207 protein-coding genes, 14 tRNA genes, 12 rRNA genes, 4 pseudogenes, 1 riboswitch and 1 other annotated feature (1 of these 239 running past the window's edge) are annotated in these 217,568 nt (G+C 36.9%); of the genes and pseudogenes, 185 read left to right on the top strand and 52 right to left on the bottom strand.

The genetic code is table 11. The annotated features are described in order from the left end of the window. The first annotated feature begins 843 nt into the window (after positions 1-843). From PYW37_RS12855 to PYW37_RS12815, 9 genes are all read left to right on the top strand, one after another. A 16S ribosomal RNA gene (locus PYW37_RS12855) occupies positions 844-2,390 on the top strand. Between the two features lie 93 nt (positions 2,391-2,483). Next, positions 2,484-2,556, top strand: a tRNA-Ala gene (locus PYW37_RS12850). A gap of 138 nt (positions 2,557-2,694) precedes the next feature. After that, positions 2,695-5,595 (top strand): 23S ribosomal RNA (locus PYW37_RS12845). Between the two features lie 83 nt (positions 5,596-5,678). Further along, positions 5,679-5,794, top strand: a 5S ribosomal RNA gene (gene rrf, locus PYW37_RS12840). The 16S, 23S and 5S rRNA genes sit together here with 3 tRNA genes alongside, the layout of an rRNA operon. 9 nt (positions 5,795-5,803) lie before the next feature. Beyond that, positions 5,804-5,875 (top strand) — tRNA-Glu (locus PYW37_RS12835). A 36-nt stretch (positions 5,876-5,911) separates the two neighbouring features. Continuing rightward, positions 5,912-5,985, top strand: a tRNA-Asn gene (locus PYW37_RS12830). A gap of 95 nt (positions 5,986-6,080) precedes the next feature. Then, a complete protein-coding gene (gene mnmL / locus PYW37_RS12825; RefSeq protein WP_023189605.1) occupies positions 6,081-7,022 on the top strand; it encodes a tRNA modification radical SAM protein MnmL/YtqA in 942 nt (313 codons plus the stop codon). A gap of 130 nt (positions 7,023-7,152) precedes the next feature. Further along, entirely contained in the window at positions 7,153-7,743 is a 591-nt protein-coding gene (gene mnmM / locus PYW37_RS12820; protein ID WP_023189606.1) for a tRNA 5-(aminomethyl)-2-thiouridylate-methyltransferase MnmM, read from the top strand. A 126-nt stretch (positions 7,744-7,869) separates the two neighbouring features. Then, on the top strand, positions 7,870-8,757 hold the full coding sequence (locus tag PYW37_RS12815) for a GRP family sugar transporter (protein ID WP_003132622.1): 888 nt from the start codon (positions 7,870-7,872) through the stop codon (positions 8,755-8,757). A gap of 73 nt (positions 8,758-8,830) precedes the next feature. Here the strand turns inward: PYW37_RS12815 and PYW37_RS12810 are convergent, their stop codons facing one another. Next, positions 8,831-10,138, bottom strand: coding sequence for a serine hydrolase (locus PYW37_RS12810; RefSeq protein WP_023189607.1), 1,308 nt, complete (start codon positions 10,136-10,138; stop codon positions 8,831-8,833). 327 nt (positions 10,139-10,465) lie between these two features. Between PYW37_RS12810 and rpsL the strand changes: the two genes are divergently transcribed. The 4 genes from rpsL (at position 10,466) to purR (ending at position 14,925) form a co-directional block, all read left to right on the top strand. Next, complete coding sequence (rpsL, locus tag PYW37_RS12805) at positions 10,466-10,879, top strand: 30S ribosomal protein S12 (protein WP_003129874.1); 414 nt, start codon at positions 10,466-10,468, stop codon at positions 10,877-10,879. A gap of 18 nt (positions 10,880-10,897) precedes the next feature. Then, positions 10,898-11,365 carry a 30S ribosomal protein S7 gene (gene rpsG / locus PYW37_RS12800; RefSeq protein ID WP_003129876.1) on the top strand — a complete coding sequence of 156 codons (468 nt, stop codon included), beginning with the start codon at positions 10,898-10,900 and terminating at the stop codon, positions 11,363-11,365. Between the two features lie 264 nt (positions 11,366-11,629). Next, complete coding sequence (gene fusA / locus PYW37_RS12795) at positions 11,630-13,759, top strand: elongation factor G (protein ID WP_003129877.1); 2,130 nt, start codon at positions 11,630-11,632, stop codon at positions 13,757-13,759. Between the two features lie 350 nt (positions 13,760-14,109). Next, on the top strand, positions 14,110-14,925 hold the full coding sequence (gene purR, locus PYW37_RS12790) for a pur operon repressor (protein ID WP_010906422.1): 816 nt from the start codon (positions 14,110-14,112) through the stop codon (positions 14,923-14,925). Positions 14,926-14,973: 48 nt separating this feature from the next. Here the strand turns inward: purR and lepB are convergent, their stop codons facing one another. The 4 genes from lepB to PYW37_RS12770 form a co-directional block, all read right to left on the bottom strand. Continuing rightward, positions 14,974-15,600, bottom strand: coding sequence for a signal peptidase I (gene lepB / locus PYW37_RS12785; RefSeq protein WP_012898725.1), 627 nt, complete (start codon positions 15,598-15,600; stop codon positions 14,974-14,976). An 11-nt stretch (positions 15,601-15,611) separates the two neighbouring features. Beyond that, positions 15,612-16,490, bottom strand: coding sequence for a ribonuclease HIII (rnhC, locus tag PYW37_RS12780; RefSeq protein WP_010906420.1), 879 nt, complete (start codon positions 16,488-16,490; stop codon positions 15,612-15,614). A gap of 144 nt (positions 16,491-16,634) precedes the next feature. After that, a complete protein-coding gene (locus PYW37_RS12775; RefSeq protein WP_025017198.1) occupies positions 16,635-17,306 on the bottom strand; it encodes an ABC transporter ATP-binding protein in 672 nt (223 codons plus the stop codon). An 8-nt stretch (positions 17,307-17,314) separates the two neighbouring features. Beyond that, complete coding sequence (locus tag PYW37_RS12770; protein ID WP_025017199.1) at positions 17,315-18,385, bottom strand: ABC transporter permease; 1,071 nt, start codon at positions 18,383-18,385, stop codon at positions 17,315-17,317. 369 nt (positions 18,386-18,754) lie between these two features. Between PYW37_RS12770 and rplM the strand changes: the two genes are divergently transcribed. From rplM to PYW37_RS12710, 12 genes are all read left to right on the top strand, one after another. Then, the gene (gene rplM / locus PYW37_RS12765) at positions 18,755-19,201 is read left to right on the top strand and encodes a 50S ribosomal protein L13 (protein WP_010906417.1); all 447 of its coding nucleotides are present in this window, start codon (positions 18,755-18,757) and stop codon (positions 19,199-19,201) included. A 19-nt stretch (positions 19,202-19,220) separates the two neighbouring features. Continuing rightward, the gene (rpsI, locus tag PYW37_RS12760) at positions 19,221-19,613 is read left to right on the top strand and encodes a 30S ribosomal protein S9 (protein WP_004254378.1); all 393 of its coding nucleotides are present in this window, start codon (positions 19,221-19,223) and stop codon (positions 19,611-19,613) included. A gap of 407 nt (positions 19,614-20,020) precedes the next feature. Then, positions 20,021-21,567 (top strand): 16S ribosomal RNA (locus PYW37_RS12755). 93 nt (positions 21,568-21,660) lie between these two features. Next, positions 21,661-21,733, top strand: a tRNA-Ala gene (locus PYW37_RS12750). 138 nt (positions 21,734-21,871) lie between these two features. Then, positions 21,872-24,772, top strand: a 23S ribosomal RNA gene (locus PYW37_RS12745). A gap of 83 nt (positions 24,773-24,855) precedes the next feature. After that, a 5S ribosomal RNA gene (gene rrf, locus PYW37_RS12740) occupies positions 24,856-24,971 on the top strand. A 3-nt stretch (positions 24,972-24,974) separates the two neighbouring features. Beyond that, positions 24,975-25,047, top strand: a tRNA-Val gene (locus PYW37_RS12735). Between the two features lie 35 nt (positions 25,048-25,082). After that, positions 25,083-25,163, top strand: a tRNA-Tyr gene (locus PYW37_RS12730). A 6-nt stretch (positions 25,164-25,169) separates the two neighbouring features. Next, positions 25,170-25,240: transfer RNA gene (locus PYW37_RS12725), tRNA-Trp, on the top strand. A 10-nt stretch (positions 25,241-25,250) separates the two neighbouring features. After that, positions 25,251-25,323 (top strand) — tRNA-His (locus PYW37_RS12720). Positions 25,324-25,329: 6 nt separating this feature from the next. Next, positions 25,330-25,401, top strand: a tRNA-Gln gene (locus tag PYW37_RS12715). Between the two features lie 12 nt (positions 25,402-25,413). Next, positions 25,414-25,497: transfer RNA gene (locus PYW37_RS12710), tRNA-Leu, on the top strand. A 131-nt stretch (positions 25,498-25,628) separates the two neighbouring features. On the opposite strand, the gene PYW37_RS12705 is transcribed toward PYW37_RS12710, so the two are convergent. From PYW37_RS12705 to PYW37_RS12695, 3 genes are all read right to left on the bottom strand, one after another. Continuing rightward, entirely contained in the window at positions 25,629-25,922 is a 294-nt protein-coding gene (locus PYW37_RS12705) for a hypothetical protein (protein ID WP_003131256.1), read from the bottom strand. A 185-nt stretch (positions 25,923-26,107) separates the two neighbouring features. After that, positions 26,108-26,812: a CPBP family intramembrane glutamic endopeptidase gene (locus PYW37_RS12700; RefSeq protein ID WP_023190242.1), complete on the bottom strand. Its 705-nt coding sequence runs from the start codon at positions 26,810-26,812 to the stop codon at positions 26,108-26,110. A gap of 301 nt (positions 26,813-27,113) precedes the next feature. After that, complete coding sequence (locus PYW37_RS12695) at positions 27,114-28,133, bottom strand: SDR family NAD(P)-dependent oxidoreductase (protein WP_044009584.1); 1,020 nt, start codon at positions 28,131-28,133, stop codon at positions 27,114-27,116. A gap of 124 nt (positions 28,134-28,257) precedes the next feature. Here PYW37_RS12695 and PYW37_RS12690 point away from each other — a divergent pair, with 124 nt between their 5' ends. Next, positions 28,258-28,785 carry a TetR/AcrR family transcriptional regulator gene (locus PYW37_RS12690; RefSeq protein WP_023190240.1) on the top strand — a complete coding sequence of 176 codons (528 nt, stop codon included), beginning with the start codon at positions 28,258-28,260 and terminating at the stop codon, positions 28,783-28,785. A 41-nt stretch (positions 28,786-28,826) separates the two neighbouring features. Here PYW37_RS12690 and PYW37_RS12685 read toward each other — a convergent pair whose 3' ends face one another. Continuing rightward, positions 28,827-31,520, bottom strand: coding sequence for a cation-translocating P-type ATPase (locus PYW37_RS12685; protein WP_025017234.1), 2,694 nt, complete (start codon positions 31,518-31,520; stop codon positions 28,827-28,829). Positions 31,521-31,648: 128 nt separating this feature from the next. Between PYW37_RS12685 and PYW37_RS12680 the strand changes: the two genes are divergently transcribed. Then, positions 31,649-32,170, top strand: a complete 522-nt coding sequence (locus PYW37_RS12680) for a DUF536 domain-containing protein (RefSeq protein ID WP_003131246.1) — start codon at positions 31,649-31,651, stop codon at positions 32,168-32,170. A gap of 280 nt (positions 32,171-32,450) precedes the next feature. After that, positions 32,451-33,461 (top strand): type I glyceraldehyde-3-phosphate dehydrogenase, encoded by a 1,011-nt coding sequence (gene gap, locus PYW37_RS12675; protein WP_003131244.1) that lies wholly within the window; start codon positions 32,451-32,453, stop codon positions 33,459-33,461. Positions 33,462-34,071: 610 nt separating this feature from the next. On the opposite strand, the gene PYW37_RS12670 is transcribed toward gap, so the two are convergent. The 17 genes and pseudogenes from PYW37_RS12670 to PYW37_RS12590 form a co-directional block, all read right to left on the bottom strand. After that, complete coding sequence (locus tag PYW37_RS12670) at positions 34,072-34,242, bottom strand: hypothetical protein (RefSeq protein WP_012898380.1); 171 nt, start codon at positions 34,240-34,242, stop codon at positions 34,072-34,074. 225 nt (positions 34,243-34,467) lie between these two features. Beyond that, on the bottom strand, positions 34,468-34,830 hold the full coding sequence (locus PYW37_RS12665) for a hypothetical protein (RefSeq protein ID WP_044009585.1): 363 nt from the start codon (positions 34,828-34,830) through the stop codon (positions 34,468-34,470). Between the two features lie 12 nt (positions 34,831-34,842). Beyond that, the gene (locus tag PYW37_RS12660; protein ID WP_044009586.1) at positions 34,843-35,418 is read right to left on the bottom strand and encodes a hypothetical protein; all 576 of its coding nucleotides are present in this window, start codon (positions 35,416-35,418) and stop codon (positions 34,843-34,845) included. A 161-nt stretch (positions 35,419-35,579) separates the two neighbouring features. After that, positions 35,580-35,786 carry a hypothetical protein gene (locus tag PYW37_RS12655; RefSeq protein WP_010906212.1) on the bottom strand — a complete coding sequence of 69 codons (207 nt, stop codon included), beginning with the start codon at positions 35,784-35,786 and terminating at the stop codon, positions 35,580-35,582. A gap of 214 nt (positions 35,787-36,000) precedes the next feature. Beyond that, complete coding sequence (locus PYW37_RS12650) at positions 36,001-37,635, bottom strand: DNA primase family protein (protein WP_044009587.1); 1,635 nt, start codon at positions 37,633-37,635, stop codon at positions 36,001-36,003. A gap of 10 nt (positions 37,636-37,645) precedes the next feature. Beyond that, positions 37,646-38,439, bottom strand: a pseudogene (locus PYW37_RS12645) (bifunctional DNA primase/polymerase). Beyond that, on the bottom strand, positions 38,436-38,771 hold the full coding sequence (locus PYW37_RS12640; protein ID WP_025017251.1) for an HTH domain-containing protein: 336 nt from the start codon (positions 38,769-38,771) through the stop codon (positions 38,436-38,438). Before PYW37_RS12640 ends, PYW37_RS12645 begins: the two are co-directional and overlap by 4 nt. Then, positions 38,758-38,952: a hypothetical protein gene (locus tag PYW37_RS12635; protein WP_025017252.1), complete on the bottom strand. Its 195-nt coding sequence runs from the start codon at positions 38,950-38,952 to the stop codon at positions 38,758-38,760. Before PYW37_RS12635 ends, PYW37_RS12640 begins: the two co-directional genes overlap by 14 nt. After that, positions 38,949-39,203 carry a hypothetical protein gene (locus PYW37_RS12630; protein ID WP_025017253.1) on the bottom strand — a complete coding sequence of 85 codons (255 nt, stop codon included), beginning with the start codon at positions 39,201-39,203 and terminating at the stop codon, positions 38,949-38,951. The genes PYW37_RS12635 and PYW37_RS12630 overlap by 4 nt, the downstream gene beginning before the upstream one ends. Next, positions 39,200-39,439 (bottom strand): hypothetical protein, encoded by a 240-nt coding sequence (locus PYW37_RS12625; RefSeq protein WP_025017254.1) that lies wholly within the window; start codon positions 39,437-39,439, stop codon positions 39,200-39,202. Before PYW37_RS12625 ends, PYW37_RS12630 begins: the two co-directional genes overlap by 4 nt. Positions 39,440-39,481: 42 nt before the next feature. Next, positions 39,482-39,763, bottom strand: coding sequence for a hypothetical protein (locus PYW37_RS12620; protein ID WP_025017255.1), 282 nt, complete (start codon positions 39,761-39,763; stop codon positions 39,482-39,484). Continuing rightward, the gene (locus PYW37_RS12615) at positions 39,760-40,281 is read right to left on the bottom strand and encodes a hypothetical protein (protein ID WP_025017256.1); all 522 of its coding nucleotides are present in this window, start codon (positions 40,279-40,281) and stop codon (positions 39,760-39,762) included. Before PYW37_RS12615 ends, PYW37_RS12620 begins: the two co-directional genes overlap by 4 nt. Positions 40,282-40,291: 10 nt before the next feature. Then, positions 40,292-40,456, bottom strand: a complete 165-nt coding sequence (locus PYW37_RS12610) for a hypothetical protein (RefSeq protein WP_155384496.1) — start codon at positions 40,454-40,456, stop codon at positions 40,292-40,294. 14 nt (positions 40,457-40,470) lie between these two features. Then, a complete protein-coding gene (locus PYW37_RS12605; protein ID WP_025017257.1) occupies positions 40,471-40,692 on the bottom strand; it encodes a hypothetical protein in 222 nt (73 codons plus the stop codon). 186 nt (positions 40,693-40,878) lie between these two features. Then, positions 40,879-41,064 carry a hypothetical protein gene (locus PYW37_RS12600; protein ID WP_021212075.1) on the bottom strand — a complete coding sequence of 62 codons (186 nt, stop codon included), beginning with the start codon at positions 41,062-41,064 and terminating at the stop codon, positions 40,879-40,881. Positions 41,065-41,319: 255 nt separating this feature from the next. Continuing rightward, on the bottom strand, positions 41,320-42,012 hold the full coding sequence (locus PYW37_RS12595) for a Rha family transcriptional regulator (protein WP_059232545.1): 693 nt from the start codon (positions 42,010-42,012) through the stop codon (positions 41,320-41,322). Positions 42,013-42,188: 176 nt separating this feature from the next. Then, positions 42,189-42,383, bottom strand: a complete 195-nt coding sequence (locus tag PYW37_RS12590) for a hypothetical protein (protein ID WP_025017059.1) — start codon at positions 42,381-42,383, stop codon at positions 42,189-42,191. Positions 42,384-42,535: 152 nt separating this feature from the next. Between PYW37_RS12590 and PYW37_RS12585 the strand changes: the two genes are divergently transcribed. The 5 genes from PYW37_RS12585 to PYW37_RS12565 all read left to right on the top strand — a co-directional run bounded on the left by PYW37_RS12585 (position 42,536) and on the right by PYW37_RS12565 (position 49,729). Next, positions 42,536-43,324: a helix-turn-helix domain-containing protein gene (locus PYW37_RS12585; RefSeq protein WP_025017060.1), complete on the top strand. Its 789-nt coding sequence runs from the start codon at positions 42,536-42,538 to the stop codon at positions 43,322-43,324. A gap of 1,927 nt (positions 43,325-45,251) precedes the next feature. Beyond that, complete coding sequence (locus tag PYW37_RS12580) at positions 45,252-46,430, top strand: tyrosine-type recombinase/integrase (RefSeq protein WP_025017061.1); 1,179 nt, start codon at positions 45,252-45,254, stop codon at positions 46,428-46,430. 88 nt (positions 46,431-46,518) lie between these two features. Then, complete coding sequence (locus tag PYW37_RS12575; RefSeq protein WP_032943552.1) at positions 46,519-46,845, top strand: alkylphosphonate utilization protein; 327 nt, start codon at positions 46,519-46,521, stop codon at positions 46,843-46,845. Between the two features lie 137 nt (positions 46,846-46,982). Beyond that, positions 46,983-48,983 carry an ATP-dependent DNA helicase RecG gene (gene recG / locus PYW37_RS12570; protein WP_023190222.1) on the top strand — a complete coding sequence of 667 codons (2,001 nt, stop codon included), beginning with the start codon at positions 46,983-46,985 and terminating at the stop codon, positions 48,981-48,983. Then, positions 48,983-49,729, top strand: coding sequence for a hypothetical protein (locus PYW37_RS12565; RefSeq protein ID WP_023190221.1), 747 nt, complete (start codon positions 48,983-48,985; stop codon positions 49,727-49,729). The genes recG and PYW37_RS12565 overlap by 1 nt, the downstream gene beginning before the upstream one ends. A gap of 50 nt (positions 49,730-49,779) precedes the next feature. Here the strand turns inward: PYW37_RS12565 and mnmE are convergent, their stop codons facing one another. After that, the gene (gene mnmE, locus PYW37_RS12560) at positions 49,780-51,147 is read right to left on the bottom strand and encodes a tRNA uridine-5-carboxymethylaminomethyl(34) synthesis GTPase MnmE (protein ID WP_023190220.1); all 1,368 of its coding nucleotides are present in this window, start codon (positions 51,145-51,147) and stop codon (positions 49,780-49,782) included. A 210-nt stretch (positions 51,148-51,357) separates the two neighbouring features. On the opposite strand from mnmE, the gene PYW37_RS12555 reads away from it, so the two are divergent. Both PYW37_RS12555 and PYW37_RS12550 read left to right on the top strand, forming a co-directional pair. After that, positions 51,358-51,993, top strand: a complete 636-nt coding sequence (locus PYW37_RS12555) for a hypothetical protein (RefSeq protein ID WP_003132036.1) — start codon at positions 51,358-51,360, stop codon at positions 51,991-51,993. Positions 51,994-52,088: 95 nt separating this feature from the next. Beyond that, positions 52,089-52,817: a pseudouridine synthase gene (locus tag PYW37_RS12550; RefSeq protein WP_025017062.1), complete on the top strand. Its 729-nt coding sequence runs from the start codon at positions 52,089-52,091 to the stop codon at positions 52,815-52,817. A gap of 78 nt (positions 52,818-52,895) precedes the next feature. Here the strand turns inward: PYW37_RS12550 and PYW37_RS12545 are convergent, their stop codons facing one another. Beyond that, entirely contained in the window at positions 52,896-53,510 is a 615-nt protein-coding gene (locus PYW37_RS12545) for a TetR/AcrR family transcriptional regulator (protein WP_023190218.1), read from the bottom strand. Between the two features lie 416 nt (positions 53,511-53,926). On the opposite strand from PYW37_RS12545, the pseudogene PYW37_RS12540 reads away from it, so the two are divergent. The 6 genes and pseudogenes from PYW37_RS12540 (at position 53,927) to rpiA (ending at position 61,945) form a co-directional block, all read left to right on the top strand. Beyond that, a pseudogene (locus PYW37_RS12540) lies at positions 53,927-58,228 on the top strand (acyl-CoA dehydratase activase-related protein). 246 nt (positions 58,229-58,474) lie between these two features. Next, entirely contained in the window at positions 58,475-58,678 is a 204-nt protein-coding gene (locus tag PYW37_RS12535; RefSeq protein WP_003132029.1) for a hypothetical protein, read from the top strand. A gap of 19 nt (positions 58,679-58,697) precedes the next feature. Next, positions 58,698-59,135 carry a universal stress protein gene (locus PYW37_RS12530; protein WP_003132028.1) on the top strand — a complete coding sequence of 146 codons (438 nt, stop codon included), beginning with the start codon at positions 58,698-58,700 and terminating at the stop codon, positions 59,133-59,135. 62 nt (positions 59,136-59,197) lie between these two features. Beyond that, positions 59,198-60,418: an MFS transporter gene (locus PYW37_RS12525; RefSeq protein WP_010906404.1), complete on the top strand. Its 1,221-nt coding sequence runs from the start codon at positions 59,198-59,200 to the stop codon at positions 60,416-60,418. 82 nt (positions 60,419-60,500) lie between these two features. Continuing rightward, positions 60,501-61,187, top strand: coding sequence for a Crp/Fnr family transcriptional regulator (locus PYW37_RS12520; RefSeq protein ID WP_044009588.1), 687 nt, complete (start codon positions 60,501-60,503; stop codon positions 61,185-61,187). Between the two features lie 83 nt (positions 61,188-61,270). Next, positions 61,271-61,945, top strand: a complete 675-nt coding sequence (rpiA, locus tag PYW37_RS12515) for a ribose-5-phosphate isomerase RpiA (protein ID WP_003132023.1) — start codon at positions 61,271-61,273, stop codon at positions 61,943-61,945. 28 nt (positions 61,946-61,973) lie between these two features. Here the strand turns inward: rpiA and PYW37_RS12510 are convergent, their stop codons facing one another. After that, a complete protein-coding gene (locus tag PYW37_RS12510) occupies positions 61,974-62,414 on the bottom strand; it encodes an NUDIX hydrolase (protein ID WP_012898710.1) in 441 nt (146 codons plus the stop codon). A gap of 292 nt (positions 62,415-62,706) precedes the next feature. Between PYW37_RS12510 and mreC the strand changes: the two genes are divergently transcribed. The 9 genes from mreC (at position 62,707) to PYW37_RS12465 (ending at position 72,357) form a co-directional block, all read left to right on the top strand. Further along, positions 62,707-63,582, top strand: coding sequence for a rod shape-determining protein MreC (mreC, locus tag PYW37_RS12505; protein WP_003132018.1), 876 nt, complete (start codon positions 62,707-62,709; stop codon positions 63,580-63,582). Between the two features lie 89 nt (positions 63,583-63,671). Then, positions 63,672-64,199, top strand: a complete 528-nt coding sequence (mreD, locus tag PYW37_RS12500; RefSeq protein ID WP_014570856.1) for a rod shape-determining protein MreD — start codon at positions 63,672-63,674, stop codon at positions 64,197-64,199. A gap of 103 nt (positions 64,200-64,302) precedes the next feature. Further along, positions 64,303-65,715, top strand: a complete 1,413-nt coding sequence (locus tag PYW37_RS12495; protein ID WP_025017064.1) for a CHAP domain-containing protein — start codon at positions 64,303-64,305, stop codon at positions 65,713-65,715. A gap of 120 nt (positions 65,716-65,835) precedes the next feature. Further along, on the top strand, positions 65,836-67,713 hold the full coding sequence (gene asnB, locus PYW37_RS12490) for an asparagine synthase (glutamine-hydrolyzing) (protein ID WP_017865249.1): 1,878 nt from the start codon (positions 65,836-65,838) through the stop codon (positions 67,711-67,713). Positions 67,714-67,724: 11 nt separating this feature from the next. Next, on the top strand, positions 67,725-68,951 hold the full coding sequence (locus tag PYW37_RS12485) for a carboxylate--amine ligase (RefSeq protein WP_025017065.1): 1,227 nt from the start codon (positions 67,725-67,727) through the stop codon (positions 68,949-68,951). Between the two features lie 31 nt (positions 68,952-68,982). Continuing rightward, positions 68,983-69,705 carry an aspartate/glutamate racemase family protein gene (locus PYW37_RS12480; protein ID WP_003132012.1) on the top strand — a complete coding sequence of 241 codons (723 nt, stop codon included), beginning with the start codon at positions 68,983-68,985 and terminating at the stop codon, positions 69,703-69,705. Continuing rightward, positions 69,695-70,438: a C39 family peptidase gene (locus tag PYW37_RS12475; protein ID WP_023190214.1), complete on the top strand. Its 744-nt coding sequence runs from the start codon at positions 69,695-69,697 to the stop codon at positions 70,436-70,438. Before PYW37_RS12480 ends, PYW37_RS12475 begins: the two co-directional genes overlap by 11 nt. A 113-nt stretch (positions 70,439-70,551) precedes the next feature. Next, positions 70,552-71,691, top strand: coding sequence for a molecular chaperone DnaJ (gene dnaJ / locus PYW37_RS12470; protein WP_010906396.1), 1,140 nt, complete (start codon positions 70,552-70,554; stop codon positions 71,689-71,691). A gap of 138 nt (positions 71,692-71,829) precedes the next feature. After that, positions 71,830-72,357, top strand: coding sequence for a YqeG family HAD IIIA-type phosphatase (locus tag PYW37_RS12465; RefSeq protein WP_003132009.1), 528 nt, complete (start codon positions 71,830-71,832; stop codon positions 72,355-72,357). 192 nt (positions 72,358-72,549) lie between these two features. On the opposite strand, the gene zwf is transcribed toward PYW37_RS12465, so the two are convergent. Together zwf and PYW37_RS12455 are read right to left on the bottom strand one after the other, a co-directional pair. After that, a complete protein-coding gene (gene zwf, locus PYW37_RS12460) occupies positions 72,550-74,061 on the bottom strand; it encodes a glucose-6-phosphate dehydrogenase (RefSeq protein WP_025017066.1) in 1,512 nt (503 codons plus the stop codon). A gap of 70 nt (positions 74,062-74,131) precedes the next feature. Next, positions 74,132-74,311, bottom strand: a complete 180-nt coding sequence (locus tag PYW37_RS12455; RefSeq protein WP_003132007.1) for a hypothetical protein — start codon at positions 74,309-74,311, stop codon at positions 74,132-74,134. Positions 74,312-74,496: 185 nt separating this feature from the next. Here PYW37_RS12455 and PYW37_RS12450 point away from each other — a divergent pair, with 185 nt between their 5' ends. From PYW37_RS12450 to glnA, 19 genes are all read left to right on the top strand, one after another. Then, on the top strand, positions 74,497-75,348 hold the full coding sequence (locus PYW37_RS12450) for a sulfite exporter TauE/SafE family protein (protein WP_021463283.1): 852 nt from the start codon (positions 74,497-74,499) through the stop codon (positions 75,346-75,348). Next, on the top strand, positions 75,348-75,725 hold the full coding sequence (locus tag PYW37_RS12445; RefSeq protein ID WP_003132003.1) for a DUF1634 domain-containing protein: 378 nt from the start codon (positions 75,348-75,350) through the stop codon (positions 75,723-75,725). The genes PYW37_RS12450 and PYW37_RS12445 overlap by 1 nt, the downstream gene beginning before the upstream one ends. A gap of 140 nt (positions 75,726-75,865) precedes the next feature. After that, positions 75,866-75,948 (top strand) — tRNA-Leu (locus tag PYW37_RS12440). Between the two features lie 71 nt (positions 75,949-76,019). Continuing rightward, complete coding sequence (locus PYW37_RS12435; protein ID WP_003132002.1) at positions 76,020-76,226, top strand: hypothetical protein; 207 nt, start codon at positions 76,020-76,022, stop codon at positions 76,224-76,226. Positions 76,227-76,267: 41 nt separating this feature from the next. Beyond that, on the top strand, positions 76,268-77,149 hold the full coding sequence (locus PYW37_RS12430; protein ID WP_023190213.1) for an NAD(P)-dependent oxidoreductase: 882 nt from the start codon (positions 76,268-76,270) through the stop codon (positions 77,147-77,149). A 215-nt stretch (positions 77,150-77,364) separates the two neighbouring features. After that, positions 77,365-77,712 carry a YlbF/YmcA family competence regulator gene (locus PYW37_RS12425; RefSeq protein WP_012898702.1) on the top strand — a complete coding sequence of 116 codons (348 nt, stop codon included), beginning with the start codon at positions 77,365-77,367 and terminating at the stop codon, positions 77,710-77,712. A 193-nt stretch (positions 77,713-77,905) separates the two neighbouring features. Next, positions 77,906-80,428, top strand: coding sequence for a DNA mismatch repair protein MutS (mutS, locus tag PYW37_RS12420; protein ID WP_025017067.1), 2,523 nt, complete (start codon positions 77,906-77,908; stop codon positions 80,426-80,428). 114 nt (positions 80,429-80,542) lie between these two features. Then, complete coding sequence (locus PYW37_RS12415; protein WP_025017068.1) at positions 80,543-81,238, top strand: hypothetical protein; 696 nt, start codon at positions 80,543-80,545, stop codon at positions 81,236-81,238. A gap of 128 nt (positions 81,239-81,366) precedes the next feature. After that, positions 81,367-83,337 carry a DNA mismatch repair endonuclease MutL gene (gene mutL / locus PYW37_RS12410; protein ID WP_044009590.1) on the top strand — a complete coding sequence of 657 codons (1,971 nt, stop codon included), beginning with the start codon at positions 81,367-81,369 and terminating at the stop codon, positions 83,335-83,337. 112 nt (positions 83,338-83,449) lie between these two features. Further along, positions 83,450-84,043 (top strand): Holliday junction branch migration protein RuvA, encoded by a 594-nt coding sequence (ruvA, locus tag PYW37_RS12405; protein ID WP_003131995.1) that lies wholly within the window; start codon positions 83,450-83,452, stop codon positions 84,041-84,043. Between the two features lie 126 nt (positions 84,044-84,169). Then, on the top strand, positions 84,170-85,171 hold the full coding sequence (gene ruvB, locus PYW37_RS12400) for a Holliday junction branch migration DNA helicase RuvB (protein WP_003131994.1): 1,002 nt from the start codon (positions 84,170-84,172) through the stop codon (positions 85,169-85,171). A 136-nt stretch (positions 85,172-85,307) separates the two neighbouring features. Further along, positions 85,308-86,192 carry an XRE/MutR family transcriptional regulator gene (locus tag PYW37_RS12395; protein ID WP_023190208.1) on the top strand — a complete coding sequence of 295 codons (885 nt, stop codon included), beginning with the start codon at positions 85,308-85,310 and terminating at the stop codon, positions 86,190-86,192. A gap of 219 nt (positions 86,193-86,411) precedes the next feature. After that, on the top strand, positions 86,412-86,702 hold the full coding sequence (locus PYW37_RS12390; protein ID WP_023190207.1) for a hypothetical protein: 291 nt from the start codon (positions 86,412-86,414) through the stop codon (positions 86,700-86,702). A 66-nt stretch (positions 86,703-86,768) separates the two neighbouring features. Next, positions 86,769-87,953 (top strand): coiled-coil domain-containing protein, encoded by a 1,185-nt coding sequence (locus PYW37_RS12385; protein ID WP_014570851.1) that lies wholly within the window; start codon positions 86,769-86,771, stop codon positions 87,951-87,953. After that, positions 87,950-88,495 carry an AAA family ATPase gene (locus tag PYW37_RS12380; RefSeq protein ID WP_023190206.1) on the top strand — a complete coding sequence of 182 codons (546 nt, stop codon included), beginning with the start codon at positions 87,950-87,952 and terminating at the stop codon, positions 88,493-88,495. The genes PYW37_RS12385 and PYW37_RS12380 overlap by 4 nt, the downstream gene beginning before the upstream one ends. A 176-nt stretch (positions 88,496-88,671) precedes the next feature. Next, positions 88,672-88,836: a hypothetical protein gene (locus PYW37_RS12375; RefSeq protein WP_003131988.1), complete on the top strand. Its 165-nt coding sequence runs from the start codon at positions 88,672-88,674 to the stop codon at positions 88,834-88,836. Positions 88,837-88,979: 143 nt separating this feature from the next. After that, the gene (locus PYW37_RS12370) at positions 88,980-89,417 is read left to right on the top strand and encodes a low molecular weight protein-tyrosine-phosphatase (protein ID WP_010906378.1); all 438 of its coding nucleotides are present in this window, start codon (positions 88,980-88,982) and stop codon (positions 89,415-89,417) included. A 100-nt stretch (positions 89,418-89,517) separates the two neighbouring features. Further along, on the top strand, positions 89,518-89,883 hold the full coding sequence (locus PYW37_RS12365; protein WP_003131985.1) for a MerR family transcriptional regulator: 366 nt from the start codon (positions 89,518-89,520) through the stop codon (positions 89,881-89,883). 61 nt (positions 89,884-89,944) lie between these two features. Then, a complete protein-coding gene (gene glnA / locus PYW37_RS12360; protein WP_003131984.1) occupies positions 89,945-91,285 on the top strand; it encodes a type I glutamate--ammonia ligase in 1,341 nt (446 codons plus the stop codon). A 58-nt stretch (positions 91,286-91,343) separates the two neighbouring features. Here glnA and PYW37_RS12355 read toward each other — a convergent pair whose 3' ends face one another. Beyond that, positions 91,344-91,544 carry a hypothetical protein gene (locus PYW37_RS12355; protein ID WP_003131983.1) on the bottom strand — a complete coding sequence of 67 codons (201 nt, stop codon included), beginning with the start codon at positions 91,542-91,544 and terminating at the stop codon, positions 91,344-91,346. Positions 91,545-91,761: 217 nt separating this feature from the next. Here PYW37_RS12355 and PYW37_RS12350 point away from each other — a divergent pair, with 217 nt between their 5' ends. Further along, the gene (locus tag PYW37_RS12350) at positions 91,762-92,208 is read left to right on the top strand and encodes a hypothetical protein (RefSeq protein ID WP_025017069.1); all 447 of its coding nucleotides are present in this window, start codon (positions 91,762-91,764) and stop codon (positions 92,206-92,208) included. A gap of 88 nt (positions 92,209-92,296) precedes the next feature. On the opposite strand, the gene PYW37_RS12345 is transcribed toward PYW37_RS12350, so the two are convergent. Then, positions 92,297-92,569 carry a chorismate mutase gene (locus tag PYW37_RS12345; protein ID WP_023190154.1) on the bottom strand — a complete coding sequence of 91 codons (273 nt, stop codon included), beginning with the start codon at positions 92,567-92,569 and terminating at the stop codon, positions 92,297-92,299. A gap of 509 nt (positions 92,570-93,078) precedes the next feature. On the opposite strand from PYW37_RS12345, the gene PYW37_RS12340 reads away from it, so the two are divergent. Genes PYW37_RS12340 through dnaX form a run of 3 tightly spaced genes read left to right on the top strand, consistent with a single transcriptional unit; the run spans position 93,079 to position 95,947 of the window. Further along, positions 93,079-93,567, top strand: coding sequence for a GAF domain-containing protein (locus tag PYW37_RS12340; protein WP_003131959.1), 489 nt, complete (start codon positions 93,079-93,081; stop codon positions 93,565-93,567). A gap of 31 nt (positions 93,568-93,598) precedes the next feature. Then, on the top strand, positions 93,599-94,240 hold the full coding sequence (locus tag PYW37_RS12335; protein ID WP_025017070.1) for a phosphotransferase: 642 nt from the start codon (positions 93,599-93,601) through the stop codon (positions 94,238-94,240). 48 nt (positions 94,241-94,288) lie between these two features. Then, positions 94,289-95,947 carry a DNA polymerase III subunit gamma/tau gene (gene dnaX / locus PYW37_RS12330; RefSeq protein WP_023190149.1) on the top strand — a complete coding sequence of 553 codons (1,659 nt, stop codon included), beginning with the start codon at positions 94,289-94,291 and terminating at the stop codon, positions 95,945-95,947. 34 nt (positions 95,948-95,981) lie between these two features. Here dnaX and PYW37_RS12325 read toward each other — a convergent pair whose 3' ends face one another. After that, positions 95,982-97,448 carry an amino acid permease gene (locus PYW37_RS12325; protein ID WP_017865200.1) on the bottom strand — a complete coding sequence of 489 codons (1,467 nt, stop codon included), beginning with the start codon at positions 97,446-97,448 and terminating at the stop codon, positions 95,982-95,984. 158 nt (positions 97,449-97,606) lie between these two features. Continuing rightward, a riboswitch (Lysine riboswitch) is annotated at positions 97,607-97,789 on the bottom strand. 182 nt (positions 97,790-97,971) lie between these two features. Between PYW37_RS12325 and PYW37_RS12320 the strand changes: the two genes are divergently transcribed. The 5 genes from PYW37_RS12320 (at position 97,972) to PYW37_RS12300 (ending at position 101,233) form a co-directional block, all read left to right on the top strand. Further along, the gene (locus PYW37_RS12320; RefSeq protein WP_012898664.1) at positions 97,972-98,826 is read left to right on the top strand and encodes an undecaprenyl-diphosphate phosphatase; all 855 of its coding nucleotides are present in this window, start codon (positions 97,972-97,974) and stop codon (positions 98,824-98,826) included. Positions 98,827-99,017: 191 nt separating this feature from the next. Further along, positions 99,018-99,311: a 30S ribosomal protein S6 gene (rpsF, locus tag PYW37_RS12315; RefSeq protein ID WP_003131954.1), complete on the top strand. Its 294-nt coding sequence runs from the start codon at positions 99,018-99,020 to the stop codon at positions 99,309-99,311. A 29-nt stretch (positions 99,312-99,340) separates the two neighbouring features. Continuing rightward, positions 99,341-99,841, top strand: coding sequence for a single-stranded DNA-binding protein (locus PYW37_RS12310; RefSeq protein ID WP_003131953.1), 501 nt, complete (start codon positions 99,341-99,343; stop codon positions 99,839-99,841). Between the two features lie 173 nt (positions 99,842-100,014). After that, positions 100,015-100,260, top strand: coding sequence for a 30S ribosomal protein S18 (gene rpsR, locus PYW37_RS12305; protein WP_023190141.1), 246 nt, complete (start codon positions 100,015-100,017; stop codon positions 100,258-100,260). Positions 100,261-100,459: 199 nt separating this feature from the next. Then, the gene (locus PYW37_RS12300) at positions 100,460-101,233 is read left to right on the top strand and encodes a metallophosphoesterase (protein WP_003131951.1); all 774 of its coding nucleotides are present in this window, start codon (positions 100,460-100,462) and stop codon (positions 101,231-101,233) included. 73 nt (positions 101,234-101,306) lie between these two features. On the opposite strand, the gene PYW37_RS12295 is transcribed toward PYW37_RS12300, so the two are convergent. Together PYW37_RS12295 and PYW37_RS12290 are read right to left on the bottom strand one after the other, a co-directional pair. Next, on the bottom strand, positions 101,307-101,615 hold the full coding sequence (locus PYW37_RS12295; RefSeq protein WP_017865196.1) for a DUF960 domain-containing protein: 309 nt from the start codon (positions 101,613-101,615) through the stop codon (positions 101,307-101,309). Positions 101,616-101,652: 37 nt separating this feature from the next. After that, positions 101,653-102,501: a MurR/RpiR family transcriptional regulator gene (locus tag PYW37_RS12290; protein ID WP_012898662.1), complete on the bottom strand. Its 849-nt coding sequence runs from the start codon at positions 102,499-102,501 to the stop codon at positions 101,653-101,655. Between the two features lie 364 nt (positions 102,502-102,865). Here PYW37_RS12290 and gnd point away from each other — a divergent pair, with 364 nt between their 5' ends. The 7 genes and pseudogenes from gnd (at position 102,866) to rrf (PYW37_RS12255) (ending at position 112,219) form a co-directional block, all read left to right on the top strand. Next, on the top strand, positions 102,866-103,771 hold the full coding sequence (gene gnd, locus PYW37_RS12285) for a phosphogluconate dehydrogenase (NAD(+)-dependent, decarboxylating) (RefSeq protein ID WP_023190136.1): 906 nt from the start codon (positions 102,866-102,868) through the stop codon (positions 103,769-103,771). Between the two features lie 120 nt (positions 103,772-103,891). Next, positions 103,892-105,403, top strand: a pseudogene (gene gntK, locus PYW37_RS12280) (gluconokinase). Between the two features lie 133 nt (positions 105,404-105,536). Beyond that, positions 105,537-106,952, top strand: coding sequence for a gluconate:H+ symporter (locus PYW37_RS12275; protein ID WP_044009591.1), 1,416 nt, complete (start codon positions 105,537-105,539; stop codon positions 106,950-106,952). A 316-nt stretch (positions 106,953-107,268) separates the two neighbouring features. Then, a 16S ribosomal RNA gene (locus PYW37_RS12270) occupies positions 107,269-108,815 on the top strand. A 93-nt stretch (positions 108,816-108,908) separates the two neighbouring features. After that, positions 108,909-108,981, top strand: a tRNA-Ala gene (locus PYW37_RS12265). A gap of 138 nt (positions 108,982-109,119) precedes the next feature. Further along, positions 109,120-112,020 (top strand): 23S ribosomal RNA (locus PYW37_RS12260). Between the two features lie 83 nt (positions 112,021-112,103). Continuing rightward, a 5S ribosomal RNA gene (gene rrf / locus PYW37_RS12255) occupies positions 112,104-112,219 on the top strand. A 101-nt stretch (positions 112,220-112,320) separates the two neighbouring features. Here rrf (PYW37_RS12255) and recX read toward each other — a convergent pair. Then, on the bottom strand, positions 112,321-113,130 hold the full coding sequence (gene recX, locus PYW37_RS12250) for a recombination regulator RecX (RefSeq protein ID WP_023190243.1): 810 nt from the start codon (positions 113,128-113,130) through the stop codon (positions 112,321-112,323). A 286-nt stretch (positions 113,131-113,416) separates the two neighbouring features. Here recX and PYW37_RS12245 point away from each other — a divergent pair, with 286 nt between their 5' ends. The 8 genes from PYW37_RS12245 to PYW37_RS12210 all read left to right on the top strand — a co-directional run bounded on the left by PYW37_RS12245 (position 113,417) and on the right by PYW37_RS12210 (position 123,118). After that, a complete protein-coding gene (locus tag PYW37_RS12245; RefSeq protein WP_160321461.1) occupies positions 113,417-115,171 on the top strand; it encodes a lectin-like domain-containing protein in 1,755 nt (584 codons plus the stop codon). 228 nt (positions 115,172-115,399) lie between these two features. Further along, positions 115,400-116,941, top strand: a complete 1,542-nt coding sequence (rlmD, locus tag PYW37_RS12240) for a 23S rRNA (uracil(1939)-C(5))-methyltransferase RlmD (protein ID WP_003132635.1) — start codon at positions 115,400-115,402, stop codon at positions 116,939-116,941. 330 nt (positions 116,942-117,271) lie between these two features. Continuing rightward, on the top strand, positions 117,272-117,979 hold the full coding sequence (locus PYW37_RS12235) for a B3/B4 domain-containing protein (RefSeq protein WP_023190246.1): 708 nt from the start codon (positions 117,272-117,274) through the stop codon (positions 117,977-117,979). Positions 117,980-118,133: 154 nt separating this feature from the next. Beyond that, positions 118,134-118,643, top strand: a complete 510-nt coding sequence (locus PYW37_RS12230) for a GNAT family N-acetyltransferase (RefSeq protein WP_023190247.1) — start codon at positions 118,134-118,136, stop codon at positions 118,641-118,643. Further along, positions 118,644-118,988: an MmcQ/YjbR family DNA-binding protein gene (locus PYW37_RS12225; protein ID WP_023190248.1), complete on the top strand. Its 345-nt coding sequence runs from the start codon at positions 118,644-118,646 to the stop codon at positions 118,986-118,988. Between the two features lie 38 nt (positions 118,989-119,026). Continuing rightward, the gene (locus PYW37_RS12220; protein WP_025017148.1) at positions 119,027-119,275 is read left to right on the top strand and encodes a DUF1912 family protein; all 249 of its coding nucleotides are present in this window, start codon (positions 119,027-119,029) and stop codon (positions 119,273-119,275) included. A 276-nt stretch (positions 119,276-119,551) separates the two neighbouring features. Further along, on the top strand, positions 119,552-120,208 hold the full coding sequence (locus PYW37_RS12215; RefSeq protein WP_023190249.1) for a FusB/FusC family EF-G-binding protein: 657 nt from the start codon (positions 119,552-119,554) through the stop codon (positions 120,206-120,208). Positions 120,209-120,255: 47 nt separating this feature from the next. After that, positions 120,256-120,422: a binding site (T-box leader), on the top strand. Between the two features lie 41 nt (positions 120,423-120,463). Beyond that, positions 120,464-123,118 carry a valine--tRNA ligase gene (locus tag PYW37_RS12210; protein ID WP_025017147.1) on the top strand — a complete coding sequence of 885 codons (2,655 nt, stop codon included), beginning with the start codon at positions 120,464-120,466 and terminating at the stop codon, positions 123,116-123,118. A 402-nt stretch (positions 123,119-123,520) separates the two neighbouring features. On the opposite strand, the gene PYW37_RS12205 is transcribed toward PYW37_RS12210, so the two are convergent. Beyond that, positions 123,521-123,853 carry a winged helix-turn-helix transcriptional regulator gene (locus PYW37_RS12205; protein WP_023164672.1) on the bottom strand — a complete coding sequence of 111 codons (333 nt, stop codon included), beginning with the start codon at positions 123,851-123,853 and terminating at the stop codon, positions 123,521-123,523. 172 nt (positions 123,854-124,025) lie between these two features. Between PYW37_RS12205 and PYW37_RS12200 the strand changes: the two genes are divergently transcribed. Further along, positions 124,026-124,871, top strand: a complete 846-nt coding sequence (locus tag PYW37_RS12200) for an NAD(P)H-binding protein (protein ID WP_023190251.1) — start codon at positions 124,026-124,028, stop codon at positions 124,869-124,871. A gap of 33 nt (positions 124,872-124,904) precedes the next feature. Here the strand turns inward: PYW37_RS12200 and PYW37_RS12195 are convergent, their stop codons facing one another. Further along, positions 124,905-125,411 carry a YkgJ family cysteine cluster protein gene (locus PYW37_RS12195; RefSeq protein WP_017865183.1) on the bottom strand — a complete coding sequence of 169 codons (507 nt, stop codon included), beginning with the start codon at positions 125,409-125,411 and terminating at the stop codon, positions 124,905-124,907. A gap of 343 nt (positions 125,412-125,754) precedes the next feature. On the opposite strand from PYW37_RS12195, the gene PYW37_RS12190 reads away from it, so the two are divergent. The 10 genes from PYW37_RS12190 to PYW37_RS12145 all read left to right on the top strand — a co-directional run bounded on the left by PYW37_RS12190 (position 125,755) and on the right by PYW37_RS12145 (position 136,014). Next, complete coding sequence (locus tag PYW37_RS12190) at positions 125,755-127,101, top strand: glucose-6-phosphate isomerase (RefSeq protein ID WP_010906353.1); 1,347 nt, start codon at positions 125,755-125,757, stop codon at positions 127,099-127,101. A 188-nt stretch (positions 127,102-127,289) separates the two neighbouring features. Then, positions 127,290-128,516: a multidrug efflux MFS transporter LmrP gene (gene lmrP, locus PYW37_RS12185; protein WP_025017145.1), complete on the top strand. Its 1,227-nt coding sequence runs from the start codon at positions 127,290-127,292 to the stop codon at positions 128,514-128,516. Between the two features lie 81 nt (positions 128,517-128,597). Then, positions 128,598-129,818: an MDR family MFS transporter gene (locus tag PYW37_RS12180; RefSeq protein WP_003132654.1), complete on the top strand. Its 1,221-nt coding sequence runs from the start codon at positions 128,598-128,600 to the stop codon at positions 129,816-129,818. 170 nt (positions 129,819-129,988) lie between these two features. After that, positions 129,989-130,528, top strand: a complete 540-nt coding sequence (rsmD, locus tag PYW37_RS12175) for a 16S rRNA (guanine(966)-N(2))-methyltransferase RsmD (protein WP_023190253.1) — start codon at positions 129,989-129,991, stop codon at positions 130,526-130,528. Positions 130,529-130,575: 47 nt separating this feature from the next. Continuing rightward, entirely contained in the window at positions 130,576-131,073 is a 498-nt protein-coding gene (gene coaD / locus PYW37_RS12170; protein ID WP_025017143.1) for a pantetheine-phosphate adenylyltransferase, read from the top strand. Continuing rightward, entirely contained in the window at positions 131,060-132,088 is a 1,029-nt protein-coding gene (locus tag PYW37_RS12165) for a SepM family pheromone-processing serine protease (protein WP_023190255.1), read from the top strand. Before coaD ends, PYW37_RS12165 begins: the two co-directional genes overlap by 14 nt. 321 nt (positions 132,089-132,409) lie before the next feature. Next, positions 132,410-132,523 carry a KxxxW-cyclized peptide pheromone gene (locus tag PYW37_RS12160; protein ID WP_011836076.1) on the top strand — a complete coding sequence of 38 codons (114 nt, stop codon included), beginning with the start codon at positions 132,410-132,412 and terminating at the stop codon, positions 132,521-132,523. Positions 132,524-132,590: 67 nt separating this feature from the next. Next, positions 132,591-133,910 carry a KxxxW cyclic peptide radical SAM maturase gene (gene kwcM, locus PYW37_RS12155; protein ID WP_025017142.1) on the top strand — a complete coding sequence of 440 codons (1,320 nt, stop codon included), beginning with the start codon at positions 132,591-132,593 and terminating at the stop codon, positions 133,908-133,910. Next, positions 133,907-135,046, top strand: coding sequence for an MFS transporter (locus tag PYW37_RS12150; protein ID WP_044009594.1), 1,140 nt, complete (start codon positions 133,907-133,909; stop codon positions 135,044-135,046). The genes kwcM and PYW37_RS12150 overlap by 4 nt, the downstream gene beginning before the upstream one ends. 110 nt (positions 135,047-135,156) lie before the next feature. Further along, complete coding sequence (locus PYW37_RS12145; RefSeq protein WP_023190258.1) at positions 135,157-136,014, top strand: Rgg/GadR/MutR family transcriptional regulator; 858 nt, start codon at positions 135,157-135,159, stop codon at positions 136,012-136,014. A gap of 84 nt (positions 136,015-136,098) precedes the next feature. Here the strand turns inward: PYW37_RS12145 and adhE are convergent, their stop codons facing one another. Beyond that, positions 136,099-138,810 (bottom strand): bifunctional acetaldehyde-CoA/alcohol dehydrogenase, encoded by a 2,712-nt coding sequence (gene adhE, locus PYW37_RS12140; RefSeq protein ID WP_023190259.1) that lies wholly within the window; start codon positions 138,808-138,810, stop codon positions 136,099-136,101. A 231-nt stretch (positions 138,811-139,041) separates the two neighbouring features. After that, positions 139,042-140,067 carry a lactonase family protein gene (locus tag PYW37_RS12135; RefSeq protein ID WP_023190260.1) on the bottom strand — a complete coding sequence of 342 codons (1,026 nt, stop codon included), beginning with the start codon at positions 140,065-140,067 and terminating at the stop codon, positions 139,042-139,044. 357 nt (positions 140,068-140,424) lie between these two features. Between PYW37_RS12135 and rpsB the strand changes: the two genes are divergently transcribed. The 8 genes from rpsB (at position 140,425) to rrf (PYW37_RS12095) (ending at position 150,341) form a co-directional block, all read left to right on the top strand. Further along, complete coding sequence (rpsB, locus tag PYW37_RS12130; RefSeq protein ID WP_023190261.1) at positions 140,425-141,192, top strand: 30S ribosomal protein S2; 768 nt, start codon at positions 140,425-140,427, stop codon at positions 141,190-141,192. Positions 141,193-141,314: 122 nt separating this feature from the next. Continuing rightward, entirely contained in the window at positions 141,315-142,343 is a 1,029-nt protein-coding gene (gene tsf / locus PYW37_RS12125; protein WP_025017141.1) for a translation elongation factor Ts, read from the top strand. Positions 142,344-142,547: 204 nt separating this feature from the next. Continuing rightward, positions 142,548-144,278 carry a septation ring formation regulator EzrA gene (gene ezrA / locus PYW37_RS12120; RefSeq protein ID WP_003132670.1) on the top strand — a complete coding sequence of 577 codons (1,731 nt, stop codon included), beginning with the start codon at positions 142,548-142,550 and terminating at the stop codon, positions 144,276-144,278. 255 nt (positions 144,279-144,533) lie between these two features. Next, on the top strand, positions 144,534-145,025 hold the full coding sequence (locus PYW37_RS12115) for a hypothetical protein (RefSeq protein WP_023190262.1): 492 nt from the start codon (positions 144,534-144,536) through the stop codon (positions 145,023-145,025). Positions 145,026-145,390: 365 nt separating this feature from the next. Then, a 16S ribosomal RNA gene (locus PYW37_RS12110) occupies positions 145,391-146,937 on the top strand. 93 nt (positions 146,938-147,030) lie between these two features. Continuing rightward, positions 147,031-147,103 (top strand) — tRNA-Ala (locus PYW37_RS12105). Between the two features lie 138 nt (positions 147,104-147,241). Continuing rightward, positions 147,242-150,142 (top strand): 23S ribosomal RNA (locus PYW37_RS12100). An 83-nt stretch (positions 150,143-150,225) separates the two neighbouring features. Further along, positions 150,226-150,341 (top strand): 5S ribosomal RNA (rrf, locus tag PYW37_RS12095). A 101-nt stretch (positions 150,342-150,442) separates the two neighbouring features. Here rrf (PYW37_RS12095) and PYW37_RS12090 read toward each other — a convergent pair. Then, complete coding sequence (locus PYW37_RS12090) at positions 150,443-151,366, bottom strand: LacI family DNA-binding transcriptional regulator (protein WP_044009596.1); 924 nt, start codon at positions 151,364-151,366, stop codon at positions 150,443-150,445. Then, a complete protein-coding gene (locus PYW37_RS12085) occupies positions 151,366-152,175 on the bottom strand; it encodes a Cof-type HAD-IIB family hydrolase (RefSeq protein ID WP_025017133.1) in 810 nt (269 codons plus the stop codon). Before PYW37_RS12085 ends, PYW37_RS12090 begins: the two co-directional genes overlap by 1 nt. Positions 152,176-152,412: 237 nt before the next feature. Between PYW37_RS12085 and polA the strand changes: the two genes are divergently transcribed. Next, a complete protein-coding gene (polA, locus tag PYW37_RS12080) occupies positions 152,413-155,046 on the top strand; it encodes a DNA polymerase I (RefSeq protein WP_023189030.1) in 2,634 nt (877 codons plus the stop codon). Positions 155,047-155,392: 346 nt separating this feature from the next. Then, entirely contained in the window at positions 155,393-156,145 is a 753-nt protein-coding gene (locus PYW37_RS12075) for a tRNA1(Val) (adenine(37)-N6)-methyltransferase (RefSeq protein ID WP_025017134.1), read from the top strand. Between the two features lie 40 nt (positions 156,146-156,185). Here PYW37_RS12075 and PYW37_RS12070 read toward each other — a convergent pair whose 3' ends face one another. The 5 genes from PYW37_RS12070 to PYW37_RS12050 form a co-directional block, all read right to left on the bottom strand. After that, complete coding sequence (locus PYW37_RS12070; protein ID WP_023189029.1) at positions 156,186-157,190, bottom strand: hypothetical protein; 1,005 nt, start codon at positions 157,188-157,190, stop codon at positions 156,186-156,188. Between the two features lie 141 nt (positions 157,191-157,331). Then, on the bottom strand, positions 157,332-157,556 hold the full coding sequence (locus PYW37_RS12065; RefSeq protein ID WP_003130579.1) for a YkuJ family protein: 225 nt from the start codon (positions 157,554-157,556) through the stop codon (positions 157,332-157,334). Positions 157,557-157,663: 107 nt separating this feature from the next. After that, entirely contained in the window at positions 157,664-159,004 is a 1,341-nt protein-coding gene (locus PYW37_RS12060) for a glycosyltransferase family 4 protein (RefSeq protein WP_023189028.1), read from the bottom strand. A gap of 125 nt (positions 159,005-159,129) precedes the next feature. Beyond that, positions 159,130-160,128, bottom strand: a complete 999-nt coding sequence (locus PYW37_RS12055) for an LTA glycolipid anchor biosynthesis glycosyltransferase, IagA/BgsA family (protein ID WP_023189027.1) — start codon at positions 160,126-160,128, stop codon at positions 159,130-159,132. Positions 160,129-160,253: 125 nt separating this feature from the next. Next, positions 160,254-161,480: a S1C family serine protease gene (locus PYW37_RS12050; protein WP_023189026.1), complete on the bottom strand. Its 1,227-nt coding sequence runs from the start codon at positions 161,478-161,480 to the stop codon at positions 160,254-160,256. Between the two features lie 375 nt (positions 161,481-161,855). Between PYW37_RS12050 and rlmH the strand changes: the two genes are divergently transcribed. The 21 genes from rlmH to PYW37_RS11945 all read left to right on the top strand — a co-directional run bounded on the left by rlmH (position 161,856) and on the right by PYW37_RS11945 (position 182,486). Next, a complete protein-coding gene (rlmH, locus tag PYW37_RS12045; RefSeq protein ID WP_025017135.1) occupies positions 161,856-162,335 on the top strand; it encodes a 23S rRNA (pseudouridine(1915)-N(3))-methyltransferase RlmH in 480 nt (159 codons plus the stop codon). An 18-nt stretch (positions 162,336-162,353) separates the two neighbouring features. After that, on the top strand, positions 162,354-163,052 hold the full coding sequence (locus PYW37_RS12040) for a DNA alkylation repair protein (protein WP_023189024.1): 699 nt from the start codon (positions 162,354-162,356) through the stop codon (positions 163,050-163,052). Between the two features lie 94 nt (positions 163,053-163,146). Then, positions 163,147-163,479, top strand: coding sequence for a preprotein translocase subunit YajC (gene yajC, locus PYW37_RS12035; RefSeq protein WP_003130588.1), 333 nt, complete (start codon positions 163,147-163,149; stop codon positions 163,477-163,479). Between the two features lie 372 nt (positions 163,480-163,851). Further along, complete coding sequence (gene uppS, locus PYW37_RS12030) at positions 163,852-164,586, top strand: undecaprenyl pyrophosphate synthase (protein WP_003130589.1); 735 nt, start codon at positions 163,852-163,854, stop codon at positions 164,584-164,586. After that, positions 164,586-165,389, top strand: a complete 804-nt coding sequence (locus PYW37_RS12025; RefSeq protein WP_023189023.1) for a phosphatidate cytidylyltransferase — start codon at positions 164,586-164,588, stop codon at positions 165,387-165,389. Before uppS ends, PYW37_RS12025 begins: the two co-directional genes overlap by 1 nt. A gap of 18 nt (positions 165,390-165,407) precedes the next feature. Beyond that, positions 165,408-166,694: an RIP metalloprotease RseP gene (gene rseP, locus PYW37_RS12020; protein WP_044009597.1), complete on the top strand. Its 1,287-nt coding sequence runs from the start codon at positions 165,408-165,410 to the stop codon at positions 166,692-166,694. A 69-nt stretch (positions 166,695-166,763) separates the two neighbouring features. After that, entirely contained in the window at positions 166,764-168,614 is a 1,851-nt protein-coding gene (locus PYW37_RS12015) for a proline--tRNA ligase (protein WP_003130592.1), read from the top strand. A 15-nt stretch (positions 168,615-168,629) separates the two neighbouring features. Beyond that, the gene (locus PYW37_RS12010; protein WP_044009598.1) at positions 168,630-169,961 is read left to right on the top strand and encodes an NAD(P)/FAD-dependent oxidoreductase; all 1,332 of its coding nucleotides are present in this window, start codon (positions 168,630-168,632) and stop codon (positions 169,959-169,961) included. Positions 169,962-169,966: 5 nt separating this feature from the next. Continuing rightward, positions 169,967-170,503, top strand: a complete 537-nt coding sequence (locus PYW37_RS12005) for a hypothetical protein (RefSeq protein WP_023189020.1) — start codon at positions 169,967-169,969, stop codon at positions 170,501-170,503. Positions 170,504-170,674: 171 nt separating this feature from the next. Then, positions 170,675-175,591: a PolC-type DNA polymerase III gene (locus tag PYW37_RS12000; RefSeq protein WP_025017136.1), complete on the top strand. Its 4,917-nt coding sequence runs from the start codon at positions 170,675-170,677 to the stop codon at positions 175,589-175,591. A 119-nt stretch (positions 175,592-175,710) separates the two neighbouring features. Then, positions 175,711-176,649: a competence type IV pilus ATPase ComGA gene (comGA, locus tag PYW37_RS11995; protein WP_031561106.1), complete on the top strand. Its 939-nt coding sequence runs from the start codon at positions 175,711-175,713 to the stop codon at positions 176,647-176,649. Further along, positions 176,543-177,616, top strand: coding sequence for a competence type IV pilus assembly protein ComGB (gene comGB / locus PYW37_RS11990; protein ID WP_074453836.1), 1,074 nt, complete (start codon positions 176,543-176,545; stop codon positions 177,614-177,616). Before comGA ends, comGB begins: the two co-directional genes overlap by 107 nt. Before the next feature lie 73 nt (positions 177,617-177,689). Next, entirely contained in the window at positions 177,690-178,013 is a 324-nt protein-coding gene (comGC, locus tag PYW37_RS11985) for a competence type IV pilus major pilin ComGC (RefSeq protein WP_032943614.1), read from the top strand. Then, positions 177,988-178,404 (top strand): competence type IV pilus minor pilin ComGD, encoded by a 417-nt coding sequence (comGD, locus tag PYW37_RS11980; RefSeq protein ID WP_025017137.1) that lies wholly within the window; start codon positions 177,988-177,990, stop codon positions 178,402-178,404. Before comGC ends, comGD begins: the two co-directional genes overlap by 26 nt. Beyond that, positions 178,376-178,672 (top strand): competence type IV pilus minor pilin ComGE, encoded by a 297-nt coding sequence (gene comGE / locus PYW37_RS11975; protein WP_010906316.1) that lies wholly within the window; start codon positions 178,376-178,378, stop codon positions 178,670-178,672. The genes comGD and comGE overlap by 29 nt, the downstream gene beginning before the upstream one ends. Beyond that, positions 178,635-179,081, top strand: a complete 447-nt coding sequence (comGF, locus tag PYW37_RS11970; protein ID WP_032943612.1) for a competence type IV pilus minor pilin ComGF — start codon at positions 178,635-178,637, stop codon at positions 179,079-179,081. The genes comGE and comGF overlap by 38 nt, the downstream gene beginning before the upstream one ends. A 38-nt stretch (positions 179,082-179,119) precedes the next feature. Then, positions 179,120-179,404: a competence type IV pilus minor pilin ComGG gene (comGG, locus tag PYW37_RS11965; RefSeq protein WP_025017139.1), complete on the top strand. Its 285-nt coding sequence runs from the start codon at positions 179,120-179,122 to the stop codon at positions 179,402-179,404. An 89-nt stretch (positions 179,405-179,493) separates the two neighbouring features. Further along, complete coding sequence (locus tag PYW37_RS11960; protein ID WP_003129992.1) at positions 179,494-179,931, top strand: zinc-dependent MarR family transcriptional regulator; 438 nt, start codon at positions 179,494-179,496, stop codon at positions 179,929-179,931. Continuing rightward, entirely contained in the window at positions 179,928-180,770 is an 843-nt protein-coding gene (locus tag PYW37_RS11955; protein ID WP_015427160.1) for a metal ABC transporter substrate-binding protein, read from the top strand. The genes PYW37_RS11960 and PYW37_RS11955 overlap by 4 nt, the downstream gene beginning before the upstream one ends. Before the next feature lie 176 nt (positions 180,771-180,946). Continuing rightward, positions 180,947-181,684: a metal ABC transporter ATP-binding protein gene (locus PYW37_RS11950; protein ID WP_012898617.1), complete on the top strand. Its 738-nt coding sequence runs from the start codon at positions 180,947-180,949 to the stop codon at positions 181,682-181,684. Further along, positions 181,677-182,486, top strand: a complete 810-nt coding sequence (locus PYW37_RS11945) for a metal ABC transporter permease (protein WP_014570791.1) — start codon at positions 181,677-181,679, stop codon at positions 182,484-182,486. The genes PYW37_RS11950 and PYW37_RS11945 overlap by 8 nt, the downstream gene beginning before the upstream one ends. Before the next feature lie 37 nt (positions 182,487-182,523). Here the strand turns inward: PYW37_RS11945 and PYW37_RS11940 are convergent, their stop codons facing one another. Then, a complete protein-coding gene (locus PYW37_RS11940; protein ID WP_025017140.1) occupies positions 182,524-183,390 on the bottom strand; it encodes an RluA family pseudouridine synthase in 867 nt (288 codons plus the stop codon). Between the two features lie 204 nt (positions 183,391-183,594). Here PYW37_RS11940 and PYW37_RS11935 point away from each other — a divergent pair, with 204 nt between their 5' ends. The 10 genes and pseudogenes from PYW37_RS11935 to PYW37_RS11885 all read left to right on the top strand — a co-directional run bounded on the left by PYW37_RS11935 (position 183,595) and on the right by PYW37_RS11885 (position 193,757). Beyond that, positions 183,595-183,972 carry a pyridoxamine 5'-phosphate oxidase family protein gene (locus tag PYW37_RS11935; RefSeq protein WP_003129983.1) on the top strand — a complete coding sequence of 126 codons (378 nt, stop codon included), beginning with the start codon at positions 183,595-183,597 and terminating at the stop codon, positions 183,970-183,972. Between the two features lie 113 nt (positions 183,973-184,085). Then, the gene (locus PYW37_RS11930) at positions 184,086-184,517 is read left to right on the top strand and encodes a DUF3290 domain-containing protein (RefSeq protein WP_010906308.1); all 432 of its coding nucleotides are present in this window, start codon (positions 184,086-184,088) and stop codon (positions 184,515-184,517) included. Between the two features lie 16 nt (positions 184,518-184,533). Continuing rightward, a complete protein-coding gene (locus PYW37_RS11925) occupies positions 184,534-185,169 on the top strand; it encodes a DUF421 domain-containing protein (RefSeq protein WP_012898614.1) in 636 nt (211 codons plus the stop codon). 308 nt (positions 185,170-185,477) lie between these two features. Continuing rightward, complete coding sequence (locus PYW37_RS11920; protein WP_023188588.1) at positions 185,478-187,709, top strand: PBP1A family penicillin-binding protein; 2,232 nt, start codon at positions 185,478-185,480, stop codon at positions 187,707-187,709. Between the two features lie 101 nt (positions 187,710-187,810). After that, positions 187,811-189,628: pseudogene (locus tag PYW37_RS11915) on the top strand (acyltransferase family protein). A gap of 40 nt (positions 189,629-189,668) precedes the next feature. After that, positions 189,669-189,818 (top strand): 50S ribosomal protein L33, encoded by a 150-nt coding sequence (gene rpmG, locus PYW37_RS11905; RefSeq protein ID WP_010906305.1) that lies wholly within the window; start codon positions 189,669-189,671, stop codon positions 189,816-189,818. A gap of 110 nt (positions 189,819-189,928) precedes the next feature. Beyond that, positions 189,929-190,123 (top strand): preprotein translocase subunit SecE, encoded by a 195-nt coding sequence (secE, locus tag PYW37_RS11900; RefSeq protein WP_003129978.1) that lies wholly within the window; start codon positions 189,929-189,931, stop codon positions 190,121-190,123. A 198-nt stretch (positions 190,124-190,321) separates the two neighbouring features. Next, positions 190,322-190,879, top strand: coding sequence for a transcription termination/antitermination protein NusG (gene nusG, locus PYW37_RS11895; protein WP_003129977.1), 558 nt, complete (start codon positions 190,322-190,324; stop codon positions 190,877-190,879). Positions 190,880-190,980: 101 nt separating this feature from the next. Beyond that, positions 190,981-192,471 (top strand): threonine synthase, encoded by a 1,491-nt coding sequence (gene thrC, locus PYW37_RS11890; RefSeq protein ID WP_023188591.1) that lies wholly within the window; start codon positions 190,981-190,983, stop codon positions 192,469-192,471. Beyond that, positions 192,468-193,757 carry an MATE family efflux transporter gene (locus PYW37_RS11885; protein ID WP_025016848.1) on the top strand — a complete coding sequence of 430 codons (1,290 nt, stop codon included), beginning with the start codon at positions 192,468-192,470 and terminating at the stop codon, positions 193,755-193,757. The genes thrC and PYW37_RS11885 overlap by 4 nt, the downstream gene beginning before the upstream one ends. 40 nt (positions 193,758-193,797) lie before the next feature. On the opposite strand, the gene mscL is transcribed toward PYW37_RS11885, so the two are convergent. Continuing rightward, on the bottom strand, positions 193,798-194,166 hold the full coding sequence (mscL, locus tag PYW37_RS11880) for a large-conductance mechanosensitive channel protein MscL (RefSeq protein ID WP_010906303.1): 369 nt from the start codon (positions 194,164-194,166) through the stop codon (positions 193,798-193,800). A 312-nt stretch (positions 194,167-194,478) separates the two neighbouring features. On the opposite strand from mscL, the gene rpsJ reads away from it, so the two are divergent. The 35 genes from rpsJ (at position 194,479) to radA (ending at position 213,588) form a co-directional block, all read left to right on the top strand. Beyond that, on the top strand, positions 194,479-194,787 hold the full coding sequence (gene rpsJ, locus PYW37_RS11875) for a 30S ribosomal protein S10 (protein ID WP_003129973.1): 309 nt from the start codon (positions 194,479-194,481) through the stop codon (positions 194,785-194,787). Positions 194,788-194,805: 18 nt separating this feature from the next. Beyond that, on the top strand, positions 194,806-195,429 hold the full coding sequence (gene rplC / locus PYW37_RS11870; protein WP_003129970.1) for a 50S ribosomal protein L3: 624 nt from the start codon (positions 194,806-194,808) through the stop codon (positions 195,427-195,429). 25 nt (positions 195,430-195,454) lie between these two features. Further along, positions 195,455-196,081, top strand: coding sequence for a 50S ribosomal protein L4 (gene rplD, locus PYW37_RS11865; protein ID WP_003129968.1), 627 nt, complete (start codon positions 195,455-195,457; stop codon positions 196,079-196,081). Next, positions 196,081-196,374 (top strand): 50S ribosomal protein L23, encoded by a 294-nt coding sequence (locus PYW37_RS11860; RefSeq protein WP_003129966.1) that lies wholly within the window; start codon positions 196,081-196,083, stop codon positions 196,372-196,374. The genes rplD and PYW37_RS11860 overlap by 1 nt, the downstream gene beginning before the upstream one ends. Before the next feature lie 15 nt (positions 196,375-196,389). Further along, positions 196,390-197,220: a 50S ribosomal protein L2 gene (gene rplB / locus PYW37_RS11855; RefSeq protein ID WP_003129965.1), complete on the top strand. Its 831-nt coding sequence runs from the start codon at positions 196,390-196,392 to the stop codon at positions 197,218-197,220. A 159-nt stretch (positions 197,221-197,379) separates the two neighbouring features. Next, a complete protein-coding gene (rpsS, locus tag PYW37_RS11850) occupies positions 197,380-197,658 on the top strand; it encodes a 30S ribosomal protein S19 (RefSeq protein WP_003129963.1) in 279 nt (92 codons plus the stop codon). 15 nt (positions 197,659-197,673) lie between these two features. Beyond that, positions 197,674-198,021: a 50S ribosomal protein L22 gene (gene rplV / locus PYW37_RS11845; protein WP_010906302.1), complete on the top strand. Its 348-nt coding sequence runs from the start codon at positions 197,674-197,676 to the stop codon at positions 198,019-198,021. Between the two features lie 12 nt (positions 198,022-198,033). Further along, a complete protein-coding gene (gene rpsC, locus PYW37_RS11840) occupies positions 198,034-198,687 on the top strand; it encodes a 30S ribosomal protein S3 (RefSeq protein WP_003129960.1) in 654 nt (217 codons plus the stop codon). 3 nt (positions 198,688-198,690) lie between these two features. Beyond that, the gene (gene rplP, locus PYW37_RS11835; protein WP_003129958.1) at positions 198,691-199,104 is read left to right on the top strand and encodes a 50S ribosomal protein L16; all 414 of its coding nucleotides are present in this window, start codon (positions 198,691-198,693) and stop codon (positions 199,102-199,104) included. Beyond that, positions 199,104-199,313, top strand: a complete 210-nt coding sequence (gene rpmC, locus PYW37_RS11830; RefSeq protein ID WP_003129957.1) for a 50S ribosomal protein L29 — start codon at positions 199,104-199,106, stop codon at positions 199,311-199,313. The genes rplP and rpmC overlap by 1 nt, the downstream gene beginning before the upstream one ends. Before the next feature lie 20 nt (positions 199,314-199,333). Further along, entirely contained in the window at positions 199,334-199,594 is a 261-nt protein-coding gene (gene rpsQ / locus PYW37_RS11825) for a 30S ribosomal protein S17 (protein ID WP_003129955.1), read from the top strand. Between the two features lie 22 nt (positions 199,595-199,616). Beyond that, positions 199,617-199,985 (top strand): 50S ribosomal protein L14, encoded by a 369-nt coding sequence (rplN, locus tag PYW37_RS11820; RefSeq protein WP_003129953.1) that lies wholly within the window; start codon positions 199,617-199,619, stop codon positions 199,983-199,985. 133 nt (positions 199,986-200,118) lie between these two features. Continuing rightward, a complete protein-coding gene (gene rplX / locus PYW37_RS11815; protein WP_003129951.1) occupies positions 200,119-200,424 on the top strand; it encodes a 50S ribosomal protein L24 in 306 nt (101 codons plus the stop codon). 19 nt (positions 200,425-200,443) lie between these two features. Then, positions 200,444-200,986 carry a 50S ribosomal protein L5 gene (gene rplE / locus PYW37_RS11810; protein WP_003129948.1) on the top strand — a complete coding sequence of 181 codons (543 nt, stop codon included), beginning with the start codon at positions 200,444-200,446 and terminating at the stop codon, positions 200,984-200,986. Positions 200,987-201,004: 18 nt separating this feature from the next. Beyond that, complete coding sequence (locus tag PYW37_RS11805) at positions 201,005-201,190, top strand: type Z 30S ribosomal protein S14 (protein ID WP_003129946.1); 186 nt, start codon at positions 201,005-201,007, stop codon at positions 201,188-201,190. Positions 201,191-201,343: 153 nt separating this feature from the next. Beyond that, entirely contained in the window at positions 201,344-201,979 is a 636-nt protein-coding gene (locus PYW37_RS11800) for a DUF6287 domain-containing protein (protein ID WP_025016847.1), read from the top strand. 207 nt (positions 201,980-202,186) lie between these two features. Further along, complete coding sequence (gene rpsH / locus PYW37_RS11795; protein ID WP_003129932.1) at positions 202,187-202,585, top strand: 30S ribosomal protein S8; 399 nt, start codon at positions 202,187-202,189, stop codon at positions 202,583-202,585. 216 nt (positions 202,586-202,801) lie between these two features. Further along, positions 202,802-203,338 carry a 50S ribosomal protein L6 gene (rplF, locus tag PYW37_RS11790; protein WP_003129925.1) on the top strand — a complete coding sequence of 179 codons (537 nt, stop codon included), beginning with the start codon at positions 202,802-202,804 and terminating at the stop codon, positions 203,336-203,338. A 215-nt stretch (positions 203,339-203,553) separates the two neighbouring features. Continuing rightward, complete coding sequence (rplR, locus tag PYW37_RS11785; RefSeq protein ID WP_003129924.1) at positions 203,554-203,901, top strand: 50S ribosomal protein L18; 348 nt, start codon at positions 203,554-203,556, stop codon at positions 203,899-203,901. Positions 203,902-203,919: 18 nt separating this feature from the next. Then, on the top strand, positions 203,920-204,426 hold the full coding sequence (rpsE, locus tag PYW37_RS11780) for a 30S ribosomal protein S5 (RefSeq protein ID WP_003129922.1): 507 nt from the start codon (positions 203,920-203,922) through the stop codon (positions 204,424-204,426). Between the two features lie 10 nt (positions 204,427-204,436). Then, entirely contained in the window at positions 204,437-204,616 is a 180-nt protein-coding gene (gene rpmD, locus PYW37_RS11775; protein WP_003129921.1) for a 50S ribosomal protein L30, read from the top strand. 273 nt (positions 204,617-204,889) lie between these two features. Continuing rightward, the gene (gene rplO / locus PYW37_RS11770) at positions 204,890-205,333 is read left to right on the top strand and encodes a 50S ribosomal protein L15 (RefSeq protein WP_003129920.1); all 444 of its coding nucleotides are present in this window, start codon (positions 204,890-204,892) and stop codon (positions 205,331-205,333) included. Positions 205,334-205,410: 77 nt separating this feature from the next. Then, on the top strand, positions 205,411-206,730 hold the full coding sequence (gene secY, locus PYW37_RS11765) for a preprotein translocase subunit SecY (RefSeq protein ID WP_003129919.1): 1,320 nt from the start codon (positions 205,411-205,413) through the stop codon (positions 206,728-206,730). A 139-nt stretch (positions 206,731-206,869) separates the two neighbouring features. Then, positions 206,870-207,517, top strand: a complete 648-nt coding sequence (locus PYW37_RS11760; RefSeq protein ID WP_023188596.1) for an adenylate kinase — start codon at positions 206,870-206,872, stop codon at positions 207,515-207,517. Between the two features lie 296 nt (positions 207,518-207,813). Continuing rightward, positions 207,814-208,032, top strand: a complete 219-nt coding sequence (infA, locus tag PYW37_RS11755) for a translation initiation factor IF-1 (RefSeq protein ID WP_003130554.1) — start codon at positions 207,814-207,816, stop codon at positions 208,030-208,032. Between the two features lie 53 nt (positions 208,033-208,085). Further along, positions 208,086-208,202, top strand: a complete 117-nt coding sequence (gene rpmJ, locus PYW37_RS11750; protein WP_001808836.1) for a 50S ribosomal protein L36 — start codon at positions 208,086-208,088, stop codon at positions 208,200-208,202. Between the two features lie 17 nt (positions 208,203-208,219). After that, positions 208,220-208,585, top strand: coding sequence for a 30S ribosomal protein S13 (gene rpsM / locus PYW37_RS11745; protein ID WP_003130555.1), 366 nt, complete (start codon positions 208,220-208,222; stop codon positions 208,583-208,585). 20 nt (positions 208,586-208,605) lie between these two features. After that, entirely contained in the window at positions 208,606-208,989 is a 384-nt protein-coding gene (gene rpsK / locus PYW37_RS11740; RefSeq protein ID WP_010906297.1) for a 30S ribosomal protein S11, read from the top strand. A gap of 47 nt (positions 208,990-209,036) precedes the next feature. Then, positions 209,037-209,975: a DNA-directed RNA polymerase subunit alpha gene (locus PYW37_RS11735; RefSeq protein WP_025016846.1), complete on the top strand. Its 939-nt coding sequence runs from the start codon at positions 209,037-209,039 to the stop codon at positions 209,973-209,975. 18 nt (positions 209,976-209,993) lie between these two features. Further along, positions 209,994-210,374, top strand: a complete 381-nt coding sequence (gene rplQ, locus PYW37_RS11730; protein ID WP_003130558.1) for a 50S ribosomal protein L17 — start codon at positions 209,994-209,996, stop codon at positions 210,372-210,374. 185 nt (positions 210,375-210,559) lie between these two features. Continuing rightward, positions 210,560-210,632: transfer RNA gene (locus PYW37_RS11725), tRNA-Thr, on the top strand. A gap of 419 nt (positions 210,633-211,051) precedes the next feature. Continuing rightward, a complete protein-coding gene (locus PYW37_RS11720; RefSeq protein WP_023188597.1) occupies positions 211,052-211,306 on the top strand; it encodes a phosphoheptose isomerase family protein in 255 nt (84 codons plus the stop codon). Beyond that, positions 211,282-211,539, top strand: a complete 258-nt coding sequence (locus PYW37_RS13325; RefSeq protein WP_080668830.1) for an SIS domain-containing protein — start codon at positions 211,282-211,284, stop codon at positions 211,537-211,539. Before PYW37_RS11720 ends, PYW37_RS13325 begins: the two co-directional genes overlap by 25 nt. Before the next feature lie 298 nt (positions 211,540-211,837). Continuing rightward, positions 211,838-212,065 (top strand): heavy-metal-associated domain-containing protein, encoded by a 228-nt coding sequence (locus PYW37_RS11710; protein WP_023188599.1) that lies wholly within the window; start codon positions 211,838-211,840, stop codon positions 212,063-212,065. A gap of 161 nt (positions 212,066-212,226) precedes the next feature. Next, positions 212,227-213,588, top strand: coding sequence for a DNA repair protein RadA (radA, locus tag PYW37_RS11705; protein ID WP_003130563.1), 1,362 nt, complete (start codon positions 212,227-212,229; stop codon positions 213,586-213,588). A gap of 43 nt (positions 213,589-213,631) precedes the next feature. Here the strand turns inward: radA and PYW37_RS11700 are convergent, their stop codons facing one another. Beyond that, positions 213,632-214,318, bottom strand: a complete 687-nt coding sequence (locus PYW37_RS11700; protein WP_044009601.1) for a YoaK family protein — start codon at positions 214,316-214,318, stop codon at positions 213,632-213,634. A gap of 230 nt (positions 214,319-214,548) precedes the next feature. Here PYW37_RS11700 and PYW37_RS11695 point away from each other — a divergent pair, with 230 nt between their 5' ends. The 5 genes from PYW37_RS11695 to PYW37_RS11675 all read left to right on the top strand — a co-directional run bounded on the left by PYW37_RS11695 (position 214,549) and on the right by PYW37_RS11675 (position 217,455). Then, on the top strand, positions 214,549-215,634 hold the full coding sequence (locus tag PYW37_RS11695; RefSeq protein WP_012898597.1) for a PIN/TRAM domain-containing protein: 1,086 nt from the start codon (positions 214,549-214,551) through the stop codon (positions 215,632-215,634). A 64-nt stretch (positions 215,635-215,698) separates the two neighbouring features. Further along, positions 215,699-216,328: a hypothetical protein gene (locus PYW37_RS11690; RefSeq protein WP_025016844.1), complete on the top strand. Its 630-nt coding sequence runs from the start codon at positions 215,699-215,701 to the stop codon at positions 216,326-216,328. 120 nt (positions 216,329-216,448) lie between these two features. Beyond that, positions 216,449-216,811 carry a PadR family transcriptional regulator gene (locus tag PYW37_RS11685; RefSeq protein ID WP_023188602.1) on the top strand — a complete coding sequence of 121 codons (363 nt, stop codon included), beginning with the start codon at positions 216,449-216,451 and terminating at the stop codon, positions 216,809-216,811. Next, positions 216,798-217,145 (top strand): DUF1048 domain-containing protein, encoded by a 348-nt coding sequence (locus PYW37_RS11680; protein ID WP_023188603.1) that lies wholly within the window; start codon positions 216,798-216,800, stop codon positions 217,143-217,145. Before PYW37_RS11685 ends, PYW37_RS11680 begins: the two co-directional genes overlap by 14 nt. Beyond that, positions 217,132-217,455 (top strand): DUF1048 domain-containing protein, encoded by a 324-nt coding sequence (locus tag PYW37_RS11675; protein WP_023188604.1) that lies wholly within the window; start codon positions 217,132-217,134, stop codon positions 217,453-217,455. The genes PYW37_RS11680 and PYW37_RS11675 overlap by 14 nt, the downstream gene beginning before the upstream one ends. A gap of 92 nt (positions 217,456-217,547) precedes the next feature. Here PYW37_RS11675 and PYW37_RS11670 read toward each other — a convergent pair whose 3' ends face one another. After that, a protein-coding gene (locus PYW37_RS11670; RefSeq protein WP_012898594.1) for a GNAT family N-acetyltransferase crosses the window boundary here: on the bottom strand, positions 217,548-217,568 show its end. The gene runs 474 nt beyond the window's last position; 21 of the gene's 495 nt are visible here — the last part of the coding sequence; its start codon lies off the right edge, out of view — the gene reads right to left on this strand; the stop codon is at positions 217,548-217,550.

The following is a 217,568-nucleotide window of genomic DNA, read 5'->3' as shown; positions in this document are numbered from 1 at the left end:
ATTACTCCTTTACTTTTTAGTTTGTTGATAACTCATTATATCATTTCACATTATATTTTTCCACAGTCTGTTGAAATTAACAAAAGAAAGTTTTCCACCATAAGAAAAAGTTATTAACAAAACTGTGGATAATGTGTAAAAGTTTTTTTATCCACAGAAAAAGATAAGGAATACCAAATGCATACGGACTTATCCACAAATCAAAAAAAGTTAAATTTATAGATTATTTGCTGTGGAAAAAGAAAAAAATAAGAAAAATTTACCACAGCTTTTAGACAGTCAGTTCTATCTTTGGGGATATTTTATTTCTAATGTAATAAAATCCAAGAATTTAAAAATAAATTGTTAAATTTTAAGTTTTCTACTATATAAAGACTGAATATAGAGACAAACTATTTGCTACAAAATAAAAGAGAATTCAATTTTCTATTATTTATAATAAAAATTTAGTTAAGCTTAAAAACATCATTTCTACGTGAAAAATCAAAGAATTTTATTCTCAGAAGGTAAAGAAGACTAAAATAAGCACCTTATCTTATTAAAAAATAAGAAAAAATAAAAACTAATGAAAATCAGTGGTGGCATGAAATAAAGCGAATACAGTGGAGGGAAAAAGCGAACGTAAGATAAAAAAAGGTATAAAAGTCACAGTTAATTCTTGACAAGTTTAGTTAGGTTTGATAGAATATAATAGTTGTCGCAAGAGACGAGGGTCTTGAAGCGATAAGCTAGACCATTGAAAACTGAATAAAGAAGAATGACTCATGTGATGTAGTAAGATACATCAAAAATCTGTCAATCAATAATGAAAGACAAGCCAGTCACTAAGGTGACTTAAATACTTTATTTGAGAGTTTGATCCTGGCTCAGGACGAACGCTGGCGGCGTGCCTAATACATGCAAGTTGAGCGCTGAAGGTTGGTACTTGTACCGACTGGATGAGCAGCGAACGGGTGAGTAACGCGTGGGGAATCTGCCTTTGAGCGGGGGACAACATTTGGAAACGAATGCTAATACCGCATAAAAACTTTAAACACAAGTTTTAAGTTTGAAAGATGCAATTGCATCACTCAAAGATGATCCCGCGTTGTATTAGCTAGTTGGTGAGGTAAAGGCTCACCAAGGCGATGATACATAGCCGACCTGAGAGGGTGATCGGCCACATTGGGACTGAGACACGGCCCAAACTCCTACGGGAGGCAGCAGTAGGGAATCTTCGGCAATGGACGAAAGTCTGACCGAGCAACGCCGCGTGAGTGAAGAAGGTTTTCGGATCGTAAAACTCTGTTGGTAGAGAAGAACGTTGGTGAGAGTGGAAAGCTCATCAAGTGACGGTAACTACCCAGAAAGGGACGGCTAACTACGTGCCAGCAGCCGCGGTAATACGTAGGTCCCGAGCGTTGTCCGGATTTATTGGGCGTAAAGCGAGCGCAGGTGGTTTATTAAGTCTGGTGTAAAAGGCAGTGGCTCAACCATTGTATGCATTGGAAACTGGTAGACTTGAGTGCAGGAGAGGAGAGTGGAATTCCATGTGTAGCGGTGAAATGCGTAGATATATGGAGGAACACCGGTGGCGAAAGCGGCTCTCTGGCCTGTAACTGACACTGAGGCTCGAAAGCGTGGGGAGCAAACAGGATTAGATACCCTGGTAGTCCACGCCGTAAACGATGAGTGCTAGATGTAGGGAGCTATAAGTTCTCTGTATCGCAGCTAACGCAATAAGCACTCCGCCTGGGGAGTACGACCGCAAGGTTGAAACTCAAAGGAATTGACGGGGGCCCGCACAAGCGGTGGAGCATGTGGTTTAATTCGAAGCAACGCGAAGAACCTTACCAGGTCTTGACATACTCGTGCTATTCCTAGAGATAGGAAGTTCCTTCGGGACACGGGATACAGGTGGTGCATGGTTGTCGTCAGCTCGTGTCGTGAGATGTTGGGTTAAGTCCCGCAACGAGCGCAACCCCTATTGTTAGTTGCCATCATTAAGTTGGGCACTCTAACGAGACTGCCGGTGATAAACCGGAGGAAGGTGGGGATGACGTCAAATCATCATGCCCCTTATGACCTGGGCTACACACGTGCTACAATGGATGGTACAACGAGTCGCGAGACAGTGATGTTTAGCTAATCTCTTAAAACCATTCTCAGTTCGGATTGTAGGCTGCAACTCGCCTACATGAAGTCGGAATCGCTAGTAATCGCGGATCAGCACGCCGCGGTGAATACGTTCCCGGGCCTTGTACACACCGCCCGTCACACCACGGGAGTTGGGAGTACCCGAAGTAGGTTGCCTAACCGCAAGGAGGGCGCTTCCTAAGGTAAGACCGATGACTGGGGTGAAGTCGTAACAAGGTAGCCGTATCGGAAGGTGCGGCTGGATCACCTCCTTTCTAAGGAATATATACAAAGACGTGAGCATTCAACTTTATTCAGTTTTGAGGGGTTTAGTCATAAACCTAAGCAAGAATCAAATTCTTGATTGTGGGGCCTTAGCTCAGCTGGGAGAGCGCCTGCTTTGCACGCAGGAGGTCAGCGGTTCGATCCCGCTAGGCTCCATTGTCAGACAAGACGTTAAAATCACTTGAACATTGAAAACTAAATAACAATATCTAATAACGATAAATAAACCAAAAGCTGTGAATTTTAAAGAATTTACAAACTTATACTTGAAAAACGATGATTATAAATCATCATGGCAAAGTTAATAAGGGCGCACGGTGGATGCCTTGGCACTAAGAGCCGATGAAGGACGTGACTAACGACGATATTCTAGGGGGAGCAGTAAGTACGCATTGATCCCTAGGTCTCCGAATGGGGAAACCCAGCTGCTACTAGCAGTTATTCATGAGTGAATACATAGCTCATGTAAAGGTAACGCAGAGAACTGAAACATCTAAGTACCTGCAGGAAGAGAAAGTAAAAACGATTTCGTAAGTAGCGGCGAGCGAACGCGAAGAAGGGCAAACCAAGAAGCTTGCTTCTTGGGGTTGTAGGACTGCAACGTGGACTTAAGCATTATAGTCGAATAACCTGGGAAGGTTAATCAAAGAGGGTAATAATCCCGTAGACGAAATAGCGCTTATACCTAGCAGTATCCTGAGTAGGGCTGGACACGCGAAATCCAGTTTGAATCCGGGAGGACCATCTCCCAACCCTAAATACTCCTTAGTGACCGATAGTGAACCAGTACCGTGAGGGAAAGGTGAAAAGAACCCCGAGAGGGGAGTGAAATAGCACCTGAAACCGTGTGCCTACAAGAAGTTCGAGCCCGTTAATGGGTGAGAGCGTGCCTTTTGTAGAATGAACCGGCGAGTTACGTTATGATGCGAGGTTAAGTTGAAGAGACGGAGCCGTAGGGAAACCGAGTCTGAATAGGGCGACTTAGTATCATGATGTAGACCCGAAACCTAGTGACCTATCCATGAGCAGGGTGAAGGTGTGGTAAGACGCACTGGAGGCCCGAACCAGGACACGTTGAAAAGTGTTTGGATGACTTGTGGATAGCGGAGAAATTCCAAACGAACTGGGAGATAGCTGGTTCTCTCCGAAATAGCTTTAGGGCTAGCGTCGAAATGTAAGTGTATTGGAGGTAGAGCACTGTTTGGGTGAGGGGTCCGTCTAGGATTACCAATCTCAGATAAACTCCGAATGCTAATACACATGTTCGGCAGTCAGACTGCGAGTGCTAAGATCCGTAGTCGAAAGGGAAACAGCCCAGACCAACAGCTAAGGTCCCAAAATATATGTTAAGTGGAAAAGGATGTGGGGTTGCACAGACAACTAGGATGTTAGCTCAGAAGCAGCTATCATTCAAAGAGTGCGTAATAGCTCACTAGTCGAGTGACCCTGCGCCGAAAATGTACCGGGGCTAAACATATTACCGAAGCTTTGGATTTAATTTAATTAAATGGTAGGAGAGCGTTCTTAACCGCGATGAAGGTATACCGTGAGGAGTGCTGGAGCGTTAAGAAGTGAGAATGCCGGTATGAGTAGCGCAAGATAAGTGAGAATCTTATCCACCGTAAGACTAAGGTTTCCAGGGGAAGGCTCGTCCGCCCTGGGTTAGTCGGGACCTAAGGCGAGGCCGAAAGGCGTAGTCGATGGACAACTGGTTGATATTCCAGTACTAGATATGATCGTGATGGAGGGACGCAGTAGGCTAAGAGATGCCAGTTAATGGATTCTGGTCTAAGCAGTGAGGTGTGAGATGTGTCAAATGCATTTCTCTTTAACATTGAGCTGTGATGGGGAAGCAACTACGGTTGCGAACTCTCTGATGTCACACTGCCAAGAAAAGCTTCTAGCGTAAAGTCATATCTACCCGTACCGCAAACCGACACAGGTAGTCGAGGCGAGTAGCCTCAGGTGATCGAGAGAACTCTCGTTAAGGAACTCGGCAAAATAGCCCCGTAACTTCGGGAGAAGGGGTGCTGGTGTAAAAGCCAGCCGCAGTGAATAGGCCCAAGCAACTGTTTATCAAAAACACAGCTCTCTGCTAAACCGCAAGGTGATGTATAGGGGGTGACGCCTGCCCGGTGCTGGAAGGTTAAGAGGAGTGCTTAGACGTAAGTCGAAGGTATGAATTGAAGCCCCAGTAAACGGCGGCCGTAACTATAACGGTCCTAAGGTAGCGAAATTCCTTGTCGGGTAAGTTCCGACCCGCACGAAAGGCGTAATGATTTGGGCACTGTCTCAACGAGAGACTCGGTGAAATTTTAGTACCTGTGAAGATGCAGGTTACCCGCGACAGGACGGAAAGACCCCATGGAGCTTTACTGTAGTTTGATATTGAGTACCTGTAAGTCATGTACAGGATAGGTAGGAGCCATTGAAATAGGGACGCTAGTTTCTATTGAGGCGTTGTTGGGATACTACCCTTGACTTATGGTTACTCTAACCCGCTGGCATAATCGGCCAGGGAGACAGTGTCTGACGGACAGTTTGACTGGGGCGGTCGCCTCCTAAAGAGTAACGGAGGCGCTCAAAGGTTGGCTCAGATTGGTTGGAAATCAATCGTAGAGTGTAAAGGTAAAAGCCAGCTTGACTGCGAGAGCTACAACTCGAGCAGGTAGGAAACTAGGACTTAGTGATCCGGTGGTACCGCATGGAAGGGCCATCGCTCAACGGATAAAAGCTACCCTGGGGATAACAGGCTTATCTCCCCCAAGAGTTCACATCGACGGGGAGGTTTGGCACCTCGATGTCGGCTCGTCGCATCCTGGGGCTGTAGTCGGTCCCAAGGGTTGGGCTGTTCGCCCATTAAAGCGGCACGCGAGCTGGGTTCAGAACGTCGTGAGACAGTTCGGTCCCTATCCGTCGCGGGCGTAGGTAATTTGAGAGGATCTGTCCTTAGTACGAGAGGACCGGGATGGACTTACCGCTGGTGTACCAGTTGTTCCGCCAGGAGCACGGCTGGATAGCTATGTAGGGAAGGGATAAGCGCTGAAAGCATCTAAGTGCGAAGCCCACCTCAAGATGAGATTACCCATTCGTAAGAATTAAGAGCCCAGAGAGATGATCTGGTAGATAGGCTGGAAGTGGAAGAGTTGCGAGACTTGGAGCGGACCAGTACTAATCGCTCGAGGACTTTACCAAAAGAGTCAAATATAATATGCTTATGGTTTAAAAGTTAGAAGAATTGTTATTTAGTTTTGAATGTTCAAGGTAACATTTAATGATTTGGTCATCATTGCGATGGAGATACACCTGTTCCCATGTCGAACACAGAAGTTAAGTCCATCTACGGCGGAAGTACTTGGGGGTTGCCCCCTGGGAGATAGGCGAGTGGCCAAGTTGAAAGTATGGTCCGTTGGTCAAGGGGTTAAGACACCGCCTTTTCACGGCGGTAACACGGGTTCGAATCCCGTACGGACTATATTATTAAAACTCGGGGAACCGAGTTTTATGTTATTGCGGATTAGCTCAGTTGGTAGTAGCGCATGACTGTTAATCATGATGTCGTCAGTTCGAGTCTGACATCCGCAGCTTTTAAGAGACCTACGGGTCTCTTTTTTTATTATAAATATAGAAAATGTTTAAGAAATTTTGATATAATTTGATAAACGGAGAGATGATATAGAATGCAAAAGAGATATACAACTTGGAATGAATATTTGCGAACCAATTTTGGTGAAAAAATATTTAAAGTTCCTATTGATGCTGGTTTTGACTGCCCTAATCGGGATGGTACGGTTGCTCATGGTGGATGTACTTTTTGTACAGTATCTGGTTCAGGGGACATGATTTTGGAGCCAGAAGCTCCAATTGCGAACCAATTTGCTGCCGAAGTGGCTCAATTTCATAAAAAGTGGCCTGGAGTGAAGAAATATATTGTTTATTTTCAAAATTTCACTAATACTCACGCCCCTGTTGAAGTACTGAGAGAGCGTTTTGAACAAGCGGTAAACCAACCAGATGTTGTAGGTATTTCAATTGGTACTCGACCTGACTGTTTACCAGATGACGTTGTAGATTACTTGGCAGAATTAAATCGTCGAATGGAAGTTTGGATTGATTTGGGTCTGCAGACAACTTATGAAGAAACATCAGATTTGATTAATCGAGCTCATGATTATGAAACCTATGTAGATGCGGTGAAGCGATTGAGGGTTCATAATATTAATGTTTGTACTCACTTAATCAATGGTTTACCTGGTGAAACTAGTGAGATGATGTTAGAAAATGTTCGAAGAATGGTTTTAGATTCTGATATTCAAGGTGTGAAATTACATTTACTTCATTTGATGAAGCAAACTCGTTTGCAACGTGATTATCATGAAGGAAAATTACAGCTGATGTCGCAAGAGGAATATGTAAAAGTGATTTGTGACCAACTAGAGATGATTCCAAAAGAAATTGTTATTCATCGTTTAACAGGAGATGCTCCGCGGGATTTAATTATTGGACCTATGTGGTCTTTAAAAAAGTGGGAAGTTTTGAATAGTATTGATGCTGAAATGGAGCGGCGAGGAAGTGTTCAAGGTTGTAAAGATGTTCGGATTAGTGATCTAATTACATTTTAACTGACAGGAGGTGAATTTTTATTCATCTCTTTTTTATTGAATTTGGTGTTATAATAGGAAAGAAATTGAAAATCTGTCAGTAAAACTGAAATTGGTATATAAAAATAATTAGAAAGTGATGAGGAAATAAATGTTAAAACAGTTAGAAATGGCTCACTGGATGTTGAAAGATATCATCAAAACTAATGATGTTGTGGTGGATGCAACGATGGGGAATGGTTATGATACTCAATTTTTAGCGGAATTAGGGGCGAATGTATATGCTTTTGATGTGCAAGAAGAAGCGCTAAATGCAACTGAAAAACGTTTAGATGATGCTGGAATAAAGAATCAAATATTTGAAAAAAATCTCTCGAATTTACTGACAGAGCCGTCAGTAAATCTAGTTTTGTCTGGTCATGAAAAGCTTTCTGAATACGTCAAAGAGCCAATCAAAGCAGCTATTTTTAATCTTGGATATTTACCAAAAACTGATAAAAGTGTGGTTACAAAAGCTGATACCACTTTGACTGCTCTAGATGCTTTGACTAATCAGTTAGTTGTAGGTGGAAGAATTGCGATTATGATTTATTACGGTCATGAGGGGGGAATGGAAGAAAAAGATGCCGTTATTAAGTGGACTTCTAGTTTGTCACAAAAGGACTGGGAAGTGACTTCTTATGCACCTCTTAACCAAATTCATACGCCGCCAATTTTAGTCCTAATCGAAAAAAGAAAATAAATTTACTTGAACAGTTATGAATCTTATGTATTCTTTTATCTCTTGTTTTTTCCAAAAAAAAGAGTAAAATAGAGAAATGCTTATTTTTTTAAGTAAAAAAACTATTTTAAAGAGGTAAATATACACATGCAAGGAGTTCTTCTCGCGCTTGTTCCAATGTTTGCTTGGGGTTCTATCGGATTTGTAGCTAATAAATTTGGTGGTGATGCTAAACAACAAACACTTGGAATGACTTTGGGCGCTTTTGTTTTTGCACTTATTGTTTTCTTATTCCGCATGCCAACGTTGACATGGCAAATTTTCTTAATTGGATTTATTGGTGGATTGCTTTGGGCAATTGGACAATTTGGTCAGTTTAATTCAATGAAATACATGGGTGTTTCAGTAGCAAGTCCACTTTCATCAGGGAGTCAATTAGTAATTGGTGGATTGATTGGGGTTTTTGCTTTCCACGAATGGACAAAACAAATTCAATTTATTCTCGGATTTATTGCGATGGCTGTTTTGGTAGTTGGATTCTATTTCTCAGCTAAGCGTGACCCAGAAAATGCAGTAGTTGAAGAAGGACGTAATTATACTAAAGGATTGACTGCTTTAACTTACTCAACTTTGGGATATGTTATCTATGTTATTCTTTTCAATAACTTAGCAGTACTTTGGTTCAATGTTCATTTTGATACATTGACAATTATCTTGCCAATGTCAGTTGGAATGATTTTTGGAGCACTTGTGATGGGTCGTTTCAAAATTAAAATGGAAAAATATGTTTATCAAAATATGATTGTTGGAGCAATGTGGGGTGTAGGTAATATCTTTATGCTTATGGCTGCAAGCGCTGCTGGTAACGCAATTGCCTTTTCATTCTCGCAATTAGGTGTCATCATTTCAACTATTGGAGGAATTCTCTTCCTTGGTGAAAAGAAAACCAAAAAAGAATTGGTTTATGTTGGAATTGGGATTGTTTTATTCGTAACAGGTGCAATTTTACTTGCAATTGTAAAATCTAAAGGATAATAAAAAAGCTGTCAGTAAATTGACGGCTTTTTTTGTGAGTTAATTTACTGACAAGTTTTCTGTCAGTAAAATTTTAGAGTTTTTCATTAACAAAATTTACAAAATGATTCCAAAAAACCTTTGGAGCGCTACTACGGGGGACAGTTTTCTTAGCAACCAATGGAATTTGTTCTGCGGTACAATTTGGAAGATAGCCTAAACTATCCTTTACTGTAGTAGAAAGAGTGACAAGTTTTTGGTTTTTAGTCACAGTTGCTTCAACGGAGGCTGTTTTTTCCTTACTGAATTTGACTGTCAGTGATTTTGTATCTGCACTACCATCTGTAGCGTAAGGAACAACGGGAGTGATATTTTGTGGAGCAACGAGTTGAACAGATTTTTCTTTTCCATCAGTCACAGTAATTTCTTTAAAATCATCTAAGGATTGATTTTTTTGCACAAGACTGGTCGTACGCCAATGACCATAAACATAGTTCATCAGTTGATTTGTGAGAGTGAAAGGAGTTGAGTTGTCAGCAGCAGGATCTGTAGCTTCTAAAACAACCGTAATGATTCTAAAACCGTTTTGATTTGTTGTTCCAGCAAAACAGTCAATTTGAAAACTTGTTGAACCTGTTTTCAAGCCATCCACACCAGTTCTTGAAGTAGAAAAACCACTAAGCATTTGATTGGTATTAGTTAAGGTCATTTTTGCTTCATTGCCGGTATCAAAAGGAATTTCTGTTTTTTTAGTGATTTTAAGAATTTCTGGAAAATCTTGAATAAGATGATAACTAAGTGTTGCTACAGCCTTTGCGCTCATTGTGTTTGTTGCTGAGGCACCAGACCCTGGATAAATATGACCGTTTAAATCATCATTTGGTAAGCCAGAAGCATTGACGAGATGGCTGTCAGTAATTCCCCAGTCTTTCATTTGTTTTGTCATCATATCAACAAATTTTGGTTCTGAACCAGCAATTTTTTCAGCTAAAGCGACAGCAGCAGAATTTGCTGACGGAAGAAGTAAAGCATTCAATAAATCTTTGACAGTATATTGACCATTTTGAGCAAGGGGAATATTGGAAGCATTAGAATTTTGAGTTAATTCATAAGCATAATCTGAAATAGGAACTTTAGTATTCCAAGTCAATTTATTTTCAGCTACATTTTTGTAAACTAAATAGGCTGTCAGTAATTTAGTGATAGAGGCGATCCGAGTGCTTGCATCATCAGCATTTTGCGCGTATAAAATTTTACCACTTGAGGCATCAATAGCAATTGCTGATTTAGCAGCAACTGTAAAATCATTTGTCGTTGGAGTCGTAGCAGCACTGACAGAAAAGCCCGAAAGGACTGACAGACTAATCAGGAAACTACAAAAAATAATTGCAATTTTTTTCATGACTCGATTATACCATAGTCTATTCGTAAGGTACAATAGATTCAAAACTTGATAGATAATTAAATAGTTTTATTTTTTCAAAATCAATTCTAAAAAATAGATTGACAATTGTTATAAAAAATGATATTATATTAAACGGTACTTTTTACTTTGGACTCTCAGGAGAACTTGTATAAGTTGCTAAACTTCTTGTCAGAACTTGGCTTAAGCGACCATATACTGACTAAAAAATTGGCGATTCGCCATCCAATAAAAAGAAAGGAATGCTTTTGTATTTCTCATCGCTTCGCATAAAAATGTGGAAAAATACAAAAAGCAGACAGTAAAATGCCTACAATTAACCAATTGGTACGCAAACCACGTCGTGCTCAAGTGACTAAATCTAAATCACCAGCAATGAACGTTGGCTACAACAGCCGTAAAAAAGTACAAACTAAACTTGCAAGCCCACAAAAACGTGGAGTAGCAACTCGTGTTGGTACTATGACTCCTAAAAAACCTAACTCAGCGCTTCGTAAATTCGCGCGTGTACGTCTTTCAAACCTTATGGAAGTAACAGCGTACATCCCAGGTATCGGACACAACCTCCAAGAACACAGTGTTGTACTTCTTCGTGGTGGACGTGTAAAAGACCTTCCAGGGGTACGTTACCATATCGTTCGTGGTGCACTTGATACAGCAGGTGTCGCTGACCGTAAACAAAGCCGTTCTAAATACGGTGCTAAAAAACCAAAAGCTTAAGAAGGGAGATAAGTAAGAATGCGTAAAAATCGTGCCCCAAAACGTGAAGTTTTGGCAGATCCAATGTACAACTCAATCGTCGTAACTCGTCTTATCAACCGCGTTATGCTTGATGGTAAACGTGGTGTTGCGGCTCAAATCGTTTACGGTGCCTTCAAACAAATTGAAGAAGCTACTGGAAACAACCCACTCGAAGTCTTCGAAACTGCTATGGAAAACATCATGCCAGTTCTTGAAGTTCGCGCTCGTCGTGTCGGTGGTTCTAACTATCAAGTCCCAGTTGAAGTTCGTCCAGAACGTCGTACAACTCTTGGACTTCGTTGGTTGGTAACAATCGCTCGTAACCGTGGTGAACACACAATGCAAGATCGTCTTGCAAAAGAAATCTTGGATGCAGCTAACAACACAGGTGCAGCAGTCAAAAAACGTGAAGATACTCACAAAATGGCTGAAGCTAACCGTGCGTTCGCTCACTTCCGCTGGTAAAATCTATTTGCGTTGCAGCTGCTTCGTTAGAAGAACCCTCGCGTACTCTAGTACGCTTCGGAACCTTCTTTCTCGCTTCTGCTTAGCAAATAAATTTTACGATCAGTCTTAAAGATTGTAAAGTAACATCGAATTGATGTAAAAACGAACATTACCGGGCTTGGGCTCCTCGCCTGCTCGGTTTTGTTTTAATTTTTTAACATTAATTTGATACAATAAAACTAATGAGAAATTCTCATGACTAAAATCAAATAGGAGAACAAAATGGCTCGCGAATTTTCACTTGCTAATACACGTAATATCGGTATCATGGCCCACGTCGATGCTGGTAAAACAACAACAACTGAACGTGTTCTTTACTACACTGGTAAAATCCATAAAATCGGTGAAACTCACGAAGGTGCATCACAAATGGACTGGATGGAGCAAGAACAAGAACGTGGTATCACAATCACATCTGCAGCAACAACTGCTGAATGGAAAGGTAACCGCGTAAATATCATTGACACACCAGGTCACGTGGACTTCACAATTGAAGTACAACGTTCACTCCGTGTTCTTGATGGTGCTGTTACCGTTCTTGATGCTCAATCAGGTGTTGAACCACAAACAGAAACTGTATGGCGTCAAGCGACTGAATACGGTGTTCCACGTATCGTTTTTGCTAACAAAATGGACAAAATCGGTGCTGATTTCTACTACTCACTTTCTACTTTGGGAGATCGTTTGGGTGCTAATGCTCATCCAATCCAAATTCCAATTGGTGCAGAAGATGACTTCATCGGTATCATTGACTTGGTAACTATGAAATCTGAAATCTATACTAACGACCTTGGTACAGATATTAAAGAAACTGTTGTAGGTTCAGACGAATTTAACGCTGAATTGGCAGCTTTGGATTTCAATGCTGAAGAATACACAGAACTTGCAAACGAATGGCGTGAAAAACTCATCGAAGCAATTGCTGATTTCGATGAAGATATCATGGAAAAATATTTTGCTGGTGAAGAAATTCCAGAAGCAGAACTTAAAGCTGCAATCCGTAAAGCAACAATCAATGTTGACTTCTACCCAATGCTTGCTGGTTCTGCCTTCAAGAACAAAGGTGTTCAAATGATGCTTGATGCAGTTATTGACTACCTTCCAAGCCCACTTGATATCCCTGCAATCCAAGGTGTTAACCCAGATACAGACGAAGAAGACGAACGCCCAGCTTCAGATGAAGAACCATTTGCAGCTCTTGCTTTCAAAATCATGACTGACCCATTTGTTGGACGTCTTTCATTCTTCCGCGTTTACTCAGGTACACTTGATGCTGGTTCATACGTTTTGAATACTTCAAAAGGTAAACGTGAACGTATCGGACGTATTCTTCAAATGCACGCTAACACTCGTAAAGAAATCCAAACAGTTTATGCTGGGGATATCGCTGCTGCTGTTGGTTTGAAAAATACGACAACTGGTGACTCATTGACAGATGAAAAAGCTAAAATCATCCTTGAATCAATTGAAGTTCCAGAACCAGTTATCCAATTGATGGTTGAACCTAAAACTAAAGCTGACCAAGATAAGATGGGTGTTGCCCTTCAAAAATTGGCTGAAGAAGATCCAACTTTCCGTGTTGAAACAAACCCAGAAACTGGTGAAACAGTTATCTCTGGTATGGGTGAACTTCACTTGGACGTTCTTGTTGACCGTATGAAACGTGAATTCAAAGTTGAAGCAAATGTTGGTGCGCCTCAAGTTGCTTACCGTGAAACATTCCGCGCTGGAACTTCAGCACGTGGATTCTTCAAACGTCAATCAGGTGGTAAAGGTCAATATGGTGACGTATGGATCGAATTCACACCTAACGAAGAAGGCGCTGGATTTGAATTTGAAAATGCTATCGTCGGTGGTGTCGTTCCTCGTGAATTCGTACCAGCCGTTGAAAAAGGTTTGGTAGAAACTATGGCTAACGGTGTCCTTGCTGGATACCCAATGGTTGACATTAAAGCTAAACTTTATGATGGTTCATACCATGATGTCGATTCATCAGAAACTGCCTTCAAGGTTGCCGCTTCTCTTGCAATGAAAGAAGCTGCTAAAACTGCGAAACCAGCAATTCTTGAACCAATGATGAAAGTTACAATCACTGTTCCTGAAGAAAACCTTGGAGATATCATGGGTCACGTGACTGCTCGTCGTGGTCAAGTTAACTCAATGGAAGCTCACGGTAAATCACAAATCGTTAATGCTTTCGTTCCACTTGCTGAAATGTTCGGTTACGCAACTACTCTCCGTTCATCTACACAAGGACGTGGTACTTTCATGATGGTATTTGACCACTATTCAGACGTACCTAAATCAGTACAAGAAGAAATTATTGCTAAAAACGGCCGTAACGCTGACTAAGTTTTAATTTTAATAATATGAGATAACCTGTCAGTACTGACAGGTTATTTTTTTACTGACAAGATTTTCTTTAGTTTAGTTTCACTTTATCTTGACTTAATGAACCATTAAGTCAGTGAAGCTATAATATATTTATTCCAAAAAAATTTTTTCATAACTTTACTCCTAAAAGTGAAAAAGCAATATCTAAGTGATACTGCTTTTTTTATTTTGATTTTAAAATGAAACGTTACTGACAGAAAAATATTTTATGAATCTGAAATCTGTCAGTAAAATTGTTTCATGTGAAACTTGAATGTTCGGAAATGCCATGCTATAATAAGCTTATCAAATAGGAGATGAGATAATAAATGAAAAGAAACGAACGTTTAGTTGATTTTACAAATTTTTTAATTAATCATCCCAATCAAATGCTAAATTTAAATGAATTAAGTAAACATTATGAGGTGGCCAAATCATCTATCTCAGAAGATTTAGTATTTATCAAACGTGTTTTTGAAAACCAAGGAGTAGGTCTGGTTGAAACTTTCCCAGGTAGCCTTGGAGGAGTTCGGTTTACGCCTTACATTACTGACGAACGTTCGTTGGAAATGAGTCAGGAAATTGCTGAACTTTTACGTGAAGAAAATCGAATTTTACCTGGAGGATATATTTATCTGTCAGATATTTTGGGTACTCCATCAAATCTTCGTAAAATCGGTCAAATTATTGCTCATGAGTATCATGAAAAGCAAGTTGATGTCGTCATGACTATTGCCACAAAAGGGATTCCAATTGCTCAGTCAGTTGCTGAGATTCTAGATGTTCCTTTCGTAATTGTTCGTCGTGACCCTAAAGTGACCGAAGGAGCAACGCTTAATGTAAATTATATGTCAGGCTCAAGCTCTCGTGTTGAAAATATGACTTTATCCAAACGGAGCCTTTCAATTGGTCAAAATGTTTTGATTGTTGATGACTTCATGAAAGGCGCAGGAACAATTAATGGAATGAGAAGTCTTGTTCATGAATTTGATTGTTTACTTGCCGGTGTTGCCGTTTTTCTTGAAGGACCATTTAAAGGTGAGCGATTGATTGATGATTACAAATCAATCTTGAAAGTTGATCGAATTGACATTGCTAACCGCTCAATTGATGTTCAATTGGGAAATATATTTAATGACAAATAAAAAGTTACTGACAGGACATTCTGTCAGTAACTTTTTATATTTATTTACTTAAAAGAAAGAAATTTTGTTGAGTGGCCACACTCGTAATTTCGCTTCACCAACAATTGCTGAACGTTTGAAAGTTCCAACTGCGCGACTATCTTGAGAAACTACCCGATTATCTCCCATCAGGAAGTATTGTCCCTCAGGAACTTTTACTGTAAAGGTTGGATTACCAGTGCTGTCAGTGGTAAATGCTTTGGTACTTTGAGCTAAACTAACAAACAAACTGCGGTTTTGTTCACTGAGTGCATTTGTTAAAGGATACTTACCGTAAGTTTTTTCCAACTGACCGTCAGCAAGTTGCTTTTGGTAATCTTTGAGATAATTTTCTGGATAAACTTTGTTATTGATTGTGAGTTGGTCGTGGTCGAATTTTATAGTATCTCCAGGCATTCCAATGACACGTTTCACGATATCTTTAGTTGAACCATCGGCTGTTTCTTCTTTGGCAACAACAATATCAAAACGATTAATGGTTGATTTTCTTACAATAACCAGACGTTCCTTGTCAGCTAAAGTTGGGTCCATTGAATGACCATCCACAACAACAAGTGACCAAAGAAAGACACGTGAGAGAAGAATAGCGATAATTATAAAGAGAAATAATCCCCACTCTTTTAAAAATTTCATCATAATTTTACTTTCTATAATTGAGCGATTTTAATCGCTTTTTGTGTATTAGCAAAATGAAGTTTTGCTAACTGATTCAGAGCATCAACTCCCTGACTTTTGATAATTTGTGCTGCAATTTTGTCAGATAAATTTCCTGCCCCACTGGGTAACGTGAAACCTGATTCTTTAGATAATTTTTTTAGATTTTCTAAAAAAAGATAACGAGAAATAATTGAACTGACAGCAACAGCCAGAAACTGATCTTCAGCTTTTGTCAGTAAAGTTACCTTTGTCAGCGGATGATTTTGTTCTTTATTAACATATTTTTTATAATTTGCTTCCGTTGTGAAAGCATCAATAACAATATTTTCAGGCTTATGACCTAATTGTTTTTCAAGAAGATAAATGGCTTGATTATGGAGAGCAACTTTAATGCTGACAGCATTATAACCAGAAGCAATCACCTCATTATACTTGGCAGGTTCAACCACTAAAGCAACATGTGGAATTCTATCAATCAATTTTGGAGCAATTTGACAAATTTTTTCGTCAGTTAATTTTTTAGAATCAGCGACTCCAATTTCCTTTAGAAAATTCAAGTTTTCTTCACTGACAAAACTAGCAGTAACCATTAAACCACCAAAATATGACCCGTTGCCCACCTCGTCAGTCCCAATAAGATTTGTTTGTTTTTGAGGAACGACTTGAGCAATATGACCAAAGTCACTCGCTAATTTTTCAGCCTCGTTTCCTTGAAAAACAACTTTTCCAGAAGTATAAACCGAGATAGAAGTTTTCCCAACCTTGGCAAAAAAAGTGATGTAAGGATTTTTGGAAACTTGCTCATAGGATTTGTATTTCTCAGCGAGCTGTTGGCGTTCTTTAGTCTCTAATTTTAGAACAATATTCATAAGAACATTCTACCATAAATTAGCTATTCTAGAATAAGAATCCGACCATTTATTAAAAATAATTTCTTATTAGAATCTATTATAGCAAACATGTTGTAAAATAATGAAAAAAGTCTTCATATTCTAAATACGAAGACTTCAAACTTAGTCAACTTTCTCATTTAAACGCCCATCTTCCATCAGATAAACTTTGTCACAATAATCAACCAAACGTAAATCATGAGTGACCATAATTGTTGCCTTATTTTTTTCTTTTGCTTCCTTAGCTAATATTTTAACCACTTCATAAGCTTTTTCAGTATCCAAACTTGCGGTCGGTTCATCAGCCAAAATGATTGTAGGGTCATTATATAAAGCACGAACAATAGCTACCCGTTGGCGTTCTCCACCAGAAAGTTCCTCAGGATATTTATCCACCAATTTTTCAAGCCCTAAACGCTTGAGTAAGTCTAAGCCTGCTCTATTTTCTTTTGCCTTATTTACCTTGTCAACCAATTGAAGTTGTTTCTTAACCGTTAAGAATGGCACGAGATTAGAAGCTTGTAAAATAAAACCAATTTCTTCAAAACGAACCTTAGCGCGTGCTTTCTCCTTTTTTTCATTTAAAGCTCGGCCATTAATCCAAATTTCCCCAGAAGAAGGACTTTGCAGTCCGCCGGCAATAGTAAGTAAGGTACTTTTTCCAGAACCTGAAGGCCCAATGATTGCCACAAACTCACCCTTATCAACAGAGAAATTAGTTTCTTTTAAAGCCTCTATTGTTTCATCCCCATCCTTAAAAGATTTTTTGACATTTTTTAATTCAATAGCTTTCATTATTTCTCCTATCCAATCGCTTTTAGTGGATCAATTTTGACAATTGCTCTGACAGAGAACAAAGCGCCCACAATTGCAACCACAATCATTAAAAGAGTAATCACTCCAAAGAAGAGGAGATTTGTTTGAAAAGGAACAGCTTCTGGTAAAATTAACGCAGAACCTAAAGTGGCTAACAAACCAATTAATACACCACTAAAAGCTAAAATAAAAGTTTGAGCAATGACAGAATTACTAATAAAGCGACTGGAAATTCCCTGAGCCTTCATTACACCAAAAATCGCTATTTTTTGCATTGTCAGAACATAAATAAAGATTCCAATGACAACCGCAGCAATAACCACTAGAAAGCCAATCATGAAACCAAAGGTCAAAACTTGTGCACTATAACCAGGAAGTTTATCTATAAATTTACTGATAGATAATTTTTGGAGCCCTTTAGGCTGTTGGCTAATTTTTCCGCGCGTGACGATAGCATTGTAAGTAGTTTTAGGTTGAAAATTGGAATTTGAACCATAACGAATTTGTTGGAAAGTATCTAAAGAAGTATAAAGCACAGGTGAAATATTGAATTTAGCATTATCTGTAAAACCAACAATAGTCAATACTTCATTATTGGTTGCTAATTTAATTTTATCACCAAGTTTATAATCATATTGATTTTTAAAACTAATATCAGCTACTACCTCGCCCTTATTTTTAAAATCACTCCCTTCAATAACATTGGGATTTAAAAATTCATTTGAATTAATTCCAAAAAAACTGACATTATTTTTTTTATTTTCATTATTGGCATCATAAATAATCCCAGCAGTTTGAGCGAGAACTGCCTTTTCTTTCGCCTTCACCTGACTGGCAATATCTGAATCAATCATTGACATATTGAGAGAATCATTGGCTTTCTCAGATATAAAAATATCAGTTGCTTTCCATTTATCAACTGCCATTCTATTTTCTTGAGCCAAACCATAGGCCAAACCAGATAAGAAAAACACAAGATAGGAAATCAAAAACATGACACCAATTACGAGAGCATATCTTAATTTTGAATGTTTAATTTCATTAATTGCTAAAAACATCATTGAGCTCCTATTTTCTATATAAATCCCCCAAATTTCCGAGGGCTAACTGAATAAAAGGACTTGTATTATATAAACCCCTTTTAAAAAAGTCTATCATAGTTCAAATGGAAGTGCTACCATAATGCTTGTAGCAAAAACCACAAAGAAACATTTGAAAAGATATAAAACTAAAAAATACATAATCCACGAAAAGAAGTAAATAAAGGGGATATAATCCCTAAAATGTCTTGACAAACCCAGGAATAATATGATATGATGATAAACGGTATTGTTTACCCCATTTTTGTGGCCCCGGAAACCCAAAAATACTTTGCAGGACTCTTACACCTGCTGTAAACAAATTCTAGTAAAAGGAAAATAACCAAAATGATGAAAACTACATTCATGGCTAACGCTCAAAACGTTGACCGTAAATGGTACGTCGTCGATGCAACTGATGTTCCTCTTGGACGTCTTTCTGCAGTTGTCGCAAGCGTACTTCGCGGAAAAAACAAACCAACATACACACCACATACTGATACAGGTGATTTCGTAATCGTTGTTAACGCTGAAAAAATCAAATTGACTGGTAAAAAAGCAACTGATAAAGTTTATTACTCACACTCACTTCACCCAGGTGGATTGAAATCAGTTACTGCTGGTGAACTCCGTGAAAAAAATGCTGTACGTTTGATTGAAAAATCAGTAAAAGGTATGCTTCCACACAACACACTTGGACGTGCTCAAGGCATGAAACTTAAAGTGTTTGTTGGCGCAGAACACACACATACAGCTCAAAAACCTGAAGTCCTTGACATCACAGGTTTGATTTAATCAGGAAGGAACGAACATAATGGCACAAGTACAATATGCCGGCACAGGCCGTCGTAAAAATGCAGTAGCACGCGTACGTCTCGTACCTGGTACTGGTAAAATCACAGTTAACGGACGTGAAGTAGAAAGCTACATCCCACACGCAGACATGCGTCTCGTTATCAACCAACCATTTGCAGCTACACAAACAGAAGGTAGCTACGATACACTCGTAAACGTAAATGGTGGTGGTGTATCAGGTCAAGCAGGAGCTATCCGTCACGGAATCGCTCGTGCATTGCTCCAAGTAGACCCAGATTTCCGTAGTGCTTTGAAACGCGCTGGACTCCTTACACGTGACGCCCGTATGGTTGAACGTAAAAAACCAGGTCTCAAAAAAGCCCGTAAAGCATCACAATTCTCAAAACGTTAATATTATTCATATATCAATGTTTAAAACACTTCCATATGGAAGTGTTTTTTTGTATTAAATTTATACCTATAAAATTTGTAAATTCTCTCATACAATATCCAAAGGGTAAAATAATAAACCAATAAATTATATTTTCTATAAAAATTGTAGATTGAAGAACATGACAACCGTGGGGTTTTCTGAATGTAAGATAAAAAAAGGTATAAAAGTCACAGTTAATTCTTGACAAGTTTAGTTAGGTTTGATAGAATATAATAGTTGTCGCAAGAGACGAGGGTCTTGAAGCGATAAGCTAGACCATTGAAAACTGAATAAAGAAGAATGACTCATGTGATGTAGTAAGATACATCAAAAATCTGTCAATCAATAATGAAAGACAAGCCAGTCACTAAGGTGACTTAAATACTTTATTTGAGAGTTTGATCCTGGCTCAGGACGAACGCTGGCGGCGTGCCTAATACATGCAAGTTGAGCGCTGAAGGTTGGTACTTGTACCGACTGGATGAGCAGCGAACGGGTGAGTAACGCGTGGGGAATCTGCCTTTGAGCGGGGGACAACATTTGGAAACGAATGCTAATACCGCATAAAAACTTTAAACACAAGTTTTAAGTTTGAAAGATGCAATTGCATCACTCAAAGATGATCCCGCGTTGTATTAGCTAGTTGGTGAGGTAAAGGCTCACCAAGGCGATGATACATAGCCGACCTGAGAGGGTGATCGGCCACATTGGGACTGAGACACGGCCCAAACTCCTACGGGAGGCAGCAGTAGGGAATCTTCGGCAATGGACGAAAGTCTGACCGAGCAACGCCGCGTGAGTGAAGAAGGTTTTCGGATCGTAAAACTCTGTTGGTAGAGAAGAACGTTGGTGAGAGTGGAAAGCTCATCAAGTGACGGTAACTACCCAGAAAGGGACGGCTAACTACGTGCCAGCAGCCGCGGTAATACGTAGGTCCCGAGCGTTGTCCGGATTTATTGGGCGTAAAGCGAGCGCAGGTGGTTTATTAAGTCTGGTGTAAAAGGCAGTGGCTCAACCATTGTATGCATTGGAAACTGGTAGACTTGAGTGCAGGAGAGGAGAGTGGAATTCCATGTGTAGCGGTGAAATGCGTAGATATATGGAGGAACACCGGTGGCGAAAGCGGCTCTCTGGCCTGTAACTGACACTGAGGCTCGAAAGCGTGGGGAGCAAACAGGATTAGATACCCTGGTAGTCCACGCCGTAAACGATGAGTGCTAGATGTAGGGAGCTATAAGTTCTCTGTATCGCAGCTAACGCAATAAGCACTCCGCCTGGGGAGTACGACCGCAAGGTTGAAACTCAAAGGAATTGACGGGGGCCCGCACAAGCGGTGGAGCATGTGGTTTAATTCGAAGCAACGCGAAGAACCTTACCAGGTCTTGACATACTCGTGCTATTCCTAGAGATAGGAAGTTCCTTCGGGACACGGGATACAGGTGGTGCATGGTTGTCGTCAGCTCGTGTCGTGAGATGTTGGGTTAAGTCCCGCAACGAGCGCAACCCCTATTGTTAGTTGCCATCATTAAGTTGGGCACTCTAACGAGACTGCCGGTGATAAACCGGAGGAAGGTGGGGATGACGTCAAATCATCATGCCCCTTATGACCTGGGCTACACACGTGCTACAATGGATGGTACAACGAGTCGCGAGACAGTGATGTTTAGCTAATCTCTTAAAACCATTCTCAGTTCGGATTGTAGGCTGCAACTCGCCTACATGAAGTCGGAATCGCTAGTAATCGCGGATCAGCACGCCGCGGTGAATACGTTCCCGGGCCTTGTACACACCGCCCGTCACACCACGGGAGTTGGGAGTACCCGAAGTAGGTTGCCTAACCGCAAGGAGGGCGCTTCCTAAGGTAAGACCGATGACTGGGGTGAAGTCGTAACAAGGTAGCCGTATCGGAAGGTGCGGCTGGATCACCTCCTTTCTAAGGAATATATACAAAGACGTGAGCATTCAACTTTATTCAGTTTTGAGGGGTTTAGTCATAAACCTAAGCAAGAATCAAATTCTTGATTGTGGGGCCTTAGCTCAGCTGGGAGAGCGCCTGCTTTGCACGCAGGAGGTCAGCGGTTCGATCCCGCTAGGCTCCATTGTCAGACAAGACGTTAAAATCACTTGAACATTGAAAACTAAATAACAATATCTAATAACGATAAATAAACCAAAAGCTGTGAATTTTAAAGAATTTACAAACTTATACTTGAAAAACGATGATTATAAATCATCATGGCAAAGTTAATAAGGGCGCACGGTGGATGCCTTGGCACTAAGAGCCGATGAAGGACGTGACTAACGACGATATTCTAGGGGGAGCAGTAAGTACGCATTGATCCCTAGGTCTCCGAATGGGGAAACCCAGCTGCTACTAGCAGTTATTCATGAGTGAATACATAGCTCATGTAAAGGTAACGCAGAGAACTGAAACATCTAAGTACCTGCAGGAAGAGAAAGTAAAAACGATTTCGTAAGTAGCGGCGAGCGAACGCGAAGAAGGGCAAACCAAGAAGCTTGCTTCTTGGGGTTGTAGGACTGCAACGTGGACTTAAGCATTATAGTCGAATAACCTGGGAAGGTTAATCAAAGAGGGTAATAATCCCGTAGACGAAATAGCGCTTATACCTAGCAGTATCCTGAGTAGGGCTGGACACGCGAAATCCAGTTTGAATCCGGGAGGACCATCTCCCAACCCTAAATACTCCTTAGTGACCGATAGTGAACCAGTACCGTGAGGGAAAGGTGAAAAGAACCCCGAGAGGGGAGTGAAATAGCACCTGAAACCGTGTGCCTACAAGAAGTTCGAGCCCGTTAATGGGTGAGAGCGTGCCTTTTGTAGAATGAACCGGCGAGTTACGTTATGATGCGAGGTTAAGTTGAAGAGACGGAGCCGTAGGGAAACCGAGTCTGAATAGGGCGACTTAGTATCATGATGTAGACCCGAAACCTAGTGACCTATCCATGAGCAGGGTGAAGGTGTGGTAAGACGCACTGGAGGCCCGAACCAGGACACGTTGAAAAGTGTTTGGATGACTTGTGGATAGCGGAGAAATTCCAAACGAACTGGGAGATAGCTGGTTCTCTCCGAAATAGCTTTAGGGCTAGCGTCGAAATGTAAGTGTATTGGAGGTAGAGCACTGTTTGGGTGAGGGGTCCGTCTAGGATTACCAATCTCAGATAAACTCCGAATGCTAATACACATGTTCGGCAGTCAGACTGCGAGTGCTAAGATCCGTAGTCGAAAGGGAAACAGCCCAGACCAACAGCTAAGGTCCCAAAATATATGTTAAGTGGAAAAGGATGTGGGGTTGCACAGACAACTAGGATGTTAGCTCAGAAGCAGCTATCATTCAAAGAGTGCGTAATAGCTCACTAGTCGAGTGACCCTGCGCCGAAAATGTACCGGGGCTAAACATATTACCGAAGCTTTGGATTTAATTTAATTAAATGGTAGGAGAGCGTTCTTAACCGCGATGAAGGTATACCGTGAGGAGTGCTGGAGCGTTAAGAAGTGAGAATGCCGGTATGAGTAGCGCAAGATAAGTGAGAATCTTATCCACCGTAAGACTAAGGTTTCCAGGGGAAGGCTCGTCCGCCCTGGGTTAGTCGGGACCTAAGGCGAGGCCGAAAGGCGTAGTCGATGGACAACTGGTTGATATTCCAGTACTAGATATGATCGTGATGGAGGGACGCAGTAGGCTAAGAGATGCCAGTTAATGGATTCTGGTCTAAGCAGTGAGGTGTGAGATGTGTCAAATGCATTTCTCTTTAACATTGAGCTGTGATGGGGAAGCAACTACGGTTGCGAACTCTCTGATGTCACACTGCCAAGAAAAGCTTCTAGCGTAAAGTCATATCTACCCGTACCGCAAACCGACACAGGTAGTCGAGGCGAGTAGCCTCAGGTGATCGAGAGAACTCTCGTTAAGGAACTCGGCAAAATAGCCCCGTAACTTCGGGAGAAGGGGTGCTGGTGTAAAAGCCAGCCGCAGTGAATAGGCCCAAGCAACTGTTTATCAAAAACACAGCTCTCTGCTAAACCGCAAGGTGATGTATAGGGGGTGACGCCTGCCCGGTGCTGGAAGGTTAAGAGGAGTGCTTAGACGTAAGTCGAAGGTATGAATTGAAGCCCCAGTAAACGGCGGCCGTAACTATAACGGTCCTAAGGTAGCGAAATTCCTTGTCGGGTAAGTTCCGACCCGCACGAAAGGCGTAATGATTTGGGCACTGTCTCAACGAGAGACTCGGTGAAATTTTAGTACCTGTGAAGATGCAGGTTACCCGCGACAGGACGGAAAGACCCCATGGAGCTTTACTGTAGTTTGATATTGAGTACCTGTAAGTCATGTACAGGATAGGTAGGAGCCATTGAAATAGGGACGCTAGTTTCTATTGAGGCGTTGTTGGGATACTACCCTTGACTTATGGTTACTCTAACCCGCTGGCATAATCGGCCAGGGAGACAGTGTCTGACGGACAGTTTGACTGGGGCGGTCGCCTCCTAAAGAGTAACGGAGGCGCTCAAAGGTTGGCTCAGATTGGTTGGAAATCAATCGTAGAGTGTAAAGGTAAAAGCCAGCTTGACTGCGAGAGCTACAACTCGAGCAGGTAGGAAACTAGGACTTAGTGATCCGGTGGTACCGCATGGAAGGGCCATCGCTCAACGGATAAAAGCTACCCTGGGGATAACAGGCTTATCTCCCCCAAGAGTTCACATCGACGGGGAGGTTTGGCACCTCGATGTCGGCTCGTCGCATCCTGGGGCTGTAGTCGGTCCCAAGGGTTGGGCTGTTCGCCCATTAAAGCGGCACGCGAGCTGGGTTCAGAACGTCGTGAGACAGTTCGGTCCCTATCCGTCGCGGGCGTAGGTAATTTGAGAGGATCTGTCCTTAGTACGAGAGGACCGGGATGGACTTACCGCTGGTGTACCAGTTGTTCCGCCAGGAGCACGGCTGGATAGCTATGTAGGGAAGGGATAAGCGCTGAAAGCATCTAAGTGCGAAGCCCACCTCAAGATGAGATTACCCATTCGTAAGAATTAAGAGCCCAGAGAGATGATCTGGTAGATAGGCTGGAAGTGGAAGAGTTGCGAGACTTGGAGCGGACCAGTACTAATCGCTCGAGGACTTTACCAAAAGAGTCAAATATAATATGCTTATGGTTTAAAAGTTAGAAGAATTGTTATTTAGTTTTGAATGTTCAAGGTAACATTTAATGATTTGGTCATCATTGCGATGGAGATACACCTGTTCCCATGTCGAACACAGAAGTTAAGTCCATCTACGGCGGAAGTACTTGGGGGTTGCCCCCTGGGAGATAGGCGAGTGGCCAAGTTTTGGGAGTTTAGCTCAGCTGGGAGAGCATCTGCCTTACAAGCAGAGGGTCAGCGGTTCGATCCCGTTAACTCCCATTGGTTGTTTCAGCCATTAAGTGAATAAAGAGTTTGGAAGGGTAGCGAAGAGGCTAAACGCGGCGGACTGTAAATCCGCTCCTTCGGGTTCGGGGGTTCGAATCCCTCCCCTTCCATAGAAAACGGGCATCGTATAAAGGTAGTACAAAGGTCTCCAAAACCTTTAGTGTGGGTTCAATTCCTGCTGCCCGTGTTTCATTATGGCGGATGTGGTGAAGTGGTTAACACACCGGCTTGTGGCGCCGGCACTCGCGAGTTCGATCCTCGTCATCCGCCTTTTAATGGGGTATAGCCAAGCGGTAAGGCAAGGGACTTTGACTCCCTCATGCGTTGGTTCGAATCCAGCTACCCCAGTTGTTATGTTTCGCCGAAGTGGCGGAATAGGCAGACGCGCCAGACTCAAAATCTGGTTCCTTCACGGGAGTGCCGGTTCGACCCCGGCCTTCGGCATAACATAAAAGCTAACATGCCTATTGTTAGCTTTTTTTATATAATTAATTGGATTATTTTATAGTTAATAAAAAACTACTGAAAATTATTGAATTCAGTAGTTTTTTGTTATATTAAATGCGTTTTTAAAATCAGGAAAAGCGTAAAGCCTGAACTGAGAAGCTTGCTCCAGCAATGATAAAAATATAGCCAATAATCAAGGATTTGAGAATATTTCCGTCGCCATGAACGATTAGAGGAATCAAAAATCCTGCTAAGCACAGAATTGGGGTCCATGTTCTAGTTGCTAGATTATGCCAAGCTAAATAGAAAATTAATAGTGAAAGAATCGTCCCTACAGCTAGAAGTAAAATCAGTAGTGTAGAGTTGATTGCTGTTAAATTCCCATTTATCCAGAAGACACCATGTTTTAGTATCTCATCCACCTTTCTTCGGTAAGTCCCATCTATATCATACCTTTGCCAATCTACTTTAAAAAATGTGTGGTTAAAAATAATATAAGTGATGGTAATAATTAGTGAAAGGATAGAATATAGTAATAAGATCCATCTTTTAATATTATTTGGTTTGTTTATAAAATTTTTCATAGTTCTCCTTTTTACATTATTTTTTAATAAGGTAATAGTTTAAAAAATGTGTCTAGTAGTTTGATTGCAGGTCCACCTAAGAGATTCACTGAGCTATGGACAATCGCGCTCTCGATGAAATTATTTCTTTTTGAATAAACCCAAGTAATAATAAAAGAAAGAATGAGGTATGGAAGTAAGTACCAAGAAAATCCCGTATGGACAAGAGCGAAAAGTACAGAAGAGATTAAAAAGGCAACCTTTTTATTAGTTATTGAACCAAAAATATAACTTCTAAACAATAGCTCTTCCGAAAGTGGAACAATAATTCCTAAAATATATTTTTGACAAAGGATTGGTAGTTGGCCTAAAATATCCGACATACCAGTATCACTCGTCACGGAAGAAATAATTTGTGTTTTTAGGACAAGTACTGTTACTAGATAATTGGTTGCTAAAGTGAAAAACAAAATCCCCATTAGCCAAAAAATACGCTTTAAATTCCAGTTATTAAGTGTATTTTTTAGATATCCGAGCTTCCAAGCACTTATAAAAATGAGTATTAATACCAAAGTCATTAATAGTGGTAAGGTCCAAGAGGAATTAGTATATAAAAAATCGGTAAAGAAAAAGATTCTTTTATTAAAGAAATAGGCAAAAACTAAAACAAGAGGATATTGATAAAGAATGTTTAATAAAAGAAAAAATAGAATTCCTAAAATATTAAGTTTGTATTTTTTTAAAATCATGGCTGTTCTCTTATAAAAATTTTTAGTGAGTGTCACAGGTTCATCACTATAAATTTTTGAAGTTCATTTAAATTCTTCTTCATATGCATCTCCTTTGTTATAAAAAACTATATATTCAAACTATTTTGAATATATAGTATAATATTAGCACTTGATCAATACCATGTCAAAGAAGTTTGTGTATTTTTAATATAAATGCCATTATTTAATCAAAAGTAGTATGTATAATAAGTTTCATCTAATGAAAAAATAGATAAACTGACCTATTTATAATAGGTCAGTTTTATTTTATAGTAAGGGTTTATTCAAAATCCAGACCTGTTATATTTTTTGAAATCTGCCAAAGTCTATCTGCGTCATTGTGGTCTATTGCATGTGGACGTAAGCCTCCAGAAAAATTATTAGCTTCTTCTGATGTCATAAGTCTGGCAATATTAAGGTCTTCACAATAAAGACCACCCTTACCTTCTAAATCAGGGCTTGTTGAGGCCCAAAGAGGTGTTGCGGCACCTTGAGCGATTGTTTTTAAATAGCGATATTTACTTCGGTCAAAGCCGGATTTAAGTGCATTAAAAAATGCGGGGATATGAATTAATTTAAAATAGTCGGCTAGGTAGCGGAGCCAAGGGGTAATCGGTGAATTTTGACGACCAATATTTGTCATTGGAATCATACCAGGGTGGACGGCAAAACTTCTAATTCCATATTTTTTTCCTAGTTCATCTAGTTTTATTGAAAATAAAACGTTGGCAGTTTTAGATTGTTGGTAGCCTATTTGGGGATTATAGTTTTCTATTTTTTCAAAATTCCAATCTTCTAGTAATGGTGTCATTTGTTGAGCACGACTGGATAAATTTATAACTCTTGAGTTTTTTGCATTTTTTAAAGCGGGTAAAAGTTCCATTGTTAATTGATAGTGGCCTAGATGGTTTGTGGCAAAGTGATATTCTATTCCTCGTGAATCTCTTTTTAAAGGAAGGTACATTAATCCAGCGGAATTAATAAGAATATCTAGTTTTGAATTATTTTGCAAAAAACTTTCGGCAAATTGATGAATGCTTTCTGGATTGGTGAGGTCAAGGGGAAGAATGTCAATATTTTTTATTTTAGATAAATTTTTCTTGGCTACCTCCATTCTTCGGGCGGGGATAATAATTTTTGCTCCAGCACGTGAAAGTTGTTTGGTCATCTCTAAACCAATACCAGAATACCCACCAGTGATGATGATTGTTTTTCCTGAAAGATTAATATTTTTCATAACTTTATTTGCTGTTGTTTTATAATTAAATTTGTAGTTTGCTATTGGTTCTTGATTTGACATAATAAAATTTTCCTTTGTGTTATAATATTTATGTGATACAAGTGTAACAGCAAAAAAGAACTTTTACAATTAACTTTGGACGGTTTGTCTTTAAAAGTGACAACAAAATGAAAGTGTAACAGAAATGAAGCGAAAAGAGCAATATCAAGATTTTCATGACTTTATTATTGAAGGAATGATGTTGTGTTTAGAGAAATATACAATCAATGAATTGCCATTGACAGAAGTTTGCAAAAAAGCTGGGGTGAGTCGGATGACTTTCTATCGGCACTTCAAAAATAAGGAAGAAGTCGTATTAGAGTATTTTGAGCTAATCTATGATAAATTTCTCAAAGAACTTTTGGAGCTAGAAAGTATTAACTCACTTATTTTAAGTGAGAAGTTGGTGGGACTATTTGTTGAACAAGAAGAAGAAATAGAAAAAGCTGTCAAGGGGAATTATTATTCGCTGATTTTTCAGGTATTTGCTCAAAAGATGACTATTTTTTATAATGAAACAACGACTTGGGCTGATTATATAGGGACAAAGCAAAAATTTTGGAACGATTTTATGGCTGCTGGTTTATTTTATGTTTTAGGAAATTGGGTGAAAAATGGCTGTCAAGAGTCTTATGATGAAGTGGTGAAGATGGTTGTAGAATTCCATGAATAAGTGGACAGATAAAAAGGCTCAAGTTATTTTGAGCCTTTCTTTTAGCCAATAAATTTTTTCCCTTGTTTATTAAGAATCACTTTTGTAATTTCAATGACAAGGGTTGGGATTAAAGCTAAGATGATAGCTATCAGCCCGTGTATCATTGATAAAGGAGCAACTTCTAAGATGTTCATCAAAATAGGAACATTTGTAAAGAGAACGGTTATTCCTAGTGATAATAAGGTGGTACCAAAAATCATTTTATTAGTGGTAATTCCTCTTGTGAAGAGAGATTCATTACTTCTAGCGTTATAGACATTAATCGTAGAAGCAAGGGTTAATATCACAAAGGCCATTGTTTGTCCGAGTTGATGGTTGGGTGTCAATCCAGCGATTTCAATAAACCTACCAAGATAAAAACCAACTAGAGCAGTAATGATGAATGCTGTAGAACAAATGGCGATACGCCAGCTGACTCCTCTTGAGAAGATACTTTCTTTGACTCCAACAGGTGGCTGTTCCATGATATGACTGTCGGCTTTTTCACGTGAAAGTCCAAATCCGGGAATTCCATCAGCAAGGACATTGATGTAAAGGAGTTGAATTCCTGTAAAAGGCATTCCCCAACCGACAATTGCTCCAATGAGCATTGTTAGAATTTCAGCTACGTTTGCTGAGAGAAGGTAATAAATTGTTTTTTTGATATTGGTGTAAACGCGACGGCCTTCGCGAATGGCAGCGACGATGGTCGCAAAATTGTCGTCAGCAAGAATGATATCAGAAGCGGATTTTGCAACTTCTGTTCCAGCTATTCCCATTGCAGTTCCGACATCGGCTGCTCTTAAGCTAGGTGCGTCATTGACCCCGTCTCCTGTCATGGCGACGATTTGTTCTTTTTCTTGCCAGATTTTTACAATACGAAGTTTGTCTTCAGGACTTACTCGGGCATAGACCGAAATTTGTTCAATCGTTTGGCTAAGTTCATCATCTGTCATTGATTTGAGCGTTAAGCCGTCAATAGCTTTATCTCCGTCACGATAGATGTCAATTTGTTGAGCGATTGCTTTTGCTGTAAGCGCGTGGTCCCCTGTAATCATGATTGGTTTAATACCAGCAGCCCTTGCTTCTTGAACAGCGGCTTTTGATTCTAATCGTGGAGGGTCAATCATTCCCACGATTCCAAGAAAGGTAAGATTATTTTCTAATTCAGTTAAATCTTCTGGAACTTTATCGATGATTTTGTAAGAAAGAGCAAGAACACGTAGGGCTTGGTCAGCAAAAATATCATGTATTTTTTGGGCTTGACTCAATAAATCATTTGATAAGTGAGTGGAAGTCTCCTCGTTATTTGAAGAAAGGAGCTGTGGATGCTGTGCTTGATGTTGACTGCTTGGTGCAAGTCTATCAAAAGCGCCCTTGGTCAGTACAAGATATTTTTCATTATCTTGCGGATGTGGAATGACAACGGTCATTTTTTTGCGTGAACTATCAAAAGGGAGTTCGGCAAGTCGTTTTGGATTTTTTTCGGGTTCATAGAGGTCATGAGTAATTAAGAAGCGAATGATTGCTGCTTCGGTTGGGTCACCATGGATTTCCCAATCACCGTCAATGAGTTGTGCACTGGCGTTTGAGGCATAAGCAAAATTTTGTATTAAGGAAACTTCAGAGCTTGATAATTGACCTCCTGACCAACTCTCTTGTCCAGATAGCCAAAGTTTTTGAATGGTCATCTGATTTTGTGTGAGTGTTCCGGTTTTGTCAGAAGCGATGACTGTTGCGTTTCCAAGAGTTTCAACGGCAGGGACATTTCGGATAATGGCTTTTTTCTGAGCCATATTTTCTACACCGTAAATCAAACTGAGGGTAACAATAACTGGAAGTGTTTCTGGGACGGCAGCGACTCCTAAAACAACGGCGGTCATTAAATTATCAACAAAAGGAACATTTCCATACAAAAGGTTAATGACAAAGATTAAGATTCCAGCGGCAAAGGCAATGACTGCTAAGCGTTTGGCAAGTTTATCGATTCTTTTTTGAAGAGGAGTTTTTCCTTTTATTTGTTCGCCAATAAGTGTGGCAATTTGTCCCATTTGTGATTCTGAACCAACTGCGACAACGATTCCTTCGGCTGTTCCGTTAAGGATATTTGTTCCTGAGAAAACCATATTCAGTTGATCTCCAAGAGGAACTTCGTCAGTAATATCAAGGTCAGCATTCTTGTCAATGGGTTCTGATTCACCTGTCAGTGAAGATTCATCAACTTGCAGGCTATTACTTGTGAGTAAGCGAATATCAGCTCCAACTTGTACGCCGGCTGTCAGCTCAATGAGGTCACCGCAGACTAATTCACTTGAAGGAATAGTTTGGCGTTTTCCAGAACGAAGAACAGTTGAAGTTGGTGAGGAAAGCTCTTTGAGTGCAGCGAGTGCATTTTCCGCCCTGTTTTCTTGGAAGATTGAAACGAAAACGTTGATGGCAACGATAAGTAAAACAACAATTGTTTTAGTGTAGTTTCCGTTACTGATATAAGCCAAATAGGCTGAGAGAACACCAACTAAAATAAGAATGATATTCATGACTTCTAAGAGGTGATGAAGAAGTTTTTGAAAAATATTTGGGCCACTTTGTTCTTCAAAGTTATTATGACCGTATTTTATTCGTGAATTTGTGACTTGAGTTGGACTGAGACCAGTTTTAGTATTAATATCATAGAATTTTTTTATATTATCAATGGATTCTGTTTTATATTTCATATTTTTTAGCCCTTTCTTTTGGAAATTTACACTATAATATAATTATAATATATTTTTAATAATTCCTAGAACGATATGCAAATAAAATTTTTACAAAAGTCTGTATAATTAGCCGAAAATATGGTATTATGGATGATATGAAAACTAAAACAGTAAGTGAATTGGCAGAGCTTTTTGGAGTGACTCGCCAAGCGATGAATAAACGTGTTAAGTCGCTAGATACTAAATTTGTTGAAAAAAATGAGAAGAATGTAACAGTCGTTAATGCCGAGGGAATTCATGAACTTGAGGGACTATACGGAAAAGTGGTGACTGCCAAGGCAGAGGTTCTGGAAGAAAATGCTGACAAAGGTTCTGAGGTTGCGCTTAAGACAGATGATGCAACATCCGCAGCTTACGAAATGATTAGCGCTTTGATGAAAGATAAAAACGCTGAGATTGAACGTTTAAACAGTCAACTTATCTCCAAAGATCAACAATTAAACGTAAAAGATGCTCAAATTGCTGAAAAAGATGTACAGATTAAAAAACAGCAAGAGTTAATGGAAAAAGCTTTGACAGATCAAAAACAATTTTTTACGGATTTGCAAGAACAGTTAAAAACCACTGATAATAAGGGCTTTTTTGGGCGTTTATTTGGTAAGAAATAAATCATAAATTTGCTGAGCGTTTCATCAGTAAATTTTTTTTATTGCTTTTTTATAGAAGTGGAAGAAGAAACTATTCTTAAAAAGTACGAGCTTTTTTAATGTTAAACGCTTTCAAGAGAAGTGGACTTCTTTTGCTTTTGTAGAGCGCTTTCTAAGGGAGTTTATGTTTGCAAATTTTAAAAAAAGTGTTAAAATAAAAGAGTAAGTTAAATTGTTAACTTAGTCAATTTAAAAGGTAAGCCTTTTATAAAATCTAATCCCTATAAGGAGGAAACTACTAATGGTAGTTAAAGTTGGTATTAACGGTTTCGGTCGTATCGGTCGTCTTGCTTTCCGTCGTATTCAAAATGTTGAAGGTGTTGAAGTTGTTGCAATCAACGACTTGACAGATCCAGCAATGCTTGCTCACTTGCTTAAATACGATACAACTCAAGGTCGTTTTGATGGTAAAGTTGAAGTTAAAGATGGTGGTTTTGAAGTTAACGGTAAATTCGTTAAAGTTACTGCTGAATCTAACCCAGCTAACATCAACTGGGCTGAAGTTGGTGCAGAAATCGTTCTTGAAGCAACTGGTTTCTTCGCAACTAAAGAAAAAGCTGAACAACACTTGCACGCTAACGGTGCTAAAAAAGTTGTTATCACTGCACCTGGTGGATCTGATGTTAAAACAATCGTTTTCAACACTAACCACGAAGTACTTGATGGAACTGAAACAGTAATTTCAGCTGGTTCATGTACAACTAACTGTCTTGCTCCAATGGCTGATACTTTGAACAAACAATTCGGTATCAAAGTTGGTACAATGACTACAGTTCACGGTTACACTGGTGACCAAATGACTCTTGATGGCCCACACCGTGGTGGAGACTTCCGTCGCGCACGTGCTGCAGCTGAAAACATCGTACCTAACTCAACAGGTGCTGCTAAAGCTATCGGTCTTGTATTGCCAGAACTTCAAGGTAAACTTCAAGGACATGCTCAACGTGTACCAGTTCCAACTGGTTCATTGACTGAACTTGTTACTATCCTTAACAAAGAAGTTACAGTTGACGAAATCAACGCAGCTATGAAAGCTGCTTCAAATGAATCATTTGGTTACAACGAAGACCAAATCGTTTCATCTGATATCGTTGGTATCTCAAACTCTTCACTCTTTGATGCTACTCAAACTGAAGTTACTTCAGCTGATGGAGCTCAACTTGTTAAAACTGTATCTTGGTACGATAACGAAATGTCATACACTTCAAACCTTGTTCGTACACTTGCATACTTCGCTAAAATCGCTAAATAATTTTCCGATTTTAACGGTATAAAAACCAGTCTTCGGGCTGGTTTTTTTTGATTTAATAAAGGAGAGAAGATGGAAACACCAAAATGTATTCATTGTTCAATTGAATCCCTATAAACCATTAGAGGGAAACAGAGGGCATGAAAATCGTTTTATACAATTATGCAATAAAAAATGACCCATTAGACCACAATATACATGTTTTTAAACGTAGTAAAAAACGTAAAAAAACACGAACGTAGTAAAAAGCGTTAAAAAAATGAACAAATTTTTGTCAGGCAAGGGCTGTATATCCACGATATACGGCTTTTTTATTTTGTCTCTTTTTTAGCGAACGTAAAAAAATATTTTGAGATTCCCACGGTTGAGCGATTCATATTTTTTGAAATATGTCTAATATATTTTTTTATATATATCAGTCTAAAAAAAGGTAAGAATGAGATATAATCTGATATTAAACTCTAGTTCATTCATAATATAATCTTCCAAACAAAAAAGCCCGCTGAGAACGGGCTTTAAAAACTGATTTCTTAACTACTATTATATCATAGCCCTTTAGGGGACTTTTTATTTGTTTTATATTTTGTATTGCGATGAAACTAAACTTACAAGGCTATTTTTCACGATATCCTCGCATATAATTTTTCATATATTCAGGATTCTTTGTTTCCCATTTTTTACGAACTTTCTTACGAGCTTCTTTTCTACATTCTTCGCTACAATATCTTTCTTGCTTGGCGGTATTGAACAAATTTTTGCAAGTTTTGCACCGAATAACGCTCATTTTTCTTCCTCCTTTCTGCTTGTTAAACACATACTCAAGAAAAAATATGTACAGTGACGGCGTGAAGTACGAGCTGACCCAGAGGGAGGGGGATATGCCCCCATAGTTTCTTTAAAAATATTTTCAGATTTAAAAAATAAAATTAATAAATAATAAATTAATTTAAAAAATAAAATTAATAAATAATAAATTAATATAAATATTTTTTTTATTTATTTTTATTAATCATAAACCTTTTAGTAAGTTGCTCCATGCTTGCTTAGTTCGTTCCGTCTTGTCGGTATCGACTCCGTACTTGCTTTCATATTCAGATTCAATCTGTTGCATAGCTTTTTGTTTAGCGACTTTAATTTCTTTGTCACGCTTTAACTTACTATCATTGTAATTTCTTTCGGCAACTTGTTTCATCAATCCATTAATCTCATCACGTTCGGCGTTCGCCTTATCTCTCATCTTGTCAAAGGCTTCTTTGCTCCGCTGTCTGCTCGTCTCATCTATTTCTTTGCGTTCAATCTCTGCGCCTTTTCGGATGTCCTCAACCCAATTGCCTGTATGTTGTCGGTGGTTGTCTTTGATTGTTTCTATCATGGTGTCCCCTTTTTATTCTGCTGTCATATCATTGAGAAATGTGTTACCGAGATATTTAAAGTTATAAACGCTTCTGACTGTGTCGGCGCGTTTATACTCTACCGCTCGCGTTATTCTGGTACCGTTTGACGCGACTAAACAATCGGCGTCTTTATAAACATCATATTGTGCAATGCGTAACAACTCATCAGCTTTATGGTAGACCGCATTAGATTCATCAGCCAATGCCTTGAGTTCTGCCATTAGCTTAGCGCCCTTAATATTCAACTCATCTTGTAACTTATCGGCAGCCTTTTCAATATCTGAGACCAATTGATTATAATCATCTTTGGTTACTAATGGAGTGCTTTCCAATTTGTCTAACTGTTTTTGATACAATTCAATAGCGTGTTGAGACGTTGAAATATCCCCCTTGGCTTTATCATAAGCTACTAAGTCAGCGGTCTCCTCGGCTTTGATTAATTCCTCATTAGCGATTTTCAAGGCTCTTTCCGCTTTTTCTTTATTATTTTTAAACTTCTCAATTTCCAATAAATTACCGTCTTTTTGATTGATAAGTTCTGCTTCAATTTCTTCAAATGTTTTCATTATGGTTTCTCCTGTATTTATTTGTTAGTAAATATATATTATAATCGGAACTATTGATAGTCCCTGTAATCCCTTGTGTTTATTAGGTTGATAGCTGTTTTTATAAATTAATTAAAACAACTGATTTTGGTGGATGTCTTGCCCTCATTATCTCTCCTTTATTATTCTGGTACTGTACCAAGTGGCCCACGTTTTGCGACTTTAATCGCCACAACATGACTTCCATTAAATACGGTAGTGCCTAGTTTAAATAACTGGTCAGGGTCATCTTGCCATTTGCCAATGACTTTCATATTATCCAGTGTCTGATTAAAGACAAATGCTGATGAATCATTTACTGTATAAACCATAATTACCTTATCGCTCATTTTTTTCTCCTATTTTTTTATGTTAAGCTTCACTAAGTTTTGTCAGCAAATTCATTTTGTCGGACAGCGTGCTTTTTTCATGTTTTTATTTCCTCTGATAAATTCCTAGCGAAGTAGGAAAAGTACGGTAACACGGTAACAAAACTCTACAAACAGCTTAACCACGCGGTTTAAGTTGTTACCGCTAACGGTAACATGTTACCGAAGTACGGTATCATTTTCGCTTTTTCTTGCGTAAATAACCCTTAGTGACCTTTTTTTGTTTGTCTTCGTCCCAATGAAATAGCCGTCTAAAAAGCTCATATTCCTCGGCTCGGTGTAAGTCAATCGCTCTGTTAAAGCCTGCCGTATGAGGTCTTTTACTTGTTTTTTCCCACTCTTCTTTAATATGGTCAGGTAATTTAAGCTCAAACTCTCGCTTAGTAAAGGGCTTCACTCCCTCATCTTCACACCATGCACGATATAAGGCGCTTATAAAGGTGGTTGGTAGAAAATCACTGACGAACTCCTCAAACATATCATTTACAAAGGCTAGTACATTGTCATTAGAGATTTTAAAATCATTTAACAGCCCTTGTGTGGCTTTTGGTTCGTCAAATTTATCAAAATTAAGTGATAAGGCGATTTTAAGCACGTACTCTAAAACGTCTTTGCGTTTAATATAATCATCTTTGATTTTCCAGTTGTCATTATCTGACGTGAAAGACTTGTTAAAGGGAACAATAAGCAAACGCCTATAAGTTCCATTTGACTTATTTCTAAACTTCGGTAAAAAGTTAGTGGATTGAATGACTAATTTATTAAAGACGGCTAGTGTCGGTTGTTTTCCTTTCGCTTCAATCGGTACTGGGTCGCCAGTAACTACAGAAAAGTAGTTTCCTGCATTGTCTAAGTAACTGACTTGGCTATCATCTCCGATAATACAAGTTTTACCAACGACTTGGGAAAGAGAAAAGCGTTCAGAAAACTGTTCAGCTTTGACACTTGCGACGTTCTCACGTCCGATTAAGTTCATGATGAGGCTCTGAAATGTCCCTTTGCCGTCATTTCCTTTACCGACGAGCCAAACGCCTTTACGATAAGAATAGTTGCCGTTGGTACTTGCGGAAATAATCTGCCATAAAAGGCTAGCAAGTTCTTTATCTCCACTCATTAAATCATTGAGCCAGTCGTCTACGTTCCAACCGTTAATATTGGGTACTTTAGCCTTAGCGTTGTACTTGGTCGCAATGGTTGAGGTAAAGACGTACTTAGGACTAAATGGCTCTAATTGCTGTGTTTTCTTATTGAAAATGCCGTTCGCTACTGGGATTAAATGAGCTTCTGCGGTTTGTTGCTTAACCTCTGCTAAGGTTTCAAGTTTAAAGAGAACCTCTTTAGACCGTGCCTGACTGTATGACGGCTCTAGCCAATAAATGAGCCGATGAAAGAAGTTCTCATTTGTTTCATATATCCCTAATTCAGGATTATAAACGCCTAACAGTCCGCTTTGGTGGTCTAATTTGATGACTTTTAGCGTCTTATAGATGATTCTTGCTGTTTCTAAAGGGCTTAATGATTTCGGTGGCTTTCCGTCCTCTTTAGGTGTGCTTAAAAATAAGTTACGGTGTTCAAAGAATAGTTTTCTAACCGCTCTAAGCGTTTGAGTGTTTGCTTTGACATAATCAGGCTGATTAATGATTTCTTTTTCTTGTTCTAACCAGTCTGTCAAACTGTCTTGATAACCTGCGATATTGACGACTTTTTTGCCGTCTTCGCCATAATCTGTGAAGTCCTCTACTTTAGGCTTGGGGCTTCTTATATTGCTTTGTGGTGTTTCTGCCACAAGTTTATCTAATTGGTCAGCCATAACTTCCTTTCTATTTCATCTTGAATACACTTTTCCAAATAGTTGCCAGCTCGTCATCAGGTAAGGGCGGACTGGTTCGATTGTTAAAGGTTCGCAATAAGTCCATGCAATGATTGTTATCAATGCCGATTTTTCTCCAGTAGTGAAGTATTCGGTTCGTGTCATTGTTTCGGTTGCCTTTTCGTGCGCCTTGGTTGAATAACTCCCACATTTCAGCGCCATAAGTCCGACTGCCTAACGTTGGCTTGTGTCTTTTTTGTGGTCGCTGTATCATTTCAAGTAACCAGTCAGGACAATCGCAAAGACTATCGAAAGTTAAAGGCTCGTTAGTTTCTGTATCATTCAAAGGGATATAATCGCCGTCTGTGCGTTTGCTTGGGTAGATTGGTGTGAAGTGTGTCTTTATCTCCACGCCGTCCGCTAGTTCATTGACAATCGGCTGACTGAATAGCTCTTTGGGAACTTTAAAGAAAACGTGTAAGCCGTTGCCTGTTGGTGTCTTCTCGACATAGGTACTTAATATTTCCCCCTCGCTATGTTCATTCCACAAGCGACTGAATACAGCTCTGCCATTCTGTCCGTTTTCGTGTTGGTCTAAGTCAATACAAATCAAACCGCTATTTCTAAGATTAATCATGATGTTACGGTTCGGTATTTCATCAAACCATTCGCTTACTGTGATTTCATCAAACTTCCTGAAGAACTCCCCTTTATAATTGCCCTTTCGCTTTTTCCAGCGGGATAACCAGCGATAACAGAAAAACCGCGATTAATACAGTTTAGGGCTTGTTCTTTTGGTGTCAATAGTCAACCTCCTCAAAGAGTTGGTCAATCCAATCAAGTTCTGCAAGCGTATAGCCATTGACTGCATTATTAATCGCTATGCCTGTGCGTTGTTTCTTGATAATGCCAGCTCTGCGCTCGTCTTCGTTAGTTGGAATAAAATAGCCGTTATCAATTGAACCAATGGCGCAACCTTGCTTATGGAGGTACTCAATGCGACCTTGTAAGGTACGAAAATCAATGTTAAGGTTTTGTGCTAAATTTCTACCTTTGATAGCTCGGTCAATTCCTCGATGTTCAGCAAGAAATTTAATAATGTTTTGGTCTAATTTCTGTAAGTCAGTTATCTTCATTGAAATACCCCCAAATTCTAGTAATGGTTTCTAAAAATTGCTCATAGCTTGCTCTCTGTCTAGCTTCGCCAATCAAGGCAAACATTAAAACAGTAATAGCTTCGTTGCTTGTATCGCTGATAAGATATTCTAAATTGTCCTTATTACTTTCATTTTCAAGGACATCAATCGTAATTTTCATGGTTTAGTTTCCTTTATCTGTATTTTTATAATAGCCAGCTCTTTACCTAAAAATGGTACTGGTTGGGTGCATAAGTTTCTTTTTACTCCGCTGGGTAAGATTATGCTTGTACTCTCCTCAAACTGCTGTATTAAGTCATATTTGACCGCTCGTGCATTGTGAATAATCTTAAACGGGTGTTTGCCTGCTGGTCTAAAACTATTCCGTCCGTACCGTTTTAAAGCCGTATAGCCTTGGTGATGTTCAATCATTTCGCTACCTCATCAAATAAGCTGATTTCTCCGCCCTCTTTTTCGCCCTCAAATCGGACACCGTGCTTGTATTTACGAACTTTAAAAGAATAATCAACTGTGCCTGTATTGGCATTCAATGGGTCTAATTTCTCAATCTGCTTGTCTGTAAGTTCTGTATGATAGGCTTTTAAGTTTTGCATGCCTACGCTATCAATACCAACCACATAAGAACAAGCTCTAATAATATTTGTCATTTTCTCAATCCTCTAATAAAATTTGCCCTGCCTGACAAGTTGCTAAGTATCTATGATGATGAACTTGCATATATCATCAATCAAATAGTAAATAAGTGAAGTTTTGTATCGTGGTTTATAGCGATTCAATCCGTGCTTTTCCCAATTATCAAGTGTGCCGTCTGATATATCTAAGTCTTCCATAACACGCTTTTTAGAAATATAAGGTAATACCCGCTTTTCATTTCTGATTTTGAGTTGTGTGCCAAGATATTTATTAAATAAATGAATGACTTTATCCACTAAGCCATGCGCAACAAGGTTCGTTAAGGTGTCGTCATTCATTTCTTGCCTCCGTTTTTACGTTTAGCGATAACTTCCATAACTGCATAAGTGAGTTTATCTTCACTAACTCCTAGCTCATGAGAAAGTTCCGCAACATCATCAGCACCGATAATGTCAAACGCTGATAGAACTGTTTCTTTTGATTTTCTACGTTGTCTTTCCTGACGAACGCCACGATTAAAAGCTATGTTATACAGACATTCATAAGCAAAAACGCGTTCCCATTTCTCCCAATCGTCCTTATCTTGTTTATTTAACAATTGAGAAACATCTTTTTCAATGGCTTTAATTAATGGATACAACCCGTTAGGGCTGTCTGTTTTCTTTTGCGTTTGCTTTATCTCTTGTTTAATACGGTATTTTTCAACAATTTCAGAAGTGAGCTTCATCTTAAATGGTTTGCCTTTTGGAATGTGTAACAACTTACTTAATGGTATCCGTCCGCCTTTGATATCAAATGAAAGCAGTGTTTCATCATTATGACGGTATACTCTTAAATCAAATGTTTTAAATTTCATGCTTTACCCCTTAACCTTTCGTCATGTATCTAGCGTATGAAGTTACGTTTCTAAACGTGCGTTCTAAGCCTCGTTTGTTCCAAACCGTCCAAGTATGAGTGCTTGGGTCAAACTGCACTTGTGCGCCTGATTGTGTGCCGTGAGTGGGGTAGATTACCTCTATTGTGTTATTCATTTTTTGCTCCGATTCTATTCAATTATTGATACACCGATAATGTTAGCAATGGCCATAAGGGAATCACTGACATAATCTGACAAGTCCTGTGCGTTACCTTTGGTAATAAAGTGAGTGCCTTTATCGTCTAACTCTAAACTTTCATAAGTTCCGCTTGCATAATCATTAACAGCTTTGTAGATGTTTTGTATATACATCTCAACTTCTTCGATATGAATTTCTAGTTCTTCAAACATGATTTTACCTTTGAATTTCTAGGGCTAATTTGTATTTTAGGGTACAAAAAAACTCTATTTCTCACACTTTAAAAAATGCGTGTTGAAAAAGAGTTCACTTCTTGATATAATATATTTATCGAGTGAAACTCTCGGTGCTAAGTGATTATCGGTTGACCGTCCAAAGTTAAGCCTTTAATCACTTTTTTATTTTAATTCATCTTTCAATTTATGAATGCCTGTGCGTATTGCTACGCTTTTACTAACTTTTTTCTTAGCAATGTATTCCTCTAAGATGTCATTAGTTTCATCATCACTCATAAAAGACATAGTTTTTGTTTTGGGTTTTTCCGAAAACGGTCGCCCTAGTTTCTTTTTTTCTTCCTCAGTCACTTATAAAGCCTTTCTTTAGAATATTGTAAATCAGCTAGTACTCGTTTTTCTTTATAGATTTAACCCTTAACTAACTTACATTATCTATTATATAATAGATAAATATAATTGTCAACAATTAACTATTAGATAAATCATTTTTTCAAGAAGTTCACTCTTATTCAATTGTCAAAGGTCAATCAGCTTTGATTTTGCTGATAATTTTTGTTAGAATGGAGTAAAGCAAAACTCATGAAGAGCTTGCCTTACAATAGTTTAAAAGTCTTTACTTTGGTCGGTGTGGACTTTTTTTGTTGTCATTGTAGCTTTAATAGCAACTTTGAGTGGTTCGTAATCGGAACCAGCTTCAATCATTGCTATTGCGATACTTTCAAGCATTTTGTAACGTTCCATTTCCACCGAATCAAGGAGGTCTAGGAGCGTTTTTTCTTTTCTCCAGTCAGTATCTCTAGCTTGAATTTGCTTCTTGGTTAGTCCTGTCGCAGTAGTAGCAAGCAAACTTCTAATAATGGTGTGCCATGTATTGCCATGACGTGGATAGTGTACCCATTCTGAAATAGATTGATGAAGATTAACACCTTTTTGTTTCTCGACTGCTCTTGCAATCTTTCGTGCCTGAAGCTCTTTTTCCATTTCATTAAATCGTTTTACAAGAGCTAGTTTAAAAGCTCGAACTGGTTCGGTATTGTCTAGCCATGTAATAAGTAACATAGCTTGGTTACGATTGAGTTGATAAATTTTTGTTGGACGTCCACCAGTTGAACCTTTAATAGGTTTTGTCATTTCAAATGACAATATCCCTAGCTCTTCAAGGTCTTGTTTATTGTTATCAATCAGTTTACGAACTGAAATTTTATTAAGTCCTGCATATTCAGCAATAACGACATGGTTAGTTACAACTTCCGCTTTACTCATGTCAGGACTGGTTAAAAATGCTAAGTCTTTCATTTATCCTCGTTTCTACGTAGTTTTATGACATCGCGGTCATGGTTAGGGCAGTAGTTTAGAGCCATGCTTAGGCTGTGAGAATCAGGAAAGATACTTACAAGGACGTGAATACCTTGTGTACGTTCGTTAGATAGAAATTACTTACAACTATCAACAATTGTTCTCTTTGATGATTATTAATAGTCTTTAGCGAGCCATTCAGTAATGCGTTCGTATGTACTCTGACGTACTTTCTCATTACGTGTAGGACTTTCAAGACGTCCGTAAGTAAGGCGGTTAATTCCAAGCTGATCGGCTACCTCACTTTTGGTTAAGTTCAAAACTCCTCTTTTTTTTCGTAAAGCTGTTTTAATTTCGTTTGTTAAATACATCTTCAACCTCTTTTTTATTATTTCCTCAACTTGAGGATATATTAATTATAATTTCTTTTATTGAGGATGTCAAGCATAAATGTCTCAATTTGAGAAATTTATATTGCTTTTTATTTCTTTTTGGTTTATAATCACGTTAAAGGAGTACAATTATGACCGTTAATAGATTAAATGCACTACGAAAAGAGAGAGGACTAACATTAAAAGAGCTGAGCGCTGAACTTAGTAAAATAGGGATAAAGGCTACTCATAGTCAACTAGGATATTGGGAGAAAGGTGAACGTTCTCCCAGAAGTGAAAATACATGGAAACAACTTGCAGATTTTTTTGATGTATCTGAAAGCTATTTATTAGGCTACTCAGATTATCGAAAAACTCCAGACGAAAGATTGAAAGGAAAAATAGCTGAGGATAGCTTGAAAGCCGAGGAGTTAAAAAAAGATATACAAGAACTCCAAAAACTGTATGACGATTTAAAAGATGAGTATGAACGATTTTTAAAGGAACCTTTCAATACCATAGAGGGTACAACGCTTTACAAAATCTTATGTATGTATGAAAGAATAAAGCTCGCCAATAGTTCGGTAGAATATAAAAAAGATGAATTTATAGACTCCTATGAAACATACTTAAAAGACTTTGCTGAGGAACTTTATAGAAACCATTCTGAACTAGGATTTATTCAAGAGGACATCGCTAACAACACTAGATTACTTGAAGGCGTGTTAAAAGGAAGTATTTTTTCGTTAAGCGATAGAATAAACCCTGACTTTGAAAAAAATGGTAAATCTCAAAAAGAAATATCAGAAGAACTGAAAGTTATACCATATGTTTTGAACTATGAAGCCACTATGAAAGTGGTTGAATATGCCAAAATGCTAAGTGAAAGAGATGAAAATATATTTAATCCCCCTACTAACGTAAACAAAATAAAAAAATGACGTACCAAGTCAATTTAATGCTTACATTTGCCAACAATTAGCAAGTGTACTTTCAGGTACGGTTGTTCAGTATGATACTGACAGTATGTAAATTTTGTATGTTGTTCATACCCTGCGTGATGTCGGTATAGCTTTCTGCCACAAGTGGCAAAAACGAAAATTTCGTTGTTGTTATTAAGGGGGTCGTGATTCGCGACTTGCTAGGGAGGAACGGATAGTTACCCCTTTTTTTAGGGTCTCAGATAATGAAAGATACTTTCTCACAATTTTGTGATTAACCTTGTCTAAACCTTGTTAGTTTTATCTAGCCATAATCTCATTTTATTTATATGTTTTTGGTTTCACTTTTTTCTGAAACCAATAATAGGATATGAACATTTTTGTACAAATCTCTATAGGTTCACTCTGAAATAACATAATTTGATACCGAAAAAAATGTCGAAAGCAAACTCACAAACCGCATAATACCAACTATTGTTGAGGTCAGCAATAATGTAAAACAAAAAAGCCACCCCGAAGAATGGCTTGACTCTAGGAATAGGATGAAGTCTCACAAACATCCCGACTATATTATAGCACAAAAAAAAGCGCCCCACGAGAGTGAGGCGCTTAGGAAATTATGCAATGAGAATTTCATGGATTAAAATCCTCAAAGATTTATATAGGATAATTTATTATATCGCTACCATTATTTTTTGTCAAGAAAAAAACGCCCCAGTTAGGAGAGGGACGCTTAGAATAAACTTTATGAAAAAGTATATTTTTTGGAATAAATTTATTATACAACATATTCTATAATTTTTACAATAAAAAGCCACTCCAAAGAGTAACTTTATACTTGAAAGTAATGACATCTCAAAATCATTATACTTTCATCTTACACCTTTTTGTATTGGTTTTCAAATTAGAAAATAACAACATTCTAATTACATTTTTTATTAAACTACCTGAGGTCGTATTTTACGACTTTAGCAATCAGCCGAAAATTCGTCTCATTAACTATCTTAGGTTTTGTATCTAAATTAACAGAAGAAAGCCTGTAATGATATGGTGTACCTCAAACTACACCATATCCATTGTTGATTAACTTAAATAATCACTCAGCGCAAACTTGCGCTCTCTAAATATGAGGAGCCCCCACTTTTCGGTTCTCAACTTTCGGAAAAAAGAGAAAGTTCATATCATCCGCGTAGGAGTATTTCAAACTCCCCAATATAATCAAAGTGGTTTATATCCACTATAAACTTAGAAAGAATTTACACCATAAAAAAAGACGACGTTATCAAACTATCAGACGGACAGACAACCATAATTGTTACTGGCGATGAATCAACGAGTTTGAATAATTGCTATATTGTACGCCTAGAAAATGAAGATATAAGCGTAGTTGATAGAAAAGCTCTAACGCTTGCGGAATCATTGAAATAATAGTCGTTTATAACAAATTCCCCCTTTTTCCACCAATTCCATAAGTAAATTATTGAATCTTTTTTTACTTAACCCCAATACGTGCAAACCTGAACCACGTTAAAAGCTGATAGGAGGAAATATAAATGTTTAAAGCAATCAAAGAAACAATTAAAAGTTTTATTATATTTTGGGCTATTAAAAAATTATTTAGTTTTGCTTGGCGTTCTTTCACTTCTAAATAACTATCAGTCTGTTTCTTATAATCTGTTACCGTTGATACTTTACTGTTACTCTTATTTTAGAGAAAGGTATCACTATAAACCCTTTATTTATATAGCTTTATAATACTTTGTTACCGTTGATACCGTAAAATATACTATATCAGTTTAGAATTTAATAACTCTATAAACTAATAAACCAGTTAACTAATTAATCGTATAAGCTCTAATAACAATATTTCTCAATCCTCGTACATGCCTTGCCTGACATTAGTACAAAATGGAAAGGAAGAAATAATATGAATATTAAAGAATATATAAAAAAAGACGGTACAAAGGTGTACCGCGCTAACGTCTATATAGGTGTGGACGTCCTGACTGGTAAGCAAGTGCGAACAAGCGTAACCGCAAAAAGTAAAAAGATGTGTGAAACTAAAGCACATCAAGTTATAAACGATTTTATCAATAACGGTCAAACAATTGCAAGAAAAAAAGTTTCTTTTGATAACTTTGAGTCTTTGGCTTTAAGCTGGTTTGAAAGTTATAAGCTGACTGTTAAAGCCAACAGCATAAGGATAGTAAACAATAACTTAAAAGTTTATATATTGCCCGAACTTGGCGCGTATAGAGTTGATAGAATTAATCCCGTGTTATTACAAACAATCGTTAATAAATGGGCAAAGAATGCGAACACGGCCAAAATAGTAAACGGCAAGCGCGAACGCGGTAAGTGTAAAGATTATAAAGTTATGGTCAATATCATTAAACGTATTCTTGACTATGGTATACAGTTAGGGGCTATTGAAGAAAATCCAGCTACTAAAGTTTTTCCGCCAAAACTCAAAATTAGAGAAGTTTCAAAAATAAAATACTTTGATAATGAAGAACTTAAACAATTTCTAACATACTTAGACACTTTGGAAACAACGCCAACAAATAAAAGGCGTATAACTTTATACCGCTTTTTACTTGCTACTGGTTTACGTATTGGGGAGGCTTTGGCGCTGTCATGGTCTGATGTTGATTTTATTGATAAGTCTGTATCTGTGAGCAAAACAATGATACAAGCGCAGGGAGTGCAAAACATGCCCAAAACGAAAGAGAGTAACAGGGCGATCGCTTTGGACAATGACACTATTAAAATGCTGAAAGAGTGGAAGAAGTGCCAAAATAATAATACTGTTAGGCTTATAGATTTGCCGATATTCTCGTACAATGGGAAGACATACACTTATATAAATGAAGTAACTCAACTAAAAAAACATTTTGCGCGTGCCAACGTTCCTAATATTGGCTTCCACGGCTTTCGTCATACTCATGCCAGCCTTTTAATGAATAATGACGTAAACCCTAAAGAGATACAAAGACGGCTTGGACATGCCGACTATGCTATCACAATGAACACATACAGCCACTTATCCAAAAGTAAAGAAAAAGAGACCGCTGAAAAGTTCGGCGACATCTTAAAAGCATTATGATTTTTTGGACGAACGTAGTAAAAAGCGATAAAAAATAGCGTTGTTTTCTGTGGGGTGCTTATATATCAAGGGTTGAAGCTCTTTATATATTCATTGTTCAAGTGAATATACTTATGAATTATCAGATACGAGCTTTGGCTGTTCTGAATGTGGAAATGAATTTACTCTTGAGGAAATTGAGGCAGCTGGAAAATTTATTGTCCTTGATAGTTTAGGAAATGAGTTAGAAACTGGGAATGACCTTGTTATTGTACAAGATTTGCCAGTTAAGGGAATGCCAAAACCAATTAAGCAGGGAACAAAAGTGAAAAACATTCGCATTAATCCAGAAGGGAAAAATGAACATTTTATTGATTCAAAAATTCCGGGCTTTGGAGCAATTGCTTTGAAGGGTTCAGTTGTTAAGAAAGCATAAAAAATAATCAGAGTAATTTCTGATTATTTTTTTACTGACAGAGCTTTCTGTCAGTAAATTTTGCTGATAAATTCTCTGTCAGCAAATTATATTTGATTTTTGAAGCATTTAACCTTATATATTGGTATAATAAAAGTATGAAATTAACAGATTCAGTGCAATTTTTAAAAGGTGTGGGACCGAAATCTGTGGAAAATTTCCATAAGTTAGGAATTTTCACGGTTCAAGATTTATTGCTTTATTTCCCTTTTCGTTATGAAGATTTCGCAAGTCGTTCGGTTTTTGAACTTGTTGACGGAGAAAAAGCAACAATTATTGGAACGGTAGTGACACCAGCTAATGTCCAGTATTACGGATTTAAACGTAATCGACTTTCATTTAAAATTAAAGAAGGTGAGGCCGTGGTTGCTGTCAGCTTTTTTAATCAACCTTATTTGGCTGACAAAGTGGAAGTTGGTAAGGAAATTGCAGTTTACGGAAAATGGGAGCAGGCAAAGCAACAACTGATGGGGATGAAAGTTGTGGCTCAGGTGGACGATGGCTTAGAACCTGTTTATCATTTGACAGCTGGTATGAAACAAAGTCAATTGGTCAAAGTAATTCATCAGGTTTTTGAATCAGACCTTCTATCAGAATTACCTGAGAACTTACCAGAATTTTTGATTAAAAAATATCGTCTGATGAACCGGCAAGAAGCCGTTTTGGCTATGCATTTTCCTGAAGATACGGAAGCTCATAAGCAGGCTTTACGTCGTGTAAAATTTGAAGAATTATTCATGTTTCAGTTGAAATTACAGGCGTTAAAAAATAAAGAAAAGTCGGGCCGAGCAGGATTAGAAGTTGTTTTTGAGCAAGGAGAAATTGATCAGAAGATTTCTGAATTACCTTTTGAACTGACAGATGCTCAATTAAGCGCTTTGTCAGAGATTCTGACGGATATGAAATCTCCTTATCACATGAATCGACTTTTGCAAGGTGATGTGGGTTCTGGTAAAACAGTTGTTGCTTCCCTTGCCATGTACGCGGCTTGTTTGGCGAATTTTCAAGCAGCAATTATGGTACCAACGGAAATCCTTGCCCGTCAGCATTTTGCAAACTTGAAAGCTCTTTTTCCAGAATTGCAAATTTCACTTTTGGTTTCGGGTTTGAAAGTGGCAGAGCGCCGCGAGATTTTGGCTGATTTAGTTAGTGGTCATACACATATGGTAGTTGGAACTCATGCACTAATTCAAGAAGGGGTCGATTTTTATAATTTGGGTCTTGTGATTACAGATGAACAACACCGTTTCGGAGTTAATCAGCGAAAAATTTTACGAGAAAAAGGGCAAAATCCAGATGTTCTAATGATGACAGCTACACCCATTCCAAGAACGCTTGCGATTACGGCTTTTGGGGATATGGATGTTTCAATTATTGATGAACTACCCAAGGGACGTCAACCCATTACTACAAGGTGGGTCAAACATGAACAATTTTCCGAAGTTTTAAGTTGGATAAAAGCAGAGGTTGCTAAAGATTCACAGGTTTATTTTATTTCACCTTTAATTGAGGAAAGTGAAACGTTGGACCTGAAAAACGCAGAAGCTCTTTTTGCGGAATTAAATGAATACTTTGGATTATTTGCCAAAATTGGTCTTTTACATGGAAAAATGAAAAATGATGAAAAAGACCAAATCATGCAAGAATTTAAGGCTAAAAAATTAGATATTTTGGTTTCAACAACAGTGATTGAAGTGGGAGTTGACGTTCCTAATGCTACCATTATGGTGATTATGGATGCTGACCGCTTTGGACTTTCGCAGCTTCACCAATTGCGTGGTCGTGTTGGTCGGGGAACAAAAAAATCTTATGCCATTTTAGTAGCAAATCCTAAGTCCGATTCAGGAAAACAACGGATGAAAATTATGACAGAAACACAAAATGGTTTTATTTTAGCCGAAGAAGATTTGAAAATGCGTGGTTCTGGAGAGATTTTTGGACTTCGTCAGTCAGGACTTCCAGAATTTATTGCGGCTGATTTAGTCAATGATTATAATATTTTAGAAGTGGCTAGAAAAGAAGCAGTTGAAATTTTTAAAAATGCAGATGAGTTTCCTGATTTGATTGCTCAAGTTAATGTTGACGGGGGCTTTGATTGATGAGTAAAATGGATAATGAAAAATTAGACCACTTGATTTTAGAAACGTGGACAGATTTTATCGACTTAAAAAATAAAGCTGAGCTGTCAGAAGTTTTGATTCCAAATAGTATGCCACTTTTGTGGTTTGGTGACTTAGCCAAATATGAAAAATCAGACTTAAAAATACTGACGGTCAGTAAAAATGCTTCTTATGCAGAATTTGGTGAAAATCAACGTTATGAAAAATTACTGACAGAATTTTCGTCAGTAAATTTGGAAACTTACAAGTCAAATCTCAATCGGTATTTTGAATACAATCCTAGTCCTTGGTTCAATCAGTTAGCAAAATTTTTACCTGTTTTTGATTCAGCTTATAAAGAATCTGAAAATCAAATTAATCGAGCCTTACACATTGATTTGTTTACCCCAATTGCGACACATCCAGTTTGGCCAGGTTTAGCTAAGAGCCAACAAGAACAATTCAAGATGAAATTTCCGCAACTTTTGCAACTTTTAGAACCAGATATTTTACTGACAAGTCTGTCAGTAAGTAATTTAAAAATTTTACTTAAAAATGCTGGAACTGAAATCGAAGAAATATTTGATAAAGAAGAAGTAGGAAAAGCTGCCAAATACGTTCGAGCTTATCGTGTCGATAAAAAATTAATCGTGATTAACGGTCGAAACTTTCAAGGAACTTATTTCGGTGGAATGACTGACCAGTTTGTTAGAAAATGTCTGACAGAAATTAAAGGGATGATTTGATGATTGACCAATTTCTGTCAGTAAAAAAAAGAGTTCATTTGAACTCTTTTTTATTTTCCCAAACAAAATTGTGAAAAAAGTTGTGTAATCAATTCATCTGGGGCAGCTTCCCCTGTGATTTCTCCAAGTAATTGCCAACAACGTGTGACATCCACTTGAATTAAATCAACAGGTAAGCCCAGAGCAAGCCCAGAGTTTGCTTCTTTAAGAGCCTTCAAAGCTTCTTCAACAATTGAAATGTGGCGGGCATTAGATAATACCGTTGCATCTTTGGATTCAATTTCACCGGCAAAGAAAATTTGATTGATTTTTTCTTCAACAGCATTTAAGTTTTCATTTTTAAGAGCTGAAATTCGGATAAAATCACCAGAAATTTGAGTGCTATCAATTTTTTCTGGCAGGTCGGTTTTGTTGAGTAGAACAATGCGATTTGAATTTTTAGACAGTTCTAAGAGCTCTAAATCTTTGTCAGTCAATTCATTTGAGGCATCTAAAACGAGTAAAACTAAATCAGCTTCAGCCAAAGCTTTTTTAGAACGTTCAACCCCAATCGCTTCGACTAAATCATCTGTTTCACGAATACCAGCAGTATCCACTAGTTCAAGAGGAACACCGCCAATATTGGCAAATTCAGTAATGACATCGCGCGTTGTTCCAGCAATATCAGTGACAATGGCTTTTTCTTCACGAAGCAATTGATTAAGTAAACTTGATTTTCCAACGTTTGGCCGACCAATAATCGCCGTTTTTAAACCTTCTCTTAAAATTTTTCCGCGTTTAGCTGTTGATAAAAGATTTTCCAAAAGCTGTTCAAAATGAGCCGTTTTTTCAAGGAGCATTTGTGAAGTCATTGTTTCCACATCATCATACTCTGGATAGTCAATATTGACCTCGACTTGTGCCAAACTTTCGAGAATCTCTTGACGAATGTTATTAATCATTTTTGAAAGACTTCCGTCAAGTTGTTTTACGGCAATGTTGGCAGCTTTGTCAGTTTTAGCTCGAATTAAATCCATGACAGATTCAGCCTGAGCCAAGTCAATTCGTCCATTTAAAAAGGCACGTTTGGTAAATTCGCCAGGTTCAGCGAGTCTTGCGCCATTACGTAAAAGTAATTGCAAAATTTCTTGTGTGACTGCAATTCCACCATGCGTATTTATTTCAACAATATCCTCGCGTGTAAATGTTTTAGGCGCACGCATGACTGAAACCATGACTTCGTCAACGAGACGTTTTTCTTCAAAAATATGGCCATAATTAATCGTATGGCTAGCAACTTGAGTTAAATTTTTTCCTTTATAGACAGATTGAGCAATTTTTAGGGCATCTGTCCCTGATAAACGAACAATGGCAATTGCTCCTTCACCAAGCGGTGTCGAAATCGCCGCAATCGTATCAAATTCTTGTGTTAATGTCATAAAGACTATTTTAACGCAAAAAGGCTGAATTTCCTAGCCTATTTAATTTATTTTTTTATAAAAAATAAAAATCTATAATAATTGAGTTTGCACCAATAAAAAGTGATAAAAAAATAAATTTTGATGCTGACTAAAAATAGAAACAAAAAATTTTCTATTTTTTCTTCGCATTTTCCCAATTTATGCTCACATCTTGATATAATAGTAGATATGACCTATCAAGTAAAAATTATCTATCCAAAAGAAGAAGCCGCTGAAAATAACAAACTCACTGAGCGTACATTTAATGAGTTTATTGATGGACTCGAATTAGAAGAAGTCATCACGCAATATGAGCAATTACTGACAAAAGGTTATTCAATCTCAGTCAATTTTGCTCCACCTCAACTTGATGACAAGGGAACTGAGCCAGACCCATTTATGATTGCGGGTCGCTTAGAGCTTGCTGGGATTCCTTATAAAGCCACTTTGAAATTAAAAGCAAGTGGTGATTATGAATCAATGGTAAAAATTGCTAAAATGATTGAACAGCAAGATTATGATTATGATATCTCAGCTAAATTGCAAATTCGTGAAAATTCATCAGTTGATTTTGAAAAAGAAGGTTCTTGGTTTGATAAAGATTACACCAAATATACGATTTTACCCAAAGCCAGCAGCCAAGATATTGCCGATTTAAAAACACTTTATGACGCACTTGTTGAAGAACATCAAAAAGTGACCATTAATATCAAAGCAAAAGTCAAAAAAGATGATGATGACAGTTTTGCCAATCAATTGGCAGCATATCCACCAGAAACAATGATTATTTTTAAGCTGACAGATGCAGATATTTATGGAGAATAAGAATGAGAAAAATTACTGACAGAAATTCTGTCAGTAACTTTTTTTCCATTATTTTACTGACAGACCTGTCAGCAAAATCTGATATAATAAAAGACATGAGACTAGATAAATTTTTAGCAGAAAGTGGCCTCGGAAGCCGTAGTGAAGTCAAAATTCTATTGAAAAAAGGGCGCGTGACAGTTGCTGGGGAAGTTCAGCGAGACGGCAGGTTTCAAGTAGACAAGAATTCTAGACAAGTCGCCTTTGATGGTGAGATTTTAGATTACCAAGAATATTATTATTACTTATTAAATAAACCGCAAGGTCTTGTTTCTGCAACAAAAGATAATCTTTTTAAGACAGTTGTTCAATTATTATCGGAAAAAGATTTTCGTGAGGATATTTTTCCAGTCGGACGTTTAGATAAAAATACTGAGGGACTTTTAATTTTAACGAATGACGGAGCATTGGGACATGATTTAACTCAACCCAAAAAGCATGTTGAAAAAGAATACTTTGCGCGAATTGATGGAAAAGTTACTGACGAAATTGTCAATAAATTTGCTGAGGGCTTGACTCTAAAAAATGGAGAAAAAGCACGACCAGGAGAATTATTCATTGAAAATATTTACAAAGGGGAGAGTCAATCTGGCTGGATTAGTGAAATTCGTGTGATTATTCATGAAGGAAAATTTCATCAAGTCAAACGGATGTTTGAAGCTGTTGAAATGTACGTTCTCTATCTCAAACGCATTCGGATGGGCAATTTAGCATTGGATTCAGATTTAGCGCTAGGAGCCTATCGTCCTTTAACAACCGAAGAAATAGAAAATTTGAAAAAATAAAAAGTTACTGATGAAAATTCGAAGGTATCCGTAAGTTAAAAAACAACGGCTATCCTAGAAGTTTCATCAGTAACTTTTTTAATTTTCGCGATTAATATTGACCCCAAGGACGGTCAAATGGCCATTAGAAATTAATTTGATAATCAAATGAGCAAAATCTTTGGCAGACATTTGTGTAGAAGTGCTGACCCACCAGTCTAAAGTTCCCACCAAAATCGAGCTGATGTAAGAAATTACAAAATCATTGGGAACCACAACATCTTTTTCTCTAACTTCCAGTTTTTCAAATAACTCGGTATAGCGTTCAGATAAAATCTCCAGAAATCGATTTTTTAATCGTTGATCATGCGCTCTGTCAGTAATCATTTGTGCAATTTCAGGATTATCGCGAACAAATTCATAGAAACGACTCAAGACAGTTTCAATTTCTTTGACATGAACATTGTTACCATCAACCAAATTTTGTTCATCTAAAATGCCAGTGAAGCTAGCTAAAAATTGGTCAATCAAACTATCATATAAATCTTGTTTGTCAGCATAATGAGCATAAAAAGTTGCCCGATTAATCATGGCTGAATCGGCAATTTCTTGAATTGAAATCTTTTCAAATTTTTTCTTGCGTAACAAACCAAAAAAAGCCTGACTAATCAATTTTCTCGTTCGTTTCACACGTAAATCATCTGATTTAACCATAAAAAACCATCTTTCCAGTTTTAAAAAGACCCAGTCCGATAGACTGTTTTGTCTAATTTTTCACATTGTACTATTTAACTCCATTATAATCAAAAAATAGATTAAAGTCATTAAAGAATTTAGTCAAAACATTTTGTCATTCGATGTCAAAGTCTTTTAACATAATCAACAGCTTGTTTTGAATTGTCGTTTATGTGACAACCACGCCCTTTTTGCTGGTTGCTTTTCTTATAACAAATGATAAAATGAACATATAATAAGATAAGCAACAGACCGTCTAAATTACTTTTTATCAAAATTCTGCCTCCAAAAGATAAGTTAGATTTCAAATTTAACTTGCCGAAAAAAATATTAAGAGCTTAGCGGACTTGTTCAAGTGATATTTCTCACATAACTAGGAGACCATCTTGACACAAATTTATAAAACAGGGATTGACGTTGGATCAACCACAGTAAAACTCGTCGTTTTTGACGAAAATTTTAAGCTCATTTTCTCACGCTATGAGCGCCATTTTTCAGATGTGAAAGCAGCAACCATCAAAGTATTCAAAGATTTTATAGAAGAACATGGAGATTTAAATCTAGAACTAGCCATTACCGGCTCAGGAGGAATGGGACTTGCGGAAGTCATTGATGTTCCTTTTGTTCAAGAAGTTATCGCTTCATCAATTACCATTGAAAAATTCATTCCCCAAACAGACGTGATGATTGAGCTTGGTGGTGAAGATGCCAAGATGACCTTTTTTGATAACGGAACTCAAGAATTACGTATGAACGGAACATGTGCCGGTGGGACAGGTGCTTTCATTGACCAAATGGCAGCCCTTTTGAAAGTTGATGCCAATGGTGTCAATGAGTTAGCTAAAAACTACGAAAAACTCTATCCGATAGCATCACGCTGTGGCGTTTTTGCCAAGACAGACGTTCAACCGCTGTTAAATGAAGGGGTGCGTCGTGAAGATATTGCTGCTAGTATTTTTCAAGCCGTTGTCAATCAAACCATTGCTGGTTTAGCAAGTGGACGAAAAATCAAAGGAAGTGTAGCCTTTCTAGGCGGTCCGCTTTTCTTTATGAGTGAATTACGCAAACGTTTCATCGAAACCTTGGATTTAAAAGAAGAAAATATTATCTTCCCAGAAAATCCACAACTTTTTGTGGCAATGGGAGCTGCGCTCTATGAAGAAACAAGTCAGAAAACAGCAACTGATTTAATTCATAGTTTAGAAAATGATGATTCAGACAGCTTAATTCCACAAGATACAATGGATAAACTTTTTGAAAATCAAGCAGAACTTGATGAATTTCGGACGCGTCATGCCAAAGCAACAGCTAACTATAAGAACCTGTCTGAACATCATGGAGCTGCCTTCTTAGGAATTGATGCCGGCTCAACCACAACAAAAGTTGTTCTTATTGATGATGAAGGAAATATTCTTTATGACCATTATGGTTCTAACAATGGAGAACCGCTTGAATCTGTCATTAATATTTTAAAAGATGTCTATGCTAAACTTCCAGCGGACGTCTATATTGCAAAATCAACAGTAACGGGGTATGGAGAACACCTGATTAAAGCAGGACTTCATGTTGATTATGGTGAAGTTGAAACAATGGCTCATTATAAGGCCGCTGATTATTTCAATCCAGGAGTAGATTTCATTCTTGATATTGGTGGACAAGATATGAAAGCTATGCGGATTCGTGATGGTGCTCTATCAAGTATTCAACTTAATGAAGCTTGTTCATCAGGTTGTGGTTCATTCATTGAAACCTTTGCCCATTCACTAAAACATGATGTTCGTGAATTTTCACAAAAAGCACTTTTGGCTGAGCATCCAGTTAACTTGGGTTCTCGTTGTACCGTCTTCATGAACTCAAAAGTAAAACAAGTTCAAAAAGAAGGAGCGACTGTTGGAGATATTTCCGCAGGTCTTTCATACAGTGTCATTAAAAATGCTCTATATAAAGTTATAAAAGTAAAACGTCCAGAATAACTTGGTAAGAAAATCGTTGTTCAAGGGGGAACTTTTTACAATGAAGCCGTTCTACGTGCTTTTGAAAAAATTTCTGAGCGCGAAGTGGTTCGTCCAAGTATCGCAGGATTAATGGGAGCTTACGGTTGTGCTTTGATTTCCTTAGATAACCAAGAAGCAAATAAAGAATCAGAAATTCTAAAACCTGATGAATTAGAAAAATTCACAACTCATAAAGAATTTATGGTCTGTGGACTTTGCGAAAATAACTGTAAAATGACCCTAACGGTCTTCAATGATGGGAATAAGTTTGTAACTGGGAACCGTTGCGAACGTGGTGCCGAAAAAGCTACAAAAGTTAAAGTCGCTAAAAAGGATAAAAAAGTTAACTTAGTTGATTACAAGTATAAAAAACTTTTCTGTTACCATAGCTTAAGCAAGAAAAAACAAACCAGAGGAGAAATTGGGATACCACGTGTACTCAATATGTATGAAAACTATCCGCTTTGGCACACGATGCTGACAGACCTTGGATTCCGTGTTGTTTTAAGCCCTCGCTCTGATAAAGAACTCTTTGAAGAGGGAATTGAAACCATTCCTTCAGATACGGTATGCTATCCGGCAAAAATGAGTCACGGACATATTATGGCTTTGATTAAACAAGGCGTTCCAAATATCTTCTATCCATCTGTCCTTTTTGAACAAGAAGAACAAAAAAATGCTCAAAACCATTTCAACTGTCCGATTGTGCAATCTTACCCTGAAGTTCTTAAAAATAATATCGATGAAATTCGTGAAGGGCAAGTTAATTATCTTCATCCTTTCATTAATCTAGCCAATCCGGAAGGAGTAGCTGTTAATGTTCATAAGGCTTTAACCGCCCAAGGGATTTCTGTCAATCTTACGGAAGTACAAGCTGCCGTCCAACATGGCTTTGAAGAAATGGATAAATTTAAAGAAGATTTGCGCCTTAAAGCAGAAGAGCTGCTCATGCAAATTAATTTAAATAATGAAAAAGCCATTGTTCTCGCTGGACGTCCTTATCATTTGGACCCAGAAATCAATCATGGAATTGCTGACATCATCACTCAAGAAGGTTTCCACGTTTTGACTGAGGATTCTATTAGTCATTTAGCCGAAGTTTCTGGCCTGCGTGTGGTCAATCAATGGGTTTACCATAGCCGCCTTTATGCAGCTGCAAATGTTGTTTGTAAAAATAAAAATCTAGAACTTGTTCAACTTAATTCCTTTGGTTGTGGTCTTGATGCCGTAACGACAGACCAAGTAGAAGAAATCATGCGTGGACACAATAAGCTTTATACCGTCTTGAAAATTGACGAAGGATCAAACATGGGAGCTGTTCGGATCCGTTTACGTAGTCTGAAAGCAGCAGTTTCAGAGCGCGTGCGTCATAATATTGAAGCAAGCACCGAAGTTCACGAATTAGTACAAGAAACACCAGCTTTCACAAAAGAAATGGCAAAAAAACACACTCTTCTTTTACCAATGTTGTCACCAATTCACCAAGAAGGGCTATTAGATACAGCTTTTGCCGCTGCGGGATATAATGTCGTTTCTCTACCAGAAAGCAATACTTCTGTCAATAATGGGTTGAAATTTGTTAATAATGACTCATGTTATCCAGCGATTATTACAATAGGTCAGCTCATTGAAGCTCTCCAGTCAGGAGAGTATGACCTTGATAATACTTCGGTCATGATGACTCAAACAGGTGGGGGATGTCGCGCAACAAACTATATTCCTTTATTGCGTAAAGCTCTAATTGATGCAGGTTTCCCACAAGTACCTGTCGTTTCCCTATCAATGGGGAATCAAGGAACAGAAAAAGGATTTAAATTCACAGTTCCACTTTTAACACGCTTTATGATTGCAGTTCTTTATGGAGATTTATTTGAAAGAGTCGTTTATCGTACTCGACCGTATGAAGCCACTGAAGGTTCTGTCAATGAATTACATGCGAAATGGTTAGAAAAAGCTCGGAAAAATGTAGAATCTGGATCAATTTTTGAATTTAATCGTAACATGAAAAAAATTGTTGCCGAATTTGACCAAATTGAACTTTTGGATATTCAAAAACCACGAGTGGGTGTTGTCGGTGAAATTTTGGTTAAATATAGTAAAACAGCAAATGATGATATTGTGTCAATAATTGAAGAAGAGGGCGGCGAAGCAGTTGTTCTTGATTTAATTGGCTTCATGAACTATAGCTTGTACAATCAAATCTGGAAAGCAGATGAGATTGGCTTTAGTAAGAAAAATAAACTCATGGCTAAAACTTTCATTGGTATTATTAATATGTTAGAAAAACCAATGAATAAAGCCTTGAAAGCCTCAAAACGCTTTGATTCTATTGAATCAATTTATGATATTGCAGCATCAACTGAAGAAGTGATTTCAATTGGGAATCATACAGGTGAGGGTTGGTTCCTCACTGGCGAAATGATTGAACTCTTGCAAAAAGGGGTGCACAATATCATTTGTCTTCAACCATTTGGTTGTCTTCCTAACCATATCGTTGGTAAAGGAATGATGAAAGAACTTCGTCGTCAGTACCCAGGAGCCAATCTCGCTCCCATTGATTATGACCCAGGAGTTTCTGCGGTCAATCAATTGAATAGGATCCGCTTAATGATGACCACGGCTAAAAAGAGAATGAACACTACTTCCAATTCAGTCGAAGAATCAGAAAGAGAGTCAGAAATGGAAACTGCTCAAGCTTATTAAAAAATAAAGATTAAATACTGACAAATCTGTCAGTATTTTTTTATATAAAGAGTAACAAATGTTATCAATGATGGGTATCAATGCTTAATATCAATACTGGATATCAATGCTTGGTATCAAAAAATGTGGTCGCGCTTCGTATCGCTTTTGTTTAAAATAATTGAGTAACTTAAAAACATTTGAGAACAACAAGATTCCCGTTTCTCAAAAATAGAAATTATTGTTATTTAAGAAAGGAATTTCGAAATGAAATTTGAATTTAAAGGACTTTCTTCATATGAAGAAAATTCAACACCAAACTATGTAGGCGATACTAAAGTACGCAGTGTCATTCAAGACTTCGTTAACATGGATGAAGCAATTGAATTTGTTTCAAATCACCACGGTTTTATAAAAACTGAAGATGGGAAATTTGCTTTTGAAGTAAGAAATATATCAGCTATCGGTTAATTAGATAAGGACAGTTAGCATGGAACAAAAATATTCAAGAATTTTAGTTGGTATGGATGGTTCAGCAGAATCACTTAAAGCATTTGATGAAGCAGTCAGAGTTGCTAAACGCAATGACGCTGAGCTCATCTTAGCCAACGTTATTGAAAAACGTTCATTTCTTGCCGTGAATACTTACGACACAATTGCCGAAGAACAGCATGAAAATGGAACAAAACTTTTATTGCAACAATTTGCTAAGGAAGCATTGGATGAAGGACTAACAAATGTTAGAACACTTTTGGAATATGGTTCACCTAAAGTAGCAATGGCAACAAAAATTCCTAAGCAAGAAAATGTTGATTTGATTGTAATTGGCGCAACAGGGATTAGTTATATAGAGCGTGTAGTTGTTGGTTCAGTTGCATCTTATATTGTTAATCATGCCACTTGCAATACACTCATCGTTAGAAAATAATAGTCTTACTTAGTCACTCATAAAAAGAGCAGAGTCTCTTTTACTTAGAAATGGAAAAAATCATGAAAAAAGAAAGTATTTTTACTCCTACTTTCGTTATTAACACGCTTATTAGTTTTTTATTTTATATTGTTTTTTACGTCTTAACCTCCTCAATAGGGACTTATGCGCTTCAACAACTTCATCAATCAACAGTTGTTAGTCTTTCTTTATCAAGCGTTTTTGTTATTGGAGCCCTGATTGGTCGGGTTTGGACAGGTATTAATATCACACGTATCGGAATGAAGCGATTGCTCTATATTGGTGGACTTATTTTTCTTGTTTTAACTTTTGGTTATTATTTGACAACTAATATTCCCTTACTCTTTTTGATTCGAGTGATTCAAGGCGCAGGTTTTGGGATTGGTGCAACAGCCTCAGGAACAATTGCAGGTCACGTTGTCCCTGCTTCACGTCGTGGTGAAGGAATTGGCTACTACGCTTTATCTGTTACCTTGGCAGCTGCAGTTGGTCCAGCCCTTTCAATCATGATTTACTCTTCACTTGGTTTTGGTTCTTTACTTGGAATTGCTCTTGGTTTGTTGGTTATTACCTTCATATTAATTTTCTTTGTTCGTGTCAAAGAATTTTCTGCAGAAGAGCGTGCCTATGCCCTGGCGCATGAACCTAAAGGTGTTGAACGATATATTGAAAAATCAGCTCTTCCTATTTCAATTATTGCCTTTTTAGCCGGATTTATTGACTCAGCTATTTTAACAGGAATGGGTTCATTTTCAACGGATCTTAAAATTCCACTTGCGGGATCATTATTCTTCACGATGTATGCCGTGTTAATCTTTGTTTCACGTCCATTCACAGGTCGTTTATTCGATACTAAAGGGGATAACTGGATTTTCAATCCAACATTTATTTTCTTTGCAGTGGCAATGCTTCTTGTTGGCTTAGCCGGTTTCTTCAGCCCAGCTATTGGCTTTGTTGTCTTATTAATTGCTGGTGGAGCCTTCGGTCTTGGTTACGGTGGTGTCGCTCCATTTGGTCAAGCAATTGCTATTCGTGATTCAAGTAAAGATCGTATCGGTGTTGCAACTTCTACCTTCTTTGGATTTTTAGATTTAGGTGTTGGTGGAGGACCTATTGTTCTTGGAGCAATTATTCCAATGCTTGGAAATGGTATGCTTGGTTTCAGAAATTTGTATCTTTACAGTGCTCCCGCAGTTGTAATTGTTTGGATTATATACTATCTCATTCATGGTAAACATCAAAAATCAAGTTCTAAAGTTTGATTTTAATGATTTACATAAAAAATGATATAATGAAATGGCTACAGCCTTATATAGGCGAATAAATGAACAAATTAGCGAGTAGATGAGTTTTAATAAGATGGAAGAAATGGCAAACGTAAACATTGAATATCTAATCAATACACTAGAGCAAAAAAAAGTCAGTGTCGTAACACGTAAAAAGCATAGCTATATTATGTATCAAGGAATTGAGTCAGAATATATCTATGTCCTTAAAGATGGTGTAGCGAAGATTAGCAATATTTTAAGAGATGGTCGTGAATTTAATATCGCGTATGTTGCGCAGCCAGATTTTGTTTCTTTATTGGAAGAAAAACAAAATGATGGAATCTCAGCATTATTTAATGTCAGAGTGGAATCTCCAACGGCTAATTTTTATAAAATTTCGCGGAGCGATTTTTGGGATTGGGTGCGCGAAGATTTAAATTTATTTAGAGTTGTTGATGATTTTTATAAAAGAAGATTGACACTTAATTTAGAAATTCTTCAAAAAATGACAATTAATGGTAAAAAAGGAGCAGTTTGTGCTTGTCTCCATAGTTTAATTGATGATTTTGGCATTCGTAAGAAAGATGGAATTTTGATTGATTTCACAGTTACTAATGAGGATATTGCAGGCTTCTGTGGTATTTCTACAAGAAACAGTGTCAATCGTATTCTCCACGATTTAAAGGATGAGAAAGTAATTGATGTGATTGATAATAAGATCATGATTTATAATCCTCAATATTTGGAAGAATATATTAGTTAATATAAACAGATAAAAAAGCTACTTTAGGTAGCTTTTTTGTTATAATTAGGTCAGCATGATATCAAAGTATTCAAGGAGGTAAAATGGATAATTTAAAAAAACAAGTCGGCATAAAAGCTGCTGAATTTGTTAAATCGGGAATGGTCGTTGGTTTAGGAACTGGGTCAACAGCAGCCTATTTTGTCGAAGAATTGGGTCGAAGAATTGCCGAAGAACAATTGGAAATTACGGGTGTAACAACGTCCAATGTAACAAGTAGCCAAGCCAGAGCTCTTGGAATTCCTTTAGCCTCTATTGACGAAGTAGATTATGTTGATTTAACAGTTGATGGCGCAGATGAAATTGATTCTTCACTAAATGGTATTAAAGGTGGTGGAGCAGCACTTCTAATGGAAAAAATTGTTGCAACCTACTCAAAAGACTATATTTGGATTGTTGATGAAAGTAAATTATCAGAAAATCTAGGATCCTTTAAAATTCCTGTAGAAGTTATTCCTTATGGCTCACAACAAGTTTTTAAAAAATTCGAAGCGGCTGGCTATGCTCCAACTTGGCGTCTAAATGAGGAAAACGAGAGATTGATAACGGATATGCATCACTTTATTATTGACCTTCATATCTCTCAAATTAAAGAACCAGAAAAACTTGCTGAAGAGCTTGATTTAATGGTTGGAGTTGTTGAACACGGCCTCTTTAATAATATGGTTAAAAAAGTGATTGTTGCTGGCAACGAAGGCGTAAGAATAATAAATAAGTAAATAAAAAATCGTCAATCAGACGATTTTTTTATTTCTTTAACCACTCTTGAACTCCCCATTTATGAGAGCCACGTTTGAGTTTACTAATAGCTGTTTCTGGGTCAAACCAGCTAATATGGTTAAAATCTTCGAGAGGTTTGGAATCAAAGCGGACATTCTTAGTATTATAAATATAGGCGGGATTATAAAAATATTTATCACGATGCGAACTATAAAAATATTCATCTGCTTGCCCTAAAAATTCTCCAATTTCAGCGGTAGCTCCTAACTCTTCCATGAGTTCACGATGAAGTGCTTTTTCTTGATCTTCACCCGCTTCAATTTCTCCCCCAGGAAGAAAATAAGCTCCATTGGGTGCCTGAACGAGACAAATTTCTTTATTCTCTCTTGCGACAATCGAATAGACACCATATCTTGCCTGATAATTTTTCTCTTCATTTTTTTCACCGAAAACTGGAATATGATTCATAAAAAATTCTCCCCAATACTGATTATTATGATAAACATAACTATTTTAAAATAGTTAAAAACCGCTTACAGAAATTTATTACTACTATTCTATCAAAATTCTGTCAAATTTGATAAAATAAGGTACGAGTAAGAAGAACTTATACGACTATCGGATTGAAAGTGAAGATTAGTTCAAAGAGATAAACGATATAAGAATTGCTTTTGCTTATGCAAAGGGCTATGTGAAATCACAGAGCTTTCAAATTTAATTTAGAGAGTTTGAAACATATTACCGAAGGGAACATAGAATAGTGAAAAAAATTAACTTAAGTAAGCTTATTATTATTGCACTCATTATCATTATTGCAGCGATGTCAGCAATTTTTATCTCTGCCAAAAATTTTAAGTCTAACCGTAATCCATCAGCAATGACTCAAACCATTAATGATGGGACAAGTTTTGTTGACAGAGTACTTGTGGCACCTATCCACTTTGTTCAAGACAAGGCTAATGAATTGTCGAATCTGATGGATACCTACCAACAAAACCAAAGTTTAAAAACACAATTGGCAAAGTCAAAAGATGATGATAATAAATTAAGCGGCCTTGAGTCAGAAAATAAAGAGTTGAAAAAAGCTTTGAAACTCCAAGAAACTTTAACTGATTATCAAACGGTTGCTGCAAATGTGATTACTCGTGAGCCTTCTTCATGGAATGATACACTAGTGATTGATAGCGGTAGTAAGGATGGCTTGACAACAGGTATGATTGTTATGGCAAATGGTGGCGTTGTTGGTCGAGTAACTCAAGTGAATAAAAATAGTTCAAAAGTTGCACTTTTAAGTTCTTCTAAAGGAATTGATAATAAAATTCCTGTAAGAATTGAAAGTGACGGCTCACCTATTTATGGCATTTTGAGCAGCTATGATTCCCAACAAGAGGCTTATGTAGTTAAAAATATCGACTCACAAGGGAAATTTAAAAATGGAGATTCCGTTTTTACTAGTGGTCTTGGAACGAATTCTGGTAGTCAAGGTGGAACACCAAGTGGTTTACTTATAGGAAAGGTTATCGGTGAAAAGCAAGATAGTGATGGCCTTGGTAAAATGGTTTATATCAAACCAGAAACAAATCTCTATGATATTAGATTCGTCTTTGTGGTCAAAAGCAAAATTGACGGTCAGTAGTTTTTGCTAGATAAGTATTAATTATTATTTTGCTTATGGAAATAAAGCATTAATTTGTTAAAACCAACTAGAATATAAGGAATTAAGTAGTGAGTCGATTTACATTTCAATTTTTTAGTCCAATTATTCTTTTTTTACTAATGATTTTGGACGGTCAAATTACCCATATATTAACGGGGGTTAGCAGCGGGACGTGGGTACCAGTGAGTCATTTATTTTTGATATTTCTGATGTACAGTGTCACTCAGCACAGACCAAGCTATATTATCATCTTAGCGGCAGTTTTGGGGGCAATATATGATAGTTATTATCTAGGGATTTATGGAATTGCGACCTTATTGTTCCCACTTATTGCTCTTTTTATATATAATATACAGATAACCATATTTACTAATCGCTGGACACGGTTATTTACAACAATTATTATTGTGACGGCTTTTGAAGTTTTTAGTGCAATCATTATGGTAGCTTTTGGATTTGCACATTTAAACTTTATTAATTTTGTTGTTTACCAGCTAGCGCCTACACTTTTGCTTAATATTATCTTGGCTGTAGCCTTGCAATTTCCTTTAGAAATCTTTTACAGATTAAAGAAAAGTCACGGAAGATACAATTAGAAAGTGTTTTGTAATCATAAAGAAATATTTTGGGCGGGTAGGAATAGTATAATATGTTTATTCAACCGAACTTAATGGGAGGAAAAATTAAAAAATTACAGTTATGAAAAAAAAGATTATCTCAGCTATTTTAATGTCTACAGTGGTACTCTCTGCTGCAGCACCGTTGTCAGGGGTCTACGCTGACACAAATTCAGATATTGCTAAACAAGATGCGACAATTTCAAGTGCGCAGTCTGCAAAGGCTCAAGCCCAAGCACAAGTTGATAGCTTACAATCAAAAGTTGATAGCTTACAACAAAAACAAGCAAGCACAAAAGCTCAAATTGCTAAAATCGAAAGTGAAGCAAAAGCGCTTAATGCACAAATTGCAACATTGAATGAAAGTATCGCAGAACGTACAAAGACATTGGAAGCTCAAGCACGTAGTGCTCAAGTTAACAGCTCAGCAACAAACTATATGGATGCTGTTGTTAATTCAAAATCTTTGACAGATGTTATTCAAAAAGTAACAGCAATTGCTACAGTTTCTAGTGCCAACAAACAAATGTTGGAACAACAAGAAAAAGAGCAAAAAGAACTTAGTCAAAAATCAGAAACTGTTAAAAAGAACTATAACCAGTTCGTTTCTCTTTCACAAAGTTTAGATTCTCAAGCTCAAGAGTTGACTTCACAACAAGCTGAACTTAAAGTTGCTACTTTGAATTATCAAGCAACAATTGCTACTGCGCAAGATAAAAAACAATCTTTATTAGATGAAAAAGCAGCCGCAGAAAAAGCAGCTCAAGAAGCAGCTAAAAAACAAGCAGCTTATGAAGCACAACAAAAAGAGGCCGCTAAAGCTCAGGCAGCTTCTACAGCAGCAACAACTAAAGCGGTAGAAGAAGCAACTTCAACTGTTTCATCTAGTCAAACTTCACAATCAAGTTCATCAAGTTCAAACACAAGTAGCAATAATACATCATCAAATTCAAGCAGCTCAAGTAGCAATAATACATCATCAAATTCAAGTAGCAATTCATCAAGCTCTAATAGCTCATCAAATTCAAGTAGCAATTCATCAAGCTCTAATAGCTCATCAAATTCAAGTAGCTCAAATGGTGGTGAAAGTACAAATACTGGTAATACAGGTGGTTCAAGTTCATCAGGTATTAATAGCACACCAATCGGTAATCCTTATGCTGGTGGTGGATGTACTGACTACGTATGGCAACATTTTGCTGCACAAGGAATCTACATCAGAAATATCATGCCAGGTAATGGTGGTCAATGGGCATCTAATGGCCCTGCACAAGGTGTTCTCCATGTAGTAGGTGCGGCTCCTGGTGTTATCGCGTCTGGATTCTCAACTGACTTTGTTGGATATGCAGGATCACCTTATGGTCACGTTGCTATTGTAACAGCGGTAAATTCCGATGGTACAATTGACGTTGTTGAAGGTGGAATTGGCTTTGGATGGGGTCATACACGCTCACACGTAAGTGCAGCTGGTGTAACATTCTTAATGCCAAACTAATTCAAAAATTTTAAAGATATAAATAGTGATTTGATAGTGGGGAATAATTTTCCTTCTGTCAAATCATTTTTTATTATTGTGGTATAATAATAAGGAAAAATGATAAGGGGATAGATACAAATGTGTGGAATTGTCGGCTTTATTGACCGGATGAATCAAAATGATAAATCAAAAACTTTAGAAGAAATGATGAATACTATTGTTCACCGTGGTCCAAGTAGTTCAGGTGAATTTATTGATGAAGGTGCCGCAATTGGCTTTCGTCGTTTGAGTATTATTGACCTTGAAGGTGGAGACCAACCTATTTTCAATGAAGATAAAACTAAATTGATTACTTTTAATGGTGAAATTTATAACTTCCGCGAATTACGTGAGGACCTTATTTCTAAAGGTCATGATTTTACAACTCATGCTGATACAGAAGTTCTTTTGCATGGTTATGAAGAATATGGTGTAGAACTTCTTCAAAAGCTTCGTGGAATGTTCGCTTTTGTTATTTGGGATAGAGAAAAACAAGAATTGTTTGGTGCTCGGGATCATTTTGGTATCAAACCACTTTACTATACTCAAATGGGTGGAACTTTCATGTATGGTTCAGAAATTAAAAGTTTTTTGAAACATCCAAACTTCAAAAAAGAATTAAATAAAGAAGCTTTAAAACCTTACATGACTTTCCAATACTCTGCTCTTGATGAAACTTTCTTTAAAAATGTTTTTCGTATCAAAGAAGGTCATTACTTTACTTACAAAGATGGGGTCTTGGATATCAAACCTTATTGGGATATGAAAGTTGATGAAAAAGATATGAGTTTGGAAGAATCAATTGATTTGATTGATAAGACTGTTTTGGGTTCTGTTGACGCTCATAAATTTGCTGACGTAGAAGTTGGAGCTTTTGTATCAAGTGGTGTCGATTCTAGTTATGTTGCTTCAACGCTTCGTCCGGAACATACTTATTCTATTGGTTTTGGTCAAGGAACTTTCAATGAATCTAAACAAGCCAAACAATTGACTGATATGATTGGTTTGAACAATACTTCTCGTGAAATCCATGGAGATGAAGCGTTCAAGTATTTCCCACAAATTCAATATTATTTGGATGAACCAGATTCAAATCCTTCTTGTGTGCCACTCTTTTTCCTCGCAGAATTAGCAGCACGTGATGTACGTGTTGTAATGAGCGGTGAAGGTGCCGATGAGCTTTTTGCTGGTTATGAGTCTTATGGATTTAGTACAAATTCTCGTGCGGTTCGTGTTTTCGCAGAAGGTTTGAAGAAATTACCAAAATCTTTACGTTTCTCAATTGCTCGTGGTATTGAAAATAAACATTTCAAAGGTCAAAAACATCTTTATGAATCACTTGCGCCTGCTGAAGATTTCTTTATCGGTCAAGCGAAAGTATTTGATGAGTCTGAATCAGTAGAGCTTTTGAAAGAAGAATTTAAAGCAGCTCCAACTGTTAAAGATATTGTTGGAAAAACTTACAAAAAGGCCCCAGAAGGTTCTGAACTTCGTAAAATGCAATATCTTGATATGCACCAATGGATGCCAGGAGATATCCTACTTAAAGCTGATAAAATGGCAATGGCACACTCACTTGAATTGCGTGTTCCACTACTTGATATTGAATTGATGCATACAGCGGAACAAATTCCTACAAAATATCTTTTGAATGAGCATAATACAAAGTATGCTTTCCGCCAAGCAGCTCGTCGTCATTTACCAGAAGAATGGTCAAATCGTAAAAAATTAGGCTTCCCAGTGCCAATTAAAGACTGGTTGCGAGAAGAAAAATATTATAAAGTTGTTCGTCAATTATTTGAACAAGATTTTGTTGCTGAATTCTTCGATCAAGAAAAACTCTTGAAGATGTTGGATGATAACTTTGCAGATAAAAATGATGCACGTCGTAAACTCTGGACAATTTATTCATTCTTGACTTGGTATGATGTTTACTTCATCAATAATGGTGAAAAACCTGCTGTGGTTAATTTTTAAGGGAGGTTTTTGTGTCACAAACAAATGAATTTCAACCTATCTTGTTAGGTTCTGATATCAACGTCTATGGAATGGCTCGTTCATTTCATGAAGAATTTGGAATTACTTCTCTGGCTTTAAGTGCTTCTGGATTAGCTCCAACAAAGTATTCAAAAATTGTTGAAGTACAAACTCATGAAAATTTTGACCATGAAGAAACTTTTATTCAGGTGCTTCGTGATTTTGCAAGTAAACATAAAGACAGTAAGAAGAAATATCTTTTAGTAGCTTGTGGGGACGGTTATGCCCTGCTTGCTTCAAAATATCGTGAGGAACTTTCGGAATTTTTTGAAGTGCCTTATATTGACTACGCGCTTTATCGTCAATTAGAAAATAAACCTAATTTTTATAATATCTGTGAACAATATAATTTACCTTATCCAAAAACGGTATTAGTTAATCCAAAATCAGAAATAGATACTTTAGTAGATGAGTTAACTTTCCCTTATCCAATGATTTTAAAACCAGGGAATTCGATTTCTTATTTAGATGTGCACTTTGAAGGACAGAAAAAAGCGTTCACGATTGCATCTAACGAAGAAATGAAGTTGATGCTTCATCGTTGTTATGAAGCTGGTTATCCTGATGAGATGATTATTCAAGATTTCATTCCTGGAGGGGATGAAAATATGCGTGTTCTTAACGCTTATGTAGATAAAAATCATAAAGTTCGCATGATGTGTTTGGGTCATCCCTTACTTGAGGATCCAAGTCCAAAAGCGATTGGGAATTATGTGGCGATTTTGCCTGATTATAATCAACAAGTTTATCAACAAATTCAGGATTTTCTTGAAAAAATTGAATATACAGGCTTTGCTAATTTTGATATGAAATATGACCCACGTGATGGCTCTTATAAACTTTTTGAAATTAACTTACGTCAAGGACGTAGCTCCTTTTATGTTACTTTAAATGGTTACAATTTGACACGTTATTTAGTTGCTGACCGTATTAACAATGAACCTTTTACTGAGACAATTTATGGAAAAGGTTCAAAACTTTGGTTAGGGGTTCCTAAAAAAGTATTGCTCAAATATGTAAATCCTAGTTTTAAAGAAGAAATTCGTCGTTTTATTAATTCAGGAAACTATGGGACAACTCTATTTTATTCTAAGGATAACTCACCAAAACGTTATCTTTTGATGAAATATGCATTCCATCGCTATATTGGGGCATTTAAAACGTACTTTCACAAATAAAAATTAAGAATAAGAAGGACAGGGGGATATAATGGAAAACTTCTTTACAATCTTGGGGGGAATGGGTACTCTTGCGACTGAAAGTTTTATTCATACGCTGAATGAACGAACAGAGGCTTATCGTGACCAAGATTATTTGAATTATATCGTAGTTAATCATGCGACAATTCCTGACCGAACAGATTATATCAAGAATCCTTCATTGGAAAATCCAGAAGAAAAATTGATTGATGATATTAAGATTCACAGTCAACTTTCACCAAAATTTTTCGTTGTTCCTTGTAACACGGCTCATTATTATTTTGATGAGATGCAAAAAGCAACAGAAATTCCGATTCTACATATGCCACGCATTGCCGTTGATAGTATTAGCCATCACTTTCCAAAAGCTAAGAGGGTGGCCGTGCTAGCGACTGAAGGAACAATTTTGACAGGAGTTTATCGTAAGGCCTTGGAAGAACAAGGATATGAAGCGGTAATTCCAGATGATCAATTGCAAGAAAAGGTAAATCGCTTGATTTATCAAGAAGTTAAGGAAAATAGAAATCTTAATTTTGAGCTTTATAAGGAAATTTTGTCTGATGTCGCGTCAGAAATGAATTGTGAAGTAACCATTTTAGGTTGTACAGAATTGTCAGTCTTATATGAAGCCTATGATTTGACAAAAGAGTACAATATAATAGATGCACAAGCTGAAACTGTACATCGAACAATATCTATGATGGGAAAAAAAGATTTATTAGATGACTATTAAAAAGAAAAAACTTTTTAAAAAAAGAATCGTAATTTTATTTGTTCTTGTGGCCTGTCTACTTATTTTTACTTTTATTGTAAATCCTAAGAATCAAGAAGATAAAAAATTAACATCTGCATCAAAAACTTTTGTCCAAACTGATCGTAAGGGTAAGTACGATTATGTTTTGATGAAAACTGGTGATGTTAATCAAATGACAATCGGAGCCTACCAGGGATGTGAAATTGTTTCTTTTTACAATGCATTGGTCTATTTGGATAAAACTCAGGGTAGGACGGTCACTGATTGGATTGAATCTTTGCCGTATGTGGGTTGGGGAGGTGATCCAGGAAGTGGTTATGCTGGGAATCCTTGGACGTCTGATGAAGACATCCCGGATGGTGGTTTTCCAACGATTTGGCCCACAGCTTTGATGAGTTTTGCTCAAGAAAATAATATCCAAGTTGCTGACTTATCTGGAAAAAGTATTAGCGAGATTAAAGATGCTGTTTTATCAGAACATTTAGTTGAAATGTGGGTGACGATTGATTTTGATGAACCTAATATCACTTACGATGATTATTACGGTTATAAGGTTGTAGCTAATACGCATGCTGTTATTTTAGATGGGTATAACGAAAAGAAAAATGAGTTTCATGTTACTGATCCAATAAAAGGAAAATATTGGTTGGCTGAATCTACAGTTGATTCGGTTTATAGTGGAACAAATCAATTTGCGATAGAATTTTTATAGTGTAATTAGCACTCTTATAAAAAGAGTGCTAATTTTTTTGCCAAAAATGAAAAAACGTGGTAAAATAGTGCTATTGAAAAATTGATTTAGTAAAGGAAGTGAGTAATTTAGAAATGAATAATACTGAATATTATGAACGACTAGGTGTCGATAAAAATGCCAGTCAAGATGAAATAAAAAAAGCTTATCGTAAAATGTCCAAAAAATATCACCCCGATTTAAATAAAGAAGAGGGTGCTGAAGAAAAATATAAAGAAGTTCAAGAAGCATACGAAACGCTTTCGGATGAACAAAAGCGTGCTGCTTATGACCAATATGGTGAAGCTGGAGCCAATGGCGGCTTTGGTGGCGGTGGATTCGGCGGAGCTTCTGGTTTCTCTGGTTTCGGCGGTGGCTCAGGTGGCTTTGGTGGTTTTGAAGATATATTCTCAAGTTTCTTTGGAGGAGGTGGTGCACAAGTTAACCCTAATGCACCCCGTCAAGGAGATGACTTACAGTATCGGATAAACTTAAAATTTGAAGAAGCTATTTTTGGCGTGGAAAAACAAGTCAAATATAATCGTGAAGAACTCTGTCACACTTGTGGAGGTTCTGGAGCGAAAGCTGGCACACATCCAGAAACTTGTCATAAATGTGGTGGTCGTGGACAAATTAATGTTGTTCGTGATACACCACTTGGACGGATGCAAACACAAGTAACATGTGATGTTTGTAACGGAACAGGTAAAGAAATCAAAGAGAAATGTGAAACTTGTCATGGTTCAGGTCATGAAAAAGTGGCACATACTGTTAAGGTTACTGTACCTGCTGGTGTTGAAACTGGACAAAAAATGCGTTTGCAAGGACAAGGTGATGCTGGTGTAAATGGTGGACCTTATGGTGATTTGTATGTTGTTTTCCAAGTGGAAGCTTCAGACAAATTTGAGCGTGATGGTGCAGAAATTTACTACAAGATGCCAATGGACTTTGTTCAAGCTGCTTTAGGTGATGAAATTGAAGTTCCGACTGTTCATGGAAATGTGAAGTTGAAAATTCCTGCTGGAACACAAACAGGGGCTAATTTCCGTCTAAAAGGTAAAGGTGCGCCAAAACTTCGTGGTTCTGGTAATGGTGACCAATATGTTATTATCAATATTGTCACTCCTAAGAATTTGAATCAAGCTCAAAAAGAAGCGCTCCAAGCTTTTGCTAAAGCAAGTGGTGTTGAAGTCTCTGGTTCAGGTAAAAAAGGTTTCTTTGATAAGTTTAAATAAAAATAAAAGTAAAAGTCGCTTTTGGCGGCTTTTTTTGTTCTGTCAGTAATTTTGTTCTCTATTTTTTTGTTGACGAGTTTGTCAGTATTTTTAGGGAAGAAAACAGGAATTTCTGTAAGTTTTTGATATAATAGGGGCATGAAAATTGATAATTATAAGCCTGATTATTTAGTGGAAGCTGTCTATCAACTAGACCCTAAACGTCTGCAAGCCTTGAATGTTCGTGCCGTAATGGTGGATTTGGACAATACTTTAATTGCCTGGGATAATCCTGACGGAACTCCAGAGCTTTTGGCTTGGCTTTTGGATATGCGAGAAAATGGTTTAAAAGTGGTGGTTGTATCAAATAATAAACAAGCAAGAGTTGCTCGTGCTGTGGAAAAGTTTGGTGTTCAATATATTTGGCGGGCAATGAAACCTTTTGCTTGGGGGATAAAAAAAGCCTTGAGATTGCTTGATGAGCGTCCTGAAAATGTGATTATGGTTGGTGATCAATTGATGACGGATATTAGAGCTGCTCATCGTGCCGGCGTCAGAAGTATTTTAGTCAAACCTTTAGTTGCATCAGACTCTTGGAGTACGCAAGTGAATCGTTGGCGTGAACGACGCGTTTGGAAAAAATTGATTGCTCGAGATGGTGAGCCTGTGTGGAAAACAAGTTTATAAAAATAGATTTCAAAAAAGAATTTTACCTGTGGAAAAATAAATTCACAAGTAAAATCCTTTTTTTATCTTATTTTACGGATAAAAACAGAAAGTTTTCCACAGAATTGTGAAGTCTTTCCACAAATATGTGGAAAACTGTGTAAAAGTTTGTGGAAAAGATAAAAAACCTATCGTTAAGACAGGTTTTTTTCTTTATTTATTGTAGTAACCACGTTCTTGATACCATAAATCAGGTTGCCAAGCCCATTCGTGACCATTTTTTTCTAGTAAGTCAAATGCAGCCTTAGGTCCCATTGTGCGAGCCGCATAAGTTGGAAGCTCAGAAGTTTCTTTATCCCAAGCTTCTCGAATAACATCAATAAGTTCCCAGTCGCGAGCCGCTTCTTCCCAATGTGAGAAATTTGTTCCATCTCCATTAAGGACATCTAGGAAAAGTTTTTCATATGCTTCAGGAGAATTTCCAAGAAATTCACTATCGTGTCGGAAATTTAAGCGCAAAGGCTCTAAATGGAAGCCTTGACCAGCCGCTTTTCCATTTACTGAAAGTGAAAACCCTTCAGTTGGTTGAATATAAATGGTCAAAACATTTTGAACGGATTGGTCATCGCAATTTTCTGCAAAGAGATTGTCTTTATCTTTTTTGAAAACGATATTAATACGAGTTCCTTTTTCAGTCATACGTTTTCCTGAGCGAACATAGAAAGGGACGCCTGACCAACGCTCATTATCAATGACAAATTTTCCAGCAGCGAAAGTTTCAGTTCGACTGTCTGTTGCAACAGAATCTTCTTCGCGATAGCCTAGGTAATCTTCACCGTCAAAACGTCCTGCGATATATTGACCACGAACGAAGTTTTCTAAAGCTTCCTCAGAAGAATATTGACGGATTGCATTAAGGGCTTTAACTTTTTCTTTTACAATATAAGATTCATCAAATTTTTCAGGTTTTTCCATGGCAATGAGGCTGAGTACCTGTAAGACATGGTTTTGAATCATATCTTTTAAAGCACCAGAAGTTTCGTAGTAACCGCCACGGTCTTCAACACCGATAAATTCGGCAAAAGTAATCTGAACGTTATCAATGTGTTGATTATTCCAAAGCGATTCAAAGATTGGATTGGCAAAACGAACGGCAGAAACGGCCTGGATCATTTCTTTTCCAAGGTAGTGGTCGATTCGGAAAATTTGTTCTTCACTAAATACTTTTGCGAGGCTGTCATTAAGTGATTTTGCCGTATCGTAGCTTGTTCCAAATGGTTTTTCAATGACGATTCTCTCAAAACCCTCACCTGTCAAAATATTTTCTGATTTAAGGTGTTCAGCGATAGTGCCAAAAAATTGAGGAGCCATTGCTAAAAAGAAGACTTGATTGCCCGCAGTTTTATACTGTTTACGCAATTTTTCACCCAAATCTTTTAAGTTAACGTAATGTGAGCTGTCGCTAACATCGTGACTTTGATAATAAAAATGGCTGGCGAAATTTTCGGCTTCCGTTTTTGAGTTCATTAAATCTTTGATAGACTCTAAAACAACTTCACGATAATACTCGTTTGTCCATGGACGGCGAGCGGTACCGATGACTGCAAAATTATCAGCTAGTTCACCTTTTTTGAAGAGGCGAAAGAGTGAAGGGTAGAGCTTTCTTTTAGCGAGGTCACCAGTTGCTCCGAAGATGGTGAAAAGTGCTTGTTTTTGTTCGGTCATATTTTTTCCTTTTTTAAAAAACAATAATTAATTTACTGACAGACTGATTTAGAATTTCTGTCAGTAAAATTTAACCATTTGTATTAGTTTCATTGACGTAATCATGAGCGTACTGTTCAATATCGGCTTTGAGTTCAGCTTTCATTTCTTGAAATTCGGACTCGCTATAATCGCGCTCGGCTATTTTAGCATTATAAAAGGGAATTGCTAGCTCTTGACGAAGTCGTGTCTCAAGTTCTTGTCTATTCATTTTAACCTCCAATAAGTTGCCTCAAAAACTCTTGTGAAGCATTAATCTTATAAGAATTATATCATAAATTGGGGTTGTAAAAAATAGAATAGGATTTAAATGTTCTTGATAAAGTATCTTAATCAAAGGAACAAGCAGCTTTAAAAAGTTTTTGGTAAAATAGGGTTATTAGATTGGAGAAACACATGTCTTTATTAGTATTTACTCTGTTGATGTTACTTCTTGGTTTCGTCGCAGGGGTATTTGGCTCAATTTTGGGTCTTGGGGGTGGAATTATTATCACGCCTATTATTACGACATTTTTTGGTGTTGATATTAAATATGCCATTGGGGCAAGTATTGTTGCCGTTATTGCAACAAGTTCTGGTGCGGCCATTTCTTATCTGAAAGATGATATGATTAATGTTCGTACCGCTATGTTTTTGGAAATATTTACCACAATTGGTGGTTTAGTTGGTGCAATTTTAGCAGGATTTTTTGATGCTACGATTTTAAATATTTTATTTGGTTGTCTTTTGATTTTCCAAGGCTACAATATGTGGCGGAAAATGCATAAAGGTGAGGAAGTTGTTCAAAAGGTGGAGTCAGACAAGATTGCTGAGAAATTAAAATTAAACTCAAGCTATTATGATAAACAGCTTGGCAAAGAAATTCCTTATCAAGTAGAAAAGGTTCCAGGTGGTGCTGCTGTAATGCTTGGTGCTGGTGTTGCGTCAGGTCTTTTGGGAATTGGTTCTGGGGTCTTTAAGGTCATGGCAATGGATTCAATGATGAAAATGCCTTTAAAAGCTTCAACAGCGACTTCAAATTTGATGATTGGGGTAACAGCAGCGGCTTCTGCAACGGTTTATTTTTTCAATGGCTATGTTAATCCAAGTTTAGCAGGTCCGCTTGCTATTGGGATTGTTGCCGGTGCAGCTTTGGGCTCAAAAATTATGCCTAAGTTACCAGCGAAAACAATTCGATTGATTTTCATTCCAGTTATTTTAATTATGGCATTACAAATGTTGCTTAAAGGATTGGGGGTATCGCTCTAATGGTAAATAAAGAATTAACAAAAGAAGAGTTACTCAAAATAGAGCGAAATATCGGAAAGATTCTTCGGATTGGTGTATTTGTTAGTACTACAGTCATTATTATTGGAATTTTGATGTTTCTCCTAAGCGGCCATTCTGGTTATGCTGAAGGGGTTTGGCCAGATAAATTTAATGAAATTTTAAGTGGTTTAGTTGAATTTAAAGCATTGGCTTGGTTGATGACTGGATTATTCCTCTTAATTTTGACTCCTGTTTTGCGAGTAGTTGCTTCAATTGTGGCTTTTGCAAAAGAAGGAGATAAACTCTATGTGGCAATTACAACTTTAGTTTTGATTATATTAATTGTTGCAATGTTTGTAGGGCACGGAGGTGCTTAAATAGGGCGTCATAGCGGATTTTCAACTTGCATTTTTTCTATTAAACTGATATTATAGAAAAGTGTTATGACCCGTAGGGGAAGTGCCTTTGTAGTAGTCGCTTTAGCGACTTACGTAAAAGGACAAGGTTATGATCCGTAGGGGAAGTGGTGGAATGGCAGACACGCATGCTTCAGGTGCATGTGCGAGAAATCGCGTGAGGGTTCAAATCCCTTCTTCCCCATGATTAAGTGGACGGTTGGCTGGAAGCTGGCCGTTTTTTGCTCTTTTGAGCTTTTTAAGAGATGGAGAAATATGACTAGATTAACAAGAGAAGAACTAGAGAAAATCATTGATGAAAATCCTTTACGCTCTTTATCAAGCATTGGCGAAGAAACAGGAAATTCACGAGTGGCTATTGAAAAATGGTTGAAAACTTATCAATTGGATGAATATCGTAACCGAAAAATCAAACGGTTGCGGGGAGATAAAGCCCGTAAACGTCGTGATTACCAAAATTAGACGAAACAGATTTTATAAATCTGCTAAATAAAGGAGAAGAAATGTCAAAAATAGCATTTATTGGTACGGGTGTGATGGGAGCCGCAATGGCTGGTCATCTTATGGACGCTGGTCATGATTTAATTGTTTATAATCGGACAAAATCAAAAACGGACGGTCTTGTGGCACGTGGTGCAACTTATGCTGAAAATCCACAAAAGGCTGCGGCTCAAGCTGAGTTTGTGATTACAATTGTTGGTTATCCTAAGGACGTCCGCGAAGTTTATTTTGGTGCAGAAGGAATTTTCAAAAATGATTGTTCAGGAAAAGTTCTTATTGATATGACGACGACTGAGCCAACTTTAGCACAAGAAATTTATCAAGAAGCCAAAAAAGTTGGAGCATTCGCACTTGATGCCCCTGTTTCTGGAGGAGATTTGGGTGCAAAAAATGCAACACTAACCATTATGGTTGGTGGTGATTCAGAAACTTATGAGAAAACTCTGCCTTTATTTGAAAAAATGGGAAAAACTATTACTCATCAAGGGGCAGCTGGAAGTGGACAACACACTAAAATGGCTAACCAAATTTGTATTGCGGGTACAATGACTGGAATGACAGAGCTTTTAGCTTATGCCCAAAAGGCTTGTTTGGATTTGGATAAAGTTTTAAATACTGTTGGGGGAGGTTCTGGTGCTACTTGGTCTTTGGCTAATTACGGGCCTCGGATTCTCCGTGAAGATTATAGTGCAGGATTTTTTGTTAAGCATTTCATCAAAGACTTAGGGATTGCACTTTCTGAGGCAGAAAAAATGAATCTTGAGCTTCCTGCAACTAAAGGGGCAAAAGAACTCTATGAGCAATTAGCTGATAAAGGCTTTGAAAATGATGGGACTCAAGCTTTGATTAAACTTTGGTGGCCAAATGGACATCGTCCAGAATAAGAGAAATAGCGCAAAACAGCCTGAACATTTCAGGCTGTTTTTATAGATAAAAAAGTTGAAGTGATTGAAAAACTAAATATATTTTATAGATTTCACCCTAATTTATAAAGCGAAGTATCGTCACTTTACCAAATATGTTATAATTATTTTATAAAGTCTAAGAGTTTTAATGAAAGAAATAATTAGTAATTAATGAAATTTTAAGGAGGCTTGAGATGCACTATGATGACTTAGTTGATTTGCTTGTTGAAAAAATAAAAAGTCTTGATTATGTTAAAGATTTTCAACAAGCTGAAACAGCACTAATGGCTAATCAAGAACTTTTTAAAGCTCAAGAAGAAATGAAAGCTCTACAAAAAGAGGCTGTTTTATATCAAAAAATTGATAAAATACAAGCTTACAAAAAGACTTCACAGTCGGCTCAAGTCATTGAAAAACGGATTAAGCATCATCCTTTGGTAGAAGATTATGCTACAAAATTAGAGGATGTCAATGATTTAGTTCAATATATCACTGGTGAATTAGAAGAGAAAGTAAATCTTTTGTTGGAAACTGGTGAATAAAAAGTACTGACAAGAAATTCTGGCATAGGATAGGCCATGAAAGCTTGCTTATGGAGATGCTAGAATTTTTGTCAGTAAAAATATAATAAAAAAATACTGACAGAATTTCTGTTTTAGGATATTTAGTGTTAAATTTTCTTACGGATATGCTAAGAATTTCGTCAGTAAAATTTAGATGGGATAGGAAGAAAAAATGGCTGAAAAAATTTCACCAGGAATGCAACAATATTTAGACATCAAACAAGATTATCCCGATGCTTTCTTGCTCTTTCGGATGGGTGATTTTTATGAGCTTTTCTATGATGATGCAGTGAATGCTGCCCAAATATTAGAATTAACCCTGACTTCAAGAAATAAAAATTCAGAAAATCCAATTCCAATGGCTGGTGTTCCTCACCATGCAGCAGCTGAATACATTGATAAATTGGTTGATTTAGGCTACAAAGTGGCTGTTGCTGAACAAATGGAAGACCCGAAAAAAGCGGTCGGAATTGTTAAACGGGCAGTAACACAGGTGATTACCCCAGGGACAACGATTGACACTGCAAATTCGGTTGATAATAATTTCTTGGTGGCAATTGACTTCAAAGATAAACATTATGCTCTTTCCTATATAGACTTATCAACTGGGGAATTCAAGGTGACAGAGCTCAGCGAATTTTCAGCGGTGGTGGGAGAAATTGCTTCACTCAAGGCGCGGGAAATTGTAGCTGGTTTTACTTTAGATGAAAGTCAATTAAAAGTTTTTGAAAGACAAATGAATCTTTTGATTTCAGAACAAATTGAAATTTCTGAAAATTTACTGATAGATTTGTCAGGATTGACCGCCCTAGAAAATCAAGTCGCTTCAAAATTGTTGGCTTACGTAAAAGAAACACAAATGCGTGATTTGAGTCACTTACAAGAAGTTGAACATTATGAAATTAAAGACTTTTTGCAAATGGACTTTGCGACAAAATCATCTTTAGAGCTGACGGCAAATAAAAGAGAAAATAAAAAACATGGCACACTTTATTGGTTGCTTGATGAGACGAAAACAGCGATGGGAACCAGAATGTTACGGTCGTGGATTGACCGTCCTTTGGTTTCAAATTCAGCCATTCAAAAACGAATGGAAATTGTTCAAATTTTCTTAGACCATTTCTTTGAGCGTTCCGATTTGATAGAAGCCTTAAAAGGGGTCTATGATTTAGAACGTTTGGCTTCACGTGTTTCTTTTGGTAAGGCTGTTCCGGTTGATTTTTTGCAGCTGGCTAATTCTTTATCAAATGTTCCTGCTATCAAAAATATTTTGGGAATGCTTAATGAAGCTCCATTAGAAGAGTTAAAAAGCCAATTAGACGAAATTCCAGAATTATCTGGTTTAATTAATTCAGCTATTAGTGAGAATGCCTCAAGAACGATTACTGAAGGGGGCATTATTAAAAAAGGCTACAATGCTCAATTAGATAAATATCGGGAGGCGCTTGAAAATGGGACTTCTTGGATTGCTAAATTGGAAGCAGATGAAAAAGCCAAGACAGGAATTTCCACACTACGAATTGATTATAATCGTAAGGATGGTTATTATTTTCATATTACTCAAAGTCAGTTGAATAGTGTTCCTGAACATTTTTATCGGAAGGCAACTTTGAAAAATTCTGAGCGTTTTGGTTCTCAGGAATTAACTGAAATTGAAGAAATTATGTTGGAAGCGCGTGAAAAATCATCATCTCTAGAATATGATTTATTCATGGGCCTTCGGACTGAAACGGAGCAATATATTGGCAGACTACAAGCTCTAGCCAAAACAATTGCTGAAATTGACTGTTTACAAAGTCTATCTGTCGTTGCCGAAAAACAAGGATATATCCGTCCGACGCTTACAGATGGCTCAAGAATTGTTGAAATTAAAGGCGGTCGTCATGCGGTCGTTGAAGCGGTCATGGGTGCTCAAGAATATGTGCCAAATGATATTGAACTGCCTGAACAAACAGATATTCAACTCATCACAGGACCGAATATGTCAGGTAAATCAACCTACATGCGTCAATTTGCTTTGACGGTGATTATGGCTCAAATTGGATCTTTTGTTCCAGCCGAAACAGCCAATTTACCAATTTTTGATGCCATCTTTACACGGATTGGTGCCAGTGATAACTTGATTTCAGGGGAATCGACCTTTATGGTTGAAATGTCTGAGGCCAATCATGCCATTCAAAAGGCAAGCAGTCGCAGCCTGATTATTTTTGATGAATTAGGGCGAGGAACGGCAACTTATGATGGGATGGCTCTAGCTCAAGCAATTATTGAATATGTTCATGACCATATTGGGGCAAAGACCTTGTTTGCTACGCATTATCATGAATTGACAGACTTAGATGAAGCGCTCGATCATCTTGATAATGTCCATGTTGCTACCTTGGAGCAAAATGGGAATGTGACTTTTTTGCATAAAATAACAGAGGGACCAGCTGATAAATCCTATGGGATTCATGTGGCGAAAATTGCAGGTTTACCACAGCCTTTGTTAGAGCGAGCAGATTTGATTTTGCAGAAGTTAGAAAATAAACCTTTGCCTGCTAAAAAAGTTGCTGATGAACAAGAACAACTTAGTTTATTTGATTTTACCGAAAATTCTTCAGAAATTATTGAAAAGATAAAAAGGCAAAATGTTGATAATATGACTGCAAGAGAGGCTTTGAATTTCTTGTGGGAACTTAAAGATTCACTTTGAACTTGGTAGCGAGGCTTATTCTGTAAATAAGCTAAGAAAAAAGGCTATAATTACTTAAAAAGAGATTCATTGAAAGATGAATTGAGTAGAAGCTAACATAAAAAGGAGCTAAACATGGGAAATGAAAAAGAACTTAAAGGGCAAGAAATTCCAGAGACTCAAGTGGAGCCAACTGAAGAATTAAATTCTGAGAATCTTGCTTCTCAAGAAGAAACAACTAAGAGTGATATTAGTGAATGGGATGCCTCAGAGCCTGTACTTGATGAGCCAGTAGTTGCCAAGGCTGAAGTTTCAGAAGGTTTTGTAAGTGAACCAGTGATTGCAGAACCAGTAATTGCTGCTAGTGAACCACTTGATTCAAAAGTCGAAGAGAAAACGAGCGAACAATCAGCTTATGCAGATATTCCTCAGAATCGTTCACTAGAAAATCAAGATGAAATTAAAACTAAATGGAACTGGGGCGCTTTTGCTTTAACTATGTGGTTTGGGATTGCCAATCGCGCTTATTTGGGACTTTTGATTCTACTTACTTTGGTACCGTGGGTAGGTTGGATTTTTGGGATTGTATGGATGATCGTTTTTGGTTTTAATGGCGAAAAATGGGCACTTGAAAATCGAGATAATAAATATCGTGATGAGGAAGAGTTCCGTAAGGTCATGGACGGTTGGAATCGAGCAGGTTTCGTTGCATTCATCATTGGAATTGTATTATTTGTGATTGCAATTTTGATTCTTATTTTCGTATTAGTCTTTGCTTTTAACAGCTATAATAATTTTGATAATGGTTACCGCGATTTTGGAAACTACTAATTAATGTAAAAATGATAGACAATTTTCATCTTGTCTATCATTTTTTGTCAGTAAAAAATGAAAAGCGAGCCCTTGCTTTTTGTGTTATAATTAGAATTAATTTAAAAAAACAAGAGAGCGAGATTATTGTGGGAAAAATTATTGAACTAAATGAAGCGCTCGCCAATCAAATTGCTGCTGGAGAGGTGGTTGAGCGGCCTGCTAGTGTTGTCAAAGAATTAGTCGAAAACTCAATTGATGCTGGAAGCAGTAAAATTATTATCAATGTTGAAGAAGCTGGTTTGCGGTTAATTGAAGTCATTGATGATGGTTTGGGTTTGGAAAAAGAAGATGTGGCTTTGGCTTTACGTCGTCATGCAACAAGTAAAATCAAGGATTCGGCAGATTTGTTTCGGATTAGAACACTTGGTTTTCGGGGGGAGGCTCTGCCATCAATCGCTTCTGTCAGCCAGATGACCATTGAAACAAGTACGGCTGAGGAAGAATCAGGAACAAAACTAGTTGCTAAAGGTGGAAATATCGAAACTTTAGAACCACTTGCTAAGCGAGTGGGGACGAAAATTTCTGTTGCTAATCTTTTTTATAATACACCAGCAAGACTCAAGTATATCAAGTCCTTGCAGGCTGAACTTTCTCATATCACAGACATCATCAACCGATTGAGTCTGGCTCATCCAGAGATTTCCTTTACTTTAGTTAATGAGGGTAAAGAATTTTTGAAAACGGCTGGAAATGGTGATTTACGCCAGGTTATTGCTGCAATTTATGGCATAGGGACAGCGAAAAAAATGCGTCAAATCAAGGGCTCAGACTTAGATTTTGAACTAACAGGTTATGTCAGCATACCAGAGCTGACAAGGGCTAATCGTAATTATATTACGATTTTAATAAATGGTCGATTTATCAAAAACTTTTTATTGAATCGGGCAATTTTAGAAGGATATGGCAATCGATTGATGGTGGGACGGTTCCCTTTTGCTATTTTATCGATTAAAATTGACCCAACACTTGCTGATGTTAATGTTCATCCGACAAAACAAGAGGTGCGTTTGTCTAAAGAGCGTGAATTGATGGCTTTAATTTCTAAAGCAATTGATGAGGCTTTATCAGAAGGTGTTTTGATTCCAGAAGCTTTGGAAAATTTGCAAGGAAGAGCTAAAGAAAAGGAAACTCTTTCTGTTCAAACGGAACTTCCTTTGCAAAATAATCCTTTATATTATGATAATGTTCGCCAAGATTTTTATGTCAGAGAAGAGGCAACTTTTAAAATCAATAAAAATCAAGCTTCAAATGATTCGTCTGAACAAACTTTTGATAATTTTACAGAAAATCAACTTAATACAGATGCTGTCAGTGAAAAAATGACTGACAGAACTGTGGAAAGTACTACTGAAATTACTGACAACAGTCTAGAAAATACTGTCAGCAACTTTGAAATTGATTTTGATAATGAAGCAAAGATAAGTCAGTCATCAACTTTTCCGCAGCTTGAATACTTGGCACAATTGCATGCGACTTATTTACTTTGTCAGTCCAAAGAAGGACTTTACTTGGTTGACCAACATGCGGCTCAAGAGCGAATCAAATATGAGTATTGGAAAGATAAAATTGGTGAGGTCAGTATGGAGCAACAAATTTTACTTGCACCATATTTGTTCATTTTAGCCAAAAATGATTTTATTGTTTTAGCCGAGAAGAAAGATTTGTTGCATGAAGCCGGTGTTTTCTTAGAAGAATACGGAGAAAATCAATTCATTTTAAGAGAACATCCAATCTGGTTAAAAGAAACCGAGATAGAGAAATCAATTAATGAAATGATTGATATTATTCTCTCATCAAAAGAATTTTCACTCAAAAAATATCGTCATGATTTAGCTGCAATGGTTGCTTGTAAAAGTTCAATTAAAGCTAATCATCCCCTTGACGCCGAGTCAGCTAGAGCTTTACTCGCAGAATTAGCAACTTGTAAAAATCCTTATAGTTGTGCGCATGGACGGCCAACGATTGTTCATTTTTCAGGGGATGACATTCAAAAAATGTTCCGGAGAATCCAAGAAACGCATCGTTCAAAAGCAGCTTCGTGGAAAGATTTTGAGTAAAAAGTGACTAAACAGATTAATGATGAAGTTGGTCAGTAAAAAAATAGATAAAAACTACTGACAGACTTGAATAAGGGAGTTTGTCAATCAAAAAAATTAGAAAAGTAAAAAAATGTTTGAATATCTTAATGGAAAATTAGTAAAAATTTCCCCAACAAATATTGTAATTGATGTAGCAGGAATTGGTTATCTTATCAGTGTAGCTAACCCTTACGCTTGGTCTGCTTTGATGAACACAGAAGTAAAAATTTATGTTCATCAAGTCATTCGCGAAGATGCCCACAGCCTCTATGGTTTTGTTAACGAGGCCGAAAAAGCTTTATTCTTACGTCTGATCAGCGTTTCTGGGATTGGGCCAAAATCAGCTCTGGCCATCATTGCGGCGGCTGATAACGAAGGTTTAATCACTGCTATTGACAATAGTGATATCAAGTATTTAACTAAATTTCCAGGAGTTGGTAAAAAAACAGCCATGCAGATGGTGCTTGATTTGGCTGGGAAATTTGATGCGACAGGAACTGTAGGTATTTCTCTTCTTGATGCTGGACCTGCTGGCAATCTTGCTTTGGAAGAAGCGATTGAAGCGCTGCAAGCTTTGGGTTATAAAGCAACAGAATTGAAGAAAATTGAGAAAAAATTAGCTCAAGAAACAGGTCTGACCAGCGAAGAATATATCAAATCAGCCTTAAAACTTATGATGAAATAAAAAAGTTTGAAGAAAGAACTGACAGACATCAAAAATAGTCATTAAAGTCTTTCTGTCAGTAAAATTTACTGACAGCTTCTCATAAGTTATCAAAAATCATCTCTAAAAGGAGAATTACAAGATAAGATGAACGATATATTAAACAAAGAGCCAATGGAAGAAGATTACGGTATTGAAAAATCTCTACGTCCGCAATTTTTTAATCAATATATTGGTCAAGATAAAGTCAAAGAACAATTAGAAATCTTTATTAAAGCAGCAAAAATGCGTGAAGAAGTTTTGGACCACGTGTTACTTTTTGGCCCTCCGGGACTTGGTAAGACAACAATGGCATTTGTCATTGCCAATGAGTTGGGGGTTAATATTAAACAAACAGCGGGTCCTGCCATTGAAAAGCCAGGAGATTTAGTTGCGATTTTGAATGAATTGGAACCTGGCGATGTGCTATTTATTGATGAAATTCATCGGATGCCAATGCAAGTTGAAGAAGTTCTTTATAGCGCTATGGAAGATTTCTACATTGATATTATGCTTGGTTCTGGTGATGGTTCACGCTCGGTTCATTTAGATTTGCCGCCATTTACTCTAGTTGGGGCAACAACAAGAGCTGGAATGCTTTCGAATCCATTGCGTGCCCGTTTTGGAATTTCAAGTCATATGGAGTATTATCAAGAGCGTGATTTGGAAGAAATTGTTAAAAGAACAGCTGATATTTTTGAAGTCGAAGTTATTGATAATGCCGCTTTAGAGATTGCTTTACGTAGTCGAGGGACTCCGCGGATTGCCAATCGTTTACTTAAACGAGTGCGTGATTTTGCTCAAATAATGGGGGATGGCCGAGTGGATAAAGCAATTACCGATAAGGCCTTGTCTATTCTTGATGTTGATGCCGCTGGTTTGGACTATATTGACCAAAAAATTCTCCGCACAATGATTGAAATGTACCACGGTGGTCCTGTTGGGATTGGAACTTTGGCGGTAAACATTGCCGAAGACCGTGAAACGGTCGAGGATATGTATGAACCTTATTTGATTCAAAAAGGATTTTTGATGAGAACTAAACAGGGACGTAAGGTGACCCAAAGAGCCTATGAACACCTAGGTTATGTTTACAATGAAGAAGATTGACAGTTAGTATCTGTCAGTAAAAAGGTTTGTCAAAGCTTGACGGGCTTTTTTATATTACATAAATTCCTGCCGTTGTAACAATAATGAAAAAAGTATATAATATGACCATAAAGTTACGACTGGAGAGACAAGACAAATGGTTAATCAATACTATGGTTTAAAACTTCAAGAACTCTGTGAAGCTAAAGAAATCACGAAAAATGAAATTATCAAAAAAACAGGAATTCCTAAAAGTAGTCTCTCTCGTTTTTTTAGTGGAGAAGGTTATTTAAATCTTGATCAAATTGATGCTTTGCTTGAATTTCTTCACTTGGAACTTTCTGAATATGATTATTATCTCAATAATTTTAAACATAGTTTTTACGAAGAATTATTTAGTAAAATCGACCAAGCGGCAACGAATAATAATATTGAAGAACTAAAAGACATTGCCTGGCAATGTGAGCAAATTGGCGAACATTTGATTGCTCTTTGTGCCAAAGCACGCTTAGAAAAGTTGCCAGAAAACGAAGTGGTTGAGTTAAGTTCTTTTATTTTTGGAATTGAAATATTTAGTTTTTATGAACTTCTCATTTTGTCAGATACCATTGAGCAATTTTCGTCAGAAATGATAAAAGCAATTATTCAAGATTTGAGCCATCATCATCAAAGGTTAGCCAATCGTACACGTTATCGCAAAATTATTTGTCAAATCGCCTGTCGCGGAGCAGTGACTTGTATCCAAGAAGGGAAAGAAAAGGAAGCGCAAGAATGTCTGGCTCTGGTCAAAGCATATTGTCATGAAAAAGACGCATATTCTAGATTGATTTATCGCTTTACTAAAGGTTATTATTGTATTTTTTATGGTCAAGGCGAAGAACGACTTCTGGGAATTGATAGCATGAAAAAGGTCATCGAAATTTTTGATTGGGAAGGAAGTATAAATTTAGCAAAAACCTACCAAAAACTCTATGATAAATATGTGAAAAACTATAATTTTCCTCAATGGTTAAGTGATATTCTAGGAAAAGATTCAATTTGAATCTTTTTTTTGTGCTTTCGAAATCGGTGCTACAATAAAGTTAAGGAGACAAAAATAAAAACAAACGAGGAAAAACCAATGGACAAATTCGCAAGCTACTGAGCGCAGCCAAGAAAACAAAGTAAAAAATGAAAGGAAGCTCTCAACATGAGAAAAATATCATCAGCTTGATTCAGAAAAGATAATTTCTTTCTGAATTTGGGCAGAAAGAGGTAAATTATGAAAATGAATTTGAAAAAACAAATCTTTGTCTTATCAACTTTACTTGTTACGACAGGTGCGATAGGGGTAACTTCTGTATCTGCGACTCAAGTCACCTATGTAAAAACAAGTTCAGTTACTTACTATCTAAATAATGTTTCTACAGGAACAACGGATTATTATGATTATGTGAATATCCTTCATGGAGGTTCTTATACAACCACCACAAGTACAATTTACTACACGGTAGTAAATTCTGTCGGACAAAGTCAACCGGCAAAACAAGTAACTACTTATTATCATTATTGATGGAATAGGAGTAAGCTACCTCACTTACTCCTATTTAATGATTATTTTTGATTGAGAGGTGATTAAATGAAATACTTCAAATTTGAATTAAAAAAGTTTATTCTAAACAAAAGAAACAGATACTTATTAGCTTTGATTTCTTCCTTAATCATAGTTTATAGTGTATATAATACAATTTCTTTTACTAATATTTTTAAAAATAACATCACTAGCCTTGTTCAAGAGGTACAGACTAATGAAAAATCAGTTCAGGATAACATTGAAACTACTGAAGAAAGCCTAAAAACCACAAAAGTGAAGGCAGAAGATGATAATCTAAATAATACATTGAGTGACTTAAAGCAAAAAGATAACATCTATCAAAAACAAATCGCAGCTATAGGCGTCAATGACATTAATGAATATTATCATTTACAAAAAGAAATTGACCAGTTGTATTTTAAACAAAATGGTAACCAATCATCATCTGGTCAAGATAAATTCCTGAAAGCAGAAATTAAGTATATCAAGACAGTTCAAGAGAGAAAGTTAGATTTTGAAGCAATGCCTACCATGCAATCTCATGCTTTTGGAAATTTTCATCAGCAGTTCATTCCAATTTTAACGAGTAGTCTATTCATTGTCTTATTTGCTTCCATGGTTTCAATCCTTGTCGCCACTAGTTATGAATCAAAAGAAAACAGATTTTATCGATTTGCGGGAATTGATTTGCAGAAAAATTTAATTATAAAAGTTTTATCTGGAACTTTAGCGACCTTTGCTTGGATTATTATTTCTAGTATCATTTATTTTCTGGTAATTGGGGTGGTGAATGGTTTTGGAGCATGGAATTATCCCGCCTATCTTGGTGATTCGGATTTGAAAACAGGATTTACTTTGACTAATCTCACAATTCCAAATGGAATTTTGGATTTAGGAAGTATCCTCTATCTGTTTTTTGTCATCTTTTTCTTGGCTTCATTAGGTGCCTTGATTTCTGTTTTTGTAAAACGGAGTATGGTTGTTGTTGGGGTTATAGCTCTATTTGTCATGGGATATTCGATGATAGGAAATGTTTCTTGGATAATTTCAATTAGACGTTTTGTGCCACTTTCTTATCTTGAACCTCTAAAACTTTTTGGAAATCCTAGTGCTCTTTTTGGAAAATATTCTATATTAATCGGGGCTGGCTATCTACTTTCTTTAAGTGTATTATTTTTGCTCATCTCTGTCTTCATTATTAAAAATCAAAAAACAAGGAGAATCTCATGATATTAAAAATAAAAAATTTAAAGATACCAGACATTGCTCCGCTTAATTTTGAGATTTCTGAAAATGGTTTGTACGGTCTGATTGGACGAAATGGGATTGGGAAAAGTACACTTTTCGGCATTCTTTCAGGAGAAATTGGATTTTCTCAAGGAGAAATAGAAAATGGGCGTGTCGCTTATCTTCCCGATGTAGAATCTTTTGAAGAAAGTTTAAAAATGCATGATTATTTTAAAATTTTGAAAAATAGTGAACAGGATAGAGCAAGAGAGTTAAGTCTTACTTTTGGTGCAGATAAATTTGCGAAAAAGAGAATTGGCCAATTTTCTTTAGGAATGAAAGAGCTTTTTGCGACAATTTTATCATTTTCTATCGACTGTGATATTTTAATCATTGACGAGCTATTCAGTGGGCTTGACGTTTCCAAAAAAGCCCTAGTTTATGAAGAAGTGAAAAAAATCGCTCAAGAAAAAATTGTTTTATTAACCTCACACAATCTCAAGGAAATTGAACATTTCTGTGACCAAGCTTATCTATTGTCCTAAAAAGGACTGACTTTGGTGACAAATTTTGATGAAGCGGCAAAAGAAATCGGTTATATGGATGTATTTTTTTAGTGAAAGGGAATTAATGCGAAATAATACTACATTATTTGGTTTATATATTTTCTAATAATTGTTTCCGATTAAGAGATAAGTCGAATGAAAGATAAGGAGAACTTATGTCAGTAATTACACCTGCCCCTCAACCTAAAAGTGATATTTTTCGGGAGGTTGAACAACTCCAAAATTCTTTTAAAAATAATGAAAGTAAAGTTTTGGTAGATAACAATAAAATTTATAAAAAATTGAAGGAAAAAAAGAAAAAAATTAAGCAGAAAGATTAGTTCGTCTGTCAGTAAAAAAGTTTGTCAAATTTTGGCAGACTTTTTCATTTTAGAATTCTGTCAGTAATATCTTGTGAAATAGGGTATAATAGAATAAATGCTCAAAATTAGTTAATTTATAAATGATATAAAGTAAGGAAGTCATGGAAAAGATTGTTTTTGTCTGTTTAGGAAATATTTGTCGTAGCCCAATGGCAGAATTTGTCATGAAAGATTTAGTTGAAAAGGCAGGAAATGAATCAAATTTTTTGATTGAAAGTCGAGCAACTTCTTCTTGGGAGCATGGAAATCCAATTCATTCTGGAACCCAAACAAAACTAAAAGAACAAAAGATTGCTTTTGACCTTCAAAAAGGAAGTCAAAAAATCAGTAGTGAAGATTTTTATGAATTTGATAAAATTATCGCAATGGATGAATCCAATTTAGAAAATCTTAGAAAAATGGCACCAGAAGGAACGAGTCAAAAAATCGCGATGCTTTTAGAACAAGGTGTTCCAGATCCATGGTTTACGGGCGATTTCCAAGAAACTTATCAACTTGTTAAGACGGGTTGTCAAAGATTATTGGATGAAATTGTATAAAATATTTCAAATAAAATAAACCGATGTGAGAAAATCTCACATTAAAACTTGACTTTGCTAATAACAAGGTCTATAATGAAAGGCATGGAGGCGAGATTTGGTGAAAGAACGTGAATTAAGACGCTCTATGGCGGTACTTCCAATAGGAACTGTCATGAAACTCACTGACCTAAGCGCAAGGCAGATTCGTTATTACGAAGAGCAAGAGCTTATTTTCCCGGAGCGAAGTGACGGTAATCGTCGCATGTATTCGCTCAATGACATAGATGCTCTATTTGATATTGCTGACTTATTGCAAGAAGGTAATAATATTGCAGATATCAAAGAAATTTATGCCAAAAGGGATGCTAAGAAGGCTCAAACTTTATCTATCGGAGAAGTCCACCATGCACTTGAACGCGAATTTGCCCAACAAGGTAGATTCGGAACTCCTGATCCCACTCATTTTACCCAACCGCGGATGTAAGTTTAGTTTACTTTATTTGTCAACTAAGTTTACAGCGAAAATTTAACTAGGAGAGTAAAGCATGACAATCACAGCAGCAGACATTCGTCGCGACGTCAAAGAAAAGGATATTAAATTCTTGCGTTTGATGTTTACAGACATTCTTGGAACACTTAAAAACGTTGAAGTTCCAGCTACAGATGAACAATTGGACAAATTGTTTGAAAACAAAATGATGTTTGACGGTTCATCAATCGAAGGATTCGTTCGTATCAATGAATCAGACATGTATCTTTATCCAGACCTTGACACTTGGATTGTTTTTCCTTGGGGAGATGAGTATGGTAAAGTGGCAGGTGTAATTTGTGATGTTTACACTCCAGAAGGTGAACCTTTCGCTGGAGACCCACGCGGTGTCTTGAAACGTAACCTTAAATCAATGGAAAAATTGGGCTTCAAGAGCTTTAACCTTGGACCTGAACCAGAGTTCTTCCTTTTCAAACTTAATGAAAATGATGAACCAACACTTGAAGTGAATGATAAAGGTGGTTATTTTGACCTTGCACCAACTGACCTCGCTGGAAACACAAGACGTGAAATCGTAAATGTATTGACAGACCTTGGTTTTGAAGTTGAAGCTTCTCACCACGAAGTAGCAATCGGTCAACACGAAATTGACTTTAAATATGCCAATGCTTTGAAAGCTTGTGATAATATTCAAATCTTTAAGCTTGTTGTTAAAACAATTGCGCGTAAACATGGTTTACATGCAACGTTTATGGCAAAACCAGTTCACGGAATCAACGGTTCTGGGATGCATTGTAACATGTCTTTATTTACAGAAGATGGTGCCAATGCCTTTGCTGATCCAACAGGAGATATGGGACTTTCAGATGTTGCACATAGCTTTATTGCTGGACTTTTGAAACATGCTTATAACTTTACAGCAATTACAAACCCAACTGTTAACTCATATAAACGTTTGGTTCCTGGTTATGAAGCACCCGTTTATGTCGCTTGGGCTGGACGTAACAGATCACCTTTGATTCGCGTACCTGCTTCACGTGGTTTGTCAACTCGTGTTGAACTTCGTGCGGTTGACCCAACAGCAAATCCATATCTTGCATTGGCTGTTCTATTGGCAGCTGGTCTTGACGGTGTTGAACATAAATTGGAAGCGCCAGAAGCAATCGAATCAAATATTTACGTAATGACAGAAGAAGAACGTAAAGCACATGGTATTACAGATTTGCCATCTACTTTGCACAATGCCGTTAAAGCATTGCGTGAAGATACAATTGTGACTGAAGCGCTTGGAGAACATGTTTTGGTTAACTTTGTTGAAGCAAAACGCATTGAATGGGCAAGCTATGCACAATTCGTATCGCAATGGGAAATTGATAACTATTTAGAACTTTATTAATTGATATAAAAAATCACTGACAAAGCCTGTCAGTGATTTTTTGGACCATTTAAATATTTTAGTTGTTTTCAGTAATTGTCAAAACGTTGAAGGCAGTTTTTCCGTCTTCGGCAATCAAGAATCCTTTGTGTTCAGCAACATAGTCAATAGCTGCTTGGAAATCAGCGAATTCTTTGACGATTGAGCAAGTGTTTGTGGCACCGACATAATTGTTTTCTGAGTCCTCGTAATAATTGATTCCTTTAAATTTAAATTTCATAATAAAAAGTCCTTTCTTTGTTATAGTTTTATTATAGCAAATGGCACTTATTTTTTACTGATAAAACTTTAAATCAAAGTTGAAATCACAAAAAGAGCCATATTTTTTGAAAAATTCACAAAGTCAGTGTAAACTTGAGATAGGTTTTATGAATTTAATGCGAGAAAGGAAGCGAATCTTAATACTTTTTACTAAAAGTAGATTTGCATAGGAAAATATGGAACTCAATGATTTGAAAGATTCACTGACTGCTTTAAAATATGGTGAAATTGCAACTGTCGCGATGATTGACCGAGGCGCATATGCTGAAATTGAAGAGTCTATTGAAGCGGAAAGTAAAGATCAAAAGATAAATTCTGGAATCTTTAAAGAGCTTGCTGCTACAGTTAAAGATGAAAACGAGGATTTAGTGGTAGTTGGTCGTTCAGATATTGATCAGGCACTGACTCCAGAAGATTTTTCGCGATTTATCGGTCAGATGACCAAGGAAAAACATATTATTCTTGTTGAGTGTCTCTATTTGGGAACAACAGAAATTAAAGGTTTTCTTAACAGCTTGAAAGAAAATAATCTTTTAGAAAATAGTAAATTGGTTCTGCTTGATTTGCCGCAATTAGAATACATGATGTTGCGAGACAGTTTAGCTGGACAATTTAAATTATAAAAAAAGTTACTGACAAAATTATCGCTCAGTCTGTAAGTTGCGTAAGCAAGCAGATAGGAGTGATAGAATTTTTGTCAGTAACTTTTTCTTATTGTTCACGGTTTTCTCTTTGATAAAGGCGAGAATTTTTCATAATATCTTTAAAAGTATTAATGATTGTTTCTTGATAAGCAGAATTTTTAATATTTTGGCGAGCCAAATCTAATACGGCTTGTTCGCGAGAGTTATCTAAAATAGTAATTTTTTGTGCTTGTTTTTCTTGGCTAATTTCTTGAACAATTGTCATACGTTTCTCAAGAAGCTGAACGATTTCTTGGTCCACGTGGTCAATGTTGTTCCGAAGTTCTTCTAGTTTATTCATGGTTTTTATTATATCATAGCCAGTAACACGAAACAACGTTTCATGTTGCTGACTTCTTTCTCTCATTATGACCGAACTCAGCGGGACGATAATTTTCCGCCGAGTGAGTGCGGCTCGACTTGTTGCTTTAGCAACGTAGCGTAGAGAAGTAATAAGGTATCTACTTTGTTTCACTACGTTGTCCATACCACAGGTGTCCATTTTGTCAGCATTGCTAAAGCAACGGACAAAAGGGCTCGATCTAAGCCAGCAAGGTGAAAAGGCAGGAAGGACGCCATAGCTGGAAGCGACTGAAAAGGGAGCTTTCAGGGTGCAGATTAGAAAAGTATAGCTTTTCACCTTTTCGTCTGCGCGTTCACGCTTTAGCGTGTTGCCTTTTTGGCAGTTGCTTGAGCAGCTAGTCAAAACGGACAGCGTAGTAGAAGCAAGAATGCTTATATCAAAACTAATCTAAAATTTGCCTTTAAAAAATGATATAATGGATTATATTATTTTTGAGGAGCAACAAGATGAATAAAGAAGAAAAAATCGAAGGTTATGAGTTGCTTAATTTGCAACTAAAAGCGCTTCTTAGTGAACAAAATTATACACTTTCAAACTTAGCCAATGCAAGTAGTTTACTTTGGAGCTTTTTGCCTGAGCAAGTTTATACAGGTTTCTACCTCTACAATGGTGAAAAATTAATTTTAGGGCCATTTCAAGGGTCTGTGTCTTGCGTTGAAATTATAATGGGCAAAGGGGTTTGTGGGGAATCAGCTCAAAATCGCCAAACCATTATTGTTGAAAATGTAAAGAAACACAAAAATTATATTTCTTGTGACGGTCGAGCAATGTCTGAAATTGTTGTTCCGATGGTTAAAGACGGTAAATTAGTTGGGGTTCTTGACTTAGATAGTTCAGAAATTGGTTTTTACGATGAAATCGACCAAAAATATCTTGAAGAATTTGCTAACATTTTATGTGAAATGACTGATTTTAAATTTTTTGAAGTAGGTTAAATCAAAATTTTAAAGGGTATCGGAGAAAAAAATGAGTGAAATAGTAAAAAAATTTATTGCTGACCGTTTTGGGGAAAAAGAAGGAATATCTGTAAATCCAGGTAATATTGGAGATGTTCGTGAATTTGCGCAAGAATTAGGAAGTTTTCTCTATCAATTACATCGGCTACCAACAACAGATGCAAAGTCACCTAGTTTTGAAAATGCTTTTGCTGGCTCTGATTTGATTTTCTTTGAAGCTGAGATGATAGAACTTTTGAAAGTCTATCAAAAAGTTGTTCCTGCTGACCTTTTGCAAGAAAAATTTGATTTTGCAGCAAAAACAAAATGGTCCAAGAAACCTGTTTGGGTTTTGGGACAATTGCTTACGCAAAATTTAAAAGTTACTGACGGAAAGTTAGTTAACGTCAAAATTACTGACAAAGCTGTTATTGGTGATCCAGCTTTTGATTTAGCAATTGCTTGGACGATTTTTGATGAAAAAGCACGTAAAATATTTTTTGCGGCAACCGAAGCAGATGAGGCAACGATTAATCGAGCAAGAATGTTCGCCCTCAGACAGGCCCTCAGAAATTATCAATCACAAGATATTGATGAATTGATTCAATCACGTGATGCTTCAACTGAAATTTTAAAAGACTTAAACTATAGTCTTGGGCAAGATTTCTATTGAAACAAGCGGATATGAAAAGAATACTAAGTAAAAAATTGGAAGAGAAAAATGGCATATCAAGCATTATATAGAAAATATCGAAGTCAAAGATTTGATGAAATGGTGGGGCAAGAAGTTGTAGCAACAACATTAAAAAATGCGATTGTCAATCATCAAATTTCACATGCTTATCTTTTTTCTGGTCCAAGAGGGACAGGGAAAACCTCAGCAGCTAAAATTTTTGCTAAGGCAATAAATTGTCCTAATCAAGTGGATGGAGAGCCCTGCAATAATTGCTTTATTTGTGACTCAATCACCAAAGGAAGCTTAGATGATGTCATTGAACTTGATGCGGCATCAAATAATGGGGTTGACGAAATTCGAGAAATTCGAGATAAATCAACTTACGCAGCTAGTCAAGCCACTTACAAGGTTTATATTATTGATGAAGTGCATATGCTTTCAACAGGGGCTTTTAATGCACTTTTGAAAACACTAGAAGAACCTACAGAAAATGTTGTTTTCGTCCTGGCTACTACTGAATTACAAAAAATTCCAGCAACCATTATCTCGCGTGTTCAACGTTTTGCTTTTAAATCAATCACAACAGGAGACATTCGGACTTATTTAGCAAAAATAATGGCTGATGAAGGACTTGAATTCGACGGTAAAGCACTCGATGTTATTGCTAAAGCAGCTGAAGGTGGAATGCGTGATGCCCTCTCTTTATTAGACCAAGCTTTATCGTTTTCATCAGGAAAATTAGAAGAAAATGATGCACTACTTGTCACAGGGTCGATTGCTGCAGATGCTTTAGTAACATATGTTGTAGCACTTTTTGAGCATGATGAAGCAAAAGCGCTGACGGAACTTGATAAGATTTTTGCTGAAGGAAAAAATATGCTTCGATTTACGGAAGATTTATTAGCATACCTTCGGGATTTACTCTTGGATAAAAATTCTCAGTATGACCGGGGTCAAATTTTTTCATGGATTGATGTTGCAATTGAAAGTTTGAAAACGATAAAGGAAACGACTCAAACAAAAATTGCGGCAGACGTCATGACCATGCGTTTGGCTGAAATTGGACAAAATAATTTACTGACAGCTTCGCAAGGAGAAATTCCAAATCAGCTGACAGCCGAAATTGCTACTTTAAAAACCGAAATTAATCAATTGAAAGCTCAAATTTCAGCTGGTCAAATTCAGGTAAATTCAGATTCACAAAATAATTTACTGACAGAAAAAGTTAAAGGCAGTCCGAAACCAATAGCATCTAAAAAACGCCAAATTAACAAAGATTTAATTTATAAAGCTTTGGCTGAGGCGACAAATGAAGCTAGAAAAGCTGCTCTAAGTGCGTGGCCAGAACTTGTTGCTTCGGTAACTAAACCGGCAGACCGAGCTTTACTTAATAATACAGCCCCTGTCGCTGCGTCAGAAAATTTCCTTGTGGTGACTTTTCCTCATGAGAATCTTGCTAAAAGAGTCAGTGAAAATGAAGAATTGCAACTTTTTTGTGGGAATCTCTTGAGTTCAATTGTTGGATTTGCGCCAGAAATTATCTCTCTTGCTGAACAAGACTGGCAAGAAGTTCGAGCAGAATATGTTTCTAATTTAAAATCTGAAAATGTTCAAGAAGATGAAGAAGATGAAAAAGAGCCGGATGAAACGGTAAACTTAGCTAAAGAACTCTTTGGTGAAAAAGTAGTTGAAATTAATGATTAAAATAATAAAAAAGCCGCTCATTGAGCGACTTTTTTTAATCTTTATGACGACTTAAATCAACCTCTTTAAGGGGGATAAGTTTCGTTTTGTTTTTAAATTTATAACCCAAGTAAAGGATGAAGAAGAGTGGAATTGCGGCATACATGATGACACCTTGCACCCAAGTTTTACCAAAAAGAAGCATTGGGTCTTGGCCGAGTGTGACTAAAACGGTCATAATTAAGGCTAAGATTGGACCAAATGGGAATAGTTTTGCATGATAAGGTAATTTTTTAACATCTTTTCCTTGAGCGACATAGGCGCGGCGGAAGCGGAAGTGGCTAATTGCAATCCCAATCCAAGCAATAAATCCTGTTAAACCAGAGGCTGAGACGAGGAATGTAAAGAAGCTAACTCCGTAAATTGATGTCAAGAATGTGAGTAAAGCAACAGCAGTTGTAGCTAATAAAGCAATGAAAGGAATCCCGTTTTTTGAAGTTTTTGAGAAAATCTTTGGTGCGCCACCATCTTTAGCTAGTGAATAAAGCATCCGAGTAGAGGCATACATTCCAGAGTTTGCTGCTGAAACGACAGAAGTTAAAACAACGGCGTTCATGATAGAAGCTGCAATAGAGAGACCAACACGTTCAAATACAATTGTGAAAGGGCTTTGAGCAGCTGAATCTCCTCCAACTAAGTGGGGGTCGGTAAATGGAATGATAGCCGCCATCACGAAGATAGATAAGATATAAAAGACAAGAATACGCCAGAAGATAGAGTTCATAGCTTTAGGAATTGATTTTTCAGGATTTTCAGCTTCACCAGCTGTAATTCCGAGCAATTCTGTTCCTTGGAAAGAGAAACCAGCGACTAAGAGTACGCCGAGAATCCCTCCGCCGGTAGTGAAACTACCAAGTCCTCCGACAAAACCATGATTACCAACTGAAAGATTTTTAGCGACGTCAATATGACCGCCCATAATTCCAAAAATAGATAAGAAACCAATAATCAAGAATAAAACAACAACAGTAATTTTAATGGCTGACAACCAATATTCAGTTTCGCCAAAAGTTTTAACTGATAAGGCATTGATTGCAAAGACAATAATTAAGGCAATCAGTGAAAAAATCCAACTTGGAACATCTGGTAACCAGAATTTGATACAAAGGGCAACGGCTGTTAAATCAACCGCTACGGTAATTGCCCAGTTCAACCAATAATTCCAACCTAGAGCAAAACCAAAAGCTGGGTCAACATAACGTGTTCCATAGTCTGAAAAAGAACCAGAAGTGGGTAAATAAGTGGCCATTTCACCAAGTGATGTCATGAGGAAGTAAACCATTGCTCCGATAAGAACATAGGCAGTCAGTGCACCAAATGGTCCTGCCGTGTGAATGACATCGCCTGAAGTCAGAAACAATCCAGTTCCGATTGTTCCGCCAAGGGCAATCATGGAAACATGGCGTGATTTTAAGCCGCGTTTTACTTGCGTCTCAGTAGTTGAGTTTGAAGAATTTTCCAAAATTCTCTCCCTAATAAAATTTATTCTACACCGACTTGTTTGACTCAGACTCAACCTTACTCCTGTTTAGTTTAGAAAAGTCTGAGAAAAACAAAAAAAGCAATCCTACTAGGATAGAATAGATTGCTAAAGGTCCGACAAAATTTTAAAAATTTTCTTGAACGAATAGCCCTCCGCATGGTTATTAACCATTTGCGACAGTCTAGTGAGTTTTTCTCACTAGCCCAAGAACTTTGCTGAGCAACAAAATTCTTTCGGCAACCTCTCCTCCTCTATATACGCGTCTTTGTTGTGCTCCAACTCGGCGTAGATTCATATCAGTTGCGACCTCTATCGATGTGTTATTTGTAATTCTAGCGCAATTTTAAGATGATGTCAAGGAAGAGAATGTAAAATTAATTACAAATAATCACTTTCTTTGTAAGTTTATTCATTTGTCATTTATGATATACTTATGAGGATAGGACTGCTATGTCAGTCAATAAAAATCAGTCTTTTTACTGAAATTTTCTAGGAGCAAAATATGGATTTTATTCGTGCCATTATTTTAGGTATTATTGAAGGAATCACTGAGTGGTTACCTATTTCCTCAACAGGACATTTGATTATTGCTGATGAATTTATTCGTCTTAATCAATCAGCAGCTTTTAAAGAAATGTTTGATGTTGTGATTCAGCTAGGAGCAATTTTGTCAGTTGTTGTTCTTTATTTTCATAAACTGAATCCATTTAATAAGTTAAATCCAGCTGACAAACAAAAAACCCCACGTGAAATTCAATTAACTTGGCGTTTGTGGTTGAAAGTTTTGATTGCGGCTTTACCAGCAGCGATTATTGGTTTACCACTTAATGACTGGTTGGACAAACATTTTTACCATTTTGTTCCTGTTGCCTTCATGTTAATTATTTATGGGGTAGCATTTATTGTCATTGAGCGTCGGTGGGTACCAAACCATGAATTTTCCGTAATGAATATTGACCGTTTGCCTTATCGTGCCGCTCTTTATATTGGATTATTCCAAGTGCTGTCTTTACTTCCAGGGACATCGCGTTCAGGTGCGACAATTGTCGGTGCTTTATTAATTGGTGTAAGTCGTGAAGTTGCCGCAGAATTTACCTTTTTCTTGGGTATTCCAGTTATGTTTGGGGCTAGTTTCATCAAAATACTTCACTTTTTCAAAAATGGGAATTCTTTAAGTTTTGAACAATTTGGGGTCTTGTTAGTAGCTTGTATAGTTGCCTTTGGGGTATCAATGGTTGCCATCAAGTTCTTGACCGATTATGTGAAAAAACATGATTTTACTTTCTTTGGGAAATATCGGATTGTGTTAGGGATTATCCTTCTTATTTATGCAATGTTTAAAGCCTTTTTGGGCTAAGAATGAGATAAATTATGCCAACTCTCTTTAGTTGGTATTTTTTATTTTAAAATAGTTCTCTTTGCTGAGGGAAAGTTTAAATGTATTCTTGCTAAAAATAGAAAAAAGTGATAGAATATAACTCTGTGGGAAAAACTCACAACTTACGCAGGACTCAACCTGCGTCATTAGTCCAAAAGGAGGAAAAATCAATGACTAAATACGAAATTCTTTATATTATTCGCCCAAACATTGATGAAGAAGCAAAAGCTGCCCTCGTTGAACGTTTCGATGGAATCTTGACTGACAACGGTGCTGCAAATCTTGAGTCTAAAGACTGGGAAAAACGTAAACTTGCTTACGAAATCAATGATTTCCGCGAAGGTATCTACCACATCGCAACTTTTGAAGCTGAAACAACTTCAGAAGCTTTGAGCGAATTTGACCGTCTTGCTAAGATCAACCTTGACATTCTTCGTCATATGATCGTTAAAGTTGAAGCTTAAGAGCTTTCATTTCTAAGGAGAAGTTCATCATGATTAACAATGTTGTATTAGTAGGACGCATTACTCGCGATCCTGAACTTCGATACACCCCTCAAAATCAAGCTGTCGCAACATTTTCATTGGCTGTAAACCGTCAATTTAAAAATGCGAATGGCGAACGTGAGGCTGATTTCATTAACTGCGTTATTTGGCGCCAACAAGCTGAGAATTTGGCGAATTGGGCTAAAAAAGGAGCTTTGATTGGGGTAACTGGTCGAATTCAAACACGTAACTATGAAAATCAACAAGGTCAACGCGTTTATGTGACTGAGGTTGTGGCTGACAGTTTCCAAATGTTGGAAAGTAGATCTGCTCGTGAAGGTATGGGAGGCGGAACTTCTGCTGGTTCATATTCTGCACCTAGCCAATCTACAAATAATACTCCACGTCCACAAACGAATAACAATAATGCAACACCGAATTTCGGTCGTGATGCTGATCCGTTTGGTAGCTCACCGATGGAAATTTCGGATGATGACCTTCCATTCTAATAGGGTGAAATAATTGACGCTAAAGCGCCTAATTATTTCACGGAAACCGCTATGGCGGATTTCCTAACCCTCTTACTAGTTATTATGAAAAGCAGAATCGGCTTTTCATAATAACGTCGTAATCCTAAGAAAGCTTTAAACAGACATCTAAAAATAATATAAGGAGAAATAAAATGGCACAACAACGTCGTGGCGGCTTCAAACGCCGTAAAAAAGTTGACTTCATCGCTGCAAACAAAATCGAAGTCGTTGACTACAAAGACACTGAACTTTTGAAACGTTTCATCTCAGAACGTGGTAAAATCTTGCCACGTCGCGTGACTGGTACATCTGCTAAAAACCAACGTAAAGTGGTTAACGCAATCAAACGCGCGCGCATAATGGCTTTGCTTCCATTCGTAGCTGAAGACCAAAACTAATAAATGAAAGGCTGCTTCGGTGGTCTTTTTTTGTATAAAAATTTGATAATTAGAGTTGATATTTACTGACAGAAAGCTCGGTTCCGTCCGAATTTACTGACCAGAAATTTGTCAGAAAAAGAGAATAGATTGATAACTTCATCAAGTATTTTTGATTAATACTATGTTTTTGTCAGTGAATTTATGATAAAATGGACAAATGATTGAATTGATAATAGGAGCAGTGCTCTTAAGTTTGTTAATTTATGGAATTTTTATAGAGCCTCATTTGATGAAAGTGAGACATGTAAAAATCGCTCAAAAACAAAATTTAAAAATTGCTCATTTTACCGATACCCACTTTGCTTGGCACACGACTAGTCGTCGTTTTAAAAAATTTGCTCGAAATATTGCTAATGAACAGCCAGATTTAATTATTTTTTCTGGAGATTTATTTGACAAGGTTGCTTGGGCAAAAAATCGAGATTGGACTGATTTACTGACGATATTGTCAGAACTTAAAGCTCCTCTTGGGAAATTTGCGATACTTGGTAATCATGATTTTGATGATGAAAAATCGTCAAGGTTTGTTGAAGAGTTTCTAGAAAAAGCTGGTTTTGTTCTGTTGAAAAATTCATCAGTTGTCAAAGATAATTTATCTATTTCTGGGGTTGATGACTGGCGTGAGGGACGGCCTGATTTTGAACTTGAGCCTATTGATGCAACATTTTCGCTTTTAGCCCTTCACGAACCGGATACTATTTTAGACATGGAAACAATTAAGGAATTTGATTTAATTCTTTCTGGTCATAGTCACGGAGGGCAAATTCGGATAGGAAATTGGCGTTTACGCAATAAGGGGTCAAGTAGTGCTGATGCTGGTTTGTATCAGCTCAATGACCGAACAAAATTGTATGTTAATCGTGGAATTGGTTTGACTTTCTTACCTATTCGTTTTGGGGTGCCTCCAGAAATTGTGTATTACTACATCTAAAAAAATCTGTCAGTAATTTTGACAGATTTTTTTATTTAAAAATTTACTGACAGCTTTGTTAAAAATTCTGTCATTACATTTCTCTTGCAGTCATGATCGTTTCGCGTCCCATATTATCAACGGCTCGGTAGTGTAGAGGCCATTCAGGATTAAAAGGGTAGCCAAAATCAACGAGGATGGTTGTTGGACTATTGTCTTGAGAAAAACGAATAGAAAGTAAATTATCCGAATTAACCAAGTCAAAATTGATAATTGTTTCTAGTGGAAAAACACCCTTGAGGTGATGGTCAATAATAAACCAAAAGGCATCAATGACTTCTCCAGGAATTGACGCAACGGTATCAAAACTTGCGTAGCGTCGTCTAGTGTTAGAAAATGCCATAAAATCACATCCTTTCTATAAGATAAATGGATAAATTCTAGGAAATACGGGAATCTCGAATGACTTTTCGGATTTCAGATAAAGTCCCTTCAGAAACATTTTTCATTTTCATTCCGTACATCATAAACAAGGCATCAAGCAAACTAATTTGAGAAACAGTGGAAGCGACAGCTTCAGGTCGAAATGAAATTTCTTCAGAAATTGAAATTAGCGCGACATCGGCCGCTTTAGCTAAAGGTGAACTCGCAAAAGAAGTCAATGCAATAATTGGAACCCCGCGACTCTTCAAAATTTCAACCAAGTGCATTGTATCTCTGTTTTTTCCTGTATGTGAAATAACAAAAGCACAATCGTCGCTCGTTAATTTTGCAGCTTGCATTTGTTGAAAATGAAAATCCTGATGATAAACGCAGTGCAAAGGCATTCTCAAAAATTTATGAAAAGCAATCAATGCAACAGCGTTTGAACCACCCAAACCAAAAAAACCGCAAGTGCTGGCATTGAGCAAAATTTCCATGGTTTGGTCAAGTTGTCTGTTAGTGATAAGGTTTAATGTAGAATTTAATGATGAAATATTGCCGTTGAAGTTTTTTGTCAGTATTTCTTTGTAATCGTCAGTTGGTGAAAGTTCGCTAAAAAATTCATCGTTTCGTGTCGAGTCAGTGGCATGAATGGCGAGTTTTAATTCTTGGAAGGAATTAAAGCCAATTTTTTTAGAAAATCTGGAAATTGTAGCCGTAGAGACATGAGTTTTTTGAGCAAATTCCTGAATTGAAAGCCTCGCTGCACTATCAATATTCGCAATTAAATAGTCAGAAATTGCCTGATCTGATTTACTGAGGTTATCATAATAACTTCGGATTCGGCTGATTAAAGTACGCGACATATCAAGCCTCCTTCTAATTGACTACATTATATCATAGCCAGTAACACGAAACAATGTTTCATGTACTGACTATCATTTTATTGGGACCGAACGATGCGTAGGATAGCTGTTGTCAGTTTACTGACTTACAGATATGCTAGTTGTTACACCTAGAGCGGAGTAATAAGGTATCTAGGGAGTTCACTATAGCGTGTTATAAGTAGTGATACTCAAGATTTCTCGATTTCTCAAAAATTCCAAACTCCTAACTTGAAATTTTTTTGACAAATCAGAAAATATTTTACAAAAAATATTGTTGACAAATGAAAAAAAATTACTTATACTAAAGTTATAAAATGAAAGCGATGCCACGGAGGAAAAAATGATGAAATTTGGTATGATTGGTTTAGGGAAAATGGGAATGAATCTTGTGAAAAATGCCGTTGACCATGAGATTGAAGTTGTTGCTTACGATCTAAATACAAAAGCGGTAGAGGAAGCTAAGGATTACTCAGACAAAATTACCGCTGTCAGCACACTTGAAAATTTACTGACAGAATTGCCAGCAAGCAAAATTGTTTGGTTGATGCTTCCGGCAGGAACTCCTACAAATTCAACGATTGAAATGCTTTCTGAAAAGTTGTCAGCTGGAGATATTCTGATAGACGGTGGAAATTCTAATTACAAAGATAATTTAGAACAAAATAAATTACTGACAGAAAAAGGAATTAAATTTTTTGATGTTGGAACCTCTGGTGGAATGGCTGGAGCTCGTCAAGGCGGAAATTTTATGATTGGTGGAGATGATGAAAAATCTTGGACAATCATAGAACCAATCTTCAAAGCAATCTCAATGGAAGATGGCTACCTCTATACAGGGAAACTTGGCAGTGGTCATTACTTGAAAATGATTCATAATGGAATTGAATATGGGATGATGCAAGCGATTGCTGAAGGATTTGAAATTTTAGAAGAGTCACCATTTGATTATGACTATGAAGCCGTTGCAAAATTATGGAATCATGGTTCAGTAATCCGAAGCTGGTTGATGGAGCTTGCTCAAGAACAATTTTCAAAAGACCCTAAACTAGACCAAATTATCGGTCATGTTCAATCTTCAGGAGAAGGAAAATGGACCGTTGAAGAAAGCTTGGACTTAGGCGTTCCTGCCCCAGTTATTGCCTTGTCACTAATGATGCGTCAACGCTCATTACAAGAAGATACCATGACCGGAAAAGTAGTTGCCGCTTTGCGCAATGGCTTTGGCGGACATGACGTAGAACAAAAATAATTTACTGACAGATGAGAAGCGTAAGCTAACTAGGACAAAAAACTTCTGTCAGTAAAAAACTACTGATGATGAAAGAATTTTAAAGTCTGTCAGTAAATATATAGAAGAAAAGGAGCCTAAATGCAATATTTAATAGGCGTCGATTTAGGAACCACAGCAACTAAGGCAGTGCTTTTTGAGAAAAATGGAAAAATAGTTGCAAGTAGTAGCCAAGCCTATCCCCTTTATCGTGATGCTAGTGGGATGGCAGAAGAATCTCTTGAAGAAATTTTTGAAGCAGTTTTAGTGACAATCAGGGAAGTTTCAATTAATTTAGAAGATGAAGATGAACTTTTAGCCGTTTCATTTAGTACACAAATGCACTCGCTAATTGCTTTTGACGAAAATTGGCAGCCGCTTACAAGATTAATCACTTGGGCTGATACAAGAGCAGTAAAATACACCGAACAAATTAAGGCCTCTAAAAATGGTTTTGATATTTATCGAAGAACCGGAACGCCTCTTCATCCAATGGCTCCTTTATCTAAATTTATCTGGTTAGAAGCTGAACATCCAGATATTTATCAAAAAGCAGCCCACTATTTGGAACTTAAAGGATACATTTTCCAAAGACTTTTTGGAACAAATAAAATGGATTTATCAACCGCAACAGGTACAGGTATCTTCAATATATTTGAACTTCATTGGGATAAAGAAGCGCTAGAGATGACTGGAATCAAAGAAAGTCAATTGCCTAAAGTAGTTGAACCCTATGAGATAGAAGAAAACCTTCCTCACGAATATGCCAAGAAAATGGGAATTCAAAGCAGCACCAAATTTATTTGGGGTGCAGCCGATGGTCCGTTGTCAAATCTGGGAGTAAATGCGATTAAACCGGGTGTTGCAGCCATCACAATTGGAACATCTGGTGCGATTCGAGTAGTTACTGACAAACCTAAAACAGATGAAAAAGGACGCACATTTACCTATGCATTAGACAAAGAGCATTGGGTAGTCGGTGGTCCCGTAAACTCTGGTGGAGATGTTTTCCGTTGAGCTCGTGACCAAATTTTTGATGGAAAAATTTCTTTTGATGAAGTCACGGAACTTGCAGCAAACATTTCCTCGGGCGCTGATGGATTGCTTTTCCACCCCTATCTTGGAGGCGAGCGAGCACCGATTTGGGATGCCAATGCCAGAGGTTCATTTTTTGGCCTAAACTACGGACATAATCGTAGTCATATGGCAAGATCTGTTCTTGAAGGGGTTATCTTCAATATTTATATGGTTGCGCTTAGCCTTGTTGAAGTAGTAGGTGACCTAAATATGATTCAAGCGACAGGAGGATTTACAAGCTCTGAACTCTGGACACAAATTCTAGCAGATATTTTTGAACAACCAATCAATGTGCCAGAGAGCCGAGAAGCTGGCTGTTTAGCCGCCATTATTATGGCTGAAAAAGCCCTTGGCTTAATTGAAGATATCAGCGAAATCGAAACGATGGTAGGAACAAACGAAACCTACCAACCCAATCCAAAAAATTTCGAAATTTACCGAGAAATTAGTCCAATATTTATCCGACTTTCTCGCTCTCTCTTGGCAGAATATGAAAATATTGCCAATTTCCAAAGAAAATTTGAAGAAGAAAAATAAACTTGTATTCTTTAAAGACTCAATACTTCCATATATCACAAAAAAGTATTGAGTTAATTTTTAAAAGCAAATTGTAAGCGCCAGCAATCGTGCTTACACAGTATATTCAATATTTTTTGAAAGGAAAAAATATATGATTGATTTACTTGTACTTTTAATTGGGGTCTTAATCCTCCTCCTGATGATTATCAAATTTAAAATTAACACTTTTGTGTCCTTGATTGTCGTAGCGGTTTTTGTTGGGTTAGGACTTGGAATGCCACTCGGTCAAATCCCTGTTTCAATCCAAAACGGAATCGGAGGCTCATTAGGAGAGTTAGCAATCGTTTTTGGTTTTGGAGCAATGCTTGGAAGACTAATTGCTGATGCTGGTGGAGCCTATCGTATCTCAAAAACGCTTATTAACAGTTTTGGTAAAAAAAGAATTCAATGGGCAATTATGGTTGCCAGTTTCATTATTGGGATTGCCCTCTTCTTTGAAGTTGGGATGGTTCTCTTGATTCCGATTGTCTTTGCCGTCGCCTTAGAAGCAAGTGTTCCCTTGATTTATCTCGGAATTCCAATGGCAGCCGGACTTTCAGTAACTCACGGATTCTTACCTCCTCATCCAGCACCAATTGCAATTGCCGGTGTACTAGGCGCAAATCCTGGAACTGTTCTCCTTTACGGAATTATTGCAGCAATTCCAACAGTCATTATCGCAGGTCCAGTTTTCACAAAAATTGCTAAAAAATGGGTTCCAGAAGCCTTTGTTGTAAAAAATAAACTATCCGCCTTTGGTGAAATCAAAGAATGGAAATTAGAAGAAACTCCAGGATTTGGAATTTCCATCTTGACAGCATTAATGCCAGTAATCTTAATGGCAATCAGCACCATTTATTCTATCGCGACTAATGATGGGAAACCCTTTGCCGCAGTAACAACAAGTGCAATGAAAGCAGGAAAGGTAGTAACGACCACCACTTACCCATCAAGTTGTGTTGAAAATGTGATGATGTTTATTGGTAATCCCGTATCTGCAATGATTATTTCACTACTCTTTGCCTTAGTTACTATGGGTTGGATGCAACGTAAGAAAAATTCTGAAATTGCAGTATCGATTGCAGATTCAGTTAAATCAATTGCGATGCTATTGTTAGTTATCGGTGGTGGAGCAGCTCTTAAACAAATTCTTATTGATGGAGGGATTTCAGTCCAAATCGCCAATATGTTTAAAGATTCACCACTTTCGCCATTGTTACTTGCTTGGATCATCACAGTAATTTTACGTGTAGCCTTAGGTTCTGCAACCGTGGCCGCTTTAACAGCAGCAGGTTTAGTTCAACCAATGCTTGCATCAGCTTCTCCAAATACAGCCGCACTAATGGTCTTGGCAATAGGGGCAGGTTCAATTGCCGCATCTCATGTTAACGATGCAGGATTCTGGATGTTTAAAGAATACTTTGATTTAGATGTCAAGCAAACATTAAAAACTTGGACAGTACTAGAAACGATTATCGCAGTTGTAGGTTTAGGAATGGTCATGTTAATGAGTATCTGGGTACATTAATAAAAAAATAAGTCAATTTTGACTAATTTTTTTAATTTGTCAAAGCTAGTGGTGGCATGAAATAAAGCGAATACAGTGGAGGGAAAAAGCGAACGTAAGATAAAAAAAGGTATAAAAGTCACAGTTAATTCTTGACAAGTTTAGTTAGGTTTGATAGAATATAATAGTTGTCGCAAGAGACGAGGGTCTTGAAGCGATAAGCTAGACCATTGAAAACTGAATAAAGAAGAATGACTCATGTGATGTAGTAAGATACATCAAAAATCTGTCAATCAATAATGAAAGACAAGCCAGTCACTAAGGTGACTTAAATACTTTATTTGAGAGTTTGATCCTGGCTCAGGACGAACGCTGGCGGCGTGCCTAATACATGCAAGTTGAGCGCTGAAGGTTGGTACTTGTACCGACTGGATGAGCAGCGAACGGGTGAGTAACGCGTGGGGAATCTGCCTTTGAGCGGGGGACAACATTTGGAAACGAATGCTAATACCGCATAAAAACTTTAAACACAAGTTTTAAGTTTGAAAGATGCAATTGCATCACTCAAAGATGATCCCGCGTTGTATTAGCTAGTTGGTGAGGTAAAGGCTCACCAAGGCGATGATACATAGCCGACCTGAGAGGGTGATCGGCCACATTGGGACTGAGACACGGCCCAAACTCCTACGGGAGGCAGCAGTAGGGAATCTTCGGCAATGGACGAAAGTCTGACCGAGCAACGCCGCGTGAGTGAAGAAGGTTTTCGGATCGTAAAACTCTGTTGGTAGAGAAGAACGTTGGTGAGAGTGGAAAGCTCATCAAGTGACGGTAACTACCCAGAAAGGGACGGCTAACTACGTGCCAGCAGCCGCGGTAATACGTAGGTCCCGAGCGTTGTCCGGATTTATTGGGCGTAAAGCGAGCGCAGGTGGTTTATTAAGTCTGGTGTAAAAGGCAGTGGCTCAACCATTGTATGCATTGGAAACTGGTAGACTTGAGTGCAGGAGAGGAGAGTGGAATTCCATGTGTAGCGGTGAAATGCGTAGATATATGGAGGAACACCGGTGGCGAAAGCGGCTCTCTGGCCTGTAACTGACACTGAGGCTCGAAAGCGTGGGGAGCAAACAGGATTAGATACCCTGGTAGTCCACGCCGTAAACGATGAGTGCTAGATGTAGGGAGCTATAAGTTCTCTGTATCGCAGCTAACGCAATAAGCACTCCGCCTGGGGAGTACGACCGCAAGGTTGAAACTCAAAGGAATTGACGGGGGCCCGCACAAGCGGTGGAGCATGTGGTTTAATTCGAAGCAACGCGAAGAACCTTACCAGGTCTTGACATACTCGTGCTATTCCTAGAGATAGGAAGTTCCTTCGGGACACGGGATACAGGTGGTGCATGGTTGTCGTCAGCTCGTGTCGTGAGATGTTGGGTTAAGTCCCGCAACGAGCGCAACCCCTATTGTTAGTTGCCATCATTAAGTTGGGCACTCTAACGAGACTGCCGGTGATAAACCGGAGGAAGGTGGGGATGACGTCAAATCATCATGCCCCTTATGACCTGGGCTACACACGTGCTACAATGGATGGTACAACGAGTCGCGAGACAGTGATGTTTAGCTAATCTCTTAAAACCATTCTCAGTTCGGATTGTAGGCTGCAACTCGCCTACATGAAGTCGGAATCGCTAGTAATCGCGGATCAGCACGCCGCGGTGAATACGTTCCCGGGCCTTGTACACACCGCCCGTCACACCACGGGAGTTGGGAGTACCCGAAGTAGGTTGCCTAACCGCAAGGAGGGCGCTTCCTAAGGTAAGACCGATGACTGGGGTGAAGTCGTAACAAGGTAGCCGTATCGGAAGGTGCGGCTGGATCACCTCCTTTCTAAGGAATATATACAAAGACGTGAGCATTCAACTTTATTCAGTTTTGAGGGGTTTAGTCATAAACCTAAGCAAGAATCAAATTCTTGATTGTGGGGCCTTAGCTCAGCTGGGAGAGCGCCTGCTTTGCACGCAGGAGGTCAGCGGTTCGATCCCGCTAGGCTCCATTGTCAGACAAGACGTTAAAATCACTTGAACATTGAAAACTAAATAACAATATCTAATAACGATAAATAAACCAAAAGCTGTGAATTTTAAAGAATTTACAAACTTATACTTGAAAAACGATGATTATAAATCATCATGGCAAAGTTAATAAGGGCGCACGGTGGATGCCTTGGCACTAAGAGCCGATGAAGGACGTGACTAACGACGATATTCTAGGGGGAGCAGTAAGTACGCATTGATCCCTAGGTCTCCGAATGGGGAAACCCAGCTGCTACTAGCAGTTATTCATGAGTGAATACATAGCTCATGTAAAGGTAACGCAGAGAACTGAAACATCTAAGTACCTGCAGGAAGAGAAAGTAAAAACGATTTCGTAAGTAGCGGCGAGCGAACGCGAAGAAGGGCAAACCAAGAAGCTTGCTTCTTGGGGTTGTAGGACTGCAACGTGGACTTAAGCATTATAGTCGAATAACCTGGGAAGGTTAATCAAAGAGGGTAATAATCCCGTAGACGAAATAGCGCTTATACCTAGCAGTATCCTGAGTAGGGCTGGACACGCGAAATCCAGTTTGAATCCGGGAGGACCATCTCCCAACCCTAAATACTCCTTAGTGACCGATAGTGAACCAGTACCGTGAGGGAAAGGTGAAAAGAACCCCGAGAGGGGAGTGAAATAGCACCTGAAACCGTGTGCCTACAAGAAGTTCGAGCCCGTTAATGGGTGAGAGCGTGCCTTTTGTAGAATGAACCGGCGAGTTACGTTATGATGCGAGGTTAAGTTGAAGAGACGGAGCCGTAGGGAAACCGAGTCTGAATAGGGCGACTTAGTATCATGATGTAGACCCGAAACCTAGTGACCTATCCATGAGCAGGGTGAAGGTGTGGTAAGACGCACTGGAGGCCCGAACCAGGACACGTTGAAAAGTGTTTGGATGACTTGTGGATAGCGGAGAAATTCCAAACGAACTGGGAGATAGCTGGTTCTCTCCGAAATAGCTTTAGGGCTAGCGTCGAAATGTAAGTGTATTGGAGGTAGAGCACTGTTTGGGTGAGGGGTCCGTCTAGGATTACCAATCTCAGATAAACTCCGAATGCTAATACACATGTTCGGCAGTCAGACTGCGAGTGCTAAGATCCGTAGTCGAAAGGGAAACAGCCCAGACCAACAGCTAAGGTCCCAAAATATATGTTAAGTGGAAAAGGATGTGGGGTTGCACAGACAACTAGGATGTTAGCTCAGAAGCAGCTATCATTCAAAGAGTGCGTAATAGCTCACTAGTCGAGTGACCCTGCGCCGAAAATGTACCGGGGCTAAACATATTACCGAAGCTTTGGATTTAATTTAATTAAATGGTAGGAGAGCGTTCTTAACCGCGATGAAGGTATACCGTGAGGAGTGCTGGAGCGTTAAGAAGTGAGAATGCCGGTATGAGTAGCGCAAGATAAGTGAGAATCTTATCCACCGTAAGACTAAGGTTTCCAGGGGAAGGCTCGTCCGCCCTGGGTTAGTCGGGACCTAAGGCGAGGCCGAAAGGCGTAGTCGATGGACAACTGGTTGATATTCCAGTACTAGATATGATCGTGATGGAGGGACGCAGTAGGCTAAGAGATGCCAGTTAATGGATTCTGGTCTAAGCAGTGAGGTGTGAGATGTGTCAAATGCATTTCTCTTTAACATTGAGCTGTGATGGGGAAGCAACTACGGTTGCGAACTCTCTGATGTCACACTGCCAAGAAAAGCTTCTAGCGTAAAGTCATATCTACCCGTACCGCAAACCGACACAGGTAGTCGAGGCGAGTAGCCTCAGGTGATCGAGAGAACTCTCGTTAAGGAACTCGGCAAAATAGCCCCGTAACTTCGGGAGAAGGGGTGCTGGTGTAAAAGCCAGCCGCAGTGAATAGGCCCAAGCAACTGTTTATCAAAAACACAGCTCTCTGCTAAACCGCAAGGTGATGTATAGGGGGTGACGCCTGCCCGGTGCTGGAAGGTTAAGAGGAGTGCTTAGACGTAAGTCGAAGGTATGAATTGAAGCCCCAGTAAACGGCGGCCGTAACTATAACGGTCCTAAGGTAGCGAAATTCCTTGTCGGGTAAGTTCCGACCCGCACGAAAGGCGTAATGATTTGGGCACTGTCTCAACGAGAGACTCGGTGAAATTTTAGTACCTGTGAAGATGCAGGTTACCCGCGACAGGACGGAAAGACCCCATGGAGCTTTACTGTAGTTTGATATTGAGTACCTGTAAGTCATGTACAGGATAGGTAGGAGCCATTGAAATAGGGACGCTAGTTTCTATTGAGGCGTTGTTGGGATACTACCCTTGACTTATGGTTACTCTAACCCGCTGGCATAATCGGCCAGGGAGACAGTGTCTGACGGACAGTTTGACTGGGGCGGTCGCCTCCTAAAGAGTAACGGAGGCGCTCAAAGGTTGGCTCAGATTGGTTGGAAATCAATCGTAGAGTGTAAAGGTAAAAGCCAGCTTGACTGCGAGAGCTACAACTCGAGCAGGTAGGAAACTAGGACTTAGTGATCCGGTGGTACCGCATGGAAGGGCCATCGCTCAACGGATAAAAGCTACCCTGGGGATAACAGGCTTATCTCCCCCAAGAGTTCACATCGACGGGGAGGTTTGGCACCTCGATGTCGGCTCGTCGCATCCTGGGGCTGTAGTCGGTCCCAAGGGTTGGGCTGTTCGCCCATTAAAGCGGCACGCGAGCTGGGTTCAGAACGTCGTGAGACAGTTCGGTCCCTATCCGTCGCGGGCGTAGGTAATTTGAGAGGATCTGTCCTTAGTACGAGAGGACCGGGATGGACTTACCGCTGGTGTACCAGTTGTTCCGCCAGGAGCACGGCTGGATAGCTATGTAGGGAAGGGATAAGCGCTGAAAGCATCTAAGTGCGAAGCCCACCTCAAGATGAGATTACCCATTCGTAAGAATTAAGAGCCCAGAGAGATGATCTGGTAGATAGGCTGGAAGTGGAAGAGTTGCGAGACTTGGAGCGGACCAGTACTAATCGCTCGAGGACTTTACCAAAAGAGTCAAATATAATATGCTTATGGTTTAAAAGTTAGAAGAATTGTTATTTAGTTTTGAATGTTCAAGGTAACATTTAATGATTTGGTCATCATTGCGATGGAGATACACCTGTTCCCATGTCGAACACAGAAGTTAAGTCCATCTACGGCGGAAGTACTTGGGGGTTGCCCCCTGGGAGATAGGCGAGTGGCCAAGTGAACTGGAGGAGCTATGGCTCCTCTTTTTTTAGCTCGCTAACGAGATTCAAGAGATAGGATGTATGAATAAATAAAAAAGACCTCTCGGGCCTTTTTTTATTTATTCTGGAAATGTATAATCACGCAATGCACTGCTAATATCATCATATGAAAAGCCTTTTCTAGCCAAAGCCTGTGTTACTTTTTGCTTTCGCTCGTATCCTTCATAGTTTTTATTGTAGCGTTTGGCAACTTTTTCTAGTGCTGTGTAGAGAAGTTGGGTCTCATTTTCTTCATCTGTTTCTAATTCAAGTGATTCTAAAGCAATTGAAGAGATAGAATACGTAAAACCTTTATTCATTAGGTTTTGAATAATTTTATCTTTCAGCTGTTTTAGGGTCAATCTTTGCCCATAAGTTCTGTTTGTTTTTTCGGCAAGTTTGTAGGCAACATCTATTTGTTTTTCCTCATCATAAATGTTAGAAAGCGCTTGGTCAATGATAAGGGGATCAATACCCTTCGTTATTAATTTCTGTTTAATTTGATAGGGGCCAGCGCTTCCCATTGAAATTTTTCCTTCAATAAAATTTTCAGCGTAGGCTTTATCATTAATTAGATTGTTTTTTGTAAGAACATTTATGACCTCGTCAATTTGGTCAGTATTGTCAATTTCGTGTTCACTAAGATATTTTCTTACTTCCGAACTTGTCCTCATTTTAAAGGAAATGTAGTAGAGTGCTAGCGATTTTCCTTGAGCAAATTGGTCATAAGATTGGATCTCTTCTAAATCTGCATCAGCGAGCTTTTTATCGACATTTAGAAAAAAGTGAACAATTGTATCCTCAGAAAGATATATTTTTTCTTCATCAAATCCAGATAAATCGACGCGGTAAAGTCGTTTTAATTTTTTTATTGCAGTGATTTTTCCCATGTCTATATTATATACGAAATTAATTAAAAATTGTCACTTATAAATCGTGTAGTAAAACAATTACGTGAAATGAAAGTGTAGTTTATAAACCTGTTTGTAAAAGATGATTATTTTTGTAAACTTATAGAAAAATACCGTTTAAACGTTGGTATTATACAGTTTGTATTATTTTTAAAAATAATAGGATTTAAATGATGTAATATTTAAAATACAAAATATCATACATATTCCACTTTTTGTAGTAAAAATATAACAAACAATCTACAAATATGACGGAGATGAAGAAATGAATAAAAAATCGAGTGCTCTTTTAACTATGGGAACTTTAACGCTTCTGGCGGGTGGCGGTGTTGTTTTAACAAACGTCCCCAACTCTTTTAAAATACAGAGGGTTTATGCCGCTACTTCCAGAGAGGTTACAGTTTTACCAACCAACTTCTTAAATTATTTCCAAAGAAACGGATCGGCCGCTAACTTTCCTTATGATACAGATACTTTTACGCAAACTTTGACCTCTAACGAGGGAAGTAAGGCGTGTAATGTAACCTTGATGACTAAGGTTGATATGTCACAAAACTTTACTTTTACTGGGAAAATTAATTTAGGAGATAAATCACAGGGAAGCGGTGGTGCTGATGGTGTCGGTTTCCTTTTCCACCCAGGAGATACGAACGTTGTAGGTGCGCCTGGTGGTGCAGCGGGTATTGGTGGGGTTCCGGGGGCCTTTGGCTTTAAGCTTGATACTTACTTCAATAAGGATGGTGAAGCAAGCTTTACACCTGACCCGAAAGATTTTTCAGGTCAGTCTTTTGGGGCATTTGTTGATGGCTTGAATGGACAAGCTAAGACAATTGCTGCCACTGGTAAGAAAATTTCTGATCCGTTTAATAATAATTTTGTGGACTTTAAAATGAGCTATAATGGTGAGACGAAAGTAATGTCAATTACTTATGGTGGTCAAACTTGGACGGAAGATGTTTCTTCTTTCATTGGAACAAATCAGGCGATGTCTTTCTCAATTGCTGCCTCAACTGGTGCCCAAATGAATTTGCAACAACTGCGTAATGTTAATTTTACTTATACGGTAGCTCAAGGTACTGTTATTGCTAATTATGTGGATGAACAAGGAAACACGATTGCTCCGTCAGAAACAACAAGTGGTGATATTAACACTCCGTATACGACAAGTCAAAAAACTATTCCAGGCTATACCTTTAAGGCTTCAAATGGAGCAACAACTTCGGGAAATTATGCTGTCAATGACCAAACTGTAAACTATGTTTATACTCGAAATCAAGGAACTATTGATATTACTTATATTGACCAAACAACGGGACAGACTTTAAGTAAAAAAGATTTGTCTGGTGGAACTGGAGATGATTCAGGTTATACAACGACTGATACGATTAAATCTTATACAGATAAGGGCTACGAATTAATTTCTGATGATTATCCAAAAGATGGAACTAAATTTGCTGATGACCCTCAACATTATATTGTGAGACTAAAACATGGCACAGTAGTTGAGACGGAAAATAAATCAGTTAATGAAGTCATTCATTATGTTTATGATAATGGGGATAAGGCTGCTGACAACTATAAGGCAACAATTGTCTTTAGTCGGACAATCACTACTGACAAAGTGACGGGTGAGAAAACTTATAGTGACTGGACAGCTGATAATGGTGGAAGATTTGCTGCAGTTCTTTCGCCAATCATTAAAGATTACATCGCAAGTCAACTTAAGATTGATGAAATGACAGGAATTACGGTAGATACAGCGGACATTGAAAGAATTGTCGTTTATCATAAGGTGCCTGCAGGAATTATCGTTCCTCCAGTTCACCCAGATAAACCAAGTCAACCATCTAATAATCAATCAAAAACACCTACGGCTAAGGCTGTAAAAGATAGTAAGCCAACAGATGTTCTTCCAAGTACTGGTGATAGTCAAAAATCACAAATTGTTTTGACTCTGCTAGGAATTATGGCAGTGATTATTTCGCCACTTGCTCTTTTACTTAGACGTAGAAAACAATAATTAAAGAAAAAATAAAAGGTCTGACAGTGTCAGGCTTTTTATTTGGAGAGTAATATTCATAGATGAAAAAATAAGTTCAAATCTTTTAGGATTCAAGTAGAAAAAGACTACAAAAAGAAATTGTGAAATGTTATAATAGTGTATCACACAATCCTTTATTAGTGATTTTTTTATAATGGATTGAAAATGGTCATTTAATTGACGAACTAGAGGGAAAATAATTAACAAATGATAAATTTAAAAATAGGACAGAAACTTCAACTCGAAATCGAGCGAATGGGAATAAATGGGGAAGGAATTGGCGTCATTTCAGGACGACTTGTTTTTATTCCTTATGCACTTCCAGGTGAAGAAGTTTTAGTTGAAATTACTGAAAATGCTAGAAATTTTAGTCGTGCAAAATTGGTTAAGATTATTGAAAAATCACCAAACCGTGTGAAACCACAGGATAGAGCTTATCATGAAATGAGTCAATCTCACATCATGCATCTTTCTTATCCAATGCAATTGGAATTTAAGCGTGATGTTATGCGTCAGGCCTTAGAAAAATATAAACCAGCAGGTTGGCGTAATTATGAATTGCGTGCAACTTTGGGAATGGAAAATACACTTGGTTATCGTAACAAATTGCAGTTCCAAGTGCGTCGTTTGAATGACGGAACAGTGATTGCGGGACTTTATCAAGAAGGAACACATCATTTGGTTAACCTAGATAACTGTTTGGTTCAAGATCCCAAAACCCAAGAAATTATCAATCACATTTGCCGTTTGATTGAAAAATTTGATTTACCTGTATATGATGAACGTAAAATCGGCGGAATTCGTACGGTCATGGTTCGTCGTTCACAAAAAACAGGTGAAGTACAAATTATTTTTGTGACTTCAACACCAATTATTTTGGACGGACAAGTTTGGCCTGAATTACGTGAAGAACCTTCAAAACGTCAAAAAAATTCTTTTGTTAAATTTGATAAAATGTTGTCAGCACTGACAGAAGAATTTGAAGAAATTGTGACGGTTGCGGTCAATTTCCACCCAAGAAAAACCAGTGAAATCTATGGCGAACGCACACAAATTTTATTCAATGAAAAAGAAACAATTACCGAAGGCGTTTTGGATTATGAATTTGAATTAAGTCCTCGTGCTTTCTACCAATTGAACTCTGAGCAAGCCAATGTACTTTATGGTGAAGCAGTTAAGGCTTTGAATCCTAAAAAAGATGACCGTGTCATTGATGCATATTGTGGTGTAGGTACGATTGGTTTTGCGGTGGCTAAAAAAGTAAAATCGGTTCATGGAATGGATATTACACCAGAATCAATTTTTGATGCGCGTGAAAATGCCAAACGTTTGGGGCTTAAAAATTGCCACTATGAAATTGGTAAAGCTGAGCGAATTATTCCAAATTGGAACAAATCTGGTCATAGAGCAACTGCAATGATTGTTGACCCACCACGTACGGGGCTTGATGATGCATTGCTTGAAACAATTACTAAATTCCCACCGGAAAAAATGGTTTATGTCAGCTGTAACGTTTCAACTTTGGCAAAAGATTTAGTCGTTTTGGCCAATTATTACAAAGTAGAATACATCCAATCAGTGGACATGTTCCCACATACAGCAAGAACTGAAGCCGTTGTTAAATTGACAAAACGTGATGAACCTTTGAAAATTGTTAAATTTGAACATTTGGAAGAAGAACGTAAAGCTGAAGCTTTTGCTAAGGGTAAAAAACGTGGACGTCGTCCGCAAAAATATGGTAAATATTGAGAAATTTTGCTGACAGAATTATTAGTTGCTAGTAGCTAAAGTTTAAGTGAAAATTTACTGACAGAATGGATATTTTAGTTGTTCATTCTTTTAATTACGATTTACCTGCTCGTTGTTCAATCGCTGACGATGGATAGAACGCTCAGCTTTGCTGTTCATTCTTTTATCCACAACTAAAATGCTCGATTCACTCGCTGACGAATGATAGGATGACCAGCTCCGCTGTTCATTCTTTATCCACAGATAAAATACTCCTTATTCAGTCGTATTTTACTGACAAGATTTTCGTCAGTAAATTTTATAGTTAAAATTAGAAAAGTAAGAAAAATTATGAAAAAATTTATTGTTGAACCTGAATTTTGGGAACTTTTTCCTGAGACAAAAATCGGAATTGTTTTAGCTAAAAATATTGATAATAGTATGGAATCAAGTGCTGAAATCAAAAAAAATCTTGATGAGGCGAATGAAAATGCAGAGCAATTTTTAGAAGCGGCTGTTTTTAGTGAAAATCCTGTAGTCTCTGTTTGGCGCAAGGCTTATCAAAAATTTAAAACAAAAAAAGGGGCTAGAAGTTCGATTGAAAATCTGCTTAAACGAGTAGATAAAGGTAAAGCTGTGGGTTCGATTAATCCTTTGGTTGATATTTACAATAGTATTAGCTTGAACTATGGGCTACCTGCTGGTGGTGAGGATATTGATACTTTTGCAGGAAATCTACGTTTGACAAAAGCTGTTGGTGGCGAACATTTCTTGGCTTTGGGTGATGATGAAGCTGATAATGCTTTGCCTGGTGAAATCTGCTATCTTGATGATGAAGGGGCAGTTTGTCGCTCATGGAATTGGCGTGATGGTCAAAGAACGATGCTGACAGAACAAACCAAAAATGCTTTTTTGATTATTGAATCTGTTGACCCTGAACGCGGTGAAGTTCTAGATACTGCAACTCAAAAATTAGCTGAATTGAGTGAAAAGTATTTAGGGGGAACGGCACAGGTACTCCTAGTCACTAAAGAAAATCCAGAAATTTCTTTAGACTAGCGTTTTGTGACATCTAAAAAAATTAGATTTACTGACAGATAAGAGATTTGATAGGAAAGTTGATGATACTGTCAATAAAAAGAGCCGTCAGTAAATCTGACGGTTCTGTCATTAATTATTTTTATGATAAAATGGAAAAAATCCGAGGTTTTATATGATTTATATGAGAAAAGCAGGCCCGAAAGATTTGCTTTCAATTATGAAAATTATTGAAGAAGCAAGAACTTTTTTGGCTGATTCTGGGAGTGAACAATGGCAAAATGCTTATCCAGCAGTTTTTGATATTGAAGAGGATTTTGCGAAAGAACAGGCCTATGTCTTGTTAGTTGATGATAAAATAGCCGGTTATTGTGCAATTATTACAGGTGAAGAACCAGCTTATACTCAAATTACTGACGGCGCTTGGTCAAATCAAAATTTTGATTATGTGACCATTCATCGAATTGCTTTGTCTAACGAATTTCGTGGACAATCTTTGACAAGATATCTATTTTCAAATATTTTTACCTTGATGTTATCTAAAGGATACTCTGATTTTCGCCTAGATACCCACCCGGTCAATAAATTGATGCAACATGTCTTTGAACGTGAAGGCTTTGTAAAACGAGGACTTGTTCAATTTGAAGGTGACCGTTTTGCTTATCAATTGGAGCTTAATAAATAGATGAATAAAAAAGAACTTATTGATTTTTGCTTGTCTCTTGGGCCGACTTTTGCAGATACTCCCTTTGCCAAAATGGAGAAGGGTCAGCCGACGGTAGTGATGCGACATTTAAAGAATAAAAAATCATTTGCTTATATTTCTGAGCGAGAAGGCCGAGTCAATATCGCAATCAAGCAGAAGCCAGAAATTGCAATCGAATTGCGAGATTTCTTTGTGGATATTAATCCAGCATTTCACATGAATAAAGCGCATTGGAACGATGTTTTACTTGGTGGAGATGTTGCTGATGAGCAAGTTTGCAAAATGGTTGAGCAAAGCTATGATTTAATCAAACCCAAAAGATAATGATGAGCCAACAGCTCTGAATTTTAATAGGAGAAAAAATGACTTACGAACAAAATTTTTTAAAAGATTTTCAAGAATGGGTGGACCAACAAGTTCAAATTTCTGAACTTGCCATGAAAGCAGCTAAAAAAATTGCCACAGAAGACGGTAAAAAAGAAGCGAAAGAAGCAGCTATTCGTTATGAAAGTCGTTTAGACGCATACCAATTTTTGCAAGGAAAATTTGAAAACTACAAAAATGGTAAAGATTTCCATGACGTTCCAGATTTTGGAACAAAAACATTTTAATGAGTGACTTCTATTTTTAGAGAAGTGACTTCTAACCATTAGATAAAAGGAGATTCAAATGAATTTTAAGAAGATGGTTGGTAATCAAGTGCGAGTAAGAGCTCTCGCTTAGATTACCGCAAAGTCTTATTTCTTTGCGGATAAGAACAAATTGAGTTCACCTTCCTTGAAGTGGATGAAAATGGACAAAATGGAACTTGTGCCTTGCACAGAACCATATTTTCTCAATTTTCATAACTTCAAAGCAGTCGGGTTCACATCTTAAGGAATAAGAAAATGTTAAAACCATATGAATATAATCGAATTAAATACCTGACCTTTGACCTCGTCAATGTCTATCACTCTGTCAATGATAAATCGACAGTTGAGGCAGTTTACGCCCAAGTCGCCACAGAAATTTTGCAAATCGCTGAAAATGCTGACAGCCTTGTCAGTGAAAATAATCTGTCAGTAAAAGTTGCTATCCAAGAATACTTATCAGCCATTGATAATCCTAAATTATCAAGAGAACAAGCTGAAAAATTACTGACAGAACTTAAAACTTTAGTCGAAGCTTTTCATTTACCGAGTGAAGCTCAAATGAAAAAAGCTTTCAAAAAAGTTAAAAAGTTAAAAATTCCAGCGACAAGTCAATGGGACTTACGTGATGTCACTTACTTTGCTTGGAATGAAGTTTCAAGCGGCCGAAAATATCTTTTGACCGTTGACGGGCGTGGTTTCTATGGCAGTATCTCTGGTAGTATGAAAAATATCTGTGCCATTTGCCAAAAAACAAGTATTGTCACTCAATTTCTAGCGACAACAAAAAGAGGCGCTGACGGGACCTATACTAAAAATGGCACCTATATTTGCTTAGATTCTGAACAATGTAATCAGCAAATTCAAGCCAAAGAAGGCTTGGAGCATTTTTTAGAAATCATTAAAGAAAAATAAAAATTTAGAAGTATCTTGTAAAAAAACAAGAATTCTGCTAAAATAAAAACAAGTTGACGAGGAGTAATAAAGCAAGACTTATAGAGAGAACACGGTTGGTGAAAGTGTTCAGTCAAACTTTATGAAGGTTGCGTCATTTCAAGAAAATTATGGCATAAAATGAGTGTCGTCAATTGACGAAAATCAGGTGGTACCGTGCGGAAGCACCCTGGAGAATAAATCAGGGTGCTTTTTTTGTACCCAAAGGAGAAAAACATGACAAACGAACTAACCCCAAAATTCAACCCGACAGAGGTTGAAGCAGGACGCTACGAAAAATGGCTTGAAGCTGATGTTTTCAAACCTTCTGGAAATCCCGATGCAGAGCCTTATAGCATCGTTATTCCACCACCAAATGTGACAGGAAAACTCCACTTGGGTCATGCTTGGGATACAACTTTGCAAGACATCATCATCCGTCAAAAACGGATGCAAGGTTTTGATACGCTTTGGTTGCCAGGAATGGACCATGCGGGGATTGCCACTCAAGCAAAAGTTGCTGCCCGCCTTGCTGAAGATGGTATTTTGCCACAAGACCTTGGACGTGAAAAATTCCTTGATAAAGTTTGGGAGTGGAAAGATGAATATGCCACAACAATCAAGGAACAATGGGGTAAAATGGGAATCTCAGTGGATTATTCTCGTGAACGTTTTACTCTTGATGAAGGGCTTTCACAAGCGGTTCGTAAAGTTTTTGTTCAACTTTACAATAAAGGTTGGATTTACCGTGGTGAAAAACTCATCAACTGGGATCCAAAAGCGATGACTGCTTTGTCAGACATTGAAGTCATTCACAAAGAAATTGATGGGGCTTTTTACCACATCACTTACCAAATTGAAGGAAGTGATGAGTTTGTTGAAATCGCCACAACACGTCCAGAAACTTTCCTTGGTGATACAGCTGTTATCGTCAATGAAAAAGATGAACGCTATAAACATTTAGTGGGCAAAAATGTTATCCTCCCAATCATTAATCGTGTCATTCCGATTTTGACAGACGATCATGCTGATATGGAAAAAGGAACTGGGGTTGTAAAAATTACACCTGCTCATGATCCTAATGACTTTGAAGTTGCGATGCGTCATGATTTGCCAATGATTAACATGATGAACAATGACGGAACCATCAATGAAAATGGTGGAAAATATGAAGGACTTGACCGTTTTGAAGCCCGCAAACAAATTGTTGCTGACCTCAAGGAATTGGGGCAGTTGGTTGATATAAAACCAGTCCGCCATGAAGTTGGGCACTCAGAGCGAACAGGAGTGGTTGTTGAACCACGTTTATCAACACAATGGTTTGTCAAAATGGACGAATTAGCTAAGAATGCAATTGCTCATCAACGAAAAAAAGATGGAACGGATGATGTGGTCGCTTTCTATCCACCACGTTTTGGTGATGCTTACTTGCAATGGATGGAAAATGTTCATGATTGGGTTATTTCACGTCAACTTTGGTGGGGGCATCAAATTCCAGCTTGGTATAATGAAGCGGGTGAAATGTATGTTGGTGAAGAAGCACCTGAGGGAGAAGGTTGGACACAAGATGCTGATGTACTTGATACTTGGTTTAGTTCAGCTTTGTGGCCTTTTAGCACGATGGGGTGGCCGGATGAAAATGCAGAAGACTTCAAACGCTACTATCCAACATCAACTTTAGTAACCGGTTATGATATTATTCCTTTCTGGGTTTCACGTATGATTTTTCAAGGTTTGGAATTTACAGGTAAATCACCATTTAAACGTGCTTTAATTCATGGTTTGATTCGTGACGAAGAAGGACGTAAAATGTCTAAATCGCTTGGTAACGGAATTGACCCAATGGATGTGATTGAAAAATATGGAACAGATGCACTCCGTTGGTTCCTATCAAATGGTTCTGCACCAGGACAAGATGTACGTTTTTCTTATGATAAAATGGATGCCGCTTGGAATTTCATCAATAAAATTTGGAATGTTTCACGTTATATTTTGATGAATGCAGAAGATGTCAGCGCTGATGCTGTTTCTTCGGCTTTGACAAAAGTTGCAAATAAAACTGCTGGTAATGTCACTGACCGTTGGATTTTAACACGTTTGAATGATACTGTTGAGCGCGTGACTGAACAAATGGATAAATTTGAATTTGGTGTCGCTGGTCATATTCTTTACAATTTCATTTGGGATGAGTTTGCAAACTGGTATTTGGAATTAACAAAAGAAGTTATGTTTGGTGAGGATGAAGCTGAAAAAGACATTACACGTGCAGTATTGCTCCATGTTTTAGATCAAGTTTTACGTCTATTACACCCAATTATGCCTTTCTTCACTGAAGAAATCTTTGAAAAATTACCAAATACTTCTGGTTCAATTGTTGTTGCCGAATATCCAAAAGTACGTCCAGAATTTAATGATGACAAGGCAAGCGAAGGTGTGGCGATGTTAATCGAATTAATTACAGCCGTTCGTAATATTCGTGCTGAGGTTAATACTCCATTGTCTAAGCAAGTGCCAATCTTCATCAAGTCTGAACAAGCTGAATTTTTGAACTCTGTTGCTCCTTATATCACACGTTTTGCTAACCCGTCAGAGCTTGTTATTGCAGAAGAAGTCGTGCTTGATGAGCAAGCGATGACTGCTGTTATCACAGGGGCTGAGCTCTTCTTACCACTCAAAGGTCTGATTAACATCGAAGAAGAAATTGCTCGACTTGAAAAAGAACTTGCTAAATGGCAAAAAGAGTTAGATTTAGTGAATAAAAAATTGGGTAATGAACGTTTTGTTGCGAATGCTAAAGTAGAAGTTGTTCAAAAAGAAAAAGATAAATTAGCCGATTATCAAGAAAAATTTGATACTGTGAAAGCTCGTATCGCAGAATTGAAAGAAAACTAATATAAAAACCCAGTAGCTCAAAAGCTACTGGATTTTTTATTTCTACAAAATTATTAATAAAATACCACCGAGAATAAGAAGGGAATTCAGAAGGGTAGTCCCTTTTTTACTTGCATTTGTATGAGGATTGATACTCATACCTAAACCAAATTTTCGAGGAATCCAGAAATCAGTTTCTTTGCTGACCGTTTGTTCACCATATCTCTGAAAAAAGAAGAGTAGTAATACAACGCTAAAGCATTCTGAGGCAGCAGAAATTCTGACGAAATTTACAGATAGGATTGAGCAAATAATTGTACTGACAAAAGTTAAAAACACTAAGAAGACACTAAGGATAAGACGAAATTTATAAATAATTAAACAAAAATTACTGACAGAATTTCCTGTCAGTAATTTTTATCTTTAAGCTTTGCTGATTTCTTTTTTATAAAGATTTCCCCAAGCTGCCATCGTATCATGGATTGGTTTGAGGGTTCTTCCAAGTTCTGTCAGTGAATATTCAACACGAGGGGGTACTTCTGCATAGACTTCACGATGAACCAGCCCGCTTTCTTCGAGGGCACGTAAATGTTGGGTCAAAACTTTTTGTGAAATATGTCCAACTGAACGTTGAAGTTCGCCAAAGCGCATGGTTCGCTCTAATAAATCACGGACAATGAGCATTTTCCAACGGTCGCCCATCAAAACAAGTGCTGTTTCAACAGGACAATCTGGAAGTTCAGAAATTTTTTTCATTTTTTTATTACCTCAAATCGTTGATATTATACAATAGTATCTAAAAGGGGTGTATCTAACTTTCAAGTGCTTACTTTACATATTGATGGTACAATGATATTATACACTTAGGTAGTCAAAAAAGCAAGCTACTTTAAAATATAAAAAATAATAAATAAATGGAGGATTTAACATGAAATATTTAGTAACAGGTGCGACAGGTGGATACGGTACTTATGCACTCGGATTTTTGAAAGAATTGGTTCCAATTTCTGATATTGCAGTTTTGGCTCGCACAGAAGAAAAAGCAGCCCCACTCAAAGCGGCAGGTTTCGATGTACGTTTGGCAGATTATTCAGATTTAACTGCTTTAGAACAAGCATTTACAGGAATTGACCGTTTGCTTTTTGTTTCAGGAGCGCCGGGAAATCGTCAAGCTGAGCATCAAAATGTTGTTGATGCAGCCAAAAGTGCTGGAATTTCTTATATTGCTTATACAAGTTTTCCTCAAGCAGAAAGGGCAACAAGTGACTTAGCTGCTGACCACATCTATACTGAAAAGGCGATTGAAAAATCAGGAATTGCTCACACATTTTTACGTAATAATTGGTACTTTGAAAATGAAATGCCAATTATTGCTGCTGCACTTTCAACTGGAAAATTTGTTTACAATGCACCAACAGGTAAAGTGGGCTGGGCTTTGAAACGCGAATATGCAGAAGTTGGAGCAAAAGCACTTGCTGGAGCAGATTTTCCAGAAGTTTTGGAGCTTTCAGGAAAAATATTGACTTACGCCGAACTTGCTCAAGCACTAAAAGCAGTTTCTGATAAGGAATTTGAAGTAGTCGCTGCTGATGACAAAACTTTTGTCAGTCATTTAGTTGAAACTGGACTTCCAGATTTTGTAGCGGAACTTTTCCTCGGCTTCCAAAAAGATATTGAAGCAAAAGATTTAGATGTGGAATCTAAAGATTTTGAAAAAGTCTTGGGACATTCACTGACAGATACAAAAGAAGCTTTGAAAGAACTTTTGGCATAATAAAAAAATTACTGACAGACCTGTCAGTAATTTTTATTTGAGTCTATAAGATAATTTCTCAACAAATTCATAAGCTGCTGGACAGTAAAGTGTATTTTTTATCGTTAAATTATTGATTTGATAAATCTTTTTACGGTCAGTATGGGGAAATTCGCGACAAGCTTTAGGACGAACTTCGTAAATGCTACAGAGATTGTCAGAACCAAGAAACTGACAAGGCATGGTTTGAAAAACTTTGTCACCATCTTCGTCAGTTCGGAGATATGCGGCTTCAAAGTCACTCACTTTCATTTTTAAATGTTTGGCGACGCGTTCAATATCGGCCTCTGTCCAAAGAGGGCCTAAGGTTTTGCAACAATTAGCACATTTGGTGCAATCAATTTCTAAAAAAACCTCTTCATGAACTTCTTTAACGATTTTATCTAATTGCTTTGGTGGTTTTTTGGCAAGTCCAGCTAAAAATTTCTTATGTGTCTTTTGTTTTTGTTGGGCTAGATTTTTATAACGGTCAAGGTCAATTTCAAATGTATATTTCATCATTAATATTTTAGCAAAAATTTACATGAAAGACTGATTTGTCAGTCGTCAAAGAGATTTGACACCCTTAAAAGTGTTAGGAGTTAGCTTATCAGTAAATCTTTTAATAACAATAAATATTCATTGAAATCTTAAACTAAATTTTTATAAAAAAAGCTGTCCCAAAGCTGGAAAAGTTTCACAGATAGAAAGCTAAACAAATAAGCGCTTACATAACCTTTAGTATTGTTAAAAAGCCGAAAAAGTGATAAAATGAACTAGAAAATTCGAAGATAAAACAATGCAAAAGTTGTCGTTCTTCAATAGCTAAATTCTCGTAAAAAGCGAGAAATTGAAAGGAATTAAAATGGCTCATATTAAATTTGACTATTCAAAACTCACTCCATTTGTAGCTGAAAATGAATTAGACGAAATCCAATGGCAAATCGACGGGGCAGCTAAATTGCTCCACGAAGGAAAAGGTGCTGGGAGCGATTATATCGGATGGCTTGACCTTCCTGAAGATTACGACAAAGAAGAATTTGCTCGTATTCAAAAAGCAGCTAAAAAAATTCAATCTGATTCAGAAGTTCTTATTGTTATCGGTATCGGTGGTTCATACCTCGGTGCACGTGCAGCAATTGACTTTTTGAGCAACAGCTTTGTTAACTTGCAAACTGCCGAAGAACGTAAAGCACCACGTATTCTTTATGCTGGTAACTCAATTTCTTCATCATACTTGGCTGACCTTGTAGATTACGTTGCTGACAAAGATTTCTCTGTAAATGTAATCTCTAAATCAGGTACAACAACAGAACCAGCGATTGCTTTCCGTGTCTTCGAAGAAATGTTAGTTAAAAAATACGGTCGTGAAGAAGCAAACAAACGTATTTACGCAACAACTGATAAAGAAAAAGGTGCTGTAAAAGTTAATGCTGACGCAAACAACTGGGAAACTTTTGTTGTTCCAGATTCAGTTGGTGGACGCTTCTCAGTATTGACAGCTGTTGGACTTTTGCCAATTGCAGCTTCAGGTGCTGATATCACAGCTTTGATGGAAGGTGCTAACGCTGCGCGTAAAGAATACACTTCTACAAATGTTCATGAAAATGATGCTTACGCCTATGCTGCACTTCGCAATATCCTTTACCGTAAAGGTAAATTCTCAGAAATCTTGATCAATTACGAACCAAGCCTTCAATATTTCTCAGAATGGTGGAAACAATTGGCTGGTGAATCAGAAGGGAAAGACCAAAAAGGAATTTACCCAACTTCAGCTAACTTCTCAACAGACCTTCACTCATTAGGACAATGGATTCAAGAAGGAACACGTACTGTTTTTGAAACAGCAATCCGTATTGAAAAACCACGTAAAAACATCAACATTCCAGAACTTGACGCTGACCTTGATGGACTTGGATACTTGCAAGGTAAAGATGTTGACTTCGTTAACAAAAAAGCAGCTGACGGCGTGCTTCTTGCTCACACTGACGGAAATGTTCCAAACATGATCGTGACATTGCCTGAACAAGACGAATTCACACTTGGATATGCAATTTACTTCTTTGAACTTGCTATCGGTGTTTCTGGTTACTTGAACGGAATTAACCCATTCAACCAACCAGGTGTTGAAGCTTACAAGAAAAATATGTTCGCTCTTCTTGGTAAACCAGGATTTGAAGAACTCAGCAAAGAATTGAATGACCGCCTTTAATCTTTGATTAAAAGTGTCATAAAAATCACTGACAAGATTTCTGTCAGTGATTTTTTGTATATTTTCATAAGTTATGTTTTCAATCTCTGTATTTTATTAACAACTTTTAAAAATCCACCTAGTTTTTGTTTATTATTTGTGCTACAATTATAGATAAATTAAAAAAATCGGAAAATTTAAGGAATAATATGAAAGAGTTTTGGAATTTAGACAAAAATTTGCAACTCCGTTTAGGAATTGTTTTTTTAGGTGCCTTTTCATATGGCACCGTTTTTTCTTCAATGACCATTTATTATAATCAACATTTGGGAAGTGCAATTACAGGGATTTTGCTTGCCTTATCTGCAGTAGCCACTTTTGTCGCAGGAATTCTTGCAGGTTTTTTTGCTGACCGAAATGGTCGAAAACCAGTGATGGTTTTTGGGACAGTGATTCAACTTTTGGGAGCTCTTTTAGCCATTGCCTCAAACTTACCAGGTCACGTGAATCCTTGGTCGACTTTTATTGCTTTTTTGCTGATTAGTTTTGGTTATAATCTTGTGATTACTGCAGGAAATGCCATGATTATTGCTGCATCAAATGCTGAAAATCGTAAAGTTGTTTTTATGTTGGATTATTGGGCGCAAAACTTGTCAGTTATTTTAGGAGCAGCATTAGGTGCTTGGCTTTTTAGACCAGCATTTGAAGCACTTTTAGTGATATTACTTTTAACTGTCTTAGTCTCATTTTTCTTAACCACTTTTGTAATGACTGAGACTTTTAGACCGATTGTAAAGGCCAAAGAAGAAGCAGAAAATATTTTTCAGGCCTATAAGACAGTGCTACAAGACAAAACTTACATGATTTTTATGGGTGCTAATATTGCGACCACTTTTATTATCATGCAATTTGATAATTTTTTGCCTGTTCATTTATCAAATAGTTTTAAAACAATCACTTTTTTTGGTTTTGAAATCTATGGACAACGGATGCTTACGATTTATTTGATTTTAGCTTGTGTATTAGTGGTCCTATTAATGACCACCCTAAATCGATTGACCAAAGACTGGTCACACCAAAAAGGATTTATTTGGGGAAGTTTATTTATGGCAATTGGGATGATTTTTTCATTTTTGACAACGACGTTTACGCCTATTTTCATTGCCGGTATTGTTTATACTTTAGGTGAAATTGTTTATACACCAAGTGTTCAAACTTTAGGTGCAGATTTGATGAATCCAGAAAAAATTGGTTCTTACAATGGCGTTGCCGCAATTAAGATGCCGATTGCCTCCATTCTTGCCGGTTTACTTGTTTCGATTTCACCAATGATTAAAGCAACAGGAGTTTCTTTAGTCTTAGCATTAACTGAAGTTCTAGCGATTATTTTAGTGCTTATTGCTGTAAATAGACACCAGAAAACAAAAATTAATTAAAAAATGACCTCAAAAAACAGGAATTTATCTTGAAAAGGAGTCAAGATAGATTTTTTATTGAAAAAAACAGAAAGAAATAAAATGAAAGATTTTTTTGGATTACATCCAACACTTAAAATTCGTTTAATTATGAATTTTTTTGGGACGCTTTGCTTTAGTACAGTGGGTGGCTCAATGACAATTTACTACAATAAATATATGGGAGCGGGAATCACGGGATTACTTTTAGTCATTAGTTCAGTCATGGTTTTCTTGGTTGGGCTTTATGCTGGTCATTTGTCCGACGTTCAGGGACGAAGACCTGTGATGATTTTCTCAACTGCCATTACTGGTTTTGGTGGAGCTTTAGCAACATTTGCAAACTCATCTTTTTACTTCAATCCTTGGGTCACTTTTTTAGGATTTCTTATTATTAATTTTGGTTTTGGCTTTTTTAACACCGCAAGTCAAGCGATGATTGTAGATTTGACAACAAGTGAAAATCGGCGAGTCGTTTATAGTATTCAATATTGGATTATCAACTTTGCAATCATGATTGGTTCAGGACTTTCAGGCTGGTTTTTCCGAGATTATTTGGTTTGGTTACTTTTAGCTATCACAATTGAAGAAATCGTTAGTTGTTTGGTTGTAATTTTTTGGATTGATGAATCCTTCAATCCAGATACTCAGCAGCATAAGCAAGAATCAAACATTATTAAAGCCTATTTCACAGTTGCTAAAGACCGTATTTTCATGTATTATTTATTTGCTTCGGTCTTTATTGCGATGATTTTTAATCAAATTGATTATTATCTTCCAGTCCATTTGAGTGATAGTTTTAGAACAGCAAGGATTTTTGGAATTGAAGTTTATGGACAACGGATGCTGACAATTTTCCTAATGGTCAATACCTTAGTCATCGTATTATTTATGGGGAGAGTCAACAAACTAACCAAAAACTGGTCACGAAGTAGTGGAATATCCATTGGAATTATTTTGCAAGGTTTGGGCTTCATGATTGCATTTCTTGGTCGTGATTTAACTTGGGAACTGATTGCAGCATTGGTAGCAACAATCGGTGAAATGATTTTGGTTCCATTTTCACAGGCTCTGCGAGCCGATTTAATGGATGGAGACCAAGTGGGAACTTATACAGGAGCTTTTTCAGTGACTCAGCCTATCGCTTCGGTCTTGTCAGGAATCCTTGTGTCTCTCTCAAGTCTTTATGGAAATATTGGAATGACCATCTTCATGTTTTTCATTATTGTATTAGGTGTGCTGCCCTCACTACGAGCAATTCGGATGCATGAAAGTCATTCATGAGTTAAATATAGGTAAAAATAAGTTTCAAAAGTTAGAATGAAATTCTGATTTGAGAAACTTATTTTTTTGTCAGTAAAATAATAAGAAAATTTTTACTGACAGAACCTTTAAACCAAGGCTTACAGGGAGATTCGGCTCTCCATTTGAAATTTTGTGATATAATTATTTTCATGAGAGTAGTTTCAGGAAATTATGGCGGAAGACCGCTAAAAACATTGGCAGGAAAAACAACAAGACCAACCACCGATAAAGTTAAAGGAGCCATTTTTAATATGATTGGCCCTTATTTTGAAGGGGGACGTGTTCTTGATTTATTTGCAGGCTCAGGTAGTTTGGCAATTGAAGCTATTTCAAGAGGAATGGATCACGCCATTCTTGTCGAAAAAGACAGAGCAGCTCAACAAGTCATTTTGGAAAATATCAAGATGACCAAAGAGCCTGAAAAATTTCAATTATTAAAAATGTCAGCAGAACGAGTCTTATCAAACTTGTCAGAGACTTTTGATTTAGTCCTCTTAGACCCACCTTATGCTAAAGAACAAATTGTTGAAAACTTAGAACTTTTGCAAGAGAAAAAACGACTGACAGAAAATATAATTGTCGTCTGTGAAACAGACAAGGAAGTTGAACTCCCTGACCAAATTGGAAAATTAGAGCTGACCAGACAAAAAACTTACGGAATTTCTAAAATTTCAATTTATGAATTTTGACTTTTACTGACAGAAATTCTGTCAGTAAATTAAGAAAGAAAAAAGTAATGACAGAAAAAATTGGACTCTTTACAGGAACTTTTGACCCACTGACAAATGGTCATTTAGACGTTATCAAACGTGCCAGTCAACATTTTGATCAACTTTATGTTGGAATTTTTAAAAATGACCAAAAAAATCCACTTTTTCCAACTGATAAACGATTGGAAATGCTAGAAGAAGCACTGACAAGTCTGTCAGTAACTCATAAAGTCAAAGTCATCAAACATGAACGTGATTTGACAGTGAATATTGCTAAAAAACTTGGCGTGACAGCTCTGGTTCGTTCTTTGCGTAATAGCCAAGATTTAGAATATGAAAAAAATATGTTCTATTTTAATATGGAGATGACAGGCATTGAAACCATCTTTTTCTTAGCAAAACCAGAACTTGAACCATTAAATTCAACACGGATGCGAGAATTACATGCCTTTGGTCAAGATGTCAGTGCTTGGGTTCCAGAAAATGTGAGTCGTGAATTAAGGAAATTAGATGAAAAAAAATAAAAAAATTAATCCCAAATTAAAATGGGGAATCTCGATTGGTCTAATTGTTGTTGCCCTTTTAGCTTTATTTTATCCAACGAGTTACTATGTGGAAATGCCCGGAACAACCGAGCCTTTAGGGAAAATGGTCAAAGTTGAAGGCAAAAAAGATGAACATAAAGGTGATTTTTTCCTGACGACTGTCCAAATTGCACGAGCAAATCTTGCTACAATGATTTACAGCCATTTTAATAGTTTTACAAGCATTTACAGTGAGCAAGAAATGACTGGTGGACTTAACGACGCACAGTTCAACCGTGTCAACCAGTTTTACATGGAAACGGCACAGAATACAGCGATTTATCAAGCTTTTAAATTAGCTAATAAACCTTATGAACTTAAATATGAAGGCGTTTATGTCCTTGATATTGCCAAAAATTCGACCTTTAAAAATAAGCTAGAACTTGCAGATACGATTACAGCAGTCAATGGTCAACAGTTTACATCAAGTGCCGACATGATTGCTTATGTTTCCAAACAAAAAGTCGGTGATTCAGTAACGATTGAATACACGAGAATTGACGGCACAAAGCACAAGTCAACTGGCAAATACATCAAAATTGCTAATGGTAAAACAGGAATTGGGATTAGCCTAGTTGACCATACTGAAGTCGTGACGACTCCGAAAGTTACTGTCAACGCGGGTTCAATCGGTGGTCCCTCTGCGGGGATGATGTTTACACTAGAAATTTACAGTCAGTTGACAGGAAAAGATTTGCGAAACGGTTGCGAAATTGCTGGAACTGGGACGATTGAACACGACGGAAGCATTGGTCAAATCGGCGGTGTTGATAAAAAAGTAGCCACAGCGAGTAAAGAAGGGGCAAAAGTCTTCTTAGTGCCTGATTCAGGCACCAAAAAGGAAAGTAGCAACAATTACCTTGGAGCCAAAGCCGCCGCTAAAAAACTAAAAACGAAGATGAAAATCGTTCCCGTCAAAACTATTCAGGACGCTTTAGATTATTTAGAAAAATAAAAACTACTGACAGCTTTTCTGTCAGTAGTTTTTTCATCGGATATTTTTGGAATATATGACAAAAGATAAATAAAATAAATTTTTTTATAAAAAGTTTAGAATTGGGGTTTTGAAAGTAAAAACTGGAGATAGAGTAATAAAAATAAAGAAGAAAAAAAGAGAGCCAATATAGTAACAACGTGGGTTTTCTCATGAACTTAACAATTAATAGAGTTTTGGCATATATTCCAAATAAAATTTATACTATCAATAATTTTGATAAAATAACAGATACCAATTGAATCAAAATTGGTATCTGTCTATATTAAAAGGAGATTTATTATGCAAAAAGAACTTAAAGAACAATCAACCAAACCAGAGCTTTTGGCAATGCTTAAAAATGTATTGGAAAATAGTTCAATGGCTAAGGGAGATGGATGGGCTGCTAGCAAATAAAATTTGATAGCAGAATTGGCGACGTTTAGTCGCCTTTTTTTGAGTAATATTTAGAAAGGATGTTAATATGTACGTTTTATCAGATGAATTATTATTTAGAGTTGAGAAAAACGGCGGAATTTTAATAAATAAAAATAATTTTAGCAGATTAGAATTGTCAGAAAGTGAGTCTATTTTTTTATCTTTAGTAAAAGAAATGGGAAAAGAAAAAGCATTTAACGAATACATAAAATATTTTAATGCTGATTCTCTAACAAAAATTTTACGAGAAAAAATTTATAAAAAAGGAGAGATAGAAGAAAAAGAGGTATCTTCTTTCTCAATTATTAATAAAATACAAAGTAAGATTAAAGAGCTGAAAAAATTAAATCAAATGAGTTTTCCGCTAGAGTTAGTGATTTATCCTAGTATGTATTGCAATCTTCATTGTGGCTTTTGCTTTCTTGCAAACAGAGAAGACGAAAATGTTCATCTTGCAGATGATTGGAAAAATATTTTAAGTCAAGCAAAAGAAAATGGAATTTTATCATTTTCTATATTAGGTGGGGAGCCAACGAAATATAAAGACATAGATAATCTTTTAAAAATTATTGATTCATTGAAAGTAGTGACAACAATAACAACAAATGGTCAAGAGATAAAAAAATCAACAATAGATATTATTTGCCAATCTGATTATATTACCCCAGTTATATCTCTTGAATCAATAGATGATTTTAAAAATTTTGAACTCATGGGTACAAGGGCAAAAAGAGGAATAGAATTAATAAAGCTTTTTCATGAAAGAAAAAAGAAAGTCAGATTAAATACGGTTTATTCTAATCAAAGTGAAGAGGATATTATGGAGCTCTTGAAGTTTGCGATTAAAAACGAAATTGACCGTTTTTCTATTGCGGACTACTCCGAAGTGACTGGTTTTACAAAAATAACAAAAATATACAATATATCAGACCTGAGAAAATTAGAAGAAAAAGTTAGAAGATATCTACTAGATAATAAAATAGATAATTTCAATTTTTCAGTTGAAGGATGTTTTTATTTTACGGCTTTTCCAGAGTTAATTGAGGAGGGAAAAAATCTATCGGAATTTGAAAATATGTATTTTGGTTGTAGAGCGAAGCATACGAAAATGGAGATTTTATCTAACGGGGATGTCTTACCTTGTATTGCATTTTTAGGTGAAAAGCATACTTCCAATGCTTTTCATCAAACATTGGCTGAAATATGGAAAAACGATTCAAATTATACAGAAGTTAGAGAATTTAAAACAGAAAATAAAGATTGTTTAAAGTGCTCAATGTTAAGAATTTGCGAGGGGGGATGCTATCCCAAATTACAAAGAACATTAAATCCTAACTTTACGAAAGATAAAACTTGTCAGCTATGAAAATCATAATCAAATATAAACAACTTTTTCTATTTAAACTCTTTTTGTCCCTCCTTCCCTATTTTTTTATTAGCATATTAATTATGAATGCTTTGGGTTATAGATATTCTGAGATTATGATTATTAGTGCAATGACGCAAATAATAGGAGTGATTTTAAATCTACCGCTAGGTATTTATGCTGAACAAAAAAATAGAAAAAAAGTATTATTACTTAATAATATTTTGTCAATTATTGCTTTTACCCTATTTTTATTTGAAAAATTTTATTTAGCAATCTTAGCAGCGGTCATACTTGGGATATCAGAAGCTCTATCTTCTGGAGTAATGCAAACTTTTTCTTATGAACAACTTCCAGATGATGTTACATATCGCAAATATCTTGAAGGCAGCAGTTCAATACAATATCTTGCAATATCAGTGATGACAATTATCACACCAGCCATACTACATTTCAATCGTTTTTTACCAATCATAATATCAGTAGCATTTATTGTTTTTTCAACCATTTTTTTATGTTTTATAAAATTAGAAAAAAGAGAAGAAAAACAAGAAGAAAAAATAACTATTAATATAAGGACATTACGAAAGGGATTAAAAGTATCGTCTAAGCTAAACTTATTCATTTTATTAGGAATAACTGTCACAACACTCATCATGTCTGTCAATAGTTGGAGTAGTATTTTATTGAAATATCATTATTTTCTACTTAAGTATTTAGGGCTTGTTTTGTTTACTTTTAATGTATGTATGGCAATTGGGAGTCGAATAAAGTGGAAAAAATTATCGATAGTTATGCTATTACCATTAATATCAATTCTTTTATTTTTTACAAAATCGGTATTTACTACTATTGTTTTATTTTCTATTTTTAGATTAATAAATGGTGGCTATAATAACTTTTTCATTGGGGAATTTAATAAACTAATAAAAAATAATCGAGTAGTTTTCTGGTCAATATATGATACATTTTTATCTCTGTTTTATATTTTTGCTGATTTATCAAGCGGTCTAATTGCCCAAAATTTAACTGTAGAATTTATTTATTTAATATTTGGTCTGATTTCCTTACTTATTCTCCTAATTTATCTTTTAGCTAGAAAAAATATTTATTTTAGAAAAATAAAAAACTACTGACAGAAAAGCTGTCAGTAGTTTTTTTATCTAGTTTACAAGCTAAAAGCAAAGTTGTATAATAATTTCAAATAATTTAATAAATTTGGAATATATGACAAAGGGAAAATGAAATGGAAAAAAATTTAAAAACCGGAATAATAATTGCTTTTATCAGAGAAACGAAGCATCTGAAATTAAAAGAAATGACTGGTGGCGATTTTTCAGAATCTCAGCTCGCAAAATTTGAAAAAGGAGAAACAGAGATTACGGTGGGTAAACTATTTACCGTTTTAGAAAACTCAAATGTCTATTTAGATGAATTTCAAAACCTTTATAACGAATATGAACAATCAGATGAATACAACTACCGTCACGAGTTGGCTGTGGCTTATGCGCAAAAAAATATCAAAGTAATAAAGGAAATTCAAAATTTTTGGGAAGAAAAATGCCAACAGAAACCTGATAATAAATTTTATCAGATTAATAAAATAGTGGTTAAAATCAACTTAGCAATGGCAAAAGGTTCTACTGTTTTTAAGGAAGATACTGACTTTTTGATGAACTACCTTGAATCTATCAGCGAATGGGGACGCTATGAACTATGGATTTTTGGGAATTGTCTTCGACATTTTGATGATAATGCTTTAGAGTATTATGGAATGCAAATTTTAGGAAAAGCAAATTATTATCACTCAATTCATCTCAATCAGCAGATCGTAATAAGAACATTTTTAAATCTTATTGATACTTGGTTACGTCGAGAAAATTTGATGCAAGCTTTTAAATATATCAATCACTTAAATGAAATAGGAATAAGTATCAATTTTTTCTATGAAAAAATTATTTTAAAATATCATGAAGCTCATTATAAAGTATTGCAAAAACAAAACGGAGCGATTGAAGAAATGAAAGAACACGCGCAAACCTTGGGAGATTACGGTTACTCAGTAGAAGCAAAAGCTCTTTTTGAAGAAATTGAAAAATTATAATCCTTTGACATTAATTTATATTCTATTAAAAAAGCGCCCAGATAAATTTATATGGGCGTTTTAATTACTTTCATCAATAGATTATTAGTATTGGTCTAACAAGAGTTGTTTAATCTCTTCAATACGTGGTTGACGAGGATTAGCAGGAGTACATTGATCATCATAAACAAGGTCAGCCAATTTATCAAGTTCACGTTCAAGGTGAGCTTTATCGACACCATTTCCTGAAAGGGTGATATTAATATCAATGCTATCAGTCAGTTTCTTAAGTTCAGCAACCAGAGCTTGCACAGCTTTTTCATCTGAATCATCTTTACCAGCAAATCCCATGAAGCGTGAAATTTCAGCGTAGTCCTCTTGAGCACGATATGTTTCATAACGTGGGTAAGGGGTACGTTTAACGTTTCCTGTTACAGCGTTAAATTTAATGACATGTGGCATAGCGATGGCAATGGCAAGACCATGAGGAAGTCCAAATTCACCACCAATTTTATGAGCAAGTGAGTGGTTAATTCCAAGGAAAGCATTAGCGAAGGCCATACCAGCGAGTGTTGCAGCATTGTGCATATTTTCGCGGGCTTTTTGTCCTTCTTTAGTTGGATGCGCTGGGTCATAATGATAAGACTCAGTCAAGTTTTCAAAGATAAGTTTGATCGCTTGAAGTGAAATTGGTTTTGTATAGTCAGAAGACATAACAGAAACGTAAGATTCAAGCGCGTGTGACATCGCATCAATACCAGACCAAGAAACAGTACGTTTTGGTACAGTCATAACAAACTCAGGGTCAACAATGGCAACTTGTGGTGTTAATTGGTAGTCAGCAAGTGGGTACTTAACATGAGTTTCATCATCAGTGATAACTGCAAATGGAGTCACTTCAGAACCAGTACCAGAAGTAGTAGGAATTGCAACCATTTGTGCTTTATGTGGATGGTAGAATTTAATAATACGTTTACGAATATCGACAAATTTTTGAGCTAATTCTTGGAAAAGTTCTTTCAAACTTGCATCATCAGAAAGGTCAGCTTCACCACGAGCATCATATTCATAAATCAAACGACCAATCTTACCAGCATCGAGAGCAGAACCACCACCAAGACAGATGACAGTGTCAGGTTCAAATTGTTTCATTTGACGAGCGATTGCAATTGCTTCGCTCAAAGTTGGGTCAGGTTGAACAGAGCCATAAATGCTTGTTTCAACTTGAGTTGGGCGGATAGCAAGTTGTTCCAAAACTTTATCAACGAAACCAAATTTAACCATACCAGGGTCAGCAACGATGAAAGCTTTGTGAACGTGTGGCAATTCTTGTAAGTAAGAAATTGCATTTTTTTCGTAGTAAATTTCTTTTGGCAAACGAACCCATTGTGGGCGATTACGACGTTTAGCCACTGTTTTAACATTCAATAGATCGTATGTACTCAAATTGTGTGAAAGTGAATTTTTCCCCCATGAACCAGTTCCAAGTGTAAGTGATGGACGCATTGCATCAGTATAGATATCTCCGACCCCACCAATAGAATCTGGTTGGTTAACGAGGATACGAGAAGCTTCAACTTTTTCGCCATATTCTTTAACGAATGGATCATCCATTGCACCGATTTGAATTGCAGCATTATGTCCAGCACCTTGATAAGCAAGTAAGCTACGTACAATCTCAATTCCTTCTTCACGTGTTTCAGCTTTGTAGATTGAAAGCAAAGGAGAAAGTTTTTCAGAAGAAAGTGCTTCACCAATATTTTTCTTATCAAGTTCAAAAAGAAGGACATCTTTATCTTTAGGAACTTTGACACCAGCTTGTTCAGCAATCCATTGACCAGAACGACCGGCAACAGGACCAGTTACTCCAAAACCTTCACCAGCACGTTCAACAAAAACGAAACTTTCAATAGCTTTGTAGTCTTTTTTAGGAACCATATAAGCGCCTTGTTCTTGCATTTTAGCAATAAATTCATCATAAACTGAAGCATCAATAACAGCTGAATTTTCAGTGGCACAAATCATCCCATTATCAAAACGTTTTGAAAGCAAAAGGTCTTCAACGGCACGTTCAATATTTGCAGTAGCATCAACATAAACAGCACCATTACCAGCTCCAACACCAAGTGAAGGGTTACCAGATTTGAGTGCGGCGTTTACCATTCCTGGGCCACCAGTTGCAAGGATTGTTGCAAGTCCACGGTTTTGAATCAAGGCGGTAGTCATGTCAAGGCTTGGTACTTCAATCCATTGAATAAAGTCTTCCGGTGCACCAGCTTCAATTGCAGCATCGTAAACAATTTTTGCTGCATGGCTTGAACATTTTTGAGCTTGAGGGTGGAAAGCGAAAACAATAGCATTACGTGTTTTTGCAGTCAATAAAGATTTAAAGATTGCTGTTGATGTTGGATTAGTTGTTGGAACGATACCAGCAAGTACACCGAGAGGGCTTGCGATTTCAACAGATCCAGCAACCTTGTTTTCAGAAATGACACCAACAGTTTTGTCATTTTTAATTGCGTTATAAACAGATTCAGAAGCAAAGTGGTTTTTGGTATCTTTGTCTTCGACAACACCACGACCAGTTTCGTTAACGGCTTCATGAGCGAGTTCTAGAGAATGTTTGCTTGCTGCAAGAGCCATTGCAGCGACAATAGTATCGACTTGAGTTTGTGTATATCCTTCAAATTTAAGAACAGCAGCTTGTGCTTTTTTGACTAATTTGTCAGTATAAGCAACAGCTTCTTGGAATTTTGCGGCTTTTTCTTCAGCGCTTAAAACTTTCTTTGCAGCTGGAGCGGCTTTTTTAGTTGCCATATTTGTAGGTTCTCCTTTGTGATTTCATTCACTTTCTTTTACGTGAATAGTTTAACAAAGTTTTTTATAGATGTCAAGCGATATTGTGATGGTTTTTACAAAAACACTCATCAAAAGTTTAGAAAACGGTTTATAACAAGCTTTACTGAAGAAAAAAAGATTGCTAATTCTTTGAGAGAAATTAGCAATCTTTTTTAGTTTATCAGTCAAACTTTGTGAAAAAATAAATTTTTATAGTGGTAAAACACAAGTGATTTCAGGAGCGTAAAAATCTTTTTGTTCCAAAGTTAAAGTACCGGTTTTTTTATCTCGCAAGAAAAGAGATAAATTATCAGATTCTTGATGAGCGACAATGATATAATCTTCAGTTTTGTTGAAATTAAAATCGCGAGGGATATGACCTTCAGTATTTGTCCAGCCAATAGTTTCAAGTTTTGTACCAAGAGGACTTACTTTGTAAGTTGTCAAAGAATCATGTCCACGATTAGAAGTATAGAGGAATTTACCGTCAGATGAAATACGGATGGCAGCAACACCATTTGCTCCATGATAATCTTCAGGTAGGGTGCTAATTGTTTGAAGACGAGCAAAGCGTCCTTTTTCTTCATTGTAACTTAAAACTTCAATTGTTGAATTTAACTCTCCAACCAAATAAGCGATTTTACCATTTGGATGGAAAGTAATATGACGAGCACCCATTCCTTTTTCTGCCCGATAAATTGTAGCAATATTGAGTTTACCTTCACCAATGACATCATAAACAGTGACTTCATCTGTTCCCAAATCACAGGTGACAAGTCGTCCGTCAGGAGTCAAATCAGAATAATGAACGTGTGAGCTAGCTTGTTCAGGACGTGGTCCAGAACCGGTATGTTTTACTGTATCCGTTAATCTGAGTGAGCCATTAGCTTGAATCTTATAAACACGAACTTCTCCAAGATGATAGTTCGCTCCGTAAACTAATTGTCGCGCTTCGTCCACGGCAACATAGCAGAGTGGAGCTCCCGTGGTTGTGACATTTCCGAGATGAGTAGCAGTTTCGCCATCAAAATCAAAGGCGGCGATTCCTCCACCATTACTATCTGCTGCACAAGTATAGAGGTGTCCCTTTTCATCGAGAGTGATATAAGTAGGGTTTTGAACCGCAGAGACTTCATTTAATGATGATAATTCAGCAGCTTTAGTGTCCAAAAGAACACTATATACGCCTTTAGATACACGTTTTGTATAGCCGCCTAAAAGGATTTTTTCTTTCATATTTCTCTCCTCACAAACTAATTTATTTACTATAATTATTTTATCACAAAAAAAGCGGTTTCAGCAAAAATATTAATTTTTTCTTAGAAAAAAATTTAAAAACTTACTCTTTTAGTGATTATAGCGCCTAAATTAACAATTAAATTTGTCAGATAATAGGAGTGGTTAGAAAAATAGATTTACTGAACAATAGAAGCATGAATAGATACTTGCAAAAATAGGTCAAACAATGTATAATGATAGAGTTGCTATGCAACCATCTCGCATTTCGTCTCGACAAAGTCGTAGTGTACGCAAGTATTGCGGCTGCGGATGACAGATGAAAGAGGAAAAACTATTTTAAAAGGAGACATTAACATGTCAGTTATTTCAATGAAACAACTTCTTGAAGCTGGTGTTCACTTCGGTCACCAAACTCGTCGTTGGAACCCAAAAATGAAACCATACATCTTCACAGAACGTAATGGTATTCACGTTATCGACCTTCAAAAAACTGTAAAACTTGTTGACGATGCTTACAACTATGTAAAAAACGCTTCACAAGAAGGTGCAGTAGTTCTTTTTGTTGGTACTAAAAAACAAGCTGCAGAAGCAGTTAAAGAAGAAGCTCTCCGCGCTGGTCAATACTACGTAAACCACCGTTGGTTGGGTGGTATGCTCACTAACTGGAACACTATCCAAACACGTGTGGCACGCCTTAAAGAAATCAACAAAATGGAAGAAGAAGGAACTTTCGAAGTTTTACCTAAGAAAGAAGTAGTTCTTCTTAACAAAGAACGCGAACGCCTTGAAAAATTCATCGGTGGTATCGCTGATATGCCTCGTATTCCAGATGTTATGTACATCGTTGACCCACATGCTGAACAAATCGCAGTTAAAGAAGCTAAAACTTTGGGAATCCCAGTTGTAGCAATGGTTGACACAAACGCAGATCCAGAACCAATCGACGTAGTTATCCCTGCAAATGATGATGCTATCCGTGCTGTTAAATTGATTACAGCTAAAATGGCAGACGCTATCATTGAAGGACGTCAAGGTGAAGATGCAGCGGATGATTTCGTAGCAGAAGAAGCAGCTTCAGAAGAATCACTTGAAGAACTTGCTGAAATCGTTGAAGGTAAATAATTTTAACTTCAACTTATACTAATTAAGTAACTACAACAGGCGAGGCCTTACGCCTCGCCTGTTTTTTTTAAATAAAACTACTGTCAATACTGACAGAAAAAAACACATAGGAGATTTACAAAATGGCAGTAACAGCAGCTCAAGTAAAAGAATTACGTGAAAAAACTGGTGCAGGAATCATGGACGCTAAACGCGCTCTTGTTGAAACTGACGGAAATATGGAAGCAGCAGCAGAACTTCTTCGTGAAAAAGGGATTGCGAAAGCAGCTAAAAAAGCTGATCGTGTAGCCGCTGAAGGACTTACAGGAATTGCCGTAAACGGAAATGTTGCAGCGATTGTTGAATTGAACTCAGAAACAGACTTCGTAGCTAAAAATGATCAATTTGTTGCCTTGGTTAAAGAAACAGCAGAACTTATTGCGTCTAAAAAACCAGCAACTAACGAAGAAGCATTTGCACTTGAAACAGCTTCAGGTATTACTCTTGAAGCAGAACTTGTTCAAGCGACTGCTACGATCGGAGAAAAAATTACTTTCCGTCGTTTTGCAGTAATTGAAAAAACTGATGCTCAACACTTTGGAGCTTACCAACATAACGGTGGTAAAATTGGGGTTGTTTCTGTCGTTGAAGGTGCAGATGAAACACTTGCTAAACAACTATCAATGCATATCGCTGCAATGAACCCTACTGTTCTTTCAGCTGATGAACTTGATTCAGAATTTGTAAAAGCTGAATTAGCACAAATGAACCACAAAATTGATGAAGACAACGCTAGCCGTGTACTTGTTAACAAACCAGAACTTCCACACCATGAATTTGGTTCTAAGAGCCAATTAACAGAAGAAGTTCTTGCAGCAGCGAAAGCTTCATTTGAAGAAGAACTCAAAGCTGAAGGAAAACCAGAAAAAATCTGGGACAAAATTCTTCCAGGTAAAATGGCTAAATTCATCGTTGACAATACAAAAGTTGACCAACAATTTGCTCTTCTTGCACAACTTTACATCATGGATGACAGCAAAACAGTCGAAGCTTTCCTTGAATCAAAAGGAGCTAAAGCAATTGCATTCACACGTTTTGAAGTTGGTGAAGGAATTGAAAAAGCTGAAACAGACTTCGCAGCAGAAGTTGAAGCAGCAAAAGCAGGACTTTAATTTAATTAAAAAGCAGCCTCTAGAGGTTGCTTTTTTTATTTTGAAAATAAAAAAGGGCTTTTCGGTTAGAAAACTAAGAAAATAGTGTATTTCTTTGACGCATTATGCTATAATTATATTTGAGATTTTCTATCTATTTAAAATCTATCTAACCTAAGTAATTAAACTATTTTTAAGTAATTAAATCATTTTATGGAGTAAAGCATGTCAAGTACTGTCATTATCCTCATTGTTGTCTTATTAGTTATTCTCGTTGCCTTTTATGCTTTTGCAATATTAATGCGAAAGAAAACAGAAGACCGTATACTAGCCTTAGAAGAGCGAAAGGAATCGCTTTTCGATTTGCCTGTTCAAGAAGAAATTGATTCTGTTAAAAAAATGCATCTCGTCGGACAATCGCAAACGATTTTCCGTGAATGGAACCAAAAATGGCTTGACTTATCATCAAATTCTTTTGCTGATTTGGAAGAACATATTTTTGAAGCTGAACAATTAAACGATTCATTCCATTTTTTCCGTGCTCGTGAATCTGTAGCGGATAGTGAGGCCCAAATTGAATTAATGGAAGGTGATGTCGAAGGAATTCGTCAAGGTGTTGCTCAACTTGTTGAACAAGAAAAGCGTAATTCAAATAAAATTCAAGAGTCCCTTGATTTATATGATAACTTACGTAGCGATATTGCTGACAATGCAGATTTGTATGGAACAGTTATTACTGAACTTGAAAAACATTTAGCCAATATCGAAACAGAATTTTCTCAGTTTGTAACGCTAAACTCAACAGGAGATCCGATTGAAGCGGCTGAAGTTTTGGAGACTGCTGAAGAACATACGATTGCTTTACGTGCAATTACAGAGCAAATTCCATCATTTATTAAAACAATTGAAAAAGATGTTCCTAAACGACTTGAAGAATTGCAAGAAGCGAGTGATAAATTCGTTGCAGAAGAATACATTCTTCCCGATAATGTCAACATTAAAGAAAGAATGGATGATTTACATGATCATCTCGTTGAAAGTAGTTCATTATTAGAACAATTTGAACTAGATCGAGTAGAAGCTGAACTTGGTTTAATTCAAGAAAAAGTTGAAGAACTTTATGCTATTTTTGAAAGAGAATATAGCGCACGTCGAAATGTTGAAAAACGTTCATCAGTTCTCAAAGAATATATTGAACATATCAGAGCAAATAATAAAAATCTTCTCCTTGAAATTGACCATGTTACACAAGCCTATATCCTTTCTGGAAACGAAAAAGGATATGTTAGAGGTTATCAAGAACATTTAGAATCTCTTGACTCAGATGTTGATGAAATTCTAGGAAATATTCAAGCTAAAACAATGCCTTACTCAATTCTTTCTCGTAGAGTAAATTCAGTAGTCAATGCGCTTGAAGATATTGAGAAGAACCAAATTAAGATTAGTGATACCCTTACAGGACTCAGAGATGAAGAAAGAGCAGCTCAAGAAATTGCAGAACGCTTTGATTCTGAACTCCGTACAATAAAACGTTATGTTGAAAAATGTAATCTCCCTGGTCTTCCTAAAGATTATCTCGACTTGTTCTTCACAACAGGAGATCGAGTACAAAATCTTTTCAAAGAATTAGGACGAGTTAGAATCAACATTGATACAATTAATCATCTTGTTGACGTAAGCACTGAAGATATGCACGTTTTAAAAGAAGCAACGACTAATTTGACTGACCATGCGGTATTAGCTGAACAATTGATTCAATATGCTAATCGGTATAAAGCTGCAAATGAACAAGTAGCACAAGGGATCTCAAGAGCGCTTCAATTATTTGAAAACAGCCGTGACTATGATGGTTCATTTGATGAAATTTCAAAAACGCTAGAACTTGTAGAACCAGGTGCAGCTTCTAGAATTTCAGGAGTTTATTTTAAAAATAAACCTACTCCTGATTACTTATAAAATAAAAAAGCAAGGTAAATAGCCTTGCTTTTATTTATTGGGTTATAAATTCTGAATATTCGCATAATATCGTTAGGTAAAACACGTAAAAATTATTATAATGTAATAAAAGCCATAAAAATGTCTTGGAAGGATAGATATGAAAATAGCTCATTATAATAAGATGCTCCCTGACTGTTTATTAGATATACATTCTCCACCCCTATCTTCTTACTAATAAATCAAATAAAGATAATATAAAAGGAGAACTTTCCAATGACATATTACTTGGAAGAAGAGGGTTTTGAAATTCTATTTTCAGAAATGAAACCTATAGTCATGAAATTAATGAAACAAATTCGCATTAGAACATGGAAAATAGAGGATTATCTTCAAGAGGGAATGATTATTTTACATCTTCTATTAGAAGAGCAGAGCGATGGTCAAAAGCTGCATACAAAATTTAAGGTAAAGTATCATCAAAGATTAATAGATGAATTAAGACGAAGTTATGCAAAGAAACGAAGCCATGACCATTTTATAGGTTTAGATGTTTATGAATGCTCAGACTGGATAAATTCAGGTGATACTAGTCCAGATAATGAAGTGGTCTTCAATCATTTGCTGGCAGAAGTATATGAAGGTTTGAGCGCACATTATCAAGACTTACTACTTCGACAAATGCGAGGAGAAGAACTAACTCGAATGCAACGGTATCGCCTTCGTGAAAAAATAAAGGCCATCTTATTTTCAGAAGACGAAGAGTGAAGAGGAATTCCCTATTTTAATAAAAATAGGGAGTTTTTTGATAAGAAAAGAAAAAAGCAAGTTAAAAAAGACTAATTTTTTTAATTTGTCAAAGCTAGTGGTGGCATGAAATAAAGCGAATACAGTGGAGGGAAAAAGCGAACGTAAGATAAAAAAAGGTATAAAAGTCACAGTTAATTCTTGACAAGTTTAGTTAGGTTTGATAGAATATAATAGTTGTCGCAAGAGACGAGGGTCTTGAAGCGATAAGCTAGACCATTGAAAACTGAATAAAGAAGAATGACTCATGTGATGTAGTAAGATACATCAAAAATCTGTCAATCAATAATGAAAGACAAGCCAGTCACTAAGGTGACTTAAATACTTTATTTGAGAGTTTGATCCTGGCTCAGGACGAACGCTGGCGGCGTGCCTAATACATGCAAGTTGAGCGCTGAAGGTTGGTACTTGTACCGACTGGATGAGCAGCGAACGGGTGAGTAACGCGTGGGGAATCTGCCTTTGAGCGGGGGACAACATTTGGAAACGAATGCTAATACCGCATAAAAATTTTAAACACAAGTTTTAAGTTTGAAAGATGCAATTGCATCACTCAAAGATGATCCCGCGTTGTATTAGCTAGTTGGTGAGGTAAAGGCTCACCAAGGCGATGATACATAGCCGACCTGAGAGGGTGATCGGCCACATTGGGACTGAGACACGGCCCAAACTCCTACGGGAGGCAGCAGTAGGGAATCTTCGGCAATGGACGAAAGTCTGACCGAGCAACGCCGCGTGAGTGAAGAAGGTTTTCGGATCGTAAAACTCTGTTGGTAGAGAAGAACGTTGGTGAGAGTGGAAAGCTCATCAAGTGACGGTAACTACCCAGAAAGGGACGGCTAACTACGTGCCAGCAGCCGCGGTAATACGTAGGTCCCGAGCGTTGTCCGGATTTATTGGGCGTAAAGCGAGCGCAGGTGGTTTATTAAGTCTGGTGTAAAAGGCAGTGGCTCAACCATTGTATGCATTGGAAACTGGTAGACTTGAGTGCAGGAGAGGAGAGTGGAATTCCATGTGTAGCGGTGAAATGCGTAGATATATGGAGGAACACCGGTGGCGAAAGCGGCTCTCTGGCCTGTAACTGACACTGAGGCTCGAAAGCGTGGGGAGCAAACAGGATTAGATACCCTGGTAGTCCACGCCGTAAACGATGAGTGCTAGATGTAGGGAGCTATAAGTTCTCTGTATCGCAGCTAACGCAATAAGCACTCCGCCTGGGGAGTACGACCGCAAGGTTGAAACTCAAAGGAATTGACGGGGGCCCGCACAAGCGGTGGAGCATGTGGTTTAATTCGAAGCAACGCGAAGAACCTTACCAGGTCTTGACATACTCGTGCTATTCCTAGAGATAGGAAGTTCCTTCGGGACACGGGATACAGGTGGTGCATGGTTGTCGTCAGCTCGTGTCGTGAGATGTTGGGTTAAGTCCCGCAACGAGCGCAACCCCTATTGTTAGTTGCCATCATTAAGTTGGGCACTCTAACGAGACTGCCGGTGATAAACCGGAGGAAGGTGGGGATGACGTCAAATCATCATGCCCCTTATGACCTGGGCTACACACGTGCTACAATGGATGGTACAACGAGTCGCGAGACAGTGATGTTTAGCTAATCTCTTAAAACCATTCTCAGTTCGGATTGTAGGCTGCAACTCGCCTACATGAAGTCGGAATCGCTAGTAATCGCGGATCAGCACGCCGCGGTGAATACGTTCCCGGGCCTTGTACACACCGCCCGTCACACCACGGGAGTTGGGAGTACCCGAAGTAGGTTGCCTAACCGCAAGGAGGGCGCTTCCTAAGGTAAGACCGATGACTGGGGTGAAGTCGTAACAAGGTAGCCGTATCGGAAGGTGCGGCTGGATCACCTCCTTTCTAAGGAATATATACAAAGACGTGAGCATTCAACTTTATTCAGTTTTGAGGGGTTTAGTCATAAACCTAAGCAAGAATCAAATTCTTGATTGTGGGGCCTTAGCTCAGCTGGGAGAGCGCCTGCTTTGCACGCAGGAGGTCAGCGGTTCGATCCCGCTAGGCTCCATTGTCAGACAAGACGTTAAAATCACTTGAACATTGAAAACTAAATAACAATATCTAATAACGATAAATAAACCAAAAGCTGTGAATTTTAAAGAATTTACAAACTTATACTTGAAAAACGATGATTATAAATCATCATGGCAAAGTTAATAAGGGCGCACGGTGGATGCCTTGGCACTAAGAGCCGATGAAGGACGTGACTAACGACGATATTCTAGGGGGAGCAGTAAGTACGCATTGATCCCTAGGTCTCCGAATGGGGAAACCCAGCTGCTACTAGCAGTTATTCATGAGTGAATACATAGCTCATGTAAAGGTAACGCAGAGAACTGAAACATCTAAGTACCTGCAGGAAGAGAAAGTAAAAACGATTTCGTAAGTAGCGGCGAGCGAACGCGAAGAAGGGCAAACCAAGAAGCTTGCTTCTTGGGGTTGTAGGACTGCAACGTGGACTTAAGCATTATAGTCGAATAACCTGGGAAGGTTAATCAAAGAGGGTAATAATCCCGTAGACGAAATAGCGCTTATACCTAGCAGTATCCTGAGTAGGGCTGGACACGCGAAATCCAGTTTGAATCCGGGAGGACCATCTCCCAACCCTAAATACTCCTTAGTGACCGATAGTGAACCAGTACCGTGAGGGAAAGGTGAAAAGAACCCCGAGAGGGGAGTGAAATAGCACCTGAAACCGTGTGCCTACAAGAAGTTCGAGCCCGTTAATGGGTGAGAGCGTGCCTTTTGTAGAATGAACCGGCGAGTTACGTTATGATGCGAGGTTAAGTTGAAGAGACGGAGCCGTAGGGAAACCGAGTCTGAATAGGGCGACTTAGTATCATGATGTAGACCCGAAACCTAGTGACCTATCCATGAGCAGGGTGAAGGTGTGGTAAGACGCACTGGAGGCCCGAACCAGGACACGTTGAAAAGTGTTTGGATGACTTGTGGATAGCGGAGAAATTCCAAACGAACTGGGAGATAGCTGGTTCTCTCCGAAATAGCTTTAGGGCTAGCGTCGAAATGTAAGTGTATTGGAGGTAGAGCACTGTTTGGGTGAGGGGTCCGTCTAGGATTACCAATCTCAGATAAACTCCGAATGCTAATACACATGTTCGGCAGTCAGACTGCGAGTGCTAAGATCCGTAGTCGAAAGGGAAACAGCCCAGACCAACAGCTAAGGTCCCAAAATATATGTTAAGTGGAAAAGGATGTGGGGTTGCACAGACAACTAGGATGTTAGCTCAGAAGCAGCTATCATTCAAAGAGTGCGTAATAGCTCACTAGTCGAGTGACCCTGCGCCGAAAATGTACCGGGGCTAAACATATTACCGAAGCTTTGGATTTAATTTAATTAAATGGTAGGAGAGCGTTCTTAACCGCGATGAAGGTATACCGTGAGGAGTGCTGGAGCGTTAAGAAGTGAGAATGCCGGTATGAGTAGCGCAAGATAAGTGAGAATCTTATCCACCGTAAGACTAAGGTTTCCAGGGGAAGGCTCGTCCGCCCTGGGTTAGTCGGGACCTAAGGCGAGGCCGAAAGGCGTAGTCGATGGACAACTGGTTGATATTCCAGTACTAGATATGATCGTGATGGAGGGACGCAGTAGGCTAAGAGATGCCAGTTAATGGATTCTGGTCTAAGCAGTGAGGTGTGAGATGTGTCAAATGCATTTCTCTTTAACATTGAGCTGTGATGGGGAAGCAACTACGGTTGCGAACTCTCTGATGTCACACTGCCAAGAAAAGCTTCTAGCGTAAAGTCATATCTACCCGTACCGCAAACCGACACAGGTAGTCGAGGCGAGTAGCCTCAGGTGATCGAGAGAACTCTCGTTAAGGAACTCGGCAAAATAGCCCCGTAACTTCGGGAGAAGGGGTGCTGGTGTAAAAGCCAGCCGCAGTGAATAGGCCCAAGCAACTGTTTATCAAAAACACAGCTCTCTGCTAAACCGCAAGGTGATGTATAGGGGGTGACGCCTGCCCGGTGCTGGAAGGTTAAGAGGAGTGCTTAGACGTAAGTCGAAGGTATGAATTGAAGCCCCAGTAAACGGCGGCCGTAACTATAACGGTCCTAAGGTAGCGAAATTCCTTGTCGGGTAAGTTCCGACCCGCACGAAAGGCGTAATGATTTGGGCACTGTCTCAACGAGAGACTCGGTGAAATTTTAGTACCTGTGAAGATGCAGGTTACCCGCGACAGGACGGAAAGACCCCATGGAGCTTTACTGTAGTTTGATATTGAGTACCTGTAAGTCATGTACAGGATAGGTAGGAGCCATTGAAATAGGGACGCTAGTTTCTATTGAGGCGTTGTTGGGATACTACCCTTGACTTATGGTTACTCTAACCCGCTGGCATAATCGGCCAGGGAGACAGTGTCTGACGGACAGTTTGACTGGGGCGGTCGCCTCCTAAAGAGTAACGGAGGCGCTCAAAGGTTGGCTCAGATTGGTTGGAAATCAATCGTAGAGTGTAAAGGTAAAAGCCAGCTTGACTGCGAGAGCTACAACTCGAGCAGGTAGGAAACTAGGACTTAGTGATCCGGTGGTACCGCATGGAAGGGCCATCGCTCAACGGATAAAAGCTACCCTGGGGATAACAGGCTTATCTCCCCCAAGAGTTCACATCGACGGGGAGGTTTGGCACCTCGATGTCGGCTCGTCGCATCCTGGGGCTGTAGTCGGTCCCAAGGGTTGGGCTGTTCGCCCATTAAAGCGGCACGCGAGCTGGGTTCAGAACGTCGTGAGACAGTTCGGTCCCTATCCGTCGCGGGCGTAGGTAATTTGAGAGGATCTGTCCTTAGTACGAGAGGACCGGGATGGACTTACCGCTGGTGTACCAGTTGTTCCGCCAGGAGCACGGCTGGATAGCTATGTAGGGAAGGGATAAGCGCTGAAAGCATCTAAGTGCGAAGCCCACCTCAAGATGAGATTACCCATTCGTAAGAATTAAGAGCCCAGAGAGATGATCTGGTAGATAGGCTGGAAGTGGAAGAGTTGCGAGACTTGGAGCGGACCAGTACTAATCGCTCGAGGACTTTACCAAAAGAGTCAAATATAATATGCTTATGGTTTAAAAGTTAGAAGAATTGTTATTTAGTTTTGAATGTTCAAGGTAACATTTAATGATTTGGTCATCATTGCGATGGAGATACACCTGTTCCCATGTCGAACACAGAAGTTAAGTCCATCTACGGCGGAAGTACTTGGGGGTTGCCCCCTGGGAGATAGGCGAGTGGCCAAGTGAACTGGAGGAGCTATGGCTCCTCTTTTTTTAGCTCGCTAACGAGATTCAAGAGATAGGATGTATGAATAAATAAAAAAGACCTCTCGGGCCTTTTTTTATTTAACGATTTAGAATAAACTCTGATTTAATTGCTAGTTGCTGAATTTCTTTGGAAATAGCCAATTCAAATGCGCAACGTCCTACTTGTTGAAAGTGATTATTTACGGTTGGAATATTGAGAACCTGACCAGATATTAATGATTCTTGGCCAATAATAACAGGTTTAGGTATTTTTTGTTGTTCAAACCAACGCCAAACATTAGCAGCAATATCATCAGAATTTGCAAATATTGCATCAAATTGTGTAAGTTGGGGCCCCAATTTGTAACCGTCTGCTGAAGATACTGCACCCGTTTTTATTTGTTCATCTCTTACTTTTTCTTCGTATATTTCTTTATAGGTTTGGAGAGTAACAGATGTAGTTGGACTTTTATAACGTGCAAAGAGAAACCCAATATTATTACAATTTTGTTCTTGAAGCCATTCTAGAGCGTTTCGATATCCAATTTTTCTTTCTGCATAACTGGCGGCTATTTTTTTACTTTTAGGTTTATGGCATAAAATAATTGGGCCATATTTTTGGTATTTATGAACGGTTTGTTCAGAAACTTCTCTTGAGGTAAAAATTAATGCTTCAAATGCTTTTTTTCGGAGTTGTTCTAAGTATTGAATTTCTAGATTTTGGTCATAATTTGAAGGGAGGATGACGATTTTATAACCGGTTTCAAAACTTTTATCCAGAATTCCTTCTAATATTTGCCAAAAAAACGGATGCTTGACGTAGGGGAGGACAACTCCGATATTTTTTGTTGTACCAGCCGATAAATCCTGTGCGATTGCATTGGGAGTATAGTCAAGTTCTTTAGCTAAGTCCAAAATAATTTTACGTGCTTCTTTTGAAACATAGCCATTCCCAGAAAGGGCACGAGAGATGGTAGCTTTTGAATAGCCGCTAAGTTTCGATAAATCGGATAAAGAGGTCATTATATCACCTGTTCGTTAATGGTATTAATAGCTGATATTGCTTCAGCGACACCATGGTCAGTATTTTTTGCTACAACCATTTTAACATGTTTTTTGACCTCGGAGTTAGCATTATCTACGGCAATAGAGAGTCCAGCTGATTGGAGAAGTGGAATATCATTATGACCATCACCAATAGCGGCAATTTCCTGAAAGTCTAAATTTTTATTATCAAGTATTGATTGTACAGCGTCGGCTTTTGTTTTATTATCAGATGTAATTTCTAAATACCATTGTCCGCTTTGTTGAACTGAAATATTGGGGATGTTTAGATTATTTAGTTGAGCTTGAAGTTGTAAGAGTTCTTGAGAATCAAAGACAATCATCATTATTTTATATATTTCTGATTGACCATCAAAGGCTTTGATTTTAGGTTCTATACCTGTTATTGCTTTTTGGATAAAGGTTCCTTTGTCTTGTTTGTTAATGTACCAGTGAGCAAGACTATACCAATTTAAGCTGACATTGGGAAATTCTGTTGAGATGTAATTTAATAGTTGTGAGACGGTTTCTGAAGCTAGGGGATTTTTATCAATAATTTGTAGTCCAAATTGATTTTGGGTGAAGGTTAGGTTCCCGTTAAAGGCGATTTGAGGGGTTGTGAGTTGTAATTTTTCTACAATATTGCTCATTTCTAAGGGACTGCGGGCTGAAACTAATGTGATTGGAAGGTCACTGTAATAAATAGACCAGTGGTTCGTGTCTGATACACTTCCGTGTGAGTCAAGTAATGTTCCATCCATATCTGTAAAAATGTGTTTAATTTTCATGTGATTAAGCTCCTTTGTTTGATTAAGTCTATTTTAAATTATGGAACGCGTTCCATGTCAAGGATTATTGATTATTTTTTTTAAAATAATTGAATGACCATGCTTAAAGTTGAGCAGTTCCAAAAGAAGTGGTGAAAATGTTATAATTTAGTAAAGCTCGTTTTTATGTGTTTTAAGATAATATTTACTTAGATGAATGGATAAAAGTATAGAAATATGGAAGAGATAGGAAATAAAATGGAGAACAAGGACAGACTTTTACTAATTGATGGGTCATCGGTTGCCTTTCGGGCCTTTTTTGCGCTATATAATCAGATAGATCGCTTTAAAGCGCCAAATGGGTTACATACTAATGCTATTTTTGCATTTCATACAATGCTTTCTTCATTGATGGAACGGATTGAGCCCACACATGTTTTGATTGCATTTGATGCAGGAAAAACAACTTTTCGTACGGAAATGTTTGCTGACTATAAAGGTGGACGTTCAAAAACACCAGATGAATTTCGTGAGCAATTACCTTTTATCAAGGAAATGATTGAGAAATTGGGAATTCGTCATTATGAGTTAGCTAACTATGAGGCTGATGATATTATTGGGACTTTGGACAAAATGGCGGAAGCCCCAAATGTTAATTTTGATGTTACTATTGTGACGGGTGATAAGGATATGATTCAGCTTGTGGATGGGAATACGCGAGTTGAAATTTCTAAGAAGGGTGTTGCTGAGTTTGAGGAGTTTACACCTGATTATCTTTTAGAAAAAATGGGATTGACTCCAGCCCAATTTATTGATTTAAAAGCATTAATGGGCGATTCTTCTGATAATTACCCTGGCGTGACAAAAGTTGGCGAAAAAACTGGCCTTAAACTTTTACAAGAGTTTGGGTCGCTTGAAAATCTTTATGAAAATGTTGATTCTTTGAAAGCCAGCAAAATGAAAGAAAATCTAATTGCTGACAAAGAAATGGCTTTTTTGTCACAACAATTGGCAACGATAAATACGAAAGCTCCAATTGAAATTGGCTTAGATGATACGCTTTTAAAAGGTAAAAAGGTTGATGAACTTAGTCAATTTTATGATGAAATGGGATTTGCTCAATTCAAAAGTAAATTATTGGCTGAGGCTGGTGGAGAAGTTACTGACGAAAAAGTTGTTGACGAAATTGATTTTGAAATAGTTAATGATGGCTCTATCAGTGAAAAGGTAAATGCTGATGATTTCTTCTATTTGGAAACTTTAGGGGAAAATTATCATCGTGAGCAAATTGTGGCTTTTGCCTGGGGAAATGCTGAGAAAATTTATGTTTCTAAAAATATAGATTTACTGACAAAAATGAAGTTCCCTAAAAATACTTATGATTTCAAGAAAAATCGGGTACTTTTAAGTCACTTGGATATCGAATTACCTTTGGTCAAATTTGATGCAATGCTTGCAAAATATCTAATTTCAACAACAGAAGATAATAAAATTTCGACGATTGCAAGACTTTTCAATAGCGGACATTTGGCAACGGATGAAGAAATTTTTGGCAAAGGGACAAAAATTGCTTTACCTGATGATGCGGTTTTATTTGAACATTTAGCTCGTAAAATTAAAGTGCTTGCCTTGGCCAAAGAAAAAATGATGGCTGAATTGCTTGAAAATGAACAAGAGCATCTTTTATCTGATATGGAATTACCATTAGCAGAAGTTTTAGCAAAAATGGAAATTACAGGGATTGCTGTCAGCCAAAATACACTGGAAGAAATTGGTGCGGAAAATGAAGAAAAATTGGCTTCTTTGACGCGTGAAATTTACGACTTGGCTGGTGAAGAATTTAATATTAATTCACCAAAACAGTTGGGTGTGATTTTATTTGAAAAATTACAGCTACCGGTTGGAAAGAAAACAAAAACAGGCTATTCAACGGCAGTGGATGTTTTAGAAGACTTAGCTGCTTTATCTCCGGTTGTAGCAAAAATTTTGGAATATCGTCAAATCAATAAAGTACAATCAACTTATGTGAAAGGTCTGATTCCTCAAATTGCTGATGATGGAAAAATTCATACACGTTATGTTCAAGATTTGACTCAAACTGGACGTTTGAGCTCAGTTGACCCGAATTTACAAAATATTCCTGTTCGACTTGAGGAGGGACGAAAAATTCGTAAAGCATTTGTCCCAAGCAAGGATTCGCTTTTATTGAGTTCTGACTATTCACAAATTGAATTGCGGGTTTTGGCACATATTTCCGGGGATGAACATTTGATTGATGCCTTTAAACATGGAGCTGATATCCATACTTCAACGGCTATGCGTGTTTTCGGCATTGAAAAAGCAGAAGATGTGACTGCTAATGATCGTAGAAATGCTAAAGCAGTCAATTTTGGAGTAGTCTATGGAATTTCCGATTTTGGTTTAGCAAGAAATCTTGGAATTACCAGAAAAGATGCTAAAAATTACATTGAAACTTATTTTGAACGTTATCCTGGGATTAAAACCTATATGGAAAATATTGTTCGCGAGGCACGAGACAAAGGTTTTGTTGAAACAATGAGTCACCGTCGTCGTAAGATTCCAGATATTAATGCTCGTAATTTTAATGTTCGTGGTTTTGCAGAACGGACGGCTATTAATTCACCAATTCAAGGTTCGGCAGCTGATATCTTGAAAATTGCGATGATTAATTTGGATAAAGCTTTGAGTGCTCGTGATTTTAAATCAAAATTATTATTGCAAGTACACGATGAAATTATCCTTGATGTTCCTTTAGAGGAATTAGATGAAATTAAGGCCTTGGTAAAACAAACGATGGAAGAAGCGATTGAACTTGCTGTCCCATTAAAAGTGGATGAAAATACTGGTAAGACTTGGTATGAAGCTAAATAATAAAGATTATTGATAGAATTAAACTGCTCACTTCTTCACGTTTATTGACAAAATAAATAAAAACGATAATTAGCTGGGGCTGATTATCGTTTTTTAACGGGTACTGTTAGAAGAAAGGTTAGGGGCTATGTTAAAATACTCATTGCCCGTATCTTCACCCTTTTTCCGATTAGTAGAAAGGCAACCCGCTAAGGCCGATGGGACTTGATTGCCACTAGAACTTGGCAGTTTACTGCCGTAGAGAGTATGGACAATTCAGCTGACGAAGGGAGCGAAATAGTAATTAGACGGAGAGTCAACAGCACGAAATTTTGTTTCGCCTTACTGGCTGTGTTATAATAAAATTATGGAAAATATCGAATTGAACATGGATGAGAGAATTGATGAAATCGCCAGCAGTGGGGTAAAAATTATTCAAAGCCGAGAGGTTTTTTCTTTTAGCATTGATGCGATTTTGTTAGCTCGTTTTCCGCGCTTACCAAAACGGGGTAAAATTGTAGATTTATGTGCGGGAAATGGAGCTGTCGGACTTTTTGCGAGTTCTAAAACAAATGCTCAAATTATTGAATTAGAGATTCAAGAACGTTTGGCTGATATGGCAACTCGCTCAATTGAACTCAATGGACTTACTGACAGAATGTCTGTCATTAATGATAATCTTAATCGGGCGCTTGACCATCTTCATACTTCAAGTGCAGATTTGATTTTTTGTAATCCACCTTATTTTAAAGTGGATTCAGATGAAAGTCATTTAAATGAAAGTAAGCATTATACTTTGGCCCGTCATGAATTGACGACAAATCTGGATGAAATTTTTTCTGTCAGTAAAAAATTACTCAAAACAAACGGACACATTGCCATGGTTCATAGACCAGAGCGTCTTTTAGAAATTGTAGACAAAATGCGTGCTAATAATTTGCAACCTAAATGGATTCAATTTGTTTATCCTAAGGCAAATCAACCAGCAAATATTTTATTGATTGATGCGATTAAAGACGGCAAAGAAGGGGGCGAAATTTTCTTACCGCCTTTGATTGTTCATAATGATGACGGAACTTACACTGATGAAATTGATGAAATTTATTATGGAAAACATTAAAAAAAGTTACTGACAGAAATTTCTGTCAGTAACTTTTTTATTAAATCGCACTTGCTTGCGCCATTAATTTTTCAATGGCTGCATTTTGCACTTCTTCGAGTGTATTAGTGTCTGTAGCAGCAGGCTCTTTAAGTGTTTCTTTTAGTTTGCTACGCGTTGAGGCTAAAGAAATATCAAGGTCAGCACTTGTTTTTTCTTTTGTATTAGAAATACTACCAGTCAGTTTTCCAGTCATTTCATGAGATTTTTTTTCTACAGTTAATTTAACAGAAAGTTTGCTGATATCAATATTTTTACTTTCTTTGATTAATCGCTCTGTTTGTTCTTTAGGAATAGAATAAGTAGCACTCAAATTATTGATTAAATCATTGAGGTCAATATCTTTACCAGAAAATTCCACAGTCACTTTATTTCCAGATTTGGTGAAATCAGAATTTGGAATCTCTTTATATTGTTTCTCTAAATCAGCTTCACTCATTTTTGAATTTGATTCAAAAAGTTGCTTAAGCGTTGATTCCCAGTTATCTTTAGAAGATTGAACATTTGAATCAAGCGTTTGCGAATCAATCAGTAAATATGATTTATTGAGACTATCAATCATAGCTCCGTAAATTGTAGCCGTATCCTCGGCAGAACTTGGAATTAAATCTTTATTGTTATCATAAAGTGATTTAATGTCTGAACTACTAATATAAAGCCCTTTTTGTGACATCATAAATCCTAAATCATAATCTTTTTTAGCGACTGTCAATTTTCCATCAAGAACTGCAAGTTGGTTAGTCTTATCAAGTCCAATATTAAAATCGAGTCCAGCACCCTTGTTAAAAATCTTGTTGAATTCAGAATTATCTCCACCACCATGAATTTTGAATTCATTAACATCAACTTTTACTTTTTGAGCATTATAGTCTTTAGAATTATTCAAGGCAACTGTATCTGAAATAAAGGCCTTTTTGGCCTCATCAGAGTTTTTAGTTGAGCAAGCAGAAAGGGAAAAAACTGCAAGTGCAGCAAGTCCCAAGGACATCCAAATTTTCTTTTTCATAAACATCTCCAATTGTATTGTATTGATATTCTACTATAAAAAATGTAAAAGTTCAACAACATTTAAGAAATGTTAGAATTAGGATAAAAAAATACTGATGAAAGCTCTTAGGTTTATCCTAATCTTTTCATCAGTAACTTTTTAATAAATCATATCATAAATTTCAATGGCAACAAGGTCGATATCATCGAACAATGAAGCATCTTTTTGTTTAGGATAACGCAAAGCAAAAGCTTCATCTTCTGGACTGTAACTTACAGTAAGCATTACTTCGCCTTCACGTTCAAAATTATAAGTTTCTTTTGGGTCACCACCTTCAACCAAACGGTTTAAGCGATTCATAATTGCTAACAAATGTGATTTCATTTCTTAAAAATTCCTTTCGGTGTTCTGCAAAGCAAAACTCTGTTTTTATAAAATTGTTTTTTACTTCCAATTGTTTTTCAAAGGGACAGTTCTTAGGATTGACCCCATTAGTCCTGTTCTTTGTCCTTATCTATTTTAACATAACTTTGTAGATTTTTGGCAAGTTTACTGGCTTTTCTGGCAAAATATTTTGCTCGAATTTGTTCTCTTTTAAGTGAACGTTTAACAGTAACTGGCATTTGACGAATGGTATCTTCCATTTTCATTGGAAAACGTTCCGCCTCAATAGACTTAAGGTTATTGTATTCAATAATGGTGTCAATATAGAAGAGATAAACTTTTTTAGCAAAATTTTCCGCTGAAATTTCATAAAGTTTCTTTTCAAATTTATCTTTATCAATGGGATGTAAATCACGAATTGCCTTTTTGGTAACTTCAGCTAAATCATCATCACCAATGAAGAGTTGTCCGAATTCATCGTCATTAATTAATTCAGACAAATAAGGATTTTTAGCAGCTAGGACTCTTGTCCCTGCTGCCATTGCTTCAAGATAAGTCAAGCCTTGGGTTTCTGAAGTAGAAGCAGAAATGAAGAAGTCAGCAGCTTTATAATAATAGGCTGTTTTCTCATTTTCAACTGGGCCTGTGAAGACAACTTTATCAGTAAGTTTAAGTTCTTTAACTAATTCTTTTAGATTTTCGGCATATGGACCATGACCAACGATTACAAGTTTCACGGGAAACTCTTCTAAAATATCTGGTAATGCATGAATCACTGCTTGGATATTTTTTTCAGCCGCAATCCGTGAGAGACTGAGCAACATGATTTCATTTTCTGCAAGACCAAGCTCGACTCTTAATTTTGCTGTTTCTTCAGGTTCAATGTCATCACGTTTAAAACGGTCAATTTCAATTCCTGTTGGAATGACACGTTTAGGAAGAGTGACACCGTAACTATTGACAGTTTCCAAAACCATTTCGCTTGGACAAATAATCGCTTCAGTTCCACGCAGGAAATTACGAATAATGTATTTAACCATACTTGGACGGATTAAGCGTCCTTTGGCGATGTAGTAAACATAATCTTCATACTTAGTATGTAAGGTATGAATGACAGGGATGCGTAATTGAGCAGCAACCATTTTACCTAAAATTCCCATTCCAAATTCAGTTTGCGTATGGATGATATCTAAATCATATTCTTTAGCAATTAAATAAGCAGCAAAAACACCTTTGAGGACAATTTTACGTTCTGCTAAGCTCACAAAAGGAATGGATTGCAGCCGAATAATATTTCGTTCGTGGTCCACATCAGCATTTGGATCTGTTGTTGTAAAAATGAAAACCTCATGCCCTAATTTTTCAAGCTCTAGGGCCAAAGTGCGAATACTTGTTGCTACTCCACTGATTTGTGGAAAGTAACTATCTGTAAAAAGTCCAACTCTCATAAATAAATTCCCGTTTATATTTCTGTAAATTTTTTATTTTTTTACTGACAAGAATTTTAGTAAGAAAATTTTACTGACAGCTTGGTCAGCAACTACTTTTTCTTTCTGTCAGTAATTTTTAAAAATTAAAGTTCTAAAGTTTGCTGATAAGCATCAGCTAATTGTTGGGCAACTTTTTCAATTGTCCGACTTTCAGCTACTTGATAAGCCTCTTTTGTCTTGTCAACCTTTCCATCTAAAACATCCTGAAGTTGATTGACAAAACCTTCAACATCTGTTGCCATACTTACACAAGTTGAATCAAGCCAGCCATGATAAACTGGGATGTCTCGAACGACAGTTTTTTGGTGACTAGCAAGTGCTTCAAGAACAACGATTCCTTCAGTTTCTTCTCGAGAAGGGAAAAAGAAGGCATCTGCAGATGACATGGCTCCTTCAAAAATATCTCCCTTGATATAACCTGGGAAAAGAACATTTTTCGGATGATTTTTCTTAACAATTCGACGAATCCAACCAGGAATAGTCCAAAGATTTTGATAACCAAACCAAATGAAAGTCACATCGGGCATTCTTTCAGCCACTTTAATAAAATCATCTATCCCTTTACGTTTAAAATAAAGGGCAGCTGTCACGACAACTTTTTGGTCAGATTTTAGTGAAAAATATTCACGGAAGGCTTGCTCTTTGGCTTCACTTCGAGAATATTTAGTCAAATCAATTCCGTTTGAAATAGGTAAGATTGGACATTTAATTCCGTAAGAACGGAGCAAACTAGCAGAATAATCAGTTGGTGTAATGACTAAATCAGCAGCACGATAAAAGTGCATTAAATATTGTTTAAAGAAAGGAGCAGCAATATTTGAGCCAATAAAGGAATTTTGAAAATCTTCTTTGGTCGAATGACCATGGAAGATTATTTTTTTTCCAGCTTTTTTTGCTTTCTTTAACATTTTCCAACTGCTAAAGCCATAAGTATTTAAATGGAGGATATCATAATCATCCTCAGGATTTTTTGTCCAGTCAATGCCCATTAAATCAAGGGCGCGTTGTTGATGTTTCATTGCACGACCAATTCCTGAATGACTCAAAAATTGTTCGGCTTCTAAGTAAAGTAAAATTTTCATGCTTAACTTTATTTTACCATAAATCAATAAAAGAAAAATGGAAATTTATTATTTTTAAAAATTTCAGACTTTAGTATGAAAAAAGCCTTCTATTTACAGAAGACTTTCATTAAATTATTAAGTTATTAATTAGAAGAAGATGAACTGCTTGTTTCTAAGTCACTGGTTGATTTAGAAAGTTTAACATCTGCTGTATTTGATTTACCATCACGATAATAAGTAACTTTTACTGTATCATTGATATTGTGTGAGTAAAGAGCACTTTGCAAGTCTGTTGAAGAAGTTACTGCTGTATCGCCAACCTTTGTAATTACATCTCCAGCTTTCAAACCAGCTGAGGCAGCAGGAAGTCCAGATTGGACGGAGTAAACAACAACTCCACCTGTTACACTGCTTGGTAATTTCAATTGAGAACTGTCATTTGTTGATAATTGTGAAAGGTCAACCATTCGGATACCTAAAGCAGGGCGTGAAATCTTACCATCAGCTTCAAGTTTATTAATGATATTTACGACATCATTAGAAGGAATCGCAAATCCTAAACCTTCGACAGAAGTAGAACCATCTTCAGTTGTTGTAATTTTACTTTGAGTAATTCCAATAACTTGTCCTTCAATATTAATCAAAGCCCCTCCAGAGTTACCAGGGTTAATGGCAGCATCTGTTTGAATTGCATTGATATTAGTTGTTTGACCATTTTCTTGGGTCAAAGTCACTTGACGGCTTGTTGCAGATAAAATTCCCTCAGTTGCGGTGTTAGCAAATTGACTACCTAAAGGTGAGCCAACGGCAATGGCAGGTTCACCAATTGTTAATTTACTAGAATCAGCGAATGTCGCCACATCTTTGACATGTTCAGAACTGATTTTAAGAACAGCAAGGTCTGTGTATTCATCATAACCAACCACAGAAGCTTTGACTTTTTGTCCACCAGAAAACAGAACATCAAGTGAGCTATTACCAGCAATAACGTGGTAGTTAGTTACAACGTAGGCATCTCCACCAGATTTTTTGTAGATGACACCAGAGCCTTCACTAGAAAGCTGTAAGCCATCAGTCGATGAACTTGAACCGCTATTTCCACCAAAAATTGAACTGAAGTCACTACTTTGTGAGTTATCTTTTTGATAATTCATAACAGAAACGACAGAATTTGAAACTTTTTTAATTGCAGAGGTAACATCGGTATTGACATTTACCGAAACGTTACTAACCTTTGTACTAGTTGTATTTGAACGACTATTATTTGCCGATTGATTTGTAGTGCTTTGATAGATTGCACTTCCTCCAAGTGCGATGGCTCCGCCCACGACACCTGTTAATAGCAATTTTCCTATATTAGCTTTTGCCATAAATAATTCCTTTCAATTATTACTCTTTGTAGCATTTCTATGATGTAATTATATCTACTCTAACTTAATAATACCTTAATAGTAACAAAAATCAAACTAATATAGTTTCTCCACATTTTTGTGGATAATCTAAAAATTAATGAGGATAAGTGGATATTTTAATAAAGTTTTCCACAGAAAAGTGGAAAAAAGTAAAAAAATGTTGATAAATCATGTTTTCATCTTGTTTTCAATGGGGGAAAAGGGTAAAATTATAAAATAAATTTAAGAATTTATAAATGTTTTTATTCTTGAAAGTGTAAAAGTAATCAAAAAACTGGGGAAAAGTTGTTAATTTTTAAGTAATAAAGTTTTAATTTAGAGAGAAAAATAAAAATGAAGATTAAATTAGTAGTTGTTGGAAAACTTAAAGAAAAGTATTTAAAAGATGGAATTGCTGAATATGTTAAACGAATGGGAAGGATGCTGCCACTTGAAATTATTGAGCTAGCAGATGAAAAAATTCCAGATAATGCTTCCGAAAAAGAAGCAGAGGCATTGAAAAAACGTGAAGGTGAGAAAATTTTATCACGGATTCAAGCAGGAGATCAGTTAGCTATTTTAGCCATTCAAGGAAAATTAATGTCATCAGAGGAAGTGGCTGATTTTGTGAAGAAAGCTGAAGTTTACGGAACAGGAAATCTTGTTTTTGTAATTGGAGGTTCTTTAGGACTTTCAAAGGAAGTCTATCAACGAAGTGATTTGCAAATTTCTTTTGGGCGAATGACACTTCCTCATCAACTGATGCGTCTGGTTTTAGTAGAACAAATTTATCGGGCACAAATGATTAATCGAGGTTCGGCTTATCATAAGTAAAAATTTGAAAGGAATGAAATGATTAATATTATAGAAGAGTTTCGCCAATATAAGAATGAAGAAAATGCTGAAAAACAAGCAGCATATTTGCGTCACCAGTTTGAATTTATTGGTTTAAAAACGCCAGAAAGACGTCTTTTGGCAAAAGATTTTCTAAAGGAAAAGAAGGGAGATAAGCAAATTGATTGGGAGCTTGTTTTTGAATTTTGGAATTTGCCTGAGCGTGAATTTCAATATCTGGCTTTAGATTATCTTCATCAAATGAAGAAATGGCTTATTTTTGATGACATGGAAAAGATAAAAAAATTGACTGTCAGTAAATCATGGTGGGATACGGTTGATGCTTTAGATGAATTAGTTGGTCATCTTTTACTGACAGGTCGTAAACAAGCGACCGAAAATGACTCAACTGCTTATGAACAGGTCAAGACTCTCGTAAAAGAATGGGCTCAAGCCGAAAATTGTTGGGTTCGACGAATTGCAATTGACTGTCAATTAAGCTTTAAAAATCAAACAGATTTAGAATTACTTTCATATAATATTGAAAAAAATCTTTTAGGAAGTTCTTTTGCTGATGAATTTTTTATTACGAAAGCAATAGGTTGGGCTTTGCGAGATTTGGCAAAAACAAATTCTGCTTGGGTCATAAAATTTATTGAAGAACATGAAAATAAAATGGCGAAACTTTCAATTCGAGAAGCAAGTAAACATCTCTAAAGCTTGATTTGACAGAGTTTTCAAACTATGATAGAATAAGAAGAATGTTCGAAAATGAACTTAAATTTGAATAAAACTTATAAAGGAGACAGAAATGTCAGGCTTATCTCTTATTTTTATCGTTGTCGTTATGGGTGGGATGATGTTCTTCATGAACCGTCAACAAAAGAAACAACAATCTAAACGCCAAGAACAATTGGATGCAATGCAACCAGGTTCAGAAATCGTAACAATTGGTGGATTGCACGGAATTCTTTCAAGCATTGATTCAGCAAAAGGAACAATTGAACTTGATTGTGAAGGTGTGATTTTGACTTTCGACCGTGCAGCCGTAAAAACTGTAAAAAGTGGTGTAACACCAGAAACAACTGTTGTTGAAGAAACACCGGCCGAAACAAAAGTGGAAAGCCCAATTGAAGAAAACTAATCTCTTTTCTACATTTAATGAGAAAATAGATTTCATTTATTTTCCTGTCAGTTACTGACAGGAATTTTTTATAAAATATTTTACTGACAGATTTATCTGTCAGTTGATTTTAGCAAATAGAATAACTTATGATTACTGACCAATAAAATTTGAGATACAAATCTATATTAAAATATGGTAAAATAGAAAAGTAATACTGTCTTTTTTGAAAAAAACAGTAGAGAAAGTTTTTGAATAAATTGATAAAGAAAAAAATAAGAAGAAGAGAATTTCTTTCTTAGAGTCTTTGGTGTAAAAAAACTTTAATAACCAAAGAGCATAATGGTGAATTTATGATAAATATTTTTGCATAAAATTCTCATGTGAGGTACTATGTTTAATAACTTAAAAAATAAAGAGCAAGAAGAATTACTTCCAGAGCATATCGGAATTATCATGGATGGTAATGGACGATGGGCTAAGCAGAAAGGGAAACCACGAATCTTTGGACACAAAGCAGGAATGGATTCGCTAAAAGATGTTGCTGTTCATGGTGCGAGACGTGGCATAAAAGTGATGACCGTTTATGCTTTTTCCACAGAAAATTGGACAAGACCAGTTGATGAAGTGAAATTCATCATGAGTTTACCTATCGATTTTTATAGTAAATATGTTCCAGTTTTAAAAGAAGAAAATATTCAGATTCGGATGATTGGTGAACGCGAAGGTTTGCCAAAAGCAACGTTAGATTCAATTGACCGTGCGGCTCAAGAAACTTCTGAAAATGACGGAATGATTTTGAATTTTGCAATGAATTATGGTGGCCGTCGTGATATTATTTTAGCCATTCAAGAGCTTGCTAAAAGTGGTCAGGATTTAAGTTTACTGACAGAAGAAGAGTTGTCAAAACATCTACAAACTGCTGTTTTGCCTGAAAATCTTCGGGATCCAGACTTGATTATCAGAACATCTGGTGAACAAAGAATGTCTAATTTCTTGACTTGGCAGTCAGCTTATAGTGAATTATATTTTGCGCAAACTGCTTGGCCAGATTTCGATGATAAAGAATTGGACAAGGCTATTTCTGCTTTTCAAAAGCGTGACCGCAGATATGGAGGAGTCAAATAATGATGCAACGAATTATCACAGGAGTGGTTGCGGGAGGAATATTTTTAGCCCTCTTGCTTCTTGGAGGAGCTTACTTTCAAATTTTAGTCGCTCTGCTTGTTATTATTGCAATGCAAGAGCTATTTAGAATGTATAAATTACAAGTTTTTTCATTTGAAGGAATTTTAGCGACTTTAGCTGCTTTGTCACTTGCTTTGCCAGTCGGTAAACATTGGTTAGGTCTAAATGCTGACGGGGGAGTGATGCTCTTTACACTCTTTTTATTCATGATGTTAACAGGAATGGTCCTTTCAAATGGGAAATATTCTTTTGTTGATGTTGGTTTTCCTTTTCTTTCGGCTTTCTATGTAGGGATTGGTTTTCAAAATTTACTGACAGCACGTCAAACAAGTGTTTATATTGTCTTTTTAGCTCTATTTATCGTTTGGGCGACAGATATCGGGGCCTATGCTTTTGGCCGCTCGCTTAAAGACCGCTTTCCACAAAAACTTTTGCCATCTGTTTCACCAAATAAAACAGTGGTCGGTTCAGTTGGAGGAATTGTTTCAGCCGTTGTTGTTGCCTTAGTCATGTATTTCTTATTTACTAAGGAATTGCCGCAAATTGGCTTTGTGAAACTTGTTATCTTTACAATTATCTTTTCAGTGGTTGGTCAGATTGGTGACCTTGTGGAATCAAGTATTAAACGTCATTTTGTCGTAAAAGATTCAGGTAAAATTTTACCAGGTCATGGTGGAATTCTTGACCGCTTTGACAATTTAATTTTTGTTTTCCCAATTATGCATCTACTTGGACTATTCTAATTTTAAGGAGGAAGTCGATTGATAGAAACACTGATTACTTTTATTATTATCTTTGGTATTATTGTCGCTATCCATGAATATGGCCATCTTTGGTGGGCAAAACGTTCAGGAATTTTAGTGCGTGAATATGCCGTTGGAATGGGCCCGAAAATTTTTGCTCACCAAGCAAAAGATGGGACACTTTACACGATAAGAATTCTTCCACTCGGTGGCTATGTTCGTTTAGCTGGTTGGGGTGATGACAAGACTGAAATCAAAAAAGGACAAGCTGCAAGTCTTGTTGTCAGTAAATCTGAAGTAGTAAATCCAGAAGCTGAAAATTCTGTCAGTAATATCGTCAGAAGAATTAATCTGTCAGAACATGTTGAATTAGAAGAAGCAATTCCAATGTTGATTACTGAATATGATTTTGAAAAAGAACTTTTCATTGAAGGAGAAGTTTTTGGGGAAATCAAACGTTATTCTGTTGATCATGATGCAACAATCATTGAAGAAGATGGAACAGAAGTTCGGATTGCACCACTCGATGTTCAATATCAATCAGCCGGTGTCTTTCATAAAATGTTGACAAACTTCGGTGGTCCTTTGAATAACTTTATTTTAGGAATAATCGCTTTTATCGTTCTAACCTTTGTTCAAGGAGGCGTTCCTTCAACTACTAATGCTATTGGCCAAGTTGACAAAGGAACACCCGCTTACAATGCAGGCTTAAAAGCTGGTGATAAAATTGAAGCAGTCAATGGAACTAAAACGGCAGATTGGAACAATGTTGTTACTGAAATTTCAGGTTCTAAAGGAAAAGAATTAAAACTTGAAGTTAGCCGTTCAGGCAAATCGGAAACCTTATCAGTTACACCTAAAAAAATGGACGGAAGTTACCGTGTTGGCATTATGCAATCAATGAAAACAGGTTTCTTTGATAAGATTACAGGTGGCTTTGTTCAAGCAGGCCAATCAGCTACAGCAATCTTTAAAGCTTTAGGAAGTTTGATTGCACGACCGAGTCTTGATAAACTTGGTGGTCCAGTTGCTATTTATCAACTCAGTGGCCAAGCCGCGAGAGCAGGTTTGCCGACGATTATTAATCTTTTAGCTATGCTTTCAATTAATTTAGGGATTGTCAATCTTTTTCCTATTCCAGTACTTGATGGTGGAAAAATTGTCCTAAATATTATTGAAGCAATTCGTGGCAAAGCACTCTCACAAGAAAAGGAATCAATCATCACAATGGTAGGAGTTGTCTTCATGCTTGTGCTCTTTGTAGCAGTAACATGGAATGATATTCTCCGAGCCTTTGTAAATTAATATATCTATTCGTCTTCTATTTCAAAAGGAAAGAAGCTGAACCAAACTCATAAAGGAAATTTTAAAATTATGAAACAATCAAAAATGCTTATACCAACCCTTCGGGAAATGCCTTCTGATGCCCAGGTTATCAGCCATGCCTTACTTATGCGCGCAGGATATGTTCGTCAAGTTTCAGCAGGAATTTATGCTTACTTGCCATTAGCAAACCGCGTACTTGAAAAGTTGAAAAATATCATGCGTGAAGAGTTTGACGAAATTGGTGCAGTAGAACTTCTTGCCCCAAGTCTTTTGACAGCTGACCTTTGGCGTGAATCTGGCCGTTATGACACATATGGTGAGGATTTATATAAATTAAAAAACCGTGATAATTCTGATTTTATTTTAGGACCAACACATGAAGAAACAATGACTTCTCTTGTCCGTGATGAAATTACTTCTTATAAAAAATTACCACTTAATGTTTACCAAATTGCTCCAAAATTCCGTGATGAAAAACGTCCACGTTATGGACTATTGCGCGGTCGTGAGTTCTTGATGAAAGATGGTTATAGCTACCATGCTGACCAAGATTCATTGGACGAGACTTATAATGATTACAAAAAAGCCTACGAAAAAATCTTTGAACGTGCTGGCTTAAACTTTAAACCAATTATTGCCGATGCTGGAGCAATGGGTGGTAAAGATAGTCAAGAATTTATTGCTATTACAGATGATAGAATCAATCTTGAAAAATGGCTCGTTTTGAGTAAGAATATTACATCAATCGAAGAAATTCCAGAATCTGTCCTTTCAGAAATCAAAGAAGAACTTGGCAAATGGTTGATTGCTGGTGAAGATACAATTGTCTACGCTGAAGGTGGTGATTATGCGGCAAATATTGAAATGGCCAGCAGTCAATTTGAACCAAATGTAGCTTATACTGAAGAACTTGAACTTGAAAAAGTAGCGACACCAGGTGCTAAAACAATTGATGAAGTTTCAAAATTCCTTGAAATTGATGAAGAACAAACAGTTAAAACATTGGTTTATCACGCAGATGATGAATTAGTGGTTATTTTGTTAAATGGTAATGACCAACTCAACGAAGTCAAATTGACCAATTATCTTGGAGCATCATTTATTGAAGCTGCCAGTGAAGCAGAAGTTGAAGAAAAATTTGGAGCTCATTTTGGTTCACTTGGACCAATCGGGCTTGAAAATGTCAAGATTATTGCTGACCGCAAAGTTGAACAAATTAAAAATGCTGTGGTTGGAGCTAACGTTGATGGTTTCCATTATAAAAATGCTAACTTTGGCCGTGATTATGAAGTTGAAGAGTTTGTTGATTTACGTACAGTTAATGAAGGTGAAATTTCACCAGATGGCCGTGGAACTTTGAAATTTGCGCGTGGTATCGAAATTGGACATATCTTTAAATTAGGAACTCGCTATACAGAAGCGATGAATGCCAATATTCTTGATGCGAATGGTCGTTCAATTCCAATGCTCATGGGTTGTTACGGAATCGGTGTAAGTCGTTTGCTTTCAGCTATTTTGGAACAATTTGCTCGTATCTATGTTGAAAAAACGCCAAGAGAAGAATTTAAATTTAGCTGGTCAATTAATTTCCCTAAAGAATTAGCACCATTTGATATTCATCTTGTTCCAGTTAATGTTAAAGATGAAGCAGCAATGGAATTGACTTCTGAACTTGAAGAAAAATTGCGTGGCAAAGGTTATCAGGTCTTAGTAGATGACCGTAATGAACGTGCAGGTGTTAAATTTGCTGACAGCGATTTGATTGGTTTGCCAGTTCGTGTGACAATCGGTAAAAAAGCTGCTGAGGGTGTTGTTGAAGTTAAAATTCGTGCGACAGGTGAAGTTGTTGAAATTAATAAAGATGAACTTGTCAATACCATTGAAATTTTAAGTAAATAATAAAAGAGATTTACTATGAAAATTGTTATTGTTGGAAGCTCCCACGCCGGAATTTGTGCCGGATTACGTGCGCTTGAAGAATACCCAGAAGCCGAAATTACGCTTTATGATAAGCGTAATCAGGTTTCTTTTGTTTCTCAAGGAATTATTTCTTATCTGGCGGGTCAAAAATCTGTCCTTAATCAATCTAGTTATTCATCGGTAGAAGAACTAAAAGCTGCTGGTTTAAACATGCAAATGGAAACGGTGGTTGAAGAGATTGATACCAAAAATAAACGGCTATTTTATCGGAGAGTCAATTCCAAAAAGACGAAACTCGCTCTCTATGATAAATTGATTTTTGCTACGGGTTCTTATCCGGCAATGACCTCTGTTCCTTTTGATAAAAAAAGCAAACTTTACTTTTTAAAAAGTATGGATGATGCAATAAAAACAGATGAATTTCTGAAAACAGCCAAAAATATTGCAGTAATTGGTGGTGGAATGACCGGAGTTGAAGTTGCTCGGATTGCCCAAGAAAGAGGAATTCAGACAACACTCATTCATCGCAATAAAAATCTTTTAAACGATTATCTTGATGAACCAGCAAGTCATTTATTGGAAAGTTGGATGAATGCAGAGGGAATGCGTCTTCTATTAAATACAGAAGTGACAGAAATTGGGTTTGACGAAGAAAATACAATCATTCAAACAGCAAATGGTCAGAAAATTCCTGTTGATGGAGTAATCTTTACGATTGGTTTTCGGCCTAATTCTTATCTTCTGAATCAACAAGTTGAGTTAGGAGATAGCGGAGCGGTTATTGTTGATGAATACATGCAAACCACTTGTCCAGATGTTTTTGCTGTCGGAGATGTTTCAACGACTTATGTTAATTTGTTGGAAAAAAGCTATTATCTGCCACATGCTTCGGATGCTGTTCGCGATGGTGAAATTGCGGCGATTAATTTACTTGCTCCTCGCCAAAAAATTAATAGTAGTCAGGGAACTTATCATGTTCCAATGAATAATTTAGTGATGGCTATGACTGGGATTACAATAAGACAGGCAGTTGATGCTGGTTATGATGCAGATGCGGTTCATTTACTAAATGAACACTTAGACGGACATTCACCAAGTAATATTTGGATGATTTATGAAAGACGCACTCATCAAATTCTTGGTTTACAATGTATTGGAAAAACGAGCGATATGGCAGAGTACGTCAATATTTTCTCACTTGCGATTCAACAAGAATTAAAAATTGAGGATATTGAGTTCACAGACTTTTATTTTGAACATGGCTATAAAGACCCTCGGGGTCTCAATCGCATATTAGCTCGACTAGTAAGGGAGAATGAAAGGTAGATTGTGTGGAAACGACTAATAAAGAGATAGTTTATTGTCAAAAAGTGCTTCACTTGCTTGAGGATTTGCAGAAAGTTCAACAAAGCATTGAATCTTTTGCTGAACACTCTGATAAGCAAAAAGTTCATACTCATCAAACTCTATCATTGATTTTAAAATTAGCAGTTCTTCTTATTATTTTAGGAGTAGGAATATTTTTAAAGTTGTCATTAGTTCTTTTGTTGGTGATTTCAGTTGTCTATTTATTCATTTTTTGTCTTTTGTTCAGATATGATTCCAAAAAATTTAAAGAAAAATTAGCTTTAGAGGGTGAAAGTTCTCTAAAAATGAAATCTTTAAATGCTGATTTGAACAAACTTAAAGAAGATGAAGAAAAAATTCAGACAGAATTAAATCATTTTCGACGAATTCCCACACAATTTAAAACAATAGAAGCTGTCAGTCATATGATTCGCTATATGAAACGTGGCGAAGCACAGACAGTAGAAGAAGCACTCTATTTTTGGGAAATGGATGAAGAAAATCGCTCAACTGGTAAATAGTTTTACTGACAGCTCTGTCAGTAACTATTAATTTTAAAATAAAATAACTGACAGTTTTGTCAGTTATTTTATTCTTAAAAAGTATGAAAAGCAACATTTTTTTATGCTATAATGAGAAATGAAATTCTATTTGCTAAGGATAGAAAAAATAAGATAAAGGGTCAAAAAAACATGGAAAATCTGTTTGAAAAATTGATGGAACAAATCAAAATGCCACCAAATTTGCGTCGTTCTAGCCAATTTGAGCATGCTGATATTGAAAATGTTGAAGTGCACACGGCAAGTAAGCTCTGGCACTTTCAGTTAATTTTTGATGAGATTTTACCAATTGATACATATAAATTACTGACAGAACTGACGGAAACTGCTTTTTCGACAATTGCTCGTACAGAAATTTCTGTCAGCAGTCGAAATCAAAATATTGATGAGCAAAATCTGAATGATTATTATCAATATGCACTTACACTTCCAGAATTATGCGATTCTGCTTTTTCAAGTATTTTTAAGAAATATCATCTTGAAAAGGAAGAAGAAAAAATTCACTTAATGGTGGAAGATAATCCGCAAATGGATTTTTTTGTGGAAAAATATTTTCCAATTCTAGAGGAAAAATTTAAGTCTTTCGGTTTTGGAGAATTAAGAATAACCCCTCTAGTTGACCAGGAGCTGACAGAAACGCAAGCAGCTGCTCACGCTGAAAAAGTTGCGGCTCGCTTGGCGGCTCAAACTGCAGAACAAGCCCAAATTTCTGAAATCAAAAAACAACGTTCAGAAGAACGGGAAAGCAAAAATACCAGAGAAGCAAAACCAGAATTTGTGGAAACAGCACTTTCTGACGGCATTTTCTTTGGCCGAAAAATCAGCGGACAAAGTCCAATTACCAGCATGTCTTTTATTGCTGGAGAAGGTTTTGGCGTTATTTTTGAGGGACTTGTTTTTGAAGCCGCACACCGTGAGTTTACGGGAAAAGAATCAGGCAAAGTCAACCATATTTTAGAATTAAAAATGGCTGATGAAACTTCAACTTTTATGATTTCAAAATGGGGTCGTAAGGATGAAGAAATTGCCCAATTTGACCAAATTGTCAATACTGTCAAAGCTATGAATGAAAAAATTATAGCTGACCGTACTGATGGGGAAGATAATTTTACTGACAGCTTATCTGATGCTCTTTGGTTGCGTGTACAAGGAAATATTGAACATGACAAATACAAAGATGATTTGGTGATGACCGCTAATGCGGTTGTGGAAATTAAACCTAAACCAACCATTGACCGTGTTGCTCTTCAAATCAAAGCTGTAAAATCAGATAAAATTCAATTAGGTCGCGAAATCAAAAATAATGAACCCGTCACTCCGATGCGTTCTGTCAGTGAATTTTCGACTAACGGACCGGTTGTTTTTGAAGGATATGTCTTTAAAGGCGAACTTCGTGAAATTAAATCACGTAAAACAGGAAATATTAGTTACCTTCTTGAATTTGAGATGACTGATTACACTTCAAGTTTTTACGTTCAGAAATGGCTACGTGGCGAAGAAGAAATTCAGCTAGCCAAACAAATTAAAGCGGGACTATGGTGTCGAGTCCGCGGGAATGTTCAACGAGACAATTTCAAAAATGATTTAGTCCTACAATTGACCGATTTGATTGAAATTCCGACACAAAATGTTCGCGAAGACAAATCAGATGAAAAACGTGTTGAATTTCACGCGCATACTAATATGAGTCAAATGGACGCCATTCCTTCTGCTTCTAGTTTGGTTGCTCAAGCTGCTAAATGGGGACATAAAGCTATTGCAATTACTGACCATGGTGGTTTGCAATCTTTCCCTGAGGCTCACTCGGCTGGAAAGAAGAATGGCGTCAAGATTATCTATGGCGTCGAAGCCAATCTTGTTGAAGATAAAATTCCGATTGTTTACAATGAAACTGACGTTGATATGTATGAATCAACTTATGTTGTATTCGACGTGGAAACAACAGGACTTTCGGCAGTTCATAATGATTTGATTCAGATTGCGGCAACAAAAATGCACAAAGGGAATCCAATTGATGAATTTGATGAATTTATCAATCCAGGATATCGTTTGAGCGAATTTACAACAGAATTAACCGGAATTACAGATGACCATGTCAAAAATGCCAAACCATTATATGAAGTTCTAACAAAATTCCAAAAGTTTTGTGAAGGAACAATTCTTGTTGCCCACAATGCAACATTTGACGTGGGCTTCATGAATATGAACTATTCACGAAATGGTTTGCCGATTATCACGCAACCAGTGGTTGATACGCTTGAATTTGCCCGTAATCTCTACCCAGAAATGAAACGTTTTGGTTTGGGTCAATTGACTAAGAAATTCCAAATTGGACTTGAACATCACCATATGGCCAACTTTGATGCGGAAGCAACCGGACGTTTGCTCTTTGTATTTTTGGAAGAATTACGTACTAGAAATACAGGATGGACAAGTCTTTTAGAACTTAATGACAAATTGGTCAGTGAAGATTCTTATAAAAAAGTTCGTCCAAAACACGTGACTTTATATGCCAAGACACAAGAAGGTTTAAAAAATCTCTTTAAAATTGTTAGTTTTGGGAATGTTAAATATTATGCTGGTCTTCCTCGGGTTCCACGTTCTGTTTTAGAAGCCAACCGTGAAGGTTTGTTGGTCGGTTCGGCCTGCGAAATTGGTGAAGTTTTTGATGCAGCAATCAATAAAACATTTGAAGAAACGCTTGAAATCGCCAAGTTTTATGATTTTATCGAAGTATTTCCACCAGCTCTTTATCGTTCACTTGTTGTTGGTGGTTCTTTCAAATCAGAAAAAGAATTGGAACAAACGCTTAAAGATTTGATAAAAATTGGTAAGACTTTAGGCAAGCCAGTTCTGGCCACAGGTAATTTACATTATTTGAACCCAGAAGATGCTATTTATCGAGAAATTATTGTTCGCTCACTTGGTCTTGGAGCTGAAATTAACTGGACTCAAGGACATGGGGAACATGCCAAACCTCTTCCGTTACCCGAAGCTCACTTTAGAACAACTGATGAAATGCTTGAAGCCTTTAGTTTTCTTGATGAGAAGACCGCGCGTGAAATTGTCATTGACAATACGCAAAAGATGGCGGATGAATTTGATGTATTGACTCCAGTTCGGGATGATTTATATACACCTAAGATGGTTTTTGATGGAGGAGAAACCTCCGAAGAACGAATTGTTCGCTTAACTTATGAAAAAGCACATGAGTGGTATGGTAATCCATTGCCAGATATTATTGACGCACGACTTGAAAAAGAACTTCGATCGATTTTAGGAAATGGTTTCTCAGTTGTTTATATTATTTCACAAGAACTTGTAAAACGTTCTAATGACCGAGGCTATATCGTTGGTTCACGGGGTTCTGTTGGTTCATCACTTGTTGCGACAATGATTGGGATTACCGAAGTAAATCCTTTGGCTCCACATTATCGTTGCCCAGAATGTCAATATTTTGAATGCTATGATGATGGATCTTTCGGTTCTGGTTATGACATGCCAGATAAAAATTGCCCTAAATGTGATCATAAACTCATCAAAGATGGGCATGATATTCCTTTTGAAACTTTCTTAGGTTTCAAGGGAGACAAAGTTCCCGATATCGATTTGAACTTCTCTGGGGATGATCAACCTCTTGCTCACTTGGACGTTCGAGATATCTTTGGTGAAGATTATGCCTTTCGAGCAGGAACAATTGGTACGGTTGCTGAAAAAACAGCCTTTGGTTTTGTCAAAGGTTATGAACGTGATTATGATCAATTTTATGGAAATGCAGAAATTGACCGCTTAGCTGCTGGATCAACTGGTGTTAAACGAACAACAGGACAGCACCCTGGTGGGATTATCGTTATTCCAAATTATATGGATGTTTATGATTTTTCTCCTGTACAATTTCCGGCCGATGATGTTAATGCCGAATGGCAAACGACTCACTTTGATTTCCATGCGATTCATGACAATATCTTAAAACTTGACATCCTTGGACATGATGACCCCACGATGATTCGAAAATTACAAAGTCTCTCTGGTATTGTTCCTCAAGATATTCCAATGGATGACCCCGGAGTGATGAAGCTTTTCACTGGGACAGAATCTTTGGGCTTGACCGAAGAACAGTTAGGGGTAAAATTAGGAACTTTAGGAATCCCTGAAATGGGAACTTTCACCTCAATGAACATGATTGCCGAAGCCAAACCTAAAAACTTCGCAGATTTACTCCAAATTTCTGGACTTTCACACGGAACGGACGTTTGGTCAGGAAATGCTCAAGATTTAATTCGTTCAGGGATTGCCGACTTATCAAGCGTTATTGGCTGTCGGGATGATATCATGGTTTATCTTATTCATAAGGGGCTAGAAAACGGTCTTGCTTTTACAATTATGGAACGGGTGCGTAAGGGAATGTGGAATAAAATTCCCGCCGAAGAACGTGAAAAATATGTAGAAGCTATGCGAGAACATGATGTTCCTGAATGGTACATTGAGTCTTGTTCAAAGATTAAATACATGTTCCCTAAAGCCCATGCGGCAGCCTATATTATGATGGCTTTACGGGTAGCTTATTTCAAAGTTCATCATCCAATATTGTATTATTGTGCATGGTTCTCTATTAGAGCAACTGCCTTTGATATTGGGGTAATGGGAGCAGGTCTTGAAGCAGTCAAAGCCAAAATGAAAGAAATTAAAGATAAAGGTTTTGATGCAACAAATGTTGAAACTAACCTCTATACGACTTTAGAGCTTTGTAATGAAATGTTAGAGCGTGGTTTCACTTTTGGTAAAATTGACCTTTATCGCTCGGAGGCTACTGAGTTTGTTATTGATGGTGATACTTTAATTCCGCCATTTGTAACAATGGACGGATTGGGTGAAAACGTAGCAAAACAAATCGTTGCAGCGCGTGCTGAAGGCGAATTTTTAAGTAAAATGGAACTTCGTAAGCGTGGTGGTGTTTCACAAACGATTATTGAAAACATGACCAATATGGGTGTTCTTGAAGGAATGCCTGATGATAATCAATTAAGTCTATTTGATGATTTCTTTTGATTTTTATAAAATACTCTTATCTTAAATGATGAGAGTATTTTTATTTTTAGAAATAACAAAATGTCGAAAAATTTTCGGCTTTTTTGTTACATTAACTGATTATTTGCGTATAGTCTAGTATGATACCAAAAATGGCAAAAGAATTAATTCAAAGAGCAATTGATAGAGATGCATCAGATATTTATCTGATTGCTTCAAAAGAAAAGTATAAACTTTATTTTCGACAAATGACAGCACGTGATCTGGTAGAAGAAATTGGGTTAGAAGTTGGCTTAGCACTACTTACTCACTTTAAGTTTCTAGCTGGGATGAATACAGGAGAACGCAGACGAGTTCAATTGGGAGCTTGTTGGTATGAAATAGAGGAAAGTAATGCAAAACGTTTGCGTCTTTCGACAGTGGGGGATTTCGAGGGTAATGAATCTTTAGTAATACGTCTCTTGCATGATCAAAACAAAGAACTTGATTTTTGGTTTGATGAAGAGCTAGAGAATTATGATTGTAAAAGAGGATTGCATCTCTTTGCCGGTCCAGTAGGCTCGGGAAAAACATCTTTAATGTTTGATTTAGCTCGTCGTCATTTTACAGATTTACAAGTTATCACTATTGAAGAACCCGTTGAGTTGATTGATTCCGATTTTATTCAGTTACAAGTCAACGAAGTCATTGGTAATAGTTATGATGAATTAATTAAATTATCACTGAGGCATCGCCCAGATTTGTTAATCGTTGGTGAAATTCGTGATAAATTGACCGCTCAAGCAGTTTTACGGGCTAGTTTGACAGGTTATACAGTGTTTTCAACCGTTCATGCCTCTTCTGTTAGAGGTGTCATTCAGAGATTATCAGAGCTGGGTTTAAGTCATTGGGAAATAAAAAATGCTTTATCAAGTGTTGTTTATCAGCGTTTAATAGCTGGGAAAGGAGTATTAGACATTGCCAAAAACGAATTTGAGTCTTGGTCATCAGAAAATTGGAATAAAAAAATTGATCAGCTACTTACAAATGGATATCTCACACCTACTGAAGCCAAAAGGGAAAAAATTAAGACTGATTAAACAAGCCAAACTTATCCAACTGATGGGAAATCTTTTGAATAGTGGATTTAATTTAGGAGAAGTGATAAATTTCTTATCTTTATCAAAACTTGTGGAAAAAGAATTTACATTAAAAATGAAAGAAGGTCTCGCTTCTGGTCAAGCTTTATCAGAGCTTTTAGAAAGTCTTTCATTTTCTAAAAATGTGGTGACACAACTTGCTTTGGTAGAAGTGCATGGTAACTTGTCAGGGACGATGCAATTAGTTGAACTTCATCTAAAAAAACAGCTTGAAGTTAAAAATAAATTAGTGGAAGTTGCTACTTATCCAATATTGTTATTAATTTTTCTGGTTGGAATTATGTGGGGCTTAAAAAATTATTTACTACCACAACTCAATAGTGGCAGTAACTTTGCTACTCTATTGATTAATCATTTACCCTTAGTATTTTTTTCGTTTGGAGCTTTTATATTTTTACTGACAGCTTTGTCAGTAACTCTTTTTAAACGAAAATCAGCAATAATGAATTTTACATTTCTTGTTAAATTACCTCTGGTTCATTCTTTTATCCGTTTATATTTAACAGCTTACTTTGCAAGAGAATGGGGAAATCTAATTGCTCAAGGTGTTGAATTACGTCAAATTATTAACTTGATGAAAAAACAAAAAAGTCGAATTTTTTCAGAAGTTGGCAAGAATCTTGATTTAGAATTGAATGCTGGTCGGTCTTTTGAACAAGCTGTCAGTAAACTTGCGCTTTTTTTACCCGAGCTCTCATTAATGATTGAATATGGAGCTATTAAAGATAAATTAGGCTTAGAGCTTTCGCTTTATGCGGATGAATGTTGGGAACATTTTTTTACAAAGATAGATCGTTTAATGCAATTAATCCAACCTCTTGTTTTTATTTTCGTAGCATTGATGATTATTTTGCTATATGCAGCCATGTTACTCCCCATCTATTCAAATATGGGTTCTGGAATATAGAAAGGATGAAAAAATGGAAAGAACAAAGAAGTTTATTTAAAAAAAAATATAAAAGATATTTTTATTCGTTAAAATTTGTGAAAAAAAATGCCGTCAGAAAGAGCTAAAAGCTTTTACTTTGATAGAGATGTTAATTGTACTAGCTATTATTAGTATTTTGATATTACTATTTGTTCCAAATTTAATTAAAGAAAAATCACAAGTTCAAAAAACTGGAGAAGCGGCAGTTGTAAAAGTAGTAGAAAGTCAAGCTCAACTTTATGAATTAGATCATGATGATGAGAAGCCGAGTCTGTCAGAATTGCTCAACGCTGGGATGATTACTCAAAAACAAATTTCTGCTTACGATAATTACTATGATCAGAACAAAAATGAAGAACGAAATTTTAATGACTAGAGCATTTACTTTACTAGAGTCTCTTCTAGTTTTGTTGATTATTTCTTTTATCACAACTCTTTTTTCTTCAGAAATAATACAAACAGTCCATCTTTTTAAGGGAGAATTGTTTGTTCTTCAATTTGAAAATTTCTATAAAAGGAGTCAAGAAGAGGCTGCACTGCTTCAAAAATCTGAAAGTTTAGTTGCTAAAAATCAAGAATTAATCTGTGAAGATAGAAGTATCACAATTCCAAAGGAGGTAGCAGTTAAAGATTTTACAGTTAAATTTGATGATAAGGGAGAGAATTCTAGCTTACAAAAACTCACAATTTCTTTACCTTACGAAAAAAAGTTCATCACTTATCAATTGGAGATAGGCAGTGGAAAATTTAAAAAGAAAATCAGTTAAGGCATATTTGCTTTTGGAAAGTTTAATTAGTATAGCTCTACTCGCTTTTCTAGTCAGCTTTATCGTAAGTTCTCTTGTGCAAGTAAGACAAAAAGATACGGAAGAAAATCAAAAGATTGAAGCTTTAAACGTGGCACAAATGGCGATTGAAAGTCACTTAACAGAATTATCAATCAACGGTTCTGATATAAAGATAAAAGAAAACCAAAATTTACTGATTATTAGTAATCATGGAAAGGAAATTATGCGACTTGAACTTCAAAGTTAAAGCATTTACCTTGTTGGAGTGTTTGGTGGCACTTCTTGCAATTTCTGGTTCAGTCCTTGTCATCTCAGGTTTAACAAAGATGTTGAAAGAACAAGTGGCGATTAGTCAAAGTGATAGCATAAAAGATTGGCAAATTTTCTGTCAGCCAATGCGTTTTGAACTCTCAGGAACAAAATTAGATAGGGTAGAACAGAATTTTCTGTATGTAACTAAAGATAAAAAACTAAGGTTTGGTTTTATGAGTGATGATTTCCGGAAGACTGATGACAAAGGTCAGGGTTATCAGCCAATGCTTTATGATATAAAAGCGGCTAAGATTCAAGCTACTAAAAATTTAATAACCATAAGAATTGATTTTAATCAAGGAGGTGAAAGAACATTTATTTATCAATTTCCAGAAGATACGTAAGAGGAGGAATACTTCTATATACGCTAGTCTTATTATTGATGTTTTCAATGTTTCTTCAGTTCTATTTGGAAAGGCAAATAGATGATGCTCGACAATTAAGAAGTGAAAAGGAGCAGTTAACAGCTGAATTAATGGTGTCAGTAGCTTTAAAGACTGATTTAAAATCTCAAGGTCAAATTCATTTTGATTCAGGGGATTTGTCCTACAATTTACTGACAGACTCGTCAGCTAGTTCAAAAATTACTGACCATTCAAGTGATGAAAATACCTATCAATTTAGTATCCATCTAAAAGATGGCACAAACTTTCAAATAAAAAAATAAAAAAATAAAAAAATAACGTTAACTGGTTGACATTATTTTTTCTTTACTATATAATTAACCAGTAAACTAATTATGGAGGACGAAATACGATGAGTATAGCAAATCAAATCGACCAGTTTCTTGGGACAATCATGCAATTTGCAGAAAATAAGCATGAAATATTACTTGGTAAGTGTGAAAGTGATGTGAAACTAACGAGCACACAAGAACATATTTTAATGCTTTTGGCAGAACAAATATCGACAAATGCTAAAATTGCCGAAAAACTAAAGATTTCTCCAGCAGCAGTAACTAAAGCTCTAAAGAAATTACAAGAGCAAGAACTAATTAAATCAGGTCGAGCCACAAATGACGAACGCGTGGTCCTTTGGAGCTTGACAGAAAAAGCGGTTCCGGTTGCTAAGGAGCATGCTACTCATCACGAGAAAACTCTGAGTACTTACCAGGAATTAGGGAACAAATTTACTGACGAAGAACAAGAAGTGATAAGTAAATTCTTATCAGCACTTACGGAGGAATTTCAATGAAAAAGATATTGATGTTACTTGCTATTCCAGCAGTTTTACTCTTGGCAGGTTGTCAAAAATCAGCCAGTAAGCCAGAAGTTGTCACGACTTTTGAGCCAATGTATGAGTTTACGAAGGCAATTGTTGGTGACAAAGTCGATGTCGAAAATATTGTCCCTGCTAATCAGGAAGTTCATGAATTTGAACCAAGTGCAAAGCAAGTTGCGACAATGACAAATGCTGAAGCTATTGTTTACAATTCTAATGACCTTGAAAAATGGGCCAAAAAAGTAAATAATAAAGGGATTAAAATCGAAGCCAGCAAGGATGTTGATAAGATATCTGGTGACCCTCATACTTGGATTAGTCCAAAGCAAGCAATTATTGAAGTTAATACCATTGCCTCTGAGCTTGGGAAAAAATTCCCAGATGATAAAGCAACTTTTGAAAAAAATGCAGCGAGTTATGTCGCTAAATTGAAAAAGCTAGACAGTGAATTTGATACTTTGAAAGATGCTAAACAAAAAACATTTATTACACAACATGAAGCTTTTGCTTATCTAAGTCGTGATTATGGTTTGAAAGAAATTGCGATTGCTGGATTGGATCCAGAAGTAGAACCTTCAGCATCAACGCTAGCTAATTTAAAAGTTGAAATGGAAAAAGCAGGACTAAAAAATGTTTATTTTGAAGGAAATGCTAACAGTAAAATTGCTGAGACTTTAGCAAAATCAGTAGGGGCGAACCTTATTGGTATCAATACTGTTGAAGGATTATCTGACGAGCAGAAAAAAAATGGTGACAATTATCTCACACTGATGCAAGATAATTTGACTGCTTTAAAGAAAACTATCAAGTGAGTTTAAGGAAAAATTAAGATGAAGGATTTATAATGAATTTCTTCCAAAAAATCTTTTCATAAAACTCCTTGAAACTCTCGTTCTCATGAACGGGAGTTTCGTGTTTTTGAAATAAAAATAGATTAGTAAGAAAAACATCGAAATAAGAATTACTATTAGAGATATAAAGAGAAAAAATGAGATATATCAATGTTGAAAACTTGACTTTCTATTATGATAGAGAGCCAGTTTTAGAAAATATCAGCTATCATGTTGATTCCGGTGAATTTGTCACCTTAACAGGTGAGAATGGTGCTGCCAAATCAACTCTTATAAAAACAACTTTGGGAATTTTAAAACCTAAAAAAGGTAAAATAAAAATTTCTCCCAAAAATAACCGAGGAGAAAAATTAAGAATTGCTTATCTTCCTCAGCAAGTTGCAAGTTTTAATGCTGGTTTTCCAAGTTCGGTTCATGAATTTGTTATGAGCGGACGCTATCCGAGACAAGGTTGGTTTAAAAAAATGACAGCTCACGACTCAGAACACGTTAAGGCAGCCCTTGACTCAGTAGGAATGTGGGACTACAGAAATAAGCGTATTGGTGAACTCTCTGGAGGGCAAAAGCAAAGAATTGCTATTGCAAGAATGTTTGCTAGTGATCCTGACTTATTTATTCTTGATGAGCCAACAACAGGAATGGATGATGTATCAAGTAGTGACTTTTATGAATTGATGCACCATGCGGCTCATAAACATGGAAAATCTGTTTTAATGGTCACTCATGATCCGGAAGAAGTGAAAGATTATGCTGACCGAAATATCCATTTATTGAAAGATAAAAATGGGAAATTTGCTTGCTTTGATTTGCATACAGACCGCGATAGAGTAGCTCAAGAAAAGCAACAAGAATTAAAGGAGGAAACTGATGTTTGAATTATTTCAGTATGATTTTATGCGAAACGCTCTTTTAGCAGCAACCGCTATTTCAATATTTTCTCCCTTGCTTGGTGTATTTCTTGTACTACGTAGACAGAGTTTAATGTCAGATACATTATCACATGTTTCATTAGCCGGTGTCGCTTTTGGGGTTCTCTTAAGTTGGAATCCAACGATTACAACTTTAATTACAGTTGTAATTGCGGCTGTTTTTCTAGAGTATTTAAGAACAATTTATCATAACTATATGGAAATTGCGACGGCCATTTTGATGTCAGCAGGACTTGCCATTGCCCTTTTGATTTTGAATTCCTCAAAAGGAGCAACAAGTGTTAGTTTGGAGCAATATTTATTTGGCTCAATTATCACAATTTCCTTATCGCAAGTGATTATGCTTTTTGTTTTAGCAGCTGTCGTTTTACTTGGATTTATTCTCTTTTTACGTCCGCTTTACGTGATGACTTTTGATGAAGATACAGCTTTTGTTGATGGACTTCCTGTTCGATGGATTTCGATTGCATTTAATATTGTCACGGGGGTTGCTATTGCCTTGATGATTCCTGCAGCGGGGGCTTTACTTGTTTCGGCAATTATGGTTTTACCTGCTTCAATTGCGATGCGTCTAGGCAAATCTTTTAAAGCTGTGTTGTTTATCTCGGTTATTGTAAGTTTTATTGGTTTAAATGCTGGCTTGATTGCCTCTTACTATATGGATGCTCCAGCATCTGCTGCAATTACTTTAATTTTCATCGTCCTTTTCTTGGTAACTTCAAGTTTAAAACGATTGATTCGAGCCTAAGAAATAAATAAAAAGAAGTGGTAAAAATCACTTCTTTTTATTTTGTTTTATTTAAAATGTCAAGGAAGCTAGTACTAATTGCTGGAATTTCTAAAATTTTATTTTCAAATGGATGGGGAATAATAATTTTATCAGCATGAAGCATCATTCTTTCCTGTGTTTTTGGGCCATACAAAGCATCACCGATAATAGGGTGCCCCAGAGAAGATAAATGGACGCGTATTTGATGAGTTCTTCCAGTATCTAAGGTACATTTAACAAGAGTTTTGTCAGTAAATTTTTTGATAATCTCAACATGAGTCACTGCTTTTTGACCCTTTGCGGAAAGGATTCGTTTATTTTTATCATGGCGATTCTGACCAATGGCCCGATCAATGGTAAATTGATTTTCTGGGAAATGACCTTTGACTAGTGCCAAGTATTCACGATGAATTTTATTTTCTTCAAACATTTTACCAAGAATAGGGAGAACAAATTGATTTTTTGCAAATAAAACAGCACCAGATGTTGCTTGGTCCAGGCGATGGACAACAAAAACTTCCTGATTGATTGCCGCTGCAACATGATTTTGTAAAGCTAATTCATCAGCCGTATTTCCGTGGGTCTTCATTCCTTCAGGTTTATTAACAACAATCAAATGTTCGTCTTCATAAAGGATGTCAGCTAAATTTGCTGAACCGAATTTTAGAGATAAATTAGAGAAATCCTCATTATCAAAAATAAGAGTGATTTTATCTCCAGCATGGACGAGCTGATTTTCGTTAATAAGCTTGTTATTGACTAAGCAATGTTTTTTCATTCTTAGAAAGTGTCTTTGTTTACGAGGAATGAACCAAGTTTTTTCGAGTAAATCAGAGACAGGCTGTTCTATAAAATTTTCGGGTAAAATGAAGTTATATTCCATATTCACATTATACTATAAGTTTTTATTTGGCCCAAAAATATAAGAAACTGAAAGGGTGACAGCATCGGGATTATCAAGAGAATTACTTTTCAATTAACTCTAGGTTTGTTATAATCAAAGTATCTTCTTAAAAATACGTAATAAAGATAACTCAAAATGTAAAAAATAATAAATATTATGAGTGAATTATAGAAAGAGAAAAAAATGCTAACAAAAAAATTTAAAGAAACATTAAAATATGAAGGTTCAGTTTCCCTCACTTCATGGGGAGCAGAGAAAAGTCCTCATGTTACAGGAACATGGATTTCTTATTTACAGCTTACCAGTGATGAACGAATATTGGCACCAGCAGCAGGGATGCATTATTTAGAAGAAGATATTAAAGTGAATGATACAATTTATCTGATGCTTGGGGTTAGAGAAGTCGAAGGTAAAAATGGCTATCAAGGGATTGGCTTTAGGGTGAGTGCTAAAGCAAAACTTATTTCAAATGGTCCAGAATTTGAAATGATGAAAGAAAAGTATCCATTTTTGCGAGCAGTTCTTGAACTTACTCCGGTGGAAGTAGAACAACTATTATAAAGATAATATTTCATCTTAGAAGGTTTATTTATAAAATTAAATGAGGTTTGAATAATTATAAAATGATTTATTAATCATTTTTTTAATATAATAGTTATTAAGGGGTGAAAAATATGAAATTTTATGATATTGAATTTTTAAAATCGCAAGCTGGACTTAGTGATTATCTTCGATATATCTTTATTTTTGGGAGTCTTGTAGTTCTTGTTATTGTATTTGCTATATATATTAAGCATAGAATTAAAACGAAATATAGAGATCTTAGTATTATTTTATTATTATTTATTATTTTAGAGATTGGTATACAATATTCAAATTATCAAATTAATCAGTCTAAGCATACTCAATCTTCACAGATGGTTGGATTTATTGAAAGAGTCGCTAAAAACGAAAGAACGAATAAAAATAATATTTTTGTTAATTCCACGCAATTAGCTGATGGTGTGATTGTAAAGATAAAAGGTGATTATTATAAAGTTAACCTTAGTGCTGATCAACAGTCATACACCCTTACTAAAAGTTACTTGATTAATCCCGAAAAATAAAAAATTAGGAGTTAAAATGCAATTATACAGCCCAATAATACTAAAATTTGCTTTAGGTATTATTTGTTTAATTATTCAAATAAATTTAATGGGGAAAGGTAATCTTGCCCCCTCATCAGCAATGGATCAAGTTCAAAATTATGTTTTAGGGGGAATTATTGGTGGAGTCATCTATAATGATTCTATTACGGTTTTACAATTTGTCTTGGTTCTAATCATATGGACACTGTTAGTATTAATTTTAAAATTTGCAAAGGAGCACAATCGCTATGTAAAATTAATCGTTGATGGTAAACCATTGACTCTGATTCAAGATGGAAAAGTGAGAGTAAATGAATGTCTCAGAAATGGAATCTCTGCTAATGAATTAATGTTTAAATTACGTTCTAATGGTATCTATGAGATACATAATGTTAAAAGAGCTATTTTAGAACAAAATGGTCAATTGACATTGATTGAATTTGGTGGTGAAAATATTAAATATCCAATTATTGTTGATGGACAAGCTAATTTTGATGTTCTCGAATTAATTGATAAAGATGAAAATTGGCTTGAACAACAAATTAATCTGCAAGGATATAACCAAATTAAGGAAATATATTTAGGAGAATACTTATCAGGTGAACTTAAACTTTACGGATATACAAAATAATATTAGAAAGCGAATACTCTTGTTTTAATTTAGAGTTAGTTAGCTAAATTATAAATAGAATTTTGGTGTTAGAAGTGAAACAATTGAAAAATCTAGAGAAACCTTTATAATAAAACATAAATCCCTTTCGTTTTACAAACTTACATTGTAAGCCAAAGGGATTTTTGGTAAAATAATCAGAACTGAAAAAATGAAATCTAAATACCTTACAAAGATGTAAGGCAAAAAAAGCAGAAAAGTATTAAAATAAGGTATTGCTGTATTCATTTGAGTAAGTAAAGAAATAAAAAGCATCTGAGGAACGATATATGTCTGAAAATAATAATTTCAGTCGGCGTAATAAAAAGGAATCTAAAAAAAATAGTTTAAAAATTCCTAATTTACGCCCTAAAAAACAAAAAAAGCTTGAAGAAGAAATAGAAAAACCGGCTAAAACGAAGTTCGGTAAATTCATGAAACCAATTAAACGGTTCTGGAAACGTTATAATCTGACAAAAATCACAATTATTTTTGTCTTAGTAGCCATTGTTTCGACAGGTTCATATCTTTTTTACTTAGCTAAAACAGCTAATGTTAAAGTACTGCAAAGTTCTATTTCGGCACAAACAGTCATTTATGACAAAGATAATAATGAAGCTGGAAATCTTTATGGTCAAAAAGGAACACCGGTCAAGATTGACCAAATTTCCAAAAATATTACAAATGCTGTTGTGGCAACTGAAGATAGAACTTTCTATAAAAATCATGGTGTCAATTTGAAACGTTTTGCTCTAGCAGCCGTTACTCTTGGGCGTTTTGGTGGTGGTTCAACAATCACTCAGCAATTGGCCAAAAATGCTTATTTGACTCAAGAACAAACGATTGACCGTAAAGCGCGTGAGTTTTTCTTGGCACTTGAAATCAATAAACATTATAGTAAAGATGAGATTCTTGATATGTATCTGAATAATTCTTACTTTGGTAATGGTGTTTGGGGAATTCAGGATGCAGCTTTGAAATACTTTGGTGTTCCAGCAAGTGAAGTAACTGTTGATGAAGCAGCCAGTCTTGCGGGAATGTTAAAAGGGCCAGAAATTTATAATCCTCTTTACGAAAAAGGAAAATATGCGACTGACCGACGTAATACAGTTTTGCAAAATATGGTTAATGCTGGTTATTTGGAGCAGTCACAGGCAGATACTTTTATGAAAGTTGACTTACAAGCTCAATTGCAAGACAATTATCAATCTAAAAGTAGTCAATATAAATATCCAAGCTATTATAATGCTGTAATTTCTGAAGCGGAACGCAAGTATGGTCTGACATTACAAGAAATCATGAATAATGGTTACAAGATATATACGGGCATGGACCAAAATATGCAATCCGGTTTGCAAAAGACTTATTCTGACCCAAGTTTCTTCCCACAAGCATCTGATGGAACTTATGCCCAATCTGCTTCGGTTGCTATTGACCCTAAAACGGGAGCTGTCAATGCTCTTGTCGGAAATGTTAATACAGAAGGTTCAAATAGCTTTACTGATTATAACTATGCCACAATGTCTAAACGTTCTCCTGGTTCAGTTATCAAACCTCTTATTGTTTACGCTCCAGCAATTGAAGCGGGGTGGTCAATTGATAAAACGGTTGATGATTCACCAGCAGATTATAATGGCTGGAAACCAACCGATTTTGATAATCAATGGCGTGGACAAATCCCAATGTATACTGCTTTAGCAAATTCATATAATATTCCAGCTATTAATACATATCAAGCGATTGGACCAAAAGTCGGAAATGCTTTAGGGCGTGAGTTTGGTTTAGATTTAAGTAGTAAAAATGATGTTTTACCGACGGCACTCGGAGCTGGAGTTGAAACGAATCCATGGCAAATTGCTCAGGCTTATCAAGTTTTCGCAAATGGCGGAGTGATGAATGATGCGCATTTGATTACTAAAATTGAAAATGCTGCAGGACAAGTTGTAAAAACAGCAAAGGTAACCAAAAAACGGGTTATTAGTAAAGATACATCTGACAAAATGACTCAAATGATGCTGGGGACTTATACTAATGGTTCTGCTTGGAAAGCTTCACCTAAGTCTTATACACTTGCTGGTAAGACAGGAACCAACGAAGACCAAGACCAATGGGTAGTAGGTTATACACCGGATGTGGTTATGGCTCTCTGGGTTGGTTATGCGGATGGGAAATATAAACTGACAGGTTCATCAGAAGGACAAACCTCAGTCATTTTCCGTCAAGAAGCTAGTTATATGTTGCCTTATACTAAAGGAACGGCATTTACAGTTGAAAATCCTTATGCGGAAGCAGGTGTTGCCGCACAAGAACCTTATTGGACTCAACAAAGACAATATCAAGATGATATTGTGGACCAAGAACAAGCAGAAGCTCACACGACTGGAAATACACCAGAAAGCTCTAGTTCTAGCTCTTCATCGTCTTCAGATTCTGGTGGTTTGGACCTTGGAAAAGTAGGTAAAGATATTGGAGATGCAGCTAAAAATGCTTGGGATAAAGTTAAAGGGATTTTTGGCAACTAAAACTGAAAAAAGAGGTAGAAATATGGTAGAATTAGAGGTAAAGCGTAGTAGTTTTAAGACAAGAAAATTTTAAAGAATAAAGATAGAAATCGAGAAGAAAAATGAAGCGTTACGTCACAGGTTTTAATGGATTACGGACGATTGGTGTTTTAACAGTTATTCTATATCACCTCTGGCCAAACCATGTTCAGGGTGGTTTTCTTGGTGTTGTTTTATTCTTTGTTCTCTCGGGCTATTTGGTGACGGATTCGCTCCTTCGCGAGTATGAAAAAAATAAGAAGATTAATATTTGGAAGTTTTGGGGAAAAAGATTAAAGCGTCTCTATCCTTTACTAGTTGCAATTTTTCTTCTTGTGACACCTTATATCATCATTTTTCAACCTAATTTGTGGGCGGGATTACGTTCTAATTTCCTTTCTGCTGTATTTTCGGTTCAAAACTGGTGGCAAATTTCGCAAGGAAGTTCATATTTTGCTGATATTGCGGGTGCTTCACCTTTTAAACATATTTATTACTTAGCAATTGAGGGACAATTCTTCATCCTTTGGCCTTTGCTGTTGATTGTTTTGCTAAAATTTGTTAAAAAAAGAGGTCGGATTTTTGTCATTGCTAATGTTTTGGCCTTGATTTCGGCAATTTGGATGGCAATTCTTTTCGTCCCCGGAGCAGACCCAACGCGGGTTTATTATGGAACGGATACGCGTTTCTTTAGCTTGATGATGGGGGCTAGTCTTGCTTTCATTTGGCCTTTGAATAAACTTTCACATAAGGTTAATAAACGAGCGGTTAAAATTGCTTGGCAGTTGACTATTGGATTATCTTTGCTTTTGCTGCTTGCTTATATCTTTATGCCTGCTCAAGGGACATTTACTTATTATGGCGGAATGTGGCTAGCAAGTTTGGCCAGTGTGATAATGGTTGCTTTGGTGGCACATCCAAGTCTTCCGACTAACAAGCTATTTTCAAACCCTGTTTTTGAATATATTGGCTCACGTTCTTACGGAATTTACTTGTGGCAACTTCCTGTTTTTGCTTTCGCTGAAGCTAAGGTACTTGCTCCTACCGCTTGGTATAATTTAATTTGGCAATTGGCGCTCATTCTTATTCTGACGGAACTTTCATATCGTTTGATTGAGCTTCCAACGCAGCGCTTTGATTATAGTAATATTTTAGGAATCCTTCAAAATTTTGTTCGAGAAAAAGGTTGGAAACTTAAAAAGAATATTTTACCGATGCTCATTTCAGGGCTTGCTCTAATAAGCTTAGGTTTCATTATTTTTTCACCGCCTTCACCCCATGACCAACGAGTGATTGAAGAAAAAATAATGGCCCAACAGGTTGCACTACAAAAGAAACAACTGGCTGAGGCTAACAACAAAGTACCGATGTCCTTAAAGGCGGTAGCAGAAAAGTATAAGGTTCAACCTGTAGTTGCTGAAAAAGCTTCTCAAATGAATGTTCTAGCCATTGGAGATTCGGTTATGGTTGCTGCTTCTACAAATCTTTAAGAAGTTTTTCCACATATGTATATTGATGCAGCAGTTGGAAGACAAGCAGAGTCACTGGCGACAGACTTAACGAATGCTAAATCAAAAATGCCTAATCCTGATGCTTACTTAATTGGTCTAGGAACAAATGGAACAATTAAAGAAGATGAAATTGATGCAGCGATGAAAGTTGCTGGAGATAAACCTGTTTATTGGTTGAATGTTCACGCAGACCGTGTTTGGGCAAAACCTAATAATAATTTGCTGACGAAAATGGCAAAGAAATATAAAAATTTGAAAATTATTGATTGGAATAAAAAAGCATCTGGTCAAAGTTCATGGTTCTACAGTGATAATATTCATCCTAAAGGAACAGGGGCCGAAAAATACGCCGCTTTAGTAGCTAATAGTCTGACCAATGTGGAAAAATAGTTTGCGCTTCTAAATAATTTTTGATAGAATAAGAGATAATATGTTAAGAAAAGCTGGATTAGCGTGCACCATATGTGGTTCACGAAATTACACCCTCAATCTTTCGTCAGTTGCGAAAGAAAAACGAGTTGAAGTTAAAAAGTTTTGTCGTACTTGTGGCAAACACACATTACACAAAGAAACGCGTTAAATCGTATTTACTTTAATAGGGTTTAAACACGTCGAACTGACATTCTGTCAGTAAACTTTTATAAGAAATGGACTCTGTCAGTAAATTTGTGGCAGTGATAGGAAAAGATTATGTTTAAATTTATTGGTAGCATTATTGAAGAAATGAAATTAACCACTTGGCCAAGCAGAAAACAATCTGTTCGTGATTTTTTTATGGTCATTGAATATACGGCTTTCTTCTTGGTGTTCATCATAATTTTCGATTGGGTAACTCAACATGGAATTACATTTAGTGTTAACCATTTAATCCCATTTCTTAAATAATCTATAAATCTGTCAGTTTTGACAGATTTTTCTTTTCTAATTTTATTAAAAGTCCTTTTAATTCAAGATAAATATGATATAATAATATTATCTGATAAGGGCTTGGCCCTTTTTCTTGTACCCAAATTACTGACAGAATTTCTGTCAGCTGGGATTTTAACTGATTAAGTAAAAAAAATAAATACAGAGGTATTTCAAATGGAAGATAATAATTTAGTAAGTTTTGACCAAGGTTGGTTCGTTATTCAAACCTATGCAGGGTATGAACGTAAAGTTAAAGAAGATTTGCTTGAACGTGCTGAACTTTATAACATGGCTGACAAAATTTTGCGTGTCGAAATTCCAACTGAGACAATTCGTACAGAAGTTAACGGCAAAATGAAAGAAGTTGAAGAAAACTTATTCCCAGGTTATGTTTTGGTTGAAATGAATATGACTGATGAAGCCTGGTTTATTGTCCGTAATACACCAAATGTTACTGGATTCGTTGGTTCACACGGGAATAGATCAAAACCTACACCACTTTTTGAACAAGAAATTCAAGATATTTTGGTTGGCATGGGCAAAGTTGTTCGTGAAATTGACTTTGATGTTTTTGTTGGAAAACGTGTTCGTATTGTTGATGGTGCCTTTTCAGGATTTGAAGCTCCAATCACAGAAATCAATGGCGACAAATTGACTCTGACTGTTGATATGTTTGGTCGTGCAACTCCAGTTGAATTGGACATGCACCAAATTGAAGATATTCAAGCTTAATTAAGTATTATAATAAAAAAAGTCACGAGAATTCGTGGCTTTTTGCGAGTTTACAGAATATTTGTTATAATTATAAAAAATGTGATTGGGGAATAAATATCATGGTAACTTTTTATCAGTCAACATGTGATAAATCAAATAAAAAAACAGCGTCGCAAGCTATTTTGCAAGGTTTGGCAGAAGATGGTGGACTTTTTGTTCCCGTTGACTTCCCAAAAGTTGATTTAGACTTTGAAAAATTAAAAAACGCTTCTTATCAAGAAATTGCTGAACTTGTTTTGAAAGCATTTTTTGATGATTTTTCTGCTGACGAAATTAAATCAATGGTGACAAAAGCATACGGAGAAAAATTCGATAGTCCGGAAATTGCACCGCTTAAAAGACTTGGGAATCACTATATTCTTGAACTTTTTCATGGTGAAACGATTGCTTTTAAAGACATGGCACTCTCTATCTTACCTCATTTAATGACCCAAGCGGCTAAGAAAAATGGTGTGACTAATGAAATTGTTATCTTGACTGCAACTTCTGGAGATACAGGGAAAGCCGCAATGGCCGGTTTTGCTGATGTGCCCCAAACAAAAATTATTGTTTTTTATCCCAAAGGTGGTGTCAGCCATATTCAAGAGCAACAAATGCTGACTCAAAAAGGGGAAAATGTTCATGTTGTTGGAATTGATGGAAACTTTGACCAAGCTCAAACAGCAGTAAAAGAAATGTTTAATAACAAAGTTTTACATGATCAACTTTTGAAAAATAATAAACAATTTTCGTCAGCAAATTCAATGAATATTGGACGTTTGATTCCACAAGTTGCTTATTATATTTATGCTTACGCACAACTTGTCAAAACTGGTCAAATTACTGACGGAGAAGAAATTAATTTTTCAGTTCCAACAGGGAATTTTGGAAATATCTTAGCGGCTTATTATGCTAAAAAATTGGGCTTGCCCGTTCATCAGCTCATCTGTGCTTCAAATAAAAATAATGTACTGACAGACTTTTTCAAAACAGGACTTTATGATAAAAATCGTGAATTCTATGTAACAAGTTCACCTTCAATGGATATTTTGGTCTCTTCAAATCTTGAACGTTTAATTTTTGAATTAACTGACGAAAATGATAAAGTAACCTCAGATTTACTGACAGCCCTATCAGTAGAAGGGCATTATCAAATTTCTAAAGAAATGATTACTAAACTTCAGGGATTTGTGGCCGACTGGGCATCAGAAGATGAAATTTCAAAAGAAATTCAAGAAACTTTTGAAGATGAAAAATATGTTCTGGACCCTCATACAGCAGTAGCAAATTATGTCTATCATCAAATTCAACCCAAAGAAAAAACAGTTGTGGTCAGCACGGCAAGTCCTTATAAGTTTCCAAAAGTTGTTTTAGAAGGGCTTGAAAATGATAAAACAGAGCTGTCAGTAAATAGAGACGATTTTGCTGCTGTTAAATCACTTGAAAAATTGAGTGGGATTCCATTACCAAAAGCAGTCATCGGACTTGAAGAAGCAGAAGTTCTACATCATACCGTTATTCCAGCCACTGAAATGCAAAAAGAAGTAGAAAAATATCTTGGCTTAAAATGAAAACAAATAGAGAAATATTAAAATTCGCATTTCCGGCGATTATTGAAAATTTCTTACAAATGCTTGTAGGGGTGAGTGACACAATGATTGTTGCTCACCTTAGTCTTTCTGCCGTAGCAGCTGTTTCTTTGGCTAATAATCTCATCACGGTCTATCAGGCGATTTTTATTGCTTTGGGAACAATTGTTTCAAGTTTATTTGCCAAAGTGCTTATTGCAAAGAAGGTAGAGGAAAACCCGAAAAGATTAATTAATTCTGCTACCAAACTGACTTTTTTAATTGGTCTTGCCTTGGGGATTGTTTCAGTTGTGGGAGCACGACCTATTCTCTATTTACTTGGTGCTCGTCAGCAGGTTTTAGAGCTTTCCATTATTTATCTTAGTTTAGTAGGTGGCTTGATTGTCCTTTTGGCTTTAATGACGACTTTTGGAGCCTTTCTACGGGCTGATGGAAATACAAAGACACCGATGTGGGCAAGTTTTTTTGCCAGTCTTCTAAATTTGATACTGTCAATTGTCTTTATTTTTGTTTTCCATTTAGGAGTGTTGGGGACAGCACTTGGAGCGGTTATTGCTAGATTTATTGGGACGCTTTTCCTCTATTATAAGTTAAAAGATAAGCGACCCGATCTTCAATTTTATAAAGAAAAATTGGACCATCAATTGATTAAATTAAGTTTACCAGCAACTGGAGAGCGTTTGTCAATGCGTTTGGGCGATTTGCTCATCATGATGATTATTGTCAGATTAGGCGAACGTGTATTTGCAGGAAATGCAATTGGTGAAAGCATTACACAATTTAATTATATGCCCGTTTTCGGAATGGCAACCGTTACAGTAATTTTGGTAGCACAAGCAGCAGCTGAAAATAGTATTGAAAATGTTAAAGCTTATATCAAAAAGACCTACTGGTTAGCGACGATTATGATGTTTGTGATTGGTTTGGCCCTTTTACTGACAGCCAATATTCTAAATCAATTTTTCACTACTGACAGAATTGCCATGAATGCAAGTACCACTGTTATTTTGTTTTCATTTTTAGCGACTTTTTTCGTCACAGGAGCAACAACTTATACAGCAGCTTTTCAGGGAATAGGAAACACAAAACTTCCTTTTTATGCCACAACGCTAGGGATGTTTGGTATTCGCTTGCTTTTAGGAGCATTTTTAGCCTTAGGATTAAAATTAGGGCTAGAGGGAGTTTTGTTAGCAGTTTTACTTGATAATCTCTTTAGATTTATTTTTCTCAAAATCAAGTTTAATCGAAGCCTCACAATCAAAATTTAAAATAAAAAAATACTGACAGCTTTTCTGTCAGTAATTTTTTTTATTGTTTTTTCAATAAATCACGAATTTCTTGGAGAGTTTCCAATTCTTCGTTTTTTTGTTCTTCGACAGTTTCTTCTTTTTTAGGGAAGAGTTTGTTGATGAATTTGATAAGAATGAAAATAACAAAGGCTGTAATGATGAAATTAATGACATCATTTAAGAAAGCACCGTAAGTGAATTTTGTTTTTCCAACAGTTACTGACAAATGAGCAAGAGCAGTACTTTGAACAAACATTCCGATTAACGGATTAATCAAGTTATCAACTAAAGATTTAACTAAAGCAGTAAAAGCTGCCCCGATGATAACCCCAACGGCTAAGTCCAATACGTTCCCACGTAAAATAAAGTTTTTAAATTCCTTTAACATAAATCCTCCTATATAATAGTTTATAAATCCTTCAAACAAATTATACCAAAAAGTTTAAAGATGACAAAGTAAGCTTTCTTGTCATTTCAAGTAAATTCCTTCATTCCCCAAAAAGATTTAGATAGAATGAAAAAAAGTCTAAAAAGTCCTTGACAAGCCACATCTCCTTTGATAGAATAGACAAGTGCTGTTAAAAACAGTATGTAGCGACGAAACGAGAGGTTGCGACACACCCGAAGGTATTGCCATACCTAACGTGTCGGTTTTCCCGTGGAGCTAGCCTATTGAATACAATAGACGAGAGGAGAAAAAATGGCAACTAAAAAAATTCGCATTCGCTTAAAAGCATACGAACATCGTATCCTTGATGCAGCTGCAGAAAAAATCGTAGAAACTGCTAAACGTACAAACGCAGAAGTAAGTGGTCCAATTCCACTTCCAACTGACCGTAGCGTCTACACTGTTATCCGCGCGACTCACAAATACAAAGACTCACGCGAACAATTCGAAATGCGTACACACAAACGCTTGATCGACATCATCGAACCAACACAAAAAACTGTTGATTCACTTATGAAACTCGATTTGCCAAGTGGTGTAAACATCGAAATTAAACTCTAATTAAGAAAGGTAATTCTCATGTCAAAAGGAATCTTAGGGAAAAAAGTGGGAATGACTCAAATCTTCACAGAAAACGGTGAATTAATTCCTGTTACTGTGATCGAAGCGACTCCTAACACAGTTCTTCAAGTTAAATCTGTTGAAACAGATGGTTACGAAGCAACTCAAGTTGGTTTCGATACACTTCGTGAAGTTTTGACCAACAAACCTGCCAAAGGTCATGCTGCTAAAGCTAATACGACTCCTAAGCGCTTCGTTCGTGAATTCAAAGGACTCGAAGGCGCTGAAGTAGGAGCAGAAATCACTGTTGATACATTTGCAGCCGGAGATGTTGTTGATGTTACCGGAACTTCTAAAGGTAAAGGTTTCCAAGGCCCAATCAAACGTCATGGTCAATCACGTGGTCCTATGGCCCACGGTTCACGTTACCACCGTCGTCCTGGTTCAATGGGTCCTGTTGCAGCTAACAAAGTTCCAAAAGGTAAAAAACTTGCTGGACGTATGGGTAACAAACGCGTTACTGTACAAAACCTTGTTATCGCACAAGTGCTTCCTGAAAAGAACGTTATCCTTGTAAAAGGTAATGTCCCAGGTGCTAAGAAATCATTGATTGTTGTTAAATCAGCAATCAAAGCTAAATAAGAAGGAAAGGAGATAGAAATCTATAATGGCAAAAGTATCATTATTTAAACAAGATGGTTCACAAGCTGGTGAAGTTACACTTAACGACTCAGTATTTGGTATCGAACCAAACGAATCAGTCGTATTCGACGTTGTAATCTCACAACGCGCTAGCCTTCGCCAAGGAACACACGCACACAAAAATCGTTCTGCTGTGTCTGGTGGTGGTAAAAAACCATGGCGTCAAAAAGGTACAGGTCGTGCCCGTCAAGGTTCTACCCGCTCTCCACAATGGCGTGGTGGTGGTACTGTCTTCGGTCCAAACCCACGTAGCTACGCTTACAAACTTCCACAAAAAGTTCGTCAATTGGCGCTTAAATCAGTTTACTCAACAAAAGTTGCTGATGGTAAATTAATCGCTGTTGACACACTTGACTTTACAGCTCCTAAAACTGCTGAATTTGCAAAAGTAATCTCAGCACTTTCAATCGAGCGTAAAGTTCTTGTGGTTCTTCCAAACGAAGGTAACGAATTTGCAGAACTCTCTGCACGTAATCTTGCAAACGTGAAAGTTACAACTGCTAATTCAGCATCTGTACTTGACATCGTTTCTGCTGACAAACTCCTTGTGGTTCAATCAGCATTGACACAAATTGAGGAGGTTCTTGCATAATGTCACTTTATGATATCATCCGTAAACCTATCATTACTGAAGCTTCTATGGCTGCAATGGATCAAAAGAAATATACTTTCGAAGTAGATTCACGTGCGCATAAACTTCTCATCAAACAAGCTGTTGAAGCTGTCTTTGGTGTAAAAGTTGCCTCAGTAAATACTATCAGCGTTAAACCAAAATCTAAACGAGTTGGTAAATACACTGGTACTAAATCAGGCTACAAAAAAGCTATCGTTACTTTGACTGAAGATTCTAAAACAATCGAAATCTTCGGCGAAGACGCAGAATAATAGAGGAGGAAAATCGTGGGAATTAAAGTTTACAAACCTACCACAAACGGTCGCCGTAACATGACTGGTAGCGACTTCGCTGAAATCACTACAAGTACTCCTGAAAAGAGCTTGCTTGTAAGCATGAGCAAAACAGCTGGTCGTAATAACACTGGTCGTATCACAGTTCGTCACCACGGTGGTGGTCACAAACGTAAATATCGTGTAATCGACTTCAAACGTACAACTGACAACGTTGTTGCTAAAGTTGCTACAATTGAATACGATCCAAACCGTACTGCAAACATCGCATTGATCGTTTACTCTAACGGTGTTAAATCATACATCTTGGCTCCTAAAGGCCTTGAAGTTGGAATGACAGTTGTATCTGGCCCTGAAGCCGACATCAAAGTTGGTAACGCATTGCCACTTGCTAACATTCCAGTTGGTACATTGATCCACAACATTGAATTGAAACCTGGTAAAGGCGGACAATTGGTTCGTTCAGCTGGTGCTTCAGCTCAAGTACTCGGTTCAGAAGGTAAATATACACTCGTTCGTCTTCAATCAGGCGAAGTTCGTATGATCCTTTCAACTTGCCGTGCTACAATCGGTGTTGTAGGTAATGAACAACAAAGCTTAATCAACCTTGGTAAAGCAGGACGTACACGTCACATGGGTATCCGCCCAACAGTACGTGGTTCTGTAATGAACCCTAACGATCACCCACACGGTGGTGGTGAAGGTCGTCAACCAGTTGGTCGCAAGTCTCCAATGACTCCATGGGGTAAACCAGCTCTTGGTCTCAAGACTCGCAACAAGAAAGCAAAATCAAGCAAACTTATCGTTCGTCGTATCAACGACTAATAAGTCGCTTTATTTTCACAAGAGCCTTCTCGGCGTCTTGTTAAATTTGATAAAACTTATTGTCAAATTTAATGAGATGTCGAAAGTGCATCTATAAATTCCGCCAACTCCGCCTTAGTAGCGGTAGTGGTACAAATATTTAAAGGAGAAACTCGCAAAATGGGTCGTAGTCTTAAAAAAGGACCTTTCGTCGATGAGCATTTGATGAAAAAAGTTGAAGCTCAAGTCAACGCCGAAAGAAAATCTGTGATCAAAACTTGGTCACGCCGTTCTACAATTTTCCCGAACTTTGTAGGACTTACAATTGCTGTTTACGATGGTCGCAAACATGTACCAGTTTACGTTCAAGAAGATATGGTTGGACACAAACTTGGTGAATTCGCACCAACTCGTACTTATCGTGGTCACGCTGCTGACGACAAGAAAACACGTCGCTAATAGGAGGAGAAAAAAATGGCAGAAATTACTTCAGCTAAAGCAACTGCAAAAACAGTTCGCGTTTCACCTCGTAAGACTCGTCTTGTTATCGATCTTATCCGCGGGAAACGTGTTGCAGATGCAATTGCAATCTTGAAATTTACACCGACTAAAGCTGCTGTAGAAGTTGAAAACGTACTTAATAGTGCTATCGCTAATGCAGAAAATAACTTTGGTCTTGAAAAAGCTAACTTGGTAGTAAGCGAAACATTTATTAATGAAGGTCCAACAATGAAACGTTTCCGTCCACGTGCCAAAGGTTCAGCTTCACCAATTAACAAACGCACAGCTCACATCACTGTAGTTGTAGCTGAGAAAGAATAAGGAGGTAAAAACGTGGGTCAAAAAGTACATCCAATAGGAATGCGTGTTGGCGTTATTCGCGATTGGGATGCCAAATGGTATGCTGAAAAAGAATATGCGGATTACCTTCACGAAGACTTGGCAATTCGTCAACTTATCCAAACTAAACTTGCTGATGCTTCAGTATCATTGATTGAAACTGAACGTGCAATTAACAAAGTTATCGTAACTTTGCACACTGCTAAACCAGGTATGGTTATCGGTAAATCAGGAGCTAACGTTGATGCACTCCGTGCAGAACTCAACAAACTTACTGGTAAACAAGTTCACATCAACATCGTTGAAATCAAAAAACCTGATTTGGACGCTCATCTTGTTGGTGAAGGAATTGCTAAACAACTTGAAGCACGTATTGCTTTCCGTCGTGCTCAAAAACAAGCAATCCAACGTGCAATGCGCGCTGGTGCAAAAGGGATCAAAACTCAAGTTTCTGGTCGTTTGAATGGTGCTGATATTGCCCGTGCTGAAGGATATTCAGAAGGTACAGTTCCACTCCACACACTCCGTGCGGACATCGACTACGCTTGGGAAGAAGCAGACACAACTTATGGTAAACTCGGCGTTAAAGTTTGGATCTACCGTGGTGAAGTTCTCCCTACTAAAAAATCTGTGAAAGGAGAAAAATAATCCATGTTAGTACCAAAACGTGTAAAACACCGTCGTGAATTCCGCGGTAAAATGCGTGGTTATGCTAAAGGTGGCGATACTATTTCTTTCGGTGAATATGGTCTTCAAGCGACTACATCTCACTGGATTACTAACCGCCAAATCGAAGCAGCTCGTATTGCTATGACTCGTTACATGAAACGTAACGGTCAAGTTTGGATTAAAATTTTCCCTCACAAATCATACACAGCCAAAGCTATTGGTGTGCGTATGGGTTCAGGGAAAGGTGCTCCTGAAGGTTGGGTTGCTCCAGTTAAACGTGGCGTTGTCATGTTTGAATTGGGCGGCGTTGATGAAGCGACTGCACGCGAAGCGTTGCGTCTTGCTTCACACAAACTTCCTGTTAAAACTAAATTTGTGAAACGAGGTGAAGCGTAATGAAATTGAGCGAAACTAAATCACTTCTTAAAGATTTGCGCGCTTTGTCAGTTGAAGAATTGACAACTCGTGAAGCTGAATTGAAGAAAGAATTGTTTGATCTTCGTTTCCAAGCTGCTGCTGGTCGTCTCGAAAACACAGCTAAGCTTGATGAAGTCAAGAAAACTATTGCACGTGTAAAAACTGTGCAAGCTGAATTGAACAAATAATAGGTCAGGAGAAACTATAAATGGAACGCAAACAACGTAAAGTTTATCAAGGCCGCGTGGTTTCAGACAAAATGGATAAAACTATCACAGTTGTCGTAGAAACTAAGCGTAACCACCCTGTCTATGGTAAACGCATTAACTATTCTAAAAAATATAAAGCTCACGACGAAAACAACTCTGCAAAAACTGGCGACATCGTTCGTATCATGGAAACTCGTCCTTTGTCTAAAGACAAACATTTCCGTCTTGTAGAAATCGTTGAAGAAGCAGTTATTATCTAAGCAAAACTAGGAGGAATATAGCATGATTCAAACAGAATCTCGTTTGAAAGTTGCAGATAACTCAGGTGCTAAAGAACTTTTGACTATCCGTGTTCTCGGTGGTTCATCACGTAAGTTCGCTGGTATCGGTGATATCGTTGTAGCTACAGTTAAATCAGCTGCCCCTGGTGGAGCAGTTAAAAAAGGTGAAGTTGTGAAAGCAGTCATCGTTCGTACTAAATCTGGTGCGAAACGTCCTGACGGTTCATACATCAAATTTGATGAAAATGCAGCAGTGCTCATCCGTGACGATAAAACTCCTCGCGGAACACGTATCTTTGGCCCAGTTGCCCGCGAACTCCGCGAAGGTGGCTACATGAAGATCGTTTCACTTGCTCCAGAAGTACTCTAATCAAGCATTATAGAGATATGGTTTTGTCGGAAAAATTTTTTGACAGAATCATATTTTACTGTTATTATTAACAGAATAGTCCCCTAGTAACAAAATATTAGGGTGCCCATCGGGCGTAAGAAAGGAATTAAACATGTTTGTAAAAACTGGTGATACAGTTAAAGTTATCGCAGGTAAAGACCGCGGTACTACTGGTAAAGTAATCAAAGCTTTGCCAAAAGTAAATAAAGTTGTCGTTGAAGGTGTTGCTATCATGAAGAAACACCAAAAACCAAACTCAGAAAACCCAAGTGGTGCTATTCTTGAAATCGAAGCTCCTATCCACGTTTCTAACGTACAAGTGCTCGACAAAAATGGTGTTGCTGGTCGTGTAGGTTACAAAGTTGTTGACGATAAAAAAGTTCGTTTCAACAAAAAATCTGGCGAAATTTTAGACTAAGGCGGAAAGGAGAAATAATATGACTAATCGTTTGAAAGAAAAATATACTAACGAAGTAGTACCAGCGTTGACTGAACAATTCAACTACACTTCAATCATGGCTGTACCAAAAGTTGATAAAATCGTTATCAACATGGGTGTTGGAGATGCTGTAAACAACTCTAAAAACCTTGATAAAGCTGTTGCTGAATTGGCTTTGATCTCTGGTCAAAAACCATTGATTACTAAAGCTAAAAAATCAGTTGCTGCTTTCCGTCTTCGTGAAGGTATGCCAATCGGTGCGAAAGTAACTCTTCGTGGCGAACGTATGTTCGAATTCTTGGACAAATTGGTTACTGTTTCACTCCCACGTGTACGTGACTTCCACGGTGTTTCAAACAAAGCGTTTGACGGTCGCGGTAACTACACACTTGGTGTGAAAGAACAATTGATTTTCCCAGAAATCAACTATGATGATGTTGATAAAGTTCGTGGTATGGATATTGTTATCGTAACAACTGCTAACACTGACGAAGAATCACGTGAATTGCTTGCTAAACTCGGCATGCCGTTCGCTAAATAAGATAGGGAGAATACATAAATGGCTAAGAAATCTATGGTTGTTAAAAACCAACGCCCTGCAAAATTCTCAACACAAGCTTATACTCGTTGCGAACGTTGCGGACGTCCACATTCAGTTTACCGCAAATTTAAACTTTGCCGTATCTGTCTTCGCGAATTGGCTTACAAAGGTCAATTGCCAGGCGTTAAAAAAGCTTCATGGTAATTTGTTAATTATCGTGTAACGAATAAAAATTACTGACAGAATTTCTGTCAGTAATTTTTTTGTATCTTAGAATTCTATGATATGGGAGCGTTTTCGAAAAAAGTGAAATAAATGTAATAATTTGCTATAATAGCTAAAGAATAGGAGAAATTTATGGAAAAGATATTTGTTAAAATTAAAAGGTATGCAACAGTTTCTGTAATTTTTTTAGGAGCTTTAGCGACTTTAACAGCTTGCGGTAGCGGAAGTAAAGAAAGTGAAAAAGCTGAGCATACTAGTTCGTCACAAAGTATAAAAAATAAGGAAAGTCTCCCAAGCAGTAGTTCACAATCTTCAAGTATAAGTACGAGTTCAAGTCCAAGTTCAAGTTCGGACATAAGTCCAAGTTCAACTAGTCAGTATGAGGCTGCTAATAGTTCACAAATTCTTGCAGGTGACTATTCTTCTTTAAACGGAACATGGCAAACTACTGACGGAGGTGGTAAAGCTGTTCTGAAAAATGGTACCATCATTTTTAGTTCAGAATATCAAAGAGTTATATCTGGACCACAATCAAAGAATGGGATTATTATGGCCGGTGCTGTGAATCTTGGGAAATACATGGGGTTCATGTTTGCTGCGGCTAACAGCTCGCCAACTTTTGCAAACTCTTCACAAACGGATAAAACAGATAGGACAAAAGATAGATTTGCAATAACTTCAAATGATGAGGGTATGGAAATATTTGATACTAACCCAACGTCATTTTTTTACAAGATAAGTAATGATACAACAAGTCCGAATTCGTAAGCCAGGATGAAAGTTGCTGACAGAAATTCTGTCAGTATTTTTTTATAGAAAAACCATGACACACCCGAAAACATTGTAAAGAAAAGTGTTGACATGGTGCGGAACTTCTGCTATACTAATTAAGTTCGGTCTTTTTATGAAAAGACCTCATTAATTTGAAAGTGGGATTTGAACAAGCCCAAACTACAAATAAGGAGAAATTACACTATGGTAATGACTGACCCAATCGCAGATTTCTTGACTCGTATTCGTAATGGTAACATGCGTAAATTCGATGTTGTTGAAGCACCTGCATCAAAAATCAAACGTCAAATCGCTGAAATCCTCAAAGCTGAAGGTTACGTGAAAGACGTTGAATACGTTGAAGATAACAAACAAGGCGTAATCCGCGTTTTCCTTAAATACGGTAAAAACGGTGAAAAAGTTATCACTAACTTGAAACGTATTTCAAAACCAGGTCTTCGTGTTTACGTGAAATCTGATGATGTTCCTAAAGTTCTTAACGGACTTGGTACAGCAATCATCTCAACATCTACTGGTGTAGTAACTGATAAAGTTGCTCGTGAAACAAATGTTGGTGGTGAAGTAATTGCCTACATCTGGTAATTAGTTCGGAGAGACTTCATTAATGGAGTTGATCTAAATGTTTAATATCGACTTTTGATGATATTAAACTGACGAGCGAATTTTTCGTAAGTCAAAATTACTGACAGAAATATTTTTATGCCTGTCAGTAAAATAAAAGTTCTTTTAAATCAAATTTTGATTTAAAACCCGTGAAAACAGATTGAATTAAATCTGATAATTTAACAGGAGAAAAAAATGTCACGTATTGGTAACAAAGTCATCGTTATCCCTGCAGGCGTATCTGTAGAAGTAAACGGTGCAACTGTCACTGTCAAAGGACCTAAAGGTGAACTCGTTCGTTCATTCAACGAAAACATCACACTTGATATCGCTGAAAACGAAATCACTGTAAAACGTCCAAACGACACTAAAGAAATGAAAATGCTCCACGGAACTACTCGTGCCCTTCTTGCTAACATGGTAGAAGGTGTTTCAACTGGTTTCTCTAAAGCACTTGAAATGATCGGGGTTGGGTACCGTGCACAATTACAAGGAACTAAACTTGTATTGTCAGTTGGTAAATCTCACCAAGACGAAGTTGAAGCACCAGAAAACATCAAATTTGTTGTTGCAACTCCAACTTCTATCGTTGTTGAAGGTATCAGCAAAGAAGCCGTTGGTCAAACAGCAGCTTACATCCGTAGCCGTCGTTCTCCAGAACCTTATAAAGGTAAAGGGATCCGTTACGTTGGTGAATACGTTCGTCGTAAAGAAGGTAAAACTGGTAAATAATTTTTGTCAAAATAATGTTCACTTGAACATTTATTTAGCAAAAAATGTTATCCGTAATTGGTGGTTTGACTTGTCAAATTGCCAGTATTTTGTCAATGCTAACTTTGTTAGACAGACAAAAACTCCCCGCTTGCTGACAGTATTACTAGAATGCTGTCAGCAAGAAAATCGATGGCAAAAACTATCGAAATTTAAAATTATATAGAGGTAGAATTGTGATTTCTAAACCAGATAAAAACAAACTCCGCCAAAAACGTCACACACGTGTACGCGGTAAAATTTCAGGAACATCTGAAACTCCACGTTTGAACGTTTTCCGTTCAAACACAAACATTTATGCACAAGTCATTGATGACGTAACTGGTACAACACTTGCATCAGCTTCATCACTTAAATTGACTGGTACTAAAACTGAACAAGCCGCAGAAGTTGGTAAACTCGTTGCTGAAGCTGCAAAAGCTAAAGGCGTTGAAGAAGTTGTCTTCGACCGCGGTGGTTACCTCTATCACGGACGTGTTGCAGCACTCGCTACAGCAGCTCGTGAAGCTGGATTGAAATTCTAAGGAAAGGGGTAATTAAACATGGCAGAAAACAGAAGAAATGATCGCGAACAAAGCGAATTTGAAGAACGCGTAGTTTCAATTAACCGCGTTACTAAAGTTGTTAAAGGTGGACGTCGTCTTCGCTTTGCAGCACTTGTTGTTGTTGGTGACCGTAACGGTCGCGTAGGTTTCGGTACTGGTAAAGCTCAAGAAGTTCCTGAAGCTATCCGTAAAGCAATCGAAGCAGCTAAGAAAAACCTTATTACAGTTCCTATGGTAGGTACTACACTTCCTCACGAAGCACTTGGTGTCTTCGGTGGTGGTAAAATCCTCCTTAAACCAGCTGTAGAAGGTGCTGGAGTTGCCGCAGGTGGTGCCGTTCGTGCCGTCCTCGAACTCGCTGGTGTTGCTGACGTAACATCAAAATCACTTGGTTCAAACACACCAATCAACGTTGTTCGTGCAACTGTTGATGGATTGAATCAATTGAAACGTGCTGAAGAAGTTGCTGCATTACGCGGTAAATCTGTATCAGATTTCGCCTAAGGAGGAAAAAATGGCTCAAATTAAAATTACATTGGTAAACTCACCAATCGGCCGTATCCCTGCTCAACGCAAAACTGTTAAAGCACTCGGTCTTGGTAAACTCAACAGCTCAGTAGTAAAAGAAGGTTCACCTGCTATTCTTGGTATGGTAAACTCTATTTCTCACTTGGTAAAAGTTGAAGAAGCATAATTAATATTAAAAAAAATAATTCTGTCTTTACTGACAGGATTGTTTTTTTACTGACAGAAATCTAGAGTACTTTAAAAAAGATTATTTGCTATTTTTTAGAATAATAAAATATATTTGCAAACGACGAAATGGCTTGTAATTCCAATCGAAAAATAGTAAAATAATAGAAGTCTGATATCAGGCAAATAAATATATTAACGTATCGGCGAGTTTATTTTTCACGTTCCTTTCATGGAAAATAGGCGACAGCAAGGTACAAAATAAGGAGAAAAAATGGAACTTCATTCATTGAAAGCTGCTGAAGGCAGTCGTAAAGTACGTAATCGCGTAGGTCGTGGTACATCATCAGGTAACGGTAAAACATCTGGACGTGGACAAAAAGGTCAAAAATCTCGTTCAGGTGGTGGAGTACGTCCTGGTTTTGAAGGTGGACAAACAGAATTGTTCCGTCGCATGCCAAAACGTGGTTTCTTGAATGTTAACCGTAAAGAATACGCTATTGTCAACCTTGAAACTTTGAACCGTCTTGAAGATGGAGCAACTGTTTCAGCTGAAACTCTTGTAGCTGCTAAAATCATCAAGGACGTTAAATCAGGTGTTAAAGTTCTTGCTAACGGTGAATTGACAGCTAAAAAACTTACAGTTAAAGTTGCTAAAGTATCTGCTGCTGCTAAAGCTGCAATCGAAGCTGCTGGTGGTTCTGTAGAAGAAGCTTAATTTTTACACTACAATTGGCGGTTGAATTTTCAACCGCTTATTGTCTATTTACAATTAAAACGCTTTAAGGAGATTTTATGTTTTTTAAGACGCTTAAGGAAGCCTTTAAGGTCAAGGACGTCCGAGCAAGAATTCTCTTTACGATTTTCATCCTTTTTGTTTTCCGCTTAGGTGCCCATATTACGGTACCTGGCGTCAACGTTCAAAACTTGACAGAAGTAAGTAATCTTCCTTTCTTGAACATGATGAACTTGGTTTCTGGTAATGCAATGCAAAACTATTCACTTTTTGCAATGGGGGTTTCGCCTTATATTACTGCTTCAATCATTGTTCAATTGTTGCAAATGGATATTTTACCAAAATTTGTTGAGTGGTCAAAACAAGGGGAAATTGGACGTCGTAAACTGAATCAAGCGACACGTTACATTACCTTAGTGCTTGCTATGGCACAATCTATCGGGATTACTGCTGGTTTCCAAGCCATGAGCTCGTTAAATATTGTGCAAAATCCAAATTGGCAAAGCTATTTGATGATTGGTGCAATTTTGACCACTGGTTCAATGGTTGTCACTTGGATGGGTGAACAAATTAATGAAAAAGGATTTGGTTCAGGTGTTTCAGTAATTATCTTTGCTGGGATTGTATCTAGTATCCCATCGGCGGTCAAATCTGTTTATGATGAAAAATTCTTAAACGTTCGACCTTCAGAAATTCCAATGTCTTGGTTATTTGTCATTGGTCTAGTATTGTCAGCAATTATCATTATTTATGTAACAACTTTTGTTCAACAAGCAGAACGTAAAGTACCTATTCAATATACTAAATTAACTCAAGGTGCACCAACAAGTTCTTATTTGCCACTTCGTGTCAATCCAGCTGGGGTTATCCCAGTTATCTTTGCTGGTTCAATTACAACTGCTCCAGCTACGATTTTGCAATTCTTGCAACGTTCGCAAGGAAGTAATGTAGGTTGGTTGTCAACTTTACAAGACGCCTTGTCATATACGACTTGGACAGGAATGCTCTTCTACGCATTATTGATTGTGCTCTTTACATTCTTCTACTCATTCGTTCAGGTCAATCCTGAAAAGATGGCTGAAAACCTTCAAAAACAAGGTTCTTACATTCCATCTGTTCGTCCAGGTAAAGGAACTGAAAAGTATGTATCACGTCTCTTAATGCGTCTTGCAACGGTAGGTGCGCTCTTCCTTGGTTTGATTTCAATCATTCCAATTGCCGCCCAAAACGTTTGGGGACTTCCAAAAATTGTCGCTCTTGGAGGAACATCACTCTTAATCTTGATTCAAGTTGCTATACAAGCAGTGAAACAACTTGAAGGATATTTACTCAAACGTAAATATGCAGGATTTATGGATAATCCACTTGAAACAAAATAAAATCTTGTCATTAGACAAGGTTTTTCTTTATTTTTTAGCAAAAATACGCTAAAATAGTGTAGGTAAAATCACAGAGAACATCTGCAATTTACTGACAGTTCTGTCAGTAATTTATAAATTAAAATCAGGAGAAAACAAAATGAATTTATTAATCATGGGACTTCCAGGAGCTGGTAAAGGAACTCAAGCTGAGTTCATCGTTAAAAATTATGGAGTAAATCACATTTCAACAGGTGACATGTTCCGTGCCGCAATGAAAAACGAAACTGAAATGGGTAAACTTGCTAAATCTTTCATCGATAAAGGTGAACTCGTACCTGATGAAGTAACGAACGGAATTGTTAAAGAACGTTTAGCACAAGATGATATCAAAGCTTCAGGCTTCTTGCTTGATGGATATCCACGTACGATTGACCAAGCTCATGCACTTGATACAATGCTTGAAGAACTCGGAATTAAACTTGATGCCGTTGTAAATATCGTTGTTAACCCAGGTATTTTGGTTGACCGTTTAAGTGGCCGTTACATCTGCCGTAACTGTGGTGCAACTTATCATAAAATCTTCAATCCAACTAAAGTTGAAGGTGTTTGTGACGTTTGTGGTAGTCATGACCTTTATCAACGTGCGGATGATGTTCCAGAAACAGTTAAAAATCGTTTGGATGTCAATATTAAAGAATCAGCTCCAATTATTGAACACTACACTGAACTTGGACTTGTTAAAAACATTGAAGGTGAACAAGAAATTAGCCAAGTAACAGAAGATATTAAAAAAGTTTTAGGATAATAAAAATAAAAACCTCTGTCAGAGGTTTTTTTAGTAAAATAGCAAGATTAGAATACAAAATTTTACTGACAAGCTCTCTGTCAGTAAAATTATAAAAATGAAACACCCGAAAACATTGCCATGAACAGTTTTGAAAGCGAGTAATAAATTAAACATGTACTCAAGCTAGAAAAATAAAGGCTTTTCTGAAAGAAAGACTTGCATTTGTTGCTAAAAAATGCTAAAATACATAAGTCCGACTTTTTAGATATATATAGTATATATCTTTCGGGAAATTTCTAAGGAGGTACTTTTGCTTGGCAAAAGATGATGTAATTGAAGTAGACGGCAAAGTCGTTGACACCATGCCGAATGCGATGTTCACGGTTGAACTCGAAAATGGTCACCAAGTCTTGGCGACGATTTCAGGAAAAATTCGAAAGAATTATATCCGTATCTTGCCTGGAGACAAGGTTCAAGTTGAACTCTCACCATACGATTTGACACGCGGACGAATTACTTACCGATTTAAGTAATCCGGACATTCATTGAGTGCATGATGCACAGTAACCATAGAAAGGAAGACACAATGAAAGTAAGACCATCAGTTAAACCAATCTGCGAATACTGTAAAGTTATTCGTCGTAACGGTCGTGTAATGGTAATTTGCCCTGCCAATCCAAAACACAAACAACGTCAGGGATAGAAAGGAAATAGAAAAATATGGCTCGTTTTGCTGGAGTTGATATTCCAAACGAAAAACGCATTGTTATTTCATTAACATACGTATTCGGTGTTGGACTTCAAACATCTAAAAAAGTACTTGCAGCTGCAGGTGTCTCAGAAGATATCCGTACAAAAGATTTAACATCAGATCAAGAAGATGCAATCCGTCGTGAACTCGATGGCTTAAAACTCGAAGGAGACCTTCGTCGTGAAGTGTCACTTAACATCAAACGTTTGATGGAAATCGGTTCTTACCGTGGTATGCGTCACCGTCGTGGACTTCCTACACGTGGACAAAACACTAAGAACAACGCTCGTACACGTAAAGGTCCTGCTAAATCAATCGCAGGTAAGAAAAAATAATTAAATAGAAAGGAGTTAAAATGGCAAAAATTACACGTAAACGTCGTGTTAAAAAGAATATTGAATCTGGAATTGTTCATATCCAATCAACATTCAACAACACAATCGTTATGATCACAGACGTTCATGGTAACGCCCTTGCTTGGTCATCAGCTGGTGCACTTGGATTTAAAGGTTCTAAAAAATCTACACCTTTCGCCGCTCAAATGGCTTCAGAAGCTGCTGCTAAAGCTGCTCAAGAGCAAGGTTTGAAAACTGTATCTGTTACAGTTAAAGGTCCTGGTTCAGGTCGCGAATCAGCTATCCGCGCACTCGCTGCAGCTGGTCTTAATGTAACATCTATCAGTGATGTGACTCCTGTACCTCACAATGGTGCACGTCCTCCAAAACGTCGTCGTGTATAATTAGTTGCTCTTGTCACTAATCACTTTTCGCTTAGAGGAGAACATACATGATTGAGTTTGAAAAACCAAAAATTACTAAATTTGACGAATCAGAAAATTACGGTAAATTCGTTGTTGAACCACTTGAACGTGGTTATGGTACAACTTTAGGTAACTCTCTGCGTCGCGTCCTTTTGTCATCACTTCCTGGTGCTGCTGTGACTTCAATTCAAATTGAAGGTGTTCAACACGAATTCGCAACAATCCCTGGCGTACGTGAAGATGTCATCCAAATCCTTCTTGGGGTTAAAGGAATTGCCATCAAATCATACGTAGAGTCTGAAAAACAAATCGAACTTGACGTAACTGGTCCTATGGATGTTACTGCTGGTGATATCTTAACTGATAGCGACATTGAAATTGTCAACAAAGACCATTACTTGTTCTCTATTGCTGAAGGTCACTCAATGCGTGCTGTAATGACTGTTAAAAAAGGATACGGCTATGTTCCGGCTGACGAAAATAAAGTCGATGGAGCGCCAATTGGCACAATTGCTGTAGACTCAATTTACACACCAGTAAGTAAAGTAAATTATCAAGTAGAACCTGCCCGTGTTGGTGGAGATTCTAGCTATGATAAATTAACACTTGAAATTACTACAAACGGTACTATCGTTTCTGACGAAGCTTTGTCACTCTCAGCTAAAATCTTGACAGACCACTTGAACTTGTTCGTTGATCTTTCAGAAGTTGCAGCTGAAGCCGAAACACTTGTTGTTAAAGATGAAGTTAAAACAGAACGTGTGCTCGATAAAATTATTGAAGAAATGGACTTCTCAGTTCGTGCTTACAATGGTTTGAAACGCGCAGGTATCAACACTGTTGCTGATATTGTTGAAATGAGCGAAGCTGACATGATTAAAGTCAAAAACCTCGGTCACAAATCAGTAGAAGAAGTCAAAGTTAAATTGACTGAATTGGGACTTTCCCTTAAAAAAAGAAAATAATAATATAGGAGGAAACAAATGAGCAATCGTAAACTCGGACGTACATCTTCACAACGTAAAGCTATGCTTCGTGATTTGACTACAGATTTGATCATCAACGAAACTATCGTTACAACTGAAGCTCGCGCTAAAGAAGTTCGTCGTACAGTAGAAAAAATGATTACGCTTGGTAAAAAAGGTGACCTTTCAGCTCGTCGTGCAGCAGCTGCTTACGTACGTAATGAAATCGCAATTAAAGATTTCAACGAAGAAACTGAAACTTTCCCAACTGCCCTTCAAAAATTATTCAACGACCTTGCTAAACGCTACGAAGGACGTAACGGTGGTTACACTCGTATCCTTAAAGTAGAACCACGTCGTGGTGATGCTGCGCCTATGGCAATCATTGAATTGGTTTAATTGTATTAAATCTTGAAGTAATAATAAAATACTAAATTGAGTGTTATGATGTTGGCGGGGGTTTCTGTGGGTGCATGTGTTGAGTTGTGATTGACTCTCTTTCGCATCAGCCTTGCTTATAGTCTAGCTCTGTCTGATTAGATTAAATTTCTAATCTAGTCAGGCCACTCAATTTATTTATTTTAGCCGTTGTAGCTCAGTCGGTAGAGCAGCACCATGGTAAGGTGAAGGTCGACAGTTCGATTCTGTTCAATGGCATATTTTTTTACAGTAGATATATTTAAATATGAGAAGTCTTATTTTATAAATAAGACTTTTTATTTACTTTAAAAGCTTTAAAAAGCGAATAATGTCCACGGTTAAATACATTTGTTTTACAAAAACGGCTCCTAGCCGTTTTTTTTGTTTCCCATATTCCATATTCCAGATTTCAAATTTTAATTTTAGTTTTTGTAGTTAAAAGTATATCGTTAAGTAATTTCATAATTATATTAAAGAAATAATTATATTAAAGAAATAATTATATTATCTCTGGCAAAAAACATAATGGTTTATAATATAGATGTATTAGAAAAATTTCGCTATTTAATATAGTAATTAAGTAATCTGTAATATTATTTTCTAAAAACTATATAGATGCTCTAGACAAAGAGTTCCTAAATTAGGTCATCAATCTTTTGCAAGAAGCATACAAAAATGAATTAAAAATTTATGTTTGTGGAAATGGTGGAAGTGCAAGTACTGCTTCACACTTGATGAACGCTTTTAATAAAGATCTCTCATACGATCAAGAAAAGAAATGGCACGTTATTTCTTTGATTAATAATGTGGCGACTGTGATGGCTATTACCAATGATAATAGTTATAATAAGGTCTTCTCAAAACAACTTGAGGGTAATATGGTAATATCACAAAAGATGATATTCTTCTAGCAATTTCTGGAAGTGGAAATTCTAAAAATATCATTGAGGCTGTGAAAGAAGCTCAAAAAGTTGGAGCAAAAATTGTTGGAATGACAGGATACAGCGGTGGGAAACTTTATAAAATGAGTGATGATAATATGCAAGCACCTATTAATGATATGCAAATTGCTGAGGATATTCATCTTACTTTCAATCACATGATGATGTCAATTTTTCATAGAATAGTTGTGAACAAAAAATGAGAAAAGCAATTTTCGTTGCCTTTGATGGAACAATTAATATTCGTAAGACAAAAAGTACTTTCAAAATTTGAATATTGGTAAAAAGCGGCAGACTTTTTTTACTTTGCAAGCCATTTTCCTTATACTACTGGCTTGTCCAACCATTTCTACAGAATGTTAAGAAGAAACTAAATGCTGATGAAAACTATTTTGGACAAAAATAATAATATTTTCTTGATGTAAATCAATGTTTTATAGTCTTTTTAAACTTATACTAAGACTATAAATATTGATGCGTAATTGCAGGAGGAAAGTATAAATGTCAAAAATAGTAATGAAATTAGATGAATTGAGCTGTCCATCATGTATGGCTAAGATTGAAGGAGCTTTGAATACAACAAATGGAGTAGAAATGGCAAAGGTGCTGTTCAACGCTTCAAAAGTCAAGGCAGAATTTAATGACAATCAGGTAACTGCTACTGACTTAGTTAGTAAAGTTGAGGGACTTGGCTATGTTGTCCAAAAGAGTAAAGTCACGGAAATTTAAAGCTATGATGTGCTAACTATTTTTTATCTAAGATTCGTGTCAGACACTCTGAAATATGATAAAATGGTAAAAGAATAAAATCCTTAATCAAATAAAACAGCGGATTATCCGCTGTTTTGTTACATTTTAATAAATTTTACGTATGAATAAGTGGAGGGAAAATGGCGAAGAAAAAATCATCATTTGTTTGTCAAAATTGTGGCTATAAGTCTGCAAAATACTTAGGACGTTGTCCAAACTGTGGCGAATGGTCTTCTTTTGTTGAAGAAGTTGAAGTCCAAGAAGTTAAAAATCAACGTGTTTCAATGACTGGCGAACGTTCAAAACCATTGAAGCTAGATGAAGTTGAATTATTTGATACTCCTCGGATTGAAACGGACCTAGATGAATTTAATCGTGTATTAGGAGGGGGCGTCGTTCCTGGTTCTTTGGTTCTGATTGGGGGAGATCCTGGGATAGGTAAATCAACTTTACTTTTACAGGTTTCTACTCAATTGGCTTCTAGAGGGCGTGTGCTTTATGTGAGTGGTGAAGAATCAGCCCAACAAATTAAACTAAGAGCTGAGCGTTTAGGAGATATTGACCGTGACTTTTATCTCTATGCTGAAACAAATATGCAGTCGATTCGTGCAGAAGTTGAGCGTTTAAAACCTAACTTCTTAATTATTGATTCCATTCAAACAATCATGACACCAGAAATTCAATCAACTCAAGGCTCTGTAAGTCAAGTTCGTGAAGTGACTGGAGAATTGATGCAAATTGCTAAAACGAATGATATTGCGACTTTTATTGTTGGTCATGTGACTAAAGAAGGACAGCTGGCTGGGCCGAGGATGTTGGAGCACATGGTTGATACGGTGCTGTATTTTGAAGGAGAACGAAATAATACATTTAGAATTCTTCGTGCTGTAAAAAACCGTTTTGGTTCAACTAATGAAATTGGAATTTTTGAGATGCAGGGTCATGGCTTGGTCGAAGTAACTAATCCCTCAGAGGTCTTTTTAGAAGAACGCTTAGAGGGCTCAACTGGATCTGCGATTGTTTGTGCACTTGAGGGAACGCGGCCTATACTAGTTGAAATACAAGCACTGACGACACCGACAATGTTTGGAAATGCTAAAAGGACGACCTCAGGCCTAGATTTTAACCGTGTAAGTTTAATTATGGCGGTGCTTGAGAAGAGAACGGGGCTCTTGATGCAAAATCAAGATGCCTACCTCAAATCTGCGGGGGGAGTAAAATTGGATGAGCCAGCCATTGACCTCGCGGTTGCGGTTGCTGTGGCTTCAAGTTATAAAGAACTTCCAACAGATGCGCGTGAATGTTTTATTGGTGAAATTGGTTTAACGGGTGAAATTCGTCGGGTGACCCGAATTGAACAAAGATTAAATGAAGCTGCAAAACTAGGTTTTAAAAAAGTATATGCTCCTAAAAATTCAATTGTAGGGATTGATATTCCTGAACAGATTCAAGTGATTGGAGTGACAACTTTAACTGAATGTTTAAAACTGGTCTTTGGCTAATATAAAAACAAGGCTATTTCATTAATGAAATAGCCTTTGCTTTTTATGAATGACTTATCTTATAAGAATAATAAGCTAATAGAACTAATAGACTAGAGCCGATTAATGTAAAATCACCTAACCATAAACTTAAAAGAGAAGAAATAAAGGCTCCCACAACAAATGATAAAGCAAGAGATAAGAAGATGGGTGAATTTTTTAAGTCCTTAGTGTTTTTAGAAACTAAATATTGACCTAGATTTGTTCCAAAAGCTTTGATATTACCTGTGGACATGATATTAGCATAAGGAAGTCCTCTGACTCGAGTAAAGGTATCACCTTGAATAACCATAAAAAAGGAGAGAATTCCAACAAAAAGTGAGGCTGATAAATGTAAAAAAGTAGCGAAGGCGAGAGAAATGAGTAAAATACCAATCATTTGTATGAAGAGAAGGGATTCAATTTCACTTTGATTATTTTGGGTTTTATATTTGGTGAATAAGGTCTTGAAAAGTGCACCTAGTGCAAAAAATAAAATTGGAATAATAAATTGAAAAGCTTTCTCCAAATTTCCATGGGCTAAATTAATTCCAGTCTGAATCAAATTCCCAGTTTGGAGACTAGCGAAACGGCCGTCAAAATGAAAAAAGGTAAAGGCATCAACAAAGCCTGTATTCATGGCAAGTAATAGAGCAACAAGTAAACTTTCTTTAGAATGGACTGCGGATTTAAGCATAATTTTTTCCTTCATAATCTGTAAAAGATAAGGTCATTATAGCACAATGATAATCTAATGTACTCTATTTAAAATAAAAAATTAATTGATCGCTAATAAGGGATATAAGTTATAAAATAATAAATATAGCATGAGAAATTAAATAGATTTCTTGTGTTTGGATAAGCAATATTAAAGGAGCGTGTGGTATAATTGACACAGGGCTTTCTTGTAAGCCTATCCATTTTCTAAAAGGAGGAAAAGATATGCGTCGTTGGATTATTCATCTTGTTATGACTGTCATCGGAGCATCGCTAGGTGTTGCTGTTGTACCATCAATTTTAAAGGTATTTGGTTGGGACACAGGGATTTTGCAGAACGAAGCTGTTGACGGTGTGATTGGTGCAATTATTTTTATTATTCTTTCATTTATATTTGCCGGTTCAATGCTTAATGGGTTGAAAAAAATAGATTCTAGAATTTCCAAAATGAATATGTCAAAAATGGTCTTCAATATTATTGGGATTGTTCTTGGTCTTCTAGTTGGGGTTATTGGAAGTATTCCATTAAGATTTTTAAATGTTCCTATTTTAAGTAATATCATTTCATTCATACTTGTTTTGGTGATGATTTATTTGGGATATGTTTTGTTTGATCGACGAGGAGACGAAATTGCTCGAGTGCTTTTTCGTAAGCGCCGTGAAGCAATGGCAACTGAACCAGCAGAAGTTGCTGAGGAAGTTGTCGGTGAATCTAAGAGTGATAATAGTATTTTATTGGATACAAGTTCAATCATTGATGGCCGGATTTTAGATGTAATTAAAACAGGGTTTATTTCAGATAAAATTATTGTTCCTAATTTTGTGATTTTAGAATTACAATTAATTTCTGATAGTTCAGACCCACTGAAAAGGGCTAAAGGACGTCGGGGCTTGGATTTGGTTAATGAATTGACTAAATTTGATCAAGTTGAAATTTCTCAAGTTGATTTTCCAGATGTTCGAGAAGTTGATACTAAACTTCTTAAATATGCAAGTTCTACTGGCTCAAAATTAGTGACGAATGATTTTAATCTTAATAAAGTTGCTGAAATTCAGGGTGTTCAAGTTCTTAACATTAATGACCTTGCTAATGCTGTGAAAACACAACTTGTTGTGGGCGAACATATTAACGTACAAATTATTCGTGCTGGTTCTGAACGTCAACAAGGCGTGGCTTATTTGCCAGATGGAACAATGATTGTCATCGAAGATACTGCAAAATTGATTGATAAAACAGTTACTGTTGAAGTTGCTAAGGTGCTACAAACAAGTGCTGGTCGAATGATTTTTGCTGATTTAGTAAAAAAATAAAGAAGAAAACCGATAAATTATCGGTTTTTATCTTAAATGAATTTTGAGTATTTAGGAGTTTAATATGTATTTAAAACGTTTTATTCAATTGTTTGTAGTTTTTTTAATTTCTTTAGCTGTTTTTGCTTTGATATTAGAAATGAATTTTGGAAATTATTGGTTAAGATTTGTTTTAGGACTTATCATTGCTTATGTTTTTCTTACTTTATCACTTGTTCTCTTAACAATTTTTAAAACTAATAAAAAGGCTAATGTTGTTGGTACGAATGCTGTAGAAAATGAACTTGCTTATCTTTTAAAAGACTTTCCAGGCTACCTTGCTTTAAGTGTGACTGATGAAAATTCAAAGAGTTCAACAACGATTATGAGTTTTATTCAAGCTCAAAAAACGGAAAATATTTTCTACATGGTTGCGGATAAAAAAGCTTCAAAGATTAGTGATATAAAAAGAAATTCACAAGTGAGTTTTACGACTTGGTTTGATAAGTTGGAAAAAGGAGGGCGCTTGTCTTCAAATCGGGTTCATGCAGAAATCTTAGAAGAGGCTAAAGCTCAAGAAATTGTGAAAAAAGAAGGATTAATCCTATCTCTTCATGAAAATGCGGAGAATATGTCAATTATTGCTTTAAGGATTGAATCGGTCCTTTATGAAAATTTTAAAGGTCAAACTAAAGTTATTAATTTTGAAAAATAATTTATTAAAACTGCTTTTTAGCAGTTTTTTTATTTTAATAAAAGTGGGAAATATTGATATTTTAGCTATATTGTATTACTATATAGATGTAGTTAGTATTACTAAATAGCGGAGGAAAAAATGAATCAAATTACAGAAATGTTGAAAGGAGTTCTTGAGGGTTGTGTTTTAGAAATCATTGGTCAAGGGGAAACTTATGGTTATGAAATTACTCAAAAACTGCGAGAACTTGGTTTTGAAGACGTTGTAGAAGGAACGGTATATACGATTACGATGCGTCTTGAAAAGAAAGGGTATGTTGAGGTTAGAAAAAAGCCTTCAAAACTTGGTCCCGCTCGAAAATGGTATCGTTTAAATGAGGCAGGGCAAATTGAGCGAGGAAATTTTTGGAAAAAATGGGATTTTATTTCAGAAAAATTGGAGTTTTTACGTCATCAAAATTTATTGAGTGAGCAGAAGGGAGAAAATCATGGCGGAGCATAGAAATATTGTTGATAGAATGATTGGTCTTGAAGAAAAAAGAGAATTTCGCGAATTTGAAAATCGTGCTCAGAAACTTGGAGAGAATTATTATGAAGATTATAAGGAATTAAAAAAATATATATGGCACTCTGGGGTAACGAAATGGGCAGATTTCAAATTTATTTTTGGACAAGTTCTTGATTTACTTGAAGAAGCTAAAATCCAAGACAAAGAATTGACTGATTTAATTGGTCCAGATGTTGCGACGTTTATTGATGAGATGATGGATGATAATAGTTGGGGAAAAAAGCAAAAAAATAAACTTAATAAGGAGCTGAAAAATGGTTTTAGATAAAATTAGTGACCTTCTTGCTGAAAAAAAAGACTGGCAAGAAATGCAAAATCGAGCTAAAAAATTACCTAAAGATTTTTATCAGGCTTATCGTTCAATTCAAAAATATGTGTTCAAAATGGGGGCAACAGATTGGCATATTTTTAATGATATTCTTGAATTATTTGAACTGGCAGTAGTTGATGGGCGAAGCCCAGCAGAGGTTCTGGGCGATGATGTTGCAACTTTTGCTGATGAATTATTAAGTGATAATAAAGAGGATTGGCGAAATAAATATCGTCAAGATTTGAATGATTATTTTGCTCAAAAGTAATAAATAGATTTTATTGATAAGTCTGTCAGTAAAATTGAAAATTTATCAATAAAAAAAGTTACTGACAGGTTTGTTAGTAACTTTTGTTTTTTTTAAAATTCCATGACCATATT

This window comes from Lactococcus lactis, assembly GCF_029023865.1.
GTDB classification, from domain to species: Bacteria; Bacillota; Bacilli; order Lactobacillales; family Streptococcaceae; genus Lactococcus; species Lactococcus lactis.
This window is presented reverse-complemented; position numbering and strand designations above follow the sequence as displayed.

Coding starts and splice junctions, on each gene's coding strand:
- mnmL (WP_023189605.1), top strand. CDS start 6,081: ATGCAAAAGAGATATACAACTTGGAATGAATATTTGCGAACCAATTTT.
- mnmM (WP_023189606.1), top strand. CDS start 7,153: ATGTTAAAACAGTTAGAAATGGCTCACTGGATGTTGAAAGATATCATC.
- PYW37_RS12815 (WP_003132622.1), top strand. CDS start 7,870: ATGCAAGGAGTTCTTCTCGCGCTTGTTCCAATGTTTGCTTGGGGTTCT.
- PYW37_RS12810 (WP_023189607.1), bottom strand. CDS start 10,138: ATGAAAAAAATTGCAATTATTTTTTGTAGTTTCCTGATTAGTCTGTCA.
- rpsL (WP_003129874.1), top strand. CDS start 10,466: ATGCCTACAATTAACCAATTGGTACGCAAACCACGTCGTGCTCAAGTG.
- rpsG (WP_003129876.1), top strand. CDS start 10,898: ATGCGTAAAAATCGTGCCCCAAAACGTGAAGTTTTGGCAGATCCAATG.
- fusA (WP_003129877.1), top strand. CDS start 11,630: ATGGCTCGCGAATTTTCACTTGCTAATACACGTAATATCGGTATCATG.
- purR (WP_010906422.1), top strand. CDS start 14,110: ATGAAAAGAAACGAACGTTTAGTTGATTTTACAAATTTTTTAATTAAT.
- lepB (WP_012898725.1), bottom strand. CDS start 15,600: ATGATGAAATTTTTAAAAGAGTGGGGATTATTTCTCTTTATAATTATC.
- rnhC (WP_010906420.1), bottom strand. CDS start 16,490: ATGAATATTGTTCTAAAATTAGAGACTAAAGAACGCCAACAGCTCGCT.
- PYW37_RS12775 (WP_025017198.1), bottom strand. CDS start 17,306: ATGAAAGCTATTGAATTAAAAAATGTCAAAAAATCTTTTAAGGATGGG.
- PYW37_RS12770 (WP_025017199.1), bottom strand. CDS start 18,385: ATGTTTTTAGCAATTAATGAAATTAAACATTCAAAATTAAGATATGCT.
- rplM (WP_010906417.1), top strand. CDS start 18,755: ATGATGAAAACTACATTCATGGCTAACGCTCAAAACGTTGACCGTAAA.
- rpsI (WP_004254378.1), top strand. CDS start 19,221: ATGGCACAAGTACAATATGCCGGCACAGGCCGTCGTAAAAATGCAGTA.
- PYW37_RS12700 (WP_023190242.1), bottom strand. CDS start 26,812: ATGATTTTAAAAAAATACAAACTTAATATTTTAGGAATTCTATTTTTT.
- PYW37_RS12695 (WP_044009584.1), bottom strand. CDS start 28,133: ATGTCAAATCAAGAACCAATAGCAAACTACAAATTTAATTATAAAACA.
- PYW37_RS12690 (WP_023190240.1), top strand. CDS start 28,258: ATGAAGCGAAAAGAGCAATATCAAGATTTTCATGACTTTATTATTGAA.
- PYW37_RS12685 (WP_025017234.1), bottom strand. CDS start 31,520: ATGAAATATAAAACAGAATCCATTGATAATATAAAAAAATTCTATGAT.
- PYW37_RS12680 (WP_003131246.1), top strand. CDS start 31,649: ATGGATGATATGAAAACTAAAACAGTAAGTGAATTGGCAGAGCTTTTT.
- gap (WP_003131244.1), top strand. CDS start 32,451: ATGGTAGTTAAAGTTGGTATTAACGGTTTCGGTCGTATCGGTCGTCTT.
- PYW37_RS12670 (WP_012898380.1), bottom strand. CDS start 34,242: ATGAGCGTTATTCGGTGCAAAACTTGCAAAAATTTGTTCAATACCGCC.
- PYW37_RS12665 (WP_044009585.1), bottom strand. CDS start 34,830: ATGATAGAAACAATCAAAGACAACCACCGACAACATACAGGCAATTGG.
- PYW37_RS12660 (WP_044009586.1), bottom strand. CDS start 35,418: ATGAAAACATTTGAAGAAATTGAAGCAGAACTTATCAATCAAAAAGAC.
- PYW37_RS12655 (WP_010906212.1), bottom strand. CDS start 35,786: ATGAGCGATAAGGTAATTATGGTTTATACAGTAAATGATTCATCAGCA.
- PYW37_RS12650 (WP_044009587.1), bottom strand. CDS start 37,635: ATGGCTGACCAATTAGATAAACTTGTGGCAGAAACACCACAAAGCAAT.
- PYW37_RS12640 (WP_025017251.1), bottom strand. CDS start 38,771: ATGAAGATAACTGACTTACAGAAATTAGACCAAAACATTATTAAATTT.
- PYW37_RS12635 (WP_025017252.1), bottom strand. CDS start 38,952: ATGAAAATTACGATTGATGTCCTTGAAAATGAAAGTAATAAGGACAAT.
- PYW37_RS12630 (WP_025017253.1), bottom strand. CDS start 39,203: ATGATTGAACATCACCAAGGCTATACGGCTTTAAAACGGTACGGACGG.
- PYW37_RS12625 (WP_025017254.1), bottom strand. CDS start 39,439: ATGACAAATATTATTAGAGCTTGTTCTTATGTGGTTGGTATTGATAGC.
- PYW37_RS12620 (WP_025017255.1), bottom strand. CDS start 39,763: ATGAATGACGACACCTTAACGAACCTTGTTGCGCATGGCTTAGTGGAT.
- PYW37_RS12615 (WP_025017256.1), bottom strand. CDS start 40,281: ATGAAATTTAAAACATTTGATTTAAGAGTATACCGTCATAATGATGAA.
- PYW37_RS12610 (WP_155384496.1), bottom strand. CDS start 40,456: ATGAATAACACAATAGAGGTAATCTACCCCACTCACGGCACACAATCA.
- PYW37_RS12605 (WP_025017257.1), bottom strand. CDS start 40,692: ATGTTTGAAGAACTAGAAATTCATATCGAAGAAGTTGAGATGTATATA.
- PYW37_RS12595 (WP_059232545.1), bottom strand. CDS start 42,012: ATGAAAGACTTAGCATTTTTAACCAGTCCTGACATGAGTAAAGCGGAA.
- PYW37_RS12590 (WP_025017059.1), bottom strand. CDS start 42,383: ATGTATTTAACAAACGAAATTAAAACAGCTTTACGAAAAAAAAGAGGA.
- PYW37_RS12585 (WP_025017060.1), top strand. CDS start 42,536: ATGACCGTTAATAGATTAAATGCACTACGAAAAGAGAGAGGACTAACA.
- PYW37_RS12580 (WP_025017061.1), top strand. CDS start 45,252: ATGAATATTAAAGAATATATAAAAAAAGACGGTACAAAGGTGTACCGC.
- recG (WP_023190222.1), top strand. CDS start 46,983: ATGAAATTAACAGATTCAGTGCAATTTTTAAAAGGTGTGGGACCGAAA.
- PYW37_RS12565 (WP_023190221.1), top strand. CDS start 48,983: ATGAGTAAAATGGATAATGAAAAATTAGACCACTTGATTTTAGAAACG.
- mnmE (WP_023190220.1), bottom strand. CDS start 51,147: ATGACATTAACACAAGAATTTGATACGATTGCGGCGATTTCGACACCG.
- PYW37_RS12555 (WP_003132036.1), top strand. CDS start 51,358: ATGACCTATCAAGTAAAAATTATCTATCCAAAAGAAGAAGCCGCTGAA.
- PYW37_RS12550 (WP_025017062.1), top strand. CDS start 52,089: ATGAGACTAGATAAATTTTTAGCAGAAAGTGGCCTCGGAAGCCGTAGT.
- PYW37_RS12545 (WP_023190218.1), bottom strand. CDS start 53,510: ATGGTTAAATCAGATGATTTACGTGTGAAACGAACGAGAAAATTGATT.
- PYW37_RS12535 (WP_003132029.1), top strand. CDS start 58,475: ATGAAATTTGAATTTAAAGGACTTTCTTCATATGAAGAAAATTCAACA.
- PYW37_RS12530 (WP_003132028.1), top strand. CDS start 58,698: ATGGAACAAAAATATTCAAGAATTTTAGTTGGTATGGATGGTTCAGCA.
- PYW37_RS12525 (WP_010906404.1), top strand. CDS start 59,198: ATGAAAAAAGAAAGTATTTTTACTCCTACTTTCGTTATTAACACGCTT.
- PYW37_RS12520 (WP_044009588.1), top strand. CDS start 60,501: ATGAGTTTTAATAAGATGGAAGAAATGGCAAACGTAAACATTGAATAT.
- rpiA (WP_003132023.1), top strand. CDS start 61,271: ATGGATAATTTAAAAAAACAAGTCGGCATAAAAGCTGCTGAATTTGTT.
- PYW37_RS12510 (WP_012898710.1), bottom strand. CDS start 62,414: ATGAATCATATTCCAGTTTTCGGTGAAAAAAATGAAGAGAAAAATTAT.
- PYW37_RS12495 (WP_025017064.1), top strand. CDS start 64,303: ATGAAAAAAAAGATTATCTCAGCTATTTTAATGTCTACAGTGGTACTC.
- asnB (WP_017865249.1), top strand. CDS start 65,836: ATGTGTGGAATTGTCGGCTTTATTGACCGGATGAATCAAAATGATAAA.
- PYW37_RS12480 (WP_003132012.1), top strand. CDS start 68,983: ATGGAAAACTTCTTTACAATCTTGGGGGGAATGGGTACTCTTGCGACT.
- PYW37_RS12475 (WP_023190214.1), top strand. CDS start 69,695: ATGACTATTAAAAAGAAAAAACTTTTTAAAAAAAGAATCGTAATTTTA.
- dnaJ (WP_010906396.1), top strand. CDS start 70,552: ATGAATAATACTGAATATTATGAACGACTAGGTGTCGATAAAAATGCC.
- PYW37_RS12465 (WP_003132009.1), top strand. CDS start 71,830: ATGAAAATTGATAATTATAAGCCTGATTATTTAGTGGAAGCTGTCTAT.
- zwf (WP_025017066.1), bottom strand. CDS start 74,061: ATGACCGAACAAAAACAAGCACTTTTCACCATCTTCGGAGCAACTGGT.
- PYW37_RS12455 (WP_003132007.1), bottom strand. CDS start 74,311: ATGAATAGACAAGAACTTGAGACACGACTTCGTCAAGAGCTAGCAATT.
- PYW37_RS12450 (WP_021463283.1), top strand. CDS start 74,497: ATGTCTTTATTAGTATTTACTCTGTTGATGTTACTTCTTGGTTTCGTC.
- PYW37_RS12445 (WP_003132003.1), top strand. CDS start 75,348: ATGGTAAATAAAGAATTAACAAAAGAAGAGTTACTCAAAATAGAGCGA.
- PYW37_RS12435 (WP_003132002.1), top strand. CDS start 76,020: ATGACTAGATTAACAAGAGAAGAACTAGAGAAAATCATTGATGAAAAT.
- PYW37_RS12430 (WP_023190213.1), top strand. CDS start 76,268: ATGTCAAAAATAGCATTTATTGGTACGGGTGTGATGGGAGCCGCAATG.
- PYW37_RS12425 (WP_012898702.1), top strand. CDS start 77,365: ATGCACTATGATGACTTAGTTGATTTGCTTGTTGAAAAAATAAAAAGT.
- mutS (WP_025017067.1), top strand. CDS start 77,906: ATGGCTGAAAAAATTTCACCAGGAATGCAACAATATTTAGACATCAAA.
- PYW37_RS12415 (WP_025017068.1), top strand. CDS start 80,543: ATGGGAAATGAAAAAGAACTTAAAGGGCAAGAAATTCCAGAGACTCAA.
- ruvA (WP_003131995.1), top strand. CDS start 83,450: ATGTTTGAATATCTTAATGGAAAATTAGTAAAAATTTCCCCAACAAAT.
- ruvB (WP_003131994.1), top strand. CDS start 84,170: ATGAACGATATATTAAACAAAGAGCCAATGGAAGAAGATTACGGTATT.
- PYW37_RS12395 (WP_023190208.1), top strand. CDS start 85,308: ATGGTTAATCAATACTATGGTTTAAAACTTCAAGAACTCTGTGAAGCT.
- PYW37_RS12390 (WP_023190207.1), top strand. CDS start 86,412: ATGAAAATGAATTTGAAAAAACAAATCTTTGTCTTATCAACTTTACTT.
- PYW37_RS12385 (WP_014570851.1), top strand. CDS start 86,769: ATGAAATACTTCAAATTTGAATTAAAAAAGTTTATTCTAAACAAAAGA.
- PYW37_RS12380 (WP_023190206.1), top strand. CDS start 87,950: ATGATATTAAAAATAAAAAATTTAAAGATACCAGACATTGCTCCGCTT.
- PYW37_RS12375 (WP_003131988.1), top strand. CDS start 88,672: ATGTCAGTAATTACACCTGCCCCTCAACCTAAAAGTGATATTTTTCGG.
- PYW37_RS12370 (WP_010906378.1), top strand. CDS start 88,980: ATGGAAAAGATTGTTTTTGTCTGTTTAGGAAATATTTGTCGTAGCCCA.
- glnA (WP_003131984.1), top strand. CDS start 89,945: ATGACAATCACAGCAGCAGACATTCGTCGCGACGTCAAAGAAAAGGAT.
- PYW37_RS12355 (WP_003131983.1), bottom strand. CDS start 91,544: ATGAAATTTAAATTTAAAGGAATCAATTATTACGAGGACTCAGAAAAC.
- PYW37_RS12350 (WP_025017069.1), top strand. CDS start 91,762: ATGGAACTCAATGATTTGAAAGATTCACTGACTGCTTTAAAATATGGT.
- PYW37_RS12345 (WP_023190154.1), bottom strand. CDS start 92,569: ATGAATAAACTAGAAGAACTTCGGAACAACATTGACCACGTGGACCAA.
- PYW37_RS12340 (WP_003131959.1), top strand. CDS start 93,079: ATGAATAAAGAAGAAAAAATCGAAGGTTATGAGTTGCTTAATTTGCAA.
- PYW37_RS12335 (WP_025017070.1), top strand. CDS start 93,599: ATGAGTGAAATAGTAAAAAAATTTATTGCTGACCGTTTTGGGGAAAAA.
- dnaX (WP_023190149.1), top strand. CDS start 94,289: ATGGCATATCAAGCATTATATAGAAAATATCGAAGTCAAAGATTTGAT.
- PYW37_RS12320 (WP_012898664.1), top strand. CDS start 97,972: ATGGATTTTATTCGTGCCATTATTTTAGGTATTATTGAAGGAATCACT.
- rpsF (WP_003131954.1), top strand. CDS start 99,018: ATGACTAAATACGAAATTCTTTATATTATTCGCCCAAACATTGATGAA.
- PYW37_RS12310 (WP_003131953.1), top strand. CDS start 99,341: ATGATTAACAATGTTGTATTAGTAGGACGCATTACTCGCGATCCTGAA.
- rpsR (WP_023190141.1), top strand. CDS start 100,015: ATGGCACAACAACGTCGTGGCGGCTTCAAACGCCGTAAAAAAGTTGAC.
- PYW37_RS12300 (WP_003131951.1), top strand. CDS start 100,460: ATGATTGAATTGATAATAGGAGCAGTGCTCTTAAGTTTGTTAATTTAT.
- PYW37_RS12295 (WP_017865196.1), bottom strand. CDS start 101,615: ATGGCATTTTCTAACACTAGACGACGCTACGCAAGTTTTGATACCGTT.
- PYW37_RS12290 (WP_012898662.1), bottom strand. CDS start 102,501: ATGTCGCGTACTTTAATCAGCCGAATCCGAAGTTATTATGATAACCTC.
- gnd (WP_023190136.1), top strand. CDS start 102,866: ATGAAATTTGGTATGATTGGTTTAGGGAAAATGGGAATGAATCTTGTG.
- PYW37_RS12275 (WP_044009591.1), top strand. CDS start 105,537: ATGATTGATTTACTTGTACTTTTAATTGGGGTCTTAATCCTCCTCCTG.
- recX (WP_023190243.1), bottom strand. CDS start 113,130: ATGGGAAAAATCACTGCAATAAAAAAATTAAAACGACTTTACCGCGTC.
- PYW37_RS12245 (WP_160321461.1), top strand. CDS start 113,417: ATGAATAAAAAATCGAGTGCTCTTTTAACTATGGGAACTTTAACGCTT.
- rlmD (WP_003132635.1), top strand. CDS start 115,400: ATGATAAATTTAAAAATAGGACAGAAACTTCAACTCGAAATCGAGCGA.
- PYW37_RS12235 (WP_023190246.1), top strand. CDS start 117,272: ATGAAAAAATTTATTGTTGAACCTGAATTTTGGGAACTTTTTCCTGAG.
- PYW37_RS12230 (WP_023190247.1), top strand. CDS start 118,134: ATGATTTATATGAGAAAAGCAGGCCCGAAAGATTTGCTTTCAATTATG.
- PYW37_RS12225 (WP_023190248.1), top strand. CDS start 118,644: ATGAATAAAAAAGAACTTATTGATTTTTGCTTGTCTCTTGGGCCGACT.
- PYW37_RS12220 (WP_025017148.1), top strand. CDS start 119,027: ATGACTTACGAACAAAATTTTTTAAAAGATTTTCAAGAATGGGTGGAC.
- PYW37_RS12215 (WP_023190249.1), top strand. CDS start 119,552: ATGTTAAAACCATATGAATATAATCGAATTAAATACCTGACCTTTGAC.
- PYW37_RS12210 (WP_025017147.1), top strand. CDS start 120,464: ATGACAAACGAACTAACCCCAAAATTCAACCCGACAGAGGTTGAAGCA.
- PYW37_RS12205 (WP_023164672.1), bottom strand. CDS start 123,853: ATGAAAAAAATTTCTGAACTTCCAGATTGTCCTGTTGAAACAGCACTT.
- PYW37_RS12200 (WP_023190251.1), top strand. CDS start 124,026: ATGAAATATTTAGTAACAGGTGCGACAGGTGGATACGGTACTTATGCA.
- PYW37_RS12195 (WP_017865183.1), bottom strand. CDS start 125,411: ATGATGAAATATACATTTGAAATTGACCTTGACCGTTATAAAAATCTA.
- PYW37_RS12190 (WP_010906353.1), top strand. CDS start 125,755: ATGGCTCATATTAAATTTGACTATTCAAAACTCACTCCATTTGTAGCT.
- lmrP (WP_025017145.1), top strand. CDS start 127,290: ATGAAAGAGTTTTGGAATTTAGACAAAAATTTGCAACTCCGTTTAGGA.
- PYW37_RS12180 (WP_003132654.1), top strand. CDS start 128,598: ATGAAAGATTTTTTTGGATTACATCCAACACTTAAAATTCGTTTAATT.
- rsmD (WP_023190253.1), top strand. CDS start 129,989: ATGAGAGTAGTTTCAGGAAATTATGGCGGAAGACCGCTAAAAACATTG.
- coaD (WP_025017143.1), top strand. CDS start 130,576: ATGACAGAAAAAATTGGACTCTTTACAGGAACTTTTGACCCACTGACA.
- PYW37_RS12165 (WP_023190255.1), top strand. CDS start 131,060: ATGAAAAAAAATAAAAAAATTAATCCCAAATTAAAATGGGGAATCTCG.
- PYW37_RS12160 (WP_011836076.1), top strand. CDS start 132,410: ATGCAAAAAGAACTTAAAGAACAATCAACCAAACCAGAGCTTTTGGCA.
- kwcM (WP_025017142.1), top strand. CDS start 132,591: ATGTACGTTTTATCAGATGAATTATTATTTAGAGTTGAGAAAAACGGC.
- PYW37_RS12150 (WP_044009594.1), top strand. CDS start 133,907: ATGAAAATCATAATCAAATATAAACAACTTTTTCTATTTAAACTCTTT.
- PYW37_RS12145 (WP_023190258.1), top strand. CDS start 135,157: ATGGAAAAAAATTTAAAAACCGGAATAATAATTGCTTTTATCAGAGAA.
- adhE (WP_023190259.1), bottom strand. CDS start 138,810: ATGGCAACTAAAAAAGCCGCTCCAGCTGCAAAGAAAGTTTTAAGCGCT.
- PYW37_RS12135 (WP_023190260.1), bottom strand. CDS start 140,067: ATGAAAGAAAAAATCCTTTTAGGCGGCTATACAAAACGTGTATCTAAA.
- rpsB (WP_023190261.1), top strand. CDS start 140,425: ATGTCAGTTATTTCAATGAAACAACTTCTTGAAGCTGGTGTTCACTTC.
- tsf (WP_025017141.1), top strand. CDS start 141,315: ATGGCAGTAACAGCAGCTCAAGTAAAAGAATTACGTGAAAAAACTGGT.
- ezrA (WP_003132670.1), top strand. CDS start 142,548: ATGTCAAGTACTGTCATTATCCTCATTGTTGTCTTATTAGTTATTCTC.
- PYW37_RS12115 (WP_023190262.1), top strand. CDS start 144,534: ATGACATATTACTTGGAAGAAGAGGGTTTTGAAATTCTATTTTCAGAA.
- PYW37_RS12090 (WP_044009596.1), bottom strand. CDS start 151,366: ATGACCTCTTTATCCGATTTATCGAAACTTAGCGGCTATTCAAAAGCT.
- PYW37_RS12085 (WP_025017133.1), bottom strand. CDS start 152,175: ATGAAAATTAAACACATTTTTACAGATATGGATGGAACATTACTTGAC.
- polA (WP_023189030.1), top strand. CDS start 152,413: ATGGAGAACAAGGACAGACTTTTACTAATTGATGGGTCATCGGTTGCC.
- PYW37_RS12075 (WP_025017134.1), top strand. CDS start 155,393: ATGGAAAATATCGAATTGAACATGGATGAGAGAATTGATGAAATCGCC.
- PYW37_RS12070 (WP_023189029.1), bottom strand. CDS start 157,190: ATGAAAAAGAAAATTTGGATGTCCTTGGGACTTGCTGCACTTGCAGTT.
- PYW37_RS12065 (WP_003130579.1), bottom strand. CDS start 157,556: ATGAAATCACATTTGTTAGCAATTATGAATCGCTTAAACCGTTTGGTT.
- PYW37_RS12060 (WP_023189028.1), bottom strand. CDS start 159,004: ATGAGAGTTGGACTTTTTACAGATAGTTACTTTCCACAAATCAGTGGA.
- PYW37_RS12055 (WP_023189027.1), bottom strand. CDS start 160,128: ATGAAAATTTTACTTTACTTAGAAGCCGAACAATTTTTGAGTCATTCA.
- PYW37_RS12050 (WP_023189026.1), bottom strand. CDS start 161,480: ATGGCAAAAGCTAATATAGGAAAATTGCTATTAACAGGTGTCGTGGGC.
- rlmH (WP_025017135.1), top strand. CDS start 161,856: ATGAAGATTAAATTAGTAGTTGTTGGAAAACTTAAAGAAAAGTATTTA.
- PYW37_RS12040 (WP_023189024.1), top strand. CDS start 162,354: ATGATTAATATTATAGAAGAGTTTCGCCAATATAAGAATGAAGAAAAT.
- yajC (WP_003130588.1), top strand. CDS start 163,147: ATGTCAGGCTTATCTCTTATTTTTATCGTTGTCGTTATGGGTGGGATG.
- uppS (WP_003130589.1), top strand. CDS start 163,852: ATGTTTAATAACTTAAAAAATAAAGAGCAAGAAGAATTACTTCCAGAG.
- PYW37_RS12025 (WP_023189023.1), top strand. CDS start 164,586: ATGATGCAACGAATTATCACAGGAGTGGTTGCGGGAGGAATATTTTTA.
- PYW37_RS12015 (WP_003130592.1), top strand. CDS start 166,764: ATGAAACAATCAAAAATGCTTATACCAACCCTTCGGGAAATGCCTTCT.
- PYW37_RS12010 (WP_044009598.1), top strand. CDS start 168,630: ATGAAAATTGTTATTGTTGGAAGCTCCCACGCCGGAATTTGTGCCGGA.
- PYW37_RS12000 (WP_025017136.1), top strand. CDS start 170,675: ATGGAAAATCTGTTTGAAAAATTGATGGAACAAATCAAAATGCCACCA.
- comGA (WP_031561106.1), top strand. CDS start 175,711: ATGATACCAAAAATGGCAAAAGAATTAATTCAAAGAGCAATTGATAGA.
- comGD (WP_025017137.1), top strand. CDS start 177,988: ATGAAGAACGAAATTTTAATGACTAGAGCATTTACTTTACTAGAGTCT.
- comGF (WP_032943612.1), top strand. CDS start 178,635: ATGGAAAGGAAATTATGCGACTTGAACTTCAAAGTTAAAGCATTTACC.
- comGG (WP_025017139.1), top strand. CDS start 179,120: ATGTTTTCAATGTTTCTTCAGTTCTATTTGGAAAGGCAAATAGATGAT.
- PYW37_RS11960 (WP_003129992.1), top strand. CDS start 179,494: ATGAGTATAGCAAATCAAATCGACCAGTTTCTTGGGACAATCATGCAA.
- PYW37_RS11955 (WP_015427160.1), top strand. CDS start 179,928: ATGAAAAAGATATTGATGTTACTTGCTATTCCAGCAGTTTTACTCTTG.
- PYW37_RS11950 (WP_012898617.1), top strand. CDS start 180,947: ATGAGATATATCAATGTTGAAAACTTGACTTTCTATTATGATAGAGAG.
- PYW37_RS11945 (WP_014570791.1), top strand. CDS start 181,677: ATGTTTGAATTATTTCAGTATGATTTTATGCGAAACGCTCTTTTAGCA.
- PYW37_RS11940 (WP_025017140.1), bottom strand. CDS start 183,390: ATGGAATATAACTTCATTTTACCCGAAAATTTTATAGAACAGCCTGTC.
- PYW37_RS11935 (WP_003129983.1), top strand. CDS start 183,595: ATGCTAACAAAAAAATTTAAAGAAACATTAAAATATGAAGGTTCAGTT.
- PYW37_RS11930 (WP_010906308.1), top strand. CDS start 184,086: ATGAAATTTTATGATATTGAATTTTTAAAATCGCAAGCTGGACTTAGT.
- PYW37_RS11925 (WP_012898614.1), top strand. CDS start 184,534: ATGCAATTATACAGCCCAATAATACTAAAATTTGCTTTAGGTATTATT.
- PYW37_RS11920 (WP_023188588.1), top strand. CDS start 185,478: ATGTCTGAAAATAATAATTTCAGTCGGCGTAATAAAAAGGAATCTAAA.
- rpmG (WP_010906305.1), top strand. CDS start 189,669: ATGTTAAGAAAAGCTGGATTAGCGTGCACCATATGTGGTTCACGAAAT.
- secE (WP_003129978.1), top strand. CDS start 189,929: ATGTTTAAATTTATTGGTAGCATTATTGAAGAAATGAAATTAACCACT.
- nusG (WP_003129977.1), top strand. CDS start 190,322: ATGGAAGATAATAATTTAGTAAGTTTTGACCAAGGTTGGTTCGTTATT.
- thrC (WP_023188591.1), top strand. CDS start 190,981: ATGGTAACTTTTTATCAGTCAACATGTGATAAATCAAATAAAAAAACA.
- PYW37_RS11885 (WP_025016848.1), top strand. CDS start 192,468: ATGAAAACAAATAGAGAAATATTAAAATTCGCATTTCCGGCGATTATT.
- mscL (WP_010906303.1), bottom strand. CDS start 194,166: ATGTTAAAGGAATTTAAAAACTTTATTTTACGTGGGAACGTATTGGAC.
- rpsJ (WP_003129973.1), top strand. CDS start 194,479: ATGGCAACTAAAAAAATTCGCATTCGCTTAAAAGCATACGAACATCGT.
- rplC (WP_003129970.1), top strand. CDS start 194,806: ATGTCAAAAGGAATCTTAGGGAAAAAAGTGGGAATGACTCAAATCTTC.
- rplD (WP_003129968.1), top strand. CDS start 195,455: ATGGCAAAAGTATCATTATTTAAACAAGATGGTTCACAAGCTGGTGAA.
- PYW37_RS11860 (WP_003129966.1), top strand. CDS start 196,081: ATGTCACTTTATGATATCATCCGTAAACCTATCATTACTGAAGCTTCT.
- rpsS (WP_003129963.1), top strand. CDS start 197,380: ATGGGTCGTAGTCTTAAAAAAGGACCTTTCGTCGATGAGCATTTGATG.
- rplV (WP_010906302.1), top strand. CDS start 197,674: ATGGCAGAAATTACTTCAGCTAAAGCAACTGCAAAAACAGTTCGCGTT.
- rplP (WP_003129958.1), top strand. CDS start 198,691: ATGTTAGTACCAAAACGTGTAAAACACCGTCGTGAATTCCGCGGTAAA.
- rpmC (WP_003129957.1), top strand. CDS start 199,104: ATGAAATTGAGCGAAACTAAATCACTTCTTAAAGATTTGCGCGCTTTG.
- rpsQ (WP_003129955.1), top strand. CDS start 199,334: ATGGAACGCAAACAACGTAAAGTTTATCAAGGCCGCGTGGTTTCAGAC.
- rplN (WP_003129953.1), top strand. CDS start 199,617: ATGATTCAAACAGAATCTCGTTTGAAAGTTGCAGATAACTCAGGTGCT.
- rplX (WP_003129951.1), top strand. CDS start 200,119: ATGTTTGTAAAAACTGGTGATACAGTTAAAGTTATCGCAGGTAAAGAC.
- rplE (WP_003129948.1), top strand. CDS start 200,444: ATGACTAATCGTTTGAAAGAAAAATATACTAACGAAGTAGTACCAGCG.
- PYW37_RS11805 (WP_003129946.1), top strand. CDS start 201,005: ATGGCTAAGAAATCTATGGTTGTTAAAAACCAACGCCCTGCAAAATTC.
- PYW37_RS11800 (WP_025016847.1), top strand. CDS start 201,344: ATGGAAAAGATATTTGTTAAAATTAAAAGGTATGCAACAGTTTCTGTA.
- rpsH (WP_003129932.1), top strand. CDS start 202,187: ATGGTAATGACTGACCCAATCGCAGATTTCTTGACTCGTATTCGTAAT.
- rplF (WP_003129925.1), top strand. CDS start 202,802: ATGTCACGTATTGGTAACAAAGTCATCGTTATCCCTGCAGGCGTATCT.
- rpsE (WP_003129922.1), top strand. CDS start 203,920: ATGGCAGAAAACAGAAGAAATGATCGCGAACAAAGCGAATTTGAAGAA.
- rpmD (WP_003129921.1), top strand. CDS start 204,437: ATGGCTCAAATTAAAATTACATTGGTAAACTCACCAATCGGCCGTATC.
- rplO (WP_003129920.1), top strand. CDS start 204,890: ATGGAACTTCATTCATTGAAAGCTGCTGAAGGCAGTCGTAAAGTACGT.
- secY (WP_003129919.1), top strand. CDS start 205,411: ATGTTTTTTAAGACGCTTAAGGAAGCCTTTAAGGTCAAGGACGTCCGA.
- PYW37_RS11760 (WP_023188596.1), top strand. CDS start 206,870: ATGAATTTATTAATCATGGGACTTCCAGGAGCTGGTAAAGGAACTCAA.
- rpmJ (WP_001808836.1), top strand. CDS start 208,086: ATGAAAGTAAGACCATCAGTTAAACCAATCTGCGAATACTGTAAAGTT.
- rpsM (WP_003130555.1), top strand. CDS start 208,220: ATGGCTCGTTTTGCTGGAGTTGATATTCCAAACGAAAAACGCATTGTT.
- rpsK (WP_010906297.1), top strand. CDS start 208,606: ATGGCAAAAATTACACGTAAACGTCGTGTTAAAAAGAATATTGAATCT.
- PYW37_RS11735 (WP_025016846.1), top strand. CDS start 209,037: ATGATTGAGTTTGAAAAACCAAAAATTACTAAATTTGACGAATCAGAA.
- rplQ (WP_003130558.1), top strand. CDS start 209,994: ATGAGCAATCGTAAACTCGGACGTACATCTTCACAACGTAAAGCTATG.
- PYW37_RS11710 (WP_023188599.1), top strand. CDS start 211,838: ATGTCAAAAATAGTAATGAAATTAGATGAATTGAGCTGTCCATCATGT.
- radA (WP_003130563.1), top strand. CDS start 212,227: ATGGCGAAGAAAAAATCATCATTTGTTTGTCAAAATTGTGGCTATAAG.
- PYW37_RS11700 (WP_044009601.1), bottom strand. CDS start 214,318: ATGAAGGAAAAAATTATGCTTAAATCCGCAGTCCATTCTAAAGAAAGT.
- PYW37_RS11695 (WP_012898597.1), top strand. CDS start 214,549: ATGCGTCGTTGGATTATTCATCTTGTTATGACTGTCATCGGAGCATCG.
- PYW37_RS11690 (WP_025016844.1), top strand. CDS start 215,699: ATGTATTTAAAACGTTTTATTCAATTGTTTGTAGTTTTTTTAATTTCT.
- PYW37_RS11685 (WP_023188602.1), top strand. CDS start 216,449: ATGAATCAAATTACAGAAATGTTGAAAGGAGTTCTTGAGGGTTGTGTT.
- PYW37_RS11680 (WP_023188603.1), top strand. CDS start 216,798: ATGGCGGAGCATAGAAATATTGTTGATAGAATGATTGGTCTTGAAGAA.
- PYW37_RS11675 (WP_023188604.1), top strand. CDS start 217,132: ATGGTTTTAGATAAAATTAGTGACCTTCTTGCTGAAAAAAAAGACTGG.